At 45.5% G+C, this 171,643-nt stretch carries 178 protein-coding genes, 2 tRNA genes and 13 pseudogenes (2 of these 193 running past the window's edge); 140 read left to right on the forward strand and 53 right to left on the reverse strand.

All coding sequences use genetic code 11. The features are described from left to right. The 3 genes in view from PXH59_RS01850 to PXH59_RS01860 are tightly spaced (at most 7 nt apart) and all read right to left on the reverse strand, a layout consistent with a single transcriptional unit that may run on beyond the window. A protein-coding gene (locus PXH59_RS01850; protein WP_285810053.1) for a tyrosine-type recombinase/integrase crosses the window boundary here: on the reverse strand, positions 1-1,014 show its 5' portion. 165 nt of this gene lie to the left of the window's left edge; the window shows 1,014 of its 1,179 coding nt (coding positions 1-1,014); its start codon is at positions 1,012-1,014; its stop codon lies beyond the left edge, outside the window. 1 nt (position 1,015) lies between these two features. Next, entirely contained in the window at positions 1,016-1,213 is a 198-nt protein-coding gene (locus PXH59_RS01855; RefSeq protein WP_285810055.1) for a hypothetical protein, read from the reverse strand. A gap of 7 nt (positions 1,214-1,220) precedes the next feature. Next, complete coding sequence (locus tag PXH59_RS01860; RefSeq protein ID WP_285810056.1) at positions 1,221-1,418, reverse strand: hypothetical protein; 198 nt, start codon at positions 1,416-1,418, stop codon at positions 1,221-1,223. A 287-nt stretch (positions 1,419-1,705) separates the two neighbouring features. On the opposite strand from PXH59_RS01860, the gene PXH59_RS01865 reads away from it, so the two are divergent. From PXH59_RS01865 to PXH59_RS01875, 3 genes are all read left to right on the forward strand, one after another. Further along, a protein-coding gene (locus PXH59_RS01865; RefSeq protein WP_285808308.1) for an IS1 family transposase occupies positions 1,706-2,412 on the forward strand; the annotation gives its coding sequence in 2 pieces (ribosomal slippage) (positions 1,706-1,955 and positions 1,955-2,412; 708 coding nt in all). Between the two features lie 169 nt (positions 2,413-2,581). After that, positions 2,582-5,827: an Ig-like domain-containing protein gene (locus PXH59_RS01870; RefSeq protein ID WP_285810057.1), complete on the forward strand. Its 3,246-nt coding sequence runs from the start codon at positions 2,582-2,584 to the stop codon at positions 5,825-5,827. An 841-nt stretch (positions 5,828-6,668) separates the two neighbouring features. After that, the gene (locus PXH59_RS01875; RefSeq protein ID WP_285810058.1) at positions 6,669-7,817 is read left to right on the forward strand and encodes a PfkB family carbohydrate kinase; all 1,149 of its coding nucleotides are present in this window, start codon (positions 6,669-6,671) and stop codon (positions 7,815-7,817) included. 145 nt (positions 7,818-7,962) lie between these two features. Here the strand turns inward: PXH59_RS01875 and PXH59_RS01880 are convergent, their stop codons facing one another. Beyond that, positions 7,963-8,760: a class I SAM-dependent methyltransferase gene (locus PXH59_RS01880; protein ID WP_285810059.1), complete on the reverse strand. Its 798-nt coding sequence runs from the start codon at positions 8,758-8,760 to the stop codon at positions 7,963-7,965. Positions 8,761-8,983: 223 nt separating this feature from the next. Between PXH59_RS01880 and PXH59_RS01885 the strand changes: the two genes are divergently transcribed. The 26 genes and pseudogenes from PXH59_RS01885 to PXH59_RS02010 all read left to right on the forward strand — a co-directional run bounded on the left by PXH59_RS01885 (position 8,984) and on the right by PXH59_RS02010 (position 32,793). Then, entirely contained in the window at positions 8,984-9,385 is a 402-nt protein-coding gene (locus tag PXH59_RS01885) for a TIGR03757 family integrating conjugative element protein (RefSeq protein ID WP_285810060.1), read from the forward strand. After that, the gene (locus PXH59_RS01890) at positions 9,382-10,356 is read left to right on the forward strand and encodes a TIGR03756 family integrating conjugative element protein (protein ID WP_285810061.1); all 975 of its coding nucleotides are present in this window, start codon (positions 9,382-9,384) and stop codon (positions 10,354-10,356) included. Before PXH59_RS01885 ends, PXH59_RS01890 begins: the two co-directional genes overlap by 4 nt. A gap of 39 nt (positions 10,357-10,395) precedes the next feature. After that, positions 10,396-11,811: an integrating conjugative element protein gene (locus tag PXH59_RS01895; RefSeq protein ID WP_285811849.1), complete on the forward strand. Its 1,416-nt coding sequence runs from the start codon at positions 10,396-10,398 to the stop codon at positions 11,809-11,811. Between the two features lie 6 nt (positions 11,812-11,817). After that, positions 11,818-12,153 carry a hypothetical protein gene (locus PXH59_RS01900; protein WP_285810062.1) on the forward strand — a complete coding sequence of 112 codons (336 nt, stop codon included), beginning with the start codon at positions 11,818-11,820 and terminating at the stop codon, positions 12,151-12,153. After that, on the forward strand, positions 12,150-13,664 hold the full coding sequence (locus tag PXH59_RS01905) for a conjugal transfer protein TraG N-terminal domain-containing protein (protein ID WP_285810063.1): 1,515 nt from the start codon (positions 12,150-12,152) through the stop codon (positions 13,662-13,664). The genes PXH59_RS01900 and PXH59_RS01905 overlap by 4 nt, the downstream gene beginning before the upstream one ends. 507 nt (positions 13,665-14,171) lie before the next feature. After that, positions 14,172-14,561: a VOC family protein gene (locus PXH59_RS01910; RefSeq protein WP_285810064.1), complete on the forward strand. Its 390-nt coding sequence runs from the start codon at positions 14,172-14,174 to the stop codon at positions 14,559-14,561. Positions 14,562-14,778: 217 nt separating this feature from the next. Further along, positions 14,779-15,258 (forward strand): PhzA/PhzB family protein, encoded by a 480-nt coding sequence (locus PXH59_RS01915; protein WP_285810065.1) that lies wholly within the window; start codon positions 14,779-14,781, stop codon positions 15,256-15,258. 98 nt (positions 15,259-15,356) lie between these two features. Further along, the gene (locus PXH59_RS01920) at positions 15,357-15,986 is read left to right on the forward strand and encodes an isochorismatase family protein (protein WP_285810066.1); all 630 of its coding nucleotides are present in this window, start codon (positions 15,357-15,359) and stop codon (positions 15,984-15,986) included. Between the two features lie 158 nt (positions 15,987-16,144). Beyond that, positions 16,145-17,542 (forward strand): chorismate-binding protein, encoded by a 1,398-nt coding sequence (locus PXH59_RS01925; RefSeq protein WP_285810068.1) that lies wholly within the window; start codon positions 16,145-16,147, stop codon positions 17,540-17,542. Next, positions 17,505-17,897, forward strand: a complete 393-nt coding sequence (locus PXH59_RS01930) for a glutamine amidotransferase-related protein (RefSeq protein WP_285810069.1) — start codon at positions 17,505-17,507, stop codon at positions 17,895-17,897. Before PXH59_RS01925 ends, PXH59_RS01930 begins: the two co-directional genes overlap by 38 nt. After that, positions 17,882-18,733, forward strand: coding sequence for a PhzF family phenazine biosynthesis protein (locus tag PXH59_RS01935; RefSeq protein ID WP_285810070.1), 852 nt, complete (start codon positions 17,882-17,884; stop codon positions 18,731-18,733). Before PXH59_RS01930 ends, PXH59_RS01935 begins: the two co-directional genes overlap by 16 nt. Positions 18,734-18,775: 42 nt before the next feature. Beyond that, positions 18,776-19,405 (forward strand): pyridoxine 5'-phosphate oxidase C-terminal domain-containing protein, encoded by a 630-nt coding sequence (locus PXH59_RS01940; RefSeq protein WP_285810071.1) that lies wholly within the window; start codon positions 18,776-18,778, stop codon positions 19,403-19,405. Continuing rightward, positions 19,386-20,483 (forward strand): acyl-CoA synthetase family protein, encoded by a 1,098-nt coding sequence (locus PXH59_RS01945; RefSeq protein ID WP_285810072.1) that lies wholly within the window; start codon positions 19,386-19,388, stop codon positions 20,481-20,483. The genes PXH59_RS01940 and PXH59_RS01945 overlap by 20 nt, the downstream gene beginning before the upstream one ends. Then, the gene (locus tag PXH59_RS01950) at positions 20,483-21,880 is read left to right on the forward strand and encodes an aldehyde dehydrogenase family protein (protein WP_285810074.1); all 1,398 of its coding nucleotides are present in this window, start codon (positions 20,483-20,485) and stop codon (positions 21,878-21,880) included. Before PXH59_RS01945 ends, PXH59_RS01950 begins: the two co-directional genes overlap by 1 nt. 65 nt (positions 21,881-21,945) lie before the next feature. Further along, on the forward strand, positions 21,946-22,152 hold the full coding sequence (locus tag PXH59_RS01955) for a hypothetical protein (RefSeq protein ID WP_285810075.1): 207 nt from the start codon (positions 21,946-21,948) through the stop codon (positions 22,150-22,152). Between the two features lie 10 nt (positions 22,153-22,162). Further along, positions 22,163-22,648 (forward strand): annotated as a pseudogene (locus PXH59_RS01960) (class I SAM-dependent methyltransferase); the annotation flags it as partial. Between the two features lie 25 nt (positions 22,649-22,673). Further along, on the forward strand, positions 22,674-24,107 hold the full coding sequence (locus tag PXH59_RS01965) for an MFS transporter (RefSeq protein WP_285810076.1): 1,434 nt from the start codon (positions 22,674-22,676) through the stop codon (positions 24,105-24,107). 16 nt (positions 24,108-24,123) lie between these two features. Then, positions 24,124-24,915 carry an SDR family oxidoreductase gene (locus tag PXH59_RS01970; protein WP_285810077.1) on the forward strand — a complete coding sequence of 264 codons (792 nt, stop codon included), beginning with the start codon at positions 24,124-24,126 and terminating at the stop codon, positions 24,913-24,915. Next, complete coding sequence (locus tag PXH59_RS01975; protein ID WP_285810078.1) at positions 24,908-26,068, forward strand: acyl-CoA dehydrogenase family protein; 1,161 nt, start codon at positions 24,908-24,910, stop codon at positions 26,066-26,068. The genes PXH59_RS01970 and PXH59_RS01975 overlap by 8 nt, the downstream gene beginning before the upstream one ends. Before the next feature lie 72 nt (positions 26,069-26,140). After that, a complete protein-coding gene (locus PXH59_RS01980; protein ID WP_285810080.1) occupies positions 26,141-27,637 on the forward strand; it encodes an AMP-binding protein in 1,497 nt (498 codons plus the stop codon). Next, positions 27,627-27,872 carry a phosphopantetheine-binding protein gene (locus PXH59_RS01985; protein ID WP_285810081.1) on the forward strand — a complete coding sequence of 82 codons (246 nt, stop codon included), beginning with the start codon at positions 27,627-27,629 and terminating at the stop codon, positions 27,870-27,872. The genes PXH59_RS01980 and PXH59_RS01985 overlap by 11 nt, the downstream gene beginning before the upstream one ends. Beyond that, positions 27,869-28,900 (forward strand): 3-oxoacyl-[acyl-carrier-protein] synthase III C-terminal domain-containing protein, encoded by a 1,032-nt coding sequence (locus PXH59_RS01990; protein ID WP_285810082.1) that lies wholly within the window; start codon positions 27,869-27,871, stop codon positions 28,898-28,900. The genes PXH59_RS01985 and PXH59_RS01990 overlap by 4 nt, the downstream gene beginning before the upstream one ends. A 30-nt stretch (positions 28,901-28,930) precedes the next feature. Further along, positions 28,931-29,428, forward strand: a complete 498-nt coding sequence (locus PXH59_RS01995; RefSeq protein WP_285810084.1) for a DUF2165 family protein — start codon at positions 28,931-28,933, stop codon at positions 29,426-29,428. 320 nt (positions 29,429-29,748) lie between these two features. Continuing rightward, positions 29,749-30,858, forward strand: a complete 1,110-nt coding sequence (locus PXH59_RS02000) for a 3-deoxy-7-phosphoheptulonate synthase (RefSeq protein ID WP_285810086.1) — start codon at positions 29,749-29,751, stop codon at positions 30,856-30,858. Positions 30,859-30,990: 132 nt separating this feature from the next. Beyond that, a protein-coding gene (locus tag PXH59_RS02005) for an IS3 family transposase (RefSeq protein WP_434223393.1) occupies positions 30,991-32,174 on the forward strand; the annotation gives its coding sequence in 2 pieces (ribosomal slippage) (positions 30,991-31,270 and positions 31,270-32,174; 1,185 coding nt in all). Between the two features lie 205 nt (positions 32,175-32,379). After that, positions 32,380-32,793, forward strand: a complete 414-nt coding sequence (locus PXH59_RS02010) for an Imm63 family immunity protein (RefSeq protein ID WP_285810087.1) — start codon at positions 32,380-32,382, stop codon at positions 32,791-32,793. A 271-nt stretch (positions 32,794-33,064) separates the two neighbouring features. On the opposite strand, the pseudogene PXH59_RS02015 reads toward PXH59_RS02010, so the two are convergent. The 3 genes and pseudogenes from PXH59_RS02015 to PXH59_RS02025 form a co-directional block, all read right to left on the reverse strand. Further along, positions 33,065-33,241: pseudogene (locus tag PXH59_RS02015) on the reverse strand (IS66 family transposase); the annotation flags it as partial. A gap of 423 nt (positions 33,242-33,664) precedes the next feature. Beyond that, positions 33,665-33,790, reverse strand: coding sequence for a hypothetical protein (locus tag PXH59_RS02020; RefSeq protein WP_285810088.1), 126 nt, complete (start codon positions 33,788-33,790; stop codon positions 33,665-33,667). 3 nt (positions 33,791-33,793) lie between these two features. After that, positions 33,794-34,012, reverse strand: coding sequence for a hypothetical protein (locus tag PXH59_RS02025; RefSeq protein WP_285810089.1), 219 nt, complete (start codon positions 34,010-34,012; stop codon positions 33,794-33,796). Positions 34,013-34,132: 120 nt separating this feature from the next. Here PXH59_RS02025 and PXH59_RS02030 point away from each other — a divergent pair, with 120 nt between their 5' ends. From PXH59_RS02030 to PXH59_RS02070, 9 genes and pseudogenes are all read left to right on the forward strand, one after another. Beyond that, the gene (locus tag PXH59_RS02030) at positions 34,133-35,050 is read left to right on the forward strand and encodes an integrase domain-containing protein (protein WP_285810091.1); all 918 of its coding nucleotides are present in this window, start codon (positions 34,133-34,135) and stop codon (positions 35,048-35,050) included. A gap of 170 nt (positions 35,051-35,220) precedes the next feature. Further along, on the forward strand, positions 35,221-35,397 hold the full coding sequence (locus PXH59_RS02035) for a hypothetical protein (protein WP_285810092.1): 177 nt from the start codon (positions 35,221-35,223) through the stop codon (positions 35,395-35,397). Then, positions 35,384-35,842 carry an antirestriction protein gene (locus PXH59_RS02040; protein WP_285810093.1) on the forward strand — a complete coding sequence of 153 codons (459 nt, stop codon included), beginning with the start codon at positions 35,384-35,386 and terminating at the stop codon, positions 35,840-35,842. The genes PXH59_RS02035 and PXH59_RS02040 overlap by 14 nt, the downstream gene beginning before the upstream one ends. A gap of 119 nt (positions 35,843-35,961) precedes the next feature. Further along, on the forward strand, positions 35,962-36,504 hold the full coding sequence (locus PXH59_RS02045) for a hypothetical protein (protein ID WP_285810095.1): 543 nt from the start codon (positions 35,962-35,964) through the stop codon (positions 36,502-36,504). Positions 36,505-36,520: 16 nt separating this feature from the next. Beyond that, a complete protein-coding gene (locus PXH59_RS02050) occupies positions 36,521-36,829 on the forward strand; it encodes a TA system toxin CbtA family protein (RefSeq protein WP_285809376.1) in 309 nt (102 codons plus the stop codon). 90 nt (positions 36,830-36,919) lie between these two features. Next, positions 36,920-37,843: a DUF1281 domain-containing protein gene (locus PXH59_RS02055; RefSeq protein ID WP_285810098.1), complete on the forward strand. Its 924-nt coding sequence runs from the start codon at positions 36,920-36,922 to the stop codon at positions 37,841-37,843. Positions 37,844-37,959: 116 nt separating this feature from the next. Beyond that, positions 37,960-38,649, forward strand: a complete 690-nt coding sequence (locus tag PXH59_RS02060; protein ID WP_285811851.1) for an N-6 DNA methylase — start codon at positions 37,960-37,962, stop codon at positions 38,647-38,649. A 226-nt stretch (positions 38,650-38,875) separates the two neighbouring features. Beyond that, positions 38,876-39,886, forward strand: a complete 1,011-nt coding sequence (locus PXH59_RS02065) for a TraI domain-containing protein (RefSeq protein ID WP_285810100.1) — start codon at positions 38,876-38,878, stop codon at positions 39,884-39,886. A gap of 108 nt (positions 39,887-39,994) precedes the next feature. Next, positions 39,995-41,024, forward strand: a pseudogene (locus tag PXH59_RS02070) (tyrosine-type recombinase/integrase). Between the two features lie 637 nt (positions 41,025-41,661). Here PXH59_RS02070 and PXH59_RS02075 read toward each other — a convergent pair. Both PXH59_RS02075 and PXH59_RS02080 read right to left on the reverse strand, forming a co-directional pair. Then, a complete protein-coding gene (locus PXH59_RS02075; RefSeq protein ID WP_285810103.1) occupies positions 41,662-41,931 on the reverse strand; it encodes a helix-turn-helix domain-containing protein in 270 nt (89 codons plus the stop codon). 259 nt (positions 41,932-42,190) lie between these two features. Further along, the gene (locus PXH59_RS02080) at positions 42,191-43,060 is read right to left on the reverse strand and encodes an integrase domain-containing protein (protein ID WP_285810105.1); all 870 of its coding nucleotides are present in this window, start codon (positions 43,058-43,060) and stop codon (positions 42,191-42,193) included. 224 nt (positions 43,061-43,284) lie between these two features. Here PXH59_RS02080 and PXH59_RS02085 point away from each other — a divergent pair, with 224 nt between their 5' ends. From PXH59_RS02085 to PXH59_RS02135, 11 genes are all read left to right on the forward strand, one after another. Further along, positions 43,285-43,509, forward strand: coding sequence for a hypothetical protein (locus PXH59_RS02085; RefSeq protein WP_285810106.1), 225 nt, complete (start codon positions 43,285-43,287; stop codon positions 43,507-43,509). 364 nt (positions 43,510-43,873) lie between these two features. Continuing rightward, positions 43,874-44,329, forward strand: a complete 456-nt coding sequence (gene tnpA, locus PXH59_RS02090) for an IS200/IS605 family transposase (RefSeq protein WP_047767579.1) — start codon at positions 43,874-43,876, stop codon at positions 44,327-44,329. A 500-nt stretch (positions 44,330-44,829) separates the two neighbouring features. After that, positions 44,830-46,608: a type VI secretion system baseplate subunit TssF gene (locus PXH59_RS02095; protein WP_285810107.1), complete on the forward strand. Its 1,779-nt coding sequence runs from the start codon at positions 44,830-44,832 to the stop codon at positions 46,606-46,608. A 39-nt stretch (positions 46,609-46,647) separates the two neighbouring features. Further along, positions 46,648-48,681 (forward strand): type VI secretion system Vgr family protein, encoded by a 2,034-nt coding sequence (locus tag PXH59_RS02100; RefSeq protein ID WP_285810108.1) that lies wholly within the window; start codon positions 46,648-46,650, stop codon positions 48,679-48,681. 5 nt (positions 48,682-48,686) lie between these two features. Beyond that, the gene (locus PXH59_RS02105; protein WP_285810110.1) at positions 48,687-49,499 is read left to right on the forward strand and encodes a DUF4123 domain-containing protein; all 813 of its coding nucleotides are present in this window, start codon (positions 48,687-48,689) and stop codon (positions 49,497-49,499) included. Next, entirely contained in the window at positions 49,496-51,139 is a 1,644-nt protein-coding gene (locus PXH59_RS02110; RefSeq protein ID WP_285810112.1) for a lipase family protein, read from the forward strand. The genes PXH59_RS02105 and PXH59_RS02110 overlap by 4 nt, the downstream gene beginning before the upstream one ends. Before the next feature lie 302 nt (positions 51,140-51,441). Then, the gene (locus PXH59_RS02115; RefSeq protein WP_285810113.1) at positions 51,442-52,236 is read left to right on the forward strand and encodes a hypothetical protein; all 795 of its coding nucleotides are present in this window, start codon (positions 51,442-51,444) and stop codon (positions 52,234-52,236) included. Positions 52,237-52,353: 117 nt separating this feature from the next. Beyond that, positions 52,354-52,617: a PAAR domain-containing protein gene (locus tag PXH59_RS02120; RefSeq protein WP_285810114.1), complete on the forward strand. Its 264-nt coding sequence runs from the start codon at positions 52,354-52,356 to the stop codon at positions 52,615-52,617. A gap of 163 nt (positions 52,618-52,780) precedes the next feature. Next, entirely contained in the window at positions 52,781-53,005 is a 225-nt protein-coding gene (locus PXH59_RS02125; protein ID WP_285810115.1) for a hypothetical protein, read from the forward strand. A 179-nt stretch (positions 53,006-53,184) separates the two neighbouring features. After that, positions 53,185-53,952, forward strand: a complete 768-nt coding sequence (locus tag PXH59_RS02130; RefSeq protein WP_434223394.1) for a hypothetical protein — start codon at positions 53,185-53,187, stop codon at positions 53,950-53,952. Beyond that, positions 53,952-54,656 carry a DUF2931 family protein gene (locus tag PXH59_RS02135; RefSeq protein ID WP_285810117.1) on the forward strand — a complete coding sequence of 235 codons (705 nt, stop codon included), beginning with the start codon at positions 53,952-53,954 and terminating at the stop codon, positions 54,654-54,656. The genes PXH59_RS02130 and PXH59_RS02135 overlap by 1 nt, the downstream gene beginning before the upstream one ends. Positions 54,657-55,077: 421 nt before the next feature. Here PXH59_RS02135 and PXH59_RS02140 read toward each other — a convergent pair whose 3' ends face one another. The 7 genes from PXH59_RS02140 to PXH59_RS02170 form a co-directional block, all read right to left on the reverse strand. Beyond that, on the reverse strand, positions 55,078-57,183 hold the full coding sequence (locus PXH59_RS02140; RefSeq protein WP_285810118.1) for an AAA family ATPase: 2,106 nt from the start codon (positions 57,181-57,183) through the stop codon (positions 55,078-55,080). A 107-nt stretch (positions 57,184-57,290) separates the two neighbouring features. Continuing rightward, positions 57,291-57,494 carry a helix-turn-helix transcriptional regulator gene (locus PXH59_RS02145; RefSeq protein WP_285810121.1) on the reverse strand — a complete coding sequence of 68 codons (204 nt, stop codon included), beginning with the start codon at positions 57,492-57,494 and terminating at the stop codon, positions 57,291-57,293. A gap of 137 nt (positions 57,495-57,631) precedes the next feature. Continuing rightward, the gene (locus PXH59_RS02150) at positions 57,632-58,903 is read right to left on the reverse strand and encodes a tyrosine-type recombinase/integrase (RefSeq protein WP_285810123.1); all 1,272 of its coding nucleotides are present in this window, start codon (positions 58,901-58,903) and stop codon (positions 57,632-57,634) included. A 315-nt stretch (positions 58,904-59,218) separates the two neighbouring features. After that, positions 59,219-60,235, reverse strand: coding sequence for a phage integrase (locus tag PXH59_RS02155; protein WP_285810125.1), 1,017 nt, complete (start codon positions 60,233-60,235; stop codon positions 59,219-59,221). Next, positions 60,232-60,858 carry a hypothetical protein gene (locus PXH59_RS02160; RefSeq protein WP_285810127.1) on the reverse strand — a complete coding sequence of 209 codons (627 nt, stop codon included), beginning with the start codon at positions 60,856-60,858 and terminating at the stop codon, positions 60,232-60,234. Before PXH59_RS02160 ends, PXH59_RS02155 begins: the two co-directional genes overlap by 4 nt. A 103-nt stretch (positions 60,859-60,961) precedes the next feature. Next, positions 60,962-61,303, reverse strand: coding sequence for a hypothetical protein (locus tag PXH59_RS02165; RefSeq protein WP_285810128.1), 342 nt, complete (start codon positions 61,301-61,303; stop codon positions 60,962-60,964). 181 nt (positions 61,304-61,484) lie between these two features. Next, positions 61,485-61,847 (reverse strand): helix-turn-helix domain-containing protein, encoded by a 363-nt coding sequence (locus PXH59_RS02170; protein ID WP_285810129.1) that lies wholly within the window; start codon positions 61,845-61,847, stop codon positions 61,485-61,487. A gap of 60 nt (positions 61,848-61,907) precedes the next feature. Here PXH59_RS02170 and PXH59_RS02175 point away from each other — a divergent pair, with 60 nt between their 5' ends. The 4 genes from PXH59_RS02175 (at position 61,908) to PXH59_RS02190 (ending at position 63,180) form a co-directional block, all read left to right on the forward strand. After that, positions 61,908-62,105: a hypothetical protein gene (locus PXH59_RS02175; protein WP_285810130.1), complete on the forward strand. Its 198-nt coding sequence runs from the start codon at positions 61,908-61,910 to the stop codon at positions 62,103-62,105. A gap of 6 nt (positions 62,106-62,111) precedes the next feature. Then, a complete protein-coding gene (locus PXH59_RS02180) occupies positions 62,112-62,318 on the forward strand; it encodes a DNA-binding protein (protein ID WP_434223335.1) in 207 nt (68 codons plus the stop codon). A 142-nt stretch (positions 62,319-62,460) separates the two neighbouring features. Beyond that, positions 62,461-62,652: a DNA-binding protein gene (locus PXH59_RS02185; RefSeq protein WP_285811673.1), complete on the forward strand. Its 192-nt coding sequence runs from the start codon at positions 62,461-62,463 to the stop codon at positions 62,650-62,652. 27 nt (positions 62,653-62,679) lie between these two features. Then, entirely contained in the window at positions 62,680-63,180 is a 501-nt protein-coding gene (locus PXH59_RS02190) for a hypothetical protein (RefSeq protein WP_285810131.1), read from the forward strand. A gap of 119 nt (positions 63,181-63,299) precedes the next feature. Here the strand turns inward: PXH59_RS02190 and PXH59_RS02195 are convergent, their stop codons facing one another. Beyond that, positions 63,300-63,482: a hypothetical protein gene (locus PXH59_RS02195; RefSeq protein WP_285810133.1), complete on the reverse strand. Its 183-nt coding sequence runs from the start codon at positions 63,480-63,482 to the stop codon at positions 63,300-63,302. A gap of 146 nt (positions 63,483-63,628) precedes the next feature. Between PXH59_RS02195 and PXH59_RS02200 the strand changes: the two genes are divergently transcribed. The 12 genes and pseudogenes from PXH59_RS02200 (at position 63,629) to PXH59_RS02255 (ending at position 70,549) form a co-directional block, all read left to right on the forward strand. Beyond that, on the forward strand, positions 63,629-63,865 hold the full coding sequence (locus PXH59_RS02200) for a hypothetical protein (RefSeq protein ID WP_053460693.1): 237 nt from the start codon (positions 63,629-63,631) through the stop codon (positions 63,863-63,865). A gap of 124 nt (positions 63,866-63,989) precedes the next feature. Next, positions 63,990-64,352, forward strand: a complete 363-nt coding sequence (locus PXH59_RS02205; RefSeq protein WP_285810135.1) for a DUF5347 family protein — start codon at positions 63,990-63,992, stop codon at positions 64,350-64,352. Between the two features lie 75 nt (positions 64,353-64,427). Next, positions 64,428-64,670, forward strand: coding sequence for a DUF2732 family protein (locus PXH59_RS02210; protein ID WP_285808906.1), 243 nt, complete (start codon positions 64,428-64,430; stop codon positions 64,668-64,670). Beyond that, positions 64,663-64,884 carry a TraR/DksA family transcriptional regulator gene (locus PXH59_RS02215; protein WP_285808905.1) on the forward strand — a complete coding sequence of 74 codons (222 nt, stop codon included), beginning with the start codon at positions 64,663-64,665 and terminating at the stop codon, positions 64,882-64,884. The genes PXH59_RS02210 and PXH59_RS02215 overlap by 8 nt, the downstream gene beginning before the upstream one ends. Position 64,885: 1 nt before the next feature. Then, positions 64,886-65,719, forward strand: a complete 834-nt coding sequence (locus PXH59_RS02220; RefSeq protein ID WP_285808904.1) for a DNA adenine methylase — start codon at positions 64,886-64,888, stop codon at positions 65,717-65,719. Continuing rightward, entirely contained in the window at positions 65,716-66,342 is a 627-nt protein-coding gene (locus PXH59_RS02225) for a hypothetical protein (RefSeq protein WP_053014246.1), read from the forward strand. Before PXH59_RS02220 ends, PXH59_RS02225 begins: the two co-directional genes overlap by 4 nt. Before the next feature lie 81 nt (positions 66,343-66,423). Next, a complete protein-coding gene (locus PXH59_RS02230; RefSeq protein WP_255334729.1) occupies positions 66,424-66,546 on the forward strand; it encodes a hypothetical protein in 123 nt (40 codons plus the stop codon). Continuing rightward, on the forward strand, positions 66,543-68,678 hold the full coding sequence (locus PXH59_RS02235; protein WP_285810136.1) for a replication endonuclease: 2,136 nt from the start codon (positions 66,543-66,545) through the stop codon (positions 68,676-68,678). Before PXH59_RS02230 ends, PXH59_RS02235 begins: the two co-directional genes overlap by 4 nt. A gap of 2 nt (positions 68,679-68,680) precedes the next feature. Further along, a pseudogene (locus tag PXH59_RS02240) lies at positions 68,681-69,679 on the forward strand (DNA cytosine methyltransferase); the annotation flags it as partial. Between the two features lie 20 nt (positions 69,680-69,699). Further along, positions 69,700-69,900, forward strand: coding sequence for a DUF7301 family protein (locus PXH59_RS02245; protein WP_047769500.1), 201 nt, complete (start codon positions 69,700-69,702; stop codon positions 69,898-69,900). A gap of 1 nt (position 69,901) precedes the next feature. Further along, positions 69,902-70,195 (forward strand): hypothetical protein, encoded by a 294-nt coding sequence (locus tag PXH59_RS02250; RefSeq protein WP_285810137.1) that lies wholly within the window; start codon positions 69,902-69,904, stop codon positions 70,193-70,195. Between the two features lie 21 nt (positions 70,196-70,216). Next, entirely contained in the window at positions 70,217-70,549 is a 333-nt protein-coding gene (locus PXH59_RS02255) for a hypothetical protein (protein WP_285810138.1), read from the forward strand. 70 nt (positions 70,550-70,619) lie between these two features. Here the strand turns inward: PXH59_RS02255 and PXH59_RS02260 are convergent, their stop codons facing one another. From PXH59_RS02260 to PXH59_RS02270, 3 genes are all read right to left on the reverse strand, one after another. After that, a complete protein-coding gene (locus PXH59_RS02260) occupies positions 70,620-71,123 on the reverse strand; it encodes a DUF4760 domain-containing protein (protein ID WP_285810139.1) in 504 nt (167 codons plus the stop codon). A 559-nt stretch (positions 71,124-71,682) separates the two neighbouring features. Further along, positions 71,683-72,702, reverse strand: a complete 1,020-nt coding sequence (locus PXH59_RS02265; RefSeq protein ID WP_285811854.1) for a phage portal protein — start codon at positions 72,700-72,702, stop codon at positions 71,683-71,685. Positions 72,703-72,743: 41 nt separating this feature from the next. Next, entirely contained in the window at positions 72,744-74,456 is a 1,713-nt protein-coding gene (locus PXH59_RS02270) for a terminase large subunit domain-containing protein (protein WP_285810141.1), read from the reverse strand. On the opposite strand from PXH59_RS02270, the gene PXH59_RS02275 reads away from it, so the two are divergent. The 16 genes from PXH59_RS02275 (at position 74,455) to PXH59_RS02350 (ending at position 84,916) form a co-directional block, all read left to right on the forward strand. Beyond that, positions 74,455-75,441, forward strand: a complete 987-nt coding sequence (locus PXH59_RS02275) for a GPO family capsid scaffolding protein (protein ID WP_285810143.1) — start codon at positions 74,455-74,457, stop codon at positions 75,439-75,441. The two genes, PXH59_RS02270 and PXH59_RS02275, sit on opposite strands and share 2 nt — an antisense overlap. A 25-nt stretch (positions 75,442-75,466) precedes the next feature. Then, the gene (locus PXH59_RS02280) at positions 75,467-76,522 is read left to right on the forward strand and encodes a phage major capsid protein, P2 family (RefSeq protein ID WP_285810144.1); all 1,056 of its coding nucleotides are present in this window, start codon (positions 75,467-75,469) and stop codon (positions 76,520-76,522) included. Between the two features lie 51 nt (positions 76,523-76,573). Then, positions 76,574-77,353 (forward strand): phage terminase small subunit, encoded by a 780-nt coding sequence (gpM, locus tag PXH59_RS02285; RefSeq protein WP_285810145.1) that lies wholly within the window; start codon positions 76,574-76,576, stop codon positions 77,351-77,353. 100 nt (positions 77,354-77,453) lie between these two features. Next, a complete protein-coding gene (locus PXH59_RS02290) occupies positions 77,454-77,945 on the forward strand; it encodes a head completion/stabilization protein (protein ID WP_285810146.1) in 492 nt (163 codons plus the stop codon). Further along, positions 77,945-78,145: a tail protein X gene (locus PXH59_RS02295; RefSeq protein WP_285810147.1), complete on the forward strand. Its 201-nt coding sequence runs from the start codon at positions 77,945-77,947 to the stop codon at positions 78,143-78,145. The genes PXH59_RS02290 and PXH59_RS02295 overlap by 1 nt, the downstream gene beginning before the upstream one ends. 2 nt (positions 78,146-78,147) lie before the next feature. After that, a complete protein-coding gene (locus tag PXH59_RS02300) occupies positions 78,148-78,471 on the forward strand; it encodes a phage holin, lambda family (protein WP_285810148.1) in 324 nt (107 codons plus the stop codon). Further along, positions 78,464-78,859 carry a structural protein gene (locus PXH59_RS02305; protein ID WP_285810150.1) on the forward strand — a complete coding sequence of 132 codons (396 nt, stop codon included), beginning with the start codon at positions 78,464-78,466 and terminating at the stop codon, positions 78,857-78,859. Before PXH59_RS02300 ends, PXH59_RS02305 begins: the two co-directional genes overlap by 8 nt. Beyond that, on the forward strand, positions 78,856-79,317 hold the full coding sequence (locus PXH59_RS02310) for a lysis system i-spanin subunit Rz (protein ID WP_285810151.1): 462 nt from the start codon (positions 78,856-78,858) through the stop codon (positions 79,315-79,317). The genes PXH59_RS02305 and PXH59_RS02310 overlap by 4 nt, the downstream gene beginning before the upstream one ends. Before the next feature lie 4 nt (positions 79,318-79,321). Continuing rightward, complete coding sequence (locus tag PXH59_RS02315; protein WP_285810153.1) at positions 79,322-79,777, forward strand: phage tail protein; 456 nt, start codon at positions 79,322-79,324, stop codon at positions 79,775-79,777. Then, the gene (locus PXH59_RS02320) at positions 79,774-80,409 is read left to right on the forward strand and encodes a phage virion morphogenesis protein (protein ID WP_285810154.1); all 636 of its coding nucleotides are present in this window, start codon (positions 79,774-79,776) and stop codon (positions 80,407-80,409) included. Before PXH59_RS02315 ends, PXH59_RS02320 begins: the two co-directional genes overlap by 4 nt. Beyond that, positions 80,406-81,038: a phage baseplate assembly protein V gene (locus PXH59_RS02325; RefSeq protein ID WP_285810155.1), complete on the forward strand. Its 633-nt coding sequence runs from the start codon at positions 80,406-80,408 to the stop codon at positions 81,036-81,038. Before PXH59_RS02320 ends, PXH59_RS02325 begins: the two co-directional genes overlap by 4 nt. After that, the gene (locus PXH59_RS02330) at positions 81,038-81,379 is read left to right on the forward strand and encodes a GPW/gp25 family protein (RefSeq protein ID WP_285810156.1); all 342 of its coding nucleotides are present in this window, start codon (positions 81,038-81,040) and stop codon (positions 81,377-81,379) included. Before PXH59_RS02325 ends, PXH59_RS02330 begins: the two co-directional genes overlap by 1 nt. 4 nt (positions 81,380-81,383) lie before the next feature. After that, a complete protein-coding gene (locus PXH59_RS02335) occupies positions 81,384-82,280 on the forward strand; it encodes a baseplate assembly protein (protein ID WP_285810157.1) in 897 nt (298 codons plus the stop codon). Then, positions 82,273-82,881 (forward strand): phage tail protein I, encoded by a 609-nt coding sequence (locus tag PXH59_RS02340; protein ID WP_285810158.1) that lies wholly within the window; start codon positions 82,273-82,275, stop codon positions 82,879-82,881. The genes PXH59_RS02335 and PXH59_RS02340 overlap by 8 nt, the downstream gene beginning before the upstream one ends. Next, positions 82,878-84,554 carry a phage tail protein gene (locus tag PXH59_RS02345; protein ID WP_285810159.1) on the forward strand — a complete coding sequence of 559 codons (1,677 nt, stop codon included), beginning with the start codon at positions 82,878-82,880 and terminating at the stop codon, positions 84,552-84,554. The genes PXH59_RS02340 and PXH59_RS02345 overlap by 4 nt, the downstream gene beginning before the upstream one ends. Positions 84,555-84,556: 2 nt before the next feature. After that, the gene (locus tag PXH59_RS02350; protein WP_285810160.1) at positions 84,557-84,916 is read left to right on the forward strand and encodes a tail fiber assembly protein; all 360 of its coding nucleotides are present in this window, start codon (positions 84,557-84,559) and stop codon (positions 84,914-84,916) included. A 26-nt stretch (positions 84,917-84,942) separates the two neighbouring features. On the opposite strand, the gene PXH59_RS02355 is transcribed toward PXH59_RS02350, so the two are convergent. Both PXH59_RS02355 and PXH59_RS02360 read right to left on the reverse strand, forming a co-directional pair. After that, entirely contained in the window at positions 84,943-85,122 is a 180-nt protein-coding gene (locus PXH59_RS02355; protein WP_285810162.1) for a hypothetical protein, read from the reverse strand. Then, complete coding sequence (locus tag PXH59_RS02360; RefSeq protein WP_285810163.1) at positions 85,109-85,450, reverse strand: hypothetical protein; 342 nt, start codon at positions 85,448-85,450, stop codon at positions 85,109-85,111. Before PXH59_RS02360 ends, PXH59_RS02355 begins: the two co-directional genes overlap by 14 nt. A gap of 91 nt (positions 85,451-85,541) precedes the next feature. Between PXH59_RS02360 and PXH59_RS02365 the strand changes: the two genes are divergently transcribed. Next, a complete protein-coding gene (locus PXH59_RS02365; protein WP_285810164.1) occupies positions 85,542-86,051 on the forward strand; it encodes a recombinase family protein in 510 nt (169 codons plus the stop codon). Between the two features lie 29 nt (positions 86,052-86,080). Here PXH59_RS02365 and PXH59_RS02370 read toward each other — a convergent pair whose 3' ends face one another. From PXH59_RS02370 to PXH59_RS02390, 6 genes are read right to left on the reverse strand one after another with little or no spacing between them, the layout of a single operon-like run. Continuing rightward, entirely contained in the window at positions 86,081-86,524 is a 444-nt protein-coding gene (locus PXH59_RS02370) for a phage tail protein (protein WP_285810165.1), read from the reverse strand. A gap of 4 nt (positions 86,525-86,528) precedes the next feature. Next, complete coding sequence (locus tag PXH59_RS02375) at positions 86,529-89,633, reverse strand: phage tail tape measure protein (protein ID WP_285810166.1); 3,105 nt, start codon at positions 89,631-89,633, stop codon at positions 86,529-86,531. Further along, positions 89,630-89,779 carry a GpE family phage tail protein gene (locus PXH59_RS20165; protein ID WP_434223367.1) on the reverse strand — a complete coding sequence of 50 codons (150 nt, stop codon included), beginning with the start codon at positions 89,777-89,779 and terminating at the stop codon, positions 89,630-89,632. Before PXH59_RS20165 ends, PXH59_RS02375 begins: the two co-directional genes overlap by 4 nt. Beyond that, a complete protein-coding gene (locus tag PXH59_RS02380) occupies positions 89,779-90,084 on the reverse strand; it encodes a phage tail assembly protein (RefSeq protein ID WP_285810167.1) in 306 nt (101 codons plus the stop codon). The genes PXH59_RS20165 and PXH59_RS02380 overlap by 1 nt, the downstream gene beginning before the upstream one ends. Positions 90,085-90,108: 24 nt before the next feature. After that, positions 90,109-90,621 (reverse strand): phage major tail tube protein, encoded by a 513-nt coding sequence (locus tag PXH59_RS02385; protein WP_285810168.1) that lies wholly within the window; start codon positions 90,619-90,621, stop codon positions 90,109-90,111. A gap of 12 nt (positions 90,622-90,633) precedes the next feature. Next, a complete protein-coding gene (locus PXH59_RS02390; RefSeq protein ID WP_285810169.1) occupies positions 90,634-91,809 on the reverse strand; it encodes a phage tail sheath subtilisin-like domain-containing protein in 1,176 nt (391 codons plus the stop codon). 161 nt (positions 91,810-91,970) lie between these two features. On the opposite strand from PXH59_RS02390, the gene PXH59_RS02395 reads away from it, so the two are divergent. The 4 genes and pseudogenes from PXH59_RS02395 to PXH59_RS02410 all read left to right on the forward strand — a co-directional run bounded on the left by PXH59_RS02395 (position 91,971) and on the right by PXH59_RS02410 (position 94,673). Continuing rightward, a complete protein-coding gene (locus PXH59_RS02395) occupies positions 91,971-93,080 on the forward strand; it encodes a phage late control D family protein (protein ID WP_285811855.1) in 1,110 nt (369 codons plus the stop codon). Positions 93,081-93,138: 58 nt separating this feature from the next. Then, a complete protein-coding gene (locus tag PXH59_RS02400; RefSeq protein ID WP_285810170.1) occupies positions 93,139-93,390 on the forward strand; it encodes an Ogr/Delta-like zinc finger protein in 252 nt (83 codons plus the stop codon). 366 nt (positions 93,391-93,756) lie between these two features. Continuing rightward, positions 93,757-93,903, forward strand: a pseudogene (locus tag PXH59_RS02405) (ParA family protein); the annotation flags it as partial. Between the two features lie 63 nt (positions 93,904-93,966). Then, positions 93,967-94,673 (forward strand): IS1 family transposase gene (locus PXH59_RS02410; RefSeq protein ID WP_285810171.1). Its coding sequence is split into 2 segments (ribosomal slippage): positions 93,967-94,216 and positions 94,216-94,673, totalling 708 coding nucleotides; the frame shifts between segments, so codons are not numbered across the junction. A 16-nt stretch (positions 94,674-94,689) separates the two neighbouring features. On the opposite strand, the pseudogene PXH59_RS02415 reads toward PXH59_RS02410, so the two are convergent. Beyond that, positions 94,690-94,896 (reverse strand): annotated as a pseudogene (locus PXH59_RS02415) (IS110 family transposase); the annotation flags it as partial. Positions 94,897-94,985: 89 nt separating this feature from the next. Here PXH59_RS02415 and PXH59_RS02420 point away from each other — a divergent pair. The 3 genes and pseudogenes from PXH59_RS02420 to ruvX all read left to right on the forward strand — a co-directional run. Beyond that, positions 94,986-95,222 (forward strand): annotated as a pseudogene (locus PXH59_RS02420) (tyrosine-type recombinase/integrase); the annotation flags it as partial. A gap of 121 nt (positions 95,223-95,343) precedes the next feature. Further along, positions 95,344-95,907: a YqgE/AlgH family protein gene (locus PXH59_RS02425; protein ID WP_047770866.1), complete on the forward strand. Its 564-nt coding sequence runs from the start codon at positions 95,344-95,346 to the stop codon at positions 95,905-95,907. Then, a complete protein-coding gene (ruvX, locus tag PXH59_RS02430) occupies positions 95,907-96,329 on the forward strand; it encodes a Holliday junction resolvase RuvX (RefSeq protein ID WP_285810172.1) in 423 nt (140 codons plus the stop codon). Before PXH59_RS02425 ends, ruvX begins: the two co-directional genes overlap by 1 nt. A gap of 72 nt (positions 96,330-96,401) precedes the next feature. Here the strand turns inward: ruvX and PXH59_RS02435 are convergent, their stop codons facing one another. After that, the gene (locus PXH59_RS02435) at positions 96,402-97,400 is read right to left on the reverse strand and encodes a type IV pilus twitching motility protein PilT (protein WP_285810173.1); all 999 of its coding nucleotides are present in this window, start codon (positions 97,398-97,400) and stop codon (positions 96,402-96,404) included. Positions 97,401-97,422: 22 nt separating this feature from the next. Between PXH59_RS02435 and PXH59_RS02440 the strand changes: the two genes are divergently transcribed. From PXH59_RS02440 to hemW, 5 genes are all read left to right on the forward strand, one after another. Continuing rightward, positions 97,423-98,118, forward strand: a complete 696-nt coding sequence (locus PXH59_RS02440) for a YggS family pyridoxal phosphate-dependent enzyme (RefSeq protein WP_285810174.1) — start codon at positions 97,423-97,425, stop codon at positions 98,116-98,118. Between the two features lie 65 nt (positions 98,119-98,183). Then, positions 98,184-99,005 carry a pyrroline-5-carboxylate reductase gene (gene proC / locus PXH59_RS02445; protein WP_285810175.1) on the forward strand — a complete coding sequence of 274 codons (822 nt, stop codon included), beginning with the start codon at positions 98,184-98,186 and terminating at the stop codon, positions 99,003-99,005. Between the two features lie 32 nt (positions 99,006-99,037). Then, positions 99,038-99,601 carry a YggT family protein gene (locus PXH59_RS02450; protein WP_047770857.1) on the forward strand — a complete coding sequence of 188 codons (564 nt, stop codon included), beginning with the start codon at positions 99,038-99,040 and terminating at the stop codon, positions 99,599-99,601. A 44-nt stretch (positions 99,602-99,645) separates the two neighbouring features. Beyond that, positions 99,646-100,239, forward strand: coding sequence for an XTP/dITP diphosphatase (locus PXH59_RS02455; RefSeq protein WP_047770865.1), 594 nt, complete (start codon positions 99,646-99,648; stop codon positions 100,237-100,239). Then, on the forward strand, positions 100,232-101,362 hold the full coding sequence (gene hemW, locus PXH59_RS02460) for a radical SAM family heme chaperone HemW (protein WP_285810176.1): 1,131 nt from the start codon (positions 100,232-100,234) through the stop codon (positions 101,360-101,362). Before PXH59_RS02455 ends, hemW begins: the two co-directional genes overlap by 8 nt. A gap of 44 nt (positions 101,363-101,406) precedes the next feature. Here hemW and PXH59_RS02465 read toward each other — a convergent pair whose 3' ends face one another. Continuing rightward, on the reverse strand, positions 101,407-101,958 hold the full coding sequence (locus PXH59_RS02465) for a LeuD/DmdB family oxidoreductase small subunit (protein ID WP_285810177.1): 552 nt from the start codon (positions 101,956-101,958) through the stop codon (positions 101,407-101,409). Then, a complete protein-coding gene (locus PXH59_RS02470) occupies positions 101,955-103,253 on the reverse strand; it encodes a 3-isopropylmalate dehydratase large subunit (RefSeq protein ID WP_047770854.1) in 1,299 nt (432 codons plus the stop codon). The genes PXH59_RS02465 and PXH59_RS02470 overlap by 4 nt, the downstream gene beginning before the upstream one ends. A 223-nt stretch (positions 103,254-103,476) precedes the next feature. Here PXH59_RS02470 and PXH59_RS02475 point away from each other — a divergent pair, with 223 nt between their 5' ends. Then, on the forward strand, positions 103,477-104,394 hold the full coding sequence (locus PXH59_RS02475) for a LysR family transcriptional regulator (protein ID WP_285810178.1): 918 nt from the start codon (positions 103,477-103,479) through the stop codon (positions 104,392-104,394). A 56-nt stretch (positions 104,395-104,450) separates the two neighbouring features. On the opposite strand, the gene PXH59_RS02480 is transcribed toward PXH59_RS02475, so the two are convergent. The 7 genes from PXH59_RS02480 to trmB all read right to left on the reverse strand — a co-directional run bounded on the left by PXH59_RS02480 (position 104,451) and on the right by trmB (position 109,921). After that, complete coding sequence (locus tag PXH59_RS02480; RefSeq protein WP_285810179.1) at positions 104,451-105,230, reverse strand: L-threonylcarbamoyladenylate synthase; 780 nt, start codon at positions 105,228-105,230, stop codon at positions 104,451-104,453. A 40-nt stretch (positions 105,231-105,270) separates the two neighbouring features. Then, positions 105,271-105,759 carry a YbhB/YbcL family Raf kinase inhibitor-like protein gene (locus tag PXH59_RS02485; protein WP_047770851.1) on the reverse strand — a complete coding sequence of 163 codons (489 nt, stop codon included), beginning with the start codon at positions 105,757-105,759 and terminating at the stop codon, positions 105,271-105,273. Between the two features lie 250 nt (positions 105,760-106,009). Further along, positions 106,010-106,954, reverse strand: a complete 945-nt coding sequence (locus PXH59_RS02490) for a siderophore ABC transporter substrate-binding protein (RefSeq protein ID WP_285810180.1) — start codon at positions 106,952-106,954, stop codon at positions 106,010-106,012. A 128-nt stretch (positions 106,955-107,082) separates the two neighbouring features. Continuing rightward, positions 107,083-107,820 carry a DUF2884 family protein gene (locus PXH59_RS02495; RefSeq protein WP_285810181.1) on the reverse strand — a complete coding sequence of 246 codons (738 nt, stop codon included), beginning with the start codon at positions 107,818-107,820 and terminating at the stop codon, positions 107,083-107,085. A 37-nt stretch (positions 107,821-107,857) separates the two neighbouring features. After that, positions 107,858-108,784 carry a glutaminase B gene (glsB, locus tag PXH59_RS02500; RefSeq protein WP_434223395.1) on the reverse strand — a complete coding sequence of 309 codons (927 nt, stop codon included), beginning with the start codon at positions 108,782-108,784 and terminating at the stop codon, positions 107,858-107,860. Between the two features lie 91 nt (positions 108,785-108,875). Next, positions 108,876-109,202 (reverse strand): YggL family protein, encoded by a 327-nt coding sequence (locus PXH59_RS02505; RefSeq protein ID WP_285810184.1) that lies wholly within the window; start codon positions 109,200-109,202, stop codon positions 108,876-108,878. Next, a complete protein-coding gene (gene trmB / locus PXH59_RS02510; RefSeq protein WP_285810186.1) occupies positions 109,202-109,921 on the reverse strand; it encodes a tRNA (guanosine(46)-N7)-methyltransferase TrmB in 720 nt (239 codons plus the stop codon). Before trmB ends, PXH59_RS02505 begins: the two co-directional genes overlap by 1 nt. A 244-nt stretch (positions 109,922-110,165) precedes the next feature. Between trmB and mutY the strand changes: the two are divergent. From mutY to PXH59_RS02580, 14 genes and pseudogenes are all read left to right on the forward strand, one after another. Next, a pseudogene (mutY, locus tag PXH59_RS02515) lies at positions 110,166-111,207 on the forward strand (A/G-specific adenine glycosylase). A gap of 26 nt (positions 111,208-111,233) precedes the next feature. After that, a pseudogene (locus tag PXH59_RS02520) lies at positions 111,234-111,507 on the forward strand (oxidative damage protection protein). 101 nt (positions 111,508-111,608) lie between these two features. Next, positions 111,609-112,682, forward strand: a complete 1,074-nt coding sequence (gene mltC, locus PXH59_RS02525) for a membrane-bound lytic murein transglycosylase MltC (protein WP_285810188.1) — start codon at positions 111,609-111,611, stop codon at positions 112,680-112,682. A gap of 164 nt (positions 112,683-112,846) precedes the next feature. Beyond that, positions 112,847-112,922: transfer RNA gene (locus PXH59_RS02530), tRNA-Phe, on the forward strand. A gap of 165 nt (positions 112,923-113,087) precedes the next feature. After that, complete coding sequence (locus PXH59_RS02535; protein WP_285811856.1) at positions 113,088-114,359, forward strand: tyrosine-type recombinase/integrase; 1,272 nt, start codon at positions 113,088-113,090, stop codon at positions 114,357-114,359. 139 nt (positions 114,360-114,498) lie between these two features. Then, positions 114,499-114,705 carry a helix-turn-helix transcriptional regulator gene (locus tag PXH59_RS02540; protein WP_285810189.1) on the forward strand — a complete coding sequence of 69 codons (207 nt, stop codon included), beginning with the start codon at positions 114,499-114,501 and terminating at the stop codon, positions 114,703-114,705. Positions 114,706-114,815: 110 nt separating this feature from the next. Continuing rightward, positions 114,816-116,924, forward strand: coding sequence for an AAA family ATPase (locus PXH59_RS02545; protein WP_285810191.1), 2,109 nt, complete (start codon positions 114,816-114,818; stop codon positions 116,922-116,924). Between the two features lie 800 nt (positions 116,925-117,724). Next, the gene (locus tag PXH59_RS02550) at positions 117,725-119,860 is read left to right on the forward strand and encodes a type I secretion system permease/ATPase (RefSeq protein WP_285810193.1); all 2,136 of its coding nucleotides are present in this window, start codon (positions 117,725-117,727) and stop codon (positions 119,858-119,860) included. An 88-nt stretch (positions 119,861-119,948) separates the two neighbouring features. Next, positions 119,949-121,364, forward strand: coding sequence for an HlyD family type I secretion periplasmic adaptor subunit (locus PXH59_RS02555; protein WP_285810194.1), 1,416 nt, complete (start codon positions 119,949-119,951; stop codon positions 121,362-121,364). A gap of 120 nt (positions 121,365-121,484) precedes the next feature. After that, positions 121,485-122,054 (forward strand): DUF5625 family protein, encoded by a 570-nt coding sequence (locus tag PXH59_RS02560; RefSeq protein ID WP_285810196.1) that lies wholly within the window; start codon positions 121,485-121,487, stop codon positions 122,052-122,054. 29 nt (positions 122,055-122,083) lie between these two features. Beyond that, positions 122,084-122,604, forward strand: a pseudogene (locus PXH59_RS02565) (DUF5625 family protein). Between the two features lie 29 nt (positions 122,605-122,633). Beyond that, positions 122,634-123,155: a DUF5625 family protein gene (locus PXH59_RS02570; protein WP_285810199.1), complete on the forward strand. Its 522-nt coding sequence runs from the start codon at positions 122,634-122,636 to the stop codon at positions 123,153-123,155. Positions 123,156-123,184: 29 nt separating this feature from the next. Next, on the forward strand, positions 123,185-123,706 hold the full coding sequence (locus PXH59_RS02575; protein ID WP_285810201.1) for a DUF5625 family protein: 522 nt from the start codon (positions 123,185-123,187) through the stop codon (positions 123,704-123,706). A gap of 50 nt (positions 123,707-123,756) precedes the next feature. Continuing rightward, positions 123,757-129,606: an SPM autocatalytic domain-containing protein gene (locus PXH59_RS02580; RefSeq protein WP_285810202.1), complete on the forward strand. Its 5,850-nt coding sequence runs from the start codon at positions 123,757-123,759 to the stop codon at positions 129,604-129,606. 461 nt (positions 129,607-130,067) lie between these two features. On the opposite strand, the pseudogene PXH59_RS02585 reads toward PXH59_RS02580, so the two are convergent. Next, positions 130,068-131,017: pseudogene (locus PXH59_RS02585) on the reverse strand (IS110 family RNA-guided transposase). Positions 131,018-131,254: 237 nt separating this feature from the next. Between PXH59_RS02585 and PXH59_RS02590 the strand changes: the two are divergent. Together PXH59_RS02590 and PXH59_RS02595 are read left to right on the forward strand one after the other, a co-directional pair. Next, positions 131,255-132,223 carry an IS110 family RNA-guided transposase gene (locus PXH59_RS02590; RefSeq protein WP_285808913.1) on the forward strand — a complete coding sequence of 323 codons (969 nt, stop codon included), beginning with the start codon at positions 131,255-131,257 and terminating at the stop codon, positions 132,221-132,223. A 129-nt stretch (positions 132,224-132,352) separates the two neighbouring features. Next, entirely contained in the window at positions 132,353-133,417 is a 1,065-nt protein-coding gene (locus PXH59_RS02595) for a DNA-methyltransferase (RefSeq protein ID WP_285810204.1), read from the forward strand. A 54-nt stretch (positions 133,418-133,471) separates the two neighbouring features. Here PXH59_RS02595 and PXH59_RS02600 read toward each other — a convergent pair whose 3' ends face one another. Beyond that, positions 133,472-133,831, reverse strand: a complete 360-nt coding sequence (locus PXH59_RS02600) for a helix-turn-helix domain-containing protein (RefSeq protein WP_285810206.1) — start codon at positions 133,829-133,831, stop codon at positions 133,472-133,474. 65 nt (positions 133,832-133,896) lie between these two features. Beyond that, positions 133,897-134,157, reverse strand: coding sequence for a type II toxin-antitoxin system RelE family toxin (locus PXH59_RS02605; RefSeq protein ID WP_285810208.1), 261 nt, complete (start codon positions 134,155-134,157; stop codon positions 133,897-133,899). Positions 134,158-134,488: 331 nt separating this feature from the next. On the opposite strand from PXH59_RS02605, the gene PXH59_RS02610 reads away from it, so the two are divergent. The 14 genes and pseudogenes from PXH59_RS02610 (at position 134,489) to PXH59_RS02675 (ending at position 142,771) form a co-directional block, all read left to right on the forward strand. Next, on the forward strand, positions 134,489-134,674 hold the full coding sequence (locus tag PXH59_RS02610; protein WP_285810210.1) for a phage holin family protein: 186 nt from the start codon (positions 134,489-134,491) through the stop codon (positions 134,672-134,674). Then, positions 134,655-135,194: a lysozyme gene (locus PXH59_RS02615; RefSeq protein ID WP_285810211.1), complete on the forward strand. Its 540-nt coding sequence runs from the start codon at positions 134,655-134,657 to the stop codon at positions 135,192-135,194. Before PXH59_RS02610 ends, PXH59_RS02615 begins: the two co-directional genes overlap by 20 nt. After that, entirely contained in the window at positions 135,191-135,640 is a 450-nt protein-coding gene (locus PXH59_RS02620) for a lysis protein (RefSeq protein ID WP_285810213.1), read from the forward strand. Before PXH59_RS02615 ends, PXH59_RS02620 begins: the two co-directional genes overlap by 4 nt. 142 nt (positions 135,641-135,782) lie before the next feature. Then, positions 135,783-135,872, forward strand: a pseudogene (locus tag PXH59_RS02625) (putative quinol monooxygenase); the annotation flags it as partial. 75 nt (positions 135,873-135,947) lie between these two features. Beyond that, the gene (locus PXH59_RS02630; protein WP_285810214.1) at positions 135,948-136,175 is read left to right on the forward strand and encodes a hypothetical protein; all 228 of its coding nucleotides are present in this window, start codon (positions 135,948-135,950) and stop codon (positions 136,173-136,175) included. Then, entirely contained in the window at positions 136,153-136,656 is a 504-nt protein-coding gene (locus PXH59_RS02635; RefSeq protein WP_285810216.1) for a packaged DNA stabilization gp4 family protein, read from the forward strand. Before PXH59_RS02630 ends, PXH59_RS02635 begins: the two co-directional genes overlap by 23 nt. Further along, entirely contained in the window at positions 136,622-138,040 is a 1,419-nt protein-coding gene (locus tag PXH59_RS02640; protein WP_285810217.1) for a packaged DNA stabilization protein, read from the forward strand. The genes PXH59_RS02635 and PXH59_RS02640 overlap by 35 nt, the downstream gene beginning before the upstream one ends. A gap of 2 nt (positions 138,041-138,042) precedes the next feature. Continuing rightward, positions 138,043-138,720 carry a phage tail protein gene (locus PXH59_RS02645; RefSeq protein WP_285810219.1) on the forward strand — a complete coding sequence of 226 codons (678 nt, stop codon included), beginning with the start codon at positions 138,043-138,045 and terminating at the stop codon, positions 138,718-138,720. Further along, entirely contained in the window at positions 138,720-139,097 is a 378-nt protein-coding gene (locus tag PXH59_RS02650) for a hypothetical protein (protein ID WP_285810221.1), read from the forward strand. Before PXH59_RS02645 ends, PXH59_RS02650 begins: the two co-directional genes overlap by 1 nt. Next, on the forward strand, positions 139,085-139,759 hold the full coding sequence (locus PXH59_RS02655) for a DNA transfer protein (protein WP_285810222.1): 675 nt from the start codon (positions 139,085-139,087) through the stop codon (positions 139,757-139,759). Before PXH59_RS02650 ends, PXH59_RS02655 begins: the two co-directional genes overlap by 13 nt. Further along, positions 139,759-140,262 carry a phage DNA ejection protein gene (locus tag PXH59_RS02660; protein WP_285810224.1) on the forward strand — a complete coding sequence of 168 codons (504 nt, stop codon included), beginning with the start codon at positions 139,759-139,761 and terminating at the stop codon, positions 140,260-140,262. The genes PXH59_RS02655 and PXH59_RS02660 overlap by 1 nt, the downstream gene beginning before the upstream one ends. A 91-nt stretch (positions 140,263-140,353) precedes the next feature. Continuing rightward, a complete protein-coding gene (locus PXH59_RS02665; protein ID WP_285810225.1) occupies positions 140,354-141,403 on the forward strand; it encodes a hypothetical protein in 1,050 nt (349 codons plus the stop codon). Positions 141,404-141,506: 103 nt separating this feature from the next. After that, a complete protein-coding gene (locus tag PXH59_RS02670; RefSeq protein ID WP_285810226.1) occupies positions 141,507-142,484 on the forward strand; it encodes an acyltransferase in 978 nt (325 codons plus the stop codon). An 86-nt stretch (positions 142,485-142,570) separates the two neighbouring features. Further along, positions 142,571-142,771, forward strand: a complete 201-nt coding sequence (locus PXH59_RS02675; protein WP_285810227.1) for a hypothetical protein — start codon at positions 142,571-142,573, stop codon at positions 142,769-142,771. A 434-nt stretch (positions 142,772-143,205) separates the two neighbouring features. Here PXH59_RS02675 and PXH59_RS02680 read toward each other — a convergent pair. The 3 genes from PXH59_RS02680 to PXH59_RS02690 form a co-directional block, all read right to left on the reverse strand. Beyond that, positions 143,206-143,282, reverse strand: a tRNA-Pro gene (locus PXH59_RS02680). A gap of 75 nt (positions 143,283-143,357) precedes the next feature. Then, positions 143,358-145,097, reverse strand: a complete 1,740-nt coding sequence (gene yejM, locus PXH59_RS02685) for an LPS biosynthesis-modulating metalloenzyme YejM (protein WP_285810229.1) — start codon at positions 145,095-145,097, stop codon at positions 143,358-143,360. Between the two features lie 30 nt (positions 145,098-145,127). Next, positions 145,128-145,355, reverse strand: a complete 228-nt coding sequence (locus tag PXH59_RS02690) for a YejL family protein (RefSeq protein WP_047769341.1) — start codon at positions 145,353-145,355, stop codon at positions 145,128-145,130. 277 nt (positions 145,356-145,632) lie between these two features. On the opposite strand from PXH59_RS02690, the gene yejK reads away from it, so the two are divergent. Then, a complete protein-coding gene (gene yejK, locus PXH59_RS02695; protein ID WP_047769339.1) occupies positions 145,633-146,640 on the forward strand; it encodes a nucleoid-associated protein YejK in 1,008 nt (335 codons plus the stop codon). An 84-nt stretch (positions 146,641-146,724) separates the two neighbouring features. On the opposite strand, the gene rplY is transcribed toward yejK, so the two are convergent. Both rplY and radD read right to left on the reverse strand, forming a co-directional pair. Further along, positions 146,725-147,006, reverse strand: a complete 282-nt coding sequence (gene rplY, locus PXH59_RS02700) for a 50S ribosomal protein L25 (protein WP_047769337.1) — start codon at positions 147,004-147,006, stop codon at positions 146,725-146,727. Between the two features lie 178 nt (positions 147,007-147,184). Then, positions 147,185-148,942, reverse strand: coding sequence for a DNA repair helicase RadD (gene radD, locus PXH59_RS02705; RefSeq protein ID WP_047769453.1), 1,758 nt, complete (start codon positions 148,940-148,942; stop codon positions 147,185-147,187). Positions 148,943-149,212: 270 nt separating this feature from the next. On the opposite strand from radD, the gene rsuA reads away from it, so the two are divergent. From rsuA to PXH59_RS02720, 3 genes are all read left to right on the forward strand, one after another. After that, positions 149,213-149,920: a 16S rRNA pseudouridine(516) synthase RsuA gene (gene rsuA, locus PXH59_RS02710; protein WP_285810232.1), complete on the forward strand. Its 708-nt coding sequence runs from the start codon at positions 149,213-149,215 to the stop codon at positions 149,918-149,920. Between the two features lie 33 nt (positions 149,921-149,953). Beyond that, positions 149,954-151,144 (forward strand): Bcr/CflA family multidrug efflux MFS transporter, encoded by a 1,191-nt coding sequence (locus PXH59_RS02715; protein WP_285810234.1) that lies wholly within the window; start codon positions 149,954-149,956, stop codon positions 151,142-151,144. A gap of 604 nt (positions 151,145-151,748) precedes the next feature. Beyond that, positions 151,749-152,093 (forward strand): YejG family protein, encoded by a 345-nt coding sequence (locus PXH59_RS02720; protein ID WP_285810235.1) that lies wholly within the window; start codon positions 151,749-151,751, stop codon positions 152,091-152,093. Positions 152,094-152,184: 91 nt separating this feature from the next. Here the strand turns inward: PXH59_RS02720 and mepS are convergent, their stop codons facing one another. Beyond that, positions 152,185-152,772 (reverse strand): bifunctional murein DD-endopeptidase/murein LD-carboxypeptidase, encoded by a 588-nt coding sequence (gene mepS, locus PXH59_RS02725; protein ID WP_047769330.1) that lies wholly within the window; start codon positions 152,770-152,772, stop codon positions 152,185-152,187. A gap of 344 nt (positions 152,773-153,116) precedes the next feature. After that, positions 153,117-153,821 carry a phosphatase PAP2 family protein gene (locus tag PXH59_RS02730; protein WP_285810236.1) on the reverse strand — a complete coding sequence of 235 codons (705 nt, stop codon included), beginning with the start codon at positions 153,819-153,821 and terminating at the stop codon, positions 153,117-153,119. A 464-nt stretch (positions 153,822-154,285) separates the two neighbouring features. Between PXH59_RS02730 and PXH59_RS02735 the strand changes: the two genes are divergently transcribed. Next, entirely contained in the window at positions 154,286-154,621 is a 336-nt protein-coding gene (locus PXH59_RS02735; protein ID WP_235428332.1) for a YmdA family protein, read from the forward strand. Positions 154,622-154,902: 281 nt separating this feature from the next. Continuing rightward, positions 154,903-155,214, forward strand: a complete 312-nt coding sequence (locus tag PXH59_RS02740) for a YmdA family protein (RefSeq protein ID WP_047769326.1) — start codon at positions 154,903-154,905, stop codon at positions 155,212-155,214. Positions 155,215-155,291: 77 nt separating this feature from the next. Here the strand turns inward: PXH59_RS02740 and yeiP are convergent, their stop codons facing one another. Beyond that, entirely contained in the window at positions 155,292-155,864 is a 573-nt protein-coding gene (yeiP, locus tag PXH59_RS02745) for an elongation factor P-like protein YeiP (RefSeq protein ID WP_047769324.1), read from the reverse strand. A gap of 130 nt (positions 155,865-155,994) precedes the next feature. After that, positions 155,995-157,239 (reverse strand): tryptophan permease, encoded by a 1,245-nt coding sequence (gene mtr / locus PXH59_RS02750; protein ID WP_047769322.1) that lies wholly within the window; start codon positions 157,237-157,239, stop codon positions 155,995-155,997. A gap of 327 nt (positions 157,240-157,566) precedes the next feature. Here mtr and fruK point away from each other — a divergent pair, with 327 nt between their 5' ends. Then, entirely contained in the window at positions 157,567-158,505 is a 939-nt protein-coding gene (gene fruK / locus PXH59_RS02755; RefSeq protein ID WP_285810237.1) for a 1-phosphofructokinase, read from the forward strand. On the opposite strand, the gene nfo is transcribed toward fruK, so the two are convergent. Both nfo and PXH59_RS02765 read right to left on the reverse strand, forming a co-directional pair. Then, on the reverse strand, positions 158,506-159,348 hold the full coding sequence (gene nfo / locus PXH59_RS02760) for a deoxyribonuclease IV (protein WP_047769319.1): 843 nt from the start codon (positions 159,346-159,348) through the stop codon (positions 158,506-158,508). It abuts the gene before it with no gap. A 95-nt stretch (positions 159,349-159,443) separates the two neighbouring features. Further along, a complete protein-coding gene (locus tag PXH59_RS02765; protein ID WP_047769317.1) occupies positions 159,444-159,944 on the reverse strand; it encodes a putative sulfate exporter family transporter in 501 nt (166 codons plus the stop codon). Between the two features lie 188 nt (positions 159,945-160,132). Between PXH59_RS02765 and yieE the strand changes: the two genes are divergently transcribed. The 8 genes and pseudogenes from yieE to dld all read left to right on the forward strand — a co-directional run. Further along, on the forward strand, positions 160,133-160,996 hold the full coding sequence (gene yieE / locus PXH59_RS02770; protein ID WP_047769315.1) for a DNA-binding transcriptional regulator YeiE: 864 nt from the start codon (positions 160,133-160,135) through the stop codon (positions 160,994-160,996). A gap of 138 nt (positions 160,997-161,134) precedes the next feature. Further along, a complete protein-coding gene (locus PXH59_RS02775; protein ID WP_285810238.1) occupies positions 161,135-162,622 on the forward strand; it encodes an amino acid permease in 1,488 nt (495 codons plus the stop codon). Positions 162,623-162,849: 227 nt separating this feature from the next. Then, positions 162,850-163,984 (forward strand): annotated as a pseudogene (locus PXH59_RS02780) (ABC transporter substrate-binding protein). Between the two features lie 19 nt (positions 163,985-164,003). Then, on the forward strand, positions 164,004-165,089 hold the full coding sequence (locus tag PXH59_RS02785; protein ID WP_285810239.1) for a FecCD family ABC transporter permease: 1,086 nt from the start codon (positions 164,004-164,006) through the stop codon (positions 165,087-165,089). Then, positions 165,086-165,874: an ABC transporter ATP-binding protein gene (locus tag PXH59_RS02790; RefSeq protein ID WP_047769307.1), complete on the forward strand. Its 789-nt coding sequence runs from the start codon at positions 165,086-165,088 to the stop codon at positions 165,872-165,874. Before PXH59_RS02785 ends, PXH59_RS02790 begins: the two co-directional genes overlap by 4 nt. Positions 165,875-166,029: 155 nt before the next feature. Next, entirely contained in the window at positions 166,030-167,997 is a 1,968-nt protein-coding gene (locus PXH59_RS02795) for a ligand-gated channel protein (protein ID WP_285810240.1), read from the forward strand. 664 nt (positions 167,998-168,661) lie between these two features. After that, positions 168,662-170,047 carry an APC family permease gene (locus PXH59_RS02805; RefSeq protein ID WP_047769303.1) on the forward strand — a complete coding sequence of 462 codons (1,386 nt, stop codon included), beginning with the start codon at positions 168,662-168,664 and terminating at the stop codon, positions 170,045-170,047. A gap of 186 nt (positions 170,048-170,233) precedes the next feature. Further along, positions 170,234-171,643: the 5' portion of a D-lactate dehydrogenase gene (gene dld / locus PXH59_RS02810; RefSeq protein WP_285810241.1), read on the forward strand. 336 nt of this gene lie beyond the right edge of the window; only the first 1,410 of its 1,746 coding nucleotides appear in the window; its start codon is at positions 170,234-170,236; its stop codon lies off the right edge, out of view.

Raw genomic sequence — 171,643 nt, forward strand, 5'->3', positions numbered from 1 at the left:
CTCGTCCATTGTTAAATGTGCAGCTACTCCAACTTTGTCTCTCAAATCTGAAAATGCCCGGCTTAAATAATCCGGAGCAACTTGGGTTGGATGATTAACTTCTGCACTGATTTTATTGGGTCGTCTTTTCGGTAGCCGGTGAACGACATACGGGCTAGCAACAGAATCTCGGCTGCCATCAATGATCTGTTTTAGTTTTTCTCCGATAGGAATAGCAACGTGAGAGGCTTCTTTATGTTGCACTTTTTGTCTGTGGATATAGAGCATGCCATAAATGCCATTTTGCGACTCTGGATACCACATACAACCACAAACACCTTCCTGCGGGGATTTGATGTTGTATTTGATACGCGAGACTTCTAATCTGGCCTGAGTCGTCTGCAATGCCAAATCCATCGCTGTTCTTAACCACGGTTCTGCGGCAATACGTATTTTTTTGAAATCCTCAAAGGATAAACGACGACGAATTTTTTCTTCTGTACGCTTGCGCTTTTTACGTTCTGCCGGGTTATCAAGCATCAAAGATTCATCAATAGCGTAGCTAAAGAGTTTCTTTAAAAAAGATACCTTTCTGTTTTGGACATTAGCAGATGCTTCAGTATGGTATTTATTGAGATATTCATTAACATGCTCAAGAGATATTTCCATACAGGGAATATCAGCAAAAAATTCTTTAACTCTTTCGATATTGCTATTCCAGTCAGCAAGGGTATTTGCTGCGGGTTTTTCATCCGAAATAATTCTGTCGAAGAGTTTATCAACATGATCAGAGAAAGGTAATGATTCACCAAATTTACCGCCTGATTCCTTAAGTAAGGAAGAAATACAGACGGATTGTTCTGGGCGCATGATATTATTATATTCTCTGGCAATAGCAACCGCCATTGCCTTATCACTACCGATCACCTTTCTTTTTCCATTGACCAGCGTTAATCGATATTCTTTTATTGAGTTATCAAAATAAAGATAATCAGGTAAATGTCTGAATTCTCTTTTTCTTGGACGTCCAGCCATTTTATAAATCTTTTATTAACTTGTTCACTTGTGATGAAATAAGAGAATCAACGCCCCATCTTTCTGATGAATAGACCCATGCCGAACCATCGACAATTTTCCCTCTTAATTGACCTATTTCTATCCATCGTTTAATGGTTCGGTTATCGGGTATTGATCCTATTTCAAATTCTCTGTTACCCCATGCACTGGCTTTCATTAATTTATCATGTGAAATAGTTCCGTGATTTATTTTCATGGTCTTGGTCTTGCCCCATTATCGATACAATAATTCGATCAACGGTGTTGCAGGCGCGGGTAATATCGGCCTGATCACAGGGCGTGTTTTTGACACTGGCCGCTAATCGTCCCAGTTTGATATCGAAGTTAGTTAATAGTTGTTGTCCCGGTTGCCAGGGCTGCATGATGGTGCTCCGTTCAGTGGATGTCCCATCATGCTAGTCATTACATGGCCAAGTTTCTGATTAGGCTTAATCAGTTTTACGGGCGGAAGATGGACTGTCGGGTTCAGTGCGCTCAACCGGCTCGATTTTGACTTCGGGCGGGAAGTCGTAGAAGACGGCGCAGCGTCGGTCAGTGATGATTTGACCGCTTGTACCATCGGGCAGGGTGAGTCTGATGGGATGGTAGGTCATGCTCCCAATCATTAGATTGTTGTAGTAAACTCCCCACTTTTTATTACTGGTGAGATATGGCTAAAGTTGATGTGGTTTGTCGTTACTGTCACAAAGCGGAAGAGGTCAAAGGGCATGGAAAAGGAAGCAGCGGACATCAGCGTTATCACTGTTATGCCTGCCGTAAAACCTTTCAACTGAATTACACCTACCAAGCCTGCAAACCCGGAATGAAAGATCAGATTGTGGATATGGCTGCGAATAATGGCGGTATCAGAGACACCGCTCGTGTCCTGAAGGTGGGTATCAACACCGTTCTTCGTACCCTAAAAAACTCGAACCCAGACAGGTAACTACACTGCCGCTGGCCGCAAATAATATTCATATTATCTGCGAAATTGATGAACAATGGTCTTTTGTCGGTAACAAGAAGAATCAGCGCTGGCTTTGGTATGCCTGGGAACCGGAGCAAAAGCAAATAATCGCGCACGTATTGGGGGATCGCAGCAGGAAAACACTGAGCAAATTGCTGGCACTTCTGGCTCCTTTCGAAATTCAATTTTTCTGTACCGATAATTATGCCGTTTACGATTGCCTTTCTGAGGAAAAACACTTTAGAGGGAAGAAATTTACTCAACGTATCGAAAGAACCAATCTGACCTTACGTACTCGCATCAAGAGACTGAATCGGAAAACGATCTGTTATTCCAAATCCGAAGAAATGCATGACAAAGTGATAGGCACTTTCATTGAGCGTGAATACTATCTTCCAAAGGTTATCTAACTATTGGGTGCATGACCCAGTGCCAGTGCTATACGCATACATTTAACGGGGTTCCTATTCACCGCTGATTTAGGTAATTTTCACCATGAGAAAAAGAATTAACCGCAGTATTTAAAGCTCCTTTTCTGCATGTTACCCCTTTCAGCATTAATGAAAAGGGTCACAATCCGTGGTGCAAAAAAAACAATCCACTTGGCACAATAAAATAAAATCTCTGATTATCAGCTTGTTAAGTCTGTCGCTGAGTTTTCCCGGTCATGCTATGCCAGAAGATCAAAACCAAGACCCGCAGGTACAAAAACTGGCCGAAATCACTACCCAATGGGGGCAACTTACTCAATCGCAATCCCCCAACGAAGCGGCAAAAACAATGGCTGCACAGCAGTTATCGTCTGCGGTGACATCAACACTGACATCCTGGTTGAACCAATATGGCAATGCTCGTCTCACACTCCCTTTCGACAGCCACTTTTCGTTAAAAGACGTTTCATTTGACTGGCTGTTACCCTGGTATAACGTAGCTTCGGGTACGGCATTCAGTCAGCTCGGGGTAAAAACCCATCACGGACAGACAACAACGGCAGTCGGATTCGGCTATCGCTATGTCGCCGATAATTGGTTATGGGGTGCCAATGTCTTCTGGGATGCGTTATGGCCGGAGCAGCATCACCGGTATAGTCTTGGGTTAGAAGCCTGGCATGATAATGTCAAATTGTCTGCCAACCTTTATCAGCGTTTATCCCATTGGCAGTCCTCCCGGCTCACAAATTTCGATGCAAGACCGGCAAACGGCTGGGATATTCAGGCCGAAGCATATTTACCTGCGTTTCCTCACTGGGGCGGGCAGTTGAAGTATGAACACTATGACGGGCAGCAGGTCGCGTTATTCGGTGAATCCGAACGCCAGAAAAACCCGTACAGCGTCACCGCGGGGCTGACTTACACGCCGGTGCCGTTAGTGACACTGGGCGCTGATTTTCGGCAAGGTAAACAAGGTGTCAGTGAAAACCGTTTTACCCTGAACCTCAATTATCGGTTGGGTGTTCCGTTAAACCAACAGTTTGATCCAAACGCGGTCGCGCCATTGCGCAATTTAAGATCCAGTCAATTTGATTTTGTGAATCGGCGTAGCGATATCGTGTTGGATTATCAGAAGCAAACGTTGCTGACACTGGCTTTCCCTGCATCAATCAACGGATATGAAGGCAAGGAAGTGACCTTTGTACCGATTATCCACGCTAAATATCCGCTGGCACGTTTAGAGCTGGATACGGCTGAATTACAGCAAGCGGGCGGGAAAATACTTGATCAACGGCCGGATAAAGTGACGTTACAGTTGCCGAAAACCACGAAAAACCCCGTTCGGCTTTCGGGGATCGCCATCGACAGCCGGGGTAATCGCTCCAACCGGGCAGAAATCCTGATAGTGAGTTTGCCGACCGAAAAGCGATGGCAGGTGACAGCGAATAAAACACAGGCTAAAGCCGATGGTCATGACAGTGTGCTCTATACCGTTCTTGTCACTGATCAGGAAGGCGCTCCTGTCCCTAATCAGGCCGTTATCTGGTCAAGTGATAACGGCGAATTATCCCAAACCCGGCAGAACACGGATGCGCAGGGGCAGGCATCGGTCGTGCTGCGCAGCCGTCAGCAGGGGCTGCATGCGGTACGTGTTTCCGTGGATGAAGAGGTTGTCATTGCACCTTCAGTACAGTTTGATGCGGTGCTGATACCCGAAATCACCGTTGATAAACACAGCGTTAAGGCGGATGGAAAATCAAGGGCAACCTTGACTGTCACGGTTAAAAACGCCGGTGGTCAACCTGTGCCCAATCAGGCTGTTGGCTGGCAGACCCGCCTTGGCCAGTTCTCCGCATTTTCATTAATGACTGATGCGAAAGGGCAGGCCACGGCTTATTTAACCAGCAAAGCATCAGGAAATGCAGAAGTGACAGTGGCGGTTGGCAGTGAAACAGTGATGGCTTCTCCGATTCGCTTTATTGCTTCGCTATCCCATACGCTTCAGGCGAACAAACCAACGGCGATTACCGATGGTCAGGACAGTATCCTTTATACGGTGAACGTGCGCGATGCAGCGGATCAACCCGTTGCCAGCAGTCAAGTGCAATGGTCAGCGGATAACGGGCAACTGCTGGACAGGCAGGAACAGACAAACAGTCAGGGAGAAGCGACAGCCCGGTTAGTCAGTCGCACCGCCGGGCGGGTAACGGTGAAAGCAGACGTGTCAGGAAAAATCCTCAATGCCCCTTCGGTGACTTTTAAACGTTTGCTGAAACCCATTATCACGGTGGATAAAGTCCGGGCGAAAGGCGATGGCCAGGATACCGTGGTGTTGACCGCCACGGTGAAAGACTCACTGGGGCTATCTGTGGAAAATCAGTCAGTGAGTTGGCAAACGGATCATGGCATATTGTCCTCAGAACGTACACAAACTGACCATCAGGGACAAGCGCAGGTTCAGCTGAGCAGTACATTTGCAGGGGAGCACCAGGTTCAGATCCAGGCTGGCGATAATAAAGTGACCGCCCCTATTGTCACCTTTGATGAAGTGCTGTTATCCACCATTCGGGTCAATAAAACCCGTGCCGCGGCGGATGGCGAAGATCGGGTGATTTTTACTGTCACCGTCACCGATATTCATGGGCAGGAGCTTGCGGATAAAGCGGTTGACTGGTCTGGCAATCTTGGCGAGATGATTTTTGCAGAAGGCGGGACAGACCGTCAGGGAAAGGCAACCGCAACCCTGGTCAGTCGTCATGCTGGACAGGCTTCGGTCACCGCAGAAGTGGGTGAGCAGCCAGTTGTCTCCTCTGTGGCATTTATCCTGCCGTTGCGCCTGGTTGATACTGTTGCCGTTGACCGTCAGGGCGGCAATGCCAACCAGAAATCGTTTGGTCTCAGGGGACCCTCCGTACTCTGGCGTGGCGCGAAATTCCGTCTTATCACGGCAGGCAATACAGGCCGGGTGAACTGGCAGAGTAACTCGCCCTCGGTGACGGTATCGGGGGATGTGGTGACGGTACAGCAAAATCCTGACGGCGTCAGGCTCACGGGTACTGATGAGACCGGGCAGCAGGTCGAGCTGACCTTGACGGTTCACACCTGGTTTGAGCGCTCCGGCCTGACGAAAGATTTTTATTCAAATGCGAAACAGCTTTGCAAATCACTGGGCAGCCGGATTGCCTCCAAATATGCGCTGGAACAGCTCTATGAGGAATGGGGGAACTTTTATCTTTATGATGGCTGGGCGCGGGAATTTTATGTGACCTCGACGGATTATCTGGCCGCCAGCTCAGGTTTTGCAGAGCATCAGGCGAAATGGGTATTTTGGGCAGAAACCGACCGGTGGATGCGAAATGGCTGGCCGATGACGGGATTCGCGTGTGGCAGGTAGCAATACTGAATAGTGTGTTCCATTATTTTACCTATAAAAGAAATGAGCGGCTGTTTTGGGCAGTTACTTGAAACGCCGCTATTTTTTCTTCGTTTTGCATGCCTTTTCTTGGATACGGCATCACCACCAGTGGTGATCCTGATTCAGACGCAGGTTCCCCCCGAAAAATTCTGATCATTTCAAGTGCTCATCTCTTTGGAATAACAGATTTTCTCGAGCAATCCGTCTCCATGCATGACGTTTTTCTCATTCCTGAACTGACAGATATCGCTCGATTGATTGGAGAATCTTTAACGGGTTATTCGCCTTCACTAATAAAAAAGTTAGTTAAATATAAATAAATATTGGTTATTATGATGGAAATAAATATTTCATTTAATTAATTAATAATTAAAGGCGCTCATGGTAACGACATAATCAAAAAAATTAACGGTATAATAAAAAACCTTATTAAATTAAAAAGATATCACATCGCAATAAAATCGTTGGATCATAGTCCATATTGGTTAAAATGTGTTGAATATCACATTTTAATGTAATTGATAATTTTAATTTCATTTACAAAATAAAATGAAAGCAGAGGAAAAGACAAATGCTGAAAATAATGCGGTTGCCATTCAGCTAATTGTTTTTTATGGAAATAAATTAGAATAAAATATGGTTATCACGCTAAGTGTTTTAAAGTTCCGTTAATTGGTCATTTTTCAGGTAAAAATTTAAGAGTAAAATCACATTTTTAACGGCAAATAATATATCATTGAGTTTTCGATCGCTTTCTCACTACCAGCATAATGTATAAAAATACGCTTTACTGTCATTAATCAATGGAATAAAAACAACTATGTTTAAAAACAATAAAGGGCATGATATGAGAAAAATGGATAATATGGAGTTTAGAATATTACAAATGCTCAGGAAAAATCCGTTTCTCGCCCAAAAAGAAATTGCTGATATTATTGGTGTTAGTCGTTCAAGCGTCGCAGGATATATCCTTAACCTGCAAAAAAAAGGGCATATAAAAGGAAAAGGATACATTTTTTCCAGTGGGAATTATGCCGTAACGGTGGGGGCTTCCAACATGGATATTACCAGCTTCGCTTCGACTGAATTATTAAAGAAAGATTCCAACCCAGGGAAAACAAAATATACGCTAGGGGGTGTTGCCCGAAATGTGGCGCATAACATTGCCGCGTTAAAGAATGACAGTTATTTAATTTCTGTTTTTGGTGATGATTCATATGGAAAAAGACTGTTTAGAGAAACCCGGTTAGCCGGTGTTGATCTTAGCCATTCTCATAAACTCAATGATGAAAGAACTTCGATTTATCATTCAATCGTTGATAGTCATGGTGAACCGCACACCTCCGTGAGTGATATGGATATTTTGAAAAAACTCACGCCTGAGTTGCTAAATAAATCTAAAGCTCTTATTGAGCGGGCAGGCATATTGAGTATCGACTGCAATTTGAGAGAGGATACTCTGGAATGGTTATTTAAAAACTCAGGGAATGTGCCCATATTTGTTAATCCTGTCTCATCATATAAGGCGGGCCTGGTACGTAACTGGCTATCCTATATTCATACTATCAGACCCAACCGGCTGGAAGCAGAAAAAATCAGTGGCATTAAAATTAACTCAATAAAAGAGGCTAAGTGGGTCACATCATGGTTTCATGAACAAGGGGTACAGCGGGTAGTTTTAAGTATGGGCGCTGATGGTGTTTACTACAGTGAGTTAGATTATATATCGGGTCACTCTCCGGCATGTCCTGTTGATATTGTCAATAACACGGGTTCCGGTGATGCAATGATGGCGGGATTAGTGCATTGCGCGTTAGCAGGTATGGATTTTAAAGAAAGTGTCTATTTCGCCCAACGCTGCGCTGCACTTGTCCTGTCTGCTGAATTAACACATTCACTCACCCTGTCGCCATTTGCTGTTGATAAATTACTGCTATTAGATCCGATAGCAATGATGAATAACCAATAAATATCATAAAAATAAAAAATGAGAATGTGAGTATTGTGGCCAGGGCCGGGCTGGACCCGGCATTTTTTTCAATGTCCATTCATGTCAATGTTTATATCCGATTGAATTAAATTCAATCGTCATGCGAAAGGAATGGGAAGTAAGCTTAAAACTGGCAAACCAGTCCGGTATGGACACAATTTTGGAGGTAATTATCCCAAAAACCTTGAGGGTAACGCCCTAAATCGCTGTCCAGGACCGTTGGTTTTTGCCAGCGAAAATGATCGAACCCTGCTTTTTTAAGCGCTTTTTCATAGCTCTCACGACTCCAGCGATAAAACGTGAAAGGGCTTGGAGGGGTTGACAGAAATTCGGCCTGGTGACGGAAGCCATTTTTCCAGGGGTCTTCACTCAAAATTTTAAAACCATAATTCTCACAGTTTCCGCTTTCTAACCGATAATCAGGTGATGCCATATAAGCAATTAATTTGCCGGAAGGTTTTAAATGCTCAGCGGCGGCTTGAAACATCGTTTCCAGTTCTTCTGTGGATTCTGCATAGTGGAATAAAAAAGCGGCGATAACGATATCAAATTTTTCATCTAATTTTATTTCACATACATTTTGTACATGGAACTCAATATTATCCCCATACCGTTTTGACTTGATTTTAGCGAGTTCAATCATTTTTTCAGAAATATCGACACCAACCACTTTTGAAGCCCCACGCTGATGCAATTCCCGCCCAAAATAACCATACCCGCAAGCTAGATCCAGAACTGACTTTCCTTGTATCTCACCGACCATGTTGAGTATATCCCGAAGCTCAGACTGTCGCTGGGCTACCGTATTGGAAAACTGCTCGTAATGCTCTCCAATTGAATCATAGCTTGCTTGCTCTTCCATTATTATGGCTCCTGATAAAAAATAGAATAAGGGTACTATTTTATAAAGATAAAGTATCATGAAATAATGAGGTATAATTATTTTTATAACATGATTAATTTTACACGATAAACACTCTGTTTGAATTAAAGCAAAAATAATCAGATATTGCTCTATTATAATAGGGGGAATGGGATGGGCGGTGTCGGTTCTTTTTTGCCACAGGCAAAAAAGAATTGTTTGCTGACTTATCCGGATTTTTTCCGCACGCTTTCCGTCTGTGTTCAGAGACGGGCAGGTGGGAATGAGAAAGCGCTGTACCTTATTATTCTGGCTGGGATGGATGCTCGCATCAGCGGGTCAGGCCAAAACGGTGATTTATACTGACAGCCAACATCCTCCCGTCAATCTTTCCCCTGATACACAGGTAGTCTGGCTGGATACAGCTGAACAACAGCAGAAGAAAATCTTCTCTCAACTTTCTGCTGACCCTCAACAAGCTGCGGTACAGGCACAAGCTATTCTGCAATCTTCCCAATGGTTCCAGCAGGAACAACAAATTATCAACGCTTATCGTGCCGTTGTTGAAGCCTGGCAATTAGGTGTGCGCAAGTACCCTGCCGTGGTCTTTGATGACCGGGATGTCGTGTATGGCACGGCGGATGTGGCAAAAGCGAGTGCCCTCAGGGAGCAGCGCCAGCCATGAAGACACCCCGCCTTGCTTTTCCTGTTGTCATCACTCTGGTTGCTGCGTTTGTTCCCTTTGCGCAGGCTTCCCTCAACACCGCTCAGATTGTGGCCAGCAGTCTCTCACCCGCCTGTATTCAGTGGCGGGTCAGCGGCATTTGTTACTGGCTGTTTTGTTCCTGGCATGGTTGCACGGTAAAAACCTCGGTTAAAGTCACCCACTATCTTCCCGAAGCGGTCGTGTCCACCTATCACTCCCCTGGCGGCAATCCGTGGTCAGAAATGGCCCAGGTCAGCCGGTTATCCGGCGGGCTGGAAAATGCCGTCACCGGGGCGTTATCCCACCTGAGTGCCAGTGGCGGTAATCACAATACCCAGATTGCAGGACAACGGCGCACCAGTCTGCGTTTTAAATATGCGGATGCCATCGGGCATCCCGCTACCAGTCTGATTGGCGGACAAATCCCCGGTTATTCTTGCCGCAGTGCGGCCACCCCGTTGGTACCTTATTTTCTCAGCACGCTGGATACGGTCGCGTGGCGCACAGGGTTGCCGGAGTCGTTCTATCCTGAAGCGCTTATTCCCGGTCAGCGGGAGCTGGGCAGCCAGATGACCGCCAATCTGTGGGGCACGGTTTACCCGCGCTCAGGGTTTGTTAATCAGACTGATGATGACAAAGCGTCTGCCGTGGTGGCGCAGCGGGTGGCGGATATTATCACCCGTGCCGGGCAGCCGCATGTTTATCAGGCATTAAAAGGTCAACGCGCTGACGGTTATTGGCCACCCGAACCGGTAACAGAAAATACCGGTAAGAAAAATCACCAGTGGCAGCGGTTATCACCGCAGTTAAGCCCGTCCTGCGCGGTGTTTCCTGACGGAGAGCATACGGCTGCGGTCAATGGCAATCAGGTGTATGCCCTGTGGCAACCCTACAGCTGTTGTCAGCGCCGGGGACAGCGCTTTTTGGGCAGTACCAGTACCGATAGTTAAACAGGAGGTTTTATGCCGAAAAGAAAAGTCTTGTGGCTGATGGTCAGCTTACTGGTCAGTGGGGTAGCGCAACCGGGATGGGCTGAAAACGGGTTGACGGTTTCTCTGCCCCAGGTCAATCGCGGTGCCCTGGGTTATGGTGCTGATGTTTCCGGTGCTGTCTCCGATACCCTGTTTTATACCCTCGGTGGCGGCTCGGTGATTTCACAGCCGGCCACCCGCCGTTCCCTGACCCAGCTGGGCGGACTGGAACTCGGCTGGAGTTCCGATTTGATGTGCGGCAATTTTGATTTGAAAACCACGGTCGGCAACCAGCTGAACGGCATTACCGCCGGATTTAAGAACCTGATGAGTGAGGTGATCCAGGGGGCCACCGGCGCGGTGGCCAGTCTTCCTGCCATGATCATTCAGCGTGCCAATCCGGGACTCTATGACATGCTGACTAATGGGGTCTTGCAGGCCAATGTGGCATTCGACAAGGCCCAGTTTAATTGCCAGAACATGGCCAGGCGGATGATGGATTTTGCGCAAAACAGTAAATGGACCCAATCGGCCGCGATGCAGGAATACAAAACGCAGGTGAACAGTGGGGATGCGGATGCAGTGAGAGTGAATAATGCCGGCAGCAAATCGACCGGCACAGGCGGGCATCCGTGGATTGGCGGGAAGAAGCAGGGGGGCAAGGGACAGAATGCCATCCGGCCCACGCGGGATTTAGTCAGCGCGGGGTTTAATATGATGAATCATCTGCCGGTGCTGAGCCAGTCGTCAGTCAGTACCAAACAGTGTGATGGTGGTGCCTGCCGCCAGTTCCAGAATGCTACCGAAGCGGCAGAGACCGTGGTGAAGGTGCTGGGCGACCGGGCTATCCGTACCTGTGCCAATGCCGCAGAATGCACCAGCGGTGGGGCGTCCCAGCAACCGGGCGCAACGGTGGCCGGCACCGGCTTTGCCCCGATGCTGGAAGAGAACACCAACGCCAATATTGAACAGCTGGTGAAGCTGGTTAATGGCACGGAAAAACCCACCGCCGCTAATCTGGCCAGACTGAAAACCGGCAGTCTGGCCGTGACCAAAGGGGTCATTCAGGCATTGCAGCGAGATCCGGACAGTGCCGCGTTGTCCGCGCGTCTGGCGGGGGAACTGGCGATGGCTGAAACCACCGAGACGGCATTGCTGATGCGGCGAATGTTAATCACCGGCATGTCAGAACCCAATGCCGCCGCCCAGCCGGAAGCCCTGGCCGAAGGGGAACGGCGGATTGAGGCGCTGGACAGGGAAATCAATGCGCTGAAAAATGAAATGTGGCTGAAACGGGAACTGTCGCGCAACGCCATCCTGACCATTATTGAACGGGAAAACCGCCGCATTGAAGCCCATCCCCAAAAGCAAGTGCCGGACAGTACCGATGCGCGTTTTTATCAGCTGGAAGTGCCCCACAGTGAACGGCGGTAAGGTGATATGGCAGCGATGATCCCCACATTGAGAAAAGGTGTTGTGCGATTACTGATTATCGCTTTGGTGATGGTTATCAGTTTAGCAATAGGCTGGGCCGGGCTGCATCAGGCCGAAAAATTCACTGAGATGTACCATTGGGTGATTGAAACTAAGGGATTTTGGTTAGTCTGGCGATTATGCCTGTATGCCACGTTAGGTTGGGGCGGATGGAAAATCTGGCAGGTTGTAAAATGCAGGCCAGAATATCGTGCTCCTTTAATGCGCATTATGGTCGCCAGTCTGTTATTGATCCTGCTGGGTGAATATGCCCTGTCAGGTACGATTGAGGTAACGCAATGACCACCAACAGCTATCTGGAATACTTTCTGACCCTGCTCGGCTGGGTGGTCAATAACGGATTATGGCAAATTCTGATTGCGACGGGGCTGTTTACCCTGCCTCTGGTGATAAAGGTGATTGCGGTCTGGCTGAAAGTGAGAGAGTGTGGCGAAGAGGAGGGCCGGGGTGGGTTGCAGTCACTTGCCCGGATCGAAAATACCTTGTACGGTGCCTTCTTCGTGATGGTGGTGTGCTGTGTGCCGCTGGTGAATGTCAGCCTCACTACCCTTCAGTATGACTCGTCCCGTGCCAAAAGTTGCGGCACCTGGACACCGAAAGCGCCGGATAAAAGTGGTTATGCACCGGTGATCGCCAGCCTGAATAATCAGACGGCGGCGGTGCCCCTCTGGTGGGCCGTGGTACACCGGCTGTCAAAGGGACTGACACAGGCCGCGGTGGCCTCTATTCCCTGCCGGCCGGATTTAAGGCAGCTGCGTTTTGAGGTGCAGCATACCCGTATCCGTCATCCGGCACTGGCGGCGGAGTTGCAGGATTTCACTAATGACTGTTACGCACTGGCGTTGTATCAGTGGAAACAACGGGATCAGGGACAAACTACCGAACCGGCCACACTGCATGATATTGAATGGCTGGGCAGTCGCACCTTCTTATCCGGCGATTACCGCACCCTGCAATCCCGAATGCCCAGGGCGCCATTTCCGTGGAATGAAAGCCGGGACAGTGGCCGACCCAATACCGGGCAGGGCGGTTATCCCACCTGTCGGGCCTGGTGGTCAACCCCCAAAACCGGACTGGAGGCCCGGGTATTGGCCCAGGCCGATACGGGATTATGGCTGCGTCTGTCGGCCGCCCTCAAAATGTTGGGCAAAGAAACCCGTGAATATAAAGAAGCGGTAATTCGTCGTCTGGTCAGCCCAGTGAACTTGACGGTTTCGCAGGAAGGCTACGTGTATGCGGGCTATGGAGGCAACGCGGATTTTACGGTCTGGGACGGTTCCAATCGGGTCGGTGCGGCGGCGGGAACCGTATTAGGGGGATTAATCAGTGCCCCAATGTTTGATGCGGTGCGACAGGCATTACCCATGATGCAGGCGGTGATCCTGATGGCGTTGTATATTCTGATCCCGTTGATCCTGCTGTTTGCCGCCTATGAATTTAAGACGGTATTCACACTGACGTTTGCTATATTTTCTTTGAATTTTCTGACCTTCTGGTGGGAAACTGCCCGCTGGCTGGACAGCTATTTACTGGACGCCTTGTATGGCTCAGACACCCATAGCCTGTTGAATCTGGCGGGGTTTCAGAATACCTCGGATGATTTGATTATGGGGCTGGTGATGGGTACATTGTTTATTGTGCTGCCGATGGTCTGGCTGGGCGCACTGGCCTGGGCGGGTGTGCGAATGGGCGATATGGCAGGCATGATGAGTCAGGGCGTGGGGCAGGTCAGGCAGTCTGCGGGTATGTTCGGGCAAATGATGATGCAAAGGGTTATGTCGAAAGGAAAATAGTAACGCTATATCTATGTTACCTTCTTCTTGATAGATGATTCATAGCAATTTATTGTTTTATAAAGAATTTTAATTTTTCGCGTTAAAGTAAAAATAATGATTAATCCTCTTTGTGATATGTCAAGTTAGTGTGAGGAGTTTTTAACTTTTTTGTATAATGCAATGCTAAGCCAATAAAAAGAACTTATTGATCATCATCACAATAGAACAACATTTTTATTTCATTATTTTTACCTTTGTGGATAATTTGACTGTGACTGTGACTGTGACTGTGACTGTGACTGTGACTGTGACTGTGACTGTGACTGTGACTGTGACTGTGACTGTGACTGTGACTGTGACTGTGACTGTGACTGTGACTGTGACTGTGACTGTGACTGTGACTGTGACGAATATCTCTGTAATAGTAAATTTTTTATTGGCGTTTGTTTAGTTGTGCTAATATTTTATTTTCACTTATATCAACAAATGATGATATTGTTACTTTGACAAAACTAAGGATTTTTTATGTATAGTGAGACTTCTGTTCCAGTAGCTGCCAATTTGCAATTAGTTTATGTTTCTGACGTTGAGCGTTCGACCGCTTTCTATAAATCTCTATTTAACACAGATCCTATTTTTACTAGTCCTAGGTATGTTGCTTTCCGTGCTTCTTCTTCTGGAGATGCTCTTTTTGCTATTTGGTCTGGTGGTGAAACCCCTGATCAACAAACTCCCCGTTTTAATGAAATAGGTATTATGCTTCCAACAGGTGATGACGTTGAGCAACTATTTCAAAAATGGAAAGGTAATCCAGAAATTGAAATTGTAAAAGAGCCGTATACAGATGTATTTGGGCGCACTTTTCTTTTAAAAGATCCGGACGGTCATATTATTCGAGTCTGCCCACTGGATTAATAAAATACAGAAATGTTTAGAATTATTATTCTAAATTCATGCAATATTTCAATAAGTTTCTGTTTTCTAGCTTCTTTGATGAATATGAATTTTGGAAAAAATTTTGTTATAGCACCAAAGAAGCTTATGTTAGTTGCATAATGCAATTTTATTTATTGGTTATTAAAATAAATTGTTTACTTTTTAATATTGATAATGTTATCTCTATGGAGTATGTATGTCTGAATCTTATAATAATGAGATTGATCTCCTTCGCAAAAAAAATTGTAAAGTTGTAGAGAGATACTTAGAATTAACTAAAGGTGAAGCACGCTTAAAAAGACATAAACTTTTTGCTGAGGATGCTGAAGGTGGATTATGGACAACAGAAACTGGTGAACCAATTATTATACGCGGTATTGATAACTTAGCACGTCATGCTCATTGGTCGCTTCAATGTTTCCCTGACTGGGAATGGTATAATATCAAGATATTCACTACTAACAACCCTAATCATATTTGGGTGGAGTGTGATGGTCATGGTATTATTTGTCTCCCTGGTTATCCTGAACGTTACTATGAAAATCATTTCATACATTCTTTTGAATTAAAAAATGGGCTTATCATACGTAATCGTGAATTTATGAATCCAATTAATCAGCTTAAAGCGCTTGGAATTAATGTTCCAAAAATAAACAGACAAGGAATACCAACTTAATAATTATTGATTTTCCTCATGGTGGCTAATTGTAGTTAACTCGATTCTCTTTGCTTAAAAAATAATTTCAATCGCCAATTAAAAGAAAAAATAATAAAATGAGTAGAACATTAAAATCTGAATCCTACAATATAAAAGATATAATAACTCCATCTAATCAGGCTTTAAATTGGAAAATAGAAAAAGAAAAATGCGCTTTATTAATTCATGATATGCAGCGTTATTTTGTTCATGCTTTACCAGATAAACCTGCACTCAATGTAATTAATTCTATTGTAAAAATATTACGTTGGGCTAAAGACAATAACATTCCTGTTTTTTATAGTGCTCAACCTGGGCGAATGACAGTAGAACAGCGAGGGCTACTTGCTGATTTATGGGGTGCAGGCATGCGTACCACGGGAAATGATCGGAAAATTATTGATGAAATTTCTCCGAATCCAGAGGATGTAATACTTACAAAGTGGCGTTATAGCGTTTTTTATAAATCAGATCTTGCTGACAGATTGCGTGAACGTCAGTGTGATTCACTAATTATTACCGGTATATATGCATCTGTTGGTATTCAGGCTACTGCTATTGATGCATTTAGTCATGATATTCGTCCTTTTATAGTGACTGATGCCATTGCTGATTTCACTCAAGCAGGACACCAAAATGCGGTCAATTATATGGCGGACAATTGTGCTCAAGTAATGACATCAGCAGATGTGGTGAATTATGAGTAGACTCTTGTCTTCAATTATTTCTTCACCTGAACAACCTTTTGCGTTGTTGTATCGTCCGACGGTCGATTCAGGGAAGGTTGATATTTTTCAATTACATCTAGAAAAAAAACTGTACCCTTGAACATGCTGTCAGCAACCATCCGTTCAATGAAGAAAAGTTGCTATTGTTACCTTTTCGACAAGTGATTGAGCGAGGTTATTCGGCGGTTGATGATGAAATACCGATTCTAAGTTTACCCATTATTGCGCGTCAGCAAGTTTCAGTATCATCACTGATAGAGCAGTTACCTAAAGTGCCACTTTCTGTGAATAATGTCCATTTTAATCTGGATGATAATCAATTTGGTCAGAGAGTAACAAATCTGATTGAGAATGAAATTGGTCAAGGAGCTGGCTCTAACTTTGTTCTTCATCGTAAGTTACGTGCAACGATTTCAGATTATGAACCTGCACATTTATTAAGCCTTTATCGTCGATTACTGAAAACAGAAACTTCTGCTTACTGGGTTTTTTTAATTAATACCGGTGAGCAAGCATTTATTGGGGCTTCTCCAGAACTACACGCTTCACTGCATGGTGGTGAAGTGAGTATGAATCCTATCAGTGGCACTTACTCGTACCCAGTAGATGGACCAACGGTTGAGTCATTACTGACATTTCTTTCCTGTCCAAAAGAAACCAACGAACTTTTCATGGTCGTAGATGAAGAGCTGAAAGTGATGTCTCAGTTATGTGAAAAAGGAGCACAAGTTAGTGAGCTAAAATTGAAGCAGCTTAGTCATGTCGCACACACGGAATACGTTTTACGTGGGGAAAGTCATGCTGGGATTGCTGATATTCTACGTGAGACTTTACCCGCGCCAACGGTGATAGGAAGTCCAGTGCAGAGTGCGTGTGATGTTGTCATGCATTATGAACCAGAAGGACGTCGTTATTACAGTGGCGTAATTGCGTTAATTAATAATTCATCTGATCAGGCATCTCTTGATTCGGCTATTGCGATTCGTACTGCGGAAATCACTCCCAATGGACACGTTGAAATCGGAGTGGGGGCGACGATAGTCCGGGATTCTAATCCCGTTGATGAAGCAAATGAAACTCGTATCAAAGCACAATCGCTATACAGCGCGATGTTGCAAGAGACATACCAGCCCCTGAAAGCGAATTTACTTAAAAATAAAGTTAAAAACTTAAGTGATATTCCCGCCATACATGATGCGTTGATAAGCCGGAGTTTAAAGGTATCTCATTTCTGGTTAACTGCACCTGACAAACGTATGCGTTGTTTACCTCATTTCGAAGGGAGGCGGGTATTGATTTTGGATGGTAATGATACGTTCACGTCGATGTTTAAAACGTTGTTCGCTTCTCTTGGGGCAACTGCATTCGTTGAAAAAGTATACACAAGTGTCAATTTTAAATCTTATGACCTTGTTGTCGTCGGACCCGGACCAGGAAATCCGCTTGATGAAAGTGACAAGCGTGTTAAAGACATTCGTAGCGTCATCAAACGCATGATTGCTGCTGAACATCCTTTTTTTTGCAGTGTGTCTTAGCCATCAAATTCTATCTACGTTATTGGGATTACCGATTATTCGCTTATCGCCAACAAATCAAGGGGTACAGAAAACGATTTGGCTTGGTGACCGTCAGGAACGTGTCGGTTTTTACAATACGTTTTGTGCTAAGGCTGATGAGCTAACCGTAAACAAACTCCATAAAAGTGGGATCACTTTTTACTTTGATGATGATCGGCAAGTGCATGCCATTAGTAGTGCCAAATTCTCATCTGTTCAATTTCATCTGGAGTCTTTTTTGACCATCAATGGACCTGAGATTCTAGACCGTTTTGTTAAACCGCTTTTACAAACTCAATATTCAGGAAACAAAGAAAAATGCATAACAGCATAAAGATTGATTATAACGTAGTGAATGCATTTACACACACACCGTTAGAGGGAAATCCTGTTGCTGTATTTCATGATAGTGAGGAGCTATCTGCGTCGGTAATGCAGGCGATTGCCCGTCAATTACAGCTATCAGAAACAACATTTATCAGTGAAAGAACAGAAGATGGTCATGCTCGTGTGAGAATTTTCACACCTGTTAATGAATTACCATTTGCAGGGCATCCTCTTATGGGAACAGCAAGTGCGTTTTCACGTCGTCATGGTCTAAATCACTTCGTTTTCCACACAGATATCGGAGCGGTGCCTATTTCTGTGGAACATCACAGCGAGATACTTAGTGAAGTGAAAATTACAGTGCCGTTAGCAAGTGCTAAGCCTTTTATTGAGGAAAAGAAATTGTTGGCTGCGCTGGGTCTGGAAAAAGCGGTTCTCCCTGTTGAAATCTATGATGCGGGAGCACGACATGTGTTGGTTGCGGTAGATAGTATTGCAACATTGCGTGGGCTTCAACCAGATCATCGGGCTTTAGCTGATTTTGATGATTTAGCAGTGAATTGTTTTTCTCTGCAAGGAAAGCAAGTAGAAAACCGTATGTTCTCCCCTGCTTATGGTGTGACAGAAGATGCCGGAACAGGCTCTGTTGTTGGTCCGATAGCCCAGCACTTAATCAAGTATGGGCAGTTGCAGATGGACGAAAAAATGGTCATTGAACAAGGGATATTACTTAATCGTCGCTGTGTGATGTATGGAGAAATTAAATCCGAAAATGGTCTCGCTTCTCATACTGAGTTATCGGGGCAGGTTTGTTACTTCTCAGAATGTTGTGCGTGTTTCTGATGAAGGTGATGATCTCGATTAAGAGGTATTGAGGAATCGAAAATGAAGAGACTTGAGTCATTAACTGGAAAGTTAGATGTTCCTTTTCCGCATTATGATAATCCTCCTCTTTCACCAGAGATCGTGATGAAGGAGTGGTTAACACGTGCGCGTAGTGGTGATGTATGTGAACCCGATGCATATACTCTTGCGACACGTAGTGCTAATGGTGATATTTCGATGCGTACTATGTTTCCCGTCCGTTTTGATGGTGATGTATTGTTATTTGCGACTCATAACTCTAGCCGTAAAGGCCAGGATATTAACGCAACAGGTTCTGCTGGTTGCCATATCTATTGGCGTGAGTTAGGGCGCCAGTTAAGTCTTTCAGGGGCAGCGGTATTGGCCCCCGATGATGTAGCTGATGGGGTGTGGAATGCTCGTGATCCTGCTTATGACCCTGTATCAACTGTTTCTTATCAAAGTGACCCTCTCACAGATATTCCCGTATTATTCAATGAAATCGCTAAATATGACGGAAAAAGTAAATTGCCGCGACCGGAACGTTTTGTTGTCTATCAACTCATGATAGAGCGTTGTGAATTCTGGGCAGTTGATGCGTCTCGTATTCATAAGAGATTGGTTTATAAACGCACAGAGAAAGGGTGGAAGAATGAACGACTACAGCCATGAAATTGAGATGCTTACTGCTGAGCAAGCCAGCCAGAACCCCAACCGTTTTGTTCAGGCGATCATGAAGTGGCATTTTTCTGAAAAAACGGGACCAGATTTTTGGTTAGCGATGCGTAAGGAATTACCGTTTAATCCCATTCGTGACGTTAATACGTTCGATGACTTACGGAAATTTCCGGATATTTCGGAACGTCTTCGCACTGTTCCAATTCAACAACTTCTGCCACGTGGATTGAAGAATGATCATCGGGTTTCTGTATATGAAAGTGGAGGTACAACAGGAGCGCCAAAATATGTTGTGGCCTATGATGAGTGGATTGAAACACTCGTTGATTGGCGAATGTCGTCGTATAAAGATCGTCAGGGAAGACCCGTTGGCAATACACTGGCAGCAGTACCTTCTGGGCCTCATATCGTAGGTGCGATCAATAAAACCCGTGCTCAAAAGTTAGGTGGCCTTTATTTTACAATTGATATTGATCCTCGCTGGGTTAAGTCCTTAATTAGGGAAGGCGATACGGCAAGTGTCCGCCGCTATTCTTCTCATCTGGTAGATCAAATTGAAAACACGTTACTTAATCAAGATATCCGTTTCCTAGTGACGACTCCCCCTGTATTACGTGAGTTAGTGAAACGAACAGAGTTGATTGTTCATATGAGACGTTCGTTAGCACAGATTACATTAGGCGGAACAGAAATAAATCTTGATGAAGTGAAGTTTATTGCTAGCGAAATTCTACCTGAATGTGAATTTAGTACGAGCTACGGTAGTACTTCAGCATTAGGTGTATCACGGTCGTTGCTAATTAAAGCAGACAGCGCTCGGGTTGAATATAACAGTTTTACTCCATTTATTACCTATGATGTTGTGGATCGCAATACGCTGGAAACGGTCGAATATGGTCAGCGAGGAACCGTTGTTGTTTCTCACCTTAGTCGTTATGCCTTTTATCCTCGAATATTAGAAAGAGACACTGCAATTCGTTTACCAGGGGACGGAAAAGTAGGGGATAGGGTGGCGGATATTGCTGCTGAGACAACGTTTGGTGGTTGTAAAGTCATTGAAGGTGTCTACTAATGTTAGAGCCGGATGATAAGACACTGGAATTGCCACTCATCGAGGTGATTGCGCCGATTGCGCCGAAAAGTTTTATTCGGCAAAAAATGATTTACAACGTTCAAGGTGTTCCCGTGGGAAGGTTGACACAGGTGCCCGCAGTATATGCGCATTATTCTGTGAATTGTTTACGTCAGGGAGAATCGCTTTCTATCGAGAAAAGGGATGAAGCATTACAAAAAGCAGCAGAGCTTTTTATTAATGGCAATTTGTGTGGACTAACGGTAGATGATTATATTGCTAAGGCTGTTTCAGTGACAGGCCTACCTGAGTATGTTGTCAAAAATGCGGCCAAAAATATTGGTCATGCGACAGCATCTGCGATGAATCTGGCTCAATTGGGTATTCCACAAGGTGTACCAACAGAGAATACTACTCAGATTCTGGAAAACGGGTGTGCACAATGTGTTCGGCGAGGAGATGTATTGGCGGTCATCGCGCCGGGTAATGGTCCTGGTGTTCATGCCATTTGGCCACAGGCAGTTGCACTGGGTTACCGAGTTGTATTGCGTCCTTCTGATCGTGAACCTTACACGGCGCAGCGCTTAATTCAAGCGATGTCTGAATCCGGGCTAGGGGATTATGTTGCAATGTTACCTTCTGATCATAGCGTTGTTGATGAGTTACTTGATATTGCTGATCTTAGTGTGATCTACGGTGGAGATGTGCTGGTTGATCGTTTTGCTCATCGTTCTGATGTCTTAGTCCAAGGGCCAGGGCGATCAAAAATTGTGATTGATGCTGACTATCCCCGCAATGCCGCATTAGAACTGGTCTTTGAATCGGTTATTGGATTAGGGGGAGCCGCTTGTGTTTGTGCCAGTAGCGTGCTTGTGGAAGGCGATGCAGCCGCCTTTGCGCACGAGTTTCATGCTTATGTGTCAAGAAGGTTAAAAAACGAACAAGAACAGCATCGTTACCTTCCTGAATTGTCGGCTGAACGTTATTCATGGTGGTTAGAACAAGTCACATACTATGCGGGTGCTTTAGTGCAGCCACCTGATGTGTTTGACACACAGTCAGGCGTAAAACGTGTTATGCCATTGATTATGTTGGCTGAATCGCTTGATAGCCCGTTAGTTCAGTTGGAATTTACTGTTGCCGCAGTGACTTTTGTGCCTTTTCGTTGTGACGATAATCTTGATGTTATTGCCCCTGCTTTAGTGGTGACTGTGGCGTCAGAAAACCCATCTTTGATTTCCCGCATTGCTAATATTCCGGCTATTCGTAATTTGTATATCGGTCAGGTTCCCACTGTCTGGATGCAGCCTCATGTTCCTCATGATGCATTTATTGCTGAATTTTTAATGACAACACGAGGTTACAGAGTGGCTTATCCTGCACCGATGAATGGGTAGGTGGTCTGTGTGTTTAAAAATGAGAAGTTAGTAATTATTTACGAAAATGAGTTCAGGTGAAGGTAATGAATAAATTAATGAATGATGTAAAAAATAATGAATATGATAGAGCCGATTTTCAAGGTGTATACCAAGGAAAATCACTCATAGCAAGTGCTGAAATAAAAACAGCCCCTTGGGAAATTGGGCATGCTCAACCGATCGTTCATGACCTTTTGAAAAAAGAGGGCTCCTGGGAAACTCTTAGATGTTGGTTGTGGTTTAGGGCGTAATGCTCAAGCAGCCGCAGAAATGGGCTATGATGTTACGGCTATTGATAGTGCACCAACCGCCATTGATAACTGCCAAAACAGACAAGTGACTAACCGTATCAGATTTAAAGTTGCCAACGCTTGTGCAACTGAACTGAATGAGACATTTGATATTATTTTGGATTCTGCCACCTATCACGCTATTCCTTCTAATGATCGTGTCGCCTATATGAGCGAAATGTACCGTTTAGCGAATAACACAACGGAATATCACTTGATTACGTTTGCACCTTCCTCCTGTGGAATGCCGAAACCCCTATCTATTGAGTTATCTGAAATTGCAGATACAGCAGAAAAAAGCGGCTGGCAAATTGAATCCGTTTCTCGAGTTGAATACAAAGGTAATGCGGAGGCGATTGCTGATTTTTGTAAAAAGAAAAACTTAACGATTCTGCTGGATGAGGAAGGACTTACTCGCTTACCAAGCTGGCACATTATTCTTAAAACCGCTCTTTAATAAAAATTATGTATAAGGAATAGTAATGAACCAGCAGAAAATGGCGTTCTTTGGACTCTGTCTCGGCTTTTTTATTGCCATGATGGATACAACAACTGTGCCACTGATTTATACCTCATTGATTGCAGAGTTTGAAGTGACACCAGCGATGGCAGCATGGGTTAATAATAGTTATTTAATTACTTATGCGGGCTTTCTTTTATTAGGTGGACGCTTGGGCGATGCTTATAATCGAAAAAATCTCATTGTTAGCGCATTGATTATTCTTTCTATTGGCGCATTGATAAGTGGCTGTGGGCAAACACTTATGCAGGTCATCGCTGGTCGGGCATTGATGGGAGTGGGAGCTGGCTTGTTGACCCCTCAGAGTATGGCTTATATCTCTATCATTTTCGCACAAGGAGGACGTGGCACGGCTTTAGGTATTTGGGGAGCTGTTGCTGGTATTGCTACCGCAACAGGGCCTGTCGTGACTCAGCTCTTTTTGCAAGTTGCTGATTGGCGCTGGGTCATGTGGGTAAATATCCCAATTGCGCTACTGGGATTAGCAATTATCGCGATGTATTTACCTGCTGCACCAGGGAGGGGGTTGAAAGGGCGTGAAGTTCTTGTTAATGGGGCTTTTGGTTTCTCTCTAGCAGTGATCATTCTGAGCCTGCAATTAATTCATGGTACAGAAGGTCTCAGCTCTGTAACCATACTTCTGTTGGTATTGGGAGGAGTTATTGCTGTTTGGTTATTACTCTATGAGCTGCGCCAGCGCGCAGAGTGTATTTTACCTGCCAGTATTTGGCAGGATCGAACCTTCTTACGGACTTGTTTAGTTTCTGGCCTTCTTGGTCTTGGCTTGACAGCGTTCTATCTTCCATTGGCTTTTTTGATCGAAATTCGAATGAATTTTGGGCCGTTAGCTATCAGTATCATCATGATTACGATTGCGCTTGCTAATGCGTTAATCGGACCAATAGCGGGTTATTTTTCAGACAAAATGGCACCTGAAGTTATCGTTCGTTATGGTTTGTCTGCTTTTGCGCTAGCAGTATTACTGATTGGTGGTATAGGAATATTTGCAGCGGGAGGTTCAATTGCGTTTATCGGTATGATTATTGCGATGGCTCTGGCTGGCGCAGGTACGGGGTTAGCATTTGCACCTCTAGCTAACCTTGCGTTGAGTCGAGCTGTACCAACCGCAATAGGTCGAGCGGCAGCATTTTTCAATGGTTCGCGGCAATTAATGAGCGCCTTAGGTAGCGTGGTTGTTGCAGTGCTGTTTGATTATGTTGTCAGCCAATCTCATTTGGAAGGTGCATCACATATTTCGGAGAAATTAAACCCGTATTCTCCGGTGGTGGCTTCTGCAGCACTTGCTTGTTTCTTATTAATTGCACTGTGCCTAGGCATAGGCGCATGGTTATCTCGTTGTTATTGCTCAAAAGATAAAAATATTACTCAGAATTAATAAAAGGATATTAGACATGAATACTTGGGTTGTTAGCGGTTGTTCAAATGGCTTAGGTCGATGCTGGACGGATTCTATTATTAAAGAGCGCCATGATCGCGTTATTGGTATCACTCGTTCTGAGTTTATTGCACGTGAAATGGTTGAGCTTTATCAAGACCGTTTTATTCCTTGCATTGTTGATATTAGGGATGAACAAGCGCTTGCAGAAATACTTCCCGCATTAGCGCAAAAAGTGGGTATACCAAACCGGATAGTAACTTCTGCTGGCTATGCTCAGTTTGGTACGTTAGAAGATCTTTCTACACAGAAGTTGCGAGAGCAGTTTGAAACAAATGTTGAAGGAACCCTTAACGTTATTAAACCGTTATTACCACTTATGCGTGAGCTGGCAGAAGCAAGAATTCTTGTTGTATCAAGCATGAGTGGGGTTGCATGTTGGCCACTTTTAGGTGCATATCAAATCAGTAAACATGCTATCGAAGCTATTGGAGAAACGTTGCGGTTGGAATTGGATAATACACAAATTCAAGTCGGTATTATTGAGCCAGGTCCTTATAAGACAGGGTGGGCGACAACATCGGCACGTAGAGAGAATATTAGTGCAGCTTATGATGAAAACGCCCTGAAAAAGCGTGCAACATGTGGTTTTCCTGTTGAAGATCCTAAAGCAAGCTTACCATTTTTCTGGAAGATGTTTGATACCCCTGTTATGCCTGTTCGCATCACAACTTCATTACCATTTGTAGAGTTAGTTTGTTCACAAGCTGAAGAAAAAATAAAAGCATGGAGGATGTCCTTTGAATAATAAGACGCTAAGTAAGCAGCCAAGCTGGCGCAGCGAGATTGATACTATCGTTGAAGCTTATTCTTTAGAGGAAAAAACAGAAATTCCATCTGCTCATACCCTGTCGATATTGCAGGGTAGCTCCTTATTAAGGATATTAGATGAAACACCACCAACAGGCCCTGGTAAATTATCTGATGTTGTGGCTGTGTGCCGCGAATTAGGCAAAATTGATGCTTCATTAGGTTGGTTGGTTGGTGTTGCTAATTCTGGGTGGTCAATGAAAGCGAATTTTTCATTGCCTGAATCTGTTTGTGCTGACATGGATAAAAATGCTCTTTTATCTATGGTGTTAGGACGCCCTGGCACACTTAAATCGACGCCAAAAGGCGAGGGATGGGTTTTAAATGGTGAATGGAAATATGCCTCTGGATATCCTTGGTCATCGTATTTCTTCGGTTTGGCTATGTCTGATGATGATCGAGTCCGTGTTGTTGTTGTTCCATCTGACAAGTTACATATTATTACCCCATGGCAATCAATTGGATTGATTGGCACTCAAAGTGTCACTATCCGAGCGCATGATGTTCATATTCCCAGAAAACACACGACAGATTACCAGCCTATCCTTTCTGGTACTTCTCTTCGCCATCGTGAGAAGCCTTCTTATTCTGGTTATTTTACCGGAGTTTTAATGAATTGTTTAATAGGCACGATTTTAGGTGCAACGGAGAGTGCTATGAACTACGTGATAGAAAATATACAACAACCTATCACTGGGAGCACTTATGTCTCTATGGAACACTCTGGTCCTGTTCGGTATGAATTAGGGAGATTAAGCAGTGCATTTGATCTCTTATTACGAGCTGCTGAGTACAACGCAAATGTTATTGATGATGCTGCATATAACGGTATGGTATTACTGACAAATCGCCAACGAGTAGAAATTCGTGCACGCGCAACACAAATTATGAGAGGGTGTACAGAAACAATCCAGTCTCTGCTTTGGCTTTATGGCTCATCAGGATTGGACAAAGGATGCCCTTTGGAAAAATTTTGGCGTGATGTGAATGTGGGAAGTCGACACGGTGGTTTTGCGAAATTTATTCCGGAAGAACTAGCTGGTATTACACTGTTAGATGGTGATCCTGCATCGCTTTCACGCATGTTCTGAGAGACGTTACTTGTTGGAATCGTTAATGTTGCAGTATGGTGGAAAACAGTTTTTTAAATAAAGGAGAATGTAATGAAACACCATGTTGATTCATGGCAAATAAACACGGGTTTGAAACCCCTTAATGATGCGCTAATGCATATTCTTGGAGAGAGACCTGATGCACCAGCATTGATCCATAAAGAAAAAATCTATAGCTATAGTCAGTTAATTCTTTTTGCTGATACACTCTCTAATCAATTCAAAAAGTTGGGAATTGGTGAAGGAGATAGAATTGCACTGGATGCACCGAGAAGTAGTGAATTATTTTTCGCTATTATGGCTTGCTTATTATCAAGAATCTCATTTATTTCGGTGCCTAGGGCAATAGAAAAAGAACAAAAAATAAAGTTTGCTGTGCAGACGAATTGTATTGCACTTTTTTCTCTTTCTAATGAATTTATTAAATTAGGTGCGCAACCTGTTGATGTGGGCAATGTATTGATGCTACATGATACACAGCCTTCAAGAGAACCTCATCCGTTATCTGGAAAAGAGATCTATTGTGTTCGCACTTCGGGAACGACAGGAGAACCTAAAATAGTTCCTATTTATGTTCGACAACTTCAGGCATTTTTGGAAAATATCCTAAGTGAATTTGCTATTCCATGGAGACGACGTTGGCTATGGATTCACGATCTTTCGTTTGATCTGTCTATATGGGAGATTGTCGGTAATCTGGTTCACCATGGTTGTTTGGTTGTGTTGGAAGAAGAAACTAAGCGCGAACCTAGCCTGATTTGGCAGGTATTAGAACGAGAAAAAATCAACCAAATTATGGTAACCCCTTCTGAATTTCGTTACATATTTAGTGAGAATCATTTGTCTGATTTATCTCGTTTATCATTACATGAAGTGCTCTTCTGTGGTGAAAAGCTGTCGGTTGAAACGTTGAAACCTTTTTTCTCTGTTTTTCAATCAAAGAAGGTTAAATTAATCAATACCTACGGCCCATCAGAAGCAACGATATTTTGTTCCGCACATACCGTGACTGAAAAGGATCTTCAAATGGGTTCTATTCCGATTGGAAAACCATTCACTAATATGCATTTTTCTTTGGAGGGGCAAGAAGGTGATGGTAGTGGAAATTTGTTGTTGGAAGGAGAGCAGGTTTTCGAAGGATATGACGGGCACCCTCTTGAACGCCAAGGTTATCTAACAGGGGATATTTGTCGATGTGATAGCTACGGTGAATATCACTATATAGGACGAAAAGGAGGATTTCATAAAATTAACGGATTCCGTATTGATCTACTGGAAATTGAGGAATTTTTGCAATCCATTCCTGGTATTGGTGAAGCGGTGGTCTGGATTGATGATACATTAGAAGCCTCACCTTTATTATGTGCTTGTGTTAATGTGATGTCTGATGCGACTATAGCAACTCGTGATTTAAGAATGGCATGCACGCAACTTGCAACATGGTTACGACCTTCTCATTATTTAATTGTTCCTCAGAATGAGTGGCCAATGAATATACGAGGAAAAACTGACAAGGTTGAATTGAAAAGGAGGTTACATGAAAAATAACGAACAGAAACTTAATGTATTGTTACATGAAATACAAATCATGCTGAATGAGTCAGATGTGAGAAAAGACGACAATTTCATTGAATTAGGGGGTAATTCGATTATGGCAATGCAAATTGTTCAAACATTGAAAATACGAGACGGCATTTTGGTGAATTTGGCGCAATTACTTGGAACTAGTATCTCGCAAATTGAATTAATACGAGTAGATGATGGAAGTAAGGAGGGGAAATGAAAATTTTAAGTATGGATTATCACTTATCCCAAGCAGGATATCTGAAAGAAGTCGAACATCCGAATAAAATGCAAATTGACACTATCAAATATGCGGGTTATAACAAATTTTGGGTTGAACCAAATAGTATTCGTGAAATGGCATCGATTGCGGCATATAAAGCACTTTCTATTACAGGAATTCAAACCAAAGATATCGGTTTTATTGTAGCTGGTCAGTCTGGTGTACCAGACTATATTGGTATTGATTTAGCTTGCCAAGTTGGAGCTGAACTACAATGTTCTGATATTCGTACTGTGAATTTGGTTGAAGGATGTGGGAGTGGCATTAGTGTTTGGTTTCAGGCTATGTCACTGACTAATATGTTACCATCAGGAAAGGTGGGATTAGTAGTAGTTGCACAACGTGTTAGTGATGCACACCAAGATAGATTTGGTGTGATGAATGCTGCTTTAAGTGATGGTGCTGCTGTTGCCATTGTTGCTTGTGATGATTGGGTAACATCTTCACCAACATTATGCTATCTCGCTGGTGATGACATGTCTGACTGCTGTTATGTTGATATGATGCGAGTCGAGCATGGTGGTGCTTGTCAGCCTGTGTTACCAGAAGGATATGATGCTCGACATGATAAATTAGGACGTGAGCGAATCATGGATATCTATCAGTTTACACCTGATGATCTGAAGGCATTCTTGACATTACGCGCAGATAATATTGTTAAAATTATTAAACGCGTTATAACTAAAGTTGGCCGTCCTCTGAATTCACCGTTCTTATTACAAACATTGGAAGGCACACAAAGCATCAAGGATCTATGTAAAAAAATGGATATTGCGCCAGAAAGAAGTAACTTGAGCTTGCTCCCTGAATTGGGACATGTTGGATGCACAGATTTGCTTATTTCGTTGAAGATGTTAATCGATAAAGGGGATATCCAACCTGGTGATGATATTATTATGAGTACAATTTCTACTGGACTTAAGTGGGGAGCTGCTATTTTTCAATATAACAGCGTGCAAACCTAGTCATTTGTATAATATAACGGAAAGAATGAGATGCTAAGTGGTATTTCTTTGATTAAACTGGTTGTAGTATTAGGGTTAGCTATTTGGAGTTTACTGGAATCATGGGGGTTAATAAGAGATTTTACTGGAGCTAAAAAAATGGTTGGGCGCATTATGAATATGGAATCAATTGAAATGCCACCTATAATTCCAACGAAATTATTAAGTCGACGCATTACCAGAGAATGGTGCCATTGGGCAGGCGCCGTGATATTGATTGCATTTAATTTGATTTCATCGTTTTTACTATTTATTTCGGTATATTATTTTTTTGATACAAATATAATAGATGAGTTCATCAGTAATAGATTTTTAACATGGGCAAATTACGGTGTTTCTGTATTTATTGGTATGGGCTTTTTATTAAGCTTTGTCGGAATTTGGTTTGCTTATTACATTAAGCAAAGTGATTTAATGCTTATTCATTTTACATTAATTATCTTGGGGGTTGTAAGCGCTATAGTTATTAATTTAAACACCATTAATTAGCTTGCTATAAATAATGGTTAAATTATTTATGAGAATTTCATTGCAGAAATAATCCTTATTGCAAGGCAGGTGGGAAATATACATTTCTTTAAATGAGATAAATTAATGCCTGTCTTGTATTAAAGGGTGGTTTGATTTTAGATAATGGAATTATCTTTTATTATAAAAGAATAAAAAACACATAGAATAATGACCAGATTCAAATGACAAGACAGAACTGTTTTATGGTATATGTAGACTATATCAAACTATACTGGTTTAGTTATAGTCAAAATATGTGATAAAGGAATAACAAAATAATCTTAAGAAAGGTAACTGTTATGCCAAAAAATGAGTTGAACAATTTTATTATTTCCGATGAGCACATCATGATAACACCAAAACAACTTAAAGCAGAGTTTCTTCTTCCTGAACAGCAACAAGATGAAATTGAACATTTTAGAAAAACTATTGCAGATATTATTTCAGGTCACGATCCTCGTTTATTAGTCATATGTGGACCCTGTTCAATTCATGATCCACAAATGGCTATTGATTATGCTCGTCGCCTAAAAACGCTATCCAATCAAGTCAGTGACAATCTCTATCTGGTCATGCGGGTTTACTTTGAGAAACCGAGAACGATTATTGGATGGAAAGGATTAATTAATGATCCTGATATGGATGAATCATTCAATATTGTGAAAGGTCTAAGAATTACACGAGCTCTATTAGTTGAGCTAGCGGAATTGGGACTACCGTTGGCAACGGAAGTGCTCGATCCGAATAGTCAGCCGTATTTAGACGATATGTTTAGTTGGTCAGCGATTGGTGCTCGTACTTCGGAATCTCAAACTCATCGTGAAATCGCATCGGGTTTGTCTATGCCTGTTGGTTTTAAAAATAGTGTTAGCGGAAGTTTAGCTCCCGCGATTAATGCAATACGTGCAGCAGCAATGCCTCATCGATTTATAAGCATTAGTCAAGAAGGAGGAGTTTGCTTACTACAAACAAAAGGAAACTTAAATGGACATGTTATCCTGCGTGGTGGTGTGATGCCGAATTATAGTCCAGTTGATATTGCTAGGTGTGAAAGTGAGATGGAGAATGCCGGGCTTAAGCCATCAATTATAATAGATTGTAGTCATGGCAATTCAAATAAAGATTACCAACGTCAGCCTATCATAGCAGAATCAGTTATTGCACAGATATGTAATGGAAATAGAAACATTGTTGGATTGATGATTGAAAGTAACATTCATGAAGGAAGTCAGCCAATAAATCCACGCCGTAGTGCGATGACGTATGGTGTTTCTGTCACTGATGGTTGTATTAGTTGGGAAAGAACAGAAACACTATTGCATCAAATTCGTCATACATTGAATAATAATCTTAATCTGTTCAAGTGGTGTAATAAAGGGCAAAGTGAGCTGCAAGCTTTAGTGATTTGAAATATTGAAATACAATTCAGGTAGCGATGATTAGTTAACTTATTATGGGTTCATTGGATGAACCCTATAGTATCTGTAGTGGTATAAGGATCTCGGACACGTCAAAAGCCTGCTAATGTTATTAACATGACAATGAGGTGTGACGATGAATTGAAACCCACCAAACGCCAATATTCCGCTGAATTTAAACTGGAAGCGGTTCAACAGGTTGTTCTCCATCAGCAGCGGGTTGTTAAGGTCGCTCGTGCCCTGGGGATTGATGCCAGCACCCTGGGAAAATGGGTTCGCCAATATCAGGCCGAAATGCAGGGAATGACGCCTGTGGGCAAGGCACTGACGCCCGAACAACGCCAGATACAGGCATTAGAAAAACAGGTGAAACGCCTGGAAATGGAAAAAGAAATCCTAAAGCAGGCGGCCGTGCTGATGAGCGAGATGCGCCGTGGCGCTATGCGTTGATCACACGGCTGAGCACCCGATGGGCGGTCACGGAATTATGTCAGATGCTGCAGGTGTCACGCAGTGCCTATTATAACTGGCGACAGCGTCCTGTCGACACGGACCGTATGCAGTTGCGCATCCGGGTTCGTGAACTGTATAACCAAAGTCGGGGGGCGATAGGCAGCCGCACATTGAGCCATCTGCTGACAAATGAAGGCAGGTCGGTTGGTCGTTGGAAGGCCAGACGATTAATGCAGAAATGCGGTCTGCAAAGCCGTCAACCGGGGGCTCACCGTTATCACCCAGTAGGAGAAGAGTCTGTCGCTTCCCCTAATCTCTTACGGCAACATTTTTCCCCGGCCTGCCCAAATAGCCAATGGTGCGGAGATATCACGTACGTTCGTATAAAAGAGGGATGGAGCTATCTGGCCGTGGTGACGGATTTATTTTCCCGCCGGGTGGTGGGGATGGCCATGTCTTCTTCGCCTGATGCTGGGCTGGTCTGCCGGGCATTGAACAATGCCCTGGAAACACGTCATATTGAAGGACGGCTGATTTTTCACTCAGACCAGGGAAGTCAATACAGGAGTAAAAAGTTTCGCCGCTTACTCTGGCAAAATAAAATTATCCAAAGCATGAGTCGCAGAGGCAACTGTTATGATAATTCCCCCATGGAACGGGTATTCCGGAGTTTGAAAAGTGAGTGGCTCCCGCCAGAAGGCTATCTGGACATTCATGAGGCAATCAGGGATATCACTGACTATTTGGGCGGATATTACAACGACATCCGTCCTCATAGCTTTAATGGGGGAATTTCTCCTGCTGAATACGAAAGACAGTGGGAAGAGGCTAGAAATGTGTCCGAAACTTCTTGACCGCTACAATTAGTTAGTGTCTCACTTTTGGGGGGCAGTTCAAGTGAACCGGGATTCTTTTAACCGCTATAGTTAAATATGAAAAGCAGTAGAAAAAGGCTACAAAAGTGTCCGAAATTCCTTGATATATATGATTGGCTATGATGGTGGCGAGTTGCTGTAAAATGGCCTTTGAAGAATAAATATATTAATGAGGTTAACTAAAATGATGCTTTCGTTTGATGAAATACAAAAAAAAGTTAATGAATTAGGCGCAAAAATCAATATCCACTATAGAGATCTACACATTTTTGCAGGATCTCCGGGGGATGGCAGACCTCATATTACTTTCGACGATAACCAATATAATTACGTTCATGCTGAAAGGGGATTCGAATTTTCCAGAAAAGTAACTTCATCACTGGATGAATTGCTTTATTGGATTATGTCTGATTTTGTTCATGGAGTATCATTTCAATATGAACTGAAACATCGCATTGAAAATAGAGACGGGAGACGTATTGCTTTTCCGATGATAGTCGATCTTATGGGGGAACTCAATCCAGCATGGAAATTAAGAGCACAAAATGAGATTGATGAAACGCTTTCCAGAAGTCCCTATGACGACAAGCAGTATTAATGACAAAGATCCGGAATTTCAATGTGGCCGACTTTGTTCGTAAGTTTGTTATGCGACACGAGGCTGTTCCTGTGATTGTTTCAGCCAATAAGTAATAATCAGTGCGAAGAAATCTGCTGTCTCACCAGCAGTGCCCTACCCGGCTGTGCGTTAATGGTAAGGCTCCGGTGATCTCACTTTGCTTTGTCAGATAAGAACAAAGTGGGATTTAGCTAAATGGGTTCTCAGGCCACGTAGGTAGTCGACGGAGGACATCACGTAACCAGACCTAGGGATAATGACCATTCGCGTTGGCCGTTTCCAGCAAACTCATCACCATAGTGACCCGCTGCCCTGCGGTTAGTGAGCTCGCAAACAGCCAGTTTTTTCGCCCCACGAATACACCTCGGATCGCATTTTCCGTCCGCTTGTTGTCTATTGGGACCCGCCCATCATTCAGATAGCATAGCACACCAGCTATATTAATTACGGGCATCTCACAAGCCTGTCTGCGTGATAAACAGAGGGAAATACCATTTTTTATCAAGAAAATAATGATATTTTCCCCCACACTCCATCATCAACAAAAATTTGACCCCACTCAATCTAATCGATAAAGTATTTAACTGTTACCAATGATCCATTGCCTGTAAGGATCAGCGTTGAGCGGCGAACAAAAACTCCCGTAGCCTGAAAGGGAGTGCATACCATGCGGTACATCTGCGCACTTTTGGAAGCAGATATCATCAGACCAATAACCCACGATCTGGTGATGAAAGTTTCCCGGTGTTATTCATCACCGGCTACCTACATAACCGAGCAGAACATGCTCTGCCTCATGCTAATCGATACCGTTTTAACCGGTACAACATTCACCCACGTTTTGTATTTATCACGATAAACGTCCCGGAGCTTGTGCGGCGTCACTTGCGTTAACGCGCAGCGATGACCAAGTGACGCCGCCAGGCGTCAACGTCCAGAGCATGTCCGGTCTGGCTTTACGACCCATTTGAACCACGCATTACTCAAAGTCACCCGTTATTTCAGTCATTTTCTGATCCTGAACCCTTTTATTCGTTTGTTTTTTAACCCCCTGCCTGGCAACAGGCTGATGCAGTAAAAAGGAGAAATCACACCACGTCATGATTAATGAGGCGTTCATCCTGACTAAAATCAGGCTCTGAACGGGGAGTACTCCATCGCCGTGCCCGGCACGTAGCGAACTCCTGCAAAAACTCAACGCAATTTTCCCCTGCTACACATTATCTGACGCACCACGGAACGGTGAACCTGAACCGACACGCAGGGACTTGTTTAAAAAACGAATAAAAACAGAGAGAAAGTGACAAGAGAGGCGTAGATGGCGCAGAAATCGGCACGTTCAAAAATTGAGTTGTTCAGAAAAGAATTTATCACCCATGCCCGAAACGGGCGCGGAAGTTTTGCGACGGTGGCGGATCGAGAACGAATTGCCTGGAAATTCCTTAATTTTCTAAAAGATAACGGGATTAAGCTCCGACAAATGGACAGCCTCAAAGCCAAATACATTGAGCGCTATATTGCTGAGCGTAAGGCCAACAAAATCAGTCACCGAACCCTGCAAAATGAGATGTCAGCCCTGCGGACGATTTTAAGGCAGGCGGGCAAGCATAAACTGGCCGCACCGGATAACGCCCGCCTGAGTAACCGGGCACTGGGGATTGTCGAGACGAGTCGCACAGGCACTAAAACAGCATTAATGCCTGCGGAATTTCAGGCAGTTTTCCAGCAGGTTGAGCAAAAAGACCGGCGCGTGGCGGCGGTCATGCAACTGGCGTATGTACTGGGGTTACGTACCAAAGAAGCGGTGGAAGCCTATAAATCCTTAGCCACCTGGAAAAAAGCGCTGGAAAACGGGCAGACCTCCGTGCGGGTGGTATTCGGCACCAAAGGCGGGCGGCCCAGACAGACGCTGATATTGGATCGGGAAGCCTTGCAACAGGCGATTGCCTACGCCGAATGCGAGCAGGCAGGGCGCAGTGGAAAACTGATTGATAAACCGACGGTTATTCAGGCCATAGATCGTTACCGGTATATTGTCAGAAGGGCAGGTCTGAGCGGCAAGAAAGCCCCGCACAGTATGCGCTATCATTTTGCCCGGCAATCGGGTGAATATTACACCGTGCAGGGTTTCAGTGAGCGGGAAGCGCTGGCATTAGCATCGATGGATTTGGGGCACGGTGATGGGCGTGGGCGCTATATCCGGCAGGTGTATTACCCGAATATTGAGGATGAATAAGATCATCGCGCTTCTGATATTATTTTTTTGTCCCGGAAAATAAATTACCCATTGACCTTATTATTTCGATTGATTAGCGTAGAAAAGTTTATCGATGATCCGGTCGCTTATGAGGATCACCTTCGGGCAGCGACACCCACACTCCCGTAGCCTGTAAGGGAGCACACACTGTGTGGTACATCTGCGCACCTTTGGAAGCAGATATCATCGTTGATGATGATGATGATGAAGGTTATTTAATCCATTCTGGCATTACGCCAGTCACCCGGACGGGGAACATACTTCCCGTCGGGCAGGGTGTTCTCCGTCTTTTTTTATTCACAGGAGAACATCATGCAAAAAAGTGAACTTATCATGCTGGACAGTCCCGCGCTGTCTGCGGCATTTCCCGGCAAAAAACCGCTGGAACGGTTGTTTCTGGGGTTTCTGATTGGCAATACCGCCGCACAGTTATGCAGCGATTACCCGCCTGAGCAATGGACTGGCCGGCCGGTGTCTGAGTCGCTGGCTTATATGGTGCCGGCATCAGCGAAAAATTATCCGGTTTACCTGCCGGACACGCAGTTAAGGGTGACACTGTCGGCGGATGCGTTCGGACTGGCGGTGACGTCAATCGTGCTTGCCCGTATTGCCGCGCTGAATGAGCGGGATGCCTGTCGGTTTTGCGAATTGCGGGCATATGCGAAGCAACACCCGGAAAACGCGCTGATAGGGTCAGTCATGACATGGGTGCCCCCCGAGGACTTTATCAGCCGGTCATTAATCGAAAATAAAAATAATCATTCTCACTGACGTTATCAGCCCATGACGCTGTTAACTCTTTTCTTAAGCGCCTGACCAGGGAGCCGAAAACACCTTCCCGGTCTCGGGCGGGTGTTTTCTTTATTTGACCTCAAATCAAGGAAATACGTATGAACCCGATTTTTTTACCGGTACCGGATGACACCGGTACGGTATCCCATGAAGAACTGTTTACTGTTCAGGTCACCGGCCTGATGCAGCACCCGCAAGCGAGGCAATCACTTCGGGAAGAAACCCTGACCGTGTGCGAAGCGGTCTCAGTCACCGAAGCGGTACAGCGGCTGAAAGTTATCCACCTGCTGGGCGACTGGCCGGTGCCGGAAACGTTATCTGACCAGTTTAAGTGCATTTTTTTCCCGCTGACCGTCATGATTTATGACGCACAGGATGAAAAAGTGCTCGGCGGCCGATGCTATGACGAGATTGTCTGGGCGCAGCCGGTGACACGGGCCTCAGAACGCCTGTCACTGGAAAAGCAACAGCAGCAGTTGTGTCAGTCAGCCGTGCTTGAGCAGGGCTGGCAGAATGCCCCGGAAGCCCGTGTCCTGAGGCATGAAGCCGCGTTATTGTCGTTGCATGTGATTTCACCTCGTTATCAACAATGCCGTGAAGTGCAGGAGATTCTCCGGCACGGCACGACAGTCAGCATTTAACCCGTGAGGTATGACTATGGCACCTTTACGTTTAACTGCCTGGCAGGTGATTGCCGGCACACTGCTGAAGCGGCATTTTGGCCTGAACCTGGATGATACGGTCCTGTGTGAAGCGGACACGGTGGCTGAGCTGATGGCCAGTGGCGTCCCGCCCTTTGAAGCCATTAACGCGTTAGTGGATAAGTACGATTTAACCCGGCTGAATGCGCAGGATATGCAGGGCAGTACACCGTATCTGGGTATTCATGATGAACTGAGGGTACTTTTCGACTGCGGTATTACCGGGACGCTGCTCAGTCAGAACAACGGGTCACTGTCTGAGTAACCCCTTTTTTTAATCACCCATCGGGGGAATGGTGCCCTGATGGCTCGGTTCCTCCGGTTTATGCTTATTAATCCAATGAGGAACCTGACCATGGCAGAATGGGTCACCAATCAACTGGACATCACCGGCAAGTCGGTGTGTATTGACGTCATGCAACAATGGGTCTGCGGTGAAGAAATTCCCCGTTACCGTCAGGCAGTGCTGCAAAGCCTGCGGCTGTTTCTGGCCGGCTGTGCGGGGATACTGAAACCGGCCAAACCGCAAACCTATACGCCTTACCCGGCGTTAGTCCGCGGCACGGTGGCGCCGACACCGCAGAGCCTGGCGTTTGAACAGTGGCTGAGGCTGTTGCAGGATAATGTGCCGTTAAACAGCGACAACATTAAACGGACAGATAACCTGTACCGCCAGTCCGGCCTCAGCCTGATGCGCTGGGACAGCATCCCGGCACCGGCGCGTGACAGTATCGCCCGTCTCCTGACCCGCCAGTATACCGACTGGTTTGGGATGGTGGGCTGGTCTGACACGCCCGATATCGGCGCGTGCTGGGATAAGCTGAGTGTTTACCCGGCATCGGCGCCGCCCTGCGATATGCTGATGATAATGCCGACCCGGCTGGCGACTGAGATTAACGGTAACAGTGGGTTGCTGAAAGGCATTGCGACGACGGCACAGTTTTACGGCGGGCAATACGGCCTTGAATGGCCGTTGGGTCACCATGTCCGCTGGGAGCGCCGCAATGTCAGCTGCTTAACCGTGCGCTTTGACTCCCCGTGGTCACCGCCGTCGGCCGAACTGATGGGCGAACTGTCATCGGTGTTTGACTGTGAAATCCGCCACGGGTACAGCGCATCGTCAGGTCAGCTCAAAGGCTACGATTGCTATGACCAGGGCGAGCATGTGGACAGCGGCAACGGGCAGTCAGGACGGGAAAACCGGCCGGCGCTTTATCTGGTCAACGAGGAGAAGCAGGCGGTGAACCTGCCCGTGCCGGCCATCGCGGTCGGGCCATAGCCATTCGTTTAACTCACCATTAATGTATTGTTTTATCTTCACTTCAACCGAAAGGGGAAAACAGGTTCCCCTTTCGGAACGTGTTTTCCCTTTATTTTTTGCAAGGAAAACACGTGATGTCATCACAGCCGGATCACCAGAAAGAATTTATCGCGCTGTTTAACCAGACGGCGCATTATCACCGTCGTTATCAGGTTTTTCAGGATTTTTGTAATTGTGCGATGGCGGCAATACATAACAGGTACTGTTACTGCGAGGCGCTGGAGCAGTATTACCTGAAAACCATCAAAAAGTACGAACGGGAGGATATTGACCGGATTGTGCAGCTGTTTTCCTATACCGTTCTTGGGTTGGCGCAGGCACCCTGTGATTTTCTGGGCAATGTGTTTATGCAGCTGGGATTGGGGGATAAAACCCTCGATCAGTTTTTTACCCCCTGGAGCGTGGCCAGAATGATGGCAGAGATGCAGTTACAGGATGTCTCTGAATTATTGAAAACCCAGCCCTTTGTCACCTTCCATGAGCCTTGCTGTGGCGCGGGCTGTATGACTTTAGCTGCTGCTGAGGTATTAAGAGAACAGGGACATGATCCGTTATCAAGCCTGTGGGTCTGTGCCATTGATATTGACCCATTGGCCGCAGTGATGGCTTACATCCAGCTTGCCCTGACCGGCATTCCGGCTGCGGTGACCATCGGGGATGTGCTGCACGATGGCGGCAGCCAACGGACACGTTACACGCCGGCGCATTATCTGGGTAACTGGGCGAGCCGTTTACGGGAGCATCAACAGTCCCGGGCCGCCTGAATTTTTTCAGCCTCTATCCGATGACTCTACTGCGCCTTTCGGGGCGCTTTTTATTTTTAAATCATATTAATAGATTGATTTATAGTGAAAATTAAGTTGATTGAATCAGCGCATCAAGGGATGAATCGAGTCAGTTTAATTTTCATTTCCGCATAAAGAGTTTTTCCTTGTTTCAGACTGGGATTCACCGACACTGGGTCAAATTTGAACCCAAAGAGGAAAAACAATGTTTCAGCGTTTTAAATCCCATTTTGCCCGTCAGCCTGCCACACCGCAAACATCATCCGAACAACAACCGGAAGCCCTTCGTGACCGTGGGGGCTATTTCCGGCCGCAATCGGCAGATGAACTGTTGGCAAGCCCACCGCGCCGTCAATACCTGCAACAATTATGGCAGAACAGTGCCTTGCCGGAAGGGCTGTATCAGCGTTTTTATCTCGCGCCGGTGAAGCAATTACTGGGCAGTGTGCAGCAGGTGCCCGCCACACCGGAAGGTGACTGGTCAGGGAGTGGAGGATTTGCTGACCTGACACTGCAATTTACCACCTGTGCCGTGCGGCTGGCGAAGGGGCATCTGTTCCCCCCGGGAGCCGCCCCGGAAACGCAGGCGGCCCAGAGTCTGTTATGGCAGACCGTCGTGTTCTGGGCGGCGTTGTTTTACCACCTGCCGTTGTTGCGGCAACTGGACGGGGAGCTGGAAGACGGACATCACTGGCAGCCGGGTGTCTGTATCCCCGCTCAGCCTTTTCGTTTCCGCTTTCGCACACCGGAAAATGCCCTGACGGTGCCACAGGAAGCCTTGCTGGCCGCCGGTTTGTTACCGGAAAAAGCCCTCATGTGGCTGGTTTCCGTACCGGAAGCCTGGCATTGTCTGATGTTGCACCTCAATGGTCGCCCCTCCTCCGTCCCCCTGATTGATGCGTTGCTTCAGGACGCCGCCGGGCAGGTTCATTCCCCGCTGGTGAAACAGGGGGGGTTGCCAACGGCAGCCGAAGCGGCCCTGGCTTCCGAAGCCGGTACCCGGCCGGAAACCCAATCAGCCGCTTCCGAAAATGCAATGAAAAGTCCTTCTCCATCGACGGCGGACGATACCCGGACGTTATTGTCATTATTTCAATCCAATGATGAAGTTTCATTGCCCGTTAATGCAAATGAGAACGATAACGATTTGAAAATAAGCAAACGCACAGGCAGGCCATCAGAAAATGTTGCTCCTGCCGGGGAGGAGTCGTCATGATATTAATCATGAAACAATTTCAATTTGTGATTGATTTTTAACGGAATGATTAACCGCTTTCTCTATTGAAAAGCCGCCGGGTTGGGTTGCTGATAACAGGAAAAAATGATGCACGGAACAGAAGAAACCATGGGTTGGGAAGCGTTATTAGACGAGTACTTTTTTTTCACATATCCTGAGGCCGGATACCGAATGGAGTTACCGTAAAGTGACGAAGGGTTTTATCCGGTTTATGGGGGAAGCGGTCTCACCGATGCAGGTTATTCACCGGGATGTGCTGCGGTGGCGGCGCCATCTTCTGGTGGAGAAAAAGCAGTCGAGCCACACCTGGAATAATAAGGTGGCGCATATGCGGGCGATCTTTAATTTCGGCATGGAGCAAAAACTGCTGCCGCACACTGAGAATCCGTTTAACGAGGCGGCAGTAAAAAAAGAAAAGAAAAAGAAGAAGATTTTGAGTCAATCGCAGATAACCCGTATTAATCTGTTGATGGGCAAGTTTGCGGAAGAAGAAAGAACCGGGGTGATGCCACGGGGAGGGCGTTGTGCCCTGTATCCGACCTGGTATTGGTCAACGGTACTGGCGACATTGCGCTTTACGGGGATGCGCCAGAACCAGCTACTGCACCTGCGGCTGCGGGATATCAATCTGGACAGCAATTATATTGAACTGGGGCTGGAAGGCAGTAAAAACCACAGTGAATGGGAAGTACCGATTATCCCGCCGCTCAAACCCCGGCTGGCAAAATTAGTGGAAAGGGCGATAGCTGCCGGCGTGAAAGCCGACGATCCGATTTTCGATCTCAGCCGGTTAAGTGTGCCGCACCCAAGCCGGCTTTCCCGTTACCAATACGATATCAACCGGGAAAAACAACAGCTCCGCGCTTTCTTCCGCAGACTGTCCAGAGAGTGTGGGTTTGCGGTCTCGCCCCACCGCTTTCGTCATACGGTGGCCACAACCCTGATGAAATCGCCGGATCGTAATCTGCCGCTGGTGAAACGATTACTGGGGCACCGTAATGTGGCGACCACGATGGAATACATTGATCTTGATATGGAAGTGACGGGCAAAGCCCTGGAGCGGGAACTGGGATTGTATACTGACTTTGCTGGTGAGCGGGCCGATGAGAATGAATAAAATGGCGTAAAAAAAGACAGGGCAGATCTCAGACAGGATTGAGGAGGTGGCGGTGTGAGTGCACTGCCCTGCATCAAATATTGATGGTATGAAAAAAGGGCTAATTCCGGTCTCCTGTCCCGTAAAGTTTTTCCCTCACTTGACATCAGAATCAATTACTGAAATCATTACCTTAAACGAGAAAAGGGCGGCTGTTAAAACAGCTACCCTGTCATCTTGTCTTAAATGTTCTTCTCAACTAAACAGTACAAATTGAACTGATTAGGATTTAACATTTAATTAACGATTGATTCTTTTTCGCGCTTTTGTCAGGAAATTTAACAACCTACGACAAACCCGCATGGAAACTTGGTGCCGGACTCGGAATCGAAAATCGTTGTAACTTATTGAAAATAAAAAATTTATAATTTTACTTTCCTTTTATGCCCCTTTTAATGCCCCTAAGTTTTTTTGCTTACTTTTTCTTTTCTATCTAAATGATTTTACTTATTTATCTTACTTATTGTGTGTTTTTCAATCATCTTAAAGCAAAAAAGCCGTGAGGGTTAAAAATGGTCAAATTGGGCTGCCATTTTACGCTCAGGGCTTAAGATAAAAAATATTCATTTTTACGACATCGATCACAAATTACAGCGGGTTATTCCTGTGGTTTACTGCGAACCTTACGTTCAATTAATCGTCCGTACCTATCAAAATAACGGCTGGGCCAGATTTCAGAGGGATGGATGCCGAGATAATTCGCAATTATCCATTCGCCTTTAGGCCACTGTCTGCTGAGTGCATTTGCCAATGTTGATGAACTGAGTCCCGTCTCACGGGAGAGAGCCGCTAAGGTTGTACCACGTTTACGTAATGCGGCGATGATATCAGCCTGATGCCAGTCATTTTGAACATTGTTGTTATTCATTCCTGCTACCCCTTCCATTAATTAATATTGATGGTGGCGATTCAGACAGGGTTCGCGGACCGGAGATCAACCATTCCGGCAAGGCAATGCCTTCCCCGCCTGAATCACCATTGAAAGGGCGATAACAGGCACACTGGTAGAAATTTCCTACCAGTGGGTTGATCAATCAAGGCCGCGACGCCTTGGCCATTAGATTTGGCTAATGGCGGGAATACTTTAACTAATTGTTTTACCTAATACAATAACCGAACGACTAAGTTTAACGGCTATAAACCCGTTCAACATAACGCCCACGACCATCACCATGCCCCAAATCCATTGAAACCAGTGCCCTTGCTTCCTGACGGTTAAAACCATGTTGTTGGTAAAAGTTCAGCGCATCCTGCGCCCACGCATAGCGCAAACTGTGGGGAGAATGGCAACCGGTTAAACCAATCTTTGTGGTGTGCGCTCGCCAGTAGTTCATGGCCTGTTTGAGATCCGGTTTATCAATCAACCTGCCGTCACATTGCTCTGCAATAGCCAACGCCTGTTCTACACTCTCTTTTACCGCGGCAACATCCAATACACGGGTTTGCCTTGGCCGGCCACCTTTGGTTCCGAACACAACATGCAGTTTCGGCTCTGGCTGTTCTAACTGTTTGCGCCAGCTCTTCAGTGAAGCACTGCATTGCACCGCTTCCTGAGAACGCAATCCCAGCAAGCGGGCGAGTTTCAGTGTGACGGCAAATCCGGCATCACGTTCAAGCGCTTTCTGGTAAACGACCTGAAACGCAGCATCAGGGATAGCCTGTTTCGTTCCGGCGCGGCTGGTTCCGCTTAATCCCAATGCCTGATTGCTTAAACGCGGCGAGGTTTCGAGTTTCTCCCGGCCTGCCATGCGGAAAATATTGCGTAGCGCAGCCATTTCATTTTGCACCGTACGCTTGGCTATTCCCTGAGATAAACGGGCACTAACATACTGTTCTACATGTTTAGCTTTCAAATTATTAAGGTTTTTAACCTGAATATTCAGACTCAATAACAACGCGCCCAAACGTCCTGCGATCCGAATACGGTCATGGCAGGTCTTATGACTGCCGCCACCTTTTCGGGCAAAAAACTTCAATTCTTTAATCAATCGACTCATTGGCTTCCTCCATGCTTATATCTGACAACCTACAATCTCTGGCGCGCGACAGTGTGGCAAAACAGGCAATGCCTGCTTTACCTTTGACGGATATCTGTGCGCCAGAGTGAACGCAGGTTGAGGTATTGCGGGGTATCGGTTGAGTACACGGTACTGCCGCCTGCGTGTGCAGGTCATCCCCACCGGCATAAAGCCAGCCTCGATATCGTCAAGTTCTCCTTTTGATGCTTTTTCAATCTAAAAATGCAGAGTCAGATTCACTGCTTGGTAAAGCAGACGCGAGCCTGTCAGGGTTACGTGGTTCTCTGGCTGCGGCGTCACTTTCAGCGGTAAACCGGCCAAAAGTGACGCCTTGGGTTCCACAAATAGTCAGCAAAAGTTATGCAACGTTGAAATGCCATCAGACACATCAAGACGCCGCCAGGTTCAGTATCAAACGGGAGCAATGAGTTAATTGTTTAGGTGCAGAAAATTTATCTGCTGAATAATTCAAGCAGAGATAGCGAAAAGTATGAATCGGATGCGCGAAAGCCATCCTGCTATCCATTGAAGATAAAGGAAAATAGGCTTTATGTTGATATAAAAGATAAGTGCATGATCTAATGTTCACTACACTTGATTGGCAATATAAAAACACCTTTTGGGTGTATTTTTTAGTTTAGGGCTTTAGCCAGTTTAAGAAGCCCTATGCTTCTTAAACATAAAACCACCCGCTATGCGGGTGGAGATCAGGGGGTTATACCAAGAAAAACACCTTTCCGTTACGATATAGATGTTCAAGCTAATATGCGTAACTAAGAAGGAAAGGTGTTTATGGGAATTAAAGCACAAAGCTTGGCCCACACAAAGTGGCTCTGCAAATACCATATCGTCTTTTCGCCGAAATACAGACGTAAAGTTATTTTTGCAAGTTTACGTTCAAGTATAGGTGAGATTTTAAAAAACCTTTGTAAGTACAAAGGGGTAGAAATAATAGAAGGACATTTGATGCCAGATCATGTGCATATGTTGGTGAGTATCCCGCCGAAAATCAGTGTATCGAGTTTCATGGGATATTTGAAAGGTAAAAGTTCACTGATGATATTTGATAAGCACGCGAATCTAAAATACAAATTTGGCAACAGGAAGTTTTGGTCAGAAGGATATTATGTGAGTACAGTAGGACTCAATGAAGCCACGATCCGTAAGTATATCCGAGAGCAGGAAAAGCAAGATTTCATACAGGATAAATTGAGTGCACGTGAGTATGAGGACCCCTTTAAGGGGTAAGCCAAAGAGACAATGACATTTAGCTTGAACAAAGAGAAAGCGGCGTCATTTTGGCGCAGTCGGTAACATGCCCTTATAGGGCGAGAGCAAACCACCCGCTATGCGGGTGGTTTTGATTTAAAAAACCTTCATCGCCAGACAAGGGTTTTATGTCTGACAATATCTGCTTCCAAAAGTGCGCAGATGTACCGCAATGTTTGCTCTCCCTTGCAGGCTACGGGAGTTTAGGTTCGCCACCCGAAGGTGATCCTGACAGGCGATGGATCGTTTTGTAGAAAAAGATATTAACGGTTAGTCAGGGAGGAGTCAAACTGCTATCGTTCCTGTCATCCTGATTTTTGCCTGAATTTCCGTGCAAATTCCGCAAATCCCCCTACATTCCGCCAAAATCAGACAAAAATTGGATTTAATTGGTTAATTAATTTCACTGATGAATGTGTACAATAAACAACCTTAACTCGTCGGGTGCCATTTTAATTCAGCACAATGCCGATCCCTGATTGATAAAACATAAGTTAAATTCAATGAAAAATAACAAGGAATTGCTGTACCTGCAAGAACGCGCTTACCTGCGAGAGCTGGCTGAGCACATCGCAAAAGCGTCGCCGCATCTGGCTGAATTTCTGGTTTCCTCTCATGACCCCGATATTGTCCGTGTTTTCGACGCCTTTGCGTTTTTGATTGCCAATCTGCGGGACAAGCTGGAGGATGATTTTCCCGAAATTGTTCACGGCATGCTCTCCCGCATCTGGCCGTTAGCCCTGTCGCCTATTCCGCCCACAACGATAGTCCAGTTTACGCCTGCGGATGACGAGCATCAGGGCACGGCCGAGATCCCGATCGGTACATCGGTGTCTGCCAGCCTTAACGGGCAGTGGCTCGGCTTTAAAACCTGCCGTCCTTTGCATATTGAACCGTTGATTGTGCAGGAGCGCACCGTCAGAAAAACGGGCACCCACAGTGAAATTATCCTGACACTAGGTCAAACCGGTTCGGCATCGTCTTTCTGGCAAAGTGGTCCGCTGACGTTCTTCCTCGGCACCGACACAGCGCGTGCCGCCCAGCTCAGCCTGTGGCTGGATCAACATATCTGTGATGTCAGCCTGAACACACAGGGCGGGCGGCGAACCATTAAAAGTTTTCCTTATGGCTGGTATGGCCTGCTTGACGAGCCGTTGCTGCCCACCGCCAAAAGTCCCTGTTCCGGCCTGCAACCGTTGGTGGAATACTATGCGGTGCCGGCGCTTTATAACTTTGTCACGCTGGATATCAGTAGTCGCTGTGCGCAAGTGCCGCTCAATGACGATGGCACGTTTGAGCTGATTTTGCGGTTCGAGGGCGAATTGCCGCTGGATGATGTCGAGGGGGTATTTTTGTTGGGTTGTGTTCCGGCGATTCATCTGGAAAACCAGACCAGTCCGCCTGTCCGGTTGGAAGCCGGTGATCACCGCTATCCGCTGCCATTGGGGGAGTCAGTGTGCTTGTACCGGCTGCGGGAGGTTCAGAGGGTGGTGCAGCCCGAAGACAACGAGCAGCGTGGTACGCCTTATCACTGGCTGCCGATTGAGCAGTTTGTTCCCGGGCGTTTTTTCGATGACGATGAGCAGCCTGACACGTTTTACTACCAGCTCCAGACTGAATCTGATTTTCTGGGCAGAACCCGTCACCAGCTGTGCTTTTTTGATTTGACCGGCAATCCGGCCCACACTCTGCCGGATATTGCTGTCTCGTGCTCTTTCACCGGCTACCATGAGCAGGCACGGATGCTGGAACAGGGCGCAATTACCGTGACGCCGGAAAGTGCACCGTCTCATCTTGATGTACAAAATATTATTCCTGTGGTGACCGATTATCCGCCCTTGTTACAGGAAAATAACGGCTGGCCGCTGCTCTCCTGCCTCTCCAGCCCGCCGGTGATGTTATTTGCCACTGACAGCCTGAAACAGTTTCTCCGCCTGTTTGACCCGCACCGCGAGACAAACCGTCCGCTGAGTCGCCAGTTCCAGCAACATATTGACGGCATTGTGCAGGTTAAAGAGCGCCTGACCGACCGCTTAAGGCGTGGGCAACCGATTCGTGGGTCTGTGTTGTCGCTCACGCTGGCTCCCGGTTGTTACCGCACGCCCGGTGAGATGTACCGCTTCAGCCGGTTAATCAATCAGGCGATGGCCTGCTTTATCAGCCAGTCCACGTTCGTCATGCTGGAAATTTTCACCCCGGACAACCCTGACGTGTTGTGGCAGTTCTGGCACGTCGATGGATTACGCCCGGCCATGTAAGGCATTCATGTCATAAACGAGAAGGAATAAGGAATAAACATGAAAAGTGGATTACGTTTTACCTGCCGTATCGCGGGTGTGCCGGAAGACACCTTTGCGGTCGGTGATTTTTCTTTGCAAGAGGGATTATCGGAACTGTTTACCCTCAACCTGACACTGGTCAGGGCCGGTAACGCAAACCCGTTCAGGCCGCAGGCAGAAATTGATTTGGCCTCGCTGCTGATGCAGGAAGCGGTGTTGCAGGTTTTTTATGGTGAAACGGTGCAGCGCAAAATCACCGGGATTGTCTCTCAGGCTAATTGGGTGGGCACCGACGGTAACAAGACGCGCTATACCGTCACCGTCCGCCCTGCCTGCTGGCGGTTGACGCTCAATCAGGACAGCCGGATTTATCATCAGCAAAATGCCCCTGCCATCTTAAACAGCCTGCTGAAAAAACACCGGGTAAAAGCCGATTCAAAACGCTACGATACGCATCAGGATCGGGAATATGTGACCCAGAAGCGCGAATCCGATTATGATTTTTTCAGCCGGTTAGCGGCGGAAGAGGGATTCAGTTTCTGGTTTGAGGATGAAACGCTGTTTTTCAGTGACAGCCATCTGGGCATGACCGCGGGCTTGCCGCTGCAATACCAGCCCCAGCCGGAAACCGCCCACGGAACAGACACTATCTATCAGGTGCAACTGGGCGTCGGGATGAGTCCGCAACGCAGTTTCCACAAAGATTTCAACCCGGAAAAACCGCGCTATCACCTCTCCCATATGCACAGCAGCGAAGGTTTCCGCGATTTCGGCAGCCAGACCCCTTACACCGTGTTTGAGAGTTACGGGCGGTTCCAGAAAGATGCGGCCGCCAAACCGTTTTTAAAATACCGGCAGGAAGCGCTGGATAACCAGAAACAAACCGGCAGTGGCCACAGTAACTGCATCAAACTGATGCCGGGTAAAATCTTCGAGATAAAAAATCACCCCCATAAGCCGATTAACGCGCGCTGGCAAATCGTCACCATCAGCCACTACGGGTGCTGCCCACAGGCGTTCGGCGACAGCAGCGGCACCGGCACGACACTGAGCAACGATTTCCGTTTTATCGATGGCCTTGCTGACTACCGCCCGCCGTTCCACTACAAACCGTTAGCCGATGGGGATGAAACTGCCATTGTGGTCGGGCCGGAGGGCGAAGAAATTTTCGTCAATAAAGACGGGGCGATTAAAGTGCATTTTCACTGGAACCGCGATGACCCGCCGGATGATGGCGCTTCGTGCTGGGTACGGGTTGCTCAGGGCTGGAACGGTAACGGTTTTGGTTTTATGGCGATCCCGCGTATCGGGCAGGAAGTAATTATCTCTTACCTCAACGGGGATATCGACCGTCCGATTGTCACCGGTTGTGTCTACAACGGCCTGAACCGCCCGCCACTGGATTTACCGGCAGAAAAGACCCGCACCACCTTTAAAACCAAAACCCACAAGGGCAAAGGATTCAATGAACTTCGGTTTGAGGATGCCAAAGGCAGTGAGGAAATTTATTTCCACGGCCAGAAAGATTTTACCGCCCAGATTGAAAATGATGTGCTCTGGCATATCAAACACGACCAGAAACAACGTATTGATAACAACCGTTACCACGATATCCGCGCCGATGACCATCATCAGGTCGCCGGTTCACGCAAAATCACCACCGAAGGCGATGTATCGCACCGGATTGCCGGTAGCCAGCATACCCAGACCGGGGATGCCACCGTGATTGACAGCGGGCAGGAAATCCACCTGAAAAGCGGCGGCAAAGTGGTGCTGGAAGCGGCAGCAGAAATCACGCTGAAAGTGGGCGGCAGTTTTCTGAAAGTCACGCCGGGCGGCATTCTCTGTTCACCGATTAATGTCGGGCAGGGTTCAGGCGGCAGCGGGCGCGGGATTTCACTGCAACTTCCAGAAGGGGTAGCGCCGCTTGCACAAGTGGGACAACTTCCGATGGCGGAAGCGCTCCCGGCAACTGAATTTCCGGTGCAACCGGCTTGTGCAGAACTGGCGCAACAGGATGCCAGTTTAGTCATTAAACCTGTTAAAGAGTAAACACAATGGAAAGAGCTATCACCATGGAGAGCACAGGATCCGCAATAAGTTGGCAAGCCTGGCTGAATGAACCCAATAAAGTGCCTGTATTCTTCATTCTCAATTCACTGGCTAAACCGAATCCTGTAGAACCATTTTACCGTCATGACTGGGTTGAGCAGGCATTTCCTCTGTATAGCGGCACCCCGATGCGCAATATGTTGAAACAGAGTCCGTGGTTGGTACAACCGAAGGCTAATCAATTAGTTCAGATAGGGGTAGTGCTGGATCGCCATGAGCTCAGTGACAACAGTTGGGGTTGGGCTTACCGCAGTCATACACCGTGGCAAGGACAGATTAAACACTGGCAACAGCGGCAATGGGTAATGATGAATGGCGAACCAATGTTGTTCCGCATGATGGATGCGCGGATATTGGGCACACTGGTGCCGGCTTTCACGCCCAGCGACTGGTCACTGATGCTGTCGCCTGTCACAGAACTGATGATAGACAGGCCGCAACCGATGAGGTTTTGCCGTCCCGAAGCGTGTAGAGAAGGTAACAGTGAAATTCCGTTTACATTGGGTGAGCATTTGCTGGCAGTCTGGCTGCAATCTCCTTATGGTCTGAAAGTGTTAACCAGTTCACTTTATAATGATTTATGGGAAAACCACGGAGAAATAGCGAGGCAATTGGATCAGCCTGAAGGCCGTTTGGAACAACAGATTGAACAATGGTTGCGGAAAAAAATTGAGGCAGGGCATCATGCTGAAAAAATATCCTGTCAGGATTATCTGCTAGCGATGGAACAAGAAAAAGAACAGGAGAAAGATTTATGAGTAATGCAAATTCAGTTTATTGCCCTAATTGCTCGGGGTTAAAGAACAAAATAGAAATTCAGCTTGTTGATGAACACAATGAACCCATTTCTAATATGCCCTATATTTTAAAAAATAGTAAAGTTGAGCGTAAGGGAATGACGGATGGAAACGGAATGATCCGAGAAGAAAAATTGCTTGCTTCTCCTTTACGTTTATTTCTCAGTGGGCAAAAACTTGCCGATGAAATGGAAAAACGTCCACTCAGATTGAAGCGTAACAGTGAATACACGCGCTCTCCTGAAGCCATGAGAGCCATTTCTCCCGTTTTTAAAGAGAGCCAGGGATCAGGTCGCCAATATCGTTATGCAAAAATTGGAGAATTAGTTGATAAATTTCCAGTTATTGAAAAATGGAAAGGAGAAAAACCTCTTCCAAGTTACCATTTTCCTGATAGTGAACCACAGGGTCTTGAAGTTTATCCATCATATGTAGGTGAATATCGCTATGTTATCGAAGTGTGTCCATTTAGAGCATGGTCTTTGTTGTTGCATCATCAAAAAGATTATTCACTGGTTAATGCCTATAATCTCTCACTCATGAGCATATTAACTTATGCTGAAGATACTGAAAATTACTTGGGTTCAGTCACAAATTTCTTCCAAAAACAGTTACTCGATCTGTCACGTTCACCTTATAGGGTCAATGACCAGTCTTTCTCCCCTATTGTTTATGATGTCCCATTTAGCGAACGTTATACAGAAATCGTATTCGTTGATTCAAAAAAACAAACAATTCCTAAAGGAGATACTCAACTTTTTTATGTGGCAAACAAGAAAGAAATCATTATTGGATGGCGTGGTACTGAAAGTGGAACAGATGCTATAACAGATTTAACATTCCAGCCACTAGAGCTAGGTTGTACTCCCAGAGGAGTATGTAGTGGTTTTATCGAAAATGGGAAAATACACAAAGGTTTTTGGGAAGGTTTTCATCTTATAAATCAATCAAAGGTTCTACAGCTTGATAAGACAATAGGTATATTTGATCATATTATTAAATTAGTGAGGGGACGAAAATTATTTGTCTGTGGCCATAGTTTAGGTGGTGCGCTTGCTTTAATTCATAGCGCGCAATTAAAAGCACATAATCCTTGTCTTTATACTTACGGTATGCCACGTACATTCACCCAAAACGCGGTTCAAGAGCTTGCTGATATTACTCACTACCGCCATGTCAATGAAAATGATACTGTTCCTTCTGTGCCTTTTAACAAGGATATGGACAATATTGCATTCCAAATAGGCGCTACTCCTTCTGGCGTCTTAATTGAATTATTCGATAGCTCTATTGCGGAAGATGCCTCAAAATGGTATCCATCAATTTTGGCAGGAAGACTTGTTGCAAAAAGTTTTAAATTATTTAGCAAAAATGATGATCCTTTTTTACACCATGGCAAGTTAGTTTATTTTTATGTTTCGTCTTATTTAGAATCAAAACCTAAACTGTATTTACTACCATCATTAAATGAAAAAACTCAAAAAGATACTGCCGAATTTATCGAACAACAAGCACAGTCGAAGACAGATCAGTTCAGGCAGCAAGAAATAAGTTCTCTATACCCAGATAATAATGAAAACTCTACTGATAAGGGGGGCTAGGAGCCTTAGATCATAGTAGTACTTTATATTCACGTTATATTGACCAGAGATTAAGAGAACTGTGTGCGCTTCCCCCAGATAAAAAATTTCAAAGATCTAATGAAGACTTGTCATTTTTGGAAAGTGAACCAACCTCCATTCGGGCAATGCTGGATAGAAAAAAGGTTAGAAAACACTATTTTTTAATGGAAATAGATAATCAGCTAGCAAGTACGCTAGAAGTTACTCGAAATGATAAAATAGGTTCATTAGCCTTGCTACGTTATTCTGAAAAACGATAAAAATAATGAGGAGTCATAGAAATGGCAATAAAATTTATGCCAACAACATTATTACCACTAACTCTGTGTTTGACTGGATGTGACTTTTTATCGAGTATTATCTCTGAATCTTGGCATTCTTATAGAAATAATGCTAACCCATTTTTTCCACCCCAAGAAAATAAATGGATCACAGTTGAAAGCATTGTTCCACCAAATACTAAACCGAGCTTAAAAGGAGGTTATACCTCAGTTAAGTGTCTTTCTGCTCATCATACAGCGGGTGGCACGCTTTATCATGAACCTAATCATCATTGGAATAAATTTAATATTTTAGTTGATCCAAAGACAGGTTACTTTAAGGAGAAAATACCTTCATATGGAGGTGGATGGTGCCAATGGAGAATCGATACTATTACCATATCTCTTTCGTATATAAATGTTGAACATATAATGAAAGGAGCTATTCCCTACACTGGAACTGGTATAAAAGCGTTCATTAATGGAGCAAAAAAACCTGAAAGTATGAAGGAAATGCTAAATACGATTGATTACCGACCAACTATTTACCCTTTTCTAAGAAAAGATTACGACGCTCCTAATCAAATAGGTTTGTATGGTAAATCTGGTGGTTTAACATATTTTGGGTTAAGACTCACAGATGGAAACGAGTGGAAAATAATCTACAAGCCTATTTTAGATGAAACTAAAATGCCTAAGATCATTATTCCTGCTGGTGACGAACCTTCCAGAGTTGAATATCCTGATGGTAAGGTTGATTTAGATAGGGATTCCATTGATTATTGGAAAATAAATAATACATCCCAATGGGAATAGTTATAAGTATCTATTAAACCATCTCAACATCAGAAGCTAACATAATTTATTTATAGTTTTTGATGTTGGTTTTAATATCAATTATTAAACACCTATTTTTTAGAAACAGGGCTAAAAATGACAAACAAAGCCGTTATTTTACTAAATGACACCACCGATCACGGTGGAAAAGTGATTACTGCTGTGGGGGGCTACACCTACAAAGGCATTCCGGTTGCTGGGGAATCAGATTTAGTTGAGTGCCCCAAATGCGAGGGCGTTTTTCCTATTGTCGAGGGCAGTGAAAATTTAAAGAGCCATGGGAAAGCTATTGCAGTAGAAGGGATGCACACAGCGTGTGGTGCTAAACTGATTGCCAGTCAGAAAGAGTTTTTCGCTTAATAAAACCCCTGACGCGCCACGCTTGTCTTCTCCATGTTACGGGCTATGCGTTAGCCCGTAACATGGAGTGCTGAGAAACAGGTGAGGTTTTGAGATTTTTTATCCTTAAAGATCAATATCTTTTTTGTTTCTCCCTTTTTGATCTTCATCGTTTTGGTTAATAATGGTTATTTCCTACCCTTTCAGGGGGGATGTCTGCTTCCAAAAGTGTGCAGATGTACCGCAATCTTGCTCTCCCTTGCAGGCTACAGGAGTTTTATTGGCGATCCTGACAGGAGGGAGTCAAACCGTTAACGATTCCCGCCAGCCTGATTTTTGCCTGAATGACCGTACCTATTCCGATAATCCCCCCTATATCCTGCCAAAACTCGCCCAAAATTGGATTTAATTCGTTAATTAATTTGATTGATTAGTGTGTAGAATAAATGTGCTTTTCGGTTCAAACACGCAGTTTATCTCGCTAATAGTTAGCATAATACCGAAACCCGATTGATAAAAATATAAGTTAAATTCAATGAAAAACAACAAGAAATCGCTGTACCTGCAAGAACGCGCTTACCCGATGGCATTGCAGAGCATATTTTCCATATTACGGCCATGAATGAATGCCGTTATAATTTCTCTTCAAATAGCATTAAGCCTGATTACCCGGAATTGATATTCCCCGGGGCACATTCCGATATTGGCGGGGGCTATAACCCAACGGAAACAGAACGGCTATTTATCACCCGACCTCGCAGTCTAACGGTGGATGAAAATACTCCAGATAATTCCACCTGGATATATAAAAAAGCCCAGGAGGAATTATCGCAGATGAGAGGCTATCCTGCTATTGCTCCGCTACTTCACGGCAACGAGGTAAAAGTAGAAACATGGCAAAATAACCAGTTTTATCCCCGTAACGAGCTGGAACGCTTTCAAAAACAAGTGGCAGCGGCAGCAGTGCTGTATCGTGAAATTACCAATGACTGGTCTAAAGTCGTTATGCGAGTAATGCAGGATGCAGCACAAGAAGCAGGTATAGTCTTTGGTAAACCCAAAGATAAAGATGACGATTACCAACTGTCCCCGGAGCTTACTTTATTAGCAGAAAAAGCGATTAAACAAGGACGAGCTATTCGGCAAGGTCAGGCATTAATTCCTTTTACTGCTGAAGAGTTAACTATGATTCAAACTAAATATGTACATTGCTCATCTCACTGGAATTCTGTGGTAATAAAAGATGAACAGATTCAAGGTGGCGTGAATGCGGTAGAGTTAGTCAGTTTTGTAAACCGTCCTTGTGAAAAGTGGCACCGCGCAATTTTTGATATTACTGGTAAGGAAATTTCATAATGAAAAACAAAAGATTTTTGGTCTTATTATTTATTTTATGTGCGATAGTGGGATTAACCGCCTGCCAAGCTTATCTGCCCGACAAAAGAATAGTGAATTACAAACCTATTGTGCGCCACAGTGAGCCATTACCCTATGATAAATGGTGGTTTCAGTTTTATACGCCAGAATATTTTCCTGCCAGTATCAGTTTTGTCCAGTTTCAGGACGAAGATAATTACCTTGTGCAAAAATTTATGCCAGATGGAGCAAGTTCAGATTCTAAAAGCCTACATAGTTGGAATAAAAATATATGGGCGAGTAGTGGTATTCGAAACTATGGAGAAGCACTACCCCGTTCATTGACCGTTTGTTGGGATTCAGTGATTGATAAAAAATCTTACCAGACAACTTTTAAATTTACTTCTGAAGTCTGGCAGTTAATGCGCGAACCGTCTAATTCGCAAGCAGTTAAGGGGCATATATTCTATCGGGATACAATATTTGTTGGGTTAGCTCCGGGGGGAACGACTCGAGCTTGGCTACGGAGTTATGGTAAAAACAACGGTAACAATATCTTAATTGCCACTGGTGAATCCGTTTTCGGCAATAAGATGACGGTATGTCAGGGTAAAACAAAGCATTCTAGTGGTTATGGAGACGATTACCCGGAATATATCAAAGATTTTATCAAAGGGAAAAAATACCCCTATGGAGAATGGTAAAACGGCCACTTTGAAATCGCCTCAACATCAGAAGTTGGCATGATTTATTTATGATTTCTGATGTTGATGGGAGGCAATAGTGATAACCAGCCGGAAAGCGTTTCTTACTTATTTTTCTAGGCGTTACTGACGCGCTGCGCTTGTCTTCTCCATGTTACCGGGCTAATGCATTAGCCCGGTAACATGGAGAAATGAAATAATACCTGCCAGAAAACAACTTACTTCCTCACTCATTCCTCGTTTATCCCCTCGCTTTTTGTTTTCCTCACTGCAAAAACAGGTGAGGAATTTACGATTTTTTATCCTTCAAAATCAACGATATTAGTCTTTCTCGCTTTTCTTGTATATATACGCGAGAAATGAGGAATACGATGAACAGTACAATATATCTCCTCGTAATCCCTCATTTTTTTACTCATTTTTAATCATCATTCCTCTGGTTAATGATAGTGAGTTCCTGGCCGTTGCGGGTAATCAGTCCATCATTTTCTAACTTGGTTAACCAGCGGCTGAAATTCTTCACATTCACGCCCATCGCCTTTAAATCATCACGGACAAGAGCAATGAAACAGGGTTCTTTCAGGGCAGTGCGCGATCGGATGCATTGCCATAGTGCTGTGTGGTTATCTGTTTTATTGGAAATGTGTTCAATATCGTCCTCTTCAACCGGATCACGTGGCCTGTCAATCAGAGCCAATGATGTAATATCTTCACCGTCTTTATCGGTAAAGAGTTCAACTACGCGCATGTCATAGGCTTTGGTTTCCGGTTCTTCGGCATCTTTCATTTTGGTGCAGGTAATAACCAGTGCGCCGCCTTTTTTCCCTTCCCGGTTGATCCGATATTCAACATCCAGCGCAGCACGAAAGGCACTGGAACCCCTTGCACCTTTGCTTTCATCCTTGCCAGAATGGTGCACCACGAGAATGCTTGCCCCTGTCTTAGCTTTCAGTTCGTCACAGCCCCGGATAAACGCACCCATATCTTTTGAATCATTTTCATCAGCGCCGCCAAAACAACGCGCAAGGGTGTCCAGAATAATCAGACGTACCGGCTGGCCTGTTTCAGCTTCAACCTGCCGGGCGGCAATGACCAGCTCATGTACTTCGGCAGACGAGGCCGGAAAAACCGGCGTATTGATCAGGTACATATTTTTAACGGTCTGATCATTAATGATTTCCCATGCTTTAATGCGCCGGGGTACGCCGATCCCACCTTCACCGACAACGTACAGCACGGAACCCTGAGCAACCTGTTTTCCTGCCCATGCCTTACCCGTGGCAATATGACAGCTCCATGCGCCTGCCAGAAAACTTTTATATGACCCGCTTGCCCCGTAAATGCTGCACAGGGAATGCGCCGGAATAATGCCTTTAACCACGTAGTCTAATTCGGCATCAAAGCCTTCTGAACCAATTGACAGTGGTAATTTTGTTTTGCGATTAGGATAAATGCTTTCAACATTGCCATAACGACGGGTTTCTATTGCGTCACTGTTCATCGGTTCCCTTACCTGAAATAAGCTCTCACAAAATGCCTGCTTTGCTGTCTCAATGCCATATTGCTGGCGATAATCATCCCAGTCAGCTTTATGTTCTGTAGGCGGTAACGAGATCCATCCATTAACCGCAAGGGCTGCTTTTTCTGCTGAAATCTTGCCGATATTTACTTTTGGTTTGCCGTTCTTATCCAGATCACTGGGGCTATGCCAGTCATTATCTGCTGCAATAATGATTTTTATGTCCGGCCACCGCTCCCGAACGGCTTTGGCAACAGAATATAAATTACCTGCATCCAGTGCTGCCAAAACAGTGCCTTGACAGAGATGGTTAACCGTGAGTGCTGTGGCGTAACCCTCTGTAATGATAACCGTATCGGGGTACTCCTCCCGTTCTGATACGGCAATAAAAGCGCCTTTCTTCTGGCTGCCAGAGAGTAATTTTTTCTCACCATTGGGTTTGATGATCTGCGCACCGGTGACTTTTTTATCCAGGGCTGTCAGTGCCAGCACAGTCGAATTATCGAACAGTAGCCGCTGATTGAGGCATTGTATCCCCTTTGCCGCCAGATAGGGCGATTGCCCGGCGACAGTTTGTGCCATCAGTGCCGCCACTCTTTCGGCAATCGGCTGTGTGGAATAATGGATTTCTTTGGCGGGCTTGGGTTCAGGTAAAGGTAGTGCCAGTACATTAGCGACCACTTTAGCTGCCTCAGCGATGGAGATCCCTTTGGTTTTTGCCACTAAATCCAGCCCATCACCATAGTTTGGGACGTCACACTGGCGGCAGTGCCAGTTGCCGTGATGGTGATCATCGATAAAGTGGAAACGGTCAGTACCGCCGCAGACAGGGCAAGCGCCATGTTTACCTTTTGCAGGGATCTCAATGCCACAGGCAGGCAACAGGTTTTGCCAGGAATACATGGCAGACGCTTTGACAGTCTGGATCAGGTCAATCGGTTTTTGGCTGCCTGATGTTTTTTGGTCTGTAAATTTAGGGCGAGTTTGGGTATGCTGTGTATCAGCCATCATTTTTACCTTGCTTAATGATTGTTGGTGAAACGCCTCAGATGTGTGCTACCACACTGGGGCGTTGTGTTTTATAGTCCGTTTCTTATGTCATAGTCTTTTCTGTATTATGCCGCCCGTGATTCGGCGATCCGCTGAGCAATCCAGTTATCAATTTCTGCTTCAATAAAGGCCACTGAGCGAAGGCCAATTTTGACCTGTTGCGGAAATGTCCCATCGCTAATCAGCTTGTAGATCCACGCCTTGCTGTAACCCGTTCTGCGCTGTACTTCCGGCAAACGAATAAAGTTTGTTTTTGCTGTCATTGTCATATTTGCTTCTCCTGTTACCGAGTCCTTGAGCGCTCATCGTGGACGTTATTTGATGACAGGCGAATTATTGAAAAAACAAAACACAATGAACAGCGTTAACTCTTTTTCCCTCGATGAGAATTAATTTTTAGGTTGCATTATCGGTTTTTTCTGTCACGGAGCGGTTTGGCGAAGTCATACGGTGTGATGGAGTTTTCCCGGTTTGCATCCAGATAGTCCGCCCACCACTGCACCATCAGCCGCCGTTCATCGAGATGTTTAGACGTGTGAATATACGCCGCCCGGACGTTGTTGCGCTCGATATGGCTTAATTGGCGCTCAATGGCGTCATCGCTCCAAAGACCGGACTCACCCATTGCACCGCGTGCCATGGTGCGGAAGCCGTGCCCGCAGACATCGGTTTGCGTGTCGTAACCCATCGCCCGTAGCGCCTTGTTGACGGTGTTTTCACTCATGACTTTCGCATTACCGTGATCGCTGGGAAATATCACGTCGCAATTGCCGCTCAGTACGTGCAAGGCTTTGAACAATGAAACTGCCTGACGGCTCAATGGTACAAGGTGATCGGTTTTCATTTTCATGCCGCGCTCTGAGAATCGAACGCCTTTGATGGGTTTTCGTGTGGCGGGAATTTTCCAGACCGCGTGGTCAAGGTCGATTTCCTGCCAGCGGGCAAATCTCAGTTCGCTGGAGCGGACAAATGTTAGCAGCGCCAGTTCTACCGCGATCTTGGTCAATAAGCGCCCGCGATAAGAAGATAAGCGAGCTAAAAAGTCAGGCAAATATTCATGGGGCAGTGCGGGATGGTGACGGGATTTTGTGGTGGTGAGTGCGCCGGCCATATCATTAGCTGGGTTGGACTCCAAAATATCATTCTGGACGGCATAGCGCATGATAGCGGTGACACGTTGCCGTAACCGCTGGGCAATATCGTGTTTGCCCTGCTCATCAATGGCTTTGACTGGCGCTAACAACTGGCTGGTGCGGAGTGTGGTAATATCGCGGGCGCCGATATGCGGGAAAATATACTGCTCAAGGCTGCGCAGCACTTTTTGGCGGTGGCTGTCGCTCCAGCGTTTGTTACTGGCGTGCCATGCACGGGCGACCTGTTCAAAGGTGTTTGTTTTGGCAGGCGAGGGCGTACCGCGTTTTTCGGCTTTGGGGTCGATGCCCTGTGCCATCAGCTTTTTGGCTTCATCGCGTCTGGCACGGGCATCGGCTAACGACACTGCCGGATAAACACCAAATGCCAGTCGGTCTTCTTTCTTATCGGTGGGGCGGTAATACTTCATGCGCCAGTATTTTGAGCCGCGTGCTGTGATTTCTAAATAGAGACCGCCGCCATCGGCGAGTTTGTAGGTTTTTTCTTTGGGTTTTGCAGTTTCGATTTGTCGTGCGTTTAGTTTCATTATTAAGGGCATTCCGGTAATCGAATGGTAAGTGCCCCGAATTATGCCCTTCGCTGCATCTTGATTGCAACAGACGAAACTAGACCTAAAAATAAGAAAGGGTGTTGATTTTTCTGGGTTTGAGAGAAATTGTTTGACTGGGCTGGACTTCACTGGAAGTTGAAGTGGTGCCCGGACTCGGAATCGAACCAAGGACACGGGGATTTTAAAAAGTTCATGGGCTATTTTAAAATCAATAAGTTAATGAAAAATAAAGCGTTAATGACCGCAGATATGTATCAATATAAATAAATATGTTTTTCCGTCGCCACTTATTTATGTACTTTTGGGGGATTTATTCAGATTGTCATAGGGGTTTAGTGTGACCGCTGCATCCAGATGATCTGGAGCGAAATGAGCGTAACGCATGGTCATCAAAATAGTAGTATGGCCTAAGATTTGCTGTAGTACCAAAATGTTGCCGCCATTCATCATAAAGTGTGATGCGAATGTATGCCTGAGAACGTGTGTCCGCTGGCCTGTAGGCAAATCAATATTTGCCTTTTTCAATGCGCCTTCAAATGCGTCATAGCAATTTGAAAATAAAGCCCCTCGTTTTTTAGGCAATAGTTCATATAACTCTTTCGAAATGGGGACGGTTCTATTTTTCTTGCCTTTGGTCTGGGTGAATGTGACCTTGTAAGGCATAACCTGAGATTGAGATAATGATTGCGCTTCTCCCCATCTCGCCCCAGTCGCAAGGCAGATGCGCACTACATATCCCAAATCTTTATTTTTCGACTCATCACACGCGGCAAGAAGTCGCTTTATATCGTCTTCATAAAGAAAAGCCAGCTCCTGATCACCCTCTTTAAACTGGCGAACGCCATCAAGAGGGTTTTCACCTTCCCACTCACCCAGCCTTTTTAATTCCGCAAAAACAGAATGCAGGTAAGATTGTTCTCGATTAAGTGTTGCTTGCTTTGGTGCGGCTTTACCTTTCGCGTTCCACTTTCCGTTAAGACGATGCTCACGATAGACCGCAAACATATTTTTATCGAATTCGGTAACATAAGGGTCACCCATGCGTAAGCAAATTGCATCCAGCTTAGATTTTCGTGAGTGACCAGAGTTAAGCGCTTTGCCGTGCATCTCATACCAGCGATCAACCAATTCGCTTAGTTTTAACGCTTGTTTTGCACTACCATTTGAGATGTCTTTCGGCAATAACTTTCGCTCAAAAGCCAAAGCCTCACCTTTGGTTGTGAACTGTTTTCTGATGCGAGTACCGGCTTTGCCGTTGGGATAACATTCACAAAGCCATTTGCCAGTTGGAAGTTTTCTTACAGTCATAGAAATTCACCAGAGTTCAGTTGCAAAATATCATCAAAAAATTCAGCCTTACTATATTTCTTTCCTGCATACTGTATTTTTGATGTTATCCTTTTAACTTTAAATGTTCTGTTATCAGATGCACTCATGCAAAAACAACTAAAGTATGGTTCACCATCTGCATTAATTGAAACCTCATTTAGCAAAACTTCTCTTCTGCTTCTATTGTCGCTTAGATCTCTATAACTAAATTCTATAGAAATAGACTTGTCAGCCCATACAATTGACAGTCCGTCTCTGAATTCGTTGGTCTGTGATTCACGCCATATTTCAGTATCATGAGATTTGTCTATGGTAGAGTGTTCTTTATCATATAAAGCCTCATCTATAGCCTCTTGTAGATTTGATAGCTTTTTGGGGCTTAGTGTAATGAGGTATTCTTGGATCTTTCTATTAGCCTTAGTTGATATAAGATTATCGACGACATCAGTAGCATTCTTCTCGACTTCATCTTTATACCATGCAATTATGCTGTCTTTTCCTTTAATTTGTTCCTTTAACTTTTTATTTTCTTTAGAAAATTCGTGGTACATTGCTGAACCACCAATAACAGCGCCTAATAAAATCCACAGTAAAGTAATCATAACTATCTCCAATTTTATTATTATTTCATCAATGAAAATTTTTAAGTAATAATATTTAGCAATGTAAATAACTAAGGCATCGATAAATCTAACGATGCCTTAATTATTTATTTCTTACGCTTTCTCTATTTCTCCTATACGCAATTCCATCGCCAGTTTCCTGTACCTTTAAACGTGACGCCTTAGTCATGGCGCGATATTGTTCAATTAGTTCTTGTTCTTCTGCTGATATACCCATTGGTTGCATTCTGCTTCCTGTGATTATGTAAAGTGTATCAAAACCAATTGCAGTTAATCTTTGCAAGTGCACTCCTTCGAGTGGGATCTCGTCCTGTTCGTAACGATGTAGCGAGTTACGCGGGCATCCGATAAAGGTTTCAAAGGTTGATTGGTTTATATTTAAACGGTTACGTTCCTCTGTAATTCTGCTTCCCATTGTGCTCACTAAAGTATCTCCTCTATATTGTTTGGATAAATCAATAACGTAAAAACAAGTAGTTGGTGGTGCACAATGTAACATTGTGATACATATGAAACATATTCATAGATCACAATTTCAAATTGAAATTATTTCAATAATTAATTTAAATAATAGTCAGCTATGTAAACGGTTAAAATTTGAATAATCATCCGTTTTTGACCTGCTTATCGGGTGTTGATTGTGCAAAAGCAGAACCTACTGCCCGCATGTTTGCGCGCGATTCATCACTCATAGCGCGATAGTGTTCGATTAGTGCTTGTTCTTCCATCGATATCTCTCCCTGTATAATGCGCTGACCAGTCAGAATAAACATCACATCTGCGCCTATTTCGCTAAATTTTGAAAAAAAAGATGCTTTGGGTTCAGTTTTACCTGCTTCATAGTCGCAATACGTTCTGAAAGCAACTCCACACATCTTTGCTACTTCACTTTGGGTTAAACCCAGTTTTTCTCTTTCTGTTCTTAGACGATCACAGATTTGCATTTTTTCGCGATTCCATGTTGACATATTGCAGTTTTCTGCAAATAATAGACACATTCATAACTTAACGGATCACAATATAACATTATGGCACAAGATAAGCATGTTGGGCGGTCAAGGCTGCCGAGAGAAATCGCCGCTAAAAAAATGATACCTATTCGGTTAACTGTCGAAGAGGATGAAGAATTAAAAGTAATCGCTCTTGAAGAAGGTCGTTCCAAAGCTAGTTTAGCTCGAACTTACTACTTAGCAGGTAAGCGAGCCGCTCAAGCTCAAGTTGAGTAGGTGATAATGATAAAAAATCTCATTATCAATTATTACGTTGTTTCACCTTACGTCTCGATTGATAAGTATGCAGAGCTTAGTGGTATTCCTGAAAATACTTGTCGTGGCATGGTAAACCGAGGCGAGATAATCATCCGACCAAAACAAGGGGCTAAGGGTAAAATTCAGGTCAATATGATCGCCATGCTGGAAGATGCAATCAAAAATAGTTGAAGTGTTTAATCAAAATCAGAGGGTAATCCAGATGAATAACTCAACATCCCTGAACTGTTCAAAACAGCAATTAGCCCTGATGGCGCGCCTGTATGATGTTTTTAATGATTTCAAAAACGAGGTGGCAATCACCCCTGAATATATCCCGGACACGCTGGCGCAGTTTGCATATGTATCACTCAAAAGGTATTCAGAAATAACCCAAACCCCTTTGGTTACATGTCGTGCAATGGTCGCTGATGGCCGCATCATCACCAGACCGAAGAAAAGAGCCAACGATACGCTAGAAGTCAACATGATCGCTATGTTGAAAGATGCTATCGCAAATAGCTGAAATATTAACTCAACAGAGGGTAATAAAATGAAAAACTCAACATCCCTGAACCATTCAAAACGGCAATTAGCCATGATGGCACGCCTGTATGATGTTTTTGATGATGTCAAAAACGAGGTGGAAGTGACGCCTGAATTTATCCAGGACACGCTGGTGCGGTTTATGCAGATGGCGACGGGTAATGATTATCACGTTTCTAAGTCAGCGTGTATTGGATTTGGGGAATTAGTACAGGCTCAGTCGGGGGTAGATGCTAACTCGTTGGTAGATTCGGTTAAAAAAGCGCTAAATGCTACAGGGTTAAAGAAGTTTGATCATAAATTGCTTTGTAATACCGAAAAAACTCTGCAACAAGTTTTGTCTGCTGTCCGTAATACTTTTGAAAGTAAATCGTTCGAGTTTAATGAACAGCATTTATTAAATGCGGGAGGGGTTTCTTCTTCTTCGGTGTGTGGTGCTGGCAAACTAAAAATATTTAAGCATGGTATATATGTAGGTGATATTACCTTTGAATTTGCTGATCAATAAACAGCCCCATAAATTGAGGCTGAGTGGTTCATTATTTGAGGGTATTGAGCATGCTTACAAAATTAGCGCTGAGAACATGTAAATCTGCAACAGCCTTATCTGTTCGATTTTTCATCGGGTTATTTACATGTGAAAAAGAATTCATGAGGGTTAAAAAAATCCTCTCTGCTTTCTTCTTTTAGTGAGGCCGCTATAGCGCAAGTCATGATTTCAAGCGCGGTTATTCTATCTTCAATAAGATGTGCTTCACGCGATTTTTTTGCATCTTCGAAGAATTGGATTAGTTCATTTTTTGAGGTCATTAGATTTAACTCCTTTTATAGGTGGTTGATGTTTTTCGCCTGAGTCTCCGCTCAAAGAAACCGCAGGCGCAAAGAGGATACCACAGTACCATGCGCCGGACATGGCTAAAAGTCGGCAGCACAATAATAACGATGAGGTAATAAATATGCGAAATACTATTCCAACACCAGAGGAATTAAACAAGGGGAAAATTAAATTCGGCACGTTATTCATTCGCCCGTTACGTATCAGCGCTGTTTGCCCGTTCATCCGTTATCAGGTCGGGGACGGTGAATATTGCTACGGTAAATTTAATTCCAAAGAACAGGCCATTGATTTTTGTCGGCAGTTATATGAGGAACGGTTAGATGAACCAATTAAAGAGAGTGCAACACAAATATAAAATTTCCAGTGATGATTTTAATAAAAAAGTCACTAATAAAAACCATTTGGCCGAGATTTTAATCTCAATTGGTTTGGCGACAACAATGTTAACCCCGTTATTATCCCTATTATGAGGTGATGCAATGGCGAATACTGAATCTCATCGCGCAATATCATTAACATTGGATGAGAAAATACGCGGTATGAATAAAACAGCTGAGTTTTTAAGTGGCCATTTTGATAATGATGGGTTGCGGACAGATAAACAGCTGGCGGATTTTCTTGATTACATGCGCGACCGTACTAATAACCGTGTTTGGAATAATGAACGGTTCCTGCATATGATGTTTCATATGGCCGGATTTGATAAATCCCGTTATCACATCGGAATTAATGAATTTACGCCCGAAGAGAAAAAATCGTTTATTTTTATTCTTCATCAATGTCAGGCGATATGCTCGGTATTACCCAATAAGTTGGTTATACCTAAATTAACGCCGCATTAATTAATCACTGTAATCAAATTTTTTATGTGCTGACGCACAGGGCTTTTTATTACCTAAAAACAGGAAATAGAAATAATGAAAGAAAGTTATTTAGCAAAATATGCCAGAAAAAACGCTGATGAAGAATTCATCAAACAACTGGTTAAAGATGTGCGCCAGGCAGAACGAAAACATTGCGCGAGTTTATATGCCGTCCGTTTGGTGAAGATGTCCTCCCATGTTCTGGATAACGCGCTGTCGCCTTCTGCCAGCGCTGACCTGATGCAACGCGAATCTGAAAACATCGAGCGTGAGGCGCAGGAGTGGAGTTATGTCTAGGGAACTCGACCGCGCCTGTGAACGCATCGCCGAAATGCTGGCGTGCCGGATAGCCGCCCATGTTAACCGCCCGGTCGGTGTTTCTGCGTTTGCGTGTGAAGACTGTGGCGCACCCATTCCTAAAGAACGTCGCATGATTATTGCCGGTGTCACCCGCTGTGCAACCTGCCAGAGCGTTTTTGAACTGAAACAAAAACATTACCGGAGTGTGTGAGATGGCTAATAAAACCATCCTCAAATGGGCGGGTTCGAAAGCCCGCATTATGGATAAGTTGCTGCCACACTTGCCTGCGGGTAAGCGACTGGTTGAGCCGTTCGCGGGTTCTTGTGCGGTAATGATGAATACCGATTACCCAGAGTATTTGGTTGCTGATGCGAATGCGGATTTGATTAATTTATACCGTGAAGTTAACGCCGTTCCTGTCGACGTGTTTCTTTGTAAAGCGGAAGATTATTTTGAAGATTGGTTTCATTGTTTTAACACTGAAGATGATTATTACAAAAATAGAGACATCTTCAATGAGCGGCCTTTCGCAACCAGTGATGCTGATAAAGCGTGTTTGTTTCTCTACTTAAATCGCCACGGTTATAACGGACTTTGCCGCTATAACACCAAAGGTGAATTTAATGTTCCTTATGGGAAATATAAAAAGGTTTATTTTCCAGAGGCTGAAATCATAGCGTTTCGCCGTAAATCACGGGAGCGTGCGAGTTTCTCATGTCTTGAATGGCAGGACACATTAACTCTCGTTGATTATGGTGACGTGGTTTATTGCGATCCGCCGTACCTGACCAAAGGTAAGGCATTCACCCAATATCATGAAGTGAATTTCACCCCTGCTTATCATGAAGCATTGGCTGTTGATTTGTACACGCTCAATGCGCATCTCGGTGTCCCTGTCACCGTATCCAACTCAATTGCCGCCAAATCGCTTTATGCCGATCTCGGTTTCACTATCCATGAAATCGACGCCCCGCGCACGATTGCCGCCAATGGCAACCGTCAGCCTGCGAAAGAAATTATTGCGGTGTTGGAGGGCGCAGCATGAATCAATTACTGAAACATCACTGCACCGCACAATCCGCGTGCTCTGTTCCTGCGGCAACGCTCCCTGCTGGGAAAATGATTAAACTTTTCGAGGGTGATATTTCGGGTGAATACCATTGCGGCAACCCGGTGTCCATTCACTATCCATTGTTGCCATCCATACCGGGTTTACATCACCGGCAACCACAGACGAAAGAAATTCATTCAACTGAGCAGAGACAGCAAACACCTTTGTGCCAACTGGCAGATGTATTGGATCGCCACTGTCAAAAAGTTCAACCGTTTTTCGAGTCGCCTGGGCAGAAAGATGAATATTTGTCAGTAGCTCTTCCTGAGTGTCCCGATCATCCCATTCGAATATATGGTGCCGGGGTGAATGCAGATATGCGGTTTCTAATGCGTGCCGAACTAGTTCTTTCCATTCTCCGTAAGGTTTCCAGTCGGATGGAATGTACGACTTCAATAGCTGAGCAAGATGCCTTCGATGCTCTTTTTTGGGCAGCCAATGACGTGTTATGTGGCATGCCGTTACGCCAAGAAAAGCGTCGCAAGCGTCGTACATCACGCGGGCTGATAAAAACCTTACTTCGCCTTGAAGAACGGTTGCACCGGATAAGAAGCTAATGTGGTTCGCGTAATAAGGCGGATCAGATGATATTCCTGAATTATCCACTTATTAATCCTTAATTATGGTTGATTGACTTTATGACTGAACAGCATTGCCGCAATGTACAAAATTCAATAGCGGTACACAATCGCCAACGCACTGCCAATGGCAACTGCCAGAGGGCGAAAGAGATTATTGCGGTGCTAGAGGCGCGTGCATGAGCGAATTGCAGGAACACAACAGCGACGTATATATATCAATGCGTCGCCAGCGTGAAGAGTTTCAGCCGGAGTTGCCAAGCGATGCGACTCTGGCTGAGCGCATTATGTGGGAAGCTAATCAGGACGACGCAGAGTGGCGGCACGATATTATCGCCCACGTCCCTGATTTTCTGGCGATCTATTTTGCCACCAAATACGCCAGAATATTTAAAAAATCCGGTCGCCGCCGTGCCAATGAATTTTTGCTCAAAACAGCCAAGAATGTATTGCCACGGTTTGAATTGGTGATGAAACAGTACGAATTCAAGCATCGTGCTTCCGGGACGGTTCCCTTTCCGTTTATTGAACAATTGGAGCGTATTGCCCAGCTAGACCGGTCGGCCATCAAATCACTGGCAACAGGCATCACCAATTTTATGTCTGAAACCTATCAGTCAGTCACCCATGATTTTGCGGATAACCCGCCTGTAGAAGAGTGTGAAGCGCGTAAACGCCTAGAACGGGTTTATACCTTACTGGCTAAATTAACCCTGCAATCAGGCACGCAGCCGCCGTACTGGCAGCAGTTCATCAAAGGAAGGATAGAACCCAATGATGATCAGCTCTGTGCCGCTTTACTGCGCATGATGGATGCGCAGTGGTGGTATCGCCGATTAAAACGACTGTGTGACATTAAACTCGAACACTTGGCCATTGCTATTGGTCAGGTGCAAAAATCAGCGTCCCCTTACGTTTCCCGCACTACTCTGCACCGTTGGTTGGAACAAAAGCGCAGTAACTGGCAGTTTCTGAAAGAGTTCGATCTCGAAGACGAGGACGGAAACCGCACCGAATTATCAAAAATGGTGCTCGCCAGCGTCTCTAATCCGGCAATCAAGCGTTGCGAATTGATGGTCAGAATGCGTGGTTTTGAAGATTTGGCTAAAGAAATGGGGTGTGTGGGGGAATTCTACACTATTACTGCGCCATCACGTTTTCATTCAGCCTATCAGGCAGGTGGCTTTGTCAAAAACTGGCAAGGCAATGATCCACGGGAAACCCAGAAATATCTTTGTAAAGTCTGGGCAAAAATTCGTGCCGCTTATAGCCGCGCGGGTATTCGCGTTTTCGGCTTCCGCGTGACTGAGCCTCATCATGATGGTACGCCACACTGGCACATGCTGCTATTTGTCCGCCCGGAACAGGTGGAAGCGTTACGGGATATTTTCTGTTATTACGCCCGTCTTGAAGACTCCGAAGAATTGCAGACACAGAAAGCCCTGAAAGCCCGTTTTCACGTAGAGCCTATTGATGAAGAAAAAGGCAGTGCGACCGGTTATATCGCGAAATATATCAGTAAAAATATTGATGGCTATGCAATGGATGACGAAGTGGATGGTGAAACCGGGCAGAAATGTAAGGACATGGCGAGGGCAGTTTCAGCGTGGGCGTCACATTGGAAAATTCGCCAGTTTCAACAAATCGGTGGTGCGCCTGTGTCTGTTTGGCGCGAATTACGCCGCATGGGGGATGATACAACCTCATCGGACGGTTTAGATATTGATTTTGCAGAAGTTCATAAAGCGGCTGACCGGGGTTATTGGGGGGAGTACACCAAAGCGCAGGGCGGTGCTTTTGTACGTCGTGCCGATCTCGTGGCGAGACTGTGGTATGAACGTGAAGAAAAAACAAATGCTTACGGGGAACCCGTTGATTGTATTAAGGGGGTTTTCTGCACCTTGGTCGGCGAAGATACTCCGATCATCACTCGCGTAAAAAACTGGCAGATTGTGCCGAAGTTAAAGGCAGATAACGATCCTGCCAATGGGAGGTTTTTGCCTTTATCTGGCGGCGCAGCCGCCCCTTGGAGTTCTGTCAATAACTGTACGGAGGCACGGAGGACGATTAACGACAATAAAAATTTAGTTGAAAAAATTATTGACTATGCCGACTCAATCGGGATGGATTTTAGCCGATTTATGGCGCGGTCATTAATCATGAGTGGAAAAATTAGCATCAATGAACAGCCATTTAAGTTGTGGACGAATGGCAGTTTTATTCCGGTGGAAACAGAACGGCAGAAACAGGTGCGCCGCGAGGCACTGCGGCAGCGGATTAATAAACTTGGGGAAATGAGGAAAAACCTATCGTGACTATGCGTTTCGGCTCGGTATGTTCCGGTATTGAGGCCGCCAGTGTGGCATGGGAACCACTGGGAATGTCCCCGGCATGGTTCTGTGAAATTGAAAAATTTCCCGGCGCCGTGCTGCGCTATCACTGGCCGTATGTCCAAAATCTGGAGGATATGACCCGAATTCCCGCCATGATTGCCGAAAATCAGGCCGATGCGCCGGATATTCTGGTCGGCGGGACACCCTGTCAGGCGTTCAGCATTGCAGGTCTGCGCAATGGGCTGGGCGATGCGCGGGGACAATTAACACTATCATTCGTGGAGTTAGCCAATGTTATTGATTCAGTCAGGGCAGCAAACGGGAAACAGCCAGCCATTATCGTCTGGGAAAATGTCCCAGGAGTTCTGTCCAGCCGGGATAACGCATTCGGCTGTTTTCTTGCAGGGCTTGCCGGAGAAGATGCCCCGTTGCAGCCATCAGGGACGAGATGGACAAACTCTGGTTATGTGTCTGGACCACAAAGAAATGTCGCCTGGCGAGTGCTCGACGCTCAATATTTCGGAGTGGCCCAACGACGCCGTCGTGTGTTTGTTGTCTCAAGTGCTCGAACAGACATCTGTCCCGCAACGGTACTTTTTGAGCCAGACCGCGTGCGCCGGAATCCTGAACCGCGCAGAACGGCGGGAAAAACGGTTGCCGGCAATGCTGGAAGTTGCGCTGTTATCGGTGGTATCGGGGTGATGACCTACCGATTACTGTCGTTTGGTGAGTATAAAGTGGATGATATTTCGTCAACGCTCAGGTCACGGGATGATAAAAGCGCGACTGATCTCATTACAACGCAGGATGCCGTGCGCCGTCTAACGCCTGTTGAGTGCGAGCGGTTACAGGGCTTTCCTGATAATCACACTCGTATCCCGTGGAATGGAAAAACATTGGAGAATTGTCCTGATGGTCACCGCTATCGGGCAATTGGTAATTCAATGGCCGTGCCTGTGATGGCATGGGTTGGGAAGCGAATTTTAATGCAGATGAGGCAACCATGAAAAAACTGACAACTGCCAGTGAGTTATTGAAAGCTGATTTCGATGTGTACTGTGCTTGCTATAAAAAATGGCGGAAAAACGCCAGAAATAAACCCGGCCAGCGTCCACCTAAAATGACTAAATCGCGTCGGGATGCCGTATTGCGGCAAATAGTTCAGCGTGATTTAGCTGCTGGCATGCTGATTTTTAGAGGATAAAATGATTACCTTAAATTTAACCCCTGAAATTGTTAACAGTATCAATCATAAATTTGAGTCAGGTTTATTTGTCTGGCAGGCACGCTGGAAAGCCAATCAACATCACCGAAATCGCTTTTTGCATAAAGCCAGACAGGTGGGTGCTGATTATTATTTCGTACTGGAAGCCTTAAGTGATGCCTGTCGGACAGGCCGGAACAAGTTTTTTATGTCAAATGAAGAACAACTTCGTAAGGCATGGTCACAAGAGGCATTTGAAGAGCTGTTTTTGTGCCGCTTGCCTCATCCGCGTTGATAATCAGAGAGAACAAACCCAATGGCGAAATCTCCCACAGAACGTAAAGCTGCCCAACGTCAACGCCAGCAGGAAGCTAGCGTCACCAAAATAGAATTGTTGCTCGATAATCAAGAATTAGCGATGTTGAAGCGCAATTGTGCCCTGAGACGGCCGGGACGCGATCCCTATGAGGTGGTTGAATACCTGACGTTATTGATTCGCAAAGATGATGCTAAGTTGAAACAAAAAATGGAGACGCTGGCAGCGCGTCAATGTGGTAAGTGTGGTGATACGTTGCCAGTTTCAGAATGTTGTTTTGCCGGTGATTCAGCGTGCTGGGTCACGCTGGGCTGGCATGAGGTAAAATTGTGATGGTGTGACATGTCACAGTATTATTACTAAACCCGCTTTGCGGGTTTTTAATTGGCCTGGGCCTAGTATGTTATTTGTTTTTCCTTAGTGGGTTTGCTTTCCAGCGCTTAACCAGCCATTCGAATTCTTGATAGGTGGTTTCAGATTGAATATGCTCCCTGATGGCTTTAATCAAGGGTTCAGCAATATCATAAGTTTCAATCACCGTAGTATATGATGTGCGTTTAATCATCTTTTCGTCATAGATACCTTCTCGGATGCTAACCGCGACTCTTTCATAAAAATTAAGTATGTATTGAAACTTACGACGTTCAATCATTTCCTCTTCTGAAATTGTTTTTCCTTCGCAGGGGAAAACGTAGGAGCGAAAAGATTTACCTGAACGATGTACCTGCTTAAGAACGTGCAGGGATTCTATATATTGAATATCCTGACGACTCTCAAACAAAAAATTGGCTGTCTGGGTTTTCTTTGCCGTGCGAACGTTATAGATGATCGTACCAATAGCGACTAGAACACCAATAAAAACAATAGTATTACTGATGATTTGTAGTGTTGCTGCATCTAATGTCATTTTCTTTCGTCCACAAAAAATAAAAAGGCGGGGTTATATTCCCCGCCTCATAGAGGTTAGTTTCAGATTAGAAGCCGTCAAATTCATCAAACAGTTTTTTCATGTTAACCCCCTTTAAATACTGCATACATTTAACTGAGTAGCGAAAAAATAAAAAATATATAGTGAAAATCTAACCGATGGTTAATAAGGAGTCAATATACAGGAGGATTTTTTATTGCACAAATGTGCATGAGATTGCACAATTTTTTAGAGGGTTATTTTATCAAGGCAGCCCAAGCAGGGCAAGGTTTCCCCGCCCCTGCACAACTGCACAAAAACACGCCCTTTTTGTGTGCGGGCGAGGCGGGGGAGCAAGCGCGAGCAAAGGGGGGGATAGGCCTCTTTCCGGGCAGGGTGTGGAATAGTCGAAAGAGTGCCTTTATACCGCATGAGTAAAGCATTGCAGCGTGTTGTGTGAGTAGATGAGGGAGCAGGCGAAAGCAGAGGAAAAATCAACACAGCGCGATTGAGTGAGTGCTATCGGCTGTGCTGTTATCAGTGAGATAAGTCAGGCAGGTTATGGCTTACCCGTCAGGGCATCGAGCAGAGCATAAGGGGCGAAGCGCACCACTTCTTGCCCCGCCCATTCGTTGATCGCTTTCAGGCTTTCCATAATCGGATGCAGTTCATTAATGGCAAACACTTTCGCCGCTTTCTCCACATCACCGAAGTTACCACCGTTGGAGGGAGAAAAGCCCATCAGTTGCGGCGGGACGCGGTGCATGGCGAGCAAATCATCGCGGGTGGCTTCCTTCACATTGGTAAACTCATCTTTAGCGCTGATCTGGCTGAATGGCAGGATTTGCAGGCCGTCTTTCTTACCGTTGGCGGCATACACAAACATGTTTTTGAATGCCCCATCGCGCCGGGATTTTTGCAAGGATGCTTTCAGGTTATCGACGCCTTTCGGGTCAGCCAGCGGATCAGTCAGGTAGACGATAACGCCAGCATGACTGCCGTTTTCGTAGTAGTTCATGCGGAACATGGTCGCGGAGCGGTTCAGGTTGGCCGACAGCAATCCCGCCAGATATTCCGGCAGGCCGTATATTTCCTGATGAATATCGGGATTCATCAGATGAAACAAACTGTCTGGGTGAAATTCAAACTCTTTGTTCCAGCTTTCCACAAACCAATATCGCCCGGCTTTCTCGCCCCGGCGTGTATACTTGGCGGGTGAATGCCGGAACGTTAACAGCCCGCCCAGCCGGTTGCTGCGCTTTTCCAGATAGGCATTGCCGAAGACCAGATAATCCAGCACATACGCCGCCATATCCTGCCGGGACAGTAACGGGTGCGGCAGAAAGCAACCCATGATCACATTGCGCTTAAAATACAGCGGCGACTGATGATAGACCGCCGATGAGAACGCCCGCGCCAGCCCGTAAAAATCAATCGGGGTTTCATACCAGCGGCCATTTTTGGCGCACTCCATACAGTCCAGTAAATCCCCGCCGGATGTCATCGGCGTCGGTGTGTCAAAAGTAAACGCCGCACATTGAACTGCATCGTCAGGCAGGTTCGCTCTGGGGTTGTTCATTGCGTCAGGTTGACTCTCAGCAGGCAGAAAGGTGCTCATAGTTAAAACTCCGTAACAAAAGACTGATATCCGCCCGAATCGCTGGCGATAGGCTCGCCATGCAGGACGTTCATAATAGCCCACGCAATATCACCGTGATCCACACCGCGCGTCCGGTCGGCGTCATAGGTGACAATGCCGCCCTGCGTAATCACTTTCTTGATAGCCATAAACGAAGTCGCCACCTGCTGCATGCCGGCGTCATACTCAAACCGGCCGGAGCGGATCAGCATTTGCGCTTTCATAACCAGCATTCGCTTCAGCGGTGCGGAATATTTCAGTAAGGTGGCGGCCGGGAAAAATTTACACACCAGCTCGTGCACTGCTTCACCCGTCCCGCCCGTGCCATCTAGGGCAATGCCCAGCACATGATAACGTTCGGTCAGTTTGCGGATTTCCTCGGCCTGTTTCTCAAAAGCCATACCCCGGAAGCGTAACGCTTCAATGATCCGCCACTTGCCGCCACTGACGGCAGGCGGTGACATGACCACCAAGCCCAGACCATCACCATTGCCGCCCGTACCCGTCGGATCAGCGCCGATATAGACGCCTTTATGCCCCAGCGGGCGTGGTGCGTACGGTTTCCAGTCCGGCCAGACATCTTTGTTATAGCCATCAACCCCGCACTGGATCAGGGTGTTATAATCAAAGGCCCGTTCACCGGCTTTAACAAAAATACAGCGGTAGAGGTTGTCGAAGTCTTCCGGGCTGTTCTCTCCCTCGATTTCATCCAGATCAACTCTGTCCAGTCCTGCATCAATCGCGTCATGAATGGTGACAATCTGCCGCCAAATGTTATCGCCACACAAGGCACCCGGCTGTAAGGCCTTATGGCTGAGATCGAGAGTGATTTGCTTCTTATGGGGCCGGCTTTTATTGAAAAAATCCCCTGTCCAGAACGGATAGGCTCCGTGCTCTTCGCTGGAAGGAGTGGAGAAGTAAGTGCGCCTTAGCCCGATATGGCTCGCCATCCCTGCCGCCACTCTGCGCAGGTTCATAAAATTACTGACCCAGAAGAACTCATCAAAATAGAGATCACCGGTATAGGATTGCGCGGTCGCCGCTGACGTGCCGAGAAAATAGAGCGTGGCCCCGTTGGACAAAATAATCTCATCACCACCCTTGAGTTCAACGCCGACCTGACGGGCAACCATCTGAATGAATTTTTTGAACTGGAACGCCTGTGCACGGCTGGCTGACAGAAATATCTGGTTATGGCCGGTTTCCAGTGCCGTGATCAGGGCTTCGCGGGCAAAGTACCAGGTTGCCCCAATCTGGCGCGATTTTAATATCATCCGGTTGCGGCGCTCTTTCTGCTTATACCAGCGTTTCTGGTACTCAAACAGCGATTCATACACCATTGCCCGCAGTTCCGCGATTTGCTCTTCCGTAAAGTGATTTTTCGGTGTCTTGGCCTTTTTGGTGCTCTCTTTTTTCTCTTCATGGCGATCAAAGCGTTGTAACTGGCGGTAGAAAAAATCCAGTGTCTTGAAATCGTGCGGGGTCAGGGCGTCTTTTGCCTGCATCCTCAATATTTTCACATGCAGATCATCGCTTACCCGCTCTATCGGGTGAGCTTCGTCCCATTTATCCCGCCGCCGCCAGGAATAAAGGGTGTTCATACTGACGCCCAGCCGTTTTGCTATCTGCGAAACGCTGTAGGCCTGCCAATACAAACTTTTGGCTTCTTGTCGGGGATCGTGTGCTGTTGTCATGTACTTACTTTCCCACAGCCCGCGCGCGTACTGCCATGACTGCCGTCTGTCACCGTTCCGCGACACGGCGAAGGCTTTGAGTGAAACGCCGCCGACTGAGAACATAGTGCCATCAATCGAAAATGGCTTGTTGGAGAAAGCAACCATGCCAAAAACCATTAAGTTAACGGTCTGTACTGAGGGAATGACGCTGAACGGGTTTGCCGTCTCCCGCGAACAGATCCAGCAGATGGCGGAGAGCTATAACCCGCGTCTGTATGCTGCCCGTTTAAATCTGGAACACATTAAAAGCCCGTACCCTGATAGCACGTTTCGCCAGTTTGCAATGGTGCGGTCAGCACGTGCCTACGAAATCAAAGATGGCCCGTTGCAGGGCAAGCTGGCGCTGGAGGCGACGGTTGAACTGGATGAAGAGAAAGACGCGGCGTTAATTAAGCTGAACCAGAGCGGGCAGAAGGTTTTTTCCAGTATTGAATTTTATTCCCGTTTTCCCCAGACCCAAAGCGCCTACCTGACCGGTATTGCCCTGACGGATAACCCAGCGGCGGTGGGGACAGAATTAATCAAGCTGAGTGTGCAGGAACGTGGATTACCTGCCAGTGATGACCGTTATTTGTCAGCTTCACTGGAAACGATGGTCGAATCTCTAGCTGGCACTGAGCAGAACCCTGTTTCTGATAAATCCATTGGCGAAAAGTTTGTTTTATCCGTGAAAAAAGCGCTGGGACTGCACCGTGAACATACCACGGCTGAAATCAGTACATTGCGTGACATGGTGCAGCTAACCGCAGAAAAATGCGGTGAAGCTTTAAATCAGGGACAAAAACTGTCCGCGTTAGAAGCTACGTGCGCCAGCCAATCGGAAAAACTCACCGCGCTGGAAACCGAACTCAATACGCTGAAAAGCCAGCTCAGCCAGCAGGATAATTCTTCGGAACAGCGACCGGATGCGGGCGGTTCAACCCAAGTGTTGGCCGATTATTAATTGATTGCTTACAGGAATTTTATTTATGTCACTCAGTAACGAAGGGCGTCAACACTATCTGTCCTACCTTGACCAGCAAGGCAAATTGAACGGGGTTAAGCGCGAGGGCGATCATATCCAGTTAACCGTTGCGCCCGCTGTCCAGCAGAAGCTGGAAGCGGCCAAGATGGAATCCAGCCCCTTTCTGAAAGAAATTAACTCCTTTGGCGTGATTGAGCAGGAAGCGGAGAAAATTGGCGTTGGCGTTCACCGCACCATTGCCAGCCGCAATACCTCGACCACGGATCGCCGCGAACCCGTCAGCGTTCATGATTTAGCCGGGAATCGCTACCGTTGCGAACAGACCAACTTCGATACTTATATCGGTTATACGCAGCTTGATGCGTGGGCCGGTCATCCTGAATTTCAGAAACTCATCAGTCAGCAGATTGTCCAGCAAGAGGCCAATGACCGCCTGATGATTGGTTTTAACGGTACATCCGTTGCGGTGAAATCCGAACGTGAGAAAAATCCGTTGTTGCAGGATGTGAATATCGGCTGGTTGCAGCGCCTGCGCAACCATGCGCCGCAGCGGGTAATGAGTGGCATCACGCTGACCCGTCGTGATGAAGATGGAAAAATCATCCAGAAAGGGGACTACGGTAACTATGACTCAGTGGTTTATGACGCCGTGACCTCACTGTTAGATCCGTGGCATCAGAGTGCGCCGGGTTTGATTGCCATCACCGGTTCACGCCTGACCACGCAGAAAAACTTCCGCATTCTGAACCAGCACAGCCAGCATAACCCGAATATGGAACTGCTGGCAGGCAATGAGCTGATGAAACTCAGCACATTGGGCGGGTTACCGGTCTTCCGTGCGCCATTCTTCCCGGATGGGGCCATTCTGATCACAACCTTTAAAAACCTGTCGCTTTACTGGCAGAAAGGCAAGTACAACCGCTACATCAAAAATGAGCCGGAATACAACCGTATTGCCACTTATGCCCAGAGTAATGACGGCTACGTGATTGAAGATTACGGCCTCAGTTGCCTGATTGAAGGGATTTCATTTGCCGGTGCTGAAAGCAGCACCAACTAAACCGCATTTTCCGGTGCCGGGTGACTCCGGTATCGGGTTCAGGGGGAAATCATGCTGACACCGGCACAAGAACACTGGCAGCGCACAATGGCAGCACGCCGGGGCGATGATGCGATGTCATCGGCAACGCTGACCGCATATGAGCAGATATTACACCGCCTGCGCATCGACCAGACGCAGTTGTCTAACCTGCAAGGGAACGAGCGCAAGGCTGAGTATAAACGCGCCGTGATGGCAGCCTATGACGGCTGGATTGATGGCGTGTTAACGGCTGATACCGGGCAGGCGGATGAAGTGCTTAGCCATATCATGATCTGGCAGATTGATATCGGCAACTACGCACGGGCGCTGACACTGGCGGAATATGTGATCCGCCATAACCTGCCGTTGCCTGATCGCTATCACCGTACGGTTGGCCCGTTATTGGTGGATGAGATTTGCGATAAAGCGCTGGCTATATTTGCCGCGGGTAATGAAGCCATTGAGCCGATCTCGTTAGCTATTCTGGAGTGGCTCGCGGTATTGGTTGAATCGCTGGATATGCCGAATCAGGTCAGAGCCAAGCTGTTTAAAACGCTGGCCTATACCTTACGGAAAAGTCCGCAGCAGGCGGATAAAGAACGGGCGTTATCACTGATGCGAGAGGCGCTGTTGCTGTTTACCAATATCGGGGTCAAGAAAGACATCGAAACCCTGACGCGGGAATTGAAAAAGGCGGCAGAACCGGTTGCTGATGTTATCCCGGTAACGCCACCGCCAAAACCTGCGGCAACAGACAAAAAACCGCTCAAACCCAAGATAACAGCGGCGAAGAAGCCATCTTCCCGCTAACTGAATGCACCCCGCGTGCCCGGCGGCACAGTAAAACCGAACGGTTTTTAAGCCTTGTCGGTTTTACCGTCCACCGCCGACCTTTTAACAGGTGGAACTGATGAGTTTAGTCGCAACCAAACAGCCAAGACCCATAGATGACCTGACCGAGTTCAATGATGGCGGCGCAAAAGTGACCTCCGGCACATTCTGGCCGGATATCGTGCTGGCTGATCTGCGCAGTTCAATGCGCCTGAATGGGGCCGTGACGACAGCGCGGCTGATGCACACAACCACGGAAGTGGTGTTGTCTGTCAATCAACTGCTGGCAGTCTGGCAGCGAGAACAAGAGCAGCATGGCATTGCTTCACTTGAGGCCGTGCCATCGCCTGCCATTAATGACACTACGGCACACTTGTTCCGCTATCGCCATGCAGTCTACAGCTTCACTAAGGCGTTTCTGATTGAAAACTACCGTGATATCGACACTACGCGCGATGGAGAACGGCACGCCGAGGCGCTGAGTACACAAATTGATGACCTGCGACGGGATGGGCAAAACGCTATCCGGGACATCTTGGGCCAGCATCGCATGATAGCGGAGTTGGTCTGATGCGGGTCAGGGCGTTTCAGGGGGATACGGTGGATCAGTTGTGTTGGCGTCATTATGGCCGAACGCAGGGCGTGGTTGAGCAGGTTTTGGAGGCTAATCCTGATCTCTGTCTCATCACGCAACTGGCCGCCGGTCAATGGGTTGAACTGCCGGATATTACCCCGCCGCCCAATCAGGACATTATTCAATTATGGGACTGACAATGAAAGACCAACCTGATTTATGGGTCGAGATGGTAAATGGCCTAAAAAACTCATGGCCGCAGATATCCGGCTCCTTGCTGGCCGTCCTGATCTGTTATGGCCGCCTGATTTATGACGGTGTTGAACGTCGCCATCGCTGGGTTGAGCCACTACTTTGTGGGGCGCTGTCATGGGGCATTTCCAGCGCACTGGAGTTGTTCGGCATCCCTGGCAGTGTGTCACCGGCACTGGGTGGTGCTGTCGGATTTATTGGCGTTGAGAAGCTACGTGAGTTTGCTATTCGCGCCATTAATAAACGGCTGGGAGGCAAGCCGCATGAGTAAAGGTATTCGCAATGACAATCCGGGCAATATCCGCCACGGGGATAGCTGGCAGGGGCTGCGCAAGACTCAGACTGATAAAGCGTTCTGCCAGTTTATCGCGCCGGAATGGGGTATTCGCGCCATGCTCAAGATCCTGCGCAATTACGAGCGTAAATATGGCCTGAACACGATTCGACAAATCATTACCCGCTGGGCACCACCCAGTGAAAATGATACCGAAAGTTACATTGCTTATGTCTGCAAATCTGTCGGTATAGCCAGTAGTGCTGTGATTGATGTTGATAGCGAAGTTACCATGATAAAACTGGTACGCGCCATGATTCAGATGGAGAACGGCCAGCAACCGTATCCAGTGGAAACGTTTAGAAAAGCGTTTGAATTGCTATGAGCTGGAAACTGAAATTGATTGCAGTGTCGGTCGGTATCGCACTGATTGGATCGGCACTCTATTCCGTTTATTCAGTGTATGCAGAGAACGGGCGGCTGACGGGTGAGAATGAATCACTGACCACCAAGCTATCAGAACAAGCTGCCATTAATGCCAAACAACAAAAACGCATCAGCATACTGCATGAGCATGATGAGAAACAGTTACAGGAGCTGACGAATGCCAAATCTGAAATCAATAAGTTGCGGGCTGCTGCTGATGTTCATCCTGAACGGGTGTACGTCAGGGCGAAATGCCCCATGCCTAAAACCGTTGCCCCCGCCAGCGTGGATGATGCAGACGCCGCCCGACCTACAGACGCCGCTGTCCGAAATTATTGGCTTCTCAGAGAACGGATCGCGGAATCAAGGCAAATGATTTTGGGTTTACAGGAATTCATTCAAACACAATGCAGGTGAGTTTATGTTAAAGCCCGGTTTACTGCGTGAAATGATTGTCAGTCATGAGCCGTTTTTCAGCCAGAACCCGGACAGACTGGAAGTGTTTATCACCAAAGGCAATCTGATCGCCACAGGTACGCAATCAGCCTCTTTTCTTTACCAATATCAGTTAGAAGTGCTGGCGCTGGATTACCCGAACCCGCTCGACAATCTCAGCATTCCCATTTTGGCGTGGGCGCGGCTGCATCAGCCTGATTTGTTGTTTAACCCGGAACGCCGCAAAGAGGGATTCCGTTTTGAAGTTGATTTGCTCAATAACGACACTGCGGACATTCTTTTTACACTGCCAGCGTCTGAGCGAGTCATTGTCACCAGGGAAAACGGCAGACTGATACCGACACATATTGATGAGCCATCGCCTGATGCATTGTCATTGCGGGCGTGGAATATTCTGGTCGATAAAATGGGGACAGCATGAGCCAGGGTAATCTGTTATTGGAACTGGAAAATGAATTACAGCGCCTGTTGTCCACAGCATCGCCCAGCTATCGCAGTCGGCTGGCGCGTCAGTTAGCAACCGCCATCCGCACCGATCAGCAAAAGCGCATCCGCAGCCAGAAAAATACCGACGGTTCCGGCTATGAACCCCGCCGCCGCCGTATTCTGCGCTCACAAAAAGGCATCCGATTTATCTATCGGGGCGGTGTTCGCCACTTAAAAAACTGGCGGGCCACCCGTGGTCGTCGGGGGCGCATGATAACCGGCTTTGATGAAGACCGCCACGCGGTACGGTCGTTCTATCGCAGTGACATTGATCGCTATCTGGAGATTGACCACAGTGAAACCCGTAAAACCACAACGCGCCGTGATCCGATGTTCCAGCGCCTGAGAACAGCCCGATTTTTGCGGATGCGCACGTCGGCAGATTCAGCGGTTGTGGGGTTTCAGGGCAGGGCCGCTGCTATTGCCCGACAGCACCAGTATGGATTAACCGGCAGCATCAACGCGTTGGCGCGGGCAAAATACCCGAAACGCGAATTGCTGGGTCTGAGTGAGCACGAAAAATTGAAACTGATTGAATTGATTTATCACGATTTGGTGGAGGCATGATGACACAGGCTGAGCTTTACCGATTGTTAATGAATGTTGTGCGTGTTGGCACTGTGTCGGCGGTTGACCTGCACACCCAGCGTTGCCGTGTACACGTCAGTAGCCTGCAAACGGACTGGTTGCGCTGGACAGCCCAGCGTGCCGGAACCGCTCGTACATGGTGGGCACCGAGTATTGGCGAGCAGGTATTGGTGTTGGCAATAGGGGGGGAACTCACGACCGCATTTGTAGTCGGTGCGTTCTACTCTGCTGCTCATACTGCGCCGTCAGTGTCTGCTGAGGCAGCGCACATTGTCTTCCCTGATGGGGCGGTCATGGAATATGAGCCACAGACTGGTGCGCTGACCGTCACGGGAATTCAAACCGCCACGGTATCGGCTGCGGTTTCTGTTCATGTCACTGCCCCTGATATTACCTGTACGGCCAGCAACCAAATCACGTTGGATACTCCGACGGTGATGTGCACGAACCATTTGACTACGGGCAGTCTGGAGATCCGGGACGGAGGGACGATGCGCGGCAATATCACCCACACCGGCGGCCAATTCAGCTCTAACGGAATTGTGGTCGATTCACACCGGCATATCGGAGTACGGTCGGGTGATGGAACGTCTGGGGGGCCAGTGTAATGAATTTTATGGGGATGAGTTGTAACAATGGCCGCACACTGTCAGACAGTGACCATATTCGCCAAAGTATCACCGATATTTTAATGACGCCCATTGGCGCACGGGTGATGCGCCGTGAATACGGTTCGCTCCTGCCTAACCTGATTGACCAGCCGCAAAATCCGGCATTGCGTCTCAAGATCATGAGTGCCTGTTATATGGCCCTGTTGCATTGGGAACCGCGTATTCGGTTGGAAACCATTCATTATCTGCGTTCTGAGCAGGGCGAGCTGACGGTAGAGATCAGCGGTATCAATGTACAGAACAATACCCCATTATCCCTGTCCATTCCGGTGAGGTGACACCATGCTAAGTCAGTTACCCCCGCCCGATGTGGTTGAACCGCTGGATTTTGAAACGCTGTTTGCGGAGCGTAAAGCGGCGCTGATTGCCCTGTACCCGCCAGAACAACGGGAGGCAATTACCCGCACTTTGGCGCTGGAATCGGAACCCATCACTAAGTTGCTCCAGGAAAATGCCTACCGTGAATTGCTGCTACGCCAGCGCATTAATGAAGCGGCGCGTGCGGCGATGGTAGCGTATGCCGGCGGCAGTGATTTAGACCAGCTGGGCGCGAACAATAACGTCAGTCGATTGATATTGCAGCCTGCTGACAATAATGCCGTACCGCCGGTGCCTGCTGTGCTGGAGCCTGACCGCGATTATCGCGTGCGTATTCCGCAGGCGTTTGAGGGGTTGAGCGTTGCCGGTCCCGTTGGTGCCTATGAATACCATGCACGCAGTGCTGACGGTCGTGTCGCCGATGCCTCGGTTGTTAGCCCCGCACCGGCTTATGTGACAGTCAGTATTTTATCCCGTGAGGGGACCGGCGCGGCCAGTGATGAGCTGATTGCTACTATCAGTCACGCCCTGAATGATGAGGACGTGCGCCCCGTCGCCGACCGCCTTACCGTGCAATCGGCCAAGATTATTGATTATGACATTGACGCCGTGTTGTACTGCTATCCCACGCCCGAATACGAGCCGATATTGCAGGATGCACGGGCCAGACTGGCGCGTTATACCGCCGAGCAACACCGGATTGGCCGCGATATCGTGCGCAGTGCCATTTTTGCCGCATTGCATGTGCCTGGCGTACAACGTGTTGAACTGAAAACTCCCGCACAAGATATGATCCTGGATAAAACTCAGGCGAGTTTCTGTACCCGCGCCACCGTGAAGATTGGGGGTTCTGATGAATAACCGCCTGTTGCCTATGGGGTCATCACCGTTGGAAATTGCCGCCGCTACCGCGCTATCCAGTCTGGCGGAGATCCCCGTTCCTGTCCGTGACCTGTGGAACCCCGATCATTGTCCGGTGCCGTTGTTGCCGTATCTGGCGTGGGCGTGGTCAGTTGACCGTTGGGATATGGACTGGGCAGAGAGTACCAAACGTGAGTCCATCAAGGCGGCAATGTTTGTTCATAAGCACAAGGGCACCATTGGTGCTATCCGGCGCGTGGTCGAGCCGTTCGGTTATCTCATTCGCGTGACTGAATGGTGGCAGACCAACGAGGCGCCGGGCACTTTCCGGCTCGATATCGGCGTGATGGAAACCGGTATTACGGCTGAAACCTATCAGGAACTGGAACGGCTGATTTTTGATGCCAAGCCCGCCTCGCGCCATTTGATTGGTATGTCCATTCAGTTGGAAACGGGCGGTACAGCCTATTGTGCTGTGACCAGCTACAGCGGGGACAGCCTGACTGTTTACCCCTATTTACCCAAAGAAGTGGTTGTTTCCGGTGCCGACGTAGTAGGCGCAGCGGTACATGTTATTGATGATATGAGGATTAGATCATGAGCACGAAATACTTTGCCGTGTTAACCCGACTGGGCGCGGATAAACTGGCTAATGCCGCCGCCCTGGGCACCAAGTTGAATATCACCCATATGGCCGTGGGCGATGGGGGCGGAACATTGCCGACACCAGATACCGCACAAACGAAACTCGTTAACGAACGCCGCCGTGCAGCGATTAATGTTCTGAGTGTTGATCCCAAAAACACCAACCAGATTATGGCTGAACAGGTTATTCCTGAAAACGAAGGCGGTTGGTGGATACGGGAAATTGGCCTGGTTGATAAAGACGGCATTTTAATTGCGGTCGGGAATTGCGCCGAAACCTACAAACCCCAATTGCAGGAAGGTTCTGGCCGTACTCAAACCATTCGCATGGTGCTGATTGTCAGCCATACGGACGCGGTGACCTTGAAAATTGATCCGTCCGTGGTGCTGGCCACCCGTGAGTATGCGGATGCCGTGGTTGCCAATGCTCTCCGTGAGCATGAGCAAAGCCGCCGCCATCCTGACGCGACACTGAAAGAAAAGGGATTTGTGATCCTGAATAGCGAGGTCAACAGCAACAGCGAAACACAGGCGGCAACCCCGAAAGCGGTCAAGGCGGCTTATGATTTGGCGGCGACGGCGAATAATAATGCCAATAGTTGCCTGGAGAAAAACAAGAACGGCGCAGATATCCCCAACAAACCGGAGTTTGTGAAAAACCTCGGTTTAGCGGGAACTGTGGAACTGGCGGAAAATGCCTACTCTAAAACAGGTGGCGTGGTGGGCGGGCATGTCGATGCTGAGGGTGAAATCACGGGAAACAATATCGTCCGTGCCCGCAGTAATCTATCAACGGTCGAGATTAATGCGTCTGAGTCTAGTCCTAAATTGACTAGCCGTCAGGGTAATGGTGGCTGGAATAGCGCCTATATTCCACAAAAAAACGGAACCATCGCATTTTTGGACGATATCCCAGCACCTATAACACCCACTACAATTGCCCAATCCACAGGCCAATCGACAACCAGTATTATGAGTCAGCAGGCAACAACTCGGGTATTGGAGACGAAATTTAGCAAATCTGGCGGTAATATTGATGGTTTTGTTTCTGTTGCGGGTGAAATAACGGGAACCAATATCGTCCGTGCCCGCAGTAATCTATCAGTGATTGAATTAAATGCGTCTGATCCCCAACCGCAGCTAACCAGTCGCATTGGAAATAACGCGTGGTTTAACGCCCGTATTCCACAAAAAAACGGCACACTGGCCTGTTTGGATGATATACCCGCGCCAACCCGTATCGCGCAGTCAACTGGCACGGCAACAGATGTGGTAATGAGCCAGAAATCGGTCACCGATGCCATTTTTGCTCACGGGGTCGGGTATGCCCAGTCGTGGGTTCATGTGACAACGAGCCGGGTGATTGGCGCCTGGTATGTCAATGACACAAACAGGCCCATATTTGTTGTCATAGCGGTATCCCGCGACACTCGCGAGGGAACAGAGCAGTCAGCCGCGAATATTTCGTTTAAACAGGGCGGGGACGTTATACATATTCCCCTGGTTAGGGGGGCCAATAGTGGGGGCGCCCAGCGTGGGACAGGCAGTGCAATCATACCTGTCGGTGCTGCCTATTCAGTGACGACGGAATTTGATAATAAAATTACGAATTGGTGGGAGTTACGATAACAATGACAATGATGAAATATTTCAAATCACTTGATAATCAGGTATATGGATATACTGCCGACGGGTCGCAGGACGCGTGGATTAGACCAGATTTAATCCCAATTACTGAAGCTGAGGCCATAGCCATCGGCACGCCGCCGCCAACGCCGGAACAACTACAGCAGCGTGCGGCGTATGAGAAACGCGGCCTGTTGAGAACGGCAACCGAAAAAATTGCGATTTGGCAGGATGCGATTGACCTCGATATGGCCACCGACGCCGAAAAATCCGCATTAACCGAATGGCGTAAATACCGGGTGCTGCTCAATCGGGTGGATTGCTCTACCGCCCCCGATATCCAATGGCCTGAGCAGCCGGAGTGATTAAAGGGGCTACGTGCCCCTGATTGTTATTCAGTTGGTGCATCAATCAAAATAGGCTCACCTACCTCATTAACTGATAATATTTTCCCCTGCGGTATTTCCCGTTCGCGGAAAAACCAGCAATCATCGGGTAATTCAATCGCCCCTGTTGTGTCGTGAATGGCCGGTAACACCTCAGTCATCGTGTTTGGATTAAATAGGCGCATAGTATAATCTCCATGAAAATCCGTTAGTGGACGTAAACCCACTCACCATTAGGCAGCGAGCCTGAAATCCTGTGCGGGTTAATGTTGAATCAATAATCATTGATGTGTGAGCTGTGTTTGCTGTTCCTGTGTCACTCGCTAAACGTTCTGCAATGCTAATAAAATATGAGACCCCGGGTAGCTCAATTGGGAAATACATAGTAGCGAGGCCATTTACTGGTGAACCCAGTCCAAACAGTTCAATCGCACCATCTGACCACCTCACCCACGCACCATTAGCATTGCGCCCGCGCTCAACCACAAATTTCGCATTTTTCGCCAGCTCCACTGTTTCCGCCAAACCGAGGTTTAATGTAAATCAATACGTTAGTTCACGGAGTTGATATGATTATCCATCATGGACTGAATGGAGGTGAGTTATGGCGAAAATTGGCTATATTCGGGTATCAACGACTGATCAGAACAGCGACTTACAACGCAATGCATTAATCGCAGCCCACTGCGATCACATCTTCGAAGACAAAATCAGCGGCAAAACGGCTAACCGTCCGGGACTCAAACGGGCATTAGACCACCTGAAAGCAGGTGATACATTGGTTGTCTGGAAGCTCGACCGACTGGGGCGCAGCGTGAAAAACCTCATCACCCTCAATGAACGGTTAAGCAATGACGGCATCCACTTTCAAAGCCTGACCGACAGTATTGATACCAGCTCACCAATGGGTCGATTTTTCTTTTATGTGATGAGTGCGTTGGCGGAAATGGAACGGGAACTGATTATTGAACGCACGAATGCTGGATTAGCCGCAGCTCGGGCACAGGGGCGAATTGGCGGGCGTCCGGTGGCACTGCCAGAGCAAAAATATCAGCTCGCCTGTCAATTGCTCGCAGAGGGAAAAGCGCGGCGGGATATTGCTAACATTAAATGATGATGTTTTTTGAAGAGGGGCGACGCCCCTTATAATGCTGATTTTGCCAGATCCAATAAATCACCCGCAGTGACTGCATGCAACCCTTCCCGAATGTCTTCACTGACCCGCTTAAGCGATAACGTGAATTCAATCCGTCTGGCTTTGCCATCGGCAAAAAACTCTGTACGATTTTCGGTCAGGCTGTCGATGACAAACATCCCGTAAATCATCCCGGTGCCCTCAATCAACGGCCACGGTTTGGCCGAAAACGCCATTGTTCTGAGCAGCTCCAGAGAAATATCACCGCCTGTCACTTCGGGGTACAAAATCCCATTCAGGGTTATAGCGTCTTCCCCGGGGCCAACATATTGCCATTTGGCCGATTTGCCGACGCGATCATTTTTTACGTGGCGCCAGTCCATATTGCGGTTCATGGACTGATACGGCGTGCTACTGAGCATAAAAACAAACATGCCATAAATCATCATCATGGGTTTAATCCTCATCGTACAGGCTGGAACGGCGGCGAATGCCTTGTTTTTGCATCAGTTTCTCTATTTCCGCTTTGACCATTGTGGCAATAGAGCGGCTGTTTTGCATATCCATACCGTGAAAGTGCAGTTCAAAAGTGTAGCGGTCATCGGTAGCTTTATTGCTGCCACCTGCGCTGGCGGGAGAAATCGGCACAGGGACGCCTGCCAGTGTCGGTTGCATCGGCTGCAACTTGTCCTTGATGCGATCCAATAATGAGGGCTGCTGTAGTGTCGGTTCCTGATACATGCCATCAATCGGAATAACGGGCGGGCGGTTTTTGAAAACGATATCACCCAGCTTATTGGGATCGGCCTGTGTTGCCGCATTACCCACGCTGGCTAACTCAGTGCTCTTTTTATCCTTTTTGGCGCTGGGGTCATAAACCAGCTTACCAAAATCCGGCGTATCGATCTTAGGAATATCCGTTTTAGGCTTATTTTCCTCCGCTTTTTCAGCGGCCTTAGTGACTGCATTCGGTGGTATGGGTGTCCACTCTTGCTGTACCATTTTCTTGGCGTTGTCATCCCAGACCCATTTTACGGATTTCTGGACTTCGGGCAGGTTAACCGGTCCCATCGCATTGGCTGCTTCGGCAGCAGCTTGGGTCGCATCCGGGATCATACCCAGTTTTTCCAGCAACCAACCCACGCCCTTGGCGACGGCTGCAATGACATCTACGACACCAGCAATGGCCTTGCCAACCAGTCGGCCGAAGGTCTGGCCGGCTTCGGTGGCGGCTTTCAGTCCTTCTGAGGAAGTTGTTACCGGTTCGAAAAGCGATTTAAACCAGTCCCAGACTTTCTTGATGGCATTGCCGATAGCATCAAAAATCGGCGCGAACGGCGCAAAGGCAGCGGCGAGGGTGTCACGTACCGGGGCGATGGCTTCCATCAATCCAGCGAAAAAGCCGGAAAACCAGGCCTTAATAGGTTCCCAGTATTTCCAAATCAGTACGGCAGCGGCAACAATGACGGCAATCAGCAAACCTAATGGACTGAACAGCAAGGACAAACCGCCGCCAATAACAGATATGGCCGCTTGAAAAGCAACACGCAGCGCCCCGAGTCCGCCACTCGCCAGCCCTGTTAATCCGTTCCTCAGCATCGATATTGCGGCCATCGGGTTAGTGAAAACCATCGATAAACCATTTTTCGCCAGCGTTGCGCCATTTTTTAACATTGTCCATCCGCCGCTTGCCAGTCCTTTTATCCGGTCGCGCAGATTGCCGATCGCTGTACCGGCATTACGGAAAATACCCCCCCAACCCGTGACACTACGGCTAACGCCCCCGAGAGAGGGGATTAATCCCCTCAACCCGGCTGATAATCGTCCTAACACGGGGAACAATGTCATCAATCCGCCACCACGGGTCAGCATAAACAAACTGAGCCGGAGCGCGGCAAAGGGCACAATCACCGCCGCCGCTGCCAGTGCCAGTGCACCCATAGCAGTGATAATAATACCGATCGCCGCTGCCCCTATGGCTAAGGCTTTAGTCAAATCAGGATGCGTTTTTGTCCATTCACTGATCCGACGCAAAACGGTAGTGATACGCTGGGTAACTGAACGTAGTACCGGATCGACCTTTTCTTTCACTTCTATGCGTAAGCCTTCCCAAGCAGACGTCATGTTTTTGATATCACCATCCCAGCTATCCATATTGGTATCGGCAATTTTCTTTGAGCGACCATGGGGATTGTCATTATTGCTTTTTTTCTCGGCGTATTTTCCGTCTACCATGCCATCCAACAGGCCGGTCATGGCAATCATGGCTTCTTCACCGAAGATATCTTTTTTCAGCCTGAGCTGGCTGGGCTGATCATACTTGCGCAGGCTGATAGCCATTTCTTTCAGGATATCGTCGGTATCGCGCAGTTTCCCATTGGCTTTTTGTACCTTGATACCTAACGCGGTCATGGCATCCGCCGCGCCCCCCGTAGGAGAAATCATCCGGGATATCCCGCCACGAAAGGCGGTGCCGGCCATACTGCCTTCCATCCCGTTATCAGCCATGACACCCAGCATCGCGGCGGTACTTTCCAGACTGATCCCCAGCTGGTGTGACAGCGGACCGGCTTCCTTCATCGCCTCGCTGAGTGCTTGCAGGTTCGTGGTGGCACCCGTGAAAGTGGCTGTTAAGACATCAGACACCCTGCCCATCTGGTCAGGATTCAGTTTGAATTGTGCCAGAATTTTAGCCCCGATATCCGAGGCTTCACCCAGATCCACTTCACCGGCCAGCGCCATATTCAGGATATCCGGCAAGGCGGCCTTGATCGCCTCCGGGGTCAAACCGGCCGTCGCCAGAAACTTTTGTCCCATCGCGGCATCGGTAGCAGTGTATGCCGTGTTGGCGCCAAGTTGCTTTGCTTGATCGCGTAACATCTGGAGGCGAGGATCGCCTTTATCCAGACTGGTGAGTGCCCGCACGTTGGCCATCCGGGCGTCAAAATCCCGCCCCGGCGCAATAAAGCGATTCATGCCGTAAAGGGAGCCCGCCCCGGCCGCTACCGCCGTTGCACCGGATGCCGCCAGTTTGTTACGGGTTTCTTTGGCCGCGGTATAACGGGACTGGGCCTGTGTAACGGCGGTTAAGCGCCGTTGTTGTTCCGCCAGTTGCCGATTATAGGCGGCGGCGCGTTGAGCCGCCTGTTCAGTGACACTGGTACTACGATTGACAAAAATTCCGTGTCGGTACAGGCGATCACCCAGTGAGCGTAATTCCTGCTGCTCATTGCGTAAGGTGTTTCTGTAGCGCTCCCGTTCCTGTCGAGCTGCCAGTAAGATCCGGCGTTGTTCTTCCGTCTGTTCCCTGAAACGGGGAAATTCCGCGGCCAGTGCTTTCACTTTGGCTTTGGCGGCTTCGTAACTCTCGCTGTTCTTTTTAACGGAGTCAGATAGCCGCTCAAAGGTGCGCGTCTGACCTTGCAGATTGCGGATCGTGGTTTGGGTATTGCGGATCTGGGAAGACAGCCCCGCTGCGGCGCGGTTTGCCGCATTCAGGGGGCCGGAAAGACGGTTAGCCGCGTTCAGCGAGACCCGAATATTTAAATTGCGGTCGGTCATGATTCATTTCCGTTTCGGGTCGCCGCGCGTTCGTGCCATTTCAGCAGTTCACTGACCGTCATTGTATAGCACTCTGACGGCGACCAGTGAAATACAGTAGCAATATCTGCAATGATTTCGTCAGTATCGACAGTGGGGCAGGGAATTAACTGTCGGCCTGTTCGCTCGTCTCGCTGGCTGGCGAGGTGGGCGCTAAAAAATCAGCGACTCCGGCAGCCAGTAAAGCAAAATCCTGTATGCCCATCGTGCTGACATCCGTTTCACTCAAACGAGGATGAGTAACGCGGGGCAACAGCGTGATCAGCGAATTCACATCACTGGTCATCACGTCATACAGTTTTAACCCGCGCAATGCGCCGACCTGCTTCATGGTATCGGTGATCGTGATTTCGGTAATTTCCTGACCGTTTGTCAGTTTCATTGGCTGACTGAGTGTGATTGTTTGTGCCATAGTGTGATAACTCCTGAGAATAAATTAATGGCCGATATTGGCGCGATGTTTTTCCAGTAAATCTTTACCATTGACCCGCCAGACCAGATTGAGCATATCGATTTCGTGCAGCTCTTCATTGTTCAGCGTGATCTTGCAGTAGGTATTTTTCAGGGTGTATTTATGCTGGGTATTCTCTCCAGCCTTGGCGCTGCCCCAATCCACTTCGGTAAACCGCCCGCGCGTCTGGATCTCACAGGCGACGGTTTCCCCTGTGGCATCGTCATAGTACGACCCGGCAAAGCGCAGTTGCAGGCTGTCAATCAGGCCGCCCCATGTTTTGAGCAGGTTTGATTCCAGCCCGCCCATTGTCACTTCCATATCCAGTGCGCCCCCGTCCATGCCCATCAGAACGGCAACAGAACCGGGCATTCCTGCCCCTTGATAATCTTCGGTTTTGAGAGTGAGTTTTGGCGTTGTCACTTCCTCAACCTGCCCCAGATATGTCTGACCATCAATAAAGACGTCAAACATAAAGAGTTTTTTCGGCATCCCCATGCGAAGTTCCCCTTAGCCTAACTGATCGAAAACAGCGAAATATTCATCGGTAAACGTCTGTACCAGTTGCAGGTTTTCCAGCGGCGGTACAGGCGTGTATTTGTAGCGGATCGTTGCCGTGCCATCACGCAGCATTTCTTTCGGGTTGTCTGCCGAGTCATACCAGCATTCAAAGCCCAGCAAACGCCCCTCGGTGACGAGCTGTGCGCCTTTGCGATTGATACCGTCAACAACATCTTTCACCAGTGACGGCAGCAATGGTTTATCGAGATAGGCAAAGTGCGCTTCGGCGATCATATCTGCCAGTATCTGCGCCGTGCGGGTGTAGACTTCGAAGAAGTAAGTCTGGGTATCGCAGGTACGGTTGCCCCAGAAACGGAAGCCATCGCGTTTTATCAGCGTGGTAATACCTTTACTGTTGAGGTCATCCGAATCTGTATCCGTGCCCTGTAATGTCCAGTAAATATCGGCTGAAATACCCAGCACGCCGTTAACCGGTACGTTGGATAGCGATTTATGCCAGCCCTGTTCGGCATCAATGCGGGCACGTAAGCCCAGCGCAAAGGCAGTGGCAGGTACGGTTTCATTTTCCCCGGCTTGGCTGTTATAGGTAATGAAATCCGGGTAAATCATCATGACTTCCCGTTGATGGAAGTTGTCGCGGTAGCGCTTCACTTCCGCCAGTGTCTTACAGTTGTACGCGCTGATATAAGCGAACGCCTTTAATTTTTCCGCGAATACCTCCAGTTGCAGGGCGACCGGTTGCGTATCGAGTCCGGGAACAGCCAGCAAGCGCGGGTGTTCGCCTGTGTTGATTTCCGCAGTCAGCAGCGCATATAGCCCGGTATAGCGTCCTGCGGCATTCTGCCCGCCGATAACTAACTGATCCTGCGTGGGATTCTCGCCATCCCCTTTCTGGTTGTGCGCATCCGCCACGCGGATCACAATCACTTTCGGGCTGCACTGGTCAGAAATGGCCTTGAGCGTGGTGTATAGCGTGCCGGTTTTCCCCGCCTTACCAATCACGCTATTGATACGGGTAATGAGTACCGGTGTATCCAGCGGGAACGCCCCGGTGTCCGCATCGTCAGCGGTACAGATGACGGCAATCACCGCAGTGTTAATATCGCGTATCAGCGTGCTGAGTTTGGTTGTCTCCCGGACTGATACGCCATGATGAAATGACATAGCTTTTTGCCTCATCGATTTGTGATGTGCCTATGTTGCGGTGTCATGGCATGAGAATCACGCAATACCGCCTGTCACCGCGCCGCGACACAGCACGAGCGTTGTTTACGCGCCCGCGCAGGGCAATCATGAGGCTATTTCCCAAGAGTGGCGACGCACACATGAACCCGATTGATATTCTGACCAGTACGGATTACGTGAAAAAACCGGCCTTTGACCTGAAAATTGGCGGCCGGCAAATCACCATGCTCAATGAGCGGTTAATTTCATTAACCCTGACCGATAACCGCGGTTTTGAGGCGGATACGCTGGAACTCTCGATAGACGATGCTGACGGTAAAATTGAGCTGCCGCCACGTGGTGCAGAAATTGTGGTCAGGATAGGCTGGCACGGTGAGCCGCTGATTGAAAAAGGATTGTTCACTGTGGATGAAATCGCCCACAGTGGCCCGCCTGATCGACTGGATATTACCGCCCGCAGTGCGGATTTTCGGGAAGAGTTCAATATCAAACGGGAATACAGTTGGCATAACATCACGGTCGGTGATGTGGTCAGTGCTATCGCCGGGCGCTATGACCTGCAACCCGCGGTCAGTCGCCAGCTCATGGACATTGAAATTGATCATGCTGACCAGACCAATGAGAGCGACATTAGCTTTCTGTCCCGTATGGCGGAAATGCTCGGTGCCATCGCCACCATTAAAAATGGCCGGCTGCTGTTTATTACTCCCGGGCGCGGTGTTTCGCAAAGCGGCCAACCATTGCCTGTTATCACCCTGACCCGCGACAGTGGTGACAGTCACAATTTTCGTGTCGCTGACCGTGCCGCCTATACGGGCGTTAAGGCGTACTGGCTGGATCTGAATTTTGGCAAACAGCCCGCAACGACCCTAAAGCGGAAACGTAAAAAACCGAAAAAGAAAAACGAGAAGTCCAGCCGCCGTGAGGGGGAATATCTGGCGGGGGCAGATGGGAACGTCTACGTGATGCGCCAGACATTCAAAACCGAACAGGCAGCACGACGGGCCGCCGCAGCGAAATGGGCGAAACTCCAGCGCGGTGCTGCGGAATTTTCAATCACGCTGGCGCGGGGACGGGCTGATCTGTATCCTGATCTGACAGCCTCTGTCATCGGATTTAAGACCACTATCGACAGTCACCAATGGACCATTTCGCGGGTTGTTCACACTATCGGTGAAAGCGGATTTACGACCCAGTTAGAGCTGGAGTTAAAAATTAATGATTCTGAGATGACAGAAAGTGAACAATAAGCAGAAACAATGCGTTATAATCTCGGCAGGCACACCCCCAATGATGGAGGGTTTTTTCATGGCGTTTACCTGTCCCCAATGCGGCGCTGTGGCAAAGACACGTACCAGCGAGATGATGAGTGACGAGACGCGGCGCAGTTATCACCAATGCCAAAATATTCTGTGCGGCTGTACCTTTACCACTGTCACCACGGTTGAGCGGTATTTGACACGTCCTGTCCCCCAGCAGTTACCGGCTGATTTTAAAGTCCCGAAACTGGCATTTCCGACCAGCCATTATGGTGATGAACAAATTGGATTTGGTTTTTAAACCAAAAATAAAAAGAGCCTCAATAGCGAGGCTTTTTTATTTCAATCCGTGATCTGAATCACTTTTCAAAATGGGTAAATTGGCAGGCACCTGAAGGAAGTTGCCCTTTTGTGTCGCCATCCCGTCGCCATTCTGTCGCCACTTTGCATTTTTCATACAATCGCAGAAAGCAAAAAAAGCCACCGTAAAGGTGGCCTTTTCTGACTCTAACTCGATGTTTTACATCAAGTTTTTATTTGGTGCCCAGGGCGGGACTTGAACCCGCACAGCCTTACAGCCGAGGGATTTTAAATCCCCTCTTAAGTTGAGAAACTGTTAACAACCTGGATTTTCTTGTTTTGCGACTCAATTAACTGAGTATGCAAAATGAAAATACTTCCCATCATTTCACCCAAAGGCGGTGAAGGTAAATCCACCCATGCCGCGAATCTGGCCGGCTTTTTTGCCGATGCCGGTCTACAGACTCTCCTGATTGACGCCGATTATTCACAACCGACATCCAGCAGTATTTTTAGGTCATGCTCCCAATCATTAGATTGTTGTAGTAAACTCCCCACTTTTTATTACTGGTGAGATATGGCTAAAGTTGATGTGGTTTGTCGTTACTGTCACAAAGCGGAAGAGGTCAAAGGGCATGGAAAAGGAAGCAGCGGACATCAGCGTTATCACTGTTATGCCTGCCGTAAAACCTTTCAACTGAATTACACCTACCAAGCCTGCAAACCCGGAATGAAAGATCAGATTGTGGATATGGCTGCGAATAATGGCAGTATCAGAGACACCGCTCGTGTCCTGAAGGTGGGTATCAACACCGTTCTTCGTACCCTAAAAAACTCGAACCCAGACAGGTAACTACACTGCCGCTGGCCGCAAATAATATTCATATTATCTGCGAAATTGATGAACAATGGTCTTTTGTCGGTAACAAGAAGAATCAGCGCTGGCTTTGGTATGCCTGGGAACCGGAGCAAAAGCAAATAATCGCGCACGTATTGGGGGATCGCAGCAGGAAAACACTGAGCAAATTGCTGGCACTTCTGGCTCCTTTCGAAATTCAATTTTTCTGTACCGATAATTATGCCGTTTACGATTGCCTTTCTGAGGAAAAACACTTTAGAGGGAAGAAATTTACTCAACGTATCGAAAGAACCAATCTGACCTTACGTACTCGCATCAAGAGACTGAATCGGAAAACGATCTGTTATTCCAAATCCGAAGAAATGCATGACAAAGTGATAGGCACTTTCATTGAGCGTGAATACTATCTTCCAAAGGTTATCTAACTATTGGGTGCATGACCATCGCCTGAAGGGTTCTGCCCCAATAGTGAGAAGTTGCACAGGCCTCCATAGCAATGAGGGTTCCTGGCGAAAAAGTGCGCACAGTATCAAGCAATTTTTGCCGTGAAATTTTTCGGTTCGAGGCGACAGAACCGTCCTCCATCCAGACACAGACTTGAAAAACGTTTTTGGCGAGGTCAATGCCAATGACTTTAATCGTATTCATGAGATGTTCTCCCGAAATTCAGTGCATCGGAAAAAAAAGATGGCACTATTTGCTGCTGAAAAAGGGGACGTCCATCACATCACTACACAGACTTACCCCGTGGACAAGCCGTACACGTCCTGCGTCACACATTTTCCGCTCATTTTATGATGAATGGAGGAAATATACTGACTCTACAGAAAATCATGGGGCATGCCAGCATTCAGCAAACTATGGTATGCGCCCACTTTGCACCTGACTATTTGCAGGATGCTATAAAATTCAATCCACTAAAAGGTATCATCCACATTCCATCCACATTCGTGGATGAAAAAAGGGGTTTATAGCGTCCCGATAATGTTTTAATTCATTGAAAAATAAGTATAGCCCTTGTATAAAGGGTTATATTTTTCTCCCATACTGTGGGCCAGTCATTCTTACATTGCCAAAATAATTATCAGAAAACACATGAATCTACAGCATCATTTTCTTATTGCCATGCCTTCGCTCTCTGATCCTTATTTCAATCGTTCTGTGGTTTATATCTGCGAACATGATCAAAACGGGGCAATGGGTTTAATTATCAATAAGCCAATAGCCAGCGTTTCTATCCAGAGTATCTTACAAAAATTAGATATCACCCCTAAGGATAGGGAGAGTGCGATCAATCTCAATCGGCCAGTGATGGCGGGTGGCCCTCTGTCTGAAGAGCACGGTTTTATTTTGCATACGCCGCAATCCGGTTTCAGCTCCAGTATTCAGATCTCTGAACACACTATGGTCACGACATCCAAAGATATGTTGGAAGCTCTGGGCACATCGCGCCAACCAAAAAATATTTTGATGACCCTTGGATATTCAAGCTGGGAAACGGGTCAGTTGGAAAGGGAAATTATGGAAAACAGTTGGCTTACTGTCAGCGCTGAATCTTCCATCATTTTTGATACCCCTATCACTACCCGCTGGCGTGAAGCGGCTTCTTTGCTGGGGGTTAATATTCATAATCTCTCATCACAAGCAGGACACGCCTGATGAAAAACCGGACAATCATTGCTTTTGATTTTGGAACTCGCAGCATTGGCGCTGCCATCGGGCAAGAAATTACAGGTACAGCCAGGGCATTGACCTCTTTCAAAGCTAACGAAGGTTCCCCCAATTGGGAACTTATTGGAAAACTACTTAAAGAGTGGCTGCCCGATCTGGTTATTGTTGGCCTGCCACTCAATATGGATGGTACAGAGCAACTTGTCACCGCGCAGGCGCGTAAATTCGCCAACCGCATACATGGGCGCTTCGGAGTACAAGTTGAACTGCACGATGAACGATTGACCACCGTGGAAGCACGCTCTCACCTGTTTGATCACGGTGGCTACAAGGCACTGAATAAAAGTAAGGTTGATGCCACTTCTGCGGTTATTATTCTGGAAAGCTGGTTTGAGCAGCAATATCTGTGATACCAATACTTATAATAACCCTGTCCGTAATAGCCATACTGAGCATCAGGCATGGCTGTTACTGCAAACGGTTTATCCCAGCAACCCCAACGAATTACGTTGTTGTCGGCTTTGCTCGTAAGTTTGCATACCACAATTTGCCCCTGTCTGCATTAATGATGCTATTTGATGATTCTTGCCTTCCCTTATCAAATGACTAACAGCCTGATTAATGACTAAAACTTCATAAATAGCCACCCTGTCCCCCTCTTTAGCAGGCAGCAGTTGCTGAGAAATTACTGCCTTTAAACTTCCGGCCAACTGACTGCAAATCCACCCTTTTTCTTCTGCACAAAAAACATCCACCAAGCGATCTATCGCCTGAATTGCACCGCGGGTATGCAGCGTCGACAAAACCAAATGCCCCGTTTCAGCCGCTGTCAGAGCTAACCTGATCGCCTCCTTATCCCGTAATTCTCCCAGTAGGATCACATCAGGATCCTGGCGTAATGCGCCTTTTAGTGCGGTTTGATAATCCGTGACATCTTTACCCATCTGTCTTTGCTGTATCAAACAATTTCGGCTTTGGTGAACAAATTCTATGGGATCTTCCAGCATGATGATGTGCTTACAAACATGGCTATTCAAAGCATTAATCATCGCTGACAACGTCGTTGACTTACCGCTTCCCGTCGCGCCCGTCACTAATATCAATCCACTTATCTCCTGCAAAATAAGATGCTGAATAATGTCAGGCGCATAGAGTTGTTCTAATGTCGGACATTTATTCTCAATCAGTCGCAATACCAATGATAAATGAGATTGTTGATAAAACAGATTTCCCCTGAGTCGCTGTTTATCTGGCATCGTTACCACAAAATCGACATGACCGTGCTTATGTAACTGCTGTTTCTGCGCATCCGATAATATTTCTTCACTCCACGTTATAAGGGTATTGGATTGAATTTCCTCACATTGTCTTTGTGGGTATAACACACCATTGATACGCAGAACCGGAACTTGTCCGACACAAAGATGCAGATCGGAAGCATTATGCTTTACACTAAGGGACACCCATTTTTCCATATTCATTTTTTTATCTCCTGAGTCAACTATGAACAATATCGAACAAAATCTTCACGATGTCAGGAACCGCATGACACTTGCAGCGCAAAAATGCGGACGTTCTCCAGAAGAAATTACCTTGCTTGCAGTCAGTAAAACCAAACCTGTGGATGCCATCGCAGAAGCTATAGCCAATGGCCAGCGAGAATTTGGCGAGAATTACGTTCAGGAAGGGGTTGAAAAGATCCAACACTTTAATAAGCGTGACGATTTAGTATGGCACTTTATTGGCCCATTACAATCTAACAAGAGTCGCCTGGTGGCAGAAAATTTTGATTGGTGCCATACCGTTGACAGGGTAAAAATCGCCCAACGTTTAAGCGAACAACGTCCTGAAAACAGGCCACCTCTTAATATCCTGATCCAGATTAATATCAGTGGAGAAGAGAGCAAATCTGGCATTTTACTGGAAGAGTTAACCGAATTGGCTGCAACTATTAATGGATTACCTAATATGGTATTGCGCGGCTTGATGGCAATACCTGCACCGGCAAATAACTTTAAACATCAAATAGCCGTTTTTCACCAAATGGAACACGCATTTATTGGGCTAAAAGCGAAATATCCTCACGTTGATACACTATCAATGGGTATGACGGATGATATGGAAGCCGCCATTACTTGTGGTTCCACACTGGTTCGGATTGGAACGGCAATATTCGGTGTCCGTCAGTACAAGTCTTAATATAGAAAATGAAAAACACCTGATTCAATACCTGAAATTAACTGATTAATAGACGAGATTATCTGATGGAAAATCGTAAAATCACCTTTATTGGCGCAGGAAATATGGCTCATGCCATCATTGCCGGGTTAGTCAGAAAAGGTTATCCTGCTGAACTCATCACGGTGTGTTCTCCAACTACCGCCCGCCGTGATGTGCTGGCAAAAGAATATGGCATTAATAGTCAGAGCGATAATATTCGTTCCGCGCAGGAAGCCAGTGTCATCGTTCTGGCAGTTAAACCGCAAATGATGGCAGAAGTTTGTGGATCATTGTACTCACACGTCGATTTCAATGGAAAACTGGTTATTTCTATTGCTGCTGGTATTCCCGTTCCTCGTTTTTATACGCTCTTGCAAGATAACCTCAATATTATCCGCATCATGCCAAATACCCCTTCACTTGTAGGGCAAGGGATGAGTGGGTTGTTTGCACCAGAGCATATCGGGCAGGCTGATCGCAACTTTGCAGCATCGCTAATGAGCTGTGTCGGGAAAGTCTGCTGGGTCAATGATGAAAACGGTATCAACGATATTATCGCCATCGCAGGCAGTGCCCCTGCTTATTTCTTCCTGTTCATGGAATCGATGCAACAAGAAGCGGAACGTCTGGGATTTGACAGTGAAACAGCCAGAGAACTTGTCCTGCAAGCAGCCATAGGTTCAGCTAAACTTGCTGAAACGCAAAAAGATCTTCCTTTTGCTATCCTGCGTGAGCAGGTAACATCTAAAGGCGGTACAACGGCTGAAGCATTACGCATTTTTTATGAAGGCAGGATGCCTGAAATTGTGTCCAATGCCATGCAAGGCGCCATCCGCCGGGCACAGGAAATGGAAAAATTATTTTAATTCAATTGGTTTAATTCAATCAGGGCTGCTACATGCAATTCTTAAATTTCGTCTTTTTCACCGTTCTGGATTTATATATCGCCGTTTTACTGCTGCGTGTCTGGATGCAGTGGGCACGTTGTGATTTTTATAATCCATTCTCACAATTTATCGTTAAAATTACCCAACCTGTGGTACGTCCATTACGCAGATTCATTCCTGCCATTGGTCCCATTGATACCACGTCAGTGCTTCTCTCTTATCTGCTGATTCTTATCAAGATCTTGTTACCTATATGGTTAACCACAGGGCAATTTCTCATTCCTTCTGGTGCCATATTTTTGTTTGGATTGATTGAATTACTGACCGCTGTCGGAAAGCTCGTATTCTGGTTAGTGATCGCCCGTGCGTTATTAAGCTGGATCAGCCAGGGACGTAACCCGGTGGACTATGTCCTGCTTCAATTAACTGAACCACTAATGGCACCTATCCGCCGCATTATCCCTTCTATGGGCGGTCTTGATTTCTCTGCCATGATTGTCATTCTCATTCTCTACGCACTGAATGCCCTGCGTTCCGATGTGATGGCATGGCTGGCTTCAATATTTGCAGGTTAATTAAATAAATTAATGGGATACACAGGTTAATTAAATAAATGGCAATGAAAAAAGTTGTTCTCGCCACGGGAAATACAGGTAAGGTACGCGAATTGGCTGATTTATTAGCTGATTTTGGCTTAGATATCGTGGCGCAAACTGAATCAGGTGTGGACCCAGCCGATGAAACAGGTCTCACTTTTATTGAAAACGCCATCATCAAAGCGCGCCATGCCGCCGCTGTGACGGGGTTACCTGCAATTGCAGACGATTCAGGGTTATCGGTTGACGCATTAGGGGGTGCGCCAGGTATTTATTCCGCTCGCTATGCGGGCAGTAATGCCTCTGATCAGGAGAATCTGGAAAAATTATTGCAAGTTATGCACGATGTTCCTGACGAACAGCGTCAGGCTCAATTCAATTGTGTGCTGGTCTTCTTACGCCATGCAGAAGATCCGACTCCTCTGGTATTTCATGGTCGCTGGTCAGGCATGATTACCCGTGAACCGGCCGGAAACGGCGGATTTGGTTATGATCCCGTTTTTTATGCGCCTGAATTTGACTGTACAGCAGCCGGGCTAACCCGTGAGCAAAAAAATGCCGTTTCACACCGTGGGAAAGCATTAGCAATGTTGTTGGAAGCCATGCGTAATGCTTAAGTTGCCACCTCTGAGTCTTTATATTCATATTCCGTGGTGCGTGCAAAAATGCCCTTATTGTGACTTTAATTCACATGCCTTAAAAGGGGATGTGCCGCATCAAGAATATGTCGATCATCTATTGGCAGATTTACAGGCGGATCTGCCAATGATTGGTGATCGTGAGGTATCAACGATTTTTATCGGTGGAGGAACCCCTAGCCTGTTAAGCGCCGAAGGTATGCAGCGATTGCTTGATGGCGTCAGGGCTTCACTGGCACTTTCGCCGCAAGCAGAGATTACGATGGAAGCCAATCCGGGAACCGTTGAAGCCGATCGTTTCAGTGCTTATCAGCAGGCAGGGATTAATCGCATCTCCATCGGCGTACAAAGTTTCGGTTCAGATAAACTTATCCGTTTAGGGCGTATTCATGGCCCGGAAGAGGCCAGACGAGCAGCACAATTGGCTGACGGGCTTGGATTACGCAGTTTTAATCTGGATTTGATGCATGGCTTGCCCAACCAGACACTCCATGAAGCACTGAATGATTTGCGTCAGGCTATTGAGCTATCTCCCCCCCATCTGTCCTGGTATCAACTGACGATTGAACCCAATACCCGTTTTGGCTCCCGCCCTCCGGTTTTACCGGATGATGATGCGTTATGGGATATTTTTTCCCAAGGCCATCAATTACTGACGGAAGCAGGTTATCAACAATATGAGACTTCGGCCTATGCCAAACCGGGTTATCAATGTCAGCATAATCTCAATTACTGGCGTTTCGGTGATTATCTGGGGATTGGTTGTGGCGCACATGGTAAGATTTCGTTTGCCGATGGTCGTATTCTCCGTACCGTGAAAACCAAACATCCACGCGGTTATATGCAAGGGCGTTATCTGGATCAACAAAATCAGGTGGATAATAAAGATCGTCCATTTGAATTTTTCATGAACCGTTTCCGCTTGCTGGAATCGATGCCACGTCAGGATTTCAGGGATTTCACTGGCTTACCGGAAAGTGCCATTCGCCCACAAATTGACGAAGCATTGTCGAAGGGTTATATCACGGAAAGCGATACACACTGGCAAATCACTAAGCACGGAAAACTATTCCTGAATTCCTTACTGGAGCTGTTTCTTTAAGAAAAAACTGCACCTTAAAATTCAAGGGGTGCAGTTCTTTCATACTATTTAATTCTTCCCGACGCACGAGCGTAAGAAAATAGCCCTCCGGCAGAGACAATATTAGCAAGTTCACCAATAGGATCGGTTTGATATTTTTCACCCTCTTTCAGCAGAATGACTGTCTGGTTTTCAATATCAATCTCAATACTGTCTCCCGTGACTAATTTGTCACACAAGCGCTCCTGGGCTGCAACGGGCAATAACTGTCCGGTTGATACACAATTTCGGAAGAATATACGGGCATAAGATTGGGCAAGAACCGCTTTCACACCCGAAGCACCTAATGCGGCAACCGCATGTTCACGCGAAGATCCACAGCCAAAATTCTGCCCTGCCACAATGATCGGATATTTCGCTTTTCCTTGACTTTCATCAATAAAAGGCAATGAACCTTCCGGCAGTCCACACATCGCCAGCGAAGCCAGTTGGGCATACCCTTCAGGAGTGGAAGGGTTGACCTTGAGATATTCGGCTGAGAGGATCTGGTCAGTATCAATATTATCGGTCAAGACATACACCTCACCCCGAATGATATTGTCCTTTAACTCACTCATAAAAACTCCTCAGGATTTGTTATTTGACCAGTAATAGCTGCCGCAGCAACAGAATAAGGGGAAGCCAGATAAATGTTGGCACGTTTATGCCCCATTCTGCCGACAAAGTTACGATTGGTAGTGGATATCACTGATATGGGATCATTGACACGGCCAAACGTGTCTGGCGGGCCACCACAACAAGCTGCACATCCTGATTCAGCGGAAAGTTTCACACCTGCATCACTTAAAATTTGATAGACAGAAACACCATCGATTTGGGTGGTAATCGTTTGATGGAAAACTTCTTTTGTTGCAGGCACTGCATAAGTCGGAATTGCGACTTTATGCCCTTTGATAACGCGCGCTGCTGCAACAAAATCCGCCAACTTGCCCCCCGTACAAGAGCCAATATATGCCTGAGAAATGGCGACATTAGCGACTTGATCAATAGAAACGACGTTATCCGGCGAATGGGGTTTGGCAATTTTTGGTTGCATCGTGGAAACATCAATATTTAACACACGGCTATATTGTGCATCCTCGTCAGGGTAGACAATGTCAAACGGGAGATGATTGCGTTCTGCCAGATAATCCAAAGTCGCCTGATTGGGCACCATAATGCCGTTTTTCGCCCCACACTCAACAACCATATTGCAAATTGTCATGCGTTCTTCTACCGATAACTCATCAATGACGTTACCACCAAACTCTATGGCCTGATAGGTCGCACCATCAACCGTCAACTCTGACAATACAGATAAGATCATGTCCTTAGCTAAAACATGGGCTGGCTTGGTTCCGGTAAAATTGATCCGAATGGTTGTTGGCACCTTAAGCGGAATTTCTCCCGTTCCTAACGCATAAGCGGCGTCAGTAATACCTAACCCAATGGCAAATGCCCCAAAAGCACCCGCAGTCACCGTATGAGAATCTGTACCCAGTAACACTTCTCCGGGGCGAATATGCCCTCCTTCTGCAAGCCCTATATGGCATACACCTTTATATTTGGGCGTTCCAACGTCATAAAAATATTTTATGTTCTGTTCAGCAGCAAATTCACGCATAACCCGAATGTTCTGGTTAGCTTGTGAGTCAGCCGAATAGACAAAATGGTCCGGGATCAAAATAAAACGTTCAGGGTCCCATATCTTTGCATCTTGCCCGAACTCCTTTTTAAATACGCTGGCTACACCTGGTGTGCAGGGATCGTGAGACATCAGAATATCCACTTTCGCCCAAACCACTTCACCCGGAGTGACTTGTGCTCGCCCGCTTGCCCGTGCAAGAATTTTTTGTGTCATAGTTTGGCTCATCTCACATTGCCCTCCGAAAGATAAAAACAGACTCAATAGATTGTCATCCTAACAAGATTACAACGCCTTAACGTAGGGAAATACCATTGCATCGCTCACTGTTTCCAGTATGGGACAGTTGTTCACAAAATGGGAAATTCTTATCCATTGAATTTGGCACGTCACTATAGGTTATGTGATATGTTATAGGGTGGTTCCCACGCGTAAATCATCAGGTTATTACATGAATAATATTGAGAATCTTACCTCAATGGTGGTCTTTGCCCGTGTTGTAGAGACACTGAGTTTTACTGAAGCAGCACGATCGTTAAAGTTATCTAAATCTTCCGTCAGCCGCGAGATTGCACAATTGGAAGTCAGGTTAGGCACCCAATTGCTCAACCGCACTACGCGCAAAATTCAAGTGACAGAAGTCGGGATGAGTTATTACCAATACTGCCACCGGCTCCTTACCGAAGCCCAAAATGCTGAACATTTTATCCGTAATTTCCATGAACAACCGATGGGCAGTTTACGCTTGATTGCTCCAGTCTCCTTTGGCAGCCAATGTATTGTACCCGCCCTGAATCACTTTATCGCCGGAAATATTCATATCAGCGTTGATCTGGAACTGACCGACCGAACCATTAATATGGAAGAAGATCAATGCGATATTGCCATCATCATAGGGCGTGAAACGCCACAATATCCACTTGTCATGCCTTTAATTGATATCACGTGGGGACTTTACGCGACCCCAGACTATATAACCCAATTTTCCGCAATAGAGAAACCCGAAGATCTTCCTCGTTACGATTACCTGCTATTTCGTGGCCCTGCACATACTATTTCCCTGCCATTCCGTAAGGAAAGAAATAAGCTCGATATTGAAGTACGTAGCCGGTTTCGTATCAATAACAGTGTGGCGTTAATGCGTTCCGCTCTGGCTGGGGCTGGCATTGCCTATCTACCCGACTATGTTACCCATGAAGCTGTGGCAGAAGGGGAATTAGTACGGCTTCTCCCAGAATGGAATATGGATGTTTACCAGGCATGGATACTGTTTAAATCAGAAAATACGTTATCTTCGCGTGTACAACAGTTTGCAAACTCTTTACAACGTAAGCTAAGACAAGATTTGGAGAGAGGAAAAAAAGCGTAACGGCAGAGATCAATGCGGGCACAACAGCACCCGCCAAAGATATTAATCAACAATCATTAATAGTAATTGCCGTGGCGATAATCCCAGGTAGTGAAAATATCGGACATCATCGCCATGATTTTATGTACATCCAATCCCTTGCGGATTAATACCGGACACGGAGTAATATCACGTTGCCCTTGTTGCAGTGGAACTAATCTACCATTTTCATCGACCATTGAAACCATAACACCTTGTTCATAACGGGTTTGCTCAGTTTCATTCTGCTGGATAGATTTAACATAGTCATTAGCACAGATAATCAGATCGGCCCGCTCTTCTATCCTCTCACCGATACACTCAACCAGTCCACGATTCCCCTTACCCGATGGGTTAGCTGAACTGGCAAAAGAGAATTTGCCATATTTATCCCACAGTTCTTTCGCCAGAATTTCGCCGGGCTTGCCAAATTTAATCACGAAACAGCTCGTACCACGCTGATCCATCATCAGTTCTTTAGAACCATCATCAGGGATACGGGCTATCGCTTCTTCTTTCCACGGCAAAATACAACCTAACAGTACGTCTTCATTCCAATGTCTTTGATACAGTTCTTCAATTTCCGCGTTAAGTTGAGCCAGCTCTTTCAACTGTTCCAAAGAACCACATAAAACCACACCGGGCTTGTTACGATTACGCTGTTTAGCTTCAAATTTACGCTCCAGACCTTGTGCGTCAGATGTCATGATAATGTAGCCAACTTTAGTTGGGCAGACGATCATACCGCCGGTATTAGAAAGGATCTCTACCGCTTCCGGCTGTAACCCATAGTTCCATTGAATTTTTTTGCTGCTCATATTGATACCCCTTACTGGAAACGGAAGAATTATTAATCGGTTAGCGCTGGTAGTAGCCGGTAATCGAAGCTGTTGCCAAGGTATTGGCTTGGATCATAAAACGCGCAACGGCATTGGTTGTTTCAGCATCAACTCCCGGTAGTATTTCTACCGATAAGGCATGTACAGTAAAAATATAGCGATGGGCTTTATCCCCCACAGGCGGGCAACAACCACCGAAACCAGACAGACCATAATCATTCCTGCTCTGAATTGTACCGATTGGTAATTGGCTGCCATCACTTTGCCCGGCATTTGCAGGTAAGGATTGTGTTTCAACGGGAATATCGAAAGCGACCCAATGCCAGAAGCCACTACCTGTTGGTGCATCAGGATCATAGACAGTTATCGCAAAACTTTGGGTTCCGGCTGGTGCGTCCGCCCAGAAAATTTCGGGGGAACGGTTATCACCATTGCCATCAAATTGATTAAATTCATGCTCTTTTTTCAAGAAATCATTATTCTTAAATTCAGTTGAACTAATAATCATGCTTATGTTCCCCATTGGATGCCTTTTGAAATATCCTAACGCAGATTTTCTGTGCCGCAAGGCTAAGTCATGATTTAACTTGATTGTTTCAATTTAGGAACAATAACAATTTAGGAATAATAAGTGAGTCACGAAGCGATGTCGGCAGGATCTCTTTCTCTGATGGCTTAACAAATAATAAAACTACCCCGAAATCTGACTATGCAGACCTCAGGGTAAAGCCAAAGGAAAAGAATTTTAATTTACGAATTTACAATGCATTAGCAACGGCATTGATTTGTCGCGTCATGCTATCCAAACCCCCACCAGACAAGTACCAGAGATCAGGCTGTAAGTACACTATCTTGCCGTTTTTATAGGCATGCGTTGATTTGACTTGATCATTTTCAAACTGCGCTTTTTCTAACTTACCTGCGCCAATGGCTTCACTCCGGTCGATAATAAAAATCACATCAGGGTTAGCTTGTGCAATCATATCCGCCGTCACAGCCCGGCTTTTGTCTTTGTCCGATTTAGCCGGCAATACAGCACGAGGTGCTTTCATCACATTATAAACAACAGCCTGATTATTAGGGTATAATTCACCCGCATTATGCAGTAATACTAATACTTTTTTGTTCGCTACTTTCGCTTTTTCCTGAGCGGCTACAATCGTTTTTTCCAAATCAGCAAATTGGGCTTTCACGGTATCCTGCTTATTAAATAGTTCACCCAACAATTTGAGATTACTACCAACGGATGACTGGTAATTTTTATTGTCCATGCTTAAATTAATGGTGGGTGCTATTTGTGACAGACTTTCATAGAAAGCACCTTGACGACCAGTAATAACAATCAAATCTGGTTTGATTTCCGCTAATTCTTCCAAATTTGGCTCTTTCATTCCCCCGGCATTGTGCATAGTTGCGGGCACACCATTACGCACATATTCAGGTAAATTATTAATGGGTAATGCAATCACCCGATCAGACAATCCCAGTTTCACCATCGAATCGTACGTTCCAAAATCGAACAAAACCACCCGTTTGGGATTCTTTTTAACCTGAGTTTCACCGGAAAGATGCTTTACCGTGGCGTAATCACCAGACTGAGCGGTCACTGAATTTGGCGTAAATAATTCTGGTGACTGACTGAATGCAGAGTAACTGGTAGCAGAAAGCAGTGATGCAATAATAATGGGCAGGATTTTTTTCATTAGTTACACCTAAATTAAGCCTATCAATAAGAGGTGACTTGCATTCTAGGTGGCAGCGTTAATATGTCAACAAAATAAGAATCAATTTCATATTGATTCTTATTTGCTTTGAAGGTAAGCAGCCTATTTCACTTAATCGCATTCATAAGACTAATGCGCTGTTGTTCTAATTGACTGGCTTTGCTACACACTTCCGCTTTTAAACGTTTTAATTCTTGTTCCTGTTTTTTCCATTCTGCATCAAAACCATTTTGCATGCCGCCTAACCCGCCAAGAAGAGACATTAGCATCTGTTTGCCGTCACCATTCTGCTCGCTATTTTTACGGCTCATTTCGTTAATGCTATCTTGCAAAATACCACCAAGGCTCTGTTCAATCAGTTTTCGGCTTTCAGGTTCTACCTGTTTGACTGCCTGAGCATTAAAAGCAAAACCATTCGCACGGGTTTCAATCACTTTATCAACTTGTTTACTGAGACCTGATTCCAATTGAGACAAACGGTTACGAATATTACTTTCCTTGCCCATCGTTTCGACTACCACTTTGTCCAGTGACTGCCGTGCATTTGTCAAATGACTTAGCGCTTCTTGCTTAACCCAGGGCAAATTCTGACGGATCGTTTGTTGATATTGCAGGGCTTTGCTACGTTGCTCTATATTCAGCGATAACACCTTGCCGTCTCTGGTTATGGAACCATCAGGCAATATCTTTAAGTTTCCACTCGCCCCTGTAATCTGGACAGAATTTGGTGTGACAATAATGTCATCATTAAGCGTCGCATGACATTCAGAACTTGCCTGTGCCTGAGTAATCATGGCCTGGGACACAAATAACAATGATGCCGCAATCGTGATCCTGCGTAACATACGTTCTCCTGATTTCTAAGGTTAAAACACTGAAAGGTTAAAAAATAGAGCGTCCTATACGCCCGGCTAATTTTTCCAGTGCCGCACAACCTGCCAATGAGTTACCGGATTTATCCAGTTCAGGCGACCACACCGCAACCGTAAACTCTCCCGGAACCACACAGATAATACCGCCACCAACCCCCGATTTCCCTGGCATACCGATCCTGAAAGCAAACTCACCAGAACCATCGTACATACCACATGTCAACATAAGCGCGTTAATCTGGCGAGTTTGTCGAAGACTTAAAATTTGTTGGCCGGAACCCATCATTCGTCCCTTATTGGCTAAATAAATAAAACATTGAGCCAATTCAACACAATTCATTTTTAAAGCGCAGTATTGAAAGTATGTTTGCAGAACAGTAATGACATCATTCTCAAAGTTACCGAATGATTTCATCAGGTAAGCTATCGCAGCATTGCGGCTTGAATGCTCCATTTCTGAACGGGCAACGATATCATCATAGGAAATATTTTTTTGCCCAGTGAGGCTACGGACAAACTCCAGCATTCGATGTTTAGGCGCACTCAAGCGGGATTGCAGCATATCGCAAATAATCAAGGCTCCCGCATTAATAAAAGGGTTGCGGGGAATTCCCTTTTCCAACTCCAACTGTACCAATGAGTTAAACGGCTGTCCTGAAGGTTCCGTACCCACCCGTTGCCAGATATCCTCTTCCTTATAACGAGTCATCGCTAATGTTAAGCTCAACACTTTAGAAATGGATTGGACGGAGAAGCGTTTTTCTGCATCTCCCGCTTTAAAAACTTGCCCATCTACCGTACAAATGGCCATTGCCAAACTGTTTGCCGGAACTTCTGCCAGAGCAGGAATGTAATCTGCTACTTTTCCCTGACCAATCAAAGGGCGTACTTCTTCTAAGATATCTGCCAACAACGAATTAGAGAACCTTACCTTCACCACTTTTTCTCCAGACAAACAGGGACTCCCAAAGAGCCCCTGCATACAGCGCTATTTTTACGTAATACGCTTTTTCTTATGCAACAGCGAATCAATCCCACCACACATCAAACAGTTCAGATGTGATAACGTCTGTCATACCGCGATCTTTCAGCCAATTCTCAACCAACTGGCACTGTTCTGCCGTACATTTGCCGATTTTTTGCAGGCAGATAATGCCTTCCCATTGCAAATAACCGCTGGCATCCAGAGCAAGGCCATTTGGCTCGATCAGTTCTTCAATGAAGGCATCAACCGTGCTATCAACAACCTCAACGGAGGTATCAGCCGGAAAACTCCACTTTACTGAAAAACCCAATTCCTGAAATTCATCAATACGTAATTTTTTACGCAGACGACGACTACGGTTTTTAGCCATTATTTTACCCTCTCAAACATTAAATCCCATACGCCATGGCCTAATCGCTGACCACGTGTCTCAAATTTTGTGACCGGGCGCGACTCAGGACGTGGCACATAATCACGGTTTTCCGATAAGTTGCGATACCCTTCTGCGATACTCATCACCTCCAGCATATGCTCTGCATAAGGCTGCCAGTCGGTGGCCATATGGAAGACACCGCCGATTCTCAGTTTACTTTTAATCAGTTGAGCAAATTCAGGCTGCACAATCCGACGCTTATTATGACGTGCTTTATGCCATGGATCAGGGAAGAAAAGCTGAACCATCGCCAGACTCTGATCCGGGATCATATTATTCAGCACTTCAATGGCATCATGGCACATCACTCGCAGATTACTGAGATTTTCATCTTCTGCGGATGCCAAACACGCCCCAACTCCCGGCGCATGAACTTCGATTCCCCAAAAGTTTTTATCTGGATTTTCGCTTGCCATTGTGACCAATGATGCCCCCATACCAAAACCGATTTCCAGCACAACAGGGGCTTCACGGCCAAAGATTTCTTCCATATCAGACAATTCTGCCTGATAGTCCACTCCCATCTTTGGCCAGACATTATCAAGTGCTTGCTGCTGACGACTCGTTAACCGTCCCTGCCGACGTACAAAACTGCGGACACGGCGCAAAGCCCTGCCATTTTCATTATATTCCGGTGAAATTACGTTATTTATCATGGTACTTTCTGTCAGTTTTAAAGACATTTTTTCAGGCATCCGGGACTTTATATACCTAGGGATTGCCCAAAGAGAGCGCAATTATGCAAAGATGGCTGAGTTTATCAAGTTCAGTGTCCATAAGCACAACTTTAATGCTATGTTTGCGTACTGCTTCGAAACAAAGTTCGGGTTTACACCGAGGTTCCGCTATGTTGCAATCCTGTTCACAAAACAATTATCCGATATAAAGACAATTATTCTAATGATGGAAGCTGAGCAATTTTCACAAGTGGTGCTTGAATGGTATCACCGTTATGGTCGCAAGACTCTGCCATGGCAGTTGGAGAAAACATCCTATCACGTCTGGCTTTCAGAGGTGATGCTGCAACAAACTCAGGTTGCGACAGTTATTCCCTATTTCCAAAAATTTATTTCACGCTTTCCTGATGTTGCTTCCTTAGCTGCTGCGCCGCTGGATGAGGTTCTCCATTTATGGACTGGGTTGGGATATTACGCGCGTGCTCGTAACTTACATAAAGCTGCACAACAGATTGTCACGTTACACAGCGGCAAATTTCCGACAACCTTTGATGATGTTGTAGCTCTGCCCGGTGTAGGGCGTTCAACTGCCGGAGCTATTCTCTCACTATCTCAAGGCAAGCATTTCCCTATTCTTGATGGTAACGTGAAACGTGTTTTGGCACGCTGCTACGCTATTGATGGCTGGCCGGGGAAAAAAAGAAGTTGAAAACCAGTTATGGGATATCAGCACGCGCGTGACGCCCAGGCAAGGTGCCGAATATTTTAATCAGGCGATGATGGATTTGGGGGCTATGGTCTGCACCCGTAGCAAACCAAAATGTGAGATTTGCCCACTTAACACGGGTTGCATCGCTTACGCCAATCATAGTTGGGCAAACTATCCGGGGAAAAAACCCAAACAGAGCATCCCTGAAAAAACAGCCTACTTTTTATTAATGCAACATGGCGATATGGTCTGGCTGGAGCAGCGCCCACTTTCTGGTATTTGGGGTGGTTTGTTTGCTTTCCCACAATTTGCTGATCAAATATCACTGGAACAATGGCTGGAAAACTCAGGTATCTCACACAGCAAACTTGAACAACTGACAGCATTTCGCCACACATTCAGCCATTTTCATTTAGATATCGTTCCGATTAAAATCGATATTTTAACTTTTGATTCCTGTATGGATGAAAGTAAAGGACTTTGGTATAACTTACGTCAGCCAGCAACCATTGGATTGGCAGCTCCCGTTGAGTACCTTTTGCAACAATTGGGTTAAATTACCCACTATTTTGAGGATTAATTATGAGCAGAACTATTTTTTGCACTTTTTTACAACGAGAAGCGGAAGGCCAAGATTTTCAGCTTTATCCAGGGGAGTTGGGCAAGCGTATTTTCAATGAAATTTCAAAAGAGGCATGGCAGCAATGGATGAGTAAACAAACCATGCTGATTAATGAAAAAAAAACTCAATACCATGAACCCAGAAGATCGCAAACTGCTTGAACAAGAGATGGTGAAATTCCTGTTTGAAGGGCATGATATTAAAATCGACGGTTATACACCTCCAGAACAATAATATTACTACTCGACTAGTATAATAAGAGCCATTTTGTATGGCTCTATACATTGATTGAAACTTCAATATCCAACAGCATTAATATCCAACGGCATTGTAAAATGAAAAAACTGCTGGCTTTGCTCCTCCTCGCCCCACTTTTAATTTCCTGTTCAAGCAAAAAAGACATTGAGTACAACGAAGAATATATAAAAGACACCAATGGTTTCGATATTTTGATGGGGCAATTTGCTCATAATATTGAAAATATTTGGGGATTGCAGGAAGTTTTAATCGCAGGCCCAAAAGATTACGTTAAATACACAGATCAATATAAGACCCGCAGCCATATCAATTTTGAGACGGGAAATATTACGATTGAAACAATCTCTCCCATTGAGCCTACTGAACATTTACGCAAAGCGATTGTTACGACATTGCTGATGGGAGATGATCCTGGCACTATTGATCTTTATTCCGACGCCAACGATGTTCAGATCAGCAAAGAACCTTTTCTATATGGACAAATTTTGGATAACACGGGGGAACCCATTCGCTGGGAATGGCGCGCACGTCATTTTGCCAATTATCTACTCCAGAATAAGTTGCAAAAACGTCAATCAGGATTACACGTTATTTGGTCGGTTACTATCCAATTGGTTCCTAACCATTTGGATAAACGTGCCCATAAATATCTTCCTATTGTGCGCAAAGCCTCCATCAAATATGGCGTTGATGAATCTCTAATCCTTGCCATCATGCAGACTGAATCCAGTTTTAACCCTTATGCCGTCAGCCGCTCTGATGCCCTGGGACTTATGCAGGTAATGCGGCATACCGCCGGACGAGATGTTTTCAATATGCAAGGAAAATCAGGCCAGCCTGGCCGCAATTATCTCTTCGACCCTGAGAACAATATTGATACCGGCACAGCCTATCTATCAATTTTGCAAAATACATACTTGAGGGAAATCAAAAACGCTACTTCACGTCGGTATGCTGTTATCACCGCTTACAATGGCGGTGCCGGCAGCGTATTGCGCATATTCTCCAATGATAAAAAGAAAGCGGTTCAAATCATCAATTCAATGGAACCTGGTGATGTTTATACAACCCTGACCAATAAACATCCTTCTGCTGAATCACGTCGCTATTTGCTGAAAGTAAATAATGCTCAGAAAAGCTATCGCAGGTAGTTAATAACAGATTCGTTGATAGTAAAAAATAGCAGATGGAGGGGTGATTACCTCTCCATTTTGTTTAGATTTATAGCTTATTGTGTGATTTAAACGCATATAAATAAATTTATACAGAAAGTGTTTGACGGATTGGGCTGGATACGGTTTAATGCGCCCCGTTAGCCCGGATAGCTCAGTCGGTAGAGCAGGGGATTGAAAATCCCCGTGTCCTTGGTTCGATTCCGAGTCCGGGCACCACTTCAACTTCCAGTGAAGTCCAGCCCAGTAAAACAATTTCTCTCAAATCCAGCAAAATCAACACTCTTATCTATTTCTACGTCTAGTTTCGTCTGTTGCAATCAAGATGCAGCGAAGGGCATAATTCGGGGTACTTACCGTTCGATTACCGGAATGCCCTTAATAATGAAACTGAACGCACGACAAATCGAAACTGCAAAACCCAGAGAAAAAACCTACAAACTCGCCGATGGCGGCGGTCTTTATTTAGAAGTCTCGTCACGTGGCTCAAAATACTGGCGCATGAAGTACTACCGCCCCACCGATAAGAAAGAAGACCGACTGGCGTTCGGTGTCTATCCGGCAGTGTCGTTAGCCGATGCCCGCGCTAAACGCGATGAAGCCAAGAAGCTGATGGCACAAGGCATTGATCCCAAAGCTGAGAAAAGAGGTGCGCCCTCACCTGCCAAAGTAATCACCTTTGAACAGGTCGCCCGTGCATGGCACGCCAGTAACAAACGCTGGAGCGACAGCCACCGTCAAAAAGTGCTGCGCAGCCTTGAGCAGTATATTTTCCCACATATCGGCGCCCGCGATATTACCACATTACGTACCAGCCAGCTTTTAGCTCCGGTCAAAGCCATTGATGAGCAGGGCAAACATGATATTGCTCAACGTCTACGGCAGCGCACCACAGCTATCATGCGCTATGCCGTCCAGAATGATATTCTGGAGTCCAACCCAGCTAATGATATGGCCGGAGCACTTACCACCACAAAATCCCGTCATCATCCCGCTCTGCCCCATGAATACTTGCCTGACTTTTTAGCTCGCTTATCTTCCTATCGCGTGCGCTTGCTGACCAAGATTGCGGTAGAACTGGCGCTGCTGACATTCGTCCGCTCCAGCGAACTGAGATTTGCCCGCTGGCAGGAAATCGACCTTGAAAATGCGGTGTGGAAAATTCCCGCCACCCGAAAACCCATCAAAGGCGTTCGCTTCTCTGAACGCGGCATGAAAATGAAAACCGATCACATCGTGCCGCTGAGCCATCAGGCTGTTGCTTTATTCAACGCCTTACAAAAACTGAGCGGTAACTGCGACGTGATATTTCCCAGCGATCACGGTAATGCGAAAGTGATGAGTGAAAACACCGTCAACAAGGCGCTGCGGGCGATGGGCTACGACACCCAAACTGACGTCTGCGGGCACGGATTCCGCACAATGGCACGCGGTGCGATGGGAGAATCTGGTTTATGGAGCGATGACGCCATCGAGCGCCAGCTCAGCCATATCGAACGCAACAACGTCCGGGCAGCCTATATTCACACGTCTAAACATCTCGACGAGCGGCGGCTGATGGTGCAGTGGTGGGCGGATTATCTGGATGCCAACCGGGAACAATCCATCACGCCCTATGACTTCGCCAAACTGCTGCGTGACCGAAAAAACCGGTAGTACAATTTGTAATCTTTTAATTTTCATCGAGGGATAACTAATTAACACTGTTCATTTAATCTTGCTTTTTAAATAATCCGCCTGTCATCAAGCAACGTCCACGATGAGCGCTCAAGGACTCGGTAACAGGAGAATTAATATGACAGTGACAGCATTGAAAACAAATCTGATTCGCTTGCCGGAAGTGCAGCGCAGAACAGGTTATAGCAAAGCGTGGATTTACAAACTGATTAGTGATGGGGAATTCCCGAAGCAGGTCAAAATTGGCCCTCGCTCAGTCGCCTTTATTGAAGCAGAAATTGATAATTGGATTGCACAGCGGATCGCCGAATCAAGGGTGTCATAACAGACAAAAGACTATGACATAAGAAATGTAATATAAAAACAAAACGCCCCGAAGTGCTACCAACACTGCGAGGCGTCTAACCAACAACCATTTAAACAAGGTAAAAAATTATGGCTGATACACAGCATACCCAAACTCGCCCCAAATTTACAGTTCAAAAAACATCGGGCAATCAAAAACCGTTCGATCTTATCCAGACTGTGAAAACTTCCGCTATGTATTCTTGGTCAAACCTGCTGCCTGCGTGTGGTATTGATATCCCTGCAAAGGGTAAACATGGCGCCTGCCCTGTCTGCGGCGGTACTGACCGTTTCCACTTTATCGATGATCACCATCATGGCAACTGGCATTGCCGCCAGTGTGACGCCCCAAACTATGGCGATGGGCTGGATTTAGTGGCAAAAACCAAAGGGATCTCCATCACTGAGGCGGCAAAAGTGGTCGCTAATGTGCTGGCATTGCCTCTGCCAGAACCCAAGCCAGCCAAAGAAACCCATTATCCCACACAGCCGATTGCCGAAAGAGTGGCGGCACTGATGGCGCAAACTGTCGCCGGGCAATCGCCCTATCTGGCGGCAAAGGGGATACAATGCCTTAATCAGCGGCTACTGTTCGATAGTTCGACGGTGCTGGCCCTGACAGCACTGGATAAAAAAGTCACAGGTGCGCAGATCATCAAACCCAATGGAGATAAAAAATTTTTATCCGGCAGCCAGAAGAAAGGCGCGTTTATTCCCGTGTCAGAACTGGAAGCGCACCCGAATACGGTCATTATTACCGAAGGTTACGCCACAGCCCTCACGGTTAACCAGCTCTATAAAGGCACGGTTCTGGCTGCGCTGGATGCCGGCAATTTGTATTCTGTCGCCAACGCCGTTCGGGAGCGGTGGCCGGACACCAAAATTATTCTGGCTGCGGATAATGATTGGCATCGCCCTGGCGAGCTGGATAAGAACGGTAAATCCAAAGTGAATGTCGGCAAGATCTCGGCAGAAAAAGTTGCCCTTGCGGTGAATGGTTGGGTTACGTCTCCACCGACAGAGTACAAAGCTGATTGGGACGATTATCGCCAGCAAATCGGTATTGAAGCAGCAAAACAGGCATTCAGTAACGGGTTGTATCAGGTAGGGAAATCAATGAATAGTCACGCAACAGAAAACCGTAATTATCACAATGTTGAAACGCTTTATCCGCAGCGTAAGACAAAGTTACCCCTATCCATTGGTTCAGAAGGCTTTGATGCACAAGTGGATTATGTTGTTAAAGGCATTATTCCGGCACATTCCCTGTGCAGCATTTACGGGGCGAGCGGATCATATAAAAGTTTTCTGGCGGGTGCATGGGGCTGTCATATTGCTACAGGTAAGGCATGGGCTGGAAAATCGGTTGCTCGGGGTTCTGTGCTGTACGTTGTCGGTGAAGGCGGGATCGGCGTGCCACGGCGCATCAAAGCATGGGAAATCGTTAATGGTCAGGTAGTTAAAAATATGTATCTGATCAATACCCCTGTATTTCCGGCCTCACCTGCCGAAGTGCATGAGCTGGTGATCGCCGCCCAGCAGGTTGAGTCTGAAACAGGCGAACCGGTACGCCTGATTATTCTGGACACTCTCGCCCGTTGTTTTGGTGGTGCTGATGAGAATGATTCAAAAGATATGGGCGCGTTTGTCCGGGGCTGTGACGAGCTGAAAGCTAAAACAGGCGCTAGCATTCTCGTGGTTCACCATTCCGGCAAAGATGAAAGCAAGGGCGCAAGGGGGTCCAGTGCCTTTCGTGCTGCGCTGGATGTTGAATACCGGATCAGCCGGGAAGGGAAAAAAGGCGGCGCATTGGTTATCACCTGCACCAAGATGAAAGATGCCGAAGAGCCGGAAACTAAAGCCTATGACATGCGTGTAGTTGAACTTTTTACCGATAAAGACGGTGAGAATATTACGTCACTGGTTCTGGTTGACCGACCGCGTGATCCGGTTGAGGAGGAGGACATCGGGCATGTCTCCAATAAAACCGATAATCATACAGCATTATGGCAGTGTATTATTCGGTCACGTATCGCCCTGAAAGAGCCTTGCAGCATTGCCCTTGTGCGTGATGATTTAAAAGCGATAGGGGTGAATGTGAAGAATTTTAGCCGTTGGTTAACCAAGTTAGAACAAGACGGAATGATTACCCGCAACGGGCAGGAACTCACCATCATGAATCAGAACAATGAAGATTAAAAAGTGAGTAAAAAAGTGAGGAGCGGTGAGGAAAGGAAATTTGTGCTTCACCAAATTCCTCACTTTTTTCGCATATATACGGAAAAAGTGAGGAACATAAAACATGTTGATTTTTAAGGATAAATAAATCCTTATTCCTCACCTGTTTTTGCAGTGAGGAAAATAAAAAGTGAGGAGAAAAATGAGGAATGGGTGAGGAGGAAAAATCTTTTCTGGCTGGTGTTTTTTCAGCTCTCCATGTTACCGGGCTAATGAATTAGCCCGGTAACATGGAGAAGACAAGCGCAGCGCGTCAGTTGAAGCAAAACTTAGGGATAGCCGGGAAATCAGTCAGTTTTCTCTGGCAGATTCATGATGATACAAAGGAGATTTCTGAAATAAAAATAATCTTTTATTGCATGTGCAGTGGAACAGTCTAATGCACCTTGTTCCATTCAGAAAAATAGACATCAAAACCGCTCAACCTTCCCCCTCCTGACTAAAAACAAATTTAATTTATATTGTTAATTTTAAATTCTCTTACTAATACGCTATATATTGATGGTTTTATTGATTTTTATTTAATTTCAGGCAAATACACTAAGTAATAGCATTAATGCGTTTATTAAAAGTTAATTAATTATCATTAAGTCACAGCAAACAGCTAAATCTACTGAATATTTTAATTTTCACTTGATGTTAATTAATTTTATTGAACATATCTGTAACACTAATCAATAATACCCAATCTGCAACCACTGCATGACTTAATATTTTTAGTTTGCAAGATAGTCACATACGCAATACGGAAAAAAGAATAAATGAGCACTGAGTCGCCGAATTTTTCCCCGGAATTGGATACCGGACTGATTTGTCTGGCCATGTTGGCCAGGTTTCACAACATAGCCATCTCAATCGAACAACTTTCACATGAATTCTCTGCCGCTAATCAAAGTGTGACTCAGCAGGAGCTGCTGCTGGCTGCACGGAAATCGGGGCTGAAAGCCAAGGCTGTGCGCACCACACTGGCCAGACTTGAACACACACCGTTACCCGCTATTGCTATTGACCGTGAGGGGAAGTTTTTCATTTTAGCCAGGGTCGATCAGGAAAAAGCGTTGATTCAGGTTCCGAGTTCAGCTCGTGCTGAGGTTGTCAGTTTCGAGGAACTTGCGCAGCGCTGGACTGGGCAACTGATACTCGTGCGCTCGGGTAATAGTGTATCCGGCGGCTCCTCGCGTTTTGATTTCACCTGGTTTATCCCGGCTATCGTCAAATACCGAAAGTTGCTGGGTGAAGTGTTGCTGGGATCTTTTGCCCTACAGTTGTTTGCCCTGGTGACCCCATTGTTCTTTCAGGTGGTCATGGACAAAGTGCTGGTACACCACGGCCTGACGACATTGGATGTTGTCGCGGCAGGGCTTTTGGGCATTATGCTGTTCGAGTCGGCCTTGAGTGGTCTGCGTAGTTACGTGTTTGCGCATACGACCAGCCGGATTGATGTGGAGTTAGGTTCGGGTCTGTTTCGGCATTTAATCAATTTACCACTGGCTTATTTCCAGGCCAGGCGCGTCGGTGATTCTGTTGCACGTGTACGCGAACTGGAAAACATTCGCAGTTTCCTCACCGGCAATGCCATTACGCTGATGATTGATGTCTTTTTTTCCCTGGTCTTCATTTTGGTCATGCTCTTTTACAGTGGCTGGCTGACCCTCATTGTGTTGGTGTCTTTGCCGCTCTATGCCCTAGTTTCGGCTTTAATCACCCCGCTTTTGCGTAAGCGATTACAGGACAGCTTCACGCGCAACGCAGAAAATCAGGCATTTCTTGTTGAAACGGTAAACGGCATTGATACCCTGAAATCAATGTCGGTTGAACCCCAAATTATCCGCAAATGGGATAACCAGATGGCGGCTTATGTGGCTGCGGGTTTCAAAACCCAGACCTTATCGACGCTCGCTAATGAAAGTGTTTCGCTTATCGGTAAACTTGTCACGGTTGCCACACTCTGGCTGGGTGCCCGCCTTGTGATAGAAGGGCAACTGTCGGTGGGAGAACTGATCGCATTCAATATGCTGGCTGGCCGTGTCAGCGGTCCTATTATGCGTCTGGCTCAGCTATGGACCAGCTTCCAGCAAACCGGCGTCTCGGTGCAGCGTCTGGGAGACATCCTCAATTCCCATACTGAATTGTCTCAGTCTACACGGAGTACGGTACCGCCGCTCAAAGGGCAGGTTACATTCGAACAGGTGCATTTTCGCTATCGTCCCGACGGCTCTGAGGTGCTGAGTGGCGTTAATCTGAGCATAGGTGCCGGAGAAATTATTGGTGTGGTTGGCCGCTCCGGCTCAGGCAAAAGTACCCTGACTCGCCTGTTGCAACGGCTCTATGTGCCGGAGCGCGGACGGGTGATGGCCGATGGCATGGATCTGGCATTGGCTGATGTCTCCTCATTGCGCCGGCAGATTGGCGTCGTGTTGCAGGACAATATGCTATTCAACCGCAGCATTCGTGAAAATATCGCTTTGAGCGACCCAGGGACGCCACTCGAAGTGGTTATGCACGCCGCAAAAATGGCGGGAGCCCATGAGTTCATCCTTGAGCTGCCGGAAGGTTACGACACGATAGTGGGTGAGCACGGCGCGTCACTTTCGGGTGGTCAGCGGCAACGGGTGGCGATTGCCCGTGCCTTGATCGGTGATCCCCGTATTTTGATTTTCGACGAAGCGACCAGTGCACTGGATTACGAATCTGAACGGGTGGTTCAGCAAAACATGCAGAGCATTTGCAAGGGACGTACGGTCATCATTATCGCCCATCGATTGTCAGCGGTGCGCAACGCCCATCGTATCATTGTGATGGAACGCGGGCAGATCGTTGAACAAGGCACCCATGCCGAGTTACTAGCGCGTCAGGACGGTCACTATTCACGATTGTACCAACTGCAGCAAGGCTGAAGGTTTCGTCGATGATCCTGGCTAATAACATCACCAGAGGCAGACGTGATCAAGATAAATACCCCCCGACTCAAGGAAAATATTTCGTATGAGCGCCACTCTTTCTTTATTGCAGCGCTATCGCAGCATATGGCGTCAGGCCTGGCGCCAGCGTAAAAACATGGATACACCGCCGCGCCTCCCCCATGAATTACAGTTTTTACCGACAGAATTGGAGTTGCAGGAAACGCCAGTTCACCCGGCACCGAGGATTTTCATCTGGAGCATCATGGGTTTCGCTTTATTGGCAGTGCTCTGGGCCTGCATCGGTAAAATCGAGGTCGTGGCGGTCGCGCCGGGTAAAGTCGTTCCCAATGGCAAAACCAAGCTGATCCAACCCAGCGAAACGGCGGTGGTCAGAGCGATCCATGTCAATGACGGTCAGACGGTAAAAGTGGGCGAGTTGTTGATCGAACTCGACCCGACGGCAGCGAATGCCGATGTCAGCCGGCTCCAGAGCGAGTTACTGGCGGCGCGTATCGACAGTGCGCGCAGCACAGCCATGCTTGATGCGATCAATCAGCAACAGCCGCCGACGTCGCTGGCAGGAACCATTGCCAACGCCAATCCAGAGCAGGTGCTCAGTGCCCAGAGTTGGCTTCAAGGGCAATATCAGGAATACCGTAGCAATCTGGAGCTGGTCGATGCAGAGATCCGTCAACGTAGCGCCGAAATCCAGTCTGCCCAGGCTCAGGTGGCCAGCCTGCAAAAAACGTTGCCGATCGCTACGCGATTGACTGAGGACTACCAACGATTATTGACGAAACAGTATGTGTCGCGGCATGCGTATCTGGAAAAAGAGCAAGCCCGGCTGGATCTGCAACGTCAGTTAAGCGTGCAGCAGGCCAGTGTCTTGCAAAACATCGCTGCTCAGGAGGAGGCGCGACGTCGGCGTGAAGCAGTGATTGCACAAAATCGCCGCGCCATGCTCGATTTACAGCAGGAAGCCAACCAGAAAGCGGCAATCCTGAATCAGGAACTGGCGAAAGCCCGTCATCAGGAAAACCTGACCAGCCTCAAGGCACCGGTGGCCGGCACAGTTCAACAACTGGCTGTCCATACCGTCGGTGGCGTGGTGACACCGGCTCAGCCGCTGATGGTCATTGTCCCCGCAAACCAACCTATAGAAGTGGAAGCCATGCTGGAAAACAAGGACGTGGGGTTCGTACATATTGGTCAATCGGTCACCGTTAAAGTGGAAACCTTTAATTTCACCAAGTACGGCACCGTTGACGGTGAAGTGCTGAGCATGTCGAACGATGCCATTGAAGATGAAAAGCGTGGGCTTATTTATAGCACCCGTATTCGTCTGAAGTCGGATCACTTGCGGGTCAATGGGCAGCGGGTGGCGTTGTCTCCGGGCATGTCGATCACGGCAGAAATAAAAACCGACCAGCGGCGGGTGATTGATTACTTCCTAAGCCCGCTACGGCAGCATATGGATGAAAGTCTGAGGGAGCGATAAAAACCGAAGGCGCATGAGGTACTTTATGTCGGATTCAGCGCGTTATTTTTACCGTTTTTCTGAGGTGGGATAAGTGATTATTGAAACTTTTTGTCATCTTACTTTATTGGGAGCAACGAAATGAAGGTATTACCTCGGCACTGGGGCTATCTCCTTATTTTTTTAGTCTGTGGCTGGTTAATCCTCTTTTTTTTAGGCTTTACCGGATTGGTTCGTTGTACCGGGTTCGTCTCGGGGTTAAGCGGTTGCCATCAGAGAGCGGAAACAATACGCAAACCCGTTGATGTCACCAAAGCCGGTCAGTCCGTGGCTTTTGATTTTGAAATCCCACAGGAGGGAGATTATCAATTTGCCCTGCTGTTTGCTACCGGGGATAACCATAATGAAATGGAAAGGCGATTTAAGCTGTTCGGAGATATTGATAAAGACGGGGTAATAACTCCTGTTTCACTTCATATCGTTAAGGGGGGCAAGGTTTTTTTTGACGAGAAAATAAATGCAGGGGGAAACGATGGAGGACAAGCTTTCTATTATGAAGATAAATATGTAAATACAACCGTGCGAGAAATTAAAACGTTTTCATTACCCCCCGGAAGTTACTCTGCGGTCATTACCACGTTGGAAGATATTCCCACCTTTAATGGTATTAAGAGTTTTATCGAGTTCGACTATTACAATCCGAAGATTTGATGTCTGTAGAAAATGTCTGGAGTAACGAGATGACGGTATTACGCACACATGAAAGGTTTAGGAATTGGCGCTGGATTATTCTTTTTTTAAGTTGTGTCTGGTTGAACGCCTGGTCTAAGCCCATTGATATATATAAATCGATTGATGTATCGAAAGCGGGCCAATCAGTCAAATTTAATTTTGAAATCAGCAAGAAGGGAGATTATCAGTTTGTTCTGCTGTTTGATATTGGAAATGATTATGACGAAATGAAAAGGCGGGATGAGCTGTTTGGAAGCATTTATGAGGATGGAGTTGCTACCCCCGTGTTGCTACGTTTGGTTAAAGATGGAAAGATTTTTTTGATGAAAAAATAAATGTTGAGAGGAGCAGTTGGAGGCGCACTTTCTATTACGAAGCGAGAAGAGTAAATACGGTTGTGCGAGAAATTAAAACATTTTCGTTATTCCCCGGACGTTACTCTGCTGTTATTACTATCTTAGAGAATATTCCTGATTTCAATGGCATAGAGAGTTTTGTCGAGGTCAATTATTTTAATCCAAAAATTTAACTTATGTAGAAAAAGTCTGGAGTAACGAGATGACGGTATTACGCACACATGAAAGAGTTAGGAATTGGCGCTGGATTATTCTTTTTTTAAGTTGTGTCTGGTTGAACGCATGGTCTAAACCCATTGATATATATAAATCGATTGATGTATCGAAAGCGGGCCAATCAGTCAAATTTAATTTTGAAATCAGCAAGAAAGGGAATTATCAGTTTGCTCTGCTGTTTGATAAAGGCGATGATTTTGAAGAATTGAAAAAACGGCTCGAATTGTTTGGGGAGATTGATAAGGACGGAATGATAACTTCTATCTCACTTAAGATAGTTAAAGATGGCAAGGTATTTTTTGACAAGAGAATAAATGCAAAAGGACGTGGTTGGGGACAGTCTTTAGATTACGAAGGAAGAAGAATAAATCTAGCTGTTCGTAACATTAAAATACTTGAGCTACTCCCAGGGAGTTATTCTGCTGTCATTACCACCCTTGAAGATATTCCTGCCTTTAATGGCATCGAGAGTTTTGTCGAGTTCGCTTATTTTAATCCGAAAATTTGATTTCTGTAGAAAATGTCTGGAGTAACGAGATGACGGTATTACGCACACATGAAAGGTTTAGGAATTGGCGCTGGATTATTCTTTTTTTGAGTTGTGTCTGGTTGAACGCATGGTCTAAACCCATTGATATATATAAATCGATTGATGTATCGAAAGCGGGCCAATCAGTCAAATTTAATTTTGAAATCAGCAAGAAAGGGAATTATCAGTTTGCCCTGCTGTTTGCTACTGGGGATGATCGTGAAGAAAGGAAAAAGCGTTTTAAGTTGTTCGGAGATATTGATAAAGACGGAGTAATAATTCCTATTTCACTTCATATAGTTAAAGATGACAAGATTTTTTTTGACGAGAAAATAAACGCAAAAGGATACGGTTGGGGGAGAGCCTTTTATTATGGAAATAAATATGTAAATACAGCCGTGCGAGAAATAAAAACACTTTCATTCCCCCCCGGACGTTACTCTGCTGTCATTACTACTCTGGAGAATGTTCCTGCTTTTAACGGTATCGAGAGTTTTGTCGAGTCCACTTATTACGATCCGAAAATTTGACCATGTAGAAAAAAACAATAGATAAATAACAAGTAGAGGAAATAACAAGTATGGAAAAGAAATACACTGTGACCTATAAAGTTGCGCCAATGGGGGCTAAGTATGTTTATCAGGCCGATAAGGGCGATCATAAAGCGGGGGACGTACATAAATCATCCGGCGGTCATATGTGGTATGTAATAAATGACGGTAACGGAAATGAAGCAAGTTACGGTTTTGAGTCACAACATGATCAGCCCTGGGGAGAAGGACGGGTAACTCGTTATGATAATGTGGCCTACCAAGAGACCACTTATGAAGTTACCATCACATTGACTGAAGCTCAATACAACAAATTAAGCGATTTTTCACAAGATCCAAAATTAGGTGGATTTAATTCTAACGTTTATGCGTTGGATTTTAACAGTTGCGTAGATTTCGTATTTACATCATTAAATTCCATTGGATACAGTAAGAAAGGTTTTTTTGGAAGAGATTTTCAAGGAAATATGTTCCCTAATGCTAATCCTGCGGTTTTGAGAGAAATACTGAATTCTCATGGCGCTCAAATCATTCGTGATGACCTGATTCGTAATGGTGATCACTATGAAAAAAGAGTTATTCCATGGTTTACTCCTGAATGGCTTAAACCTGTGGGTAAAGAGGGTACGATTCCCAACCCACCAAAAAGTTTGATTAACATTGATATCAATTCCTCCCCACAGCCCCAGAAACATATTCAGGGCGAAAACCAAGCTCGGCACGATGTTGCCAATGGTTATATCCAAAATGCGGCGACACACAAAATATCTGTCATCGGGGATATTCTCAACAAAACAGATTTTACCTCCACCCAGATGGCTGGCCTTGCCACCGGGGGCATCCGTCCCGGTGAGATGCAGCTTGACCCCAATGTTCGGCCTAATACCTATCTGTCGGAGTTCTACAAACCTTTTTACCAACCTGGTGACACCAGCAAACTGAACTTCGACCTGCGCAACGCCGCCACGTTGAACGGTCTATCAGCAATGACAACGTTCAACACATATGTTGACCCGCTATTATTGGATCTGAACGGTAATGGCGTACACATGACTGACATCCGTGACGGTGTGTTGTTCGACATGGATAACAGCGGAACGCTCAAGCGTACCGGCTGGACAGGTAGCAATACCGGAATACTGGTGATCGATGATGGTAGTGGTCAGATAAAAAATGCCAGTCAAATGTTCTCCGAATACTACAGTGGCAAAACCGGAATGAATGGTGCCGCTGGCGAGAAGAAATTCAGGGATGGCTTCGGAGCTTTAGCCAGTGAAGATGCCAATAAAGATGGAGTGATTGATGAGCACGATCCAATCTGGAGCCAGTTACGGGTTTGGATTGATGGTTCACATGATGCGAAAGTCGATGCAGGCGAACTCAAGACATTGGCCGAACTGGGTATCACTCAGATTAACGTTCGCTCCTCAGATAAAGCCGAAGTACGTGATGGGAACCGGGTTGTTGCCAGTGGGTCTTTCACTATCAATGGCGAAACCCGTGAAATGCTGGCAGTTGATTTTCTCGGTGATCCCGTCAGCAATATCTTGAGCACTGAGGGAGCTGGCATACGAGTGACCTCCACACACAACGATATCACGACCACGGCGTACGCCAGCCAGAGTGAAACCGGTGAAACTCTGAATGCGGAGCAACTAGGTGTGAGCAATCTGTATGGGGGCAACGGTAATGATACCCTGATTGCAGCAAAAACCGGCAGCTGGCTGGTTGGGGGAGCAGGAAGTAATACCTATGTGGGTGGTGCCGGCGATGACGTTTTTGTTATCAGCGCTTCTGACGATACAAAAAACATTCACGGTAATGGGGGGTACGATACCGCAATTATTGTCGGCAATAAAGGTGTGGCACTGGACATGGATCAGGCTGGTTTAACTATTGCTCAAGGCGGAAGCGGCGATGATACCATCATAAGCGGTGGTGTCAACGGCGTCTTTATTAAGGGAGGTTCCGGCAATTCGACTCTGATGGGTGGAATGGGCAATGATGTACTGGTCGGTGGTAGCGGACACAATACTATTATTGGTGGTATTGGCAAATCAGTTATTTATGCTGGTCCTCAGGGAGATACCATCTATGCATCCAAAGGCGGCAGCATTATTCATGCCGGTGGCGGAGACGATAAGATTTTCGGCGGTGTAGGTGATGACATTATTGAGGTAGGACACGGCAATGCCACGATTGATGGCGATGGTGGCGTTAACATCGTCAGTCTGCACGGCAACCACGGCGACTACCAAATCACCCGTACCGACAATGGATATATCGTGGCCGATAAAGTTGCCGGGCGTGATGGCACAGTGACGCTGAAAAATATCCAAAAACTTAATTTCGCGGATATTTCGGCGGTGGATTTACAAATCCCCAATGCGATGCCTGTTGAGGATGTCCTCACCCACGACAAGGACGGCAACGTCTTTTCTCGTACCCAGCCTCATCTGATTTCCGCAGAGAGCCTGTTGGCCAATGATCAACACCTTAGCAGTCAGGGTGCCCTGCGCATTGCCAATGTTGGGGATGCGATAGGCGGTACGGTCAGCCTCACCGCCCAGGGCGATGTCTTGTTTACGCCGGATGCAGATTATACCGGCGTAATTAGCTTCAAATATGGTGTAACTGATGCAGCCGGCAATCCTTCAGCCTCGGTAGTGGATCTGAGCAGCGGAGAAACCGCACCAATGCGGGCCGTTGCTACCTTACTGACCCCGGAAGTCCCGCTCGATCCACTGGCTGCCCAGCAATGGTATCTGAGCGATGCCAACATCTTACCCGTTTGGAAAGACTATACCGGCCAGGGCGTGCGTATCGGTCAGTTCGAACCGGGCGGTCAGTTCTCCACCGGACCAGAAATCTTTGATATCGCTCATCCCGATCTTGCCGCGAATGTTGACAAAGCCTGGCTGCAAACTCAACAGGCCAATGGCACCCTGCCAAACGTGGTTTCCAACCATGCGACGATGGTGGCGGGTGTGATGGTTGCCACGAAGAACGATATAGGTGGTGTAGGGGTTGCCCATGGTGCTACGCTGGGCGGCTATTATCTGGCTAATGACGGTGCTGACCTTGCGGGACTGGGGCATATGGTCAGCTTTGACATTGCCAACAATAGCTGGGGATTCACTAACGATTTCGCGCTCAGCAATCTTCAGGGTGGTTCCATCAATACCGCCGCATCGCTGAGCCTGAATGCGCAATACGCAGCGGCTAATGGCCGGGGCGGATTGGGTACCGTCATCGTGGCGGCGGGTGGTAACAATCGAGAAGCCGGCGGCAATGCCCAGGGTTCACTGACCAGTAATAACCGTTTTTCTGTACAAGTCGGTGCGATCAACGCACAGGGCGATTTATCGACCTTGCAGATTGGCTCTTCACCGTTCTCGAACCCGGGTGCCAGCCTGCTGGTTTCGGCACCGGGCAGTAATGTGGTATCGACCAGCCATATGCTGAAAACCGAACGTGGCTCAACTTTCGGTAATGACTATACCAGCATGCAAGGCACCAGCTTTGCTGCCCCGATCGTCTCCGGCATTGTTGCACTGATGCTTGAGGCCAATCCGAACCTGGGCTATCGTGACGTGCAGCAGATCCTTGCACTGTCCGCTCGCAAGGTCAATGACCCCTCCACCGAATGGAGCGACAATAGCGCCCATCACTGGAATGGCGGCGGCATGCACACCAGTAATGATTATGGATTTGGCACCGTCGATGCACGCGCCGCTGTTCGCCTGGCCGAGTCCTGGATGACGCAAAGTACGGCGGCCAACGAGTATGTTTATAGCGCCTCCAGCGGCGCGCTTGGCAAAACTCTGGCTGCGGGAGAAACGCTGACATCCTCCATTGCGATGAATGCCGGTCTGAATATTGAGCATATCGAAATTGATTTTGATGCTGAAATTGGCCGTCTTGGCGATTTGACGCTCAAACTGATCTCTCCTGATGGCACTCAGAGTATATTGCTCAATCGTCAGGGTAAGGTTCCGGATGGCCTGCCGGGTGCGAGTGCGTCCGATATGGGTAGCAGCGGGTCGGGAACGTTCAAGTACAGCTTTATGTCGACCCATGATTTTGGTGAAAACTCGGCGGGTAACTGGACTCTGCAAGTCACCAGTGCAAATTCGGGCCTGCCAGCCACACTCAATGCCTGGTCACTCCGTTTGTACGGCAGCAAGAGTACACCGGATGACACTTACTTTTACACCGACGAATATATCCAGTCGGTGGTCGGGCAAACTAACCGTGCGGTACTGGATGACGCAGTCAATGGCGTGGCGGGTGGACGTAATACCCTCAATGCGGCGGCGGTTTCACGCGATACCTCAGTCAACTTGCAGACCGGTGTTGCCAGCATTGGCGGTGCCGCGTTAACTATCAAGGATCCGTCGGGTATTCAGAACATTATCACCGGCGATGGCAACGATACGCTGGTCGCAGGTAATGCTAATGCCTTGCTTGATGGCGGGCGTGGGAACAACATGCTGGTTGGCGGTGCGGGTAAGGATTTCTTTGTGGTCCACCGCCGTGAGGCCGGCAGCGATATTATCAGTAACTTCGAGGCCGCCCGTGGTGAAATCATCGATCTGGTCGGGTTCCGTGGAAAAACCTTTGCTGACCTGCTACTGACTCAGCAGGGAGAGGATGTTAAGGTTGATCTGGGTAACAATCAGAGTATTACCCTGAAAAATCAGCAAATCACTGGAATTAGTGCAGATAATTTCAAGTTCCAGGATGCCTTTATCGCGCCAATGACCTACACCAGTAGTGATACCTCCACGCACCAACCACAAGAAGGCCTGGGAACGGTGATCCTTAATGGTGGAGGCAATAGCGTCTCGCTCAGTACCGATGCTCAGGGTCAGATGAAATTTAGCCTGGGTGGAACTATTTATAGCCATGATAGTGCAACATCAGACACTTTTGTTATTGCAGCTCAACCCGGCGCTAATAATTACAGAAACGCATTACGTGGGTTCCGCCACGGCATCGATAAGATCGATCTGCGTCAAATTGGCATCACTGACTTTAGTCAACTTTCTATCACTAAAAGCAATCGTGGTACGATCAATGGGTTGTCACAAATTCATGGCGTTAACGTTGCGTTTAATGGGGCAAACGGCGCTGATTCAAAAGTGGAATTGCTTTATCTCGATACTCTGGATGTTTCACAGATAAATGCATCCGATTTTCTCTTTGCTGAACCTACGCCAGGTTTAGTACCAGTAGTGGCACAATTTCCAAATAAACCAGTGTTAACTACGCCAAATGATCCTCTTCCCGGTGTTAGTAATCCAGTGGTGCTTCCTCCCATCGATCTAAAACCAGGTAGAGTTGATATTGGCAATATTGATCTAAAGCCGATTGGTATGCCTGACTGGGCGGTAGCCTTGAAAACTAATATGGAAGATAAGTTGAAATCTGACCAAGGGACGTTTCATATGCCAGATTTTAATAAGCTTGACCTAGGGATTTTCAGGTTTACTAACCGCAACGTGGAGGTACCAGAAGCTAACTCTATAGTGGGATCAAATAGTCATGTTGATTTAAAACCTACACCGGTTGGTATGCCTGACTGGGCTGTTGCCTTGAAGACTGATATGGAAGATAAGTCGAAGTCTGACGAAGGGACGTTTCACATGCCAGACTTTAATAAGATTGACTCAGGACTTTTCAGATTCAATAACCTTAATGTGGAGGTTCCTAAGATTAACTCTGTAGTGGGATCTGTACCTCAATCGATAGACAATCATGTCGAAAGCCTTATTCATTCCATCTCTGCATTTGCGCCATTAGCACCTGCAACATCAATGTTTGGAGATGTTGAACAACAGCAGTTACAACCTGTATTAGCTGCTAACTGGCACTGATATTGATTAGTAAATAATAATGCCCGCGATAATTATCGCGGGCATCTCATAAGCTAATGAAAACTATAGTCGTTCCTACCTTGAACAAACATTTGACTCGCTTAATCTCAATCGATAATGTATTAATCTATAACCAGAACGATCCTATCGCCTGAAAGGATCAGCATTAAGCGGCGAAACAAATCTATGGTCTTCCCCGTTTTTGCAACACTCATTTTGATGTATGGTTGGCTTGCTTAAATCTATCCGGCGTCTCTATGAATATGGATACCCGCGCCACGATGAGTTCTGCGCCTGATGAACCTTAAAAACTCCCCGGCTTCAATGAGCCATTTTGTTTCTTAGGTTATTCATCAGGCCGATTGGCCGTTCATGTCATCAATAATCAGTCTTCGCAAAACCAGATAGGTAACGTGTATTTCACTGTTTAATCATCAAGTTATTGAATCAGCCAGCCTCTATTAGGCCTGATACTCATTTTGCCGAGTCGTGATTGCCCAGGCTATTCGTGCCAGCTTATTAGCCAGTGCACAGGCAACCACATTCGAATGTTTCTTGCTCAGTTGTGCCTTAACCCACTCGGCAAGTCTCCCATGCTGATGCTCAAGCCGCATCATAAACGCCCGGGCGCATTGAACCAGCAATCGGCGCAAATTTTTGTTGCCGCGTTTGCTGATACCCAGCAGAGTCGGTTTTCCCCCTGTACTGTATTGTCGGGGAACAAGCCCCATCGAAGCAGCAAAATCCCGGCTGCATGAAAATTGTTTTCCGTCACCAAGCTGGGATGAAAGTAGGCTGGCGGTAATGGGTCCCACCCCCGGTATTCCAACGTGGTTATTTGCTCGACAAGATAAAGGTAATGGGCATGTAATTTCATCAGCAAACGGCTCAGATAATCGGGCACGTCGTGTTCTGCCAGAACCAGAGATAACCGTTTAATGACCGCCTCGCCTTTTGGCAGACTGATACCAAACTCCAGCAAAAAAGCGTGCATTTGGTTAGTGGTCTTTACCTTATCTTTGATGAGTGATTCTCTGACACGATGCTGTGCTCTCATCGCCTGTTGCGTCTCCGTTCTCGGCTGGACAAAACGCATTGAGGGGCGTGATGCTGCTTCACATATCGCCTCTGCATCAACGAAATCATTTTTGTTACTTTTGACAAAAGGACGAACAAACTGCGGAGATATCAGCTTCGCATCATGGCCTAAATCAGCGATCCGGCGAGCCATAAAATGTGCACCCGCACAAGCTTCCATCACGACGGTAGTCGATGTACACCCAGATAAAAATTCCATTAATTTTGGGCGGGTAAATTTTTTACGCAGCATAGTCTTGCCGAATTTGTCCTGACAATGGATATGGAAAGAATGCTTGCCGAGATCGATACCAATAAGGGTGACGTTTTGCATGATGGACTCTCCAGAAAAAATACTCTATAAAGAGTATGGTTCACAAGGTGGGGAAGACCATCTTGTATCTTAAAAGTAGGTTAAAATAAATACGATTAGATTTGGCACAGTGTACGCAGTCTGAGTTGCCCTGGGGTTTTAAGCCCGTTTTAAAGCTATTGACGCATACACTGAGCCACTCATCTGAAACCCGAACAGTTGTCCGTCATCCATAACGTATTTGCAAGGCAGGGTAATATGAGTCAGCCAAATCCACTTTGTGTGGGCATCGATGTTTCCAAAGCCTCATTAGATATCGCCGTGAGTACTGGCGTAGAGGCATTCACCGCCAGTAATGATCCTGATGGTTTTGATGCCATTGTGTCCGTACTGAAGCAACATCTCGTGTCCCTGATTCTGATGGAAGCCACCGGTGGACTGGAATCTGCTGTTGCCTGCTCGCTTCAGGCCGAAGGGTTTGATGTCGTTGTTATTAATCCCAGGCAAGCGCGAGATTTTGCCCGGGCCATGGGATATCTGGCAAAGACTGACCGCATTGACGCCAAGGTCCTGACTCAGATGGCAGAAGTGATAAACCGTCATCCCGAACGAGAACGGTTTATTCGGGCGCTGCCAGATGCGGAACGTCAGATTCTTTCTGCCATGGTGGTGCGCAGACGGCAGTTGATTACGATGCTGGTTGCTGAGCGTAATCGCCTACATCCTGCGCATCCTCAGAGCAGAAAGAGCATCAACACTGTCATTAAAGCACTGGAAGCTGAGCTGGCGCGGATCGATGAAGATATGAATAAACATATCCAGATTCATTTTAAGGAACTGGCTGACCGGCTCAGCGCCATCAAGGGCATTGGGGCAATGACAACAGCAGCCCTGCTGGCAGAAGTCCCTGAACTGGGCAAGCTCTCGCGTCGGGAAATCAGTGCACTTGTTGGCGTTGCTCCTGTTAACCGTGACTCGGGAACTATGCGGGGTCGACGAACCATCTTTGGCGGGCGCGCTGGGGTTCGGACAGCGTTGTATATGGCCACACTCGTGGCAACCCGTTTTAACCCGGTAATCAAGACGTTTTACAACCGCCTGCTGGCGGCGGGTAAGGCCAAAAAAGTGGCTCTTGTGGCTTGTATGCGCAAGCTGCTGACCATCTTGAATGCGATGATTAGAAAAAATGAAGAATGGAATAATTCGTATCATCAGATAACGCCATAAAATCGCGTTCAAGACAGTTGCTTAATGGGGTAACGTCTTAAGCGGTGAAATAGAGGCGGGGGAATAACACCTGCCTTTTACGCCGTGGCTTTCCAGAGAGCCGGTCAGCGCCGATGTATGGAATAGCCTGTGAATTTAGGCCGTATCACATTAATTAACGACGACTCTCTGAAATTTATCAAAACCCTGCCGGATAACTGCATTGACCTGATCGCCACTGACCCGCCGTACTTTCGCGTGAAAGACTGTGGCTGGGATAATCAGTGGCAAGATGTAACGGCCTACCTTGCGTGGCTGGATGAACTACTGGCCGAGTTCTGGCGGGTACTGAAACCCAACGGCAGCCTGTATATGTTTTGCGGTTCGCGTCTGGCTTCTGATACGGAACTGCTGGTGCGGGAACGGTTTAACGTGTTGAACCACATCATTTGGGCAAAACCCTCTGGCCCGTGGCGCAGGCAGAACAAAGAAAGCCTGCGAATGTATTTTCCGGCAACCGAACGCATAATTTTTGCCGAACATTACCAGGGACCCTATCACCCCAAAGGTGATGGCTATTTTCGCCAATGTCGGAAACTGAAACAGTCGGTATTTAAGCCTCTGATCGATTATTTTCGTGATGCCCGAAAAGCGTTAGGTGTCACGGCAAAAGAGATTCATGCCGTAACCGGTAAGCAGATGGCCAGTCATTGGTTCAGTGACAGCCAGTGGCAGTTGCCCAATGAAACGGACTATCAAAAGTTACAAGCGTTATTTGATCGTATCGCCCAAGAAAAGCACCAGCGTGGCGAACTGAACAAGCCCTACTGTGAGCTGGTGGAATCTCATTTAACCCTGTCACATCAGTATGACGAGTTGCGACAAGAATACGGTTTAATGCGCCGTTCGTTCACGGTCACAGCCGCCGTGCCTTATACCGATGTCTGGCAGTTTGCGCCGGTACAATATTATCCAGGCAAACATCCGTGCGAAAAGCCTGCTGACCTGATGGCACATATTATCCAGTCCAGCAGCCGCAAAGGGGATTTGGTAGCCGATTTCTTTATGGGTTCTGGGGCAACACTGAAAGCGGCTTTGAAACTCAATCGCCGTGTATTGGGTGTGGAACTGGAAGAAGCACGGTTTAAGCAGACTGAGCAGGAGATTAACGACCAGTTGTCAACTCAGAGTTTGCAGCTCGATGGCTACGCATAGCGTGTTTTTTTGTCTTTCAGCCAAAGTAAACGACCCCTGAGCGGGGCCGTTGGGTTATGGAATGAGTTGTTCTGGAGTACAGTTGTATAGTGCAGCCAGTTTTTCTCGTGTGCGCTTCTGTGGTCGATCTGACGCCTCCCATTGAGACACCGTTGATTGAGCTGTGTTGAGTTTTTCAGCTACCTCGTACTGAGACAGCCCACGATAGATTCGCCAAGCTGCCAGAATAGAAACATCCTGGTCAACCATGATAGACACAACGCCGTTAGGCACAGTCACATCATCGTATTTTGACGGGGTGTATGGTACATCCTCCCAATCTTCCTTTGCGCTGATAAGTTTTTCGTATTCAGCTACTGGCAGGACAACATACAGTGGTTTTCCTGCTTCATCGTTTATGTATTGCATTTTCATGTATTCATCCGGGTGGCTAAGAGTCGCGGTGAATTTAATAATGAGGAAATGGCGGGTTACCCCGCCTAGTACGTTGTCGATGTTCTTCGTTTGACTGCCATTATCGAGCAGATAACCGGTTCGCCGTCAGTAAGTTCAAAGATTATCCTGTATTCGCCAACCCGTAGTCTGTACTGGTTATCAAGGTCATGAAGTTTCTTGATGTCTAGTTTCACTGCAGGGAAAGTTTCAAGTTGGTTAACCTTCTCATTGATAGCTTTCCGGTATCTGGTATCGATTGAAAGCAACTGCTTTCGTGCTTTCCTCGTCCATTGAACCGTAACCATTGTTTCCTCATTTGTTAAAGAACATATCCGCTTGGGATGATTAGATAATACGATTTTAATCGTATCGCGTCAATATTAAATGCGATTAAAATACGATGTTGCTTTCAGGGCTGCGCTCCGGTGTGGTCTTTTTTATCACCACTTTCCGTTTTTTCTCCCTAATTTAAGGGACGAAAATAAGAAGTGGCCATCAATGTATTAACCGAATTTGCCACCGTAATCACTTCCAGAACTTCAGTATCTCCTATTGCGGCTGGCATCCCACTTATTACAACTCACAGGGGCGAACTATTTCACCCCACGGACGCCCATTGTTCAAATGGGGTGGAATATGCGTATGGACAAATACACCAGCCCCACGGCTTACAGTTCGGGGACACTTTTTACTATGTTCGGAGCACTGACTTTGAACGAATGGGCGATCATCATCGGTATCATCTGCACGGTCGGAACGTTTGCTGTGAATTGGTACTACAAGCACAAGGAGCACACCCGTAATGGCAAGCGCAAAAAGTAAGCTCACGGCGGCGGTCATTGGTCTGGTACTTTCCGGTGCGGGTGCCACAGCTATTCTCTCTCAGCTCCTGGATGAGAAAGAGGGCAATCGACTGTCATCCTATCGTGATGCTGGCGGTATCTGGACAATCTGTCGTGGCGTCACTCGGATAGAGGGCGCCCCTGTTCGTCAGGGTATGACATTAACTGCTCAACAGTGTGATGAATTAAACCGGATTGAGTCTCAGCGTGCCATTGACTGGGTGAAACGTAATGTACAGGTGCCACTGACGGAACCACAAATTGCGGGTATTGCCAGTTTCTGCCCGTACAATATCGGCCCCGCACGGTGTTTTTCCTCCACGTTCTACCAGAAACTGAATGCCGGAGATAAACACGGGGCATGTGCTGAAATCAAACGCTGGATATTTGACGGTGGCAAAGATTGCAGGCAGACCAAAGGCCAAACGAACGGCTGTTATGGTCAGGTAGAGCGACGTGCCCAAGAGTCAGAATTAACATGCTGGGGGTTGGATGAATGAAGTTCAATATCACCTACGGTATTGTTATCGCGTTAGTTGTTGCATCCGGTGCTGCCTGCCTCTATCGCTCTGGCTATAAGAAACAGCTCGGCATCAATAGCGATCAAGCAACTGAAATCCAGCAACTAACCGACACCATTAACTACCAGAACACGCACATTGACATGTTGCATGAACTGGACACCCAACACACTCAGGAACTCGCCAATGCCAAGACTGAAATTGACACTCTTCGGGCTGATGTTGCCGCTGGCCGTCGCAAGTTGCGCATCCAAGCCACCTGCCCCGTGTCTGAAACCACTTCCTCCGGCAGCGTGGGCGCTACAACCACCGTCGAACTCACTGGAGAAATTGGATCAGCTGTTCTTGATATCCGAGAAGGCATCATCAACGACCGGGCAAAACTGAGATATTTGCAGGATTATGTTAAAACACAGTGCAGGTAAATAAAGATGCGTGAATTACCAAAAGGCGTGTACAAAACTAATCGGAAAATACATACCCTCACACCGGATTTATCTTAGTGCAAATATGCAAGATTATTTATTATTGTATTGTTGTTTTTGACATAACTTTGAGAGAGCAGAAATGTTAAAAGTAATTGCAGAAGATTTCATCCAGATTGATGCTATAGATATTGTCCTTCCTCTTTATCGTGAGTTAGTCGAAGCAACCAGAGGCTATCGGCGTTGGGTTAGCGGGTCAGAAATAATTACAGGGGGCTTCGGCTCCCTTTTTCTTTTGAGGTGAACCATGCAAAAGATGCTTTATAAGCCGAATGGTGATGTCAATGTCTGGGGAATGCAATTGCAAGTCATAGTCATTGATTCCGATGAGCTGGACAACTATCTGGCTGAGGGCTGGGTTGAACATCCGAATGAGACATTAAGCCAAAAGCCATCGGCGACAGACAGCGGGGCGGGCAAGACCAATCTTGGTAAAGGTCAGGGGGTGAAAGATGAGCCTGATAACCAAGGGTGATCTGGTTCAGGCGGCCTTGCGTAAGCTGGGTGTAGCGTCCGATGCCACGTTAACTGATATCGAACCGCAATCCCTCGCTGATGCTGTCAGTGATCTGGAAATGATGATGGCTGAGTGGTATCAGGATGGTGCAGGTATTGATACCGGTTACCAGTTTTCTGATGCGGAAAATCCGCCTGCTGAGGGCGATGAACACGGCATGAAAAGTAGTGCAGTCAGTGCCGTTGTTCATAACCTTGCGTTACGTATTGCGCCAGATTATGCCGTCGAACCCTCGGTTAAACTTATCAATACCGCCCGGTATGGCAAAGAGTTGTTGTATAAACAATCTGCCATAACCCGTGCCAGGAAATCACGTTCTGATTATCCGGCCAGAATGCCTATTGGTTCCGGTAATCATTGGGCGACGGTGAATGACTGGCATTTTTATCCAGGGAAAAAACTTCATGCCGATTCAACAACTTCCTCTGATGAAGGGTAATGGTAAAAACTTTCACGATGCTGATTATGTTGATCTGCTTCCGGTCAATATGCTGGCGACACCGAAAGAGATATTAGGCGCATCGGGCTATCTGCGTTCTTTCCCTGGCATTAGTAAACGTACTGATGTTGCCGGAATATCGCGTGGCGCTGAGTTCAACACGAAAGAGTCGGTGGTTTATCGTGTGCTGGGTAATAAGCTGTACAGCGGCTCAAATGCCATCGGTGATGCCTCTGGCTCTGGTCGGGTCAGTATGGCGCACAGCTATAACAGTCAGGCTGTGGCGTCTAATGGGGTGATGTCGCTGTATCGTTATGATGGCACGGTTAAAAGGCTGGAGAACTGGCCTGCCTCATCGGGATTTGTCCAGTATGACATTGGTTTAGCGCGTGATATTTGTCGATCCCGTGGGCGTTATATCTGGGTGAAAGATGGTACTGATACTTTTGGCGTCACTGACCTTGAGGATGAATCCCATCCAGACCGCTATCGTGCTTTGTACCGTGCTGAGTCTCAACCCGATGGCATTATTGGTATAGATATGTGGCGTGATTTTGTCGTGTGTTTCGGTTCGTCAACGATTGAGTATTTTTCTCTGACGGGTGCCACTGATACGCAGGCGGCAATTTATATCGCCCAACCCTCACTCATGGTGCAAAAAGGAATTGCCGGCACGCACTGCAAGACACCTTTCGGTGATTCTCACGCCATTATCAGTCACCAGGCTACCGGAGCGCCATCGGTCTATGTCATTCGTCAGGGGCAAGTATCTTCTATTGCCACAGCGTCAATAGAGAAAATACTGCGTGAATATACAGCAGATGAGTTAGCGACTGGCGTAATGGAAACGCTGCGGTTTGATTCTCATGAGCTACTTATCATTCATTTGCCCCGCCATGTTCTGTGTTATGACGCCGCAGCCAGCCAGAACGCGCCACAATGGTGCATCCTGAAAACCGGACTGTTTGATGAGGTCTATCGCGGCATTGATTTTATGTTCGAAGGTAATCAAATCACGGTAGGCGACAAGAAAGAATCTGTGACCGGGCAGCTTAATTTTTCTGCTACTGACCAGTACGGACAACAGCAGGAACATTTGCTGTACACGCCGATGTTTCGAGCCAATAACACTAGGGTATTTGATTTTGAATTAGAGGCATCCACGGGTATAGCCCAATATGCTGACCGATTGTTCCTCTCTGCGACAGCTGACGGCATTAACTACGGTCGTGAACAGATGATCGCTCATAATGCGCCCTTTGTTTATGACAAGCGGGTGTTGTGGCGGCGCGTTGGTCGCATTCGCAAAAACATTGGCTTCAAAATCAGGGTAATCACCCGATCCCCTGTCACCCTCTCAAGCTGTCAAATCAGGCTGGAATAACTATGGCTGATGATAATCTCAAAAGTCCTGTAGAAATACAGGCGACCCGCATTGATGCCACCCTCTTACCTTCTAACTTTTCGCAGCCCTACTTTCTTTATGTTGTCCAGCAAGGCACCGATTTAGGGAATGTGGCTAATAAGGCTAATCAGGCTGGAGATGGGGCTTATGATGCTCAGGTCAAGAATGATGAGCAGGATAAGATACTGGCAAACCATGAAACAAGGATAGAAAAAGCGGAATTAACACTTGTAAATCATGAGGAAAGAATAACCAAGGCTGAGGATGACTTAAAAGCATTAGAGGTAAGGGTATTAAACGTTGAGCACGATGTAGATGGATTAAAAATAAAGATACAAGACATTCAAGGTCAGGTGTCTGAAATAAAGGTTGATTATGTATCGAAAAGCACAACAAGCTCTCAAACACTCTCTTCACCTATCAATGTAAAGAATAGTTACTTGGTCAATGACGTGAAGGTGATTGGGCCGAGAGTTACTGGGTTTACCGCCATGTCTGGCAGCCCTTATAAAGACGATATTAATGTCGATCAGTCATGGACGGCAGAAGAGACTTACACGCCAGCAACAATCCAGTCCCTCATGAATCAGGTTACATTATTGGCTCGTCGGCTTAAAGCGATTGACGATGCTAATAGGAGTCACGGGCTTACAGACTAATGACAAAAATAGACATGATAACTGGCTCACAACTCATGCGGTTGTGGGGCGTTCCGTCATGGGTGAATTATCCGGCTGATTACTATCTGTGGCAGGGTTGCGGTGTGTTTGTCGTGATTGAACGTGGTGATTATGCTGAGCTGCACATGGCGATGAGGAAACAGGATAGATACCGTTGCCGTGATGCCGTGGCTGACATTCTTTCACTGATAGGCAATCGAACCATTCACGCACCAATCCTATCAGTATCAAAGCATGTTTGTAATCTGGCGAAAAAATTCGGTTTTCACCTGCAAGCTGATGACATGGTTGAACTCATAGACGGGCGAAGAGAACAGTTATTTTTAATGGTAAGGAGTGAGTTATGGGTGGGTTAGTTAGCGTCGTGGGTAATGCTATCGGCGGAATTATGGGTGGCATTGGTGCTCATAAAGGTGCCAAGGAGCAAGCTCGTTCAAACGACAGGGCGCTTGATGCTCAGATGCAAATGTTCGACCAGCAAAGTGAGTGGTTATCGCCATTTCGTGAAGCCGGTGAATCTGGGCTGGCAGGATTGCAAGGACTGGCAGGCAAACCTATAGACAGGAACGCCTTGCTGTCTCAGTACTTCCAGAGTCCAGAATATCAGCAGATGGCAGACCAGGCACGTTATCAACAATTGGCTTCGGCCGAGGCGACAGGCGGATTAGGCTCTACCGCAACTGGAAATACTTTGGCCTTCGTTGCGCCACAGTTAGGGCAGAACCTCCTGAACCTGAAGACCGCCGAACAGCAGGACATGTATAACCAGTTACTTGGTTTAGTTAACGTTGGTCTGTCTGGGGCGGGTGCTCAGTCTGCCGCTGCTGCTAACAATGCTAATGCGTTAGGTTCTTTGTATACACAGCAAGGGGCAATCAATGCGGGCAGGAAAGCGCTTCCGTGGCAAATCGCAGCAGGAGCACATAACAGCATTAATAACGGTGCTGCCAGTGACATGAACCAATTTGGCGGCATGGCGGCGAATATGTTTGGCGGTATGATGGGAGGGATGTTCTGATGCAACCCATTAACTATTACGAATCTCTTATGCCTGATTTAGCGGGTCAGGCGCTTAAAGAGACTCAGAATAGACTTGGTCAGGCACAACTGACAGGCCTGAACATGCAGAACCAGCAAATGCAGCAGCAGATGCAAGAGCAACAGGCATTTAGACAGGCTCTTCCGGCTGCAATCAATGATCCGCAACAGTTGCGTGAGTTAGCAGTGCAATATCCCTCGCAGTTACAAAATATTCAGGCTCAGTTGGGATTCAGGAGCGCACAAGATGTCGCTGCGCTTGATAATACCGTCAATCAATTACAGTTGGCTATCTCAACAGGCGATCCGCGTAATGTAGCAGCCGCTATCGTGCAGAATGCTGGCACCATCCAGTCCAAAGGGATTGAGCCTCAGCAGTTAATGGCTATGTATGCAAACAATCCAGAGCAGCTCAATGAAGTCCTGAACACAGTTAAGCTGGGTACTTTGAACGCTAAAGACCAGTTTGAGGCACTGGCCTGATAAAGAGTCATATCCAAAAAACGTTTTCATTAACGGAGCTCGTTGCGACAAAAATAGAAGGCAAGGCATCTCATTAACAGGCGGTGAAAATGTGACGTTAAATAACCTGGTTCTCACAAATACAAAATCCTCTGATTGTCCTACTCCTCTACCAAAAGGTCCTCATGCCGGTATTGATATTGAACCTGATTATTGGCATACATCATTAAGAAATATATCTATAAACAACATTTCAGGAGGAGGGAATGATGCCGGATTATTTTATGTTGCATTAAATCTGGCAAATGCAAATAAACCAGATGATGGAGGTCCCTATGAATGCAGTATTAGTGTGGATGGGGTTAATGACAAATGTTCCAGAGGGGCCGTTGAAATATGGGGAATGCCGGTAAAAGAACCATCTTTTATTGGATTTATTTCAATAAAAAATGTTTGTAGCGATGGAGCTAAGGGGAATGCTGTTGTAATTCATGATTGGTTTGCATCAGGTGGCATTCCTATTTATATTGATGGCCTCAGTGTATTTAATTGGATGCCGCTAGGAGCAACAGATCAGGAAAAAGCCCCTATGATATTTACAGTTAGTGAAAGCAAAACTTTCCCGAATTCAGGTTACCCTCAATTTGGCGTCTTTAAAATAGACAATGTAACATTAGTAAATAATAATGTAGATGATATAATTTCAAAATATGCGATATACACTAGTAATAATAATGGGTTTCATAACTCAAAAATAAAAATATCAAGAATTTTATCTAAAATACCTTTTATATCAAACGTATTTGGTAGAATTGCCATTGATAATGGGGGCTTTGGATTAGGATTGAAAAAACATATTTCCGGCAATGTTGTATTCAATCCCGCTGAAATTTGTGATTATATAGCATCGACAAAGTGCACAATTGATCTTGTTTCTCCTGACGAAAGATTTATTGGTCAGGAATATAAATTTTTAATTGATAGTGGAACTGGTGATGAATATTTACAGTTTAATAGAAATGGTTTGGGTATATTCGTCAATGGCGATAGAATTGACGGGGGTTATTTTAGGTTTTTTAATTCATCAGGTATCGTTAATTTGACTATAGGTAAAGGGTTTTTGTTCTTTAAAACAGACGGTTCATTCGTTGCATCTTTTTAAAGCTATAGTTATCAATTAGTGCAATCAGCTAATTATCTGTTATTATTGGAATTAAGTGTAAGTATAATTAATATACAATTAAATTAATAACATAGGTAAACCAATGGACGTTAAAATAATAAATATCAGAGCGTTAGCTGCTTTTATGGTTGTTTTACTGCACTGTACATCACAAGAGTTTTATACCTTCTCAGATAATTGGTCTGTATACGCTACCTTAGGTGCGTTTGCTAGACCATGTGTTCCTCTTTTTTTGATGATAACTGGATATCTCATGCTCAACAAGGAATATGATATCTTTGATTTTTTGAGGAAAAGATTATTAAGAGTGGCGATACCCCTATGCTTTTGGGGGATGAGTTATGTTGTATTTGTGAGTGTTTTTGGAAATGGACCACTAAATCCAATATCATTTTTAAAAGTTATTTATTCCCCACCCATGTTTCATTTATGGTATTTATATGTAATTATTGGTCTTTATATTATGATGCCAATTTTGTCTAGATGGAGTTGCAAAGCTAGTATTGCAGAAAAATTTTTTTATATTTCTATTTGGATTGTCGTTTTATTTTTATCCCAGACTTTAATAGGAAATTTAATTGTACAGCAATATTATCTTGGATTGTTCGGTTCATATTTGTTCTTTTTTATATCAGGCGGGTTATTAAAGGATATTTCATCAATTTTTAATAAGAAAAACATGACATTGTTTTTTTTGTTATATTCTATTTTTTCAATATTAATTGCCTATCTTACAATTAATGAAAGTTATGGCGGTGGCATTCCAAGTGAAAAATTTTTTGTATACACGCACCCATTAGTAGTATTGCAATCAATATTTTTATTTTGTTTTATGCTGGGATTTAAAAAAACAAATAAATTCATAAATTCCATATCTGAAAATTCACTTGGTATTTATTGCGTTCATGTGGCGATCATAATAATCACATATCAGAATATAAAGAATATATTTGATCAATGGTTGGTAACTTTAATTTCCAGCATTGTGATAACTTTCTTTTCTAGTTGGTTTTTTATAAAATTAGTTAGGAAATTGAAATTTTTTGACAGAGTCCTATAAGGATAAAAAAATCTCAACAACCACCGACTTTAGTCGGTGGGTTAGTGATTAACGGACTGAAAGTCTGGATACGCATCGGCTGAACGATGCGTCATGAAGTTACCCTGACACTTTATCAATGTAGTCAGCGAACTTACTCTTACCATTCCTCCCATACATGTTCAGGAACAATATCAGAGTGCCCTCTTGGTTCTTCCAGAACCTGGCTTATTCCAACAGATGCAGCGACGCAGTTCTATCAATGCAGCCAACGAACCGTTGCACCGTTTTGTGTGGGTGTTGCATAGGCTGAATACTGCCAAATAAGGTGGGACACATTTGGGACGGGTATCGAAAGGCAACCACAGGTAACTGTGGGTAACTTTCGGTAAGATGGGACGTGTGAGCACTGATAAATGCGGTAATTGATTGATTTATAAAGTAGGCTTACTCTCTTCTAAGCCGTAGGTCACAGGTTAGAATCCTATAGGTGGTCAAGGTCTATAGGAAAGATACCAATGAATATTTTTCCTAATGAATCTCAATCAGAAACTATCGAAAAAAACAGAAAGAAAAAAGGGATTTCAAACAACGTTAAGGCACAACAAAACTCACTCTAAAGTTAGCCCGCTTTTATCATTTTCTGTCGGCCATTTTACCAGAATATTACCATCATTTTACCATGAGCAAATTCCGTCCATAAAAAAACCAACCGCAAGTGGTTGGTTTTTCTAGGGAAATTTGGTCGGCATGATAGGATTTGAACCTACGACCCCCGACACCCCATGACGGTGCGCTACCAAGCTGCGCTACATGCCGATGACTTCTCTTATATTACCGTTTTTTATTTGTAAAGCAAGCCCCTAATTTAGTGACCGTTTGATTTTTAAACGATTAATTTGCTAAAAATCGTTTCACTTCCGTTAATATCTGTAATAATTGGGCAAGGTTTGGTTTGGCATCCTGAATTTCATTACCCTCTAAATCATACTGATGATACTGTCCATCCTTGGAAAGATAGACAGTATTTTGGGCCATCGTAACAATTAATGAACCATTATCACCCGTAATAAGCCATGGATTTTCCCTTTGGGCATGAAAGAGATCCTCACCCTGGGAATAATCATCAGGAGAATTAGTCACGTGCAATAAACGGCGCATCAAGGTTGTCATGATATCTTGATGGCTGGTCAACTTATCGATAGTTTGTGCTGGGGTACCAGGCCACTGAATTATCAGAGGAACATGGAGCTGTTCACGATTGAATTTGTCACCCGTAAACCATTTTGCTCTGTTATCTGCTGTTTCTTTACTCTGTTTAGCTGTAATCACAATGATTGTTTTATCTAAGGCACCTTTAGTCTTCAGGGCTTCTAAAACATGGCTGATTTCAGTATCCAGCGCTTTCTTATCAAATTTACCGGAGGAAGGTACAAAACCATTAATATCCAGAAATGAGAACCATGGCGTGGAACCATTTCGTAGATCTAACCATTGGCTCCATTGCGTCACGGTTAAGTTATCGTTTTGTCTTTTAGCTTCTGGCAATGAATAGTCGGTCAGTATGGCCTGGCGATAAAGTGGTGCCTGGAATCCATCTGAAGAAAAGAGGCCAAATTGATACCCTTGATGTGTCAGGGCATCAATAAGTGCTGAGGATTTTCTGGCGTTAAGAATACCGTCCAGATAGCCTGATGATATGCCATAGAATAAACCAAACAATGCAGTGTCATCTTGAATGCCTGTACTGAAATGTTGAGTGAACTGGATATTGTTCTTCGCGAAATGTTCCAGAGTTGGCATATCATGGGTGATGTCTTGTTGATCCAGCCCGTCCACGACTAGCAGAAGTAAGTTATAACCGCGTCCAGTATCCTGATAAGATAAATTATTCAGCGGATAATTGACACCCAAGGCTGTAGGATTGCCTTGTTGGTTAATGCGGCGTTGAAATTCTTGCTGATCTAATAGGCCGTGTTTTTCAAGGAACTTGCGGGCGGTCATTGGATAAGAAATGGGTAAGTTTGAGCGCTGCATGGTAATCGGACGGTAGAAATTGGCATCTGCCCAGATATACATGAGATGTGAAGCGACAAAAGCAGTAATGAATACTGCTGCCAGTGGCTTACCAAATCGTTGACGGCTCAGGCTACGTAACTTTTGCCAACTCCATGTGCCAAAAAGCATCTGTATTAGAAAAATCAAAGGAATACAGATGAACATCAGTTGCCATTCTCTTGCTAATTCACCTTGTTCTGGGTTGGTGACTAAATCCCAAACCAATGGCGTTAAATGCAGGTGAAAGCGAACATAGATGGAGGAATCGAATATCAGTAGTGTTAAACCTGCCGTTGCCAACGTGGCTGAAAGAAACCTCATTAGCCGCTGAGACATAACAATAAATGTTAGCGGAAATAAAATGAGTAAATAGATGGCAAAGACAATGAAACTGAAATGACCAAGCCAACTGACCAGCGCGTAGATGCGACCAAACAGTGAACCCGGCCAGTCAGATGCAAATAGATAGCGACTGCCCAGCACAAGACTGAACATTATGTTGAACAGTGCGAACCAGTGTCCCCAACTGATCATTTGAGAAACTTTTTCGCGGTAATGCTGACAGCGAGTCACCATATTTTCTTTACGTCAACGTGTTAATAAAGATTAATGCGCTTTATCTTCGTTGATTGAAGATTGCAACGCGTGTGCAAACGAGTCTGCGATCTGTCTGCGTTGTGCAGGAGCAATACTCGTATTAATCAAATTTGTTACCATATTACCCAAAACCATCAAGGTCAGGTCAGTTGGAGTATGATCTTTCTCGAAAACATTTACTAATTCAGTTAATAAATGTTCAACTTTTTCATCGCTATAGCGAGATGACTGTGGCATAAATCAAATATCCTGGATGTACAAAGCCCCATATCTTACCGTATAGAGGGGGGGATTTTCTGCTTTTTTTATGACAAATTAACTCTCTGCTGCCGGAGTGGTTGCAATATTGAATATACTGCCTCATTTTACTCTTTGATATGTAGGCTGTTGACCATTAAATGGTGAGTATTTTTGTCAATTGGGTTTTTGGTTGCAGCAGAAAGATAACGATGTTTGAATACGCCGCTAACCGCACGGCCCTAGATGGGCCAAAGCTGCAAAAGGAGTATAAATAATGAGTCTGGAAATTACCCAGATTGCGCTACACCGGTTGATTAAACGTGATGAACAGACGCTGGAAGTAATTTTGCGTGATGCTTTGCTGGATACCAACCAAGTGGTTGAAGAGATGATGGCAGAGCTGCATCGTGTATATAGCGCGAAAAGTAAAGCTTATGGTTTGTTCAGTGAAGAAAGTGAGCTGGCGGGATCACTTCGTCATCTACGTAAAGGAGATGACGATTTTCTCGGATTTAGCCGGGCTGCAACTGTTCGCTTGAAAGATGAGTTGTCAAAGTACCCGTTCGCAGAAGGGGGAACGGTGCTGTTTTGTCAATATCGTTATCTTGCTGTGGAATATTTACTGATTGCAGTTCTTAATAGTTGTAACAGCACGTCCGTCAACGATGAACTCGATGTCAATACGACGCAATATCTTGATATTCCCCATGCTGATATTATCGCAAGAATCGATCTGACTGAGTGGGAAACCAATCCTGAATCCAGTCGTTACCTGACGTTCTTAAAAGGGCGGGTAGGGCGCAAGGTTTCAGACTTTTTTATGGATTTCCTGGCTGCCAGTGAAGGCATGAATGCCAAAGTCCAAAATAAAGGTTTTTTGCAAGCTTTGGATGATTATTGTGAGTCGGCACAGTTGGACAAAAATGAACGCCAGGCTTATCGCCAGCAAGTTTATGGTTATTGTAATGAACAGTTACAGGCGGGCGAGGAAATTAAGTTACAAGCGCTATCCCGGGAGTTACCTTCGTTGGGTGAGCAAAATTTTCAGCAATTTTCGCAGGAAAAAGGCTATGAACTGGAAGAGAGCTTCCCAGCCGATCGCGGAACGTTACGCCAATTAACAAAATTTGCAGGTAGTGGTGGAGGATTAACCATTAACTTTGATGCCATGTTGATGGGAGAACGAATTTTTTGGGATCCCGTAACAGATACGTTGACGATTAAGGGAACGCCACCGAATTTGCGCGATCAATTGCAACGTCATGGTGGTGGTAATCGCTAATACACCAGGTTGTAAAAATAAATAACGCCGCAATTGCGGCGTTATTTACTCGGCGTCCCGATAAAAGCTCGACTGTGGCTCTAATTAAGCACGCAGGAAATCGATGTGCGTCAGTTTAGGTTTAAACGGATGACGCTGTACTGCCTGCACTTTAACTTTAGTTTCTTTACCATCAACAACCAGGGTCAGAACGTCGTAAAATTCTGGCTTACTTTCTTGGTTGATAACTGCATCGTGATCCAGTTCGATAGAAACTGGTTCTTGGTTACCACCATAGATGATTGCTGGAAACTTGTTAGCTCTACGCAGGCGGCGGCTCGCACCTTTGCCCTGCTCTTTACGTACTTCTGCATTAATAGTTAACATTATTTTTTCTCTGTAAAAGAAGAAAATAAATCCTGCTACAGGCGACCCAGCAGCAGGTTCGATACTTGGCTTAACATGAGTTATTACGTTAAGCGGGCGGCATTCTAGCGAAAAACCGATATGACAGCAAATATAAATATGCTTTCCGGTTGGTTAGTGGATAGCCTGTTTGGTATATTTAGGACAAATCATCAGCCCGTCTAAACCGCCCTTGATAGTCGAAAACCTTTTCTCTAATTTGCCAAAAGTGCCCTTTTTTACGCGCGACAACAAAATCAGGATGACGCAATAAAGGCAATTGATTAGCAACGTCTGTTGCTGTTTTCCAGCGAAAAACGGTTCCTGGTGCACGCTGATGCTGGCGAAGAAATTGCAGTTCAAATACTCTCTTTTGGGCTGGGGTCGATAAACGGAACAACTCAGAGACATCCGCACCATCTTCGTCGTAATAGGTGATTTTGAGCCATTCTCCTTTATTGTCGTGACCTGGTGTTAGTTGCATACCACCACAACGTAGCACCAGTGCGTCTTTTAGTTTTAAGGCTGCTTTCAGCATATCATCGGGGTCGACGAGGACTTCTTCACAACGATGGCAGCGTCGGGCCGCGATATCGTTTTCTGCTCCACAATGGGGGCATGATTTAAAACGGAAACGAAAATCACATTGTTGACGTTTCCCATTTTCGTCTTCTGCCCAACCTTGGCAGCGTCGCCCAAAATGCTCAACGATCTCTCCATCTGTCGTGCATATCCCCCAGAAAGTATTGGCAAATTGGCAGATAGGGCAAAATACCTGAACGGGCTGGCTTTGTGAGTTGGGTTTACTATTACCGATTTCAGGCGTGTAAAGATCGTGGGGATTGCCAGCATAGTCCAAAATCAGGCAATCTTTTTTGTCAGGAAATAAACGTAAACCGCGCCCGACGATTTGCTGATAAAGGCTGACAGATTCTGTGGGACGCAATATGGCGATTAAATCAACATGGGGAGCATCGAATCCTGTTGTGAGTACAGCAACATTGACCATATAGCGGAGTTGCTGTTCCTTGAATGCCGTAATTAAGTGATCCCGTTCAGATGGTGGAGTATCTGCGCTGACTAGCGCGGCTTGTCCTGTAGGCAGCAATTGGAAGATCTCTTTGGCATGTTCGACTGTCGCGGCAAAAATCATCACACCTTTTCGATTTTGGGCATATTCAACGATCTGTCTAATGATATGAGGAGTGATACGCTTTTGGCGTTTAAGCTCCCGATTTAATTCCGCTTCATTGAATATCCCTTGTTGGCTGGTGCGTACCTGGCTGAAATCATATTGCATGACAGGCATGTCCAATCTTTCTGGAAAAACCAGAAAATGATGCTTAATCATATAACGCAATGGCAGTTCATAAATACACTCGTGAAAAAAACAGCGTTCGTCACCCCGGATCATGCCATGATAATGATATTGATATATCCAGCCAGCGTTGAGGCGATAAGGTGTTGCAGTTAAACCCAATATGCGGATTTGGGGATTGTTTTTTCGAAGTTGCTGGATGATCTGTTGGTATTGGCTGTTTTCGTCATCGCTGATGCGGTGGCATTCATCGATGATTAGCAGTGAAAAATGGTGGTCAAAGCAATCCAGGTTGCGGGCAATGGACTGAATGCTGCCAAAAACGACTTTTCCTGCACTTTGTTTTTGATTTAGCCCTGCGGAAAAAATGTCTGCATCCAATCCATAAGCACAATATTTGCTGTGGTTCTGCGCAACAAGTTCTTTGACATGTGCTAGTACCAAAACACGGCCATGAGCCAGCTTTGCCAATTCAGCGATGACAAGGCTTTTGCCCGCCCCTGTTGGCAAAACAATAACGGCGGGATCTCTGTGCTGGCGAAAATAGCGAATAGTGGCGTCTACCGCTTCTTGTTGATAAGGACGTAAAGTAAAAGCCATTTTTATGTTACTGTCACAAATATCAGGTAGAAGATAATTGCTGTAGAGAATAACATTTTTCATTGAAGCCTGCCGTCGAGAAATAATTCGTTATTATTTTTCTAGGATCAGGTGGGCTATAACGTGTAGCTTATTGTTGCTATAGTTACTGCCGTGATAATTTTTTTATGAATTATCTGTTTAATCTTGTATCCCAATAGTGGCCTTGAAGTTGTTCGTAATATCAAGGACATGTTCATATGTGTTTATTTTTGTCAGGTACATCTATTCATGCGATTGGATAAATTTTTATCACAACAATTAGGTATTAGCCGCAACGATGTGGGGCGCGAGTTGCGGGCAGGGCGAGTCACTGTCGGTGATGAGATCATCAAAACAAGAGCCTATAAATTAAAGTCCGATCAACAAGTTGCCTATGATGGCACGATATTGCAACAACTCAATGGTCCACGTTATTTCATGTTGAATAAACCCCAGGGATATGTATGTTCGACTGATGATCCGTCAAACCCGACAATTTTGTATTTCATCGATGAGCCTGTTTCTCATCAATTACATTCAGCAGGGCGTTTGGATATCGACACGACAGGGTTGGTTTTGTTGACGGATGATGGTCAATGGTCACATCGTATTACATCTCCCAAACATCACTGCGAAAAAACGTATCTTGTGAGATTGGAACACCCTGTCGCTGAGGATACCGAACAAAAATTTCTGGCAGGGGTGCAGTTAAATGGGGAAAAAACACTGACAAAACCCGCACAACTGGAAATTATTGAGCCTGAACTTGTTCGTTTGACTATTAGCGAAGGGCGTTATCACCAAGTAAAACGGATGTTTGCCGCAGTAGGAAATCATGTTGTTGCGCTTCATCGGGCGCGAATCGGCGAAATTTATCTCGATCCTGCATTGGAGCCAGGAGAATATCGGGCGCTGACGGATAATGAGATCAACAGCATACAAATTCTAACCCCCTAATTTTTATCCTTCAATTGATTCAGGAGTAACTGCGTGCAACAACAGCGTTCGTCTTATTTGGGATTAGTGTTGATCCTTGGTTTGCTTTCTATGTTAATGCCATTGGCCATTGATATGTATTTGCCGAGTATGCCAACGATCGCTGAGAATTTTGGTGTCAGTGATGGTCTGGTACAAATGACGCTGAGTAGTTATATGTTGGGCTTTGCTATTGGGCAAATGATTTATGGGCCAATGTCAGATAGCTTAGGACGTAAGCCAGTCATTTTGGGCGGTGTCATTGTTTTTGCTATCTCTTCTGCTGCCTGTGCTTTAGCACAAGATATTGATACCTTTATTTCCATGCGCTTCTTACATGGATTTTCTGCTGCGGCTGCCGGTGTAGTCATCAACGCTCTGATGCGTGATAGGTTCACAAAAGAGGAATTTTCCCGCAGTATGTCTTTTGTGACATTGGTGATGATCATAGCCCCTTTATTGGCTCCCATGTTGGGTGGGATGTTGATGGTATGGTTTAACTGGCATGCTATTTTTTGGTCGATTGCTCTGGTTGCAGTCATGGCTGTCGGCTTGGTGGCTCTCTTCATAGAAGAGACATTACCTAAAGAGAAAAGACAGAAATTTAACTTAAAAACGACTGTAAGACAGTTCATCATGCTGTTTCGTCAACGTCAGGTACTATGCTACATCATAGCGAGTGGTTTCTCCTTTGCTGGAATGTTCTCTTTTCTCAGTGTTGGTGCATTTGTGTACATCAAACTGAACGGTGTACCTGCACAGCATTTTGGTTACTATTTTGGGCTGAATGTTATTTTTCTGTTCATCACGGCAACTATCAATAGCCAGTGTGTACGTAAATATGGCCCATTAAAAATGTTGCATATTGGACTGTGTGTTCAATTTGTCGTGGGATTATGGTTACTGTTTAGTACCTTGTTTGATCTGGGGTTTATTTCTCTGGTTATGGGGGTTGCCATTTATATCAGCGGAATTTCTATGATTACGTCTAATACTATGGCGGTTGTGTTGGACGATTACCCCCACATGGCTGGAACCGTTTCTTCACTGGCAGGAACCATCCGTTTTAGTATTGCTGCATTGGTGGGCGCTATTTTGTCTTTATTGCCTGAGAAGAATGCCTGGCCGCTGGTAGGCTCAATGGCATTATGCGTGACATTAGCAATGATGCTTATTATCTATGCACGCAGTAAGTCATATAAATAATCAGCATTATAAATAGTCATATTTTGAAAGCAATCACGCTCAGACATAAAATATTTTTAGGGGCCATCTGCCGATATGGGATGGCCTTTTGTTTTGCCTAGAGAACGCTGAACCTTTAGAGGGTTATTGATTAACCTGATAAACAGGAATTATCGAGTAATCATCAAAAAATATAGGAAATTTTTAATATTATCATAGCCAGTTAGTGCCGGGGTGTTGATTTTTTGTTAATTTTTCATGATAACTTTATGACTATGAAAGGTTATAGGATTGTCATTATTTAACCTATTGTAAATAAAACGATTGTGGTTTTATTGGTATTCGGTAACGTTTGAAAGAAACAAATATGTAAATAAATATTGAATTAAAGGTTGCTGTTTTGCATAAAAATAAGTTGAATTTTTTACCTAAACAGTATAAATATATATAAAATGCGAGCTGAGTCGCACTTTTCGTGAAGTAGGAAGTGAAGTAAGTGCGATAACCCAATTTTTATTTTAACCTTTTATTTACTTTTTTGTTGAATGGTTATTCGGTTTTGACGAATCGATAGTCTACAGCTGGTGGTTAGATGTATTAATGTTGTTTCTGATAGGAATGATACGTGAATAATATCCAACTTTCGGTAGTACACAGACTGCCGCAAAGTTATCGGTGGTCAACTGGCTTCGTTGGTACAAAAGTTGAGATTTTACCAGCAGAAGAAACAGATTCAGGAAATAGCCTGATGGGGCTGAAGTTATTAAGCCACGAAGGCGAAGAAGCACGGGAAATTTTGCATGTTATAAATCAGTCTATTGCTGATATGCAGATACCGAGTGCTGTGATTAGATGGGAAGGAGAACCCTGTTTGTTTTTTGCTAAGGAAGATGAGAGTGCAGTGATATGTCGTTTAAAGACGTTAGGCGCTGCAATTGCAGAAAATATAACTGCGCTGTATCCACTATGATTTTACCCATTGACAAAAAACGCTTCTTAAACGGAAGCGTTTTTTAATGCCTGCAAGGGAAAATTCAGTAATAAAACACGTTAGGTGTCGGTCAAACCGAGGTTTTTATGTTATCTGATAACACTCGCCTTGCACCATAGTAGCGTTTACTCCAGTAAGTATCGGTCAATTTGGAAACGATAACCCCATTACTGGTTGAAGCATGAACAAATTGATTATTGCCGATGTAGATACCGACATGACGCCTGCGAACCCCTGTCTTGAACAATACCAGATCACCCGCCCGCAATTTAGAGCGACTGACGGTTTGTCCTATATTTTGTTGTTCTGAGGTGGAACGTGGTAACTCCATACCAAATTGATCATGAAAAGTACGTTGCACAAAAGCAGAACAATCGATACCCCGTTTGGTATTTCCACCAAGCCGATAGGCTACACCTTTCCAGTCAGCGTATTGATTGAGTATCTTAGACTTGATATCTAATTTGTTGACTAGCGTTTCAAATTCATCCTGAGATGCTTGCAGTAAATAATGTTTTCCAGTGTTTACTGCATGCGTCTCAGTGTGTTTATTGCGTAGGTTAGAATCTGGTGAACTACATGCGGTCAGTGTTACTGCCGCTATAATTGCGGGTATCAGCCGCAAGATGTATCTCAGTGTTGGTTTAGATTTAACCATTTATTGATTTTTCCTTGCAGTTCTTAACGTGACTTATCACCACCATGAAAACACTAAATGTTCTAAAGCCTAGTCAGAATAGGGTGAATTAACAAATTTTCTGTCCATAAAGTGTGCGAAGCAACACATTTTATTATTATCTTTACAAAACATGTTATTTTAATAAACAGGACGCAGGAAAGATTACTGAAATCATGAGTAAAAAGCGAGAGACAAAAAGAGTTCTTTACAAAAAATCAGATTAGGAACTAATAGGTTAGAATGATTTGTTGCTATTTTATACTGTTTTAATAAATATGAGATGATATTGAGGAGATAACAGCTATCTCCTCAATATTATGATTTTAATTATCGCGTCTAATATGCGGTAATTTCTTGTCTAACCATGTTGCTATAATATCACTCAATGGGGTTAGCAATATCCAGCTCATGCCTATCAATGTTAAAGATAAAGAGCCTACTGCGATATCTGTAAACCAGTGAGCACCTGCCATAATACGGGGAAGAGCAAAAGCGACCATAATCAGTAGAGCAATGCAGAATGCACTGCGGGAGATATAACGCAGAATGAAGCTGCTGAAAATTAAGAGCATTAAACCGTGATCACCAGGGAAACTGTCTTTGGAGGAATCTTTTGTATGCCAACGGGTTACTTCGTTTATGCGATTAACATTTTCAAATGTCAGCGTTGGACTTGGGCGGCTGACGGGGATTTGATGACCTATTTGATTAATGATAACGGCAGAAATAAGCATCACTAAACCAATCATGAAAAGTCTGCGCTTGCCAGCGTGATCCTGTTTGTGAAATGCACTGTAATAAAGTAAGCCCATGCATAAAAGTGATATGACATCGAATGCCCTAATATTCACGATAGCGACAAATAGGGAAAATTTCGCATCGGGTAATAATTTTTCATTAAAAAAATAAAAGATAGCGGAATCAATATGGAACCAAAAGCCGTGATTCTCAGGCAAGTACCATGAGAGGAACAGGGCAATACCAAGAATATTGAGAATAAATATAGCGAACGGGTGACTGCGAGTCATGAGATACCTATTTAACACGTAAAGTGGAGTTTGGTAGACAAATTAACCGAGGAAAGGACTATAACAAAATTTATGAGAAAGCGTAATCACCATCAGATACTGTGGTTAAGGTGTGGTTATATCAGTATATTTGTATAGTTCATCGCTAAACTTTATTGTTGTCAAATGTGTAAATAGTTTTATGATATCGAAAAAATAGCTAAATCCCCACGGCAGTACCGATAATATATATTTGATGCAATGTCAGCACCTGACTATTATTAAATAACTATCAATTGATTTTATCATATTCTAATTTATTAGAATATTATATCGAATTGTGGTTAAAATTAATAAAAGGTATAAAGAAAAAGTTTCATTTGACGTTATATCGTTATATAGCAAAGCGTTACACCATTATCTGGTTTTCAAATTGGCGCGGGCTAAAGTTGAAAAAAGATAATAACACTTGTTGTGGAGGTTGAATGCTTATGTTGCGAATGTTACGAAAAATGACAACTTTTTTGTTCATGTCTTTATCTTATTATCCTGTAATGGTGAATTCTTCATCCTCCTCCAGTTCTGGAACTATTTACTTTCATGGAACTATCGTTGAGTCTCCATGCCAATTTAGTTGGGATAAAGAGCATACTGAAATGGTCTGCTGGTATAATGGCAAACAGTTAATTAAAGAAAAAAACATAGAATATCAAAAGGATAGTAAGTCACCAGTATCTATGGTAAAACATATTGGAACAGAAGAAATAAAATGGGTTGGAAAAAATAAGGAATTGGGTATTGTGACTATAACTTATCATTAGATGTTACATAAAAGTATAATAGTTATTTATTTTAGCTAAATATTATAAAATAAAACCAATAAATTTATCTGTGATTTAGTTCAAATACTTATTGTTAATAACAGTTTTATTCATTAATCAACAAAAACAGTGTGCTTATTTTTAATTAAAAAATGACTTTTGATATTTATCAATAAAAGTTCTCAATGTCGTATTTTTCTTACGTGAAATAGTTATTATGGGGATGAAGGAATAAAAGGTAGCTGAGTTTTAGTTAATGGAAAAACGAAAGTGAGGTAACCATGAAAAATTATCTTAAGCTGTTAATGAGTTGTTTATTGGTTTCATGGCTTTCTTATGGATATGCCGAATCTAAAGGAGGAGTCATTCGGTTTTCAGGTGCGATTGTTGATCCAGGATGTCAAGTTGTGATATCAAACACTCAAGCCAATATCTCTTGCTATCGATTAGGTAAAAATCTCACTGTTAAACAAATCATTTCAACTCACAAAACGAAAGGCGGTGTCATGCTTCCTGGCAACATAGGGGTTTCCAGCGTGAAGTGGACTGATAATCAGAAACGTGTGGCAATTGTTAATGTGGATTACTTCTAACTTCAAAGACGATGAGTTGCTCTTTGCATCAAGTGTTATTCTCGTCAAAAGAGCAACTCATATTTAAGGATAAAGAATTAGTCACAACGTCCCATATAGCGACGCTCTGCAATATGAATGCGGATTTTTTCACCCGAACTCAAGTATTCGGGAACTTGAATAGTCAATCCTGTACTCATTTTCGCCGGTTTAGTGCGAGCACTCGCTGATGCCCCCCTAATACCTGGTGATGTTTCTTCAATGACCATATCAACAGTCTGCGGCAATTCAAGCGCTAACAATTGCTCATCCATTGTCAGGACCTGCATGCCTGGTAAACCTTCTTCGGGAATAAATAGCAGTTCTTCTTCGATTTGATCTTTTTTGAAGTGATAAGGGGTGAAATCTTCGTCATCCATAAAGATATATTCATCACCATCAATATAGGAAAAACTTACGCTACGGCGGGTCAATGTGATGGTTTCAAGAATGTCATCACCTTTGAAACGTTCTTCCACTTTCTGACCAGTACGAATATCAGTAAACCGCATCTTATATAGCGTGCTGGCACCACGTGCGCTGGGCGATTGAATATCGATGTCTTTAACTAATAATAGCTTTCCATTGTAGCTGATTGCAGCGCCGCGCTTAATTTCATTGGCTTTAGCCATAGATACCTTCCGTAGAAACAAGGAAATAGTGGAATGAATATTGAAGTGGCGACAAAATTACTCGCAGTTGGTCTATTAGGCAAGAGGTGAATGAATGCCCCAGTAAAAATACTGGGGTGGCAGGAAAACATTAACGATAAACTGGCAACAAATCAAACAAAGAGAGAATGTGTGCTAGCGCATTTATCAAACCGAATAGGATAACAAAGACAATCAAAAAATTACCGCCCGGAGCCTGATAGCTGGATGTCGGAAAGCATTTACGGCTTGCTCGGGCCATTAAAGCCGGAACAATAACTGCCCAGATGGTTGCTGCCAGGCCAGCAAAACCGATGGCATAGAGGAAACCGTTTGGAAAAATCAGTGACAATGCAGTCGGGGGAACGAATGTAATCAGTGCTGTTTTAAAACGACCTTTGCCAGTGTCATCAAATTTAAAATAGTCTGCCAGATAGTCAAATAATCCTAATGATACACCTAAGAAAGAACTCGCCAAAGCCATATATGAAAAGGCATTTAAGAGTTGGCCCATTGTTGTATTATCAGAGGTTTTATCTATCTGTTGCAATAAGTTACCGATATTACCGCCATCAGCAATGATTTGTTTGAAGGCCTCACGCGGAATATTCCCCTGAATAACATACTGCCATAAAATGTAAATCGCTAATGTTATCAATGCCCCATATAGCAAGCTGTGTGTGACGGCTTTACTGTCTTTATTATAATACTTAACCAGCCCTGGAACGTTGCCGTGAAAACCAAATGAGGCTAATAAATAAGGTAACGAGATTAAAGCATAGGGTAAATAGTCTGAATGGGTATTAGCTTGATCAAATAAGATGGTTGGCTTAACTTCGGTAAACATACCACCGACAGACATAATAAAGGTAATGACCATGCCGCCTATCAAGATAGTGCTTAAGCGATCGACTGCTTTAGTCGATACCCAAACGATAAAGGCAACGATAAAGGCAAAGCATAATCCAGATATTGATTGAGGTAGCGGAATAATGTTCTCGATATTGTGAGAGAATATTGAACCCCCTGCTGAAATATAAGCATAAGTTAAGATATACAGAACGAAGGTGATGGATAAATCATTAAGGGTACTCCAGCCTCTGCCTAACAAATCCTTAGTGACCGTATGGAAACTGGAGCCAGCAGGGTAATTCATATTGGCTTCCAGAATCATCAGACCAGAGAAATACATACATGCACAGGTATATAACAGCAAAATGATTGATCCTGTAAACCAGACACCTGATGTGACAATCGGAATGGAAAACATACCTGCGCCGACAGCAGTACCGGCAATGATCATAGCGCCACCAAATATAGAGGGGCGTTTCAAATTTTGCGTTACCTCAATGGACATATAGACTCCCTGATGAATGATGCTACCTTGTACTAGCGCAACGATACATAAATAAATTATATGTGTAAACAAATAATTAAGAAAATATATACAAAGGTAGGACAGGTATCTGAGAAAACCTGCCAGAAGGGAGTCCGGTATTAATTTGCGCAATAGATTTCACGAATCGCAAGAAATTATGCCGTTGCATATCTTACTTTTAGATGGCATTAACACAATGATCAATTGGGCAGTAATTTTAACTGAAACGATTCAATTTTGATGTTATAAATAACAGATAAAACTTAATATTACTTATGACTGTTTATTCAGGAGATACCGGGCAAGATGAGCCGTCGAGTTGCCACAATTACCTTAAATCCAGCTTATGATTTAGTTGGCTTATGCCCAGATATTGTTAAGGGACATGTTAACCGTGTACAGACGGCAGGGCTTCACGCGGCTGGTAAAGGAAACAATGTTGCAAAGGTACTGCGTGATTTAGGTATTGATGTGACTGTCAGTGGTTTTCTGGGACGAGAGAATCAGGGAGGGTTTCAGCAGTTTTTTAGCGAAAACAGGATGGTAAATCGTTTTCATCTCGTTTCTGGGCGAACGCGGATTAATGTCAAGCTGACTGAAAAACAGGGTGAAGTGACAGATTTCAATTTTTCTGGTTTTCATGTGACAGAAGAAGAATGGAGTCGGTTTGTCAGTGATTCTCTGACATGGCTGGGGCAGTTCGATATGGTTGTTGTCAGCGGTAGTTTGCCCGAAGGAATTACAGCAGAATCATTTGCGGATTGGATGATGCAATTACGACAGTCTTGTCCCTGCGTTATTTTCGACAGTAGCCGTGAAGCGTTTGTTGCTGGACTTAAGGCATTACCTTGGCTGATAAAACCCAATCGCCATGAATTGGAGATTTGGGCGGGTAGGCCATTGCCGGAATTGGATAGCGTTATTGATGCAGCTCATGAATTACGCAATAGGGGGATCGCCCACGTTGTTATTTCACTGGGAGAGCAGGGAGCATTATGGGTCAATGCCTCTGGTTCATGGTTGGCAAAACCACCACATTGTGAAGTAGTCAGCACAGTTGGGGCCGGGGATTCTATGGTTGGAGGATTGGTCTATGGTTTGCTGATGAGAGAATCCAGCGAACACACATTGCGCCTGGCGACCGCAGTTTCTGCGCTTACGGTTAGCCAGCCGAATGTCGGGATTAAAAGCCGTACTGAACTTGCATCAATGATGGCGAAGATCGAGTTAATTTCAGTCAGGTAATTAACTTTGCTGGGATTTTAGCCAGGCAATTTCTTCAACCCAGATGCCCGGATTGATCGTTTCAAGAACCAGAGGAATACCATTGAAACGGTCATCTTTCATGATATAGCTAAAAGGTGTTTTACCGATATTGCCTTCACCAAGGCTGTGATGTCGGTCAACACGGCTGGAAAATTCACTTTTGGCATCGTTCAGATGCATGGCCTTAAGATATTTGAATCCAACGATTTCATCGAATGCTTTGAAAGTCGCCTCGCAATCTTTTTCAGTGCGCAAATCGTAACCAGCTGCAAAAGCGTGGCAGGTGTCAATACAGACTCCAACGCGGGTTTTGTCTTCGACACCATCGATAATTGCCGCCAGCTGTTCGAATTTAAAACCAAGGTTGGTGCCCTGTCCGGCGGTATTTTCGATAACGGCAGTGACACCTTGTGTTTTATCCAAAGTCATATTAATGGATTCCGCAATACGGGCGAGGCACTTATCGGTGTCAATTTTATTGAGATGGCTGCCCGGATGGAAATTCAGCAGGTCGATGCCTAACTGTTCACAGCGCTGCATTTCATCAAGGAACGCTGCCCGGGATTTTTCCAGACCGTCTGTTTCAGGATGTCCAAGATTAATTAGGTAGCTGTCATGAGGAAGAATTTGTCGGCTATCATAACCGTAACGTTCACAGTTCGCTTTGAATTGATCAATAACTTCTGTCGATAACGGCGGGGCATACCATTGGCGCTGGTTTTTCGTGAACAAGGCAAATGCCGTTGCATTTAATTCATGGGCACGGATCACGGCCTGATCAACACCGCCCGCAGCACTCACATGGGCTCCAATAAATTTCATCTTATTTTCTCCTGTGTTTTCGTCATTATGGCATTGTTCACTTGATTGATAAAATTTTGGCAGCAAAAGTCAATTTAATATTCCTTCATGCTGAATTAGCGCAATAAATGATGGATGCCTTGATTGACGATTAATCCTCCCGCGACTAGCCAGACAAACAAAATAAGTGCCAGCAGAATGGGTTTAACCCCAGCCTGGCGAATAGCACTGATATGGGTGGTTAACCCTAACGCAATCATCGCCATTGCCAGCATGATGGTATCAATTAATATCCCGGTTGCACCAACATCTGTGATTTGCTGGAAAGTCAGACGGAATCCATAAAGGATGATGCCAGCGCGTAGTAGATAGTGTTTGGAGAAATGGATACCGCTATCACAGGTGGATTTTAAGGGAGGGTACAGTGTATTGCCGATAACCATCCCCAATAAGATGGCAAGCGTCAGAACACCTAATCCCATATTTATAAACCAGGGAATAGTTCCGATATAGATAGCGAGTGCTGTCAGGACTGCGACCAATATAAGACCGGGAATTAATTTTAATGTGGTATTGGGGTAGGCTTTGGTCAGTTTTCCTGGTTGATTTTCAGACATAATGGAGACTCTATTAGCTTATGTATTGCAGGAATAAGCATATAGAAGATTTTAAAATCAATAAAATTGATAATATTTGTAAATATTATCATTAAAATAGGTTAATTATGGGTGGCTTTTGTTAAGTTGCGTAATACTGTCTAGAATCAAGATTATCTTTCCCTTTTATTTGCTCCCCGCGAGGCCATATGCGTATCACTCTGAGACAACTGGAAATTTTTGCAGAAGTTCTGAAAAGTGGTTCAACGACACAGGCTTCTCAGCAATTAGCGTTATCACAATCTGCGGTAAGTGCTTCACTGACAGATCTTGAAGGACAGTTGGGAGTACAACTGTTTGATAGAGTCGGAAAACGTCTGGTCACCAATGAACATGGGCGTTTGCTCTATCCTAAGGCATTGGCATTACTTGAACAGGCTGGTGAAGTGGAACAGCTTTTCAAACTTGAACTGGGCGCATTGCGGTTAGCGGCCAGCAGCACGATTGGCAATTATATGTTGCCTGAAATGCTGGCCAGATACCGTCAGGATTACCCTGAGACACCACTGGAATTGAATATCAGTAATACTGGAGATGTCATCAAGGCAGTTGCTGGATTTCGTGTTGATTTGGGATTGATTGAAGGATTGTGTCACGATCCTGAGTTGATCACACAACCCTGGATGAAAGATGAGTTGATCGTTTTTTCCTCTCCGGAAAGCCCGCTGTTGCAATGTGAGCTGAACGTGGAAGATTTGATCAAAGCGCCCTGGATATTGAGAGAAAAAGGCTCAGGAACAAGAGAAATCTTGGATCATCTTTTGTTCTCACAAATGCCGAGATTCAATATTGCGATGGAGTTGGGTAATTCGGAAGCCATCAAACATGCTGTTCAATATGGAATGGGGATCAGTTGCCTTTCACGACGAGTTGTCCACGAACAATTAAAAAATGGCACATTATCTGAACTTGTTATTCCTGGACTTAGCCTCAATCGCACCTTGTACCTGATTTACCATCGTCAAAAGCATATCTCCAATGCGTTACGGAAGTTACTGAGTTATTGTCACTAATATTGAGAATATAATCGTATAGCTAATAATTGGCGGTGGATTATGAAGGTATCTTATAACCACGAATCGTTGCTATTCTGGCGACGAGGATTTGTTACAATTCCGCATTAAATTTATTTTAAATGATATAGGAATAGAATGTCTCGCGAAGAAAGTATGCCACGGGATCAGGCTCCGACAACCCTGCGCCGTGAATTAAAAGCACGCCATATGGCAATGATTGCCATCGGTGGATCAATTGGCACGGGGTTATTTGTTGCTTCTGGCACAACAATTTCTCAGGCTGGCCCTGGTGGAGCTTTACTTTCGTATGCATTAATTGGCCTGATGGTCTATTTCTTGATGACCAGCTTAGGCGAATTGGCAGCGTATATGCCAGTTTCAGGATCGTTTTCAACTTATGGTTCCAAATATGTTGATGAGGGCTTTGGCTTCGCATTGGGATGGAACTACTGGTACAACTGGGCAGTGACGATTGCCGTTGACCTTGTCGCTGCGCAACTGGTAATGGGATATTGGTTTAATGATGTTCCTGGTTGGGTATGGAGTGCGTTATTCCTTAGCTTGATTTTCCTGTTGAACGTCATTTCCGTCAAAGGATTTGGTGAGGCAGAATATTGGTTCTCCTTGATCAAAGTTTCCACAGTTATTGTGTTCATTGCCGTTGGCATTTTAATGATTGCTGGCATCATGCAAGGCGCTGAAAGTGCAGGTTGGCATAATTGGGCAGTGGGTGACGCTCCTTTTGCAGGTGGTTTTGCAGCCATGATAGGGGTGGCAATGATTGTCGGTTTTTCCTTTCAGGGGACAGAGCTGATAGGCATTACTGCGGGGGAGTCGAAAGATCCAGCGAAAAATATCCCTCGTGCGGTGCGCAAAGTATTCTGGCGTATCTTATTGTTCTATGTGTTTGCGATTTTAATCATCAGCCTGATCATTCCTTATACTGATCCGAATTTGTTACGCAATGGCGTGAAAGATATCAGTGTTAGTCCATTTACGCTGGTATTTGAAAATGCTGGCTTATTATCAGCGGCTGCAATAATGAATACGGTGATATTAACTGCTGTTCTGTCAGCGGGAAACTCAGGGATGTATGCATCTACTCGTATGCTATTCACTCTGGCAAAAGAGGGTAAGGCACCGAAAATTTTTAGTCATCTGTCTAAAGGTGGTGTTCCGCGTAATGCGCTTTATGCGACAACCGTGGTTGCAGGGCTGTGTTTTTTTAGCTCCATGTTTGGTAACCAAACCGTCTATTTGTGGTTATTGAATACATCAGGTATGACTGGATTTATCGCATGGCTTGGAATTGCAATCAGCCATTACCGCTTTCGTAAAGGTTATGTCGCCCAAGGTTTGGATCTCAATGCTCTGCCATATCGCTCAGGTTTTTTCCCTATTGGGCCGATTTTTGCCTTTATTTTATGTTTGGTTATCACTTTGGGCCAAAATTATCAGGCGTTTTTGCAAGATAAGGTTGACTGGTATGGCGTGACGGCGACTTACATTGGCATCCCGTTATTCCTGCTTATTTGGTTGGGTTACAAGCTGAAAAAGAAAACGCGTTTTGTGAAATACAGTGAGATGGCATTTCCCGCCTTCAAGTATACCGACAAAGAGTGATTTGTTAATAGGTTATTAATAAGCTGATTCTTATTGGTTAAAGTGTTATTGATTTTTTTACGAAAAACTGCCGGTTCTGTGATGGAATTGGCAGTTTTTATTTTTCATAGAGTTAGGGAATAAATATCAACGATAAATTTCGGATATACCATCCCGATCGCATTGATAAGTATTCTTATTTGCTTTATTGTTAGCAGCACAATTGTTGCATGAAGAGGCTAACTAAAGTGAAGTTTGTATTTCGAGCAGTCGTGAAAAGTATGAGTATCAGTCTAATGTCGGGTTCTGCCATGATGGCAAGTTTTGCATCTTGGGCTGAAACAGTCACTGATGTTGCTGGACGTACTGTTGAGGTGCCCGGGAAAGTCAATCGTATCTTGTTGGGTGAAGGCCGTCTATTCCATTCTATTGCCATCTTGGAAGGGGATAAACCTCTGGCTCGTATCGCTGGTTGGCAAGGTGATTTCCGTAAACTGGACCCACAAACTTACGCTATTTATAAAGCTAAATTTCCTGAAATCGATAATATCCCCCTGATTGGTAACACGAGTGCTGACAGTGTTAGCGCCGAGAAAGTGCTGACGCTTAACCCCGACGTTGCCATTTTTGGTCTGTCTGGACATGGGCCGGGAAAAAACAGTGAATTAGTGAAGCAGTTGGAGAAAGCAGGCGTCCCTGTTGTTTTTGTCGATTTCCGCAATGATCCCCTGAAAAATACATTACCTAGCATCCGTATGCTGGGCAAAGTCTTGCATCGTGAAGATCAGGCTAATGCTTACGCTGATTTTTATGAAAAAAAATCTAAAATTGGTTACTGATATTACAGATCGTATACCCGATGCTGAGAAGCCTTCCGTATTTATTGAACTAAGAGCAGGTTCTAGCGAAGATTGCTGTGGTACGGCAGGTAACGGCAATATGGGGAACTTCATTGATTTGGCAGGTGGCAAAAACATCGCCAAAGAAATACTGCCTGCTCCATTGGGCACCGTGAATCTGGAAAAAGTCATTGCCGAAGATCCTTCTATTTACATCGCAAGCGGCGCACAAGATCCGGGTGACAAAGGTAGCGGGATCAAAATGGGCGCTCAAACTTCTGCCGATACTGCCCGTGCTGGCTTAAAAGAAATCACCGAACGTAAAGGTATCAATAACTTAACTGCCGTTAAGGAAGGGCGTAGCTATGCTATTTGGCATCACTACTATAACTCTCCTTATAATGTTGTTGTTGCCCAAGTTTTTGCTAAATGGTTCTATCCTGAGAAATTCGCTGATTTAGATCCGCAACAAACATTGAAAGAACTTCACAATAAATTCTTGGCTATTGAGCCGGTAGGCACATATTGGGTCAGCGAGAAATAAGCAGTAACAGGTAATAAAAATGAGCATCACTACCGAGCCTATGCCAATGGTGAAAAAACAATTGAGTGAGTGCGATATAAAAGCACATTATCGTCATATCCTGCGCCGACGTATTGCATGGATATTATTCATCATCTTGGCGATTGGCATTTCTGTTGTACTGGATTTTACAATAGGACCATCAGGGTTATCGCTGCAAACCCTCTGGCAAACCCTGTTTTCACCGGACAGTGTTAACGTAGCAACACGGGTGATTGTTTGGGATATTCGATTGCCCTATGCCTTGATGGCGGTAGTGATCGGCCTATCACTTGGGTTGGCCGGTGCTGAAATGCAGACAGTCTTGAATAACCCACTCGCCAGCCCCTCTACGTTAGGGGTTTCCGAAGCGGCTTCTTTTGGTGCGGCATTAGCCATTGTGCTTGACATTGGTATTCCGGGAATACCGGAGCAATGGTTTATTTCTGCAAATGCTTTTCTCTTTGCATTATTGGCTGCTTTAATGCTTGATGGCATTACCCGTTGGACGAGAGTTGCAACCACAGGTGTTGTATTGTTCGGGATTGCGATGGTATTTACCTTCGAGGCGTTAGTTTCGATGATGCAATTTATCGCTACGGAAGATACCTTACAGGGGCTGGTTTTCTGGACAATGGGCAGCCTTGGCAGGGCGACATGGGAAAAATTGGGCATTATGATGTTAGTTTTCTCTGTCATTACCCCTATCTCATTGAGTAATTCCTGGAAATTGACCGCATTGCGTCTGGGAGAAGACCGCGCGATCAGTTTTGGCATCAATATTGGCCGCCTGCGTTTGGGAACATTGTTGCGTATCAGTATCCTGACCGCATTAGCGGTTGCCTTTGTCGGCCCTATCGCCTTTATTGGATTGGTGGCTCCTCATATCGCCAGAATAGTATTTGGTGAAGATCACCGTTTCTTCTTGCCTGCGAGTGCGTTGATTGGTGCATTAGTTTTATCCATGGCGTCCATTGCTTCTAAAAACCTGATTCCGGGCGTGATCATTCCGGTTGGGATCGTGACATCGTTGGTTGGTGTGCCTTTCTTCCTGAGCATAGTTTTACGCCACAAGGGGAATGTATGAGTCAGGGGTTAAAAATCAATTATCTGACGGCAGGATATCCGAAGCATTCCGTGATTGAAAATCTGGATATCAATGCATTACCGCGTGGTCAAATCACGGTATTGTTGGGACCGAATGGTTGTGGTAAATCCACCCTCTTGCGTTCGTTGGCGGGATTGAATAAAGCCAGTGGTGAACTGCTGTTGGATGGGCAGGATCTGATGAAGATGAATTTTGCCCAACGTGCCAAAAATGTCGTTTATTTGCCCCAGTCATTACCGGCAGGTGTGCATCTTCATGTATTGGAATCGGTAATTGTTGCCCAACGAGCATCAGGTGGCGTGAGTAGTCACCAATGTGAGCAGGAAGTCATGGAACTGTTGCGCCAGCTTGGTATTGAGCATTTGGCGCTCAACTATTTGGATCAACTATCTGGTGGTCAAAAACAGTTAGTTGGGTTGGCGCAATCATTGATCCGCCGTCCGACATTATTATTATTAGATGAACCATTAAGTGCGCTGGATTTAAATTACCAATACCATGTAATGGATTTAGTCGCACGTGAAACACACCGTCGTAATATTATTACGATTGTTGTTGTTCACGATATTAATATTGCATTGCGTCATGGTCATCATGTATTAATGCTAAAAAAAGGTAAATTAGTTTCCGAAGGTATGCCTGAGCAGGTTATTACACCAAGTAGTCTGGCGGAGGTTTACGGTATTAAAGGCCGGATTGAACGTTGTTCTCAGGGAATACCGCAAGTATTAATTGATGGTTTAGTGACAGAGTTAGCCAGTTAGAATAATAAAAACCATAAGTCGCTTTAGTAAAGCTAAAGCGTAATTTAATAAATATAACACTGACAGGAATAATTAAATTATTCCTGTATTGCGGGCATGTGTCGGTTACCTGTATCGATTCAAATAGTTCTATTCTACCTTTTGGAGAATTGGGAATGACAGTCTTTGCAAAGAAAAAAGTTGTATTAGGTATTATTGCTGCTATCTCATCCAGCGCTGTTTTTGCTGCTAATGCTACTAATAATGGAGAAGATAAAATTGTCGTAACTACTGCGTCAGGTTTCCAACAAAAAATTGAAGATGCACCTGCGTCTATTTCGGTTGTTAGTCGCGAACAATTGGAAACAAAAGCCTACCGTGATGTGACAGATGCATTGAAAGATGTGCCGGGAGTGGTTGTTACTGGCGGTGGTAGTAGCAGTGATATCAGCATTCGTGGTATGGCTTCTAAATATACCATGATCTTAGTTGATGGTAGACGTGTTGATACACGTAGTACTCGTCCAAATAGTGATGGTTCGGGAATCGAACAAGGATGGTTACCACCATTAGCCGCTATCGAGCGTATTGAAGTAGTGCGGGGACCAATGTCTTCTCTATATGGTTCTGATGCTATGGGCGGAGTGATCAATGTTATTACTCGTAAGGCTCAGAAAGAATGGCATTTAACTCTGAAAGCAGACTCTACCCTGACTGAGAGTAAAAATTCTGGTAACAGCTATCAGAGCAGTATTTATGCCGCAGGGCCAATAATTGATGGGTTATTGGGATTAAGAGTGAATGGCTTATATTCTCATCGCAATGAAGATAAATTCTTAGGGGGATTTAGAGAGCAGGAAATGCGCAATGGTGCAGTAGCGTTCTCTTTAACTCCAGATGAGAAAAATGCTTTTACTTTTGAAGCAGCCCGCTATGAGCAAGATCGCGATTCAACTATTGGTAGGACGCGTGATTGCCAGCCAAAATCTTGTGAAGATGATTTAAGTCGTTATAAACGTAATAATTACGCTATTACCCATCATGGTGTTTATGATTTTGGTACGATGACGTCTTATATTCAAAGAGACGAATCTCGTAACCCTGAACGTGCAATGACAAACAATGATACGGTATTTAATAACCATACGACATTTGTATTTGACGACCACACAGTAAGTGTTGGTGGACAATACCGTTATGAAGATTTGCGAGACAACAGCAATAAGTTACCTTCGGCTAAAGATGTTAATAAGTTAACCCGTTGGAGTTGGGCATTAGTCTTAGAAGACGAATGGCAAATGGTTAATGATTTTGCTCTTACTGGCGGAGTGCGGTTAGATAAAGATCAAAATTTTGGAACACATTGGACACCTCGTCTATATGGAGTATGGCACGCTGATGAACAATGGACTATTAAGGGTGGTATTTCTACCGGTTATCGTTCTCCTGATATAAGGCAAGTTACCCCTAATTGGGGCCAAGTAACAGGTGGGCGGCTTCTCAATGGAATGATCTTAGGGAATTCAGATCTCAAGCCAGAGAAAAGTGTAAGTGAAGAGATTAGTATTATCTGGAATAACCAGGATAACTTTAATATTGGTGTAACTGTTTTTAATACTGCTTTTAAAGATAAAATTACTGAAATCAGAGACTGTGAGAAGGACTGTAATCTCGGTAGTGACCATTATGATTTTATTAACAAACGTATAAATGTTGATAAAGCTGATATTAGAGGTATCGAAACCACCATAAATTGGAATATTATTGAAAGTTTGTCGTTTGCAGCAAACTATACTTATACCGATTCTGAGCAAAAAAGCGGTGATTTTAAAGGTCAGCCATTAAACAAAATGCCAACGCACATGGCAAATGCAACTTTGAACTGGCAGCCGTTATCTGAATTAGAGACATGGACGCGTATTAATTTCCGCGGTAAAACAAAGAATTATCAGTACCGCTCTAGTATGAGAGATGGAACGCCTTCTTATACTTTTGTCGATTTAGGGGTAACTTATAATTTAGCTAAAAATCTACGCTTGTCAGGTGGAGTTTATAATGTTTTTGACAAACGAGTCGTTGAGGAAACCCATGATGCCGTCCTGGATGGCCGCCGCTACCACATCGGTATTAATTATGATTTTTAATTAATATTTCGCTTCCTTATTAATATTAATCATTATACTTAACATCTGCACATCCTATAGAATCATCCTGCCATCAATTTTATCATGGTGGGATGATTTTTTTACTGGCAAAAAATCACCATTAAATGGTAAACCGCTTCTCTCTGTGCTAAAAACTAACCAAAGTCAAATCAACGGATATGATGGTATCAGGTTTCAGCACGAACTCAGTAGGAGCCAGCGCCATAAGGCTCCGTAGTGTCGTAAAAAATAATAAATTTTTAGTGTTATCGCCCTTGCTATTTCTGGACTTGAAGTGCAAAATGCGTGCACTAAAAATAACTGGTGTGTAAATATGCACCAGTTATTTTTTTTGCTTTGAGTTATTTTTTACAACACCAAGCGGCCGGATACAGTTCCGGATCGATATTGACCATAAGCAACCAAAATTAAACAGAGGTTGCTGTACTGAGGAATGCAAATATGGAGCAACTATTCTCTTTTGCACTTGTGCCAATTGGCGCTCGTTGCTGCAACGATGACTACGGGGCATGTTCCTCTGTCAATTCACCGTCCTCCAATTCTTCTTTCTTTTCTGTTTATAGACAGATGCGAAGTCAACCCAGTAACTATCGATTAAGTAGTTGTATCAGTACCCAGATCGAAGTTATGGGGGATTTCGCTCATGTCGCATAATACCACCACTCCAACTGCACTTGGTATTAACCAAGCCAGTGCTGATAACCGTGTTCAACTGAGAAGAACATTGACTCTGTTTCAAGTAGTCATGATGGGGCTTGCTTATATGCAGCCAATGACTATTTTTGATACATTTGGTATTGTTTCTGGCCTGACCAGCGGGCATGTTGCAACATCTTATGCTATTGCATTGATCGCGATTTTATTTACAGCGTTAAGTTATGGAAAATTAATCAAGCGTTTTCCATCGGCGGGTTCTGCTTATACTTACGTACAAAAATCAATGAACCCTCACCTCGGATTTATGGTCGGTTGGTCTTCTTTGCTGGATTATATGTTGATGCCGATGATCAACGTGTTATTGGCAAAGATTTATCTGCAAACGCTGTTCCCCGGTATTGAACCGTGGATCTTTGTGGTCGTGTTGACTGCAATTATGACAATTATCAATCTGAGTGGCATCAATGTCGTTGCTAATATTAATAGCATCGTCGTGATTGTCCAGATTGTTGTTATGGTAATACTTGTTGGGCTAATGGTTCGTGGTGTTTATAATGGAGAAGGTGCAGGAACGTTACTGAGTATTCAGCCATTTACATCAGAAGAAGCGCAATTAATTCCGATGATCACTGGTGCAACGATACTTTGCTTCTCATTTCTTGGGTTTGATGGTATTAGCTCTTTGTCTGAAGAAACACCAAATGCAGGTAAGGTTGTCCCCAAAGCGATTTTCCTGACTGCGTTAATTGGTGGCATGATCTTTATCACGGTCTCGTATTTCTTACAGCTCTATTTCCCGGATATTTCTCGGTTTAAAAACCCGAACGCCTCCCAACCAGAAATTATGCTTTATGTTGCTGGTGCGTTATTCCAGTATGTGATTCTTATATTCTCCACTGTCACGGTAATGGCTTCGGGTATGGCTGCACATGCGGGTGTATCTCGTTTGCTCTATGTTATGGGACGTGATGGCGTATTGCCTGAAAAAGTCTTTGCTTATGTTCACCCTAAATGGCGTACTCCAGCCATTAACGTGATATTGGTTGGTATTATCGCCTTATCAGCATGTTGGTTGGATTTGGTGACGGCGACGGCACTGATCAATTTTGGTGCGCTGGTTGCCTTTACGTTTGTTAATTTATCGGTAATTTCTCAATTCTATATTCGTGAACGTCGTAATAATACCTTGAAAGAAACTTTGAATTTCTTGATATTGCCACTTCTTGGTGCTGCGACTGTGGGTGTTTTATGGATGAATTTAGAATCAAATTCGATGGAGTTAGGCTTGATATGGGGAGGCATTGGTCTTATTTATATGTTTTTCCTGACTCGTCGCTTCCGTCAGCCAATGCCGCAGTTTACTGAATCATAATCAGAAAACATTGCAGTATTTTGTTCTAAAAAACAGCACCTGACGATGCTGTTTTTTTATTGAAATGACAAAAGAGAGCGTAAAACATACAAATCTTACCAAAAAGCATCATATAATAAGAAAATTTCCATGCCTGTTTTCATTAAAAGCCTGTCTGTCTGGCTCAAGTAAGGTAAGAGAACTATTATGAATGATGCCAAAAATCCCCCAAATCAGCAATTAATGGCCACTCTCACGAATATTGTTGGATCTTCTCATATTCTCACTGAACCTCGAAAAACGGAACGTTATCGTAAAGGTTTTCGTTCTGGACAAGGGGATGCCCTTGCAGTTGTATTTCCGGGTTCATTATTGGAGCAATGGAGAGTATTCAAAGCCTGTATTGAAGCTGACAAAATTATTTTGATGCAGGCAGCCAATACTGGATTAACGGAAGGCTCGACACCAAGCGGTAATGATTATGACCGCGATATCGTCATTATTAGTACCTTACGAATGGATAAAATTCAGATTCTTCAATCAACAAATCAAGTTATTGCATTCCCTAGTAGTACATTGTGGCATTTAGAAAAAGTATTGAAACCATTGGGACGCGAGCCACACTCAGTTATTGGTTCGTCCTGTATTGGTGCATCCGTTATTGGGGGGATTTGCAATAACTCAGGGGGATCTCTGGTTCGGCGCGGGCCAGCTTATACTGAAATGGCTCTATATGGCCGCGTTAATGAGAAGGGAGAAGCTGAACTGATTAACCATTTGGGAATATCGTTGGGTGATCAACCTGAAGATATCTTGACTTGCCTGGAAGAGCAACGTTATCGAACCGAAGATATTCAGCATAGCGACAGGGTCGCTTCTGATCATGAATACTCACAGCGTGTTCGGGATGTTGATGCAGATACACCATCACGGTTTAATGCTGATGAGCGCAGGCTGTTTGAAGCCTCTGGTTGTGCGGGTAAGTTGGTTGTTTTTGCTGTTCGACTTGATACTTTTCCGGCAGAGCCATCTTCACAGGTTTTTTATATCGGCACTAATCAACCCGAAGTACTGACAGAATTGCGGCGTCATATTCTATCTAATTTTCAGCATTTACCCGTTGCTGGTGAGTACATGCATCGGGATGTATTTGATATTGCAGAAATATATGGGAAAGACACCTTTGTTATGATTGATAAACTAGGCACAGATAAAATGCCAATGTTTTTTGATTTGAAAGGACGAATGGATGCACTTTCAGGTAAAGTGCCATTTTTACCCGCACATTTAACTGATCGTGTTATGCAGGGATTGAGTCGTTTATTACCTGCCCATTTACCCACTCGCCTGAAAGAATACCGAAATCGTTTTGAACATCACTTAATGCTGAAAATGTCAGGTGAAGGTATAAAAGAGGCGAATGAATGGCTGGAAAATTACTTTAAGCAGGCTGATGGGGCGTATTTTGCTTGTACTCCAGAAGAAGGGGCGAAAGCATTCTTACACCGTTTTGCAGCCGCAGGAGCCGCTATTCGTTACCAGGCGGTTCACAGCGATGAAGTGGAAGATATTTTAGCATTGGATATAGCCTTACGGCGCAATGATCGTGAATGGTTT

The organism is Xenorhabdus bakwenae, assembly GCF_030272115.1.
GTDB lineage: Bacteria > Pseudomonadota > Gammaproteobacteria > Enterobacterales > Enterobacteriaceae > Xenorhabdus > Xenorhabdus bakwenae.

What these genes read in the sequence shown, in the direction of transcription:
- PXH59_RS01855 (WP_285810055.1), bottom strand. Translation starts at nt 1,213, where the DNA reads ATGAAAGCCAGTGCATGGGGTAACAGAGAATTTGAAATAGGATCAATA.
- PXH59_RS01860 (WP_285810056.1), bottom strand. Translation starts at nt 1,418, where the DNA reads ATGCAGCCCTGGCAACCGGGACAACAACTATTAACTAACTTCGATATC.
- PXH59_RS01875 (WP_285810058.1), top strand. Translation starts at nt 6,669, where the DNA reads ATGTTTAAAAACAATAAAGGGCATGATATGAGAAAAATGGATAATATG.
- PXH59_RS01880 (WP_285810059.1), bottom strand. Translation starts at nt 8,760, where the DNA reads ATGATACTTTATCTTTATAAAATAGTACCCTTATTCTATTTTTTATCA.
- PXH59_RS01885 (WP_285810060.1), top strand. Translation starts at nt 8,984, where the DNA reads ATGAGAAAGCGCTGTACCTTATTATTCTGGCTGGGATGGATGCTCGCA.
- PXH59_RS01890 (WP_285810061.1), top strand. Translation starts at nt 9,382, where the DNA reads ATGAAGACACCCCGCCTTGCTTTTCCTGTTGTCATCACTCTGGTTGCT.
- PXH59_RS01895 (WP_285811849.1), top strand. Translation starts at nt 10,396, where the DNA reads ATGGTCAGCTTACTGGTCAGTGGGGTAGCGCAACCGGGATGGGCTGAA.
- PXH59_RS01900 (WP_285810062.1), top strand. Translation starts at nt 11,818, where the DNA reads ATGGCAGCGATGATCCCCACATTGAGAAAAGGTGTTGTGCGATTACTG.
- PXH59_RS01905 (WP_285810063.1), top strand. Translation starts at nt 12,150, where the DNA reads ATGACCACCAACAGCTATCTGGAATACTTTCTGACCCTGCTCGGCTGG.
- PXH59_RS01910 (WP_285810064.1), top strand. Translation starts at nt 14,172, where the DNA reads ATGTATAGTGAGACTTCTGTTCCAGTAGCTGCCAATTTGCAATTAGTT.
- PXH59_RS01915 (WP_285810065.1), top strand. Translation starts at nt 14,779, where the DNA reads ATGTCTGAATCTTATAATAATGAGATTGATCTCCTTCGCAAAAAAAAT.
- PXH59_RS01920 (WP_285810066.1), top strand. Translation starts at nt 15,357, where the DNA reads ATGAGTAGAACATTAAAATCTGAATCCTACAATATAAAAGATATAATA.
- PXH59_RS01935 (WP_285810070.1), top strand. Translation starts at nt 17,882, where the DNA reads ATGCATAACAGCATAAAGATTGATTATAACGTAGTGAATGCATTTACA.
- PXH59_RS01940 (WP_285810071.1), top strand. Translation starts at nt 18,776, where the DNA reads ATGAAGAGACTTGAGTCATTAACTGGAAAGTTAGATGTTCCTTTTCCG.
- PXH59_RS01945 (WP_285810072.1), top strand. Translation starts at nt 19,386, where the DNA reads ATGAACGACTACAGCCATGAAATTGAGATGCTTACTGCTGAGCAAGCC.
- PXH59_RS01950 (WP_285810074.1), top strand. Translation starts at nt 20,483, where the DNA reads ATGTTAGAGCCGGATGATAAGACACTGGAATTGCCACTCATCGAGGTG.
- PXH59_RS01955 (WP_285810075.1), top strand. Translation starts at nt 21,946, where the DNA reads ATGAATAAATTAATGAATGATGTAAAAAATAATGAATATGATAGAGCC.
- PXH59_RS01965 (WP_285810076.1), top strand. Translation starts at nt 22,674, where the DNA reads ATGAACCAGCAGAAAATGGCGTTCTTTGGACTCTGTCTCGGCTTTTTT.
- PXH59_RS01970 (WP_285810077.1), top strand. Translation starts at nt 24,124, where the DNA reads ATGAATACTTGGGTTGTTAGCGGTTGTTCAAATGGCTTAGGTCGATGC.
- PXH59_RS01980 (WP_285810080.1), top strand. Translation starts at nt 26,141, where the DNA reads ATGAAACACCATGTTGATTCATGGCAAATAAACACGGGTTTGAAACCC.
- PXH59_RS01985 (WP_285810081.1), top strand. Translation starts at nt 27,627, where the DNA reads ATGAAAAATAACGAACAGAAACTTAATGTATTGTTACATGAAATACAA.
- PXH59_RS01990 (WP_285810082.1), top strand. Translation starts at nt 27,869, where the DNA reads ATGAAAATTTTAAGTATGGATTATCACTTATCCCAAGCAGGATATCTG.
- PXH59_RS01995 (WP_285810084.1), top strand. Translation starts at nt 28,931, where the DNA reads ATGCTAAGTGGTATTTCTTTGATTAAACTGGTTGTAGTATTAGGGTTA.
- PXH59_RS02000 (WP_285810086.1), top strand. Translation starts at nt 29,749, where the DNA reads ATGCCAAAAAATGAGTTGAACAATTTTATTATTTCCGATGAGCACATC.
- PXH59_RS02010 (WP_285810087.1), top strand. Translation starts at nt 32,380, where the DNA reads ATGATGCTTTCGTTTGATGAAATACAAAAAAAAGTTAATGAATTAGGC.
- PXH59_RS02030 (WP_285810091.1), top strand. Translation starts at nt 34,133, where the DNA reads ATGGCGCAGAAATCGGCACGTTCAAAAATTGAGTTGTTCAGAAAAGAA.
- PXH59_RS02040 (WP_285810093.1), top strand. Translation starts at nt 35,384, where the DNA reads ATGCAAAAAAGTGAACTTATCATGCTGGACAGTCCCGCGCTGTCTGCG.
- PXH59_RS02045 (WP_285810095.1), top strand. Translation starts at nt 35,962, where the DNA reads ATGAACCCGATTTTTTTACCGGTACCGGATGACACCGGTACGGTATCC.
- PXH59_RS02050 (WP_285809376.1), top strand. Translation starts at nt 36,521, where the DNA reads ATGGCACCTTTACGTTTAACTGCCTGGCAGGTGATTGCCGGCACACTG.
- PXH59_RS02055 (WP_285810098.1), top strand. Translation starts at nt 36,920, where the DNA reads ATGGCAGAATGGGTCACCAATCAACTGGACATCACCGGCAAGTCGGTG.
- PXH59_RS02060 (WP_285811851.1), top strand. Translation starts at nt 37,960, where the DNA reads ATGTCATCACAGCCGGATCACCAGAAAGAATTTATCGCGCTGTTTAAC.
- PXH59_RS02065 (WP_285810100.1), top strand. Translation starts at nt 38,876, where the DNA reads ATGTTTCAGCGTTTTAAATCCCATTTTGCCCGTCAGCCTGCCACACCG.
- PXH59_RS02075 (WP_285810103.1), bottom strand. Translation starts at nt 41,931, where the DNA reads ATGAATAACAACAATGTTCAAAATGACTGGCATCAGGCTGATATCATC.
- PXH59_RS02080 (WP_285810105.1), bottom strand. Translation starts at nt 43,060, where the DNA reads ATGAGTCGATTGATTAAAGAATTGAAGTTTTTTGCCCGAAAAGGTGGC.
- PXH59_RS02085 (WP_285810106.1), top strand. Translation starts at nt 43,285, where the DNA reads ATGCTTTTTCAATCTAAAAATGCAGAGTCAGATTCACTGCTTGGTAAA.
- tnpA (WP_047767579.1), top strand. Translation starts at nt 43,874, where the DNA reads ATGGGAATTAAAGCACAAAGCTTGGCCCACACAAAGTGGCTCTGCAAA.
- PXH59_RS02100 (WP_285810108.1), top strand. Translation starts at nt 46,648, where the DNA reads ATGAAAAGTGGATTACGTTTTACCTGCCGTATCGCGGGTGTGCCGGAA.
- PXH59_RS02105 (WP_285810110.1), top strand. Translation starts at nt 48,687, where the DNA reads ATGGAAAGAGCTATCACCATGGAGAGCACAGGATCCGCAATAAGTTGG.
- PXH59_RS02110 (WP_285810112.1), top strand. Translation starts at nt 49,496, where the DNA reads ATGAGTAATGCAAATTCAGTTTATTGCCCTAATTGCTCGGGGTTAAAG.
- PXH59_RS02115 (WP_285810113.1), top strand. Translation starts at nt 51,442, where the DNA reads ATGGCAATAAAATTTATGCCAACAACATTATTACCACTAACTCTGTGT.
- PXH59_RS02120 (WP_285810114.1), top strand. Translation starts at nt 52,354, where the DNA reads ATGACAAACAAAGCCGTTATTTTACTAAATGACACCACCGATCACGGT.
- PXH59_RS02125 (WP_285810115.1), top strand. Translation starts at nt 52,781, where the DNA reads ATGGTTATTTCCTACCCTTTCAGGGGGGATGTCTGCTTCCAAAAGTGT.
- PXH59_RS02135 (WP_285810117.1), top strand. Translation starts at nt 53,952, where the DNA reads ATGAAAAACAAAAGATTTTTGGTCTTATTATTTATTTTATGTGCGATA.
- PXH59_RS02140 (WP_285810118.1), bottom strand. Translation starts at nt 57,183, where the DNA reads ATGGCTGATACACAGCATACCCAAACTCGCCCTAAATTTACAGACCAA.
- PXH59_RS02145 (WP_285810121.1), bottom strand. Translation starts at nt 57,494, where the DNA reads ATGACAATGACAGCAAAAACAAACTTTATTCGTTTGCCGGAAGTACAG.
- PXH59_RS02150 (WP_285810123.1), bottom strand. Translation starts at nt 58,903, where the DNA reads ATGAAACTAAACGCACGACAAATCGAAACTGCAAAACCCAAAGAAAAA.
- PXH59_RS02155 (WP_285810125.1), bottom strand. Translation starts at nt 60,235, where the DNA reads ATGACTGTAAGAAAACTTCCAACTGGCAAATGGCTTTGTGAATGTTAT.
- PXH59_RS02160 (WP_285810127.1), bottom strand. Translation starts at nt 60,858, where the DNA reads ATGATTACTTTACTGTGGATTTTATTAGGCGCTGTTATTGGTGGTTCA.
- PXH59_RS02170 (WP_285810129.1), bottom strand. Translation starts at nt 61,847, where the DNA reads ATGTCAACATGGAATCGCGAAAAAATGCAAATCTGTGATCGTCTAAGA.
- PXH59_RS02175 (WP_285810130.1), top strand. Translation starts at nt 61,908, where the DNA reads ATGGCACAAGATAAGCATGTTGGGCGGTCAAGGCTGCCGAGAGAAATC.
- PXH59_RS02180 (WP_434223335.1), top strand. Translation starts at nt 62,112, where the DNA reads ATGATAAAAAATCTCATTATCAATTATTACGTTGTTTCACCTTACGTC.
- PXH59_RS02190 (WP_285810131.1), top strand. Translation starts at nt 62,680, where the DNA reads ATGAAAAACTCAACATCCCTGAACCATTCAAAACGGCAATTAGCCATG.
- PXH59_RS02195 (WP_285810133.1), bottom strand. Translation starts at nt 63,482, where the DNA reads ATGACCTCAAAAAATGAACTAATCCAATTCTTCGAAGATGCAAAAAAA.
- PXH59_RS02200 (WP_053460693.1), top strand. Translation starts at nt 63,629, where the DNA reads ATGCGAAATACTATTCCAACACCAGAGGAATTAAACAAGGGGAAAATT.
- PXH59_RS02205 (WP_285810135.1), top strand. Translation starts at nt 63,990, where the DNA reads ATGGCGAATACTGAATCTCATCGCGCAATATCATTAACATTGGATGAG.
- PXH59_RS02210 (WP_285808906.1), top strand. Translation starts at nt 64,428, where the DNA reads ATGAAAGAAAGTTATTTAGCAAAATATGCCAGAAAAAACGCTGATGAA.
- PXH59_RS02215 (WP_285808905.1), top strand. Translation starts at nt 64,663, where the DNA reads ATGTCTAGGGAACTCGACCGCGCCTGTGAACGCATCGCCGAAATGCTG.
- PXH59_RS02220 (WP_285808904.1), top strand. Translation starts at nt 64,886, where the DNA reads ATGGCTAATAAAACCATCCTCAAATGGGCGGGTTCGAAAGCCCGCATT.
- PXH59_RS02225 (WP_053014246.1), top strand. Translation starts at nt 65,716, where the DNA reads ATGAATCAATTACTGAAACATCACTGCACCGCACAATCCGCGTGCTCT.
- PXH59_RS02230 (WP_255334729.1), top strand. Translation starts at nt 66,424, where the DNA reads ATGACTGAACAGCATTGCCGCAATGTACAAAATTCAATAGCGGTACAC.
- PXH59_RS02235 (WP_285810136.1), top strand. Translation starts at nt 66,543, where the DNA reads ATGAGCGAATTGCAGGAACACAACAGCGACGTATATATATCAATGCGT.
- PXH59_RS02245 (WP_047769500.1), top strand. Translation starts at nt 69,700, where the DNA reads ATGAAAAAACTGACAACTGCCAGTGAGTTATTGAAAGCTGATTTCGAT.
- PXH59_RS02250 (WP_285810137.1), top strand. Translation starts at nt 69,902, where the DNA reads ATGATTACCTTAAATTTAACCCCTGAAATTGTTAACAGTATCAATCAT.
- PXH59_RS02255 (WP_285810138.1), top strand. Translation starts at nt 70,217, where the DNA reads ATGGCGAAATCTCCCACAGAACGTAAAGCTGCCCAACGTCAACGCCAG.
- PXH59_RS02260 (WP_285810139.1), bottom strand. Translation starts at nt 71,123, where the DNA reads ATGACATTAGATGCAGCAACACTACAAATCATCAGTAATACTATTGTT.
- PXH59_RS02265 (WP_285811854.1), bottom strand. Translation starts at nt 72,702, where the DNA reads ATGAACAACCCCAGAGCGAACCTGCCTGACGATGCAGTTCAATGTGCG.
- PXH59_RS02275 (WP_285810143.1), top strand. Translation starts at nt 74,455, where the DNA reads ATGTACTTACTTTCCCACAGCCCGCGCGCGTACTGCCATGACTGCCGT.
- PXH59_RS02270 (WP_285810141.1), bottom strand. Translation starts at nt 74,456, where the DNA reads ATGACAACAGCACACGATCCCCGACAAGAAGCCAAAAGTTTGTATTGG.
- PXH59_RS02280 (WP_285810144.1), top strand. Translation starts at nt 75,467, where the DNA reads ATGTCACTCAGTAACGAAGGGCGTCAACACTATCTGTCCTACCTTGAC.
- gpM (WP_285810145.1), top strand. Translation starts at nt 76,574, where the DNA reads ATGCTGACACCGGCACAAGAACACTGGCAGCGCACAATGGCAGCACGC.
- PXH59_RS02290 (WP_285810146.1), top strand. Translation starts at nt 77,454, where the DNA reads ATGAGTTTAGTCGCAACCAAACAGCCAAGACCCATAGATGACCTGACC.
- PXH59_RS02295 (WP_285810147.1), top strand. Translation starts at nt 77,945, where the DNA reads ATGCGGGTCAGGGCGTTTCAGGGGGATACGGTGGATCAGTTGTGTTGG.
- PXH59_RS02300 (WP_285810148.1), top strand. Translation starts at nt 78,148, where the DNA reads ATGAAAGACCAACCTGATTTATGGGTCGAGATGGTAAATGGCCTAAAA.
- PXH59_RS02305 (WP_285810150.1), top strand. Translation starts at nt 78,464, where the DNA reads ATGAGTAAAGGTATTCGCAATGACAATCCGGGCAATATCCGCCACGGG.
- PXH59_RS02310 (WP_285810151.1), top strand. Translation starts at nt 78,856, where the DNA reads ATGAGCTGGAAACTGAAATTGATTGCAGTGTCGGTCGGTATCGCACTG.
- PXH59_RS02315 (WP_285810153.1), top strand. Translation starts at nt 79,322, where the DNA reads ATGTTAAAGCCCGGTTTACTGCGTGAAATGATTGTCAGTCATGAGCCG.
- PXH59_RS02320 (WP_285810154.1), top strand. Translation starts at nt 79,774, where the DNA reads ATGAGCCAGGGTAATCTGTTATTGGAACTGGAAAATGAATTACAGCGC.
- PXH59_RS02325 (WP_285810155.1), top strand. Translation starts at nt 80,406, where the DNA reads ATGATGACACAGGCTGAGCTTTACCGATTGTTAATGAATGTTGTGCGT.
- PXH59_RS02330 (WP_285810156.1), top strand. Translation starts at nt 81,038, where the DNA reads ATGAATTTTATGGGGATGAGTTGTAACAATGGCCGCACACTGTCAGAC.
- PXH59_RS02335 (WP_285810157.1), top strand. Translation starts at nt 81,384, where the DNA reads ATGCTAAGTCAGTTACCCCCGCCCGATGTGGTTGAACCGCTGGATTTT.
- PXH59_RS02340 (WP_285810158.1), top strand. Translation starts at nt 82,273, where the DNA reads ATGAATAACCGCCTGTTGCCTATGGGGTCATCACCGTTGGAAATTGCC.
- PXH59_RS02345 (WP_285810159.1), top strand. Translation starts at nt 82,878, where the DNA reads ATGAGCACGAAATACTTTGCCGTGTTAACCCGACTGGGCGCGGATAAA.
- PXH59_RS02350 (WP_285810160.1), top strand. Translation starts at nt 84,557, where the DNA reads ATGACAATGATGAAATATTTCAAATCACTTGATAATCAGGTATATGGA.
- PXH59_RS02355 (WP_285810162.1), bottom strand. Translation starts at nt 85,122, where the DNA reads ATGCGCCTATTTAATCCAAACACGATGACTGAGGTGTTACCGGCCATT.
- PXH59_RS02365 (WP_285810164.1), top strand. Translation starts at nt 85,542, where the DNA reads ATGGCGAAAATTGGCTATATTCGGGTATCAACGACTGATCAGAACAGC.
- PXH59_RS02370 (WP_285810165.1), bottom strand. Translation starts at nt 86,524, where the DNA reads ATGATGATGATTTATGGCATGTTTGTTTTTATGCTCAGTAGCACGCCG.
- PXH59_RS02375 (WP_285810166.1), bottom strand. Translation starts at nt 89,633, where the DNA reads ATGACCGACCGCAATTTAAATATTCGGGTCTCGCTGAACGCGGCTAAC.
- PXH59_RS02380 (WP_285810167.1), bottom strand. Translation starts at nt 90,084, where the DNA reads ATGGCACAAACAATCACACTCAGTCAGCCAATGAAACTGACAAACGGT.
- PXH59_RS02385 (WP_285810168.1), bottom strand. Translation starts at nt 90,621, where the DNA reads ATGGGGATGCCGAAAAAACTCTTTATGTTTGACGTCTTTATTGATGGT.
- PXH59_RS02390 (WP_285810169.1), bottom strand. Translation starts at nt 91,809, where the DNA reads ATGTCATTTCATCATGGCGTATCAGTCCGGGAGACAACCAAACTCAGC.
- PXH59_RS02395 (WP_285811855.1), top strand. Translation starts at nt 91,971, where the DNA reads ATGAACCCGATTGATATTCTGACCAGTACGGATTACGTGAAAAAACCG.
- PXH59_RS02400 (WP_285810170.1), top strand. Translation starts at nt 93,139, where the DNA reads ATGGCGTTTACCTGTCCCCAATGCGGCGCTGTGGCAAAGACACGTACC.
- PXH59_RS02425 (WP_047770866.1), top strand. Translation starts at nt 95,344, where the DNA reads ATGAATCTACAGCATCATTTTCTTATTGCCATGCCTTCGCTCTCTGAT.
- ruvX (WP_285810172.1), top strand. Translation starts at nt 95,907, where the DNA reads ATGAAAAACCGGACAATCATTGCTTTTGATTTTGGAACTCGCAGCATT.
- PXH59_RS02435 (WP_285810173.1), bottom strand. Translation starts at nt 97,400, where the DNA reads ATGAATATGGAAAAATGGGTGTCCCTTAGTGTAAAGCATAATGCTTCC.
- PXH59_RS02440 (WP_285810174.1), top strand. Translation starts at nt 97,423, where the DNA reads ATGAACAATATCGAACAAAATCTTCACGATGTCAGGAACCGCATGACA.
- proC (WP_285810175.1), top strand. Translation starts at nt 98,184, where the DNA reads ATGGAAAATCGTAAAATCACCTTTATTGGCGCAGGAAATATGGCTCAT.
- PXH59_RS02450 (WP_047770857.1), top strand. Translation starts at nt 99,038, where the DNA reads ATGCAATTCTTAAATTTCGTCTTTTTCACCGTTCTGGATTTATATATC.
- PXH59_RS02455 (WP_047770865.1), top strand. Translation starts at nt 99,646, where the DNA reads ATGAAAAAAGTTGTTCTCGCCACGGGAAATACAGGTAAGGTACGCGAA.
- hemW (WP_285810176.1), top strand. Translation starts at nt 100,232, where the DNA reads ATGCTTAAGTTGCCACCTCTGAGTCTTTATATTCATATTCCGTGGTGC.
- PXH59_RS02465 (WP_285810177.1), bottom strand. Translation starts at nt 101,958, where the DNA reads ATGAGTGAGTTAAAGGACAATATCATTCGGGGTGAGGTGTATGTCTTG.
- PXH59_RS02470 (WP_047770854.1), bottom strand. Translation starts at nt 103,253, where the DNA reads ATGAGCCAAACTATGACACAAAAAATTCTTGCACGGGCAAGCGGGCGA.
- PXH59_RS02475 (WP_285810178.1), top strand. Translation starts at nt 103,477, where the DNA reads ATGAATAATATTGAGAATCTTACCTCAATGGTGGTCTTTGCCCGTGTT.
- PXH59_RS02480 (WP_285810179.1), bottom strand. Translation starts at nt 105,230, where the DNA reads ATGAGCAGCAAAAAAATTCAATGGAACTATGGGTTACAGCCGGAAGCG.
- PXH59_RS02485 (WP_047770851.1), bottom strand. Translation starts at nt 105,759, where the DNA reads ATGATTATTAGTTCAACTGAATTTAAGAATAATGATTTCTTGAAAAAA.
- PXH59_RS02490 (WP_285810180.1), bottom strand. Translation starts at nt 106,954, where the DNA reads ATGAAAAAAATCCTGCCCATTATTATTGCATCACTGCTTTCTGCTACC.
- PXH59_RS02495 (WP_285810181.1), bottom strand. Translation starts at nt 107,820, where the DNA reads ATGTTACGCAGGATCACGATTGCGGCATCATTGTTATTTGTGTCCCAG.
- PXH59_RS02505 (WP_285810184.1), bottom strand. Translation starts at nt 109,202, where the DNA reads ATGGCTAAAAACCGTAGTCGTCGTCTGCGTAAAAAATTACGTATTGAT.
- trmB (WP_285810186.1), bottom strand. Translation starts at nt 109,921, where the DNA reads ATGATAAATAACGTAATTTCACCGGAATATAATGAAAATGGCAGGGCT.
- mltC (WP_285810188.1), top strand. Translation starts at nt 111,609, where the DNA reads ATGAAAAAACTGCTGGCTTTGCTCCTCCTCGCCCCACTTTTAATTTCC.
- PXH59_RS02535 (WP_285811856.1), top strand. Translation starts at nt 113,088, where the DNA reads ATGAAACTGAACGCACGACAAATCGAAACTGCAAAACCCAGAGAAAAA.
- PXH59_RS02540 (WP_285810189.1), top strand. Translation starts at nt 114,499, where the DNA reads ATGACAGTGACAGCATTGAAAACAAATCTGATTCGCTTGCCGGAAGTG.
- PXH59_RS02545 (WP_285810191.1), top strand. Translation starts at nt 114,816, where the DNA reads ATGGCTGATACACAGCATACCCAAACTCGCCCCAAATTTACAGTTCAA.
- PXH59_RS02550 (WP_285810193.1), top strand. Translation starts at nt 117,725, where the DNA reads ATGAGCACTGAGTCGCCGAATTTTTCCCCGGAATTGGATACCGGACTG.
- PXH59_RS02555 (WP_285810194.1), top strand. Translation starts at nt 119,949, where the DNA reads ATGAGCGCCACTCTTTCTTTATTGCAGCGCTATCGCAGCATATGGCGT.
- PXH59_RS02560 (WP_285810196.1), top strand. Translation starts at nt 121,485, where the DNA reads ATGAAGGTATTACCTCGGCACTGGGGCTATCTCCTTATTTTTTTAGTC.
- PXH59_RS02570 (WP_285810199.1), top strand. Translation starts at nt 122,634, where the DNA reads ATGACGGTATTACGCACACATGAAAGAGTTAGGAATTGGCGCTGGATT.
- PXH59_RS02575 (WP_285810201.1), top strand. Translation starts at nt 123,185, where the DNA reads ATGACGGTATTACGCACACATGAAAGGTTTAGGAATTGGCGCTGGATT.
- PXH59_RS02580 (WP_285810202.1), top strand. Translation starts at nt 123,757, where the DNA reads ATGGAAAAGAAATACACTGTGACCTATAAAGTTGCGCCAATGGGGGCT.
- PXH59_RS02590 (WP_285808913.1), top strand. Translation starts at nt 131,255, where the DNA reads ATGAGTCAGCCAAATCCACTTTGTGTGGGCATCGATGTTTCCAAAGCC.
- PXH59_RS02600 (WP_285810206.1), bottom strand. Translation starts at nt 133,831, where the DNA reads ATGAAAATGCAATACATAAACGATGAAGCAGGAAAACCACTGTATGTT.
- PXH59_RS02605 (WP_285810208.1), bottom strand. Translation starts at nt 134,157, where the DNA reads ATGGTTACGGTTCAATGGACGAGGAAAGCACGAAAGCAGTTGCTTTCA.
- PXH59_RS02610 (WP_285810210.1), top strand. Translation starts at nt 134,489, where the DNA reads ATGCGTATGGACAAATACACCAGCCCCACGGCTTACAGTTCGGGGACA.
- PXH59_RS02615 (WP_285810211.1), top strand. Translation starts at nt 134,655, where the DNA reads ATGGCAAGCGCAAAAAGTAAGCTCACGGCGGCGGTCATTGGTCTGGTA.
- PXH59_RS02620 (WP_285810213.1), top strand. Translation starts at nt 135,191, where the DNA reads ATGAAGTTCAATATCACCTACGGTATTGTTATCGCGTTAGTTGTTGCA.
- PXH59_RS02630 (WP_285810214.1), top strand. Translation starts at nt 135,948, where the DNA reads ATGCAAAAGATGCTTTATAAGCCGAATGGTGATGTCAATGTCTGGGGA.
- PXH59_RS02635 (WP_285810216.1), top strand. Translation starts at nt 136,153, where the DNA reads ATGAGCCTGATAACCAAGGGTGATCTGGTTCAGGCGGCCTTGCGTAAG.
- PXH59_RS02640 (WP_285810217.1), top strand. Translation starts at nt 136,622, where the DNA reads ATGCCGATTCAACAACTTCCTCTGATGAAGGGTAATGGTAAAAACTTT.
- PXH59_RS02645 (WP_285810219.1), top strand. Translation starts at nt 138,043, where the DNA reads ATGGCTGATGATAATCTCAAAAGTCCTGTAGAAATACAGGCGACCCGC.
- PXH59_RS02650 (WP_285810221.1), top strand. Translation starts at nt 138,720, where the DNA reads ATGACAAAAATAGACATGATAACTGGCTCACAACTCATGCGGTTGTGG.
- PXH59_RS02655 (WP_285810222.1), top strand. Translation starts at nt 139,085, where the DNA reads ATGGGTGGGTTAGTTAGCGTCGTGGGTAATGCTATCGGCGGAATTATG.
- PXH59_RS02660 (WP_285810224.1), top strand. Translation starts at nt 139,759, where the DNA reads ATGCAACCCATTAACTATTACGAATCTCTTATGCCTGATTTAGCGGGT.
- PXH59_RS02670 (WP_285810226.1), top strand. Translation starts at nt 141,507, where the DNA reads ATGGACGTTAAAATAATAAATATCAGAGCGTTAGCTGCTTTTATGGTT.
- PXH59_RS02675 (WP_285810227.1), top strand. Translation starts at nt 142,571, where the DNA reads ATGCGTCATGAAGTTACCCTGACACTTTATCAATGTAGTCAGCGAACT.
- yejM (WP_285810229.1), bottom strand. Translation starts at nt 145,097, where the DNA reads ATGGTGACTCGCTGTCAGCATTACCGCGAAAAAGTTTCTCAAATGATC.
- PXH59_RS02690 (WP_047769341.1), bottom strand. Translation starts at nt 145,355, where the DNA reads ATGCCACAGTCATCTCGCTATAGCGATGAAAAAGTTGAACATTTATTA.
- yejK (WP_047769339.1), top strand. Translation starts at nt 145,633, where the DNA reads ATGAGTCTGGAAATTACCCAGATTGCGCTACACCGGTTGATTAAACGT.
- rplY (WP_047769337.1), bottom strand. Translation starts at nt 147,006, where the DNA reads ATGTTAACTATTAATGCAGAAGTACGTAAAGAGCAGGGCAAAGGTGCG.
- radD (WP_047769453.1), bottom strand. Translation starts at nt 148,942, where the DNA reads ATGGCTTTTACTTTACGTCCTTATCAACAAGAAGCGGTAGACGCCACT.
- rsuA (WP_285810232.1), top strand. Translation starts at nt 149,213, where the DNA reads ATGCGATTGGATAAATTTTTATCACAACAATTAGGTATTAGCCGCAAC.
- mepS (WP_047769330.1), bottom strand. Translation starts at nt 152,772, where the DNA reads ATGGTTAAATCTAAACCAACACTGAGATACATCTTGCGGCTGATACCC.
- PXH59_RS02730 (WP_285810236.1), bottom strand. Translation starts at nt 153,821, where the DNA reads ATGACTCGCAGTCACCCGTTCGCTATATTTATTCTCAATATTCTTGGT.
- PXH59_RS02735 (WP_235428332.1), top strand. Translation starts at nt 154,286, where the DNA reads ATGCTTATGTTGCGAATGTTACGAAAAATGACAACTTTTTTGTTCATG.
- PXH59_RS02740 (WP_047769326.1), top strand. Translation starts at nt 154,903, where the DNA reads ATGAAAAATTATCTTAAGCTGTTAATGAGTTGTTTATTGGTTTCATGG.
- yeiP (WP_047769324.1), bottom strand. Translation starts at nt 155,864, where the DNA reads ATGGCTAAAGCCAATGAAATTAAGCGCGGCGCTGCAATCAGCTACAAT.
- mtr (WP_047769322.1), bottom strand. Translation starts at nt 157,239, where the DNA reads ATGTCCATTGAGGTAACGCAAAATTTGAAACGCCCCTCTATATTTGGT.
- fruK (WP_285810237.1), top strand. Translation starts at nt 157,567, where the DNA reads ATGAGCCGTCGAGTTGCCACAATTACCTTAAATCCAGCTTATGATTTA.
- nfo (WP_047769319.1), bottom strand. Translation starts at nt 159,348, where the DNA reads ATGAAATTTATTGGAGCCCATGTGAGTGCTGCGGGCGGTGTTGATCAG.
- PXH59_RS02765 (WP_047769317.1), bottom strand. Translation starts at nt 159,944, where the DNA reads ATGTCTGAAAATCAACCAGGAAAACTGACCAAAGCCTACCCCAATACC.
- yieE (WP_047769315.1), top strand. Translation starts at nt 160,133, where the DNA reads ATGCGTATCACTCTGAGACAACTGGAAATTTTTGCAGAAGTTCTGAAA.
- PXH59_RS02775 (WP_285810238.1), top strand. Translation starts at nt 161,135, where the DNA reads ATGTCTCGCGAAGAAAGTATGCCACGGGATCAGGCTCCGACAACCCTG.
- PXH59_RS02785 (WP_285810239.1), top strand. Translation starts at nt 164,004, where the DNA reads ATGAGCATCACTACCGAGCCTATGCCAATGGTGAAAAAACAATTGAGT.
- PXH59_RS02790 (WP_047769307.1), top strand. Translation starts at nt 165,086, where the DNA reads ATGAGTCAGGGGTTAAAAATCAATTATCTGACGGCAGGATATCCGAAG.
- PXH59_RS02795 (WP_285810240.1), top strand. Translation starts at nt 166,030, where the DNA reads ATGACAGTCTTTGCAAAGAAAAAAGTTGTATTAGGTATTATTGCTGCT.
- PXH59_RS02805 (WP_047769303.1), top strand. Translation starts at nt 168,662, where the DNA reads ATGTCGCATAATACCACCACTCCAACTGCACTTGGTATTAACCAAGCC.